General features: G+C 67.1%; 205 protein-coding genes and 5 pseudogenes (2 of these 210 only partly in view). 92 read left to right on the forward strand and 118 right to left on the reverse strand.

All coding sequences use genetic code 11. The annotated features are described in order from the left end of the window. Positions 1 to 186, forward strand: partial view of a DUF3331 domain-containing protein gene (locus tag CFB40_RS27250; protein WP_089432934.1) — the final stretch only. It extends 213 nt beyond the left edge of the window; the window shows 186 of its 399 coding nt (coding positions 214–399); the start codon falls outside the window, past its left edge; it ends in the stop codon at positions 184 to 186. Positions 187 to 215: 29 nt separating this feature from the next. On the opposite strand, the gene CFB40_RS27255 is transcribed toward CFB40_RS27250, so the two are convergent. Both CFB40_RS27255 and ggt read right to left on the reverse strand, forming a co-directional pair. After that, a complete protein-coding gene (locus CFB40_RS27255) occupies positions 216 to 1544 on the reverse strand; it encodes a dicarboxylate/amino acid:cation symporter (RefSeq protein ID WP_089427127.1) in 1329 nt (442 codons plus the stop codon). 228 nt (positions 1545 to 1772) lie between these two features. After that, positions 1773 to 3524, reverse strand: a complete 1752-nt coding sequence (gene ggt / locus CFB40_RS27260; protein WP_089432935.1) for a gamma-glutamyltransferase — start codon at positions 3522 to 3524, stop codon at positions 1773 to 1775. Positions 3525 to 3885: 361 nt separating this feature from the next. Between ggt and CFB40_RS27265 the strand changes: the two genes are divergently transcribed. Continuing rightward, positions 3886 to 4764, forward strand: a complete 879-nt coding sequence (locus CFB40_RS27265; RefSeq protein ID WP_089432936.1) for a MurR/RpiR family transcriptional regulator — start codon at positions 3886 to 3888, stop codon at positions 4762 to 4764. Here the strand turns inward: CFB40_RS27265 and CFB40_RS38215 are convergent. Beyond that, complete coding sequence (locus CFB40_RS38215; protein WP_143329891.1) at positions 4743 to 5447, reverse strand: hypothetical protein; 705 nt, start codon at positions 5445 to 5447, stop codon at positions 4743 to 4745. The genes CFB40_RS27265 and CFB40_RS38215 overlap by 22 nt on opposite strands. Before the next feature lie 9 nt (positions 5448 to 5456). On the opposite strand from CFB40_RS38215, the gene CFB40_RS27270 reads away from it, so the two are divergent. Next, positions 5457 to 6440, forward strand: a complete 984-nt coding sequence (locus CFB40_RS27270; RefSeq protein ID WP_089432937.1) for an ImpA family type VI secretion system protein — start codon at positions 5457 to 5459, stop codon at positions 6438 to 6440. A 50-nt stretch (positions 6441 to 6490) separates the two neighbouring features. Here the strand turns inward: CFB40_RS27270 and CFB40_RS27275 are convergent, their stop codons facing one another. The 3 genes from CFB40_RS27275 to CFB40_RS27285 all read right to left on the reverse strand — a co-directional run bounded on the left by CFB40_RS27275 (position 6491) and on the right by CFB40_RS27285 (position 11273). Next, positions 6491 to 7837 (reverse strand): ABC transporter ATP-binding protein, encoded by a 1347-nt coding sequence (locus CFB40_RS27275; RefSeq protein WP_069252037.1) that lies wholly within the window; start codon positions 7835 to 7837, stop codon positions 6491 to 6493. 11 nt (positions 7838 to 7848) lie between these two features. Then, positions 7849 to 9603 (reverse strand): ABC transporter permease, encoded by a 1755-nt coding sequence (locus CFB40_RS27280; RefSeq protein WP_089432938.1) that lies wholly within the window; start codon positions 9601 to 9603, stop codon positions 7849 to 7851. Between the two features lie 80 nt (positions 9604 to 9683). Then, positions 9684 to 11273 (reverse strand): inorganic phosphate transporter, encoded by a 1590-nt coding sequence (locus CFB40_RS27285; protein WP_089432939.1) that lies wholly within the window; start codon positions 11271 to 11273, stop codon positions 9684 to 9686. Positions 11274 to 11528: 255 nt separating this feature from the next. Here CFB40_RS27285 and CFB40_RS27290 point away from each other — a divergent pair, with 255 nt between their 5' ends. From CFB40_RS27290 to CFB40_RS27300, 3 genes are all read left to right on the forward strand, one after another. Next, entirely contained in the window at positions 11529 to 12473 is a 945-nt protein-coding gene (locus CFB40_RS27290) for a metallophosphoesterase family protein (protein WP_089432940.1), read from the forward strand. A 25-nt stretch (positions 12474 to 12498) separates the two neighbouring features. Next, complete coding sequence (locus tag CFB40_RS27295) at positions 12499 to 12831, forward strand: cupredoxin domain-containing protein (protein ID WP_089432941.1); 333 nt, start codon at positions 12499 to 12501, stop codon at positions 12829 to 12831. A gap of 158 nt (positions 12832 to 12989) precedes the next feature. Beyond that, complete coding sequence (locus CFB40_RS27300) at positions 12990 to 14129, forward strand: patatin-like phospholipase family protein (RefSeq protein ID WP_089432942.1); 1140 nt, start codon at positions 12990 to 12992, stop codon at positions 14127 to 14129. A gap of 223 nt (positions 14130 to 14352) precedes the next feature. Here CFB40_RS27300 and CFB40_RS27305 read toward each other — a convergent pair whose 3' ends face one another. The 3 genes from CFB40_RS27305 to CFB40_RS27315 all read right to left on the reverse strand — a co-directional run bounded on the left by CFB40_RS27305 (position 14353) and on the right by CFB40_RS27315 (position 16824). Further along, complete coding sequence (locus CFB40_RS27305; protein ID WP_089432943.1) at positions 14353 to 15513, reverse strand: alpha/beta fold hydrolase; 1161 nt, start codon at positions 15511 to 15513, stop codon at positions 14353 to 14355. A gap of 236 nt (positions 15514 to 15749) precedes the next feature. After that, complete coding sequence (locus CFB40_RS27310; protein ID WP_089429066.1) at positions 15750 to 16430, reverse strand: HAD family hydrolase; 681 nt, start codon at positions 16428 to 16430, stop codon at positions 15750 to 15752. 82 nt (positions 16431 to 16512) lie between these two features. Next, on the reverse strand, positions 16513 to 16824 hold the full coding sequence (locus CFB40_RS27315) for a winged helix-turn-helix transcriptional regulator (protein ID WP_256976904.1): 312 nt from the start codon (positions 16822 to 16824) through the stop codon (positions 16513 to 16515). A 182-nt stretch (positions 16825 to 17006) separates the two neighbouring features. Between CFB40_RS27315 and CFB40_RS27320 the strand changes: the two genes are divergently transcribed. The 3 genes from CFB40_RS27320 to CFB40_RS27330 all read left to right on the forward strand — a co-directional run bounded on the left by CFB40_RS27320 (position 17007) and on the right by CFB40_RS27330 (position 19378). After that, positions 17007 to 17603 carry a carboxymuconolactone decarboxylase family protein gene (locus CFB40_RS27320; protein WP_089432945.1) on the forward strand — a complete coding sequence of 199 codons (597 nt, stop codon included), beginning with the start codon at positions 17007 to 17009 and terminating at the stop codon, positions 17601 to 17603. 322 nt (positions 17604 to 17925) lie between these two features. After that, entirely contained in the window at positions 17926 to 18234 is a 309-nt protein-coding gene (locus tag CFB40_RS27325; RefSeq protein WP_089427115.1) for an ArsR/SmtB family transcription factor, read from the forward strand. 82 nt (positions 18235 to 18316) lie between these two features. Then, entirely contained in the window at positions 18317 to 19378 is a 1062-nt protein-coding gene (locus CFB40_RS27330) for an alkene reductase (RefSeq protein ID WP_089427114.1), read from the forward strand. Between the two features lie 18 nt (positions 19379 to 19396). On the opposite strand, the gene CFB40_RS27335 is transcribed toward CFB40_RS27330, so the two are convergent. Then, positions 19397 to 19924 carry a GNAT family N-acetyltransferase gene (locus tag CFB40_RS27335; protein WP_089432946.1) on the reverse strand — a complete coding sequence of 176 codons (528 nt, stop codon included), beginning with the start codon at positions 19922 to 19924 and terminating at the stop codon, positions 19397 to 19399. Positions 19925 to 20011: 87 nt separating this feature from the next. On the opposite strand from CFB40_RS27335, the gene CFB40_RS27340 reads away from it, so the two are divergent. Continuing rightward, entirely contained in the window at positions 20012 to 20623 is a 612-nt protein-coding gene (locus CFB40_RS27340; RefSeq protein WP_089432947.1) for a LysE family translocator, read from the forward strand. 54 nt (positions 20624 to 20677) lie between these two features. Here the strand turns inward: CFB40_RS27340 and CFB40_RS27345 are convergent, their stop codons facing one another. Next, on the reverse strand, positions 20678 to 20878 hold the full coding sequence (locus CFB40_RS27345; RefSeq protein WP_089427111.1) for a hypothetical protein: 201 nt from the start codon (positions 20876 to 20878) through the stop codon (positions 20678 to 20680). Next, on the reverse strand, positions 20875 to 21336 hold the full coding sequence (locus CFB40_RS27350; RefSeq protein WP_089427110.1) for a hypothetical protein: 462 nt from the start codon (positions 21334 to 21336) through the stop codon (positions 20875 to 20877). Before CFB40_RS27350 ends, CFB40_RS27345 begins: the two co-directional genes overlap by 4 nt. Positions 21337 to 21621: 285 nt before the next feature. On the opposite strand from CFB40_RS27350, the gene CFB40_RS27355 reads away from it, so the two are divergent. Then, a complete protein-coding gene (locus CFB40_RS27355; protein ID WP_089432948.1) occupies positions 21622 to 22578 on the forward strand; it encodes an alpha/beta hydrolase family protein in 957 nt (318 codons plus the stop codon). Here CFB40_RS27355 and CFB40_RS27360 read toward each other — a convergent pair. Beyond that, on the reverse strand, positions 22575 to 23495 hold the full coding sequence (locus CFB40_RS27360; protein WP_179255310.1) for a phosphatidylinositol-specific phospholipase C: 921 nt from the start codon (positions 23493 to 23495) through the stop codon (positions 22575 to 22577). The two genes, CFB40_RS27355 and CFB40_RS27360, sit on opposite strands and share 4 nt — an antisense overlap. A gap of 6 nt (positions 23496 to 23501) precedes the next feature. Between CFB40_RS27360 and CFB40_RS27365 the strand changes: the two genes are divergently transcribed. Beyond that, positions 23502 to 24524: a LacI family DNA-binding transcriptional regulator gene (locus CFB40_RS27365; RefSeq protein WP_089427107.1), complete on the forward strand. Its 1023-nt coding sequence runs from the start codon at positions 23502 to 23504 to the stop codon at positions 24522 to 24524. Between the two features lie 32 nt (positions 24525 to 24556). Here CFB40_RS27365 and CFB40_RS27370 read toward each other — a convergent pair whose 3' ends face one another. The 12 genes from CFB40_RS27370 to ypfJ form a co-directional block, all read right to left on the reverse strand. After that, a complete protein-coding gene (locus CFB40_RS27370; RefSeq protein WP_373452689.1) occupies positions 24557 to 25444 on the reverse strand; it encodes a carbohydrate ABC transporter permease in 888 nt (295 codons plus the stop codon). Next, positions 25414 to 26283 carry a carbohydrate ABC transporter permease gene (locus CFB40_RS27375; protein ID WP_089432951.1) on the reverse strand — a complete coding sequence of 290 codons (870 nt, stop codon included), beginning with the start codon at positions 26281 to 26283 and terminating at the stop codon, positions 25414 to 25416. Before CFB40_RS27375 ends, CFB40_RS27370 begins: the two co-directional genes overlap by 31 nt. Before the next feature lie 34 nt (positions 26284 to 26317). Then, positions 26318 to 27556, reverse strand: coding sequence for an ABC transporter substrate-binding protein (locus CFB40_RS27380; protein ID WP_039343900.1), 1239 nt, complete (start codon positions 27554 to 27556; stop codon positions 26318 to 26320). Between the two features lie 264 nt (positions 27557 to 27820). Beyond that, the gene (locus tag CFB40_RS27385) at positions 27821 to 29029 is read right to left on the reverse strand and encodes a porin (protein WP_089432952.1); all 1209 of its coding nucleotides are present in this window, start codon (positions 29027 to 29029) and stop codon (positions 27821 to 27823) included. Between the two features lie 167 nt (positions 29030 to 29196). Continuing rightward, entirely contained in the window at positions 29197 to 30135 is a 939-nt protein-coding gene (locus tag CFB40_RS27390; protein ID WP_039344159.1) for a helix-turn-helix domain-containing protein, read from the reverse strand. A gap of 61 nt (positions 30136 to 30196) precedes the next feature. Then, positions 30197 to 30784: a DUF3156 family protein gene (locus CFB40_RS27395; RefSeq protein ID WP_089432953.1), complete on the reverse strand. Its 588-nt coding sequence runs from the start codon at positions 30782 to 30784 to the stop codon at positions 30197 to 30199. Then, positions 30781 to 32283: an APC family permease gene (locus tag CFB40_RS27400; RefSeq protein WP_089427102.1), complete on the reverse strand. Its 1503-nt coding sequence runs from the start codon at positions 32281 to 32283 to the stop codon at positions 30781 to 30783. The genes CFB40_RS27395 and CFB40_RS27400 overlap by 4 nt, the downstream gene beginning before the upstream one ends. A 252-nt stretch (positions 32284 to 32535) precedes the next feature. Continuing rightward, positions 32536 to 33876: an aspartate aminotransferase family protein gene (locus CFB40_RS27405; protein ID WP_089427101.1), complete on the reverse strand. Its 1341-nt coding sequence runs from the start codon at positions 33874 to 33876 to the stop codon at positions 32536 to 32538. 42 nt (positions 33877 to 33918) lie between these two features. After that, positions 33919 to 35421 (reverse strand): aldehyde dehydrogenase family protein, encoded by a 1503-nt coding sequence (locus CFB40_RS27410; RefSeq protein ID WP_089432954.1) that lies wholly within the window; start codon positions 35419 to 35421, stop codon positions 33919 to 33921. A 191-nt stretch (positions 35422 to 35612) separates the two neighbouring features. After that, positions 35613 to 36290: a hypothetical protein gene (locus CFB40_RS27415; RefSeq protein ID WP_089432955.1), complete on the reverse strand. Its 678-nt coding sequence runs from the start codon at positions 36288 to 36290 to the stop codon at positions 35613 to 35615. A 51-nt stretch (positions 36291 to 36341) separates the two neighbouring features. Then, positions 36342 to 37082, reverse strand: coding sequence for a helix-turn-helix transcriptional regulator (locus CFB40_RS27420; RefSeq protein ID WP_089427098.1), 741 nt, complete (start codon positions 37080 to 37082; stop codon positions 36342 to 36344). Between the two features lie 170 nt (positions 37083 to 37252). Next, a complete protein-coding gene (gene ypfJ / locus CFB40_RS27425) occupies positions 37253 to 38134 on the reverse strand; it encodes a KPN_02809 family neutral zinc metallopeptidase (RefSeq protein ID WP_089427097.1) in 882 nt (293 codons plus the stop codon). 400 nt (positions 38135 to 38534) lie between these two features. Between ypfJ and CFB40_RS27430 the strand changes: the two genes are divergently transcribed. The 5 genes from CFB40_RS27430 (at position 38535) to CFB40_RS27450 (ending at position 43487) form a co-directional block, all read left to right on the forward strand. Further along, positions 38535 to 39326 (forward strand): SDR family NAD(P)-dependent oxidoreductase, encoded by a 792-nt coding sequence (locus tag CFB40_RS27430; RefSeq protein ID WP_089432956.1) that lies wholly within the window; start codon positions 38535 to 38537, stop codon positions 39324 to 39326. A 186-nt stretch (positions 39327 to 39512) separates the two neighbouring features. Continuing rightward, positions 39513 to 40547, forward strand: coding sequence for a LysR family transcriptional regulator (locus CFB40_RS27435; RefSeq protein ID WP_089432957.1), 1035 nt, complete (start codon positions 39513 to 39515; stop codon positions 40545 to 40547). 99 nt (positions 40548 to 40646) lie between these two features. Then, the gene (locus CFB40_RS27440; protein ID WP_089432958.1) at positions 40647 to 41333 is read left to right on the forward strand and encodes a DUF4286 family protein; all 687 of its coding nucleotides are present in this window, start codon (positions 40647 to 40649) and stop codon (positions 41331 to 41333) included. Positions 41334 to 41412: 79 nt separating this feature from the next. Continuing rightward, positions 41413 to 42732, forward strand: coding sequence for an MFS transporter (locus tag CFB40_RS27445; RefSeq protein WP_089433329.1), 1320 nt, complete (start codon positions 41413 to 41415; stop codon positions 42730 to 42732). Between the two features lie 53 nt (positions 42733 to 42785). After that, complete coding sequence (locus tag CFB40_RS27450; RefSeq protein ID WP_089432959.1) at positions 42786 to 43487, forward strand: DUF2848 domain-containing protein; 702 nt, start codon at positions 42786 to 42788, stop codon at positions 43485 to 43487. A gap of 347 nt (positions 43488 to 43834) precedes the next feature. Here the strand turns inward: CFB40_RS27450 and CFB40_RS27455 are convergent, their stop codons facing one another. Next, positions 43835 to 44818, reverse strand: a complete 984-nt coding sequence (locus CFB40_RS27455; protein WP_089432960.1) for an NAD-dependent epimerase/dehydratase family protein — start codon at positions 44816 to 44818, stop codon at positions 43835 to 43837. A 101-nt stretch (positions 44819 to 44919) separates the two neighbouring features. Here CFB40_RS27455 and CFB40_RS27460 point away from each other — a divergent pair, with 101 nt between their 5' ends. Then, on the forward strand, positions 44920 to 45822 hold the full coding sequence (locus CFB40_RS27460; protein ID WP_089427091.1) for a LysR family transcriptional regulator: 903 nt from the start codon (positions 44920 to 44922) through the stop codon (positions 45820 to 45822). Positions 45823 to 45872: 50 nt separating this feature from the next. Here CFB40_RS27460 and CFB40_RS27465 read toward each other — a convergent pair whose 3' ends face one another. Both CFB40_RS27465 and CFB40_RS27470 read right to left on the reverse strand, forming a co-directional pair. After that, on the reverse strand, positions 45873 to 46193 hold the full coding sequence (locus CFB40_RS27465) for a DUF7660 family protein (RefSeq protein WP_089427090.1): 321 nt from the start codon (positions 46191 to 46193) through the stop codon (positions 45873 to 45875). Positions 46194 to 46252: 59 nt separating this feature from the next. Further along, positions 46253 to 47125 (reverse strand): LysR family transcriptional regulator, encoded by an 873-nt coding sequence (locus CFB40_RS27470; RefSeq protein WP_089429065.1) that lies wholly within the window; start codon positions 47123 to 47125, stop codon positions 46253 to 46255. A 170-nt stretch (positions 47126 to 47295) separates the two neighbouring features. Here CFB40_RS27470 and CFB40_RS27475 point away from each other — a divergent pair, with 170 nt between their 5' ends. Further along, positions 47296 to 48756, forward strand: coding sequence for an MFS transporter (locus CFB40_RS27475; RefSeq protein ID WP_089432961.1), 1461 nt, complete (start codon positions 47296 to 47298; stop codon positions 48754 to 48756). An 82-nt stretch (positions 48757 to 48838) separates the two neighbouring features. On the opposite strand, the gene CFB40_RS27480 is transcribed toward CFB40_RS27475, so the two are convergent. Both CFB40_RS27480 and CFB40_RS27485 read right to left on the reverse strand, forming a co-directional pair. Beyond that, the gene (locus CFB40_RS27480; protein ID WP_069252077.1) at positions 48839 to 49036 is read right to left on the reverse strand and encodes an oxidoreductase-like domain-containing protein; all 198 of its coding nucleotides are present in this window, start codon (positions 49034 to 49036) and stop codon (positions 48839 to 48841) included. Positions 49037 to 49118: 82 nt separating this feature from the next. Further along, positions 49119 to 49556, reverse strand: a complete 438-nt coding sequence (locus CFB40_RS27485) for a hypothetical protein (RefSeq protein WP_254600166.1) — start codon at positions 49554 to 49556, stop codon at positions 49119 to 49121. A gap of 189 nt (positions 49557 to 49745) precedes the next feature. Here CFB40_RS27485 and CFB40_RS27490 point away from each other — a divergent pair, with 189 nt between their 5' ends. After that, a complete protein-coding gene (locus CFB40_RS27490; protein WP_089433331.1) occupies positions 49746 to 50168 on the forward strand; it encodes a RidA family protein in 423 nt (140 codons plus the stop codon). Positions 50169 to 50255: 87 nt separating this feature from the next. Here CFB40_RS27490 and creD read toward each other — a convergent pair whose 3' ends face one another. The 4 genes from creD to CFB40_RS27510 all read right to left on the reverse strand — a co-directional run bounded on the left by creD (position 50256) and on the right by CFB40_RS27510 (position 54743). Beyond that, complete coding sequence (gene creD, locus CFB40_RS27495) at positions 50256 to 51647, reverse strand: cell envelope integrity protein CreD (RefSeq protein WP_089432962.1); 1392 nt, start codon at positions 51645 to 51647, stop codon at positions 50256 to 50258. A gap of 110 nt (positions 51648 to 51757) precedes the next feature. Continuing rightward, a complete protein-coding gene (gene creC / locus CFB40_RS27500; protein ID WP_089432963.1) occupies positions 51758 to 53209 on the reverse strand; it encodes a two-component system sensor histidine kinase CreC in 1452 nt (483 codons plus the stop codon). Between the two features lie 15 nt (positions 53210 to 53224). After that, on the reverse strand, positions 53225 to 53944 hold the full coding sequence (gene creB, locus CFB40_RS27505) for a two-component system response regulator CreB (protein ID WP_089427086.1): 720 nt from the start codon (positions 53942 to 53944) through the stop codon (positions 53225 to 53227). An 85-nt stretch (positions 53945 to 54029) separates the two neighbouring features. Next, entirely contained in the window at positions 54030 to 54743 is a 714-nt protein-coding gene (locus CFB40_RS27510) for an SDR family NAD(P)-dependent oxidoreductase (RefSeq protein ID WP_089432964.1), read from the reverse strand. A gap of 493 nt (positions 54744 to 55236) precedes the next feature. Here CFB40_RS27510 and CFB40_RS27520 point away from each other — a divergent pair. Next, positions 55237 to 55930, forward strand: a pseudogene (locus CFB40_RS27520) (dihydrodipicolinate reductase). 299 nt (positions 55931 to 56229) lie between these two features. On the opposite strand, the gene CFB40_RS27525 reads toward CFB40_RS27520, so the two are convergent. Then, complete coding sequence (locus CFB40_RS27525) at positions 56230 to 57039, reverse strand: SDR family oxidoreductase (RefSeq protein WP_089432966.1); 810 nt, start codon at positions 57037 to 57039, stop codon at positions 56230 to 56232. Continuing rightward, positions 57036 to 57869: a molybdenum cofactor biosynthesis F family protein gene (locus tag CFB40_RS27530; protein WP_089433332.1), complete on the reverse strand. Its 834-nt coding sequence runs from the start codon at positions 57867 to 57869 to the stop codon at positions 57036 to 57038. The genes CFB40_RS27525 and CFB40_RS27530 overlap by 4 nt, the downstream gene beginning before the upstream one ends. A 170-nt stretch (positions 57870 to 58039) precedes the next feature. On the opposite strand from CFB40_RS27530, the gene CFB40_RS27535 reads away from it, so the two are divergent. The 3 genes from CFB40_RS27535 (at position 58040) to CFB40_RS27545 (ending at position 60789) form a co-directional block, all read left to right on the forward strand. Continuing rightward, entirely contained in the window at positions 58040 to 58831 is a 792-nt protein-coding gene (locus tag CFB40_RS27535; protein ID WP_089432967.1) for an AraC family transcriptional regulator, read from the forward strand. A 224-nt stretch (positions 58832 to 59055) separates the two neighbouring features. Next, positions 59056 to 60024 carry a DMT family transporter gene (locus tag CFB40_RS27540; protein ID WP_256976905.1) on the forward strand — a complete coding sequence of 323 codons (969 nt, stop codon included), beginning with the start codon at positions 59056 to 59058 and terminating at the stop codon, positions 60022 to 60024. Positions 60025 to 60240: 216 nt separating this feature from the next. Then, positions 60241 to 60789 carry a permease gene (locus CFB40_RS27545; RefSeq protein ID WP_089432969.1) on the forward strand — a complete coding sequence of 183 codons (549 nt, stop codon included), beginning with the start codon at positions 60241 to 60243 and terminating at the stop codon, positions 60787 to 60789. A 99-nt stretch (positions 60790 to 60888) separates the two neighbouring features. Here the strand turns inward: CFB40_RS27545 and CFB40_RS27550 are convergent, their stop codons facing one another. Continuing rightward, complete coding sequence (locus CFB40_RS27550; protein ID WP_006485835.1) at positions 60889 to 61023, reverse strand: entericidin A/B family lipoprotein; 135 nt, start codon at positions 61021 to 61023, stop codon at positions 60889 to 60891. Between the two features lie 231 nt (positions 61024 to 61254). Between CFB40_RS27550 and CFB40_RS27555 the strand changes: the two genes are divergently transcribed. From CFB40_RS27555 to CFB40_RS38810, 8 genes are all read left to right on the forward strand, one after another. Continuing rightward, the gene (locus CFB40_RS27555; protein ID WP_089432970.1) at positions 61255 to 62550 is read left to right on the forward strand and encodes an aspartate carbamoyltransferase; all 1296 of its coding nucleotides are present in this window, start codon (positions 61255 to 61257) and stop codon (positions 62548 to 62550) included. A gap of 416 nt (positions 62551 to 62966) precedes the next feature. Continuing rightward, positions 62967 to 65210 carry a TonB-dependent receptor gene (locus tag CFB40_RS27560; protein ID WP_089432971.1) on the forward strand — a complete coding sequence of 748 codons (2244 nt, stop codon included), beginning with the start codon at positions 62967 to 62969 and terminating at the stop codon, positions 65208 to 65210. A gap of 3 nt (positions 65211 to 65213) precedes the next feature. Beyond that, positions 65214 to 65987 carry a tetratricopeptide repeat protein gene (locus CFB40_RS27565; protein ID WP_089432972.1) on the forward strand — a complete coding sequence of 258 codons (774 nt, stop codon included), beginning with the start codon at positions 65214 to 65216 and terminating at the stop codon, positions 65985 to 65987. Beyond that, positions 65984 to 66667, forward strand: coding sequence for a Fe2+-dependent dioxygenase (locus CFB40_RS27570; protein WP_089432973.1), 684 nt, complete (start codon positions 65984 to 65986; stop codon positions 66665 to 66667). The genes CFB40_RS27565 and CFB40_RS27570 overlap by 4 nt, the downstream gene beginning before the upstream one ends. Positions 66668 to 66680: 13 nt before the next feature. Next, positions 66681 to 66827, forward strand: a complete 147-nt coding sequence (locus tag CFB40_RS39235) for a hypothetical protein (protein WP_254600164.1) — start codon at positions 66681 to 66683, stop codon at positions 66825 to 66827. A gap of 170 nt (positions 66828 to 66997) precedes the next feature. Next, the gene (locus CFB40_RS27575) at positions 66998 to 67678 is read left to right on the forward strand and encodes a M15 family metallopeptidase (protein WP_256976906.1); all 681 of its coding nucleotides are present in this window, start codon (positions 66998 to 67000) and stop codon (positions 67676 to 67678) included. 103 nt (positions 67679 to 67781) lie between these two features. Next, positions 67782 to 68366: a nucleotidyltransferase family protein gene (locus CFB40_RS27580; protein WP_089427073.1), complete on the forward strand. Its 585-nt coding sequence runs from the start codon at positions 67782 to 67784 to the stop codon at positions 68364 to 68366. 204 nt (positions 68367 to 68570) lie between these two features. After that, a complete protein-coding gene (locus CFB40_RS38810) occupies positions 68571 to 68711 on the forward strand; it encodes a hypothetical protein (RefSeq protein WP_174972170.1) in 141 nt (46 codons plus the stop codon). 70 nt (positions 68712 to 68781) lie between these two features. Here CFB40_RS38810 and CFB40_RS27585 read toward each other — a convergent pair whose 3' ends face one another. From CFB40_RS27585 to CFB40_RS27640, 12 genes and pseudogenes are all read right to left on the reverse strand, one after another. Next, entirely contained in the window at positions 68782 to 69540 is a 759-nt protein-coding gene (locus tag CFB40_RS27585; RefSeq protein ID WP_089427072.1) for an SDR family oxidoreductase, read from the reverse strand. Then, positions 69537 to 71084 (reverse strand): FGGY-family carbohydrate kinase, encoded by a 1548-nt coding sequence (locus tag CFB40_RS27590; protein WP_089433333.1) that lies wholly within the window; start codon positions 71082 to 71084, stop codon positions 69537 to 69539. The genes CFB40_RS27585 and CFB40_RS27590 overlap by 4 nt, the downstream gene beginning before the upstream one ends. Before the next feature lie 29 nt (positions 71085 to 71113). After that, positions 71114 to 72202 (reverse strand): alcohol dehydrogenase catalytic domain-containing protein, encoded by a 1089-nt coding sequence (locus CFB40_RS27595; protein WP_089427071.1) that lies wholly within the window; start codon positions 72200 to 72202, stop codon positions 71114 to 71116. Positions 72203 to 72248: 46 nt separating this feature from the next. Beyond that, complete coding sequence (locus tag CFB40_RS27600) at positions 72249 to 73262, reverse strand: ABC transporter permease (RefSeq protein ID WP_089432975.1); 1014 nt, start codon at positions 73260 to 73262, stop codon at positions 72249 to 72251. Continuing rightward, complete coding sequence (locus CFB40_RS27605; protein ID WP_089433334.1) at positions 73249 to 74769, reverse strand: sugar ABC transporter ATP-binding protein; 1521 nt, start codon at positions 74767 to 74769, stop codon at positions 73249 to 73251. Before CFB40_RS27605 ends, CFB40_RS27600 begins: the two co-directional genes overlap by 14 nt. Positions 74770 to 74831: 62 nt before the next feature. Then, complete coding sequence (locus CFB40_RS27610) at positions 74832 to 75776, reverse strand: substrate-binding domain-containing protein (protein ID WP_089427069.1); 945 nt, start codon at positions 75774 to 75776, stop codon at positions 74832 to 74834. A 120-nt stretch (positions 75777 to 75896) separates the two neighbouring features. After that, positions 75897 to 76856 (reverse strand): AraC family transcriptional regulator, encoded by a 960-nt coding sequence (locus tag CFB40_RS27615; RefSeq protein ID WP_089432976.1) that lies wholly within the window; start codon positions 76854 to 76856, stop codon positions 75897 to 75899. 233 nt (positions 76857 to 77089) lie between these two features. Continuing rightward, complete coding sequence (gene panE / locus CFB40_RS27620) at positions 77090 to 78037, reverse strand: 2-dehydropantoate 2-reductase (RefSeq protein ID WP_089433335.1); 948 nt, start codon at positions 78035 to 78037, stop codon at positions 77090 to 77092. Positions 78038 to 78169: 132 nt separating this feature from the next. Continuing rightward, positions 78170 to 78427: a PAAR domain-containing protein gene (locus CFB40_RS27625; RefSeq protein WP_089427067.1), complete on the reverse strand. Its 258-nt coding sequence runs from the start codon at positions 78425 to 78427 to the stop codon at positions 78170 to 78172. A gap of 66 nt (positions 78428 to 78493) precedes the next feature. Continuing rightward, complete coding sequence (locus tag CFB40_RS27630; RefSeq protein WP_174972161.1) at positions 78494 to 79975, reverse strand: virulence factor; 1482 nt, start codon at positions 79973 to 79975, stop codon at positions 78494 to 78496. Continuing rightward, positions 79972 to 82287: pseudogene (locus CFB40_RS27635) on the reverse strand (T6SS effector phospholipase Tle3 domain-containing protein). Before CFB40_RS27635 ends, CFB40_RS27630 begins: the two are co-directional and overlap by 4 nt. A gap of 18 nt (positions 82288 to 82305) precedes the next feature. Further along, a complete protein-coding gene (locus tag CFB40_RS27640) occupies positions 82306 to 85074 on the reverse strand; it encodes a type VI secretion system Vgr family protein (RefSeq protein ID WP_089432977.1) in 2769 nt (922 codons plus the stop codon). A gap of 718 nt (positions 85075 to 85792) precedes the next feature. Here CFB40_RS27640 and CFB40_RS27645 point away from each other — a divergent pair. After that, positions 85793 to 87346 (forward strand): methyl-accepting chemotaxis protein, encoded by a 1554-nt coding sequence (locus tag CFB40_RS27645; protein ID WP_089427065.1) that lies wholly within the window; start codon positions 85793 to 85795, stop codon positions 87344 to 87346. Positions 87347 to 87371: 25 nt separating this feature from the next. Here the strand turns inward: CFB40_RS27645 and CFB40_RS27650 are convergent, their stop codons facing one another. Further along, positions 87372 to 88049 carry a response regulator transcription factor gene (locus tag CFB40_RS27650; protein WP_089433336.1) on the reverse strand — a complete coding sequence of 226 codons (678 nt, stop codon included), beginning with the start codon at positions 88047 to 88049 and terminating at the stop codon, positions 87372 to 87374. A 387-nt stretch (positions 88050 to 88436) separates the two neighbouring features. Between CFB40_RS27650 and CFB40_RS27660 the strand changes: the two genes are divergently transcribed. Next, positions 88437 to 88931 carry a hypothetical protein gene (locus CFB40_RS27660; RefSeq protein ID WP_069252109.1) on the forward strand — a complete coding sequence of 165 codons (495 nt, stop codon included), beginning with the start codon at positions 88437 to 88439 and terminating at the stop codon, positions 88929 to 88931. Between the two features lie 27 nt (positions 88932 to 88958). Here the strand turns inward: CFB40_RS27660 and CFB40_RS27665 are convergent, their stop codons facing one another. The 8 genes from CFB40_RS27665 to CFB40_RS38230 form a co-directional block, all read right to left on the reverse strand. Then, complete coding sequence (locus tag CFB40_RS27665; protein WP_089427064.1) at positions 88959 to 89465, reverse strand: hypothetical protein; 507 nt, start codon at positions 89463 to 89465, stop codon at positions 88959 to 88961. 133 nt (positions 89466 to 89598) lie between these two features. Next, positions 89599 to 91020, reverse strand: coding sequence for a sigma-54 dependent transcriptional regulator (locus tag CFB40_RS27670; RefSeq protein WP_089427063.1), 1422 nt, complete (start codon positions 91018 to 91020; stop codon positions 89599 to 89601). A 111-nt stretch (positions 91021 to 91131) separates the two neighbouring features. Next, positions 91132 to 91716: a hypothetical protein gene (locus CFB40_RS27675; RefSeq protein WP_089427062.1), complete on the reverse strand. Its 585-nt coding sequence runs from the start codon at positions 91714 to 91716 to the stop codon at positions 91132 to 91134. A gap of 156 nt (positions 91717 to 91872) precedes the next feature. Then, positions 91873 to 93594, reverse strand: coding sequence for a chemotaxis protein CheA (locus CFB40_RS27680; protein ID WP_089432978.1), 1722 nt, complete (start codon positions 93592 to 93594; stop codon positions 91873 to 91875). A 44-nt stretch (positions 93595 to 93638) separates the two neighbouring features. Continuing rightward, complete coding sequence (locus CFB40_RS27685; RefSeq protein ID WP_089427060.1) at positions 93639 to 93920, reverse strand: hypothetical protein; 282 nt, start codon at positions 93918 to 93920, stop codon at positions 93639 to 93641. 73 nt (positions 93921 to 93993) lie between these two features. Then, positions 93994 to 94584 carry a hypothetical protein gene (locus tag CFB40_RS27690; RefSeq protein WP_089427059.1) on the reverse strand — a complete coding sequence of 197 codons (591 nt, stop codon included), beginning with the start codon at positions 94582 to 94584 and terminating at the stop codon, positions 93994 to 93996. A 111-nt stretch (positions 94585 to 94695) separates the two neighbouring features. After that, complete coding sequence (locus tag CFB40_RS27695) at positions 94696 to 95019, reverse strand: hypothetical protein (protein WP_089432979.1); 324 nt, start codon at positions 95017 to 95019, stop codon at positions 94696 to 94698. 1127 nt (positions 95020 to 96146) lie between these two features. Continuing rightward, positions 96147 to 96629 (reverse strand): hypothetical protein, encoded by a 483-nt coding sequence (locus CFB40_RS38230; protein ID WP_179255311.1) that lies wholly within the window; start codon positions 96627 to 96629, stop codon positions 96147 to 96149. Between the two features lie 14 nt (positions 96630 to 96643). Between CFB40_RS38230 and CFB40_RS27710 the strand changes: the two genes are divergently transcribed. Genes CFB40_RS27710 through CFB40_RS27730 form a run of 5 tightly spaced genes read left to right on the forward strand, consistent with a single transcriptional unit; the run spans position 96644 to position 103220 of the window. Beyond that, entirely contained in the window at positions 96644 to 97117 is a 474-nt protein-coding gene (locus CFB40_RS27710; protein ID WP_256976907.1) for a hypothetical protein, read from the forward strand. Beyond that, on the forward strand, positions 97110 to 98117 hold the full coding sequence (locus CFB40_RS27715) for a UDP-glucuronic acid decarboxylase family protein (RefSeq protein ID WP_089427055.1): 1008 nt from the start codon (positions 97110 to 97112) through the stop codon (positions 98115 to 98117). The genes CFB40_RS27710 and CFB40_RS27715 overlap by 8 nt, the downstream gene beginning before the upstream one ends. After that, the gene (gene galE / locus CFB40_RS27720) at positions 98114 to 99103 is read left to right on the forward strand and encodes a UDP-glucose 4-epimerase GalE (protein ID WP_089432981.1); all 990 of its coding nucleotides are present in this window, start codon (positions 98114 to 98116) and stop codon (positions 99101 to 99103) included. The genes CFB40_RS27715 and galE overlap by 4 nt, the downstream gene beginning before the upstream one ends. Before the next feature lie 35 nt (positions 99104 to 99138). Further along, positions 99139 to 100542, forward strand: a complete 1404-nt coding sequence (locus tag CFB40_RS27725) for a UDP-glucose dehydrogenase family protein (protein WP_143329894.1) — start codon at positions 99139 to 99141, stop codon at positions 100540 to 100542. Positions 100543 to 100568: 26 nt separating this feature from the next. Further along, positions 100569 to 103220: a glycosyltransferase gene (locus tag CFB40_RS27730; RefSeq protein ID WP_089432982.1), complete on the forward strand. Its 2652-nt coding sequence runs from the start codon at positions 100569 to 100571 to the stop codon at positions 103218 to 103220. A 44-nt stretch (positions 103221 to 103264) separates the two neighbouring features. On the opposite strand, the gene CFB40_RS27735 is transcribed toward CFB40_RS27730, so the two are convergent. Continuing rightward, positions 103265 to 104188: an AraC family transcriptional regulator gene (locus tag CFB40_RS27735; protein WP_089432983.1), complete on the reverse strand. Its 924-nt coding sequence runs from the start codon at positions 104186 to 104188 to the stop codon at positions 103265 to 103267. A gap of 494 nt (positions 104189 to 104682) precedes the next feature. Here CFB40_RS27735 and CFB40_RS27740 point away from each other — a divergent pair, with 494 nt between their 5' ends. From CFB40_RS27740 to CFB40_RS27755, 4 genes and pseudogenes are all read left to right on the forward strand, one after another. Further along, entirely contained in the window at positions 104683 to 105144 is a 462-nt protein-coding gene (locus tag CFB40_RS27740) for a (2Fe-2S)-binding protein (protein ID WP_006480868.1), read from the forward strand. Positions 105145 to 105146: 2 nt separating this feature from the next. After that, positions 105147 to 107357, forward strand: coding sequence for a xanthine dehydrogenase family protein molybdopterin-binding subunit (locus CFB40_RS27745; RefSeq protein WP_089432984.1), 2211 nt, complete (start codon positions 105147 to 105149; stop codon positions 107355 to 107357). A gap of 455 nt (positions 107358 to 107812) precedes the next feature. After that, positions 107813 to 108211 (forward strand): winged helix-turn-helix domain-containing protein, encoded by a 399-nt coding sequence (locus CFB40_RS27750; RefSeq protein ID WP_089427051.1) that lies wholly within the window; start codon positions 107813 to 107815, stop codon positions 108209 to 108211. Positions 108212 to 108723: 512 nt separating this feature from the next. Continuing rightward, a pseudogene (locus CFB40_RS27755) lies at positions 108724 to 108915 on the forward strand (lytic transglycosylase); the annotation flags it as partial. A gap of 19 nt (positions 108916 to 108934) precedes the next feature. Here CFB40_RS27755 and asnB read toward each other — a convergent pair. Next, complete coding sequence (asnB, locus tag CFB40_RS27760; protein ID WP_089432985.1) at positions 108935 to 110902, reverse strand: asparagine synthase (glutamine-hydrolyzing); 1968 nt, start codon at positions 110900 to 110902, stop codon at positions 108935 to 108937. A gap of 264 nt (positions 110903 to 111166) precedes the next feature. Then, positions 111167 to 112000 carry a helix-turn-helix transcriptional regulator gene (locus tag CFB40_RS27765; protein ID WP_089432986.1) on the reverse strand — a complete coding sequence of 278 codons (834 nt, stop codon included), beginning with the start codon at positions 111998 to 112000 and terminating at the stop codon, positions 111167 to 111169. Between the two features lie 283 nt (positions 112001 to 112283). Between CFB40_RS27765 and CFB40_RS27770 the strand changes: the two genes are divergently transcribed. Beyond that, positions 112284 to 113189 carry a helix-turn-helix transcriptional regulator gene (locus tag CFB40_RS27770; RefSeq protein ID WP_089432987.1) on the forward strand — a complete coding sequence of 302 codons (906 nt, stop codon included), beginning with the start codon at positions 112284 to 112286 and terminating at the stop codon, positions 113187 to 113189. Between the two features lie 127 nt (positions 113190 to 113316). On the opposite strand, the gene CFB40_RS27775 is transcribed toward CFB40_RS27770, so the two are convergent. Both CFB40_RS27775 and CFB40_RS38815 read right to left on the reverse strand, forming a co-directional pair. Continuing rightward, positions 113317 to 114963 carry an Nramp family divalent metal transporter gene (locus tag CFB40_RS27775; protein WP_089427047.1) on the reverse strand — a complete coding sequence of 549 codons (1647 nt, stop codon included), beginning with the start codon at positions 114961 to 114963 and terminating at the stop codon, positions 113317 to 113319. 121 nt (positions 114964 to 115084) lie between these two features. After that, positions 115085 to 115222: a hypothetical protein gene (locus tag CFB40_RS38815; RefSeq protein WP_174972134.1), complete on the reverse strand. Its 138-nt coding sequence runs from the start codon at positions 115220 to 115222 to the stop codon at positions 115085 to 115087. A gap of 1090 nt (positions 115223 to 116312) precedes the next feature. Here CFB40_RS38815 and CFB40_RS27780 point away from each other — a divergent pair. Together CFB40_RS27780 and CFB40_RS27785 are read left to right on the forward strand one after the other, a co-directional pair. Further along, positions 116313 to 116582: a hypothetical protein gene (locus CFB40_RS27780; RefSeq protein WP_089432988.1), complete on the forward strand. Its 270-nt coding sequence runs from the start codon at positions 116313 to 116315 to the stop codon at positions 116580 to 116582. A gap of 113 nt (positions 116583 to 116695) precedes the next feature. Continuing rightward, on the forward strand, positions 116696 to 118183 hold the full coding sequence (locus tag CFB40_RS27785; RefSeq protein WP_089432989.1) for a carbohydrate porin: 1488 nt from the start codon (positions 116696 to 116698) through the stop codon (positions 118181 to 118183). An 87-nt stretch (positions 118184 to 118270) separates the two neighbouring features. On the opposite strand, the gene treA is transcribed toward CFB40_RS27785, so the two are convergent. Beyond that, positions 118271 to 120022 (reverse strand): alpha,alpha-trehalase TreA, encoded by a 1752-nt coding sequence (treA, locus tag CFB40_RS27790; protein WP_089432990.1) that lies wholly within the window; start codon positions 120020 to 120022, stop codon positions 118271 to 118273. Positions 120023 to 120399: 377 nt separating this feature from the next. On the opposite strand from treA, the gene CFB40_RS27795 reads away from it, so the two are divergent. After that, a complete protein-coding gene (locus CFB40_RS27795; protein ID WP_089427043.1) occupies positions 120400 to 121788 on the forward strand; it encodes an MFS transporter in 1389 nt (462 codons plus the stop codon). Positions 121789 to 122172: 384 nt separating this feature from the next. Then, complete coding sequence (locus tag CFB40_RS27800; protein WP_089432991.1) at positions 122173 to 123387, forward strand: winged helix-turn-helix domain-containing protein; 1215 nt, start codon at positions 122173 to 122175, stop codon at positions 123385 to 123387. Positions 123388 to 123445: 58 nt separating this feature from the next. Here the strand turns inward: CFB40_RS27800 and CFB40_RS39240 are convergent, their stop codons facing one another. Further along, positions 123446 to 123664, reverse strand: a complete 219-nt coding sequence (locus tag CFB40_RS39240) for a DUF1653 domain-containing protein (protein ID WP_006480837.1) — start codon at positions 123662 to 123664, stop codon at positions 123446 to 123448. A gap of 57 nt (positions 123665 to 123721) precedes the next feature. Continuing rightward, on the reverse strand, positions 123722 to 124165 hold the full coding sequence (locus tag CFB40_RS39245; RefSeq protein ID WP_089427041.1) for a GNAT family N-acetyltransferase: 444 nt from the start codon (positions 124163 to 124165) through the stop codon (positions 123722 to 123724). Between the two features lie 223 nt (positions 124166 to 124388). On the opposite strand from CFB40_RS39245, the gene CFB40_RS27810 reads away from it, so the two are divergent. Both CFB40_RS27810 and CFB40_RS27815 read left to right on the forward strand, forming a co-directional pair. Beyond that, positions 124389 to 124649: a type II toxin-antitoxin system Phd/YefM family antitoxin gene (locus tag CFB40_RS27810; RefSeq protein WP_060968669.1), complete on the forward strand. Its 261-nt coding sequence runs from the start codon at positions 124389 to 124391 to the stop codon at positions 124647 to 124649. Continuing rightward, a complete protein-coding gene (locus tag CFB40_RS27815; RefSeq protein WP_089432992.1) occupies positions 124646 to 124912 on the forward strand; it encodes a Txe/YoeB family addiction module toxin in 267 nt (88 codons plus the stop codon). Before CFB40_RS27810 ends, CFB40_RS27815 begins: the two co-directional genes overlap by 4 nt. 14 nt (positions 124913 to 124926) lie before the next feature. Here the strand turns inward: CFB40_RS27815 and CFB40_RS27820 are convergent, their stop codons facing one another. Then, positions 124927 to 125367: a DUF4087 domain-containing protein gene (locus CFB40_RS27820; protein ID WP_217481522.1), complete on the reverse strand. Its 441-nt coding sequence runs from the start codon at positions 125365 to 125367 to the stop codon at positions 124927 to 124929. A gap of 138 nt (positions 125368 to 125505) precedes the next feature. Between CFB40_RS27820 and CFB40_RS27825 the strand changes: the two genes are divergently transcribed. Then, positions 125506 to 126129, forward strand: coding sequence for an HAD hydrolase-like protein (locus tag CFB40_RS27825; protein WP_089427037.1), 624 nt, complete (start codon positions 125506 to 125508; stop codon positions 126127 to 126129). A gap of 394 nt (positions 126130 to 126523) precedes the next feature. Continuing rightward, positions 126524 to 127102, forward strand: a complete 579-nt coding sequence (locus CFB40_RS27830) for a DUF4142 domain-containing protein (protein ID WP_089427036.1) — start codon at positions 126524 to 126526, stop codon at positions 127100 to 127102. A 114-nt stretch (positions 127103 to 127216) separates the two neighbouring features. Here CFB40_RS27830 and CFB40_RS27835 read toward each other — a convergent pair whose 3' ends face one another. Further along, the gene (locus CFB40_RS27835; RefSeq protein ID WP_089427035.1) at positions 127217 to 127816 is read right to left on the reverse strand and encodes a GNAT family N-acetyltransferase; all 600 of its coding nucleotides are present in this window, start codon (positions 127814 to 127816) and stop codon (positions 127217 to 127219) included. 55 nt (positions 127817 to 127871) lie between these two features. After that, complete coding sequence (locus CFB40_RS27840) at positions 127872 to 128786, reverse strand: LysR family transcriptional regulator (RefSeq protein WP_089432994.1); 915 nt, start codon at positions 128784 to 128786, stop codon at positions 127872 to 127874. Positions 128787 to 128895: 109 nt separating this feature from the next. On the opposite strand from CFB40_RS27840, the gene lysA reads away from it, so the two are divergent. Further along, on the forward strand, positions 128896 to 130134 hold the full coding sequence (lysA, locus tag CFB40_RS27845) for a diaminopimelate decarboxylase (RefSeq protein ID WP_089432995.1): 1239 nt from the start codon (positions 128896 to 128898) through the stop codon (positions 130132 to 130134). Between the two features lie 49 nt (positions 130135 to 130183). Here the strand turns inward: lysA and CFB40_RS27850 are convergent, their stop codons facing one another. After that, entirely contained in the window at positions 130184 to 130885 is a 702-nt protein-coding gene (locus CFB40_RS27850) for a helix-turn-helix transcriptional regulator (RefSeq protein ID WP_089432996.1), read from the reverse strand. 77 nt (positions 130886 to 130962) lie between these two features. On the opposite strand from CFB40_RS27850, the gene CFB40_RS27855 reads away from it, so the two are divergent. Continuing rightward, positions 130963 to 131331 carry a VOC family protein gene (locus CFB40_RS27855; RefSeq protein ID WP_089432997.1) on the forward strand — a complete coding sequence of 123 codons (369 nt, stop codon included), beginning with the start codon at positions 130963 to 130965 and terminating at the stop codon, positions 131329 to 131331. 58 nt (positions 131332 to 131389) lie between these two features. Here CFB40_RS27855 and CFB40_RS27860 read toward each other — a convergent pair whose 3' ends face one another. Then, complete coding sequence (locus tag CFB40_RS27860; protein ID WP_089427030.1) at positions 131390 to 132277, reverse strand: DMT family transporter; 888 nt, start codon at positions 132275 to 132277, stop codon at positions 131390 to 131392. 126 nt (positions 132278 to 132403) lie between these two features. Here CFB40_RS27860 and CFB40_RS27865 point away from each other — a divergent pair, with 126 nt between their 5' ends. After that, positions 132404 to 133870, forward strand: coding sequence for an aminotransferase-like domain-containing protein (locus CFB40_RS27865; protein WP_089432998.1), 1467 nt, complete (start codon positions 132404 to 132406; stop codon positions 133868 to 133870). An 8-nt stretch (positions 133871 to 133878) separates the two neighbouring features. Here the strand turns inward: CFB40_RS27865 and CFB40_RS27870 are convergent, their stop codons facing one another. From CFB40_RS27870 to CFB40_RS27890, 5 genes are all read right to left on the reverse strand, one after another. Continuing rightward, positions 133879 to 135309 (reverse strand): purine-cytosine permease family protein, encoded by a 1431-nt coding sequence (locus tag CFB40_RS27870; RefSeq protein ID WP_089432999.1) that lies wholly within the window; start codon positions 135307 to 135309, stop codon positions 133879 to 133881. A gap of 205 nt (positions 135310 to 135514) precedes the next feature. Then, the gene (locus CFB40_RS27875; protein WP_089433000.1) at positions 135515 to 136447 is read right to left on the reverse strand and encodes an electron transfer flavoprotein subunit alpha/FixB family protein; all 933 of its coding nucleotides are present in this window, start codon (positions 136445 to 136447) and stop codon (positions 135515 to 135517) included. A gap of 16 nt (positions 136448 to 136463) precedes the next feature. Beyond that, positions 136464 to 137213: an electron transfer flavoprotein subunit beta/FixA family protein gene (locus tag CFB40_RS27880; protein ID WP_089433337.1), complete on the reverse strand. Its 750-nt coding sequence runs from the start codon at positions 137211 to 137213 to the stop codon at positions 136464 to 136466. Between the two features lie 31 nt (positions 137214 to 137244). Next, complete coding sequence (locus tag CFB40_RS27885; RefSeq protein ID WP_089427026.1) at positions 137245 to 138384, reverse strand: acyl-CoA dehydrogenase family protein; 1140 nt, start codon at positions 138382 to 138384, stop codon at positions 137245 to 137247. Beyond that, complete coding sequence (locus CFB40_RS27890) at positions 138377 to 139651, reverse strand: CaiB/BaiF CoA transferase family protein (protein WP_089433001.1); 1275 nt, start codon at positions 139649 to 139651, stop codon at positions 138377 to 138379. The genes CFB40_RS27885 and CFB40_RS27890 overlap by 8 nt, the downstream gene beginning before the upstream one ends. Before the next feature lie 119 nt (positions 139652 to 139770). Here CFB40_RS27890 and CFB40_RS27895 point away from each other — a divergent pair, with 119 nt between their 5' ends. From CFB40_RS27895 to CFB40_RS27910, 4 genes and pseudogenes are all read left to right on the forward strand, one after another. Next, a complete protein-coding gene (locus tag CFB40_RS27895) occupies positions 139771 to 140730 on the forward strand; it encodes a LysR family transcriptional regulator (RefSeq protein ID WP_089433002.1) in 960 nt (319 codons plus the stop codon). A gap of 27 nt (positions 140731 to 140757) precedes the next feature. Then, positions 140758 to 140985 (forward strand): annotated as a pseudogene (locus tag CFB40_RS27900) (PLP-dependent aminotransferase family protein); the annotation flags it as partial. Positions 140986 to 141582: 597 nt separating this feature from the next. Next, complete coding sequence (locus CFB40_RS27905) at positions 141583 to 141762, forward strand: hypothetical protein (RefSeq protein WP_089433003.1); 180 nt, start codon at positions 141583 to 141585, stop codon at positions 141760 to 141762. Next, positions 141759 to 142235, forward strand: a complete 477-nt coding sequence (locus tag CFB40_RS27910) for a hypothetical protein (protein WP_143329896.1) — start codon at positions 141759 to 141761, stop codon at positions 142233 to 142235. The genes CFB40_RS27905 and CFB40_RS27910 overlap by 4 nt, the downstream gene beginning before the upstream one ends. A gap of 91 nt (positions 142236 to 142326) precedes the next feature. On the opposite strand, the gene CFB40_RS27915 is transcribed toward CFB40_RS27910, so the two are convergent. Both CFB40_RS27915 and CFB40_RS27920 read right to left on the reverse strand, forming a co-directional pair. Then, positions 142327 to 143760 carry a nicotinate phosphoribosyltransferase gene (locus CFB40_RS27915; RefSeq protein WP_089433005.1) on the reverse strand — a complete coding sequence of 478 codons (1434 nt, stop codon included), beginning with the start codon at positions 143758 to 143760 and terminating at the stop codon, positions 142327 to 142329. 73 nt (positions 143761 to 143833) lie between these two features. Continuing rightward, entirely contained in the window at positions 143834 to 144874 is a 1041-nt protein-coding gene (locus CFB40_RS27920; RefSeq protein WP_089427021.1) for a bifunctional nicotinamide-nucleotide adenylyltransferase/Nudix hydroxylase, read from the reverse strand. 191 nt (positions 144875 to 145065) lie between these two features. On the opposite strand from CFB40_RS27920, the gene CFB40_RS27925 reads away from it, so the two are divergent. The 3 genes from CFB40_RS27925 to CFB40_RS27935 all read left to right on the forward strand — a co-directional run bounded on the left by CFB40_RS27925 (position 145066) and on the right by CFB40_RS27935 (position 147531). After that, the gene (locus CFB40_RS27925) at positions 145066 to 145518 is read left to right on the forward strand and encodes a type II toxin-antitoxin system RatA family toxin (protein WP_027789550.1); all 453 of its coding nucleotides are present in this window, start codon (positions 145066 to 145068) and stop codon (positions 145516 to 145518) included. Positions 145519 to 145733: 215 nt separating this feature from the next. Continuing rightward, positions 145734 to 146621, forward strand: coding sequence for a DUF4261 domain-containing protein (locus tag CFB40_RS27930; RefSeq protein WP_089433006.1), 888 nt, complete (start codon positions 145734 to 145736; stop codon positions 146619 to 146621). A gap of 121 nt (positions 146622 to 146742) precedes the next feature. After that, positions 146743 to 147531 (forward strand): lysozyme inhibitor LprI family protein, encoded by a 789-nt coding sequence (locus tag CFB40_RS27935; protein ID WP_089433007.1) that lies wholly within the window; start codon positions 146743 to 146745, stop codon positions 147529 to 147531. 167 nt (positions 147532 to 147698) lie between these two features. Here CFB40_RS27935 and CFB40_RS27940 read toward each other — a convergent pair whose 3' ends face one another. The 6 genes from CFB40_RS27940 to CFB40_RS27960 are packed head-to-tail and all read right to left on the reverse strand — an operon-like array spanning position 147699 to position 151646. Then, positions 147699 to 148067: a hypothetical protein gene (locus CFB40_RS27940; protein ID WP_254600211.1), complete on the reverse strand. Its 369-nt coding sequence runs from the start codon at positions 148065 to 148067 to the stop codon at positions 147699 to 147701. A 53-nt stretch (positions 148068 to 148120) separates the two neighbouring features. Beyond that, a complete protein-coding gene (gene speD / locus CFB40_RS27945) occupies positions 148121 to 148504 on the reverse strand; it encodes an adenosylmethionine decarboxylase (RefSeq protein WP_089433008.1) in 384 nt (127 codons plus the stop codon). Then, complete coding sequence (locus CFB40_RS38820; RefSeq protein WP_155291822.1) at positions 148501 to 148650, reverse strand: hypothetical protein; 150 nt, start codon at positions 148648 to 148650, stop codon at positions 148501 to 148503. The genes speD and CFB40_RS38820 overlap by 4 nt, the downstream gene beginning before the upstream one ends. Further along, a complete protein-coding gene (locus CFB40_RS27950) occupies positions 148647 to 150164 on the reverse strand; it encodes a DUF4178 domain-containing protein (protein WP_089433009.1) in 1518 nt (505 codons plus the stop codon). Before CFB40_RS27950 ends, CFB40_RS38820 begins: the two co-directional genes overlap by 4 nt. 9 nt (positions 150165 to 150173) lie before the next feature. Continuing rightward, a complete protein-coding gene (locus CFB40_RS27955; protein WP_089433010.1) occupies positions 150174 to 151232 on the reverse strand; it encodes an SPFH domain-containing protein in 1059 nt (352 codons plus the stop codon). Between the two features lie 27 nt (positions 151233 to 151259). Further along, the gene (locus tag CFB40_RS27960; protein ID WP_089427013.1) at positions 151260 to 151646 is read right to left on the reverse strand and encodes a DUF350 domain-containing protein; all 387 of its coding nucleotides are present in this window, start codon (positions 151644 to 151646) and stop codon (positions 151260 to 151262) included. 121 nt (positions 151647 to 151767) lie between these two features. Between CFB40_RS27960 and CFB40_RS27965 the strand changes: the two genes are divergently transcribed. From CFB40_RS27965 to CFB40_RS27990, 6 genes are all read left to right on the forward strand, one after another. Further along, positions 151768 to 153282: a polyamine aminopropyltransferase gene (locus CFB40_RS27965; protein WP_089427012.1), complete on the forward strand. Its 1515-nt coding sequence runs from the start codon at positions 151768 to 151770 to the stop codon at positions 153280 to 153282. Continuing rightward, a complete protein-coding gene (locus tag CFB40_RS27970; protein WP_089433011.1) occupies positions 153282 to 154901 on the forward strand; it encodes an NAD(P)-binding protein in 1620 nt (539 codons plus the stop codon). The genes CFB40_RS27965 and CFB40_RS27970 overlap by 1 nt, the downstream gene beginning before the upstream one ends. A gap of 123 nt (positions 154902 to 155024) precedes the next feature. Further along, entirely contained in the window at positions 155025 to 155771 is a 747-nt protein-coding gene (locus tag CFB40_RS27975) for an N-acetylmuramoyl-L-alanine amidase family protein (protein ID WP_089433012.1), read from the forward strand. Positions 155772 to 155825: 54 nt separating this feature from the next. Continuing rightward, positions 155826 to 156215, forward strand: coding sequence for a lysozyme inhibitor LprI family protein (locus CFB40_RS27980; RefSeq protein WP_089427009.1), 390 nt, complete (start codon positions 155826 to 155828; stop codon positions 156213 to 156215). Positions 156216 to 156320: 105 nt separating this feature from the next. Beyond that, the gene (locus tag CFB40_RS27985; protein WP_089433013.1) at positions 156321 to 156899 is read left to right on the forward strand and encodes a hypothetical protein; all 579 of its coding nucleotides are present in this window, start codon (positions 156321 to 156323) and stop codon (positions 156897 to 156899) included. A 50-nt stretch (positions 156900 to 156949) separates the two neighbouring features. After that, a complete protein-coding gene (locus CFB40_RS27990) occupies positions 156950 to 157489 on the forward strand; it encodes a GNAT family N-acetyltransferase (RefSeq protein ID WP_089433014.1) in 540 nt (179 codons plus the stop codon). Here CFB40_RS27990 and CFB40_RS27995 read toward each other — a convergent pair. Continuing rightward, complete coding sequence (locus tag CFB40_RS27995; RefSeq protein WP_089429054.1) at positions 157484 to 158404, reverse strand: LysR family transcriptional regulator; 921 nt, start codon at positions 158402 to 158404, stop codon at positions 157484 to 157486. The two genes, CFB40_RS27990 and CFB40_RS27995, sit on opposite strands and share 6 nt — an antisense overlap. A 153-nt stretch (positions 158405 to 158557) precedes the next feature. Here CFB40_RS27995 and CFB40_RS28000 point away from each other — a divergent pair, with 153 nt between their 5' ends. Then, complete coding sequence (locus CFB40_RS28000; RefSeq protein ID WP_089433015.1) at positions 158558 to 159733, forward strand: FAD-dependent oxidoreductase; 1176 nt, start codon at positions 158558 to 158560, stop codon at positions 159731 to 159733. Between the two features lie 27 nt (positions 159734 to 159760). On the opposite strand, the gene CFB40_RS28005 is transcribed toward CFB40_RS28000, so the two are convergent. From CFB40_RS28005 to CFB40_RS28015, 3 genes are all read right to left on the reverse strand, one after another. Next, complete coding sequence (locus tag CFB40_RS28005; RefSeq protein WP_089427005.1) at positions 159761 to 161107, reverse strand: glutamine synthetase family protein; 1347 nt, start codon at positions 161105 to 161107, stop codon at positions 159761 to 159763. A gap of 152 nt (positions 161108 to 161259) precedes the next feature. Continuing rightward, complete coding sequence (locus tag CFB40_RS28010) at positions 161260 to 161817, reverse strand: helix-turn-helix domain-containing protein (protein WP_089427004.1); 558 nt, start codon at positions 161815 to 161817, stop codon at positions 161260 to 161262. Between the two features lie 17 nt (positions 161818 to 161834). Then, positions 161835 to 163124, reverse strand: coding sequence for an NAD(P)/FAD-dependent oxidoreductase (locus tag CFB40_RS28015; protein WP_089433016.1), 1290 nt, complete (start codon positions 163122 to 163124; stop codon positions 161835 to 161837). A 288-nt stretch (positions 163125 to 163412) separates the two neighbouring features. On the opposite strand from CFB40_RS28015, the gene codB reads away from it, so the two are divergent. The 3 genes from codB to CFB40_RS28030 are packed head-to-tail and all read left to right on the forward strand — an operon-like array spanning position 163413 to position 166723. Next, positions 163413 to 164708: a cytosine permease gene (gene codB, locus CFB40_RS28020; RefSeq protein ID WP_367620789.1), complete on the forward strand. Its 1296-nt coding sequence runs from the start codon at positions 163413 to 163415 to the stop codon at positions 164706 to 164708. A 43-nt stretch (positions 164709 to 164751) separates the two neighbouring features. Beyond that, on the forward strand, positions 164752 to 166005 hold the full coding sequence (gene codA, locus CFB40_RS28025) for a cytosine deaminase (protein WP_089433017.1): 1254 nt from the start codon (positions 164752 to 164754) through the stop codon (positions 166003 to 166005). A 40-nt stretch (positions 166006 to 166045) separates the two neighbouring features. Beyond that, on the forward strand, positions 166046 to 166723 hold the full coding sequence (locus tag CFB40_RS28030; protein ID WP_089427001.1) for a TetR/AcrR family transcriptional regulator: 678 nt from the start codon (positions 166046 to 166048) through the stop codon (positions 166721 to 166723). A gap of 72 nt (positions 166724 to 166795) precedes the next feature. On the opposite strand, the gene CFB40_RS28035 is transcribed toward CFB40_RS28030, so the two are convergent. Then, a complete protein-coding gene (locus CFB40_RS28035; protein ID WP_089427000.1) occupies positions 166796 to 167224 on the reverse strand; it encodes a hypothetical protein in 429 nt (142 codons plus the stop codon). A gap of 166 nt (positions 167225 to 167390) precedes the next feature. After that, positions 167391 to 168317: a LysR family transcriptional regulator gene (locus CFB40_RS28040; RefSeq protein ID WP_089433018.1), complete on the reverse strand. Its 927-nt coding sequence runs from the start codon at positions 168315 to 168317 to the stop codon at positions 167391 to 167393. A gap of 113 nt (positions 168318 to 168430) precedes the next feature. Between CFB40_RS28040 and CFB40_RS28045 the strand changes: the two genes are divergently transcribed. The 3 genes from CFB40_RS28045 (at position 168431) to CFB40_RS28055 (ending at position 170693) form a co-directional block, all read left to right on the forward strand. Further along, entirely contained in the window at positions 168431 to 169096 is a 666-nt protein-coding gene (locus CFB40_RS28045) for a DsbA family oxidoreductase (RefSeq protein WP_089426998.1), read from the forward strand. A 96-nt stretch (positions 169097 to 169192) separates the two neighbouring features. Beyond that, positions 169193 to 170365 (forward strand): FAD binding domain-containing protein, encoded by a 1173-nt coding sequence (locus CFB40_RS28050; protein WP_089433338.1) that lies wholly within the window; start codon positions 169193 to 169195, stop codon positions 170363 to 170365. 34 nt (positions 170366 to 170399) lie between these two features. Continuing rightward, a complete protein-coding gene (locus CFB40_RS28055) occupies positions 170400 to 170693 on the forward strand; it encodes a DUF488 family protein (RefSeq protein ID WP_089433019.1) in 294 nt (97 codons plus the stop codon). A gap of 48 nt (positions 170694 to 170741) precedes the next feature. On the opposite strand, the gene CFB40_RS28060 is transcribed toward CFB40_RS28055, so the two are convergent. Further along, positions 170742 to 172037, reverse strand: a complete 1296-nt coding sequence (locus CFB40_RS28060; RefSeq protein WP_089433020.1) for a right-handed parallel beta-helix repeat-containing protein — start codon at positions 172035 to 172037, stop codon at positions 170742 to 170744. Positions 172038 to 172660: 623 nt separating this feature from the next. On the opposite strand from CFB40_RS28060, the gene CFB40_RS28065 reads away from it, so the two are divergent. Then, the gene (locus tag CFB40_RS28065) at positions 172661 to 173398 is read left to right on the forward strand and encodes a sulfite exporter TauE/SafE family protein (RefSeq protein WP_089433021.1); all 738 of its coding nucleotides are present in this window, start codon (positions 172661 to 172663) and stop codon (positions 173396 to 173398) included. Between the two features lie 298 nt (positions 173399 to 173696). After that, positions 173697 to 175076 (forward strand): amino acid permease, encoded by a 1380-nt coding sequence (locus CFB40_RS28075; RefSeq protein WP_089433022.1) that lies wholly within the window; start codon positions 173697 to 173699, stop codon positions 175074 to 175076. Between the two features lie 79 nt (positions 175077 to 175155). On the opposite strand, the gene CFB40_RS28080 is transcribed toward CFB40_RS28075, so the two are convergent. The 5 genes from CFB40_RS28080 to CFB40_RS28100 form a co-directional block, all read right to left on the reverse strand. Continuing rightward, positions 175156 to 175734 carry an NnrU family protein gene (locus tag CFB40_RS28080; protein WP_089433023.1) on the reverse strand — a complete coding sequence of 193 codons (579 nt, stop codon included), beginning with the start codon at positions 175732 to 175734 and terminating at the stop codon, positions 175156 to 175158. Positions 175735 to 176046: 312 nt separating this feature from the next. Continuing rightward, positions 176047 to 176613, reverse strand: a complete 567-nt coding sequence (locus CFB40_RS28085; protein ID WP_373452690.1) for a TfoX/Sxy family protein — start codon at positions 176611 to 176613, stop codon at positions 176047 to 176049. Then, a complete protein-coding gene (locus CFB40_RS28090) occupies positions 176583 to 177692 on the reverse strand; it encodes a malate/lactate/ureidoglycolate dehydrogenase (protein WP_089426993.1) in 1110 nt (369 codons plus the stop codon). Before CFB40_RS28090 ends, CFB40_RS28085 begins: the two co-directional genes overlap by 31 nt. Before the next feature lie 55 nt (positions 177693 to 177747). Next, positions 177748 to 179202 (reverse strand): M20 family metallopeptidase, encoded by a 1455-nt coding sequence (locus CFB40_RS28095; RefSeq protein WP_089433024.1) that lies wholly within the window; start codon positions 179200 to 179202, stop codon positions 177748 to 177750. Positions 179203 to 179282: 80 nt separating this feature from the next. After that, on the reverse strand, positions 179283 to 180353 hold the full coding sequence (locus CFB40_RS28100) for an NAD(P)H-dependent flavin oxidoreductase (protein WP_089433025.1): 1071 nt from the start codon (positions 180351 to 180353) through the stop codon (positions 179283 to 179285). 433 nt (positions 180354 to 180786) lie between these two features. Here CFB40_RS28100 and adiC point away from each other — a divergent pair, with 433 nt between their 5' ends. Beyond that, positions 180787 to 182319: an arginine/agmatine antiporter gene (adiC, locus tag CFB40_RS28105; protein ID WP_089433026.1), complete on the forward strand. Its 1533-nt coding sequence runs from the start codon at positions 180787 to 180789 to the stop codon at positions 182317 to 182319. 3 nt (positions 182320 to 182322) lie between these two features. Next, positions 182323 to 184662, forward strand: coding sequence for an Orn/Lys/Arg decarboxylase N-terminal domain-containing protein (locus tag CFB40_RS28110; RefSeq protein WP_089433027.1), 2340 nt, complete (start codon positions 182323 to 182325; stop codon positions 184660 to 184662). Positions 184663 to 184822: 160 nt separating this feature from the next. Here CFB40_RS28110 and ftrA read toward each other — a convergent pair whose 3' ends face one another. Continuing rightward, positions 184823 to 185797, reverse strand: coding sequence for a transcriptional regulator FtrA (gene ftrA, locus CFB40_RS28115; protein WP_011354386.1), 975 nt, complete (start codon positions 185795 to 185797; stop codon positions 184823 to 184825). 110 nt (positions 185798 to 185907) lie between these two features. Here ftrA and CFB40_RS28120 point away from each other — a divergent pair, with 110 nt between their 5' ends. Further along, positions 185908 to 186327: a rhodanese-like domain-containing protein gene (locus CFB40_RS28120; RefSeq protein WP_089433028.1), complete on the forward strand. Its 420-nt coding sequence runs from the start codon at positions 185908 to 185910 to the stop codon at positions 186325 to 186327. A gap of 101 nt (positions 186328 to 186428) precedes the next feature. Then, positions 186429 to 186755: a superinfection immunity protein gene (locus CFB40_RS28125; protein WP_011354384.1), complete on the forward strand. Its 327-nt coding sequence runs from the start codon at positions 186429 to 186431 to the stop codon at positions 186753 to 186755. Between the two features lie 15 nt (positions 186756 to 186770). Here the strand turns inward: CFB40_RS28125 and CFB40_RS28130 are convergent, their stop codons facing one another. After that, the gene (locus CFB40_RS28130; RefSeq protein WP_089433029.1) at positions 186771 to 187946 is read right to left on the reverse strand and encodes a cytochrome P450; all 1176 of its coding nucleotides are present in this window, start codon (positions 187944 to 187946) and stop codon (positions 186771 to 186773) included. A 101-nt stretch (positions 187947 to 188047) separates the two neighbouring features. Next, the gene (locus CFB40_RS28135) at positions 188048 to 188314 is read right to left on the reverse strand and encodes a YodC family protein (protein ID WP_089426987.1); all 267 of its coding nucleotides are present in this window, start codon (positions 188312 to 188314) and stop codon (positions 188048 to 188050) included. 137 nt (positions 188315 to 188451) lie between these two features. Between CFB40_RS28135 and CFB40_RS39250 the strand changes: the two genes are divergently transcribed. Next, positions 188452 to 188580 carry a hypothetical protein gene (locus CFB40_RS39250; protein WP_256976909.1) on the forward strand — a complete coding sequence of 43 codons (129 nt, stop codon included), beginning with the start codon at positions 188452 to 188454 and terminating at the stop codon, positions 188578 to 188580. A gap of 71 nt (positions 188581 to 188651) precedes the next feature. Here the strand turns inward: CFB40_RS39250 and CFB40_RS28140 are convergent, their stop codons facing one another. The 5 genes from CFB40_RS28140 to CFB40_RS28160 form a co-directional block, all read right to left on the reverse strand. Beyond that, positions 188652 to 189512 carry an isocitrate lyase/PEP mutase family protein gene (locus CFB40_RS28140; RefSeq protein WP_089433030.1) on the reverse strand — a complete coding sequence of 287 codons (861 nt, stop codon included), beginning with the start codon at positions 189510 to 189512 and terminating at the stop codon, positions 188652 to 188654. Positions 189513 to 189687: 175 nt separating this feature from the next. Continuing rightward, complete coding sequence (locus CFB40_RS28145) at positions 189688 to 191355, reverse strand: ankyrin repeat domain-containing protein (RefSeq protein ID WP_089433031.1); 1668 nt, start codon at positions 191353 to 191355, stop codon at positions 189688 to 189690. A 194-nt stretch (positions 191356 to 191549) separates the two neighbouring features. Next, on the reverse strand, positions 191550 to 191975 hold the full coding sequence (locus CFB40_RS28150; RefSeq protein WP_089433032.1) for a GNAT family N-acetyltransferase: 426 nt from the start codon (positions 191973 to 191975) through the stop codon (positions 191550 to 191552). Between the two features lie 55 nt (positions 191976 to 192030). Next, positions 192031 to 192891, reverse strand: coding sequence for a MurR/RpiR family transcriptional regulator (locus tag CFB40_RS28155; RefSeq protein WP_089426983.1), 861 nt, complete (start codon positions 192889 to 192891; stop codon positions 192031 to 192033). Positions 192892 to 192946: 55 nt separating this feature from the next. Then, positions 192947 to 193300: a YgiW/YdeI family stress tolerance OB fold protein gene (locus CFB40_RS28160; RefSeq protein WP_089426982.1), complete on the reverse strand. Its 354-nt coding sequence runs from the start codon at positions 193298 to 193300 to the stop codon at positions 192947 to 192949. Between the two features lie 232 nt (positions 193301 to 193532). On the opposite strand from CFB40_RS28160, the gene CFB40_RS28165 reads away from it, so the two are divergent. Then, the gene (locus CFB40_RS28165; RefSeq protein ID WP_089433340.1) at positions 193533 to 194195 is read left to right on the forward strand and encodes a response regulator; all 663 of its coding nucleotides are present in this window, start codon (positions 193533 to 193535) and stop codon (positions 194193 to 194195) included. Next, positions 194192 to 195568: an ATP-binding protein gene (locus CFB40_RS28170; RefSeq protein WP_089433033.1), complete on the forward strand. Its 1377-nt coding sequence runs from the start codon at positions 194192 to 194194 to the stop codon at positions 195566 to 195568. Before CFB40_RS28165 ends, CFB40_RS28170 begins: the two co-directional genes overlap by 4 nt. 144 nt (positions 195569 to 195712) lie before the next feature. Here the strand turns inward: CFB40_RS28170 and CFB40_RS28175 are convergent, their stop codons facing one another. Next, entirely contained in the window at positions 195713 to 196219 is a 507-nt protein-coding gene (locus CFB40_RS28175) for a hypothetical protein (protein WP_143329898.1), read from the reverse strand. Positions 196220 to 196395: 176 nt separating this feature from the next. On the opposite strand from CFB40_RS28175, the gene CFB40_RS28180 reads away from it, so the two are divergent. From CFB40_RS28180 to CFB40_RS28190, 3 genes are all read left to right on the forward strand, one after another. Then, positions 196396 to 196842: a MarR family winged helix-turn-helix transcriptional regulator gene (locus CFB40_RS28180; RefSeq protein WP_089426978.1), complete on the forward strand. Its 447-nt coding sequence runs from the start codon at positions 196396 to 196398 to the stop codon at positions 196840 to 196842. Between the two features lie 35 nt (positions 196843 to 196877). After that, positions 196878 to 197246, forward strand: a complete 369-nt coding sequence (locus CFB40_RS28185) for an antibiotic biosynthesis monooxygenase family protein (protein WP_089426977.1) — start codon at positions 196878 to 196880, stop codon at positions 197244 to 197246. 571 nt (positions 197247 to 197817) lie between these two features. Next, on the forward strand, positions 197818 to 198018 hold the full coding sequence (locus CFB40_RS28190) for a membrane protein (RefSeq protein ID WP_046548390.1): 201 nt from the start codon (positions 197818 to 197820) through the stop codon (positions 198016 to 198018). Between the two features lie 479 nt (positions 198019 to 198497). On the opposite strand, the gene blaPEN-bcc is transcribed toward CFB40_RS28190, so the two are convergent. Continuing rightward, positions 198498 to 199424, reverse strand: a complete 927-nt coding sequence (gene blaPEN-bcc, locus CFB40_RS28195) for a PEN family class A beta-lactamase, Bcc-type (protein ID WP_089433035.1) — start codon at positions 199422 to 199424, stop codon at positions 198498 to 198500. Positions 199425 to 199552: 128 nt separating this feature from the next. On the opposite strand from blaPEN-bcc, the gene penR reads away from it, so the two are divergent. Then, the gene (gene penR, locus CFB40_RS28200) at positions 199553 to 200443 is read left to right on the forward strand and encodes a beta-lactamase transcriptional regulator PenR (RefSeq protein WP_089433036.1); all 891 of its coding nucleotides are present in this window, start codon (positions 199553 to 199555) and stop codon (positions 200441 to 200443) included. Between the two features lie 501 nt (positions 200444 to 200944). Here penR and CFB40_RS28205 read toward each other — a convergent pair. From CFB40_RS28205 to CFB40_RS28225, 5 genes and pseudogenes are all read right to left on the reverse strand, one after another. Further along, the gene (locus tag CFB40_RS28205; protein ID WP_011354368.1) at positions 200945 to 201196 is read right to left on the reverse strand and encodes a hypothetical protein; all 252 of its coding nucleotides are present in this window, start codon (positions 201194 to 201196) and stop codon (positions 200945 to 200947) included. Positions 201197 to 201292: 96 nt separating this feature from the next. Then, positions 201293 to 203515 (reverse strand): amylo-alpha-1,6-glucosidase, encoded by a 2223-nt coding sequence (locus CFB40_RS28210; protein ID WP_089433037.1) that lies wholly within the window; start codon positions 203513 to 203515, stop codon positions 201293 to 201295. A gap of 154 nt (positions 203516 to 203669) precedes the next feature. After that, positions 203670 to 212276: an autotransporter-associated beta strand repeat-containing protein gene (locus CFB40_RS28215; RefSeq protein ID WP_179255312.1), complete on the reverse strand. Its 8607-nt coding sequence runs from the start codon at positions 212274 to 212276 to the stop codon at positions 203670 to 203672. 594 nt (positions 212277 to 212870) lie between these two features. Next, a pseudogene (locus CFB40_RS28220) lies at positions 212871 to 213530 on the reverse strand (YdcF family protein). Between the two features lie 233 nt (positions 213531 to 213763). After that, positions 213764 to 214804: a rod shape-determining protein gene (locus CFB40_RS28225; RefSeq protein ID WP_089426971.1), complete on the reverse strand. Its 1041-nt coding sequence runs from the start codon at positions 214802 to 214804 to the stop codon at positions 213764 to 213766. A 269-nt stretch (positions 214805 to 215073) separates the two neighbouring features. Here CFB40_RS28225 and CFB40_RS28230 point away from each other — a divergent pair, with 269 nt between their 5' ends. Next, complete coding sequence (locus CFB40_RS28230) at positions 215074 to 217467, forward strand: patatin-like phospholipase family protein (protein ID WP_089433039.1); 2394 nt, start codon at positions 215074 to 215076, stop codon at positions 217465 to 217467. Between the two features lie 57 nt (positions 217468 to 217524). Here CFB40_RS28230 and CFB40_RS28235 read toward each other — a convergent pair whose 3' ends face one another. The 3 genes from CFB40_RS28235 to CFB40_RS28245 form a co-directional block, all read right to left on the reverse strand. Next, on the reverse strand, positions 217525 to 218148 hold the full coding sequence (locus CFB40_RS28235) for an FMN-dependent NADH-azoreductase (RefSeq protein WP_089433040.1): 624 nt from the start codon (positions 218146 to 218148) through the stop codon (positions 217525 to 217527). Positions 218149 to 218456: 308 nt separating this feature from the next. After that, positions 218457 to 219587 carry an ATP-binding protein gene (locus CFB40_RS28240; protein WP_046548399.1) on the reverse strand — a complete coding sequence of 377 codons (1131 nt, stop codon included), beginning with the start codon at positions 219585 to 219587 and terminating at the stop codon, positions 218457 to 218459. A 64-nt stretch (positions 219588 to 219651) separates the two neighbouring features. Beyond that, positions 219652 to 220362 (reverse strand): response regulator, encoded by a 711-nt coding sequence (locus CFB40_RS28245; RefSeq protein WP_039366515.1) that lies wholly within the window; start codon positions 220360 to 220362, stop codon positions 219652 to 219654. Between the two features lie 221 nt (positions 220363 to 220583). On the opposite strand from CFB40_RS28245, the gene CFB40_RS28250 reads away from it, so the two are divergent. Next, complete coding sequence (locus tag CFB40_RS28250; RefSeq protein ID WP_011354359.1) at positions 220584 to 221498, forward strand: glutaminase; 915 nt, start codon at positions 220584 to 220586, stop codon at positions 221496 to 221498. Positions 221499 to 221696: 198 nt separating this feature from the next. Here CFB40_RS28250 and CFB40_RS28255 read toward each other — a convergent pair whose 3' ends face one another. After that, positions 221697 to 222710 carry a hypothetical protein gene (locus CFB40_RS28255; protein ID WP_089426967.1) on the reverse strand — a complete coding sequence of 338 codons (1014 nt, stop codon included), beginning with the start codon at positions 222708 to 222710 and terminating at the stop codon, positions 221697 to 221699. Between the two features lie 371 nt (positions 222711 to 223081). Here CFB40_RS28255 and CFB40_RS28260 point away from each other — a divergent pair, with 371 nt between their 5' ends. Next, positions 223082 to 223717 carry an isochorismatase family cysteine hydrolase gene (locus tag CFB40_RS28260; protein WP_089433041.1) on the forward strand — a complete coding sequence of 212 codons (636 nt, stop codon included), beginning with the start codon at positions 223082 to 223084 and terminating at the stop codon, positions 223715 to 223717. A gap of 223 nt (positions 223718 to 223940) precedes the next feature. On the opposite strand, the gene CFB40_RS28265 is transcribed toward CFB40_RS28260, so the two are convergent. The 3 genes from CFB40_RS28265 to CFB40_RS28275 all read right to left on the reverse strand — a co-directional run bounded on the left by CFB40_RS28265 (position 223941) and on the right by CFB40_RS28275 (position 226940). Continuing rightward, entirely contained in the window at positions 223941 to 224672 is a 732-nt protein-coding gene (locus CFB40_RS28265; RefSeq protein ID WP_089426965.1) for a ribonuclease T2, read from the reverse strand. Positions 224673 to 224863: 191 nt separating this feature from the next. Then, complete coding sequence (locus tag CFB40_RS28270; protein ID WP_089433042.1) at positions 224864 to 225442, reverse strand: hypothetical protein; 579 nt, start codon at positions 225440 to 225442, stop codon at positions 224864 to 224866. 94 nt (positions 225443 to 225536) lie between these two features. After that, entirely contained in the window at positions 225537 to 226940 is a 1404-nt protein-coding gene (locus CFB40_RS28275) for an HdeD family acid-resistance protein (RefSeq protein WP_089433043.1), read from the reverse strand. Positions 226941 to 227282: 342 nt separating this feature from the next. Between CFB40_RS28275 and CFB40_RS28280 the strand changes: the two genes are divergently transcribed. Further along, a protein-coding gene (locus CFB40_RS28280; protein WP_089426962.1) for a hypothetical protein crosses the window boundary here: on the forward strand, positions 227283 to 227309 show its 5' portion. The gene runs 612 nt beyond the window's last position; 27 of the gene's 639 nt are visible here — the first part of the coding sequence; the start codon lies at positions 227283 to 227285; its stop codon lies beyond the right edge, outside the window.

A 227309-nucleotide genomic window follows, 5' to 3' on the forward strand; every position in this document is an offset into this window, starting at 1 on the left:
TACGGTTATCAGAAGTGGCGGCTGTTCACCACGCGCAAGCGCGGCGTGTGCGCGCTGTCGGGGCAGCCCATCGAGATCGGCGACAGCGTCTATGCGCCGCAATTGCTCGGCTCGACGCCGGGCAACGCCGCCGCGATGGTGCTGGCCGCGTGCCTCGACGCGGCCCGCCCCGCCGAGGCGGCCTGACAGCCCGGGATTCGACCCGGGGCCCCGCTTCAGCCAGAGGTGACGCGATCCGTATCGCGAACCGCCTCGTTCATGCGTGCTTCGGCTTCCGCATCCAGCCGCGCCGCATTCGCTTCGGCTTCTGCTTCCGGCATCAGCTCGCCTTCCCATTTCGCGACCACCGCGCTGGCGATCGAGTTGCCCACCGCGTTCGTGGCCGAACGGCCCATGTCGAGGAACGTATCGACGCCCAGAATCAGCAGCAGCCCGGCTTCCGGGATGTTGAACTGGTGCAGCGTCGCGGCGATCACGACGAGCGACGCGCGCGGCACGCCGGCCATGCCTTTCGACGTGAGCATCAGGATCAGCAGCATCGTGACCTGCGTGCCGAGCGACAGGTGAATGCCGTAGGCCTGCGCGATGAACAGCGACGCGAACGTGCAGTACATCATCGAGCCGTCGAGGTTGAACGAATACCCCATCGGCATCACGAAGCTCGAGATCTTGCGACGCACGCCGAAACGGTCGAGCGCATCGAGGATCTTCGGATACGCGGCTTCCGAGCTCGCGGTCGCGAACGACAGCATGAACGCTTCCTTGATCAGCGCCAGCAGCTTGAACACGCGGCGGCCGAGGAACAGCAGGCCGGCCGCGACGAGCGTGCCCCACAGCAGGAACAGGCTCAGGTAGAAGTCGCCCATGAACACCGCGAACTTCAGCAGGATCGACAGGCCGTTGATCGCGACGGTCGACGCCATCGCCGCCAGCACCGCGAGCGGCGCGAGCTTCATCACGTAGCCGGTAATCTTCAGCATCACGTGCGCGAGCTGGTCGATCGCTGCGACGAGAATCTTGCCGCGTTCGCCGAGCGACGCGAGCGCCACGCCGAAGAACATCGAGAACACGACGATCTGCAGGATCTCGTTGTTCGCCATCGCCTCGGCGATCGATTTCGGCACCATGTGGCCGACGAAATCCTTCAGCGTGAACTTGGACGTCGCGAGATGCGCGGACGCGCCGATATCCGGCAGCGGCAAACCGAGGTTCTCGCCCGGGCGCAGCAGGTTCGCCATCAGCAGGCCGAGCAGCAGCGAGATCAGCGACGCGGTGAAGAACCAGCCGAGCGCCTTCACGAACACGCGGCCCACCGACGACGCGTCGCCCATGTGCGCGATGCCGACGACCAGCGTCGAGAACACCAGCGGGCCGATCACCATCTTGATCAGCCGCAGGAACACGTCAGACACCAGCGAGATGTAGCCGGCGATTTCCGCCGCCGACTGTTTGTCCGGCAGCTGCGTATAGATCATGTAGCCGATCAGGATGCCGGCCGCCATCGCGAGCAGGATCCAGCCTGCCGCGGACATTCGTTTGTTCATATCGGAATTCGACGCACGGGAAGAAGTTGACGGATGAAAGGCGCGCACGCCTGTGCCGTGCCAGGGTGCGCGCGTGGCGAGCCGGTCGTGCCCGGTGTATCAGGCACGGTCGCCGGCGCCGGTCAGGCTCGCGGATCTCAGCGAACTGACGCGCCGCCGCCGCAACGGCATTCGCGCGAGGGCGAACGCCGTTGCGGAGCAGCGATTCATCAGCATGAAGCGATCATGTCAGTAACCGATTGCCGAGCCGGCCGGACGGCGCGGATCGTTGTAGCCGTAGATGAAGCCGACGCGCACGTTGCCGGACACGGACGAATCGTTCCCGGAACTCTGGCGGCTCGCCGCTTCGGTGCCCGCCAGGCCGACCATGATCAGCTCGGCGGCGCCCCACGGCGTCTGCTCGACCATCTTGTAGCCCATGTTGCGCAGGATCGCGAGCGTGTCGGGCGACAGGCCGTAGGTTTCGTAATAGACCTCGTCGGGCAGCCACTGGTGGTGGATGCGCGGCGCGGTGACCGCGTCCTGCGGCGTCATCCCGTAGTCGATCACGTTCAGCACGGTCTGCAGCGTGATCGTGATGATGCGCGAGCCGCCCGGCGAGCCGACCACCATGAACACCTTGCCGTCCTTCTTCACGATGGTCGGCGCCATCGACGACAGCGGACGCTTGCCCGGCGCGATCGAGTTGCGCGTGCCCTGCACGAGACCGAACAGGTTCTGCGCGCCGACCTTCACGGTGAAGTCGTCCATCTCGTCGTTCAGGAAGAAGCCCGTGCCCGGCGCGATGACCACGGCGCCGAAGCGGCCGTTGACCGTATAGGTCGTCGACACCGCGTTGCCGTCGTGGTCGACGATCGAATAGTGGGTCGTCTCCGGCTTCTCGTGCACGCCGACGCCCGGCTGCACGTCGACCGACGGCGTCGCCGTATCCGAATGGATGCTCTTGCGGATCTGCGCCGCGTAGTCCTTGCTCGTCAGCTTCGCGACCGGGTTGTCGATGAAGTTCGGGTCGCCGAGCAGCGTGTTGCGATCTTCGTATGCGTGACGCATCGCTTCGGTCATGTAGTGCACCGCCGCGGCCGAATGGTAGCCAAGCTTGCGCATGTCATACCCTTCGAGGATGTTCAGCGTCTCGCACATCGTCACGCCACCCGAGCTCGGCGGCGGAGCCGACACGAACTCGTAGCCGCGATACGTGCACGTCAGCGGCGCCATGTCCTGCGCACGGTACGACGCGAAATCCGCCGCCGTGATCAGGCCGCCACCCTTCCTGGCCGCCGCCTCGACGATCTTCGGGATCTCGCCGTGATAGAACGCGTCGGGGCCCTGCTCCGCGATACGCTCGAGCGTGCGGGCCAGGTCCTTCTGCACCAGGCGATCGCCCGGCTGCAGCGGCGTGCCGTCCGGACGCAGGAAGATGCGGGCCGCTTCCGGATCCTTCTTGAAGCGGTCGATCGTCGTGTCGAGGATGTCCGTATCGCCACGCGTCAGCACGAAGCCGTCGCGCGCGAGGCGGATCGCCGGCGCCATGACCTGCTTGCGCGTCAGCTTGCCGTACTTGCGCTGCGCGAGATCGAGGCCCGCAACCGTGCCCGGCACGCCCACCGCACGATAGCCGTACAGGCTGTCGTCCGGAATGACGTTGCCCTTCGCGTCGAGATACATGTTCGCGGAAGCCGCAGCCGGTGCGGTTTCGCGGAAATTGATGAAGCGGTCACGGCCGTCGGCCAGGTGGACGGTCATGAAACCGCCGCCGCCGATGTTGCCGCAGCACGGATTGGTCACGGCCTGCGCGTAACCGACCGCCACCGCGGCGTCCACCGCGTTGCCGCCTTCCTTCAGGATGTCGACGCCGATTTGCGACGCGAAGTGCTGCGACGAAACGACCATGCCGTTCTTCGCTTCGACCGCGGGGTCCGATGCGGCGAACGCGCACACGCTCATGGCCGACAACAGGGTGAGTACTACGAGCCGCCTCATGACGGGATCCTCCAGACAAATAAAACCGTGGCATGCCGGAACGCGACGCCGCATCGGGGTTGTCGACGCGTCAATCGCGCTTGTAATAAACAATACATTCCAGCGAGGCCGCGATCATAGCACTCGCTTTTTTGCGCCAAAACCTAGGGTTATCACTGAACGACGAACGAATTTCGGCCGAATGGGTCATTTGCCAATGTTTGTTTTATTACAAAGGTGAATGAGCCGGTCCACCGTGCGATGCGTCCCTCTAATTTCGGAGCGTGCACGCCCGCCTGACGTCGATCGGCTAACATGCGTGGAGTCGCCGGCAGACACCCGTCTGCCGTTTGTCATTCAGATACGAGAGTTGGAGTGCCCGATGGGGACGAGCATCAGGGCGTTGCTGCTATCCCAGATGGATAGCTTCACGCCGTCGGAACAGAAGGTCGCGCAGGCGTTGCTGGATCGCTACCCGAGTCTCGGGCTCGGGCCGATTGCGAGCTTTGCCAAACAGGCGGAAGTGAGCGATCCGACCGTGTTTCGCTTCGTCGTCCGGATCGGCTTTCCGAATTACTCGTCATTCCAGCAGGCGCTGTACGGCGAGATCGACACGGCAATGAATTCGCCGCTCGCGCGGATGGATGCGTTCCACTCGGCAGCGGGCATGCGCGACAGTCATTCGGCAATTTTCCAGCGGCTGTCGGAGTCGCTGGCGACCACGATCGAAGGGCTCGATGCGGCGGCGTTCGGCGCCGCGGTGGCGCTGCTGGCGAATCCGGATGTGCGTGTCTTTTGCGGCGGCGGGCGTTATACGGCGCCGCTCGCGTCGCTGTTTTCGTTCACCCTCGCCTACGCGCGGCCACATGTTCAATATGTCGAACCGAATGTGAACCTCGCGTCGGTCGCGCTGGCGGACATGGGGGCCGGTGACGTGCTCGTTATTTTCGATTTTCGCCGTTATCAACGGGACAGTATTCGGTTCGCGCAAGCCGCGCATCGGCTCGGCACGCGTGTGCTGCTGATCACGGACGAATGGCATTCGCCGATCGGCGAATTTGCGGAGATCGTGCTGCGCATCCGAGGGCAGCCGTTCGCGATGCTGCAAACCAACGTGCCCGCGCTCGCGCTCGCCGAAGCGCTCGTGATCGGTGTGACGAACCAACTGCCGGAGCTGGCAAGGCAGCGGATGGAGAAGATCGAGCTTCTGAATTCCGGGGGGAGCGAGCCGGATATCGGTCAGCGGGATTTGCCGGAGTGAGGGGTGGTTGAAGCATGAGCTTCAAAGCGAACGATACCCGTCAAGTCACGATAGCAGCTTACCCACAGCGCATATCCTAGGAAAATAGCGGCGGAAAATACCACAACCATCCCGCCAATTGTGGCCCAAACGGGCCATGTCAATACACATTGCATGACAAACCACGCGCTCAGCAAACTGCTCGCCGCGTACAGCAAATGCAGCATCCGCCGCGGCCGCTTCATCGGCCTCCAAGTTTCAGGATGCACACCCGCATCGACGAATACATCAAGGTCAAACCGCAAACCACGACCAGCAAGGCAGCGTAGTATCGCAACAATCAGTGCATCGCGATTCCTGAACCGTATGCATCGCATAGCATTGGACGTGAGCCTCATCGGAATTCGTTGCTCGACGATTTCACCGGTCGCCATGCGGCGCCAGAACATGAAGCTCTTCGTGAATGACCTGGATGTCTGGTATTCGGTTCGCACGTCACACCCGGCATCCGGTTTCCCGACTATCTCATCCCAGTGGATGCGTCTTCCCGCAGACAGCGCGCTGCTATCCGATAACTTTCCAGTGCCATACCAAAGACCAATCTCATCGACGTGAAACCACGCCCCTGCCTTGATTCCCTCGCGCGTCATGACAATGGCTGAAGCGGCCATCAAAACAAACAACGCAATCAAAACGATCGCCAACTCGATTTCGTGGTGCTGTTTGCCGGCACCGCACCCAGACAGGATGTGCAGTACGGCACATTCGTCGGTTCGCCCGAACCGCTGAACTGGAGCGAGACCGAGCGGGACTGCCGGCGGCTGATGACGCGCACGAAGGACATACGCGTTGCCGTGCTGCATACGCGCTGCCGCACGCGCCTGGGCGGCGTCGCAGGCCTGTCGGAAGGCATGCGGTTACTGGCGGCGTGGTTGCAGGCCTTTCCGGAGCAGGTCCATCCACAGGCCGATGCCGACAACGATCGCCATGCCGCGCTGGAGATGCGCATGAACGCGCTGCAAGCGCTGTCGGATCCGGAAGGGTTGCTGGCCGATGTGCGGGAAATCGTATTGACACGATCGACTGCCACCCGGTTGCAGGTTCGTGACGTCGAGCGCGCGTTCGCGCATCCGCGTCCCGCCGACGCGCTCGCGCCCGATTCGGTCGCCCTGCAATTGCAGAACCTGCGGGAACAGCAGCCGTCGTCGATGAAGGCCTTCGACGACGCGATCTCGAGCCTCTCCGCTATCGATTCGTGGTGCTCGACGCACCTCGAGACGTATCTGCCGGATTTTTCCCCGTTGGTCCGCCTGCTCAAGCTCTTTCAGGCAAGCGAACCGCAGGTCGATGGCCGATCCGGCTCCTTGCGTGCGGTCGAACACGAGGCACGCGATACGCCGGTGTTGGCGGCGCTCGACGAAACGGCCACAGCGCCGGCAGATCCGGACGGCGAGGAGGAGGCTGTGCCAACCCCGACGTCCGTTGCCGCGCTCGCCCCGCTTGCGCCAACGGACCGGCAGGCAGCGTTGGCGCTGATCTGCGCGGCACGCAAGTGGTTCGAAATCAACGAACCGAGCAGCCCCATCCCCGTGCTGCTCAAACGCGCCGAACAATTCGTCGGAAAGCGCTACGTCGATGTCGTCAGGGCCATTCCGCCGGAGCTTCTCGCTCAGTGGGAAGAGGCAGACGGCTCATGATGGCATCCCGTCACGGTCGTGCGTGACGGGATGCCGTGCGTGCTCGACGATCAGCTCTCGACATCCTCGAGACTGAACACCTCCGTCTTGTCGTTATACGAGAACACTTCCCCGTAACGCCCCCAGTCGATCACTGCATCGAGCGTTTCCTCAGCCGCTTCGTCGGACAGGAAATCCTCCAGCTCCTGTTCGAACCGCACGCGCGGCGCCCTATGCCCCGGGCGCTCGTTCAACACCTTCCGAATACGCGCAGCAAGCGGCACGTGCTTCAGCAAATGATCCGCGAACATCAGCTTGCGTTCCTGCGTGCCGAATTCCGCGAACACGCGTGCCGGCGGCGTAAGGAACACGTCCCCTTCCCGCACGTCCGCGAAGCCGAGGTACTGCAGCACTTCGGCGATCGGGAACAGTTCGTCGACTTCCAGATGCAGCGTACGCGCGATTTCCGGCATGTCCGCGCGGCCGTGGTACGGCGCCATCGCGAGCGTCTCGATCAGGCCGGCCATCAGGTTGGTCGACACGCGCGGCATCCAGCTGCCGAGCTCCAGCCCCTTCTTCGTCGCCTCGTTGGTCTGGCGGGCCGTCATCTTCGCGTAGATGTCGTCGACGAGCTTGCGGAAATCGGTGTCGAGCCGGTTGCGCGGATGCTTGAACGGCACCTTGATCTCGGCGATCACACGGCCCGGGTTCGACGACAGCACGAGGATTCGGTCGCACATGAACACCGCTTCCTCGATGTTGTGCGTGACGATCAGCACCGACTTGATCGGCATGCGGCCCTGCGTCCACAGGTCGAGCAGGTCGGTACGCAGCGTCTCGGCCGTCAGCACGTCGAGCGCGGAGAACGGCTCGTCCATCAGCAGGATCGTCGGATCGACGACGAGCGCGCGCGCAAAGCCCACGCGCTGGCGCATGCCGCCCGACAGCTCGCGCGGGTATGCGTTCTCGAAGCCGTCGAGACCGATCAGGTCGATCGCGGCCAGCGCACGCTCACGCCGCTCGCGTGCGCCGACGCCGAGCGCCTCGAGGCCGGCTTCCACGTTCTGCAGCACGGTGAGCCACGGGAACAGCGCGAAGGTCTGGAACACCATCGCAACGCCTTCGGCCGGGCCGCGCAGCGGCTGGCCGAGATAGGTCACTTCGCCGCCGGTCGGTTCGATCAGCCCGGCGATGATGCGCAGCAGCGTCGACTTGCCCGAGCCGGAACGGCCGAGCAGCCCGACGATCTCGCCTTCGCGCAGCGACAGGTTCGCATCGTCGAGCACGAGCAATTCGCCCTGCGACTTGTTGAAGCCGCGGTTCACGTGCTCGACGCGCAGGATTTCGTCGCCGAGGCGCGGCGGCTGCAGCGGCTGGGACGTCTTGGCGGGGGCGTTGATAACGGTCGAATTTTGCATCGCGCTTACTCTCAATCGAGACGGAGCCGGGATTCCGCATAGGCGTACATCGGACGCCACAACAGACGGTTGAACAGGGTAACGAACAGGGACATCACGGCGATGCCCAGGATGATCTTCGGAAAATCGCCGGCGGCGGTGGTCTGCGCGATATACGAACCCAGGCCGTGAGCCACGACCTTCGTGTCGCCCCACTGCACGAACTCGGACACGATGCTCGCGTTCCACGCGCCGCCCGATGCGGTGATGGCGCCGGTCACGTAATACGGGAAGATGCCGGGCAGGATCGCCTGCCGCCACCACTGCCAGCCACGGATGCGGAAATTCTTCGTCGCTTCCTTGTAGTCGTTCGGATAGGACATCGCGCCGGCGATCACGTTGAAGAGGATGTACCACTGCGTGCCGAGCACGATCAGCGGCGACAGCCAGATGTCGGCGTTCAGGTGGAAGTGGACGATCACGATCACGAACACCGGGAACAGCAGGTTCGCCGGGAACGCGGCGAGGAACTGCGCGAGCGGCTGGATCTTCTCGGCCAGCGCGGGGCGCAGCCCGATCAGCACGCCGAGCGGCACCCAGATCACCGACGCGATCGCGATCAGCACCAGCACGCGCAGCAGCGTGATGAGACCGAGTACGAGCACGTGCCCGACTTCGCCCATCGTCACGCCGGTCGCGACGAACGTGACGACACGCCACACGACGTACGCCGTCAGCAGGATCACGAACGCGCCCCACACGATGTCGCCGATGCGCGACGAGCCACGCGACGATGCACCGCGCGTACGCGTGCTTGTCAGCGACGGAAAGCGCAGCGGAATCCGCGCGGCCTGCGACAGCAGCCAGCCGGCCGGCACGAGCAGCTGATGGATCAGGTGCGTGCGGCGCATCATGTCGAGCAGCCAGGATTGCGGCGCATCGCCCGACGCGGTGTTTTCCATCCGGAACTTGTCGGCCCACGCGACCAGCGGGCGGAACAGGAACTGGTCATAGGCGAGGATCACGACCGACATCGCGACGATCACCCAGCCCACCGCGCCGAGATTCTTGTCCGAGATCGCCTGCGCCAGATACGCGCCGATGCCCGGCAGCGTGATGGTCTGGTTGCCGACGGTGATCGCCTCCGATGCGACGACGAAGAACCAGCCGCCCGACATCGACATCATCATGTTCCAGATCAGCCCCGGCATCGAGAACGGCACCTCGAGCTTCCAGAAGCGTTGCCACGGCGTCAGGTGAAAGCCGCGCGACACTTCGCTCAGGTCGCGCGGCACCGTGCGCAGCGACTGGTAGAAGCTGAACGTCATGTTCCACGCCTGGCTCGTGAAGATCGCGAAGATCGCAGCCAGCTCCGCACCGAGCACGCGGCCCGGAAACAGCGCGAGGAAGAACGTGACGGTAAACGAAATATAGCCGAGCACCGGCACCGACTGCAGGATGTCGAGGATCGGGATCAGCACCATGCCCGCGCGGCGGCTTTTCGCGGCGAGCGTGCCGTAGACGAGCGTGAACACGAGCGATGCGACCATCGCGGCAAGCATCCGCAGCGTGGTGCGCAACGCGTATTCGGGCAGGTTCGACGGATCGAGCGAGATCTTCTGCGTCTGCAGCACGCCGATCGGCGCCATCGTCTGGTGGAAGCCGACGATCGCCATCGCGAGTATGCCGATGATCAGCGGAAACGCGACCACGTCCCAGCGGTTGGGCAGCACGCGCCACGCGGACGCGTTGGCGGTGCGATTCGGATCGAAGAAACTGATATCCATCGGTAGCGTCTTGTGTTGAATTGAAAATCGATGGGTCCAGCCGCGTGTCGCGCGGCCGGGCGTCGCGCCCCCGGCGCGAATCAGAACAGCCCGTGCAGCAGCCAGTACAGGGCGGCGGACAGCGCGATCGACGCGGGCAGCGTCAGCACCCACGCGAGCACGAGGTTGCGCACCGTATCCCAGCGCAGGCCCGCGCCGCTGGCCGTCATCGTGCCGGCCACGCCCGACGCGAGCACGTGCGTCGTCGACACCGGCAGCCCGTACGCGTCGGCCATCCCGATCGTCAGCATCGCGACGGCCTCGGCCGATGCGCCCTGCCCGTAGGTGAGATGCGACTTGCCGATCTTCTCGCCGACCGTCACGACGATCCGCTTCCACCCGACCATCGTGCCGAGGCCGAGCGCGATCGCGACCGCGACCTTCACCCAGGTCGGGATGAATTTCGTCGCGCGGTCCATCTGCTTCTTGAACGCTTCGAGCGCGCTCGCGTCCTCGACCGTGAACGCCGGCGCCTTCGCCTTCTCCATCAGCCGGATCGCCTCGGACGCGACGTACATGTTGTTGCGCACGTTGTCGACGAGGTTCTGCGGCACGCTCGAGATGCCGCCGGCCTGCGCGACCTGGTCGGCGATCGTGTCGGTGAGCTTGCCCAGTGCGGGAATCGTCGCCGGCGTCAGCTTGTGCGTGCGCACGTAGGCCTCGACATCGGCTCGCGGGTCGGTCGACCGGGCAGCCGGGTCCGCATATTTGACGAGCGTCGTCGACGCGTGGCGCGCCACCGCGACGAACGTGCTCGTCTGATCGGGCGTCACGGCCTTGTTCAACGCATACGCGGTCGGCATCACGCCGATCAGGATCAGCATGATCAGCCCCATGCCCTTCTGCCCGTCGTTCGAGCCGTGCGCGAACGACACGCCCGTGCAGGTGAGGATCAGCAGCAGGCGGATCCAGAACGGCGGCGGCTTGTTGCCCTTCGGCTCCTGGTACAGCGCCGGCACGCGCACGAGCGCCTTCAGCAACAACAGCACGAGCGCGGACAGCACGAAGCCGATCAGCGGCGAGAACAGCAGCGCCTTGCCGACGCCGAGCGCCTGGTTCCAGTCGACGCCGCTCGTGCCCGACGGGCCGCTGACGATCTGGTTCATCAGGCCGACGCCGATGATCGAGCCGACGAGCGTGTGCGAACTCGACGACGGCAACCCGAAATACCAGGTCGCGAGGTTCCACGTGACGGCCGCGATCAGCAGCGAGAACACCATCGCGAAGCCCGAGCCGCTGCCCACCTGCAGGATCAGCTCGACCGGCAGCAACTGCAGGATCCCAAACGCGACGGCGCCGCTCGACACGAGTACGCCGAACAGGTTCCAGAGGCCCGACCACACGACGGCGAGGTGCGGGTCGAGCGAGTGCGTATAGATGACGGTCGCGACCGCGTTCGCGGTGTCGTGGAAGCCGTTGACGAATTCGAAGCCGAGCGCGATCAGCAGCGCGACGATCAGCAGCAGGAACGGGAGGACCGAGCTTCCCTTGACGGGACTGAGGTCGGCGCTCAGGTGGATACCGACGTAGACGATGCCGCAGGCAATGATCAGAAAGAACAGCGCAAGGCTGATGGTGCGCGTGCGACTGCTGACCGCACCGCTGGTTTCCGTTGCCGCGAGATTCGGCATGAAGGGGCTCCGGAGAGGTGACTCGGAGTGGCAGGCTATCGATCGGTCGTGACGCAAATGTGACGTGTCACTTACAGGACATTGACAAGCCATCTGCCAGGAATCGCGTCGCGCCGCGCAAGCCGCAAACACGGGCGTTCGACCTTGTAACTGGCGGGAATAAATTCGCCGCTGCGCCGGTATGGCACACGAAGGCGCCGGCTTATTCCAGGACGATCCGGCCGTCCGGTTTCGTCACACGAATGCGAGGCTCACATGTCTTCATCGACCCCCACCAACCCGTCGCGCCGCAAGGCACTGCAGTGCATGGCCTTCGGCGGCCTCGGCACGCTGTTTACGCTGTCGGGCGGCGTCCTGACGCCGTTCGACCTCGCGCTCGCGCAGACCGGCGACGCGCTCCCCGCCAACGCGGGCCGCCCGCTGTTCGTGCAGATCAGCGACACGCACATCGGCTTCAACAAGGACGCGAACCCCGACGTATCGGCCACGCTGAAGCAGACGATCGACCTCGTCAACGGCATGCCGGCGATGCCCGCGCTGGCCATCCATACCGGCGACATCACACACCTGTCCAAGCCCGAGGAGTTCGACCACGCGTCGCAACTGCTCGCCGCGTTGCGCGTGCCGGAACTGCATACGGTGCCCGGCGAGCACGACGTCACCGACGGTTCGGGCGCCGAATATTTCGGCCGGTTCGGCAAGGCGTCGGACAACCGCGGCTATTACAGCTTCGATCACGCGGGCGTGCACTTCATCGGCCTCGTCAACGTGATGCACTTCAAGCCGAACGGGCTCGGCAGCTTCGGCGACGACCAGCTCGCGTGGCTCGCGCAGGATCTCAAGGGCCGCTCGTCGAGCACGCCGATCGTCGTGTTCTCGCACATGCCGATGTGGACCATCTACGAGCCGTGGGGCTGGGGGACCGGCGACGCGCCGCAGACAATGGCGCTGCTGCGCCGCTTCGGTTCGGTCACCGTATTGAACGGGCACATCCACCAGATCGTGTCGAAGGTCGAGGGCAACGTGACGTTCCACACCGCGCGCTCCACCGCGTTCCCGCAGCCGACGGCCGGCAACGGCCCGGGCCCCGTGCCGCTCACCGTGCCGCGCGACCGGCTGCCGTCGATGCTCGGCGTGACGACCGTCGAATTCGCCGGCCATCCGGTCGCGTCGTCGCTGCGCGATGCGACGCTGGCCTGACGCACTGAACCCAAGGGAGACCGACATGACCCGTTTCAAGCCATCCCGCCTCATCGCGGCGCTGCTGCTGTGCGCCACCGCCCCGCTCAGCGCGTTCGCGCAGGGCCCCGACGGCGCGCTCGTGACGATCCGCAACTTCATGTTTTCGCCGATGTCGACGACGATCAAGGCCGGCACGACGATCACGTGGAAGAACCTCGACGCGGAACCGCACACCGTCGTCAACGACGCGGGCATCTTTCATTCGAAGGCGCTCGACCAGGACGAGACGTACGCGTTCCGCTTCGACAAGCCGGGCGTCTACAAGGTGTTCTGCGGGATTCACCCGTACATGAAGGAGACCATCACGGTCGAATGACGCGGCGCGTCACGACACGCGCTTGAGGGTCGGAAGCGACTGACGTCGAATCGAACGCGGCCGCCCGTTGCACCGCGGGCGGCCCGTCCGCCGTCGATCGCCTAAACTGAATCGAACCGTTCGTACCCGACCCACTATCACACGCAGCGAGGCCAGCCATGACCGCGAGCCAGCCGGCACGCATGGATCTCCCCGGGCAAGTGGTGCTCGTGCTCCAGGGCGGCGGCGCACTGGGCGCATTCCAGCTCGGCGTCTTTCAGGCGATGGACGAAGCCGGTATCCGGCCCGACTGGGTGGTCGGGACGTCGATCGGCGCGATCAACGCGGCGCTGATCGCCGGGAACCCGCCAGCGCAGCGTTACGAGAAGCTATCGGCATTCTGGCGCCGCGTGACCGAACGGACCCGTTTCGACACTGGGCCGCTGCTGCCCGGCTGGAACCGGACGCTGGCCGAGCTGATGATCATCGGCGGCGGCATCGCGGGATTCTTCCAGCCCAATCCGGCCTCGTGGCTCGGGCCGATGGTCCGCCTCGGCGTCGATCGCGCGTCGTATTACCGGATCGCGCCGCTGCGCGACACCCTTGCGTCGCTGATCGATCCCGAGCTGCTGAACGCCGGCCACCCGCGCCTGACCGTCAGCGCGGTCAATGCGTGCTCGGGCATGATGCGCTATTTCGATTCCCGCGATACGCGACTGGCGCTCGAGCACATCATGAGTTCCGGCGCGCTGCCGCCCGCGTTCCCGGCGATCAGGATCGACGGCGAGCCGTACTGGGATGGTGGCGTGTATTCGAACACGCCGGTCGAGGTCGTGCTCGACGACAATCCGCGCCGCAGCTCGATCATCTTCTCGGTCCAGATGTGGAACCCGGCCGGCCCCGAGCCCCAGAGCATCTGGCAGGTGTCGGAGCGGCAGAAGGACATCCAGTACGCGAGCCGCACCGACAGCCACATCGCGCGCCAGCAGCAAATTCACCGGCTGCGCCACGTGATCCGCGAGCTGGCCCGGCACGTGCCGGAAGCCGAGCGCGCGTCGCCGGCCGTGCGCCGGCTCGCCGCGTGGGGATGCGAAACCACGATGCATCTGATCAAGCTCGCGGCGCCGCGACTCGCCGACGACAATCAGTTCAAGGACATCGATTTCACGCCGGCCGGCATCGAGGCCCGCCGGCAGGCCGGCTACGAGGCCGCACAACGGGCCATCGCGGCGCGTCCGTGGGAGACACCGACGGACCCGACGGAAGGGCTGACGGTATTCGACGCCAGCGGGCCGCCGATCACGGAAGATCCGGCGTGATACGCGGCGCCCTTATCGCGCGCCGAGCGCATCGGCTCGATCCCGCGCGCCCGGCCTCGTACACCTCGACCATCAGCACACCGTCCCGCGCAGCGTGTCGAAATAGTCATCGAGGATCGTGATGTTCATGGGGAGCGCGCCCGGCAACGCCGTCATCCTGAACCGGGAGCCTGCATGTCTCTGACCGATCGATTTTCGCCGTGCGCGGACCTCGCACGCACGCTCACTGCCCTGCCGCGCGCATGTCCGGCGCCGTGCCGGCAACGACCGGACACGATTGCGGCAACGCCTGCCCGAACAGCACGGCCAGCCCGCAAGCGGACGTGAACATGCCGAGGCCGTCATGCCCGACGCCCGGCACTTCGACGACCTGTTGCGCGAGATCGTCAGGATGCCGTTTCTTCAGATAGTCGAAATACGCGAGCCCGCGTGCGAGCCGGTACGGGCCTTGCGCCATGGCCGCGCATGAGCGGTCGATGAAGTGGGTGTAAGGGTTCGTGTCGGCCTGGCCGAGCAGGTACACGACATGACGCGCGGCATAGCGCGTTTCGAGATCGCGCACGTCCTGCGACGCAACATAAGGCGGTGCCGACTTCAGCCCGTATTTCCATTCGGTCGCGCTCGGGCAGGTTCCGCCTGCGATCGGCTGGCCGTCCGGCCGTTCGTCGTCGAAATACAGGTAGCTCGACGGGTTCGCGACCACATAGCGCACCGCGATGCCGGCCCGCGCGAGCGCATCGCCTTCGTGCCCGGCCACCGCGTAACGCTGCAGCAACTGCGCGCCGGCGGAGTGGCCAATCACGACGACCGTCGACAACGCGGGATACAGGCCGCGGTCGGCGAAATGCGCGAGCAATGCGTCGAGCGCGGTGAACGAGCTGATCGGGGCTGGCTGGCGGGCCGGTTCGCCGCCCTTCCATCCTTCCTGGGTCCAGGCGAGCGTCGGCGCGGGCAGCGAGAACGCACGCGTATCGGCGCGTGTCAGGAATTGCGGCGCGACGACCATCGTGCCCTGGCCCACTGCACCGGCCTTCTCGACCACCTTGAGCCCCGATGCGTAATAAGCGTCGGCGTTGCGCAGCGTGCCGTGAATCACGATGAACACACGCGTGACGTCAGGTGCCGCCTTGTCGACGGGATGGTCGGCATAGACGGGCAACATCGCGCTGCCCTGCGGCGTGTCGACGGTCAAGCGCTGGTCGGCGACTGCCTTCACCGGTGCTTCGAGACGTTCGCGCTGGGTGGGCGTGGCGGCTTCGGCCGGATGCGCGCCGCCCAGGACGTCGAGGGCTGCCGCGACCGAAATCGCGAACGCCAGGGTCCGGGCGGCCGGCAACACGCGTGAGCGCCGGATGCTTGCAAAGGCAACGGAAATGAGTGACATGGCGACGGATCGAGTGGCGGATATGACTTTAACGGCGATGGTCGCAGAATCCGTCGCGCGCTGCCGGACGGTTACGGGAAGCGCGTCAGTGGGCCGGTTCTGCGCCGCGTTCGCGCCGCCCGCCCATTCCCGGCATCCGTCACCGGCCCCACCAGCCGCCGGCGAGTCGATCGCGCTGACCTGGAAGCGGATCGTCAGGGTCATCGACATCCCGACGATCGACGGGCCGGGGCGCGTCAGCCCGACGCTTCGGACGCATCGCGCTGCATCCGTTGCACGATCGCGTCCAGTTCGCCGATATGCGTGGCCACCGCCTGCTTGCCCGCGCGTGCCCATCCATCGAACGACGTCATCCCGCTCACCGCGCCGACGAACGCCACGCCGGCACGCTCGGCCGCCTGCGCATCCACCGCATGGTCACCCACGTAGATCGCCGAACGGGCCGGCACGCCCAGCCGCGCCAGCGCCAGCACGAGCCCTTCGGGATCAGGCTTGTGACGCTGCACGTCCTCGCCGCCGATCAGCACGTCGACGAGCGACTGCAGTTCGTTCAGCGCAAGAATCGCCTCGATCCGGTAGCGGAACTTCGACGACACGATCGCGACCGCGAGACCCTGCTCGCGCAGACGCGCAAGCAGCGACGGGACATCGGGATAGATGCGCGTGCCGTGCACCATGATCTCGTCGGCGCGTGCCACGAAGTGGCGCGCAAACGCGTCGGCCCGCGCCGGCTCGGTTTCACCCGTCAGCAAGCGGAACATTTCGTGCAGCGGCAGCCCGATCACGGCACCGATCTGCGCCGGTGTCGCGCCGGCGGCATCCAGCCGATGCAGCGCGTATTCCGTGCATTCGATGATTGCGGCGGACGAATCCGCCAGCGTCAGATCGAAATCGAAGATGACGGCCTGAACAGGCATGAAAGGACGCTCCGAAAAAATCGGCTTGCGCGCGACGCGCGAACCGGCATGACGTTGCGATGCGCATCCGCGTGTCGATCGATCAGCGTTCCTGACCGGATTGCTCGCGATCGGCCGCGTCGAACCCGTCCGGGTCGCGCGTCGCCCATTGTTTTGCCCACCCCAGCAACGGTTGCAGCGCCGCCTCGAGCCGCCGGCCTTCGGCCGTCATGCAGTAGCCGCCCTCGCCATGCTCGACGAGGCCCGATGCCTTGAGCTCGGCCAGCCGCGTATTGAGCAGGCGCGCATTCGTTTCGCAGGCTTCCTGCAGTGCGCGGAATGTGAGCGGCTCGCCGCGCAGTTCCCACAGGATGCGCAGCGTAGTCCGCCGCCCAAGCAGATCCAGCACGACCATGATGGGTCGTCCCGTCTTCGATCCGCGAACGCGCTGTCCGATTTTTGGTGTGGTCATGCTGTACTTTTTAAAGCAAACGCCAGGCAGAGTCAATCGCTTGAATCGCGCCTCGGTTCTGCTTTACTTTTTAAAGCACGACGCCTACGCTTCCACGCATGCATCGTCTCGGGCACGGGGCTCACATGACTCAGCGTATTGCATCCGCATCACCGCCGTTCGAACCCGACATCACGGCTTCGATCGACCGGATCATGCAGGGCCACCCACCGTTGCGACTCTTCACCACGCTCGCGCGCGATCCGCGCCTGTTCACGAAATTCTTTGCCGCCGGCCTGCTGGACAAGGGCCATCTCGACATCCGGCAACGCGAGATCGTCATCGACCGCACTACCGCGCTTTGCGGGTGCGAATACGAATGGGGCGTGCATGTCGCCGTGTTCGCCCGGACGGCGAAGCTGAGCAGCGAGCAAATCCGGTCGTTGGCTTGCGGCTCGGCTGACGACACATGCTGGAACGACGACGACCGGGTGCTGATCCGGATGTGCGATGCGCTGCATCGGCACTGCGATATCGACGATGACCTGTGGCACACGCTGTGCCGGCATTTCAGTGACGAGGCACGGCTCGAGCTGCTGATGCTGGCGGGCTTCTATCGGACGGTCAGTTATCTCGCGAATGCACTGCGCCTGCCGCTTGAAGCGCATGCGACACGGTTTCCGTCTCGTACGTCGGCATGTGAAGTTCATTCCCCTGATTTGCCGACGGAGGATCGACCGTGATTTCTGGCACGGCGACGAATACAAGGCGATGGTCGAGCGGGTGTATGGCCATCCGCCCGTGATACGCGTGCTGGATTCTGTCGCGCATGTCGATGCGACGCAGGACGGTACTAGATCTTCGGACTGTCCGACTGAGGGCCGGATCGCGCCGTTGCGGAACGACCCGCCCTGCACCCTCGAGGGTCACAACGATCCATCCCCGTTATCGCATTTCGCTATCAACCCCATTGCCAGCAATGCTTTCAAACATATCGTCAAGTTCCGATATAAGATTCGCCCATCGACGATACCTGTTTGCCTGACTGAAACGCCCGCCCGATCCATGCCGACCGAACTCGACATCGAAGCCATCCTGAAAGCGCTCTCGAACCCCGTGCGCCGGGAAATCCTCCTCTGGCTGAAAACGCCGGGCGAGCATTTCCCGAACCAGACGCTGCCGTATGAACACGGCGTCTGCGCGGGCCAGATCGACGCGCGCTGCGGGCTGTCGCAGTCGACCGTCTCCGCGCACCTCGCGACGCTGCAACGCGCGGGGCTCGTGACGTCGACACGGATCGGCCAGTGGGCGTTCTTTCAACGCAACGAGGCCGTCATCGACGCATTTCACGACGCCCTGCGCCGCGAACTCTAGTCAACACGGCCGAACCGGCCATGCGGAGCGCCGTCGCCCATGACGCGACGGTTTCCCGCCTTTCGTGAAGAGGTTATTTGCCATGCCCACCCTGTTCGATCCCGTCACCCTCGGCGACCTGACCCTGCCGAACCGCATCGTGATGGCGCCGCTCACCCGCTCCCGTGCGGGCGCGACGCGCGTGCCGAACGCGCTGATGGCCCGCTACTACGCCGAGCGCGCGACGGCCGGCCTGATCATTACCGAGGCAACATCGGTCACGCCGCAGGGCGTCGGCTACGCGGACACCCCCGGCATCTGGTCCGACGAGCAGGTCGAGGGCTGGAAACAGGTGACGCAGGCCGTGCATGCGGCCGGTGGGCGCATCGTGCTGCAACTCTGGCACGTCGGCCGGATCTCCGACCCGGTGTTCCTGAACGGCGACCTGCCGGTCGCGCCGAGCGCGATCGCCGCCGGCGGCCACGTGAGCCTCGTGCGTCCGCAGCGCCCGTACGTGACGCCGCGCGCACTCGAGCTCGACGAAATCCCGGGCATCGTCGCCGCGTACCGCAAGGGTGCGGAAAACGCGAAGGCCGCCGGCTTCGACGGTGTCGAGATCCACGGCGCGAACGGCTACCTGCTCGACCAGTTCCTGCAGGACAGCACCAACCACCGCACCGATGCATATGGCGGCCCGATCGAGAACCGCGCACGCCTGCTGCTCGAAGTGGTCGATGCGGCAATCGACGTGTGGGGCGCCGGCCGCGTCGGCGTGCACCTTGCCCCGCGCGGCGACGCGCACACGATGGGCGATTCCGATCCGGCGGCAACGTTCGGCTATGTCGCGCGCGAACTCGGCCGTCGCAAGATCGCGTTCATCTTCACGCGTGAGTCGTATTCGGGCGACCACTTGAGCCCGCGCCTGAAGGAAGCGTTCGGCGGCCCGCTGATCGCGAACGAGCAGTTCACGCTCGACACCGCGCAGGCTGCACTCGAGGACGGCAGCGCCGACGCGATCGCATGGGGCAAGCTGTTCATCGCGAACCCCGACCTGCCGCGCCGCCTCGAACTCGGCGCACCGCTCAACAAGCCGGTGCCGGAGACGTTCTACGCGGAAGGCGAAACGGGTTATACCGATTACCCGGCGCTGAGCGACGCGGCCTGACGGCCAGGCAGCGCGTGTTCAGCGGCGCACGTCCGCCCGCATGAACACGCGCTGCGTCTCGTCGAGGCCGAGCGATACGTGGTGCGCGCGGATCGCGCGCAGCGTGTCGTCGAGCGTGGCGGCGTCGACGATGCTGAAACCCAGGCGCGCGTAGTACGGCGCATTCCACGGCGCGTCGCGAAACGTCGACAGCACGACCTCCGCGATCCCTTCCTGCGCCGCGCGTGCCATCACCTGTTCGATCAGGCGCGCGCCGATCCGCTGTCCGGCATGCGACGGCGCGACATCCAGTTCTTCCAGATAAAGCCGCTGCGCATCGAGCAGCCGGTAGAACGCAAACCCGACGCACGCGCCGTGCGCATCGACCGCCACATAAGCCCGGCCGCCATCGATGCGCACGAGTACGGCGGCCGTATCGGTCGGCTCGGCTTCCGCGATGTGGGTCATGCCGATTTCGCGAAACCGCTGCGCGGCAGCCACTTCGACGGCGGCCATCGCGGCCGCGTCTTCCCGCGTGGCGGGACGGATCAGGATCGGTGCAGTCATGACGGCAATTCAGGCAGACAGTCTGGAACGGCCGTCACTATAATCGAAACCTCATACGTTTCGAACGCCCCACCCACGAGGTTCGTCATGACGCTGTCCGCGCTCGCCGTCTTCGCTGTCACCCTGCTCGTCACCGCCGGCACGCCCGGGCCGAGCGTCGCCGCGCTGGTCGCGCGCGTGCTGACGAACGGCGTGCGTGACGTGCTGCCGTTCCTCGCGGCCATGTGGGTCGGCGAAGCGCTGTGGCTCACGCTCGCGGTCGCGGGGCTGTCCGCGTTCGCGCGCACGTTCGAGACGGGCCTGATCGTGCTGAAGCTGCTCGGCGTCGCGTACCTGCTGTTCCTCGCATGGAAGATGTGGACCGCACCGACCGGGACGGGCGCGGACGACCTGCCGCGCGGCCAGTCGCCGTGGCGCATGTTCGTCGCGGGCATGGCCGTCACGCTCGGCAATCCGAAGATTGCGGTTTTCTATCTCGCGTTGCTGCCGACCATCGTCGATCTCGCGCACGTCGGCGTGACCGCGTGGGCCGAGCTGGTCGGCACGATGCTCGCGGTCCTGATCCTGGCCGACTGCTTCTGGTCGCTGCTTGCGTCGCGCGCACGGGCGTTCCTGACGTCGGCGCGCGCGAAGCGGTTCGCGAACCGCACGAGCGCGACCGCGATGGCCGGTGCGGCAGTGGCGATCGCGACGCGCTGATGTGGAATCGAGGCGCGCTGATGGCATTCTGTAACGCCTGACGTGCAGGAAGCGTTACTTCCGTAAGCGCGGGTCATCTCCCAGGTCGCGCAGGCGCTTTCTCAACCGTCGATTGTCCGCGAGCAATGCAACCAGCGCGACGAGCGTCGCAACGGGAAAAAACCAGTTCCCCGAGTAATGCAGCAGTGCCCATGCAACAGCTGCGACTACAACAGCCGCGGCGATCAGACTGATTCCGTCTGCCATTCTGCTCATGCGGTCGCCCTCCCGATTGCGCGTGCGCGGATCGCAAACGTCACACTGACTGGCATGGGTCGAAGTACCTCCGGATACCGTTCGATCACGCGATAGACATCTTGCGGAATCACAAGACCGCGACGAGCCGCCCAGACGCGAATGCCGTCGACAGCGGCCACGCCGCGCTTGTCGCACACCAGCGACGCGTCGGCAGCCACAATCAGGCTGCCGATCGCCGCACCGACGTAAAAGCTCGCCCCGAGTGCTGACGCGGCTGCCAGCAGTTCCAGTCCGGTCGTTGCTCCGATCAGTTCGCCAACAGTAGCAGTCGGGCCGAGCGTCTTGAGCACGCCGAGAATAGCCGCGAGCGTGCCGGTTGCGGTTTGCTGCGCAGCAAACAGGCTTGCTGGCGCGGGTAAACCGAGGGCATCCATGTTGTCCCTGAATGCCCGATAAAAAGTCTTGCATTGCGTCATGCTGGATCCTCCTCAGAGCGCGGTGATTCTAGCAATGACGAGATGCGCTGACGAACCTGCCGGATTCATTCTGACCGAGCGCCTCTTCATTCAAGCGTCTCGACGCCCTCCACGCCACAAGCGCGTGTCGTCCCGGTGCGTGCCCGCTTACTGCCCGATGATTCGTTACGAAGTGTCGCGAACGAACCGTTCGTCGCTTCTTACAGCTATACACAACCGCCGATTTTCGTCACGATACGGCGAGTCGCGAAGGCGGCCCGCCGCGCGCCTGCCCCGGGGACCTCAATGAAAACCTGGCTATCGGCTGTCCTGCTCTGCCTGTCCGCCACGGTCGCGCACGCGGCCGGCATCAAGTTCCTCAGCATCCCGGCCAATGCGGCCGGCCACGAGTTGCGGGCGGTCATCTGGACCCCCTGCGCGGCACCCGCGCAATCGCTCACGATCGGCCCGTTCCTGCTGAAAGGGCAACGCAACTGCCCGACCGTCGGCGACAAGCTGCCGCTGGTCGTGATTTCGCACGGCCATGCCGGCACGTACTTCGGGCATCACGACCTCGCCGAAACGCTTGCCGACTCGGGCTACGTCGTCGCGGCGATCAACCATCCCGGCGACACGCATGCCGACATGAGCCGCGCGGCCGACCTGAGGGAGCTGGCGGAGCGGCCGGAGGACATCAAGCGCCTGGTCGACTACATGCTGTCCAACGGGCCCGACGCCGCGCACATCGATCCCGCGCGGATCGGCTTCTTCGGCTTCTCGCGCGGCGGCTATACGGGCCTCGTGCTGGCCGGCGCCAATCCGGATTTCGTGCACGCGCACGTGGCCTGCCCGGACCCGACCTGGTTGATCTGCAAGCAGATCCGCGACCATGACCTGCCGCGCCAGCCGCTGGCGCACGATCCGCGGATCAAGGCCTACGTGATCGCCGACCCGATGAACGAATTCCCGACCGCCGATACGCTGAAAGACGTGCATGCGCCGATCCAGCTCTGGGCGTCCGAAGCGGGCGGCGACGGCGTGGAGCCGGAAACGGTCCCCGCGCTGGCCGGCATGCTGCCGCAACGGCCGGAATTCCACGTCGTGCCGAATTCCGCGCATTTCGCGTTTCTCGCGCCGTGCTCCGAATCACTGGCGCACGACTCGCCTGAAGTCTGTACCGATGCGAAGGGATTCGACCGCGTGGCCTTCCACGAAACACTCGACGCGAAGGCACTCGCGTTCTTCAGCGCCAATCTCCGCTAACAGCGAAACGTCTTGCGCCAGACGCCCGGCGCCGGCACATGGTCGTTGCACGCGATCAGCGCGCGCACCAGCGCCCAGTCGTCGTCATCGCAGAAGTCGAGCAGCATCGCGCCATACGGGCCGGGCTGCTCGCGCAGCCGTGCGGCCAGCCGCGCATGAATGCCCCGCACGTTGCCGTCGCCGTGCGCGACCACCGACGGATTCGCGCCCATTCCCGTCCCGCTGCAGAAGTTGATCGCCCAGCGGCCGCTGTCCGGCGACGGCAAATCCGTCAGCAGTGCGTCGATCGCACGCCACTTCCAGCCGATCGACGCGGCGACCGGCACGCGATATTCGTCCTGGATCACGAATGCGCCATCGGGGTGGTCGATCGTGAACGTCGCGTTGTCGGGCCATGCGGTCAAATCGATGCCGAGCGGCCGGCTGCTGCGAAAGCGGCGCAGCAGCACGATCGCGCCGCGCACGTCGCCGAGCGCGGGCAGCGTGCCGCCGGCATGCCAGCGCAGCCGCGGATGCCGCGCACGATGCGCGTCGAACGTCGCATCGAAACTGCGCGTGCACGCGTGCGCCGGCCATTCGTCCTTCACCGACATCACGAGGCATTCGCGCGGATGCGCGTCGAGAAAACGCGCGCAGGTTGCCAGCACGTCGTCGAACGTCATGCCGAGCGCGATGCCGCCGTGATGGATGTCGAACGCATCGCGCACGTGCCGGCAGCGGATGTCGAGGAGCCGCACGCCATGCGCGAGCTGGGCATCGAGCGGCGCACGCTGGGTGCGCACGAGCCGATCGTCGACGGTATACGCACAGGTGTCATGGCTGCCCGGTAGGGTCAGCGTATGCAGCAGCCGCGCATCGTCGAGCGCCGACATCCAGTCGGCGGGCGGCATGCACGTATCGTGGCTCGAAGGGATCATGAATCGATGAATGACAAGGAAAGAAAGCCGTGGGTCACGGCATCGGATGTCGCGGCGCGCGCCGGCGTGTCGCGCTCCGCGGTGTCGCGTGCATTCTCGCCGACGGCGAGCATCGCCCCGCAGACACGTGAACGCGTGATGGTCGCCGCGCGCGCGCTCGGCTACCAGGTCAACCTGATCGCCCGCGACATGATCACGCAGCGCAGCAGCATGATCGGCGTCGTGACGGCCGGGTTCGAGAATCCGTTTCGCGCACGGCTGCTGTCGGACCTGATGGCCGCGCTCGGGCAGCGCGCGCTCACGCCGCTCGTGACCAATGCGGAAGATCCGCGCCAGGTCCGGCAATCGCTCGAGCAGTTGCTCAGCTACCGGATCGCGGGCCTCGTGATGACGTCCGCATCGCCGCCGCTGTCGGTCGCGCAGCAGTATCTCGAACACCGGATCCCGGTCGTGATGATCAACCGCGAGGCGAACCTGCCGGGCGCGGACATCGTCGTCAGCGACAACGCGGCGGGCGCCGTCCACGCAGCGCAGCGGCTCGTGCGGGCCGGTGCGCGCCGGCTCGCGTTCGTCGGGCCGCGCGGCGCGAGCTACAGCGCGCAGTCGCGCGCCACCGCGTTCGAGCAGGCGATCGGGCGCGGCGATGCGTTCGACGCGACACTCGCGCACGTGCTCGACACGCCGTCCGACACGCATGCAAGCGGCGTCGACGCCGCGCGGCAACTGTTCGGGAACGGCAAGCGGCCCGACGGCGTGTTCTGCTCGTCCGACCTGCTCGCGCTTGGCGTGATCGACGTCGCGCGCAGCGAATTCGGGTTGCGCGTGCCGGACGACGTGCGCGTGATCGGCTTCGACGACATCCCCGCCGCCGAATACGACGCGTACCGGCTCACGACGCTGCGGCAGGACACGCGCGGCCTCGCGCACGCGGCGGTCGACCTGCTCGCGGACCGGATGCAGGCGTTCGACGGCCCGTCGCGCACGCGCATCGTGCCGGTCACGCAGGTGGTGCGGGCCAGCTGCGCATAACCAGGGAGCATCGGGCGCGGCGACGCCGCGCGTCACTTCAGCCCGCCCGCGAACCCGCGCAACAGGTAGCGCTGCACATAGCCGGCCACGGCCAGCGTGGGCAGCGACGCCATCAGGCCCGCGCTCATCAGGTCGCCCCAGTCGATGCCGTTCTCGGTCACGTAGCCGGCAATCGCGAGCGGCAGCGTGAAGCGGCTCGGCGTCGACACGAACAGCAGCGCGATCAGGAATTCGTTCCACGCGGCGATGAACACGAAGATCGCGGTCGCGATCAGCCCGGGCGCGCACAGCGGCAGCACGATCTGCACGAGGCGTCGAGCAAGCCCCGCGCCGTCGATGCAGGCGGCTTCCTCGTATTCGATCGGCACGTCGCGCACGAACGCGAGCAGCATCCAGATCGCCATCGGCAACGCGTAGATCTGGTACGCGAGCATCAGGCCGAGCGTCGAGTCGAGCAGGTGCAGCCGCTTCGCGAGCGCGAACAGCGGCACCGCGATCGTGATCGGCGGCATCAGCTTCAACGCGAGCACGAGCACCAGGAACAGCAGGTCGAGCCGCGCCGGAAACCGCAGCCGCACGAGCGCGTACGCGGCCGGAAACGCGAGCGCCAGCGCGAGCAGCGTCGTGCCGAAGCCGACCAGCAACGAATTGAACAGCGGTGCACCGATGCCGTTCGACCAGACCGACGCGAAATGCTCGAAGGTCGGCGCGGCCGGCCAGATCCGTAACGGATGATCGAGGCGTTCGAGCGTCGGCATGAACGCCGCGCCCGCCATCCACAGGCACGGCAGCAGCAACAGCGCGAGTGCGACGAAGCGCAATGCCCAGGGCATCGCGCGCCCCAAAGCGACGCCCGTTCGTGCGCCCGTGATGCGGGCGGGTTGCGCCGTCATGCGCGCCGCTTGCGAACCGTCTGCCATACGTACCCCGAGACCAGCAGCGCGGACGCCGCGAGCATCAGCACCGACGCGGCACTTGCCGGCCCGACGTTGAAGAAGCGGAAGCCCGTGTCGTAGATATAGGTCGACAGCGTCTGGGTCGCGTTGCCGGGGCCGCCGCCCGTCAGCGCATAGACCTTGTCGAACAGCTTGAACGTGTCGATCGAGCGCAGCAGCAGCGCGAGGCCGATCTGCGGCGCCGCGAGCGGCAGCGTGATGTCGCGCAGGCACTGCCACTCGCTCGCGCCGTCGGTGCGCGCGGCTTCGTACAGCTCCTGCGGGATCGACTGCAGCCCGGCGAGCACGATCAGGAACGCCATCGGCGTCCACTGCCACACGTCGACGAGCGCGAGCGACCACAGCGCGAGATGCGGATCGGACAGCCAGCGCACGCCTTCGATGCCGAACGCCGCGAGCAGCGCGTTCAGGAAACCGTCGAAGTTGAGCCAGTTGCGCCAGATCGCCGAGCACACGAGCGTGGACAGCATCATCGGCAGGATCGCGAGCGGCAGCGCGATGCGCCGCCCCGGAAACGCGCGCACGAACAGCAGCGCGAGGCCGAAACCCAGCGCGACTTCGGCGAGCGACGCGACGATCGTGAAGCGCAGCGTGTTGCCGAAGCCGGCCGTGAACGCCTCGTCGCCGAGCACCGCACGATAGTTCGCGAGCCCGGCGAAGGCGCGCCGGCCGGCCGAGTAGTCGACCTGGCAGAACGAATCGATCAGCACCTGCGCGACCGGATACAGCGCGAGCGCGGCGAGCACCAGCAGCGCGGGCCCGAGCAGTGCGACGAACGGCAGGCTGCGGCCGAAAGCTTTCATGCGCTGGGTCCCGGCGAGAGTTCGAGGCGAGCCGTCACTTGCCGGCCGCGGCCGTCGCCTGTGCGATCTTCTGCTGTGCCTGGCGCAGCGCGGCGTCGGGTGCGGCCTGCCCCGTCAGCGCGAGCTGCAGCTGGTCGCCGAGAATGCTCTCGACCTGCTGCCAGTCGTTCACGCGCGGCCGCGCACGGCCGGCTTCGAGCGCCTTCAGCTGATCCGGATACCAGCGGTACTGGCGCACCAGCGCCGGATCGTTGAACACACTGCGGCGGGTCGGCGGAATGCCGATGCCGGCGAGGCGCGTCTGCGTGTCGCGGGCGGTCAGGTACGCGAGGAAATCCTGCGCGAGCTTCGCGTGCGGCGCGTCCTTCGGGATGCCCATCTGCCAGATGCCGAGCATCGGCGCCGGGCCGGCGGTCTGCCCGGGCGGCGGCTGCAGCGCGATCTGGCCGACCACGCGCGACTGCTTCGGATCGTCGAGCGCCGGCACCCACGCCGGCCAGACCTCGATCGACTGCGCGGCCGTGCCGCGCTGCAGCGCATCGCGCACTTCCGCCGCGCCGTACACGTCGACGTCCTTCGGCGCGGACGCCTTCAGCGCGAGGAAGGTCTTCAGCGCGGCTTGCGCCTCACGCGAATCGATCGTCACGTTGCCGGCACGGTCGAACACGTCGCCGCCGTAGGCCCACAGGATCGGCAGGAAGCCCGTCACGACCGGGTTGCCCTTCGTGCCGCGGAACACGACGCCCGACACGCTCTTGTCCGCACCGCCGACCGTCTGCGCGATCTTCAGCACGTCGTCCCAGTTGCGCGGCGGCTGCAGCTTGTACTTCGCGAGCAGGTCCTTGCGGTACGCGAACATCTCGACGTTGCCGACGATCGGCAGCGCGTACAGCGCGCCGGCCGCGTTGCGGCCGAGCGCGACGGCGGACGGCACGAGATCGGCGTCAGCAAGCGACGCGGGCAGCGGCTTCAGCCAGCCGTTGCCGATGAATTCGGGCGCCCACGTGTCGTCCATCATCACGAGGTCGTATGCGCCGGTGCCTTCGCGCATCGACAGCTTGAGCTTCTGGTACAGGTTCGCGTTCGGCAGCTTGAGCAGCTCGATCTCGGTGCCCGGATGCAGCTTGTTGAAGCCGGCGACGGCGTCGGCCAGCCCCTTGCCGTAGATATCGTCGCGGCCTGCGATGACGAGATCCGCGGCAACGGCGTGCGTGGCGGCGAAGGACAGCGCAAGGGCGGCGGACAGCGCGCGCAGGCGGCTCAGCAAGGTCATGAGGTCTCTCTCGTTCGGCGTGGTGGCGGGACGGCCGGGCGTTGCACACGTGTGCAACGCGGGAGATGTTTCTGGCCGCCTGTAGCGAACGCCATTGTTCACGCCGATCGTTAAGAATTTATGGCACGCGGCGATCGCCGGTACGCGGCGCCTGCCGCAGCGAGTCGAGCGGCAGCCCGGCGGCCATCCGCCCACCCTATGCCCGCCACCCGTTGCACGCCGATAGCCGCCCGCGTTCCGCGCGCCCTGTCCCATGCCCAGCGCTCAAAAATTCACGCGAATACCCGCCATCACCGCCAGTTGCCGGCTCGAGTTGCTGTTCGCGAGCACCGGGATCTGCGCGTAGTTCACCGCGTTGCCGTCCGCGTCGGTGCCGAGCCCCTTCCCGCTCGCGATCTGGCCGATCGCGACCGCATACAGCGCCGTGCGCTTCGACAGGCTGTAGTTCGTGCCGACGTTCACCTGGTGGAACCGCGTCGTGCCGCGCCCGTCGGTATGCGCGGCGTTGAAGATATAGGCGACGCCGCCCTGCAGCGCGGGCGTGAACATGTACGTGGCGTTCACCTCGCCGATATCGAACGTAAACGCCTGCGTGCGCGGCTGCGCGGTGGTCGAGAAATAGCGGCTGTCGCCGAGGCGCGTATGCGTATAGGTGAGCGCGATCGTCGCGTCGCCGAACGTGACCGACCCGCCCGCGCCGAACGCGCGCATCGAGCCCGCGTCCTGTAGAAGGCAATACATCGCACCCGGGTTGCTGCACGCGAAATCGCCGATATAGCCGTTCGCGCCGCCGAGCGCCGCGTCGAGCGGCTGGTGCAGGTCGAGGTAGCCGACCGAGAACGCGACCGGTGCGCGCGTGTACGTCGCGGCCACCGCGTAACCGCGCTTCGCGGAGAAATCGCCGGCCTGCCCGCCGAAGCTGAACGTGCCGCCGAACGTGAGGCCGTTGAAATCGGCGCTGGTGAACTTCACCGCGTTGTTGAAGTTGAATGCGGCATTCAGGTTGTCGACGTCGCCGAGGTGCGAGCCGTACGGCGTCGACCAGTTGTTGCTCGACACGTACGCGCCGAGCATGTCGGTGTACGTGTCGTACTGCCGGCCGAGGCCGAGCGTGCCGATCCCGTCCTGGCGCAGCCCGACCCACGCCTGCCGGCTGAAGGCCGTGCCGCCCTGCAGCGCCTGCCCGTTCGCCGAAAGAAACTGCTGCTCGAGCGTGAACATCGCATTGAGCCCGCCGCCAAGCGGCTCGGCGCCCTGGAAGCCGAAGCGTGACGGCACGAGGTTGCCGCCACCCATCTGCCATGCGTGGCCGCCGCCCGTACTGCCGTCGGCGCGCGTGAACTGCTGGTTCGTCGAGTAGATGATGCCGGTGTCCACGGTGCCGTACAGCGTCACGCTGCCCGAGGTCTGCGCGTGTGCGTGCATGCAACCCAGCGTCGCCGCAGCCGCGGCCAGTCGTCGTCCGATCTTCATGTCCCGCCCCTCTGTTGTCATCGATTCGCAGTGCAGATCGATGGGGTTATCGATATGGGTGACAGGACTCTATCCAGCGAAAATTCAGGACCTCTATCGCAAATCGGCAAACAGTCGCACGCGTTGCCCGCGACCGTGCTCGACGACGCCGTTGCGGCGCGCGTGCGTCATTCGGGGCGCGTCGTCTGCGACGGCAGCTCGCCGAACAGGTCGCGATACTCGCGCGCGAAATAGCCGAGGTGCGTGAACCCCCAGCTCGCGGCGGCCTCGCCGACGCCGAGCTGCTGCACGGGCGTCGTGCGCAGCAGGCGGCGCACCGCGTTCAGCCGGATCGTGCGCAGATAGCCGACCGGCGTGACGTCGGCCACGCGTTGAAAACTCGTCTGCAGCGTGCGGCGGCTGCAGCGCAGCGCACGGCACAGTTCGAGCACGGTGACGGGTTCCTCGGGCCGGTCGCGCAGATGCTTCTCGCAACGGCTCACGATGTCGCTGTAGGTGGCGTGCGTGATGTCGCGACGCTCGACGCCGATCCCCTGCTCGAGCGCATCGAGGAACATGCCGAGCATCGCGTCGCGGAACATCTTGCGGGTGGCCGCGTATTCGAGGTGGCCCGGGTTGCGCTGCGCATCGTCGATCAGCGACGACAGCCGCACGCCGAGCGCGACGCCCTGCTCGTCGGACAGCCGCGTCACGTGGCGCAGCTTGCGCGCGCCGGATGCGCCGAATTCGGCTTCGCACAACTCGTCGACCATGTCGGACGCCGCGCTGATCCCGACCAGCCCCATCCCTTCCGGCGTGTGGAATTCGAAATCCTCGCCGGCGCGCAGCGCGAGCAGCGCATAGCCGTCGACGGGCTGGCCCTGGAACGTGCCCGCGAGCGGCACGGACAGCGGCACCGCGAGCGACGTGCGCCCGGCCGGCGCGAGCCCGGTTTGCGCGACCCGCCGGTTGGTCGTTTCGCGGAAGAAGTGGAAATCGTCGTACAGCACCTGCGTGACGGTGCCCTTGAAGCGGCCCGGCGTCATCTGGCGGTAGACCTGATGCCAGCCCGCGATCGCGAGCCCGTGATCGTGCACGTCTTCGTGTGAGCGTGACTGGAACAGCATCGGCATCTCCGGTAAAACCCCTAAACGCGGCCGCCGGTTCCCCGGCGCGCAACGCCACAGCTTACCCGTGCAATATCCTGCGTAGTGCGGTTTCGAACGCAAGACAGGCCGCCGACAGCGCGGCGGCCTGCTCGCCCGTCAGGCGGACGTAGCGGCGGAACGACGGCATCCGGTTCACGACCTCGCTGCCGCCGAACGGCACGATCGCGAGCGTCCAGCGGCCGTCGCGCGCGTCGATCGTGCAGTCGGTCAGGTGCAGCGGCCGCAGCGCGTCGGCCAGCGACGGCTCGGCGACCAGCGCGGCTACCGCATCGACGAAACCGGGGTCGCATCCTGGCACGATCACCGCGTCGATACCCGTGCAGCGCAGCCAGCCGGTCTGGCGCACGCGCGCGCCGCCTTGCACGGCCGGGCCGGCTGCGGTTACCGCCACCTTCACGCTGACCGTATGCATCAGGAACTGGCGGTCGACGCGCTCGTCGACCCTCACGCGCATGCCGTTCGGCAGGCGGGCCGTCAGGCTGCCAGCGCCATCGGCATCCCGCTCGGCGCCCAAATCCGCCAGCACGCGTGCGGCGATCGCGCCGGGCCGGTGGCCGGGCGGCGGCGCATCGGGCGCCGCGCGCCAGCGGGCGAGCGCGAGCTTCACGATGCGACGTGCTCGTTGCGCAGCACTTCCTCGACCGGCACCGGCTTGAACGGATGCCGGCGCTGCACGACGAGCGTCCAGAACAGCGCGTACAGCGCGGTGAGCCCGAGCATCGCGCCGAACGGCACGTAGATGTCGCGCGCGTTCATGCCCGGCGGCGTGATGTACCAGATCGCCAGGATGATGCCGACGCTCGACACGATCTGCGGCAGCGGGAACAGCGGCGAACGGTACGGGCGCGGCAGGTCCGGGCGGCGAATCCGCAGCATCACGACCGACGCGGTGACGAGCAGGTACGCGGTGCCCCACGCGCAGGTCGCGGCGAGCACGAGGTGCAGGATGCTGTCGAGATTGCCGTTGATCAGCCACGCATGGAAGATCGGTACGATCGCCGCGGCGACGATACCGACCACCGGCGTCTTGAAGCGCGGATGCAGGTACGCGAAGCAGCGCGGCAGCGCGCCGTCGATCGCCATCCCGTACAGGATGCGCGGCAGCCCGGCCATCAGCGTGTTGATCGTCGCGGCGCCCGCGCACAGGAACGCGATGCCGAACCAGATGCGGCCGAACGGCCCGAGCACCTGCAGCGCGAACGCGGGAATCGCGCCCGGCGTGTCGAGCAGGTGCGTGAGGCCGTCGGCGCTCACCGGCACGTTCGCGACCTGGCGGCGGATCGCCGCGCCGTACAGGAACATGCAGATCGCGACGCCGACGAGGCCCAGCGCCATCGCACGCGGAATCGTCTTGCCCGGCGCCTTCATTTCCGGCGCGAGCGGCGTGACGAACTCGCAGCCGACGAACATGAACATCGCCATCCCGACCAGCGACAGCACGGCCGGCACCGACGTGCCGACTTCCGAGCCGCCGAACCAGCCGTCGAGATGCACGGCCGGCGCGGCCGCGAGCCCGAGGATCCCGAAGATCATCAGCGACAGCCACATGCCGGCCGTCAGCACGATCTCGAGCTTGCTGAACACCTTGATGCCGATGATGTTGGTGATCGCGAACGTGACGACGAGGCCGACGCCGACGAGCCACGAGCTGTTGTGCTTCTCGAACGCGGCATTCAGCGATTCGAAATTGACGAGCGCCATGATGCCGCTCAGGATCGTTTCCGCCGTGCCGGCGAACACGTGCACGAGGAAATACGCGGAGATCGTGCCGGTGATCGCCCAGAAGCGGCCGAGCCCGCACGACAGGTAATCGTAAACCGAGCCGGCCGTCGGCAGCATCGCGGCGGCTTCCGAGAAGGTGGTCGCCTGCGCCTGCATCATCACGAACGCGATGATCATCGCGACCGCGAACGCCCAGCCGCCCATCCCGAAGCCCGACGTCGCGGTGAGAATCACCGGGCTTGCCATGATGAGGCCGACGGCGCTCGCCAGCGCGGTCGGAAAGCCGACCGCCCCCGCCTTCAGCGCCGTGCCGCCTCCCGCTTCAGCCGGCGTGCCGGCGGGCGTGTCGCCCGCTGCGCCGGTAACTCCAGACCATCCCGACATCCCTGTCTCCTTCCTGTGTCGACCCCGGCCGCCGCTTCGTCGGCGGCCGGGGTTCCATGGCTATGCGGTCAGCCCGGGCGGCGCTTCGGCGCTTCGATTCCCGGGCCCCTTGTCGATCACACCTTGATCCGATGTCGAAAAAATACGCAGGCAAAATAATCCGGTCATAGCGCAAATTGGCAAACCGGCGGCGGCCGCACTGCCCGCCGCCGGCGTGCCGTCACGGAGTCACGGAGTCACGGAGTCACGCCATCACGCGAACGGCACGGCCTCGAAGCCGGCCGCGAGCGCGTCGACGATCCGGTCGAGCTGCTCGCGCTGGATCACGAGCGGCGGCGACAGGATGATCTTCGTGCCGACCGGACGCACCAGCACGCCGTTCTCGCGCGCGACTTCCGCAACCGCGTTCGCATAGCCTGAGAGCGGGTCGATCGGCTCGCGCGTGTCCTTGTTCGCGACCAGGTCGAGCGCGAGCATCAGCCCCTTGCCGCGCACTTCGCCGACCGCCGCGAAGCGTTCCGCGAACGGCTTCAACGCTTCGAGCAGATACGCGCCCTGCTTCGCCGCGTTCGCCGGCAGGTCCTCCTTCACGACGATGTCGAGGCTCGCGATCGCCGCCGCGCACGCGACCGGATGGCCCGCATACGTGTAGCCGTGCATGATCGCGCCGCCGAAATCGGCGTTCGCGGCGAACGCGTCCTCGATCCGTGCGTTCACGACCGTCGCGCCGAGCGGCACGTAGCCCGACGAGATCCCCTTCGCGAGACACATGATGTCCGGGCGCACGCCCCAGCCGCGGCTGCCGAACATACTGCCGCTGCGGCCGAAGCCCGTCACGACCTCGTCGGCGATCAGCAGGACGCCGTAACGGTCGCACACCTCGCGTACCAGCGGCCAGTAGTTGGCCGGCGGCACGATCACGCCGCCCGCGCCCTGGATCGGCTCCGCGATGAACGCGGCCACCGTGTCGGGGCTCTGGAACTGGATCTCGCGTTCCAACATCTCCGCGCAGATCCGGCCGAGTGCTTCGGGATCCTGCGTGAACGGGTTGCGGTACAGCCACGGCGTCTCGACGTGGAAGCAGCCCGGCAGGTTCGGCTCGTAGTTGCGGCGGAACACCGTGTTGCCGTTCACCGACGCACCGCCGAAGTGCGTGCCGTGATAGCCCTGCTTCAGCGAGATGAACTTCGTGCGGTCGGCCTGGCCGCGCACTTTCCAGTACTGGCGCGCGATTTTCAGCGCGGTCTCGATCGAGTCGGAGCCGCCCGAGCTGTACAGCACGCGGCGCATCCCTTCCGGTTCGAGCATGTCGATCACCTTCTTCGACAGTTCCTCCGCGCGCGGATGCGAAATGCCGTCGAACAGCTGGAAGTATTCGAGCTCGTCGAGCTGGCGCACGATCGCGTCCTTCACTTCCTGGCGGTTGTGGCCGACGTTCACGTTCCACAGGCCCGCGACGCCGTCGACGAGCTTGCGGCCCTGTTCGTCGAACACGTAGCAGCCGTCGCCGCGCACGATGCGGATCGGCTTGCGCTGCTTCATCTCGTTCGGGTGCAGCATCGGGTGCCAGAATTTCGCTTCGTTGTAGCTCATTGCAGTCTCCACTGTCGGATCGGTTGAGGTTGAGGCCGCGCGTCAGTGCGCGATGCAGACGGATTTGGTTTCGGTGAAGCCTTCGATCGCGTACTGGCCGAATTCGCGGCCGATGCCCGATTGCTTGTAACCGCCGAACGGCATCGACGGGTCGAGCGGGATATGGCAATTCACCCACACGGTGCCGGCCTCGATCTGCGGCACGAGGTTCATCACGCGCGTCAGGTCGTTGCTCCAGAGGCTCGCGGCAAGGCCGTACGGCGACGCGTTCGCGAGACGCACCGCATCGGCCGCGTCGTCGAACGGCATGACGACGATCACCGGGCCGAACACTTCGTCGCGCACGATCGCGCTGTCCGGATGCGGATCGGCGATCACCGCCGGCTTCACGTAGTAGCCGGGCAGGTCGTCGGCCGGCGTGCCGCCCGCGAGGAACGTGAGGCCCGCGCGGCGCGCGCCTTCGATGTGCTGGACGACCTTGTCGCGATGGTGCGCGGAGACCAGCGGGTTGATCTGCGCGGTCGTGTCGAGGCCCGCGCCGAGCTTCATCGACTGCGCGACGCCCGCGAGGCCGTCCGCGAGCTGCCTGAACTTGCTGCGGTGCACATAGATGCGCGATGCGGCCGCGCACACCTGCCCCTGGTTGAAGAACGCGCCGGCGGCGACGCCGTCAAGCGCCTGCGCGACGTCGATGTCGTCGAGCATCACGATCGGGTTCTTGCCGCCGAGCTCGAGCGAGAAGCGCGTCATGTTCTGCACGGCCGCCGCGCCGACCAGCTTGCCGGTCGCGGTCGAGCCCGTGAACGAGATCTTCGCGATCGACGGGTGGCTCGCGAGCGCGGCGCCGCACACGCGGCCGCCGGTGACGACGTTGAACACGCCGGGCGGCACGCCGGCCTCGCGTGCGAGCTCGGCCAGGCGCAGCGCGGTGAGCGGCGTTTCCGGCGACGGCTTCAGCACGATCGTGCAGCCGGCCGCGAGCGCGGGAATCAGCTTCCACACCGCGATCATCAGCGGGAAATTCCACGGCACGATCGCCGCGACCACGCCGACCGGCTCCTTGCGCGTATAGGCCGTATAGCGCGCGCCGGGCGGGAACGGGATCGACACGTCGAGCGTCTGGCCGGTGATCTTGGTCGCCCAGCCGGCCATGTAGCGCACGTATTCGACGCTCGCGCCGACCTCGATCGCGCGCGACACGTGGATCGACTTGCCCTGGTTCAGCGTTTCGAGCTGCGCGAGCGTTTCGGCGTCGGCTTCGATCAGGTCGGCGAGTTTCAGCAGGATGCGTTCGCGGTCGGCCGGGCGCAGGCCGCTCCATACGCGGGTGTCGAATGCATGCTTCGCGCTGGCGACCGCGCGGTCGACGTCGTGTGCGTCGGCGTCCGCGACCGTCGCAAGCCGCTCGCCCGTCGCGGGGTCGTACACGTCGAGCCGCGCGGCCGCGTGCGCGGGCTGCATTTCACCGTCGATGAAGAGGCCGAAGTCGCGCGCAACGAAGGTGCGCACGGTGTCGCTGACGGCGACGAAATTCGTGGTGCTCATGGGCGTCTCGAGGATTGTCGTGGCTGGACCGCGTGCGCACGGGCACGCGGGCGTCGTTCCACTGTATCGACGAGGGTTCGCGCCCGGTGAGCGCAAATTGGCAGCGCGTGGGCGGTGGGGAGGCGCGGGTTCGAACCGCGCGGGGTGGCTGGCGATCGACGTGGAAAGCCGGCCGGGGGCAGCAGCCTCGGTCAGCCGCTGAAGTACATGCAGCGGGCGCCGCCGACCAGTTCGTTTTCCTTCGCACTGCCCGATGTAAACAGGCAAAAGCTGGCGCCGAGGTCGCTTTCGAATTCCAGCAGGAAGTCCGGTCGGCCGTCGCGATCGAGGTCGCCCGCCCAGATCAGCGATGCGCTGAACGGCGGCGAGCCTCCGCCAAAATCATGCAGGACCGACCGCTTGCCATCGCCTTCGGCAATCACCGCACCGGACGCCGTGTGACGCAGTGCGTACCGGCGGCCGTGGAAATCGACGCGCAGCGGGCTGGCGCCGGGCTCGATCGCCCTTCCGTCTTTCGGGAACGCCAGGTTCGCCGCGTCGACCTTGCCCTGCCTGAGCCACTTGCAGCGGAACAGCGCCACGGCTTTTCCGAGGTTTGACTTGATGTCGACGATGTCGCCGCCCGGTTGCGACGGTTCGAACCGGACGCTTGCCGGTGCGAGCGTCCAGCGGTTTCCGACCGGAATCAGCCCGAGCCACCCGCCGCCGGGATAATCAGCGGCCTCGCCGACGTCGTCCGGGGCAATTTGGGTCGGTCGCAGCACGAGGCAAGGATCGGGCTCGCTTTCTTGCGCGAAGGCCGTCGAGGCCGTCGAAACACCCAGCAAGACAAGCAGCACGGCCAGCAGCGCTTTGACTTTGATATTCATGAATCGGCGATCGCGAAAGGTTCGAAGTCCGGATCGCAATTATCCGATGAATTACAGGAACAGCGCCCCCACCAGTTCCGTGCGGTTCGACACGCCGAGCTTGCGGTACATCCGCATCAGGTGCGTCTTGACGGTCGGCTGGCCGAGCGCGAGATCGCGGGCGATCTCCTTGTTCGAGCGGCCGTCGCGCACGAGGCGCGCGATCTGCTCCTCGCGGTAGGTCAGCCGCTCCTCGCAGCCGATCCGGTGGATCCCGCGCCGCGCGCGCAGCAGCGGGCTCAGCGCGGCTTCGGCCACCGGCTGCAGCCGCACGAGCGCTTCGATCTCGCCGGGCGCGAACCGCGCGGCCGTGCTGTTGCCGGCCACGCCGCCGCGCGTGTCGCCCGCCTCGAAGCGCAGCAGCGAGAACGCACCGACCGTGCGGCCCGCATCGCGCAGCCAGATCTCGACGACGTCGGCCACGTCGTGCCGCCGCAGGAAGCGGGTCCAGTACGCGGACGCGTCGCGCCTTTCGTCAGGCAATTGGGACGCAAGCGTGACGACCGCGCGCTCACCGGCCGCGCAGCGCGACGGATGCAGCGGATCGAGCATCCGGTAGCGCGCGACATAGGTGCGATGCATCGATTCCGGCATCCCGAACAGCTCGAAATCGGCCGGTTCGCCGCTCTGGTCGAGCCGGTAGAACACGATCGCGGACGGGCTCGCGAACGCGTCGAACGCGTCCACGCACGCGCGCAGCGCGCGTGGCCAGTCGGCGGCGGCCGGGTCGGCGGGAACGGATGAGGTCGGCATGGTGGAATCGGCTGGCGGGCGAACTTATTGAAGATCGAAGTTCGGGCCAGCCTACCGGCGCCGAAAAGCGCCGGTGAGCGCAAATCGGCAAATCGTCCCGGCCCGGCCGGTACGGAGGATTCACCCTCCGGCCGGAACGATGCAGGCGCGCGGCCAGGCACGCGCTCGATTCAGCGTGCGTTCGCGGCGAACGTGTCGCAGGCGCTCAGCTCGCCCGACTCCATCCCGCGCCGCAGCCAGTACACGCGCTGGTCGCTGGTGCCGTGCGTGAAGCTCTCCGGCACGACATAGCCCTGCCCTTGCTGCTGCAGCCGGTCGTCGCCGATCGCGGCGGCCGCCTTCAGCCCCTGCTCGAAATCGCCGGGTTCCATCAGCCGCTGGTTCGCGCGCTGCGCGTTGTTCGCCCACACACCGGCGAAGCAGTCGGCCTGCAGCTCCATCCGCACCGACAGCGCGTTCGAGTGCGCCTGGCTCGCCCGCCGGCGCGCGGCGTCGACCTTGTCGGAAATGCCGAGCAGGTTCTGCACGTGATGGCCGACCTCGTGCGCGATCACGTAAGCCTGCGCAAAATCGCCGCCCGCGCCGAAACGCTTGCGCAGTTCGTCGTAGAAACCGAGATCGATGTATACCTTGCGGTCGCCCGGGCAGTAGAACGGCCCCATCGCGGTCTGGCCCGTGCCGCATGCAGTCGGCGTCGAGTTCGTGAACATCACGAGCGTCGGCGGCTGGTACTGCGCGTGCAGCTGGGTATTGAACACGCCCGTCCACGTGCGCTCGATATTGCCGAGCACCTTGCGCGTGAACACCGCGCCCGTGTCGTTCGCCGGCTCGCCCTGCCGCTGCGCGGGCGCGGGCTGCGCCTGCTGCTGGCGGCCCTGCAGCGCCGACGCGCCTTCGAGTATCACGCGCGGGTCGATCCCGAAGAAATACGACGCGGCGAACGCAACCACGATCGTGCCGATGCCGATCGTCGCGCCACGCCCGCCGCCGAACCCGCCGGCGCCGCGGCGATCCTCGACGTTCGTGCTTTCCCTTTCGTCGTCCAGCCTCATAGCCGGCCCTCCCTGTTCTTGTCGATGGTCCGGCACGCGAGCGCGCAACCGGGCGATAGGTTGTCGTGACACGATCCCCGGCCGATGCAACGCCCGCGCACGGGGTGTACGCTGCTGCCGGGATCGCCGGCCTGCCGCTCCGCTCGCACGACGGAATCGGCCGGCCGATGCGCCGCGCGTCGATGCGCGGCCCGCCCGCGCTATTCTGCCGGGCTTTCGTGACTTATCGCAAAAATGTGGAGGATAGAGCGATTCGGCGCCGGACATCGTCAGCCTTTGCAAAATGGCCCGCTACCGCGCCGGCCGCCCGGATGCCGCCCGCGTTCATCCTTTCGGCTGATACCGGCGCTCGCCGGCGCCGCCTAAAGTGACCGGAAACGACACCTTTCCGGAGCACGACATGACCCACCCGACACCCCGCACGATCGCGATCACCGGCGCGGGCACCGGTATCGGCGCCGCTTGCGCGCGCCGCTTCGCCCGCCGGGGCGACCGCGTCGTGCTGATCGGGCGGCGCCAGGCGCCGCTCGACGCGCTGGCCGCCGAAACGGGCGGCCTCGCGCTGGCCGGCGACGCCGCGAGCACCGCCGACTGGGCCCGCTTCCTGCCGCGGATCGCCGAACGCTTCGGCCGCGTCGATGCGCTCGTCGCGTGCGCGGGCGGCCACGGGCTCGGCCGCGCGGACGAAACCGACGACGCGCAGTGGCGCGACGCGATGCACGCGAACCTCGACACCGCGTTCGTCAGCGCGCGCGCGTGCCTGCCCGACCTGATCGCGCAGCGCGGCAGCATCGTGCTGGTCGCGTCGATCGCCGCGCTCGCGGCCGGGCCCGGCGTGTGCGGCTACACGGTCGGCAAGCACGCGCTGCTCGGGCTCGCCCGGTCGCTCGCACGTGACTACGGGCCGCACGGCGTGCGGGCGAATGCGGTGTGCCCCGGCTGGGTCCGCACGCCGATGGCCGACGCGGAGATGGAACCGCTGATGTCGGCGCACGGCGACACGCTCGACGGCGCGTATGCACGCGTCAGCGCCGACGTGCCGCTGCGGCGCGCGGCCGATCCGAACGAGATCGCGGCCGTGTGCGCGTTCCTCGCATCGCCGGATGCGTCGTTCGTGACCGGCGCGACGCTCGTTGCCGACGGCGGCGCGATGGTGGTGGACGTGCCGACGCTCGCGTTCGACAGGCTTTGATGCGCGTGGGTGTGCCGCTCGCGTGACGTACGCGTCGCGGGCGGCGTTGCGTTCAGGTCCTCCCGTCCTCCAGCGCCTGCCCACGCACGCGCGCCACGCCACCCGCTTCTTTCCCGCCCCCGAAAATCCGCTACCATCGACCGATCCCGCCGCCCCGCCCGGCACTGCCTCACGGTTCGAACGTCGATGAACATCCGGTTTCTTGAAACCTTCGTCTGGCTCGCGAAGCTGGAAAACTTCCGGCTCACGGCCGAAAAACTGCACACCACACAGGCCGCCGTATCGAGCCGCATTGCGTCGCTCGAGGAAGCATTCGACGTCCGCCTGTTCGACCGCAACACGCGTTCGGCCACGCTCACGCCCGCCGGGCGCCGCATGCTCGCGTACGCGGAGCGGATCGTGCGGCTCGACGGCGAAATGCGCCGCGACATCGATGCGGCGAGCGATGCGGGCCTGATCCGGATCGGCGTGATCGAATCGATCGTGCACAGCTGGTTCCCCGCGCTGATGGCGCAATTGCGCGAGCGCTATCCGCGCCTCGACGTCGAGATCACGAGCGACACGACGCTGCACCTGATCCGCCTGCTCAGCACCGACGGCGTCGACCTGATCCTGCAGACCGACCCGGTGCCGGGCCCCGATTTCACGAACCTGCCGCTGTGCGAATTCCCGGTGCGCTGGGCGGCCAGCCCGCGCCTCGGGCTCGGCGGCCAGGCGCTCGACGTCGCGCGCCTCGCGGCATTCCCGATCATCAGCTTCTCGCGCCACTCGGGCCCGCACGCGACGATCGAGCGGCTGTTCGCGGCCGTCGAGCGGCCGGCCAGCATCAACTGCATCACGTCGGTCGCCGCGATGATCCGCCTCGTCGCCGACGGTTTCGGCGTGGCCGCGCTGCCGCCCGCGATCATCGGGCGCGAACTCCACGAAGGCACGCTCGAACTGCTCGACGTCGAACCCGAATTCCCCGCGCTGCCGCTCGTCGCGACGTATCGCAGCCAGGGCCTGCCGGTGGCCGCGCGCATCGCGGAACTGGCCAGCGAAGTCGCGCGCGCGATGTCGGCCGCCGCGCATCACGCAAAGACGGCCGCGCCCGACAGCGTGGTCGAAACACCCACCCGTCCCGCGACAAAAGCCAAAGCAAAAGCAAAAGCACCGGCAAAAGCGAAACGCACGACGCCATCAGCCCCGCCCGCCGCGAAACGCCGCCCGCGCCGCTCATAAGAAAACCTGTTCACCGCGAATTTGTTTTCTTGTTGGACGGGCACGGCCCGTCTTCGGGAAACTGCGGTTCCTGACATCCCCGTCACGAGGAACCCCGCGATGACCCGCCTTTCCCTTCCACACGGCCAGCTTTGCGTCTGGACGGATATCGACCCCGCGCACGAAGCCGATTTCAACGCGTGGTACGACCGCGAGCACATGCAGGAGCGTGTCGCGATTCCCGGCTTCACGCACGCGCGGCGCTTTCGTGCGACCGACCGCGGCCCGCGCAAGTACCTCGCGCTGTACGTGACGGATGCGCTCGACGTGTTCCATGGCGGCGCGTACCGGCGCGCGTTCGCGCAGCAGACCGCATGGTCGCTCGCGAACTTCGAGCGCATGACGGGCACGCAGCGACGCGTCGGAGAACTGACGATCGAGGTTGGCGACGGAGAAGGCGCGCATCTCGCGCTGTTCGTGCTGCCGCCGGATCGCATCGACGTGCCGCAGCTGCGCGAGCGTTTCGACGACGTGCTGCACGAACCGGGCATCCACGCGGCACGCCTCTTTTGCACCGCGCCCGAACTGTCCGCGCCGATCGGCGCCGCTGCAGCGGCGCGCCCGGCCGCCGATGCGCTCGTGCTGATCGAAGGCAGCGATGCGGCCGCGACCCGCCGCGTGGCCGCCACGCTCGCCGGGCACGACGACGTGCGCACCTTCGAGCTGCTGTGGCGCGCCGCCGCGCCGCTGCACGTCACGCACGGCGACGTCGAAACCGCACCCGCTGCCGCGGCATGCTCGGCTTGATCGCCCACGCCCGCCGTACCGCAGGCGCGATGCCCACCCACGCATCGGCCCGGCGCCTCATCCCGTTCACCATCACGACCTGCCCGACACCATGAACACGCTCGCCCAGCCCGCCGCCCACGCGCCCCGCCGCGTCCGCACCAGCCGACTCGCGACCGCGAGCATGATCGGCACGTCGCTCGAGTGGTACGACTTCACGATCTACAACACGCTCGCCGCGCTCGTCTTCAACCACCTGTTCTTTCCGTCGGTCGATCCGCTGGCCGGCACGATCCTCGCGTTCTCGACCTATGCGGTCGGCTACGTGTCGCGCCCGCTCGGCGGCTTCGTATTCGGCAATCTCGGCGACCGTATCGGCCGCCGCGCGGTGCTGATGCTCACACTGGTGCTGATGGGTGTGACGACCGCGTTGATGGGCGCGCTGCCGACCTACGCGCAGGCCGGCATCCTGAGCCCGATCCTGCTCGTCGCGCTGCGCTTCGTGCAGGGCGTCGCGCTCGGCGGCGAATGGGCCGGCGCGGTGCTGCTGTCGGTCGAGCACGGCGACCAGAAGCGGCGCGGGCTGTCCGCATCATGGACGCAGATCGGCCCGTCGTTCGGCACGCTGCTCGGCACCGGCTGCATCGCGCTCGTGACGCTGTCGACCACGTCCGGCGACTTCCTGTCGTGGGGCTGGCGCGTACCGTTCGCGGCCAGCGCGCTGCTCGTCGTGTTCGGCTTCTGGCTGCGGCGCGGCGTCGACGAAACGCCGCAGTTCGAGCAGCTCGCCGAATCGCACGCGACTGCCGAGGTGCCCGTCGCCGACGTGCTGAAGGTCCACTGGAAGCGCCTGCTGATCGCGGGTGGCTCGCGGATCGGCTCGGACGTGCTGTATGCGCTGATCGTCGTGTTCACGCTCACCTACGTAACGACCGTGCTGCACCTGTCGCGCCCCGTCGCCTTGACGGCCGTGATGATCGGCACGGCCTGCAACGCGCTCGCGGTGCCGTGCTTCGGCGCGCTGTCGGACCGCTTCGGCCGCCGGCCCGTGTATCTCGGCGGCGCGCTCGCCGGCATCGTGTGGGCGTTCGTGTTCTTCACGCTGCTCGATTCGGCGCGCCCCGGCGCGATCGTCGCGGCCGTCGCGATCGGCCTCGTGATCCACGCGGTGATGTACGGCCCGCAGGGCGCGTTCGTGACCGAACAGTTCCCGACCCGCGTGCGCTATGCGGGCTCGTCGCTCGCGTACACGCTCGCCGGCATCGTCGGCGGCGGCTTCGCGCCGCTCGTGATCGCCGCGCTGTTCCGGCAGACGGGCACGACGACGGCCGTGTCGCTGTATGTCGCCGCCGCGCTCGTCGTCACGTCGATCGCGCTCCTCGTCGCACGCGAAACCGCGCACAAGCCGCTCGCGGATTGAACGTCGCCGCCAGCAAGCCGTTTCATTCCTTCGCACTTCAAACGGATACCCGTATGCCAACCCTGTCGTTTAATGTCATTCCCCGGAAAGGTGCGCCGGCCACCGTCGACGTCGAGATCGCGCGCGTCGTGATCGCCGGCTGGGCCGGCCGCGATCCGGCCGCAATCCAGGCGCATATCGACGAACTCGCGGCGCTCGGCGTCGCGCCGCCGTCGATCACGCCCTGCTTCTATCGCGTGTCGGCCGCGCTGCTGACGCAGGCGCCCGCGATCGGCGTGCTCGGCGCACGATCGGGCGGCGAGATCGAATGCGTGCTGGTCGACAGCCCGGCCGGCACGCTCGTGACCGTCGGCTCCGATCATACGGATCGTGAGGTCGAAGCGTACGGCGTAGCGGTGTCGAAGCAGGTGTGCGCGAAACCGCTCGGCCACGACGCGTGGCTTCACGCGGACGTTGCGGATCACTGGGATGCGATCGAGATGCGTTCGTGGCTGATTTCGCGCGATGGCGAGCGGACGGCGTACCAGCACGGCGCGGTGAGTGGTTTGCTTGCGCCCGAGGTGCTGTGGCAGCGCTTCGATGACGGCCGGACGATGCCCGCGCGCGGCGCGATGTATGGCGGCACGGTTGCCGTGCATGGCCCGATCGCGGCAATGGGTGACGGCGAGGCGTTCGAGATGGAGCTGCACGATCCGGTGCTGGGGCGCAGCCTTCGGCACCGCTACGCCGTGGAAGTGTTACCGGTCGTGGCATAACGGGCAACGAGGCGCGGCAGATGGGCCCGCCAGCGTTCTGTCGCCGCGCCGGCTCCCGCTAATACGCCTAAAAGCAGTGATAATCGGGAAAGTTGAGCTGCGAGTTGCCGCAATACAGCACACCAGCCAGGTTGGTACACCCGCTCAATGCAAGCATCATTGCGCCCGCAACCGACACTTTCCATCCGAAATGCAACATTGCGCCCCCGTTTCCGCCTGATCGACATGAGCCGACATGATGCGCATCGGACGTGCCCGGGTATGTGGAGAATTGTTGTGCCGCAGGTGCTGCGGTTCGCCATCGTGCCCGCCCGTGCCGGAGCATGGACCCAGGCACGAGCCGTTGCTCACTTGAGACACCCGAGGCCCACCAGCGTCGCTTCCACCGCCGTGTCGAGCGGCGTCACCGGCTCACGGCCAAGCACCGCGGTCACCCGCGTGTTGTCGAGCCGGATCGGCTCGCGCCACAGGTAGCGCATCTCGAGCAATTCGCGCAGCGTCGTGACGAACGGCGCCGCCGCCCACACGAACCACCACGGGAACTTGCGCACCGTCGGCCGCAACCCGTGCCGCTGCGCGACGCGGCGCACGGCCTCCGCCATCTGCGTGCCATCCGCATCCCAATGCCCGCCGAGATGAAAGCGCGCGAACGGTTCCAGCGTGTCGCGCCGCTCGATCAGCTCGACCATCGCGCGCGCGGCGTCCGGCACGTACGACCATTGGTGCCCGATGCCATCCCGCCCCGGCACGCTGATCGACGCAACCGGCTGCCCGGCCTTGACGAGCCCCGCCGCGAACCAGCTGTTGCCGGTGAGCTTCGGCCCGAAGAAATCGCCGGCCCGCACGATGATCGTGCGGACGCCCTGCCCGGCCGCATCCTGTAGCCGGCGCTCCAGCTCGACGCGAATCGCGCCCTTGCGCGTCGACGGATGCTGCGGCGCATCTTCGACCAGCACCGGAAACGCATCGGCGCCGTAGTTGTAGACGGTGCCCGGCAACACGACGGTGGCCCGCTCCGCCTTTGCCGCCGCGATCGTGTTGTCGATCATCGGCAGCACCTGCCCGGCCCAGTTCCGGTAGCCCGGCGGATTCACCGCATGCACGATCACGCCGCAGCCGCGCGCGGCGCGGACGACCGCGTCGCGATCCATCGCGTCACCGCGCATCCAGGTGATGCCGTCGCGCTCCACGACTTCGGCATCGAGCCCGCGCTTCAACCCGCGCACTTGCCAGCCCGCATCGCGCAACTGCCGCGCGACTTCCCCGCCAATCCCGCCGCTCGCGCCGAGCACGAGTGCCTGTCGTTGCGTCCCGCCTGCGTGGGTCGTCATTGCCGCTCTCCTTGAATGAATGTCCGTGATGGCAAGCATTCTGGCGCGGCTTCGGCTATCAAGGAATTGCCGAACCTAATGGATCAGCTATACATTTATGCATGACCACCGATCTGAACTGGGAACGCTACCGCACCTTTCTCGCCGTGCTGACGGAAGGCTCGCTGTCGGGCGCGGCACGCGCCCTCGGCATCACGCAGCCGACGGCCGGCCGCCACGTCGCGGCGCTGGAGGCCGCGTTCGGCCAGACGCTGTTCACGCGCTCGCCGTCCGGCCTGCTGCCGACCGAGGCGGCGCTCGCGCTGCGCGGCCATGCAGAGGCGCTACGCAGCGCGGCGGCCGCGTTCGAGCGCGCGGCCGCGAGCCACGGCGCCGGCGTGCGCGGCATCGTGCGGATCTCGGCCAGCGACGTGATCGCCGTCGAAGTGCTGCCGCCGATGCTCGCGCAATTGCGGCGCAACCACCCGGGGCTCGTCATCGAACTGGTGCCGACCGACCGCCTCCAGGACGTGCTCAAGCGCGAGGCCGACATCGCGGTACGGATGGCGCCGCCCACGCAGGAGGCGCTCGTCGCGCGCCGTATCGGCGCGGTCGATGTCGGGCTGTATGCGCGCGACGATTATCTGGCGCACAACGGGGTGCCCGAGACGACCGACGCACTCGCGCATCACGCGCTGATCGGCTTCGATACGGTCACGCCGTTCATCCGCTCGATGGGCCGCAGCATGCCGCTGTGGAAGCGCGATGCGTTCTCGCTGCGCACCGACAGCAACCTCGCCCAGCTCGCGATGATCCGCGCCGGCTACGGGATCGGCTTCTGCCAGAGCGGGCTCGCGAAACGTGACGCGCGGCTCGTGCGGGTGCTGCCGGACACGCTCGCGATGCAGCTGGAAACCTGGGTCGTGATGCACGAGGACCTGCGGTCGAGCCCGCGCTGCCGCGCGGTGTTCGATGCGCTGGCCGACGGGCTGCATGCGTATGTGAGCGGCGAAATCGTCGAATAAACGGTGCGCGGCGACGGCACGGACGAAGTGAACGCAGCGCCCGCGCGGCGCTATTCGTAGATTTTCCCGGCGAACAGGATGTCCGCCATGCGCCGCCACGGATTGTCGGGCACGTCGTAGAAACGCAGCCCTTCTTCCGACGCCTCGGCCCAGTCGACCATCGCGTCCAGGTACTCGCCGATCGAGCGGTTTTCCCAGCCGAGCGCGGCGCGGGCGTACGGCGACGGCGGCACGTCGGCCTCGAGCTGGCGCTCCGTGTTCCAGTCGTGGCCGAGCACGCGCAGAAACTGGATCAGCGAGCGTTCGTCGACCACGCGCTCCAGCGCATCCTGCAGCTTCGCGTCCATCTGGCGTTGCAGTTCGTCGTTCATTTTTATGTTCCTTCGCGCGCCTCTCAGGGACGCGCCGCCGCCAGTCGTGCGGCCCGGTTTCACATCAGCAATTGCCGCGACAGCACCTCGCGCGCCTGCGTGACGGCTTCGCGTTCGCCGGGCATCGGCGGCGTCAGCGAAAACACCGCGTCGGGCAGCGGCGGCAGCCGGTATTTCGCGCCGAGCCGCATCATGCCGTCGCCGATCGCCGACGCGCACAGGCAGCCCACCCCGAGCCCCGCCGCCAGCATCGACTGCAGCCCGGCCACGCCCGACGCGCTGTGCACGAGCCGGTACGGCATGTGCTGCTCGTCGAGCGAGCGCACCGCGACCTGATGCATCATGCAGTCGTCCGGCAGCAGCACGAGCGGCAGCGGCTCGGGCAACTGCTCGGCGAGCGCGGGCGATGCGACCCACGACAGCGGCTCGCGCCGCAGCACCCAGCGCGTATCGGCCGACGCCGGCCGGAACGGCCCGCTCGACAGGTTCATCACCACGCCGAGATCGACCTGCCCGCGCGCATGCGCGGCCTCGATATCGGCACTCTTCATCGCGCTGACGTGCAGGCTCAGTTGCGGGTAGCACTCCCGCAGCCGCGCGAGCAGGCCCGCGACTTCGTTGGTCCGGTAGTAATCGGTGATCGCGACGCGCAGCTCGCCCTTGATCGCCTGCCCGCGCACTTCGTCGAACGCGGCCTCGTTCAGCGCGACGATGCGCCGCGCATGCTGCAGCAGCCGCGAGCCGGCCGGCGTCGGCTCGACCCCGCGCTTGCTGCGCACGAACAGCGGCACGCCGGCGCGCGATTCGAGCTTGCGCACCTGCTCGCTGACCGTCGACTGCGACAGGTGCAGCAGCGGCGCGGCGGCCGTCAGGCTGCCGGCATCCGCGACCGCCGCGAAAGTACGCAACTGATCCAGGTCGAAACCGCGCATCGCCATTCCCCATCCATCGATTAACCCGATGGATGCTACCACCAATTCCCGCTTTTCCGATTCATCGTCACCACCCAGAATGGGGGTCAATCGCCCGCCCACGGCCGATCCGGCGCTTCTGTCGCCGCATCCGGCGTGAATGCGGCACTCATTCTTTCGGACCTGCTTCCATGACGAACGACACCCTTGCCCCCTGCGTGCCGGCCGGCGCGGCCGCCGCGGCGACGCCGCGCAGCCACCACGGCTGGGCGCTGGTGGTCCTGCTGGTTGGCGCGATTTTGCCGCCGCTCGACTACTTCATTGTGAATCTCGCGCTGCCGGCCATCCGCGACGGCATCGGCGCGCGCCCGGCCGAGCTGCAGCTGGTCGTGTCCGCGTATGCGTGCGCGAACGCCGTCGTGCAGATCACCGGCGGCCGGCTCGGCGACCTGTACGGCCGCAAGCGGATGTTCATGATCGGGATGGCCGGCTTCGTCGTCGCGTCGACGCTGTGCGGGCTCGCCGGCAGCGGCGCGGTGCTGGTCGGCGGCCGCGTGCTGCAGGGCCTGTTCGCCGCGATCCTCGCGCCGCAGGTGCTCGCGACGATCCGCAGCGTGTTCAGCCCGCAGGAGCAGGTGCGCGTGATGGGCTTCTACGGTTTCGTGTTCGGCCTCGCGGCCGTGATCGGCCAGCTCGGCGGCGGCGCGTTGATCAGCCTGCATCCGTTCGGGCTCGGCTGGCGCGCGATCTTCCTCGTCAACCTGCCGATCGGCATCCTGGCGCTGATCGGCAGCTGGCGCTTCATCCCGGAAAGCCGCCCGCCGAAAGGCCAGCGCATCGACGTGCCGGGCATGGTGCTGCTGTCGCTGTTCCTGCTGATGCTCGTCTATCCGCTCACGCACGGGCGCGAGGCCGGCTGGCCGCTGTGGATGGTCGCGTGCCTCGTCGGCGCGCTGCCGATGCTCGGCGCGCTGCTGGCGGTCGAGGCGCGCCGTCTCGCGGGCGGCCATGATCCGCTGCTCGACGTGCGCCTGTTCCGCAATCCCGTCGTCGCCCTCGGGCTCGTACTGGCGTTCCTGTTCTACACGCTGAGCGCGTTCTTCCTGAGCTACGGGATCTACCTGCAGGGCTGCCTGAACTGGTCGCCGCTCGCGTCCGGGCTCGCGATCCTGCCGCTCGGGCTCGGTTTCCTGTCGAGCCCGCTGCTGATGCCGCGACTCGTCGGCCGGTTCGGCGGCTATCGCGTGCTCACGCTCGGTTTCGCGATGCTCGCGGCCGGCGTCGCGACGGCCGCCGCGCTGGCGGGTGCAACCGCGCCGGGCGCCGGCTTCTACGTGGGGATCGCGGCGATCGGGATCGGCCAGGGCCTCGTGCTGCCGTCGGTCGTGCGGATCGTGCTCGCGGAAGTCGACACGGCGCGCGCGGGTGTCGCCTCCGGCATGGTCACCGCGATGCTGCAGATCGGCGCGGCTGTCGGCGCGGCCACGCTCGGCGGCGTGTTCTTCGCCCGGCTCGGCGCGCATCCGGCCGCGCTCGATTACGTGCAGGGCTTCAGGACGTCGATGTTCGCGCTGACGGCCGTCCTGCTCGTATGCATTGTGCTGTCGGCGATGCTCGGGCCGCTGCATCGGCGGCTGCATGCAGGCGGGTAAGCGGGACGGGAAGCGTTGCGACGGCAGGGTCTGATGCGGAGGCGATGCCGATGCAGGTGCGGCCGCTCGCCGGTCTCGGGCATCACGCGTGATGCTTGCGTTGCGCCTGGCGCGCTTCCCATTCGGCCAGCTCGACGCGATACCGTGCGAGTGCTTCGTCGTAGAGATCGAAGACACACGGTGAACAGCCGCTGTTGCAGCAGTCTTCGAGTTCGGGCTGGATGGGCGGGGTCGGACGGGGATCGTCGACGGACGGATCCGGAGAGGCAGTGTTGGGCACGGCGAAAATCGAATGAATGGACGCGCTCAGTATAAGCGGATGCCGCCCGATATGCGTGCCGCGCAGGCCATGTCACGCGGCGTCATATCCCCAATATCGTCACCTGATCGTGGCGAATCCGGATCTCGCGTGTCCATGCATCGATTTCGGCAATCACTTCCGCAAGCGCGGCGCAACTCGCGTCCAGACGGTCGATGAAATCCTGCCGCGAATCGCGGAACACGAAGCCGAGCCGGTCGAGTGCCGCCGTTCGCTGCGTGGCGTCGCCCAGCATGCTGCGCGTATCGTCCAGTTCGTCAATGATCCGAAGCCAGTCCGGCATGCCGATGCCATTGAACGCGTAATGATCGTAGTCCGGGATCTGCCGCGAGATCGCCGCTTCGAGCAGGCCGAAGACTTCCTCCCTGAAAAACAGCGATCCCTCGTTCCAGCACTTGCGCGCATACGGCCCGCGCATGAGCTCGATGTAGGCGGTGTCCTCGATTTCCGCGAGATCCCTGATGATCCGGATGTCGTCCATGGGGTGTCGTCGTTGCCGCCGTGGCGTCGCTCACGCTTCGCCGGGCGCTGATCCATAATGGCGCGATTGTCGGCGAACCCGGCGACGCTGTCGATGTCTCGCTTCCATCGCGTTCCGGCCGACGCACGGCCCGAACCCACCGCGACGCTCGCCGCCGCATCCTCGTCATCGCCCCACAGGAGCCGCACGATGGCCGAAGCAGTGAATCCGCCGGAAGTCTGGGCGCCGTTCGGCGCGTTCTCGATGGCCGTGATCCAGGGCGATGGCCGGATCGTGCACCTGAAGGGGCAAGTGTCGCTCGACCGCGACGGCCGGGTGGTCGGCCACGGCGACATGCGCATGCAGGTACGCCAGACGCTCGACAACATCCGCGCCGTGCTCGCCACGACGGGCGGACAGATGCAGGACGTGATCTCGCTCGTTCACTACGCGACCGACATCGATGCCTTCATGCAGGCCGGCGACATCCGCAAGACCTACTTCGCCGAGCCCTATCCCGTGACGACGACCGTCCAGGTCGAGCGTCTCTACCATCCCGATCTGCTGATCGAGATCACCGCTGTTGCAGAGATTCCGCTGGCGCGTTTTCGACGGCCTGCATCGCGCGCGTGAAGCGGCGATGTGGCGATGTGGCGATGTGCCATATGACGCGCCGGTCGTGAAGTTCCCGACCGGCGCGCCTGCCCACACCTCGCGCGCTTACTTCACCTGCGCGCCCGGCTTCGCGGCACCCGCCGCCGCCTTGTCGGCCAGCGGCTGCCACGCGGCACCGAGCGAATACCAGTCGACGCGGCGCGTGAGCGTCATGATGCCGGCGAGGATCGCGAACAGCAGCAGCGAACCGAGCATCAGCGCGTTGTCTTCCGACAGCAGCAACCCGTAGAGCGCCGCGTACAGCACCGCGAGCAGCACCGCGAACACCGCCCCGCGCTTCACGCTGTGCAGCACGAACGACAGGTAGAAGGCGAGCAACCCGATGCATGCACCGCTCGCGGCGAGATACGCATACGCGAACTTGATGTGTTCGGACAGGCTCAGCAGCAACAGGAAGAACAGCGCGAGCGACAGGCCGACCAGCGTGTACTGGATCGGGTGAATGCGCAGCCGCTTCACGAGCTCGTACATGAAGAAGCTCGCGAACGTGAGCATCACGAACAGCGCGCCGTACTTCGTCGCACGTTCGGCCTGCAGATAGACGTTCACGGGTTCGATCACCGACACCGACGCCATTTCGATCGCGCCTTCCCCGTCGCCCGAGATGATCTGCTCACGCGCCTTCGTGTTGAACGACGTCACGCGCCAGTTGCCGGTGAAGCCGCGCGCATCGACCGTGCGGTTGTTCGGCAGGAATGCGCCGTCGAAACTCGGATGCGGCCACGTCGATTTCAGCGAGAAATCGTTCTGGTCGCCCACCGGCGCGAACGCGACGGAATCCGCCCCGCGCAACGGCAGGTCGACGCTGAACGGCACGACCGCCCCTGCGTTTGCGTCCGCCAGCGCCGCGAGATCGACGTTCGCGTGCACGCCCTGGCGCAGGCTGTCCAGCCGCGTGCCCTGCTCGACGTCGAAGCGCGTGCCGCCGATGCGCAAGTCGGGCTGCGCGGTCAGCCCGCGAATGTCGCCGATGCCGATCGACACATAGGCATCGTCGATCTTGAAGCTCACGTGGCCGTCCACCTGCGGCAGCTTCTTCAGGTCCGGCAACGCCAGCGTGCCGGTCATCCGGCTCGCCAGCTCGTACACCAGCGCCTTGTGAATGCCGCGATACCGGACGCTGGTCGTCAGCGTGCCGTCGACGTTCAGCGTCTTCGGAAACACGAGCAGGCGCTTCGACTCGCTGCGCAGGCTCGTCTTCGTCGCGCCGCCGGCCGGCGAATCGTCGCGCACCCGCGTGACTTCCGTGTAGTGCACGACGAGCACGGGGCCCGCCACCGTCTGCGGCCCCGCATAGCTCGACCAGATGCTCTGCAGCGCATCCCGGCGATACGCGGCACGTTCATGCACGATGCTTTGCACCATCTGCAGCGGGATCAGGATCAGCAGCGCGAGAAACGCGGTGATCGCGAATTTGAACAACAGGACTCGATTCATGGCCGACAGGTACCGGAGTAAAAGGGTACGGTCAGCATGAGCCGCCCCGGTGAAGGGCGATTGAAGCCGGTGTGAAGCGAAGGTGTGTCGAACGTGAAGTTGAAGGGAGTTCAGCCCGCCGACGGCAGCGTGAGCGTCGCGCACGCGCCGCCTTCGTCGCGGTTCGCGAGCGCGACCTGGCCGCGGTGCAGCATCGCGACCTCGCGGACGAAACACAGCCCAAGGCCCGTGCTGCGATCCTGGCCGTCGGGGCGCGGCAGCGAATAGAAGCGCTCGAACACGCGCGCCAGTGCGTAGTCGGGCACGCCGGGGCCGTCGTCGGTCACACGCACGACCGCGACATGGGCCTTGCCCGCCGGCTGCCGTTCGAGCGCGATGCGGATCGTGCTGCCCTGCGGCGCGAAATCCAGCGCGTTGTCGAGCAGGTTGCCGAGCGCCTGGCGCAGCAGGAACGGATCGCCTTCGACGACTGCCGGATCGGCCGCGTCGTGCGCGTCGATCGCGAGGTTCACGCCGCGCTGCCGCGCGCGCGGCTCGATATCGTCGACGAGCTGTTCGAGCACCGGCCGCAGCGCGACCGGTTCGCGCACCGACAGGCGCTGCTTCTGCTCGACTTCGGCGAGCGCGAGCAGCTTGCGGATCATCTGTTCGAGTCGGCCGGCCTGGCGGCGGATGTTCTCGGTGAAGCGCCGCCGGTTCGCGACCGGCATGTCTTCCTGCAGCAGTTCGGCCGCGCCGCTGATTGCCGCCAGCGGGCTCTTCATCTCGTGCGTGAGCGTGTGGATATAGGTCTCGACGTACTGCCGGTCTTCCAGCCGCTGATGCATGCTTTCCACCGCGCGCCCGAGCTCGGCCAGCTCGCTTGCGCCCTGTAGCGGCATGTCGGCCCGCTCACCCCCCGCGATCGCGCGCGCATAGCGCTGCAGGCGCCGCAGCCCGACCACCAGCCACCACGTGCAGGCCACGCCGATCAGGATCGCGCCGCCCATCAGCAGCGCGCCGTACAGCATGATCTTGCGCTGGCTGCGCGCGATGAACGGCGCGACCGTCTGGTTCGGCTTCGCGATCGTCAGCACGCCAATGATCTCGTTGCCGTGCCGGATCGGCGCCGCCACGTGCATCACGGTGCTACTGTCATCGTTCGGATCGCTGCGCGTGCTGCGCGCGCCGTACTCGCCGCGCAGCGTCCGGTACACGTCGTTCCAGCGCGAATAGTCCTGCCCGACCGCGCGGCCGGACGAGTCGTAGCGCACGATGCCGTGCGCGTCGGTGATGTAGAGACGGTAGCCGATCGTGTTCTTCTGCACGCCCCATACGTTCGCGCTGATCGGGCGTTCGTGCAGGTTCGACAGTTGCCGCGCGAACGCGCCGTTGGCAATGTGGCCGTTCGCCAGGTCGTCGGCGGCCAGCGTCGCGAGCACCTGCGCGGTATCGACGAGCGTGTCCTCCATCGCCTCGCGCACACCCGGCTTCACCTCCTGCACGAACACGCGCAGCGTGATCAGCGCAGCCAGGCCGACGATCAGGAAAAAACCGAAGAAGATGCGCAGGCCGATATGCATGGACGGAGCCGGTCGTTACGGTTGCAGCGAATAACCCATCCCGCGATGCGTGCGGATCGGGTCGCGCTCGGGGTCGATCGCGCGCAGCTTCGCGCGCAACGTCTTGATGTGCGTGTCGACCGTGCGGTCGGCCGAATCGAATGCCTCGTGCCACACGAGGTCCATCAGTTGCTCACGCGAGTAGATGCGCCCCGGATGCCGGACCAGCAGCGCCAGCAGCCCGAACTCGTAGCGCGTGAGGTCCAGTGCGTGGCCGAGCCACGATATGCGGGCGCCGTCGGTGTCGAGTGTGAAACCCGGTGCGGTTGTCTCGGCCGGCGCGGGTACGGGTACCACAGGCGTGGGGATCGATTCGGGCGCAGCCGTCCGGTAGAAGCGCCGCAGAATCACGCGCACCCGCGCCGCCAGTTCGCGCGGCGAAAACGGCTTGACCACGTAATCGTCGGCACCGATCTCGAGCCCGACGATCCGGTCGATTTCATCGTGCCGCGCGGTGAGGAAGATCACCGGCACGTCGGAGAACGTGCGCAGCCGCCGGCACACCTCGAAGCCGCTGAGATCCGGCAGCCCGACGTCGAGCACCACGAGATCGACGCGCGTGTCGCGCAGGTGGTCGAGCGCCGCCTGGCCGAGCATGCAGTGGACGGTCTGCATGCCGTCGGTGCCGAGGGCATAGATGATCGTGTCCGCGATCGCCACTTCATCTTCGACGATCAGGATAGTGGGCTGATGCATGGTCTCAGTCAGGGCTCGCGCAATCCGGTGCGACATTGTACGCACGGCCGGCCGCCGCGCGAGCCCCTGCCCTTGCCCCGCCGCGCTATGCCACGCGGCCGGTCACCGGAATAGACGCGCCGGTGATCGCCTGCGCGTCGGCCGACAACAGGAAGCCGATCGTCGCCGCGATCTGCTCCGGCTTCACCCAGCGCGTGAAATCCGCGTCCGGCATGTCGGCGCGGTTCGGCGGCGTATCGATGATGCTCGGCAGGATCGCGTTCACCGTCACGCCGCGGTCGAGCAGTTCGGCCGCCAGCGCCTCGGTGAGCCGCGCGACGCCGGCCTTCGCGGCCGCGTATGCGCCCATCCCCGTGCCGGCCTTGAACGCCGCGCCCGCGCCGATGTTGACGATGCGCCCGGCCGGGTTCGCCAGCAGGTGCGGCAGCGCGGCCTTCGATGCGTTCAGCGCGGTCTTCACGTTCAGTTCGTACATGCGGTCCCACGTGGCGGCGTCGCCGTCGGCGATCGTCTGCCACACGAACGCGCCCGCGATGTTCAGCAGCGCATCGACCCGGCCGAATTCGCGCTGCACGGTGTCGAGCGCCTGCGCGGCGGCCTGCGGATCGACGAGATCGATGCCGCCGATGCGCAGCACGTCGGCCGGCACGCCGGGCAGCGCCTGCGCCGCCGGGGCCGCGCCGCGGCCGATCAGCGCGACGCGTGCGCCGCGCTCGCCGAGCCACGCGGCCGTCGCGATGCCCAGGTGACCGAATCCGCCGGTGATCGCGACTGCCTTGCCTTTGAAATCGTGTTCCATCGATGTTTTCTCCTGGATCGAGGGTTGCTTGATGATGCGTGTTGCATGAGCGATGCCGGCCGCGGCATGCGTGCGTGGCCGGCAATGTGCCACAGGGTAGCGCCGTTCACGCGTCCGTGCGCACCGCAACGAGGCTGCGACGGCGCAGTGCTTCCGTCGTTTCACCCGGGTTGTCTGGGCGATGCAGCGGTTAGCGCCGGCCTGCATGGCGTGTCGGAAGTGAAGCACGACACGGTGGCATCCGATACGGACCGCCTCGCGCGCTCGATCGCGAAACGACTCGCGACGCAGAACGCGACAAATGCGTGGCTGCGGACGGTGTCGGCGAGCTGACGCACCGGGCCGCCGCCTGCGAGGCCCGGCGGGCACGCAGGCGAGCGGCCGGGCATAATGCGCGAGGCCGGTTCGGCGCCACGCGCCGCGACCGTGCCGAGCCACCCGACGGCCCGCTTCATTTCCCGTCCCGAATCCTGAACTTCAATCCGTGAATGTCATGCAAGTACTCGTCGTAGGAACCGGCAAGCTGGCCAGCGAACTGCTCGACGCGCACCGGCTCGACCCGGCCACCTGCCGCGTGATCCCCTGGTCGGACAGCGCGCGCAACGACGCGCAGCGCAGCGACGCCCCGAACGATCGTCGTGCATGCCGGTTCCGGCCGCGAACTCCCCGCCGTGATCGCGTTCTGCGAGGCCACCGGATCGCCACTCGTCGAACTGTCGACCGGCTCCGAGCTCGAAACCGGCTCGCACGCTTTCCCGGTCGTGCTGTGCCCGAACACGAACATCCTGATGCTCAAGTTCATGAGCATGCTGGAAACCAGCGGCCACCTGTTTCACGACTGCCGGATCAGCGTGACGGAGTCGCACCAGGCCGGCAAGACGTCCGTCCCCGGCACGGCCGTCGGGATCGGCCAGTCGCTCGGCGTGCGGCCGGAAGACATCCGCTCCGTGCGCGACCCGGACGTGCAGCGCAGCGAATTCGCGGTCGCCGACGATCAGCTCGGCCGCCATGCGATTCACCGGATCCGCATCGACGACGGCGCGTGCAGCCTGCAGTTCGAATCGCGCGTGGTGGGTGCGACGCCTTACGCCGATGGCGTGTCGCGCATCGTCGATGCTGTTCGGCTGCACGATCTCGAGCACCGCCGCTATTCGATCGTCGAGTTCATCCGCAACGGCTGGCTGTAATCGCGGCGATGCGCGGCGGGCGGCACACGCGCTTGGCGGCGCAGACGTTTTTTGCGCAACGCAAGAAGAGGTTCGGTGCCGATTTCCGTGGAGGTCGTCGATCGCCCGATCCGCGACATCCGGGCCGCCATGAATCTCGCCGGCCGGCGCCTGACGTCCCGCATGGCCGGCGTTCAAGATCACGCCAGCCGGCTTCGCCGCCACGGCCGCTTGCGAAATTCGACGAGTAATCGTCCCGCCGCATTCGCTGGTAAGTTATCGGCCGAGGTTCATTGGCCGAGCGGGGGCGCGGGTCACCGTCACGCGCCGCCAAGCACCGCGCCGCTCTCGGGCAGCGTCGCACCGCCGTCGACGACGATCGTCTGCCCCGTAATGTAAGCGGCATCCGCCGATGCGAGAAACAGCATCGCGTTCGCGATATCTTCCGGTTCGCCCATCCGCGCGAGCGGAATGTCGCGCGCGATCTGCGCCGCGACCGACGCGTCGCCGAGATTGCCGGCCGCCGGCGTGCGAATCATGCCCGGCTCGACGCCGTTCACCGTCACGTTGCGGCGCGCGAGCTCAAGCGCGGCCGCGCGAATGAAGCCGTTCACGCCGGCCTTCGACGCCGCGTAATGCGCGAGCCCCGGATACGCGACACGCGGCCCCGTCACCGACGACGTGACGAGCAGCCGCCCCGCTCCCGCACGCTCGAATGCCGGCAACGCGGCCTGCGCGAGCCAGAACAGCGCCGACAGGTTGACCGACAGCGTCCGGTCGAGCGTCGGCTCGTCGATCTGCGTGAACGGCGTCAGCGGAAAATACGCGGCATTGTGGACGACCACATCGAGCCGGCCACCGTCGCGCTCGACCGCCGCGACCAGTGCGCCCAGTTCGTCGCGGCTGGCGGCATCCACCCGATAGGCGCGCGCCTCGCCGCCCGCGCTCGCGAGCGCATCGGCCTGCGCGGCGGCCGCCTCGCCGTTCAGGTCGGCGAGCGCGACGAACGCGTCGGATTCCGCGAATCGGCGTGCGATCGCCGCGCCGATCCCCTGCGCGGCGCCCGTGACAAGCACGACGCGCCCGCTGAAATCCGCCCGCAGGCGGCCGCTGCCCGGCACGGCATTCATCGCTGCGCCTCGCCGCCGAGCGGATGCGCGGTTTCGTTGAGCACCTGCGCGTGCGCGCCGATCGGGAAATTCGACAGCGTGCCGAAATCGCCGCCCTGGTAGCCGAAGATCTTGCCGTCGGTCTTGCGCTGCGCGAGGTCGATCAGCACGACGCCGAGCGTCGGCACCACCTTTTCTCGCCACACGAACAGATACAGCGCGTCTGCAATCCTGAAGTAATGACAGCGATCGACATCGGCCAGCCCGCCTTCGACACCCTGCAGGCACTGCCACGCATAGAAATTCTCGTTCAGGTAGATGTGCTCGTAGCATTCGGTCGGGCTATAGCGATACATCGTCCGCTTGCCGATCAGCTCGCGCGTGGGCCCGTGCAACGGCCCCGGCTGCGTGTGGCCGCCGAGCGTGCCGTGCCGGAACTCGGCCTCGACGCCCGTCAGCGGCAGCCCGCGCGCAACCCGTGTGAACGCGTCGATGCGCGTGTCGGCTTCGGTCGGCAGCGCGCCGACGACCGACGTCCATACACCGTTGTCGAGGTCGATCACGAGACTGACCGACGTCGCACGGGCGGCCGAATCGATGTAGTCGACGAAGTACAGCCCGTCGCGCAGCCGCGTCACGCGGCACGGCTCGCGGCCGCCCGTATCGGTCGCCGCATCGCGCCACTGCAGTGCGCCGGGCTCGAACGTATAGACGCGCCATGCACCCGATGCGTCGCCGAGCGCAAGTGTCCGCCCGGCGAGCGCGTCGACGGATGCGAGGATGTTCGCTTCCGGCGCGAAGCCGTCCGCGAGCGCGCCAACCTGAATGAATACCGGATCCTGTCGTTCCACCTGCCGCCTCCCGCGCAGCTTCAGGCCCGGCGGGCCGTGTACGCTGCTCATGTGCACATGGTGCGGGCTGCGCGCGCCGCGCGGTATCGGCCAAAAGGATGAAGGGCGCGCGGCGCCGGAACACGCTAAAGTGCATGACATCCGCGCCGCAACCGGCGCGAGGAGCGCACATGCACCGCGTCACCCATTACCGACGGACCGGCGAAGGCATCGAGGCAATCAGCCTCGACTCCGACCGTGCATTTCCGCGCCACGCGCACGACGAATTCGGGGTCGGTGTGATCGTCAGCGGCGCGCACCGGTCGTGGAGCGGCCGCGGGCAGGTCGACGCGCTGGCCGGCGACGCGATCATGGTCAACCCGGGCGAGATGCACGACGGCTCGCCGATCGAGGCCGGCACGGGCCGGCACTGGCGGATGCTGTACCTCGCACCCGCGCTGGTCGCGGGCGTGGCGGCGGAAGAAGGCCTCGGCGGCGTCGAACTGGCGCATCCGGCGGTACGCGACGCGCGGCTCACGGCTGCCGTCGGCCAACTACACGCGCGTATCGTCGCGGAATCCCAGCCGCTCGCCCGCGACGAAGCGCTCGTGATGCTCGTCGCCGGGCTGCTTGCCCGGCACGCGAACCGCACGCTGCCGGCGGCGGGCGTCGCACCGGCAATCCGCCTCGCCCGGGAGCGGCTCGACGCGGCGCCGGCCGCGCCCGTTTCGCTCGCCGAGCTGGCCGACCTGAGCGGCGTCAGCCGCTTCCAGCTGCTGCGCGGGTTTGCCCGCGAAGTCGGCATCACGCCGCACGCGTACCTGATCCAGTCGCGTGCGCGGCTGGCGCGCGCGCTGCTTGCCAGCGGCTTGCCGATCGCCGATGCCGCGGCCGAAGCGGGCTTTGCCGATCAAAGCCATTTGACGCGTGCGTTCGCGCGCCAGTTCGGGATCACGCCGGGGCGGTTCACGCAGGCCGTTTGACGCCGCCGCCATCCAGCGGGGCTCGTCGCCAAACACACCGGCCTCGAAGGCTGCGCTCACATCGACAACTGCGACGGCACGCCGCGCCATGCGCTGCTCGCGGTGGCTGTCGCCCGCCCCTGCGGCCCAAGCATGCAGAGTCACGCGCTCCGTATTCGACATGCCCGCGCGCGCTGCAATTTCGTTCAAGACGCGCATCAACGCCGTACGCGACGATGCGGCGCATGAAGACACGACTGATTGGCTATCTCTATCTCGCCGCCGCAATGGCAGGCGTCGGCAGCACCGTCATCGCGAGCCGTCTCGCGGCCGGCGGCCTGCCGCCGTTCGCGGCCACCGCGCTGCGCTTCCTGATCGCGACACCGCTGCTGTTCGCGCTGATGTGTGCGCAGCGCATGCGCTGGCCACGCACCTCCACGCGCGACGCCGTGCTGCTCGTCATCCAGGCGGCGGCGGGCGGCGTCGGTTATACGGTGCTGCTGATCTGCGGCACGAAGCTGTCGTCGCCGCTCGATGCGGGCGTGATGCTCGGCACGCTGCCCGCGATGTCGACGCTGATCGCGGCCGTCGTGCTGCGCGAGCGGCAGACACCGCGCGACTGGGTGGCCGCCGCGCTCGCAACGGCCGGCGTGCTGTTCGTCACGTTCGCGCCCGGCCAGGCCCTGCCGTCGCTCCGCACGCTCGCCGGCGATGCGCTGGTGCTGGCCGCCGTCGCCTGCGAAGCCGTATTCATCCTGCTCAACCGGCGGCTGGCCGCACCGTTGCCGCCGCTGGCGCTGTCCACCGCGATGTCCGGCCTCGGCTTCGTGCTCGCCCTCGTGCCGGCCGCGTTCGAATGGCACGCGGTGGCGACCGGCTGGACTGTCGACGCGGTGTCGGCGATCGCCTACTACGCGCTGGTGCCGACCGTGCTCGGCTACCTGTGCTGGTATGCCGGTTCGGCGCGCACAAGCGGAACCGAGGCCGCGCTGTTCACGGCGGTCGCGCCGGTCTCGGCCGTGCTGTTCGCGGTCGCGCTGTTCGGCGAAACGCTCAGCGGCACGCGTATCGCGGGAATCGCGCTCGTCGTCGCCGGCATGGTCGTCGGCGCGACGCGTCGACGCGAACCGCGAGCCGAAGCACGCAATACGCACCCGGCGAATCCGGATCGACCGTCCCGCCCCGCGCCCGCCGCGCAAACCGCCACCGACTGACTCGCGCTCATCGCGTCGTTGCTTCGTTGCGTCGTTGCGGAAACGTCGGCGTCTCCGCCCCGCCGTATAACCCGTCGATCCTCGCGTTTCCCCCGTGCGGCCGGCCACTGTAGGAATGTGTCCGCGCACCGCAAAACCGTTGCGCACCACCCCGCAAGATGCAATATTCGCGTGGCCGGGACCTTTGACAACCATCGCACAACAATCCGCCACGCAATGAACAGGAAGGAAGCCAAAACAAGAATCGCGGTGCTGCTGTCCGCGGGAACGAGGAAGGCCGACGCGTTGGCCGAACTGTCCGGACAGGGACTCAAGGATCGCGTGCTCGCGCACCTGATCGCGTCGCGCCCCGATCCCGAACGCTGCCGCCAGAACAAGCTGCACATCCGGATCCTGGTCGCGCTCGGCATCGCCCAGCTCGCGATCAGCCTCATGCTCGCGTACTACTTCTTCGCCACCGGCGCCGGCAACGGCCTCGTGCTGGTATTCCTCGCGCTGACCGTGCCGCTGTCGCTGCTGTTCATCTGGGGCTTTGCAACCCATCGTGTCGGCGCGTACCACGCGTTCATCCTGCTGTCGCTGCTGCAGGTGCCGAAGACCATCGCCGAGCTCGGACGCGATCCGTCGACTGCGCTGCCGAGCCTCGCGATCACGGTCCTGCTGGTGGGCTATGTCTGGTTCGTCCGCAACCGCCTGTTCCCCGACTACGGCTGGTTCACGCCGCGCAAGGTCGAAGGCCGTTACGCGTTCGTCGAGCACGCCTGACGCCACCGGCATCGAGCGCCGGCCAAAAGAAAAAAGGCGCCGGGCCGCCCCGCAATCGCGGGACGGCCCGGCGCCTTCTGCATTCCGGAACCGGTCGGCTTACTTGGCCTTTTCAGCCGAATCGCTGATCGCCTGGCCGCCCTTCGAAATGTCCTGCCCCACACCGGCGACCGTGTTGCAACCGGCAAGCGCGGCGGTCACCACCAGCAGCATTGCAGCAATCGTACGCGTCATTCTCATTCTCCTTGGAATCAACAAGCCCGACGGGCGAATCGTTTGCGGCGTCGCGCCCGGCAGATGCCGGGCACGGGGCCTGACCTGATTATACGGAGACGGCCGCCGCGCGCCAGTCCGAACCCGCCGCTGTCACGCGGGCCATACAGCCGGTTCGCGCAGATTTTCCTTGACTTCAACACGCGAGGAACTAATATACGCACCGCGTATATTTCTCGTCAGGAGCCGCCGATGACCGTTCCCCAGCAAGCCTTCCTCCGCGACGCCATGCGCCGCCTCAACATGACGCGCGAAGCGTTCGCCAGCCGCATCGGTGTGAGCCGGCGCGCGCTGGATACCTGGCTTCTGCCCGACGATTCGCAGGAATCGCGCGGGATGCCCGAGATCGTCGAGCGCTTCGTGTCGGAAATCGTCGAGCGCTCGGTGCCGGAAGGCGGCAACTATACGCAAAGCGTAGATAACCAGGGGCTCGCCAAGCAGTTCTTTTTCGAGGGCAAGCCGCAACTGCTGTCGGTCGACCAGTTCTCGCGGGAATCGGTCGAGGCGCTGTTTCGCGTGGCCGACGTGATGCAGCCGATCGCGCGCCGCCACAAGATTTCGCGCGTGCTGGAAGGTGCGGTGCTCGGTAACCTGTTCTTCGAGGCCAGCACGCGTACGCGCGTGTCGTTCGGCGCCGCCTTCTGCCGGCTCGGCGGTTCGGTGTGCGATACGACGGGCTTCACGTTCTCGTCGATGGCCAAGGGCGAATCGATCTACGACACGAGCCGCGTGATGGCCGGCTATGTCGACGCGCTCGTGATCCGCCATCCGGAGAAAGGCTCGGTGGCCGAGTTCGCGCGCGCGACCAACCTGCCCGTGATCAACGGCGGCGACGGCCCCGGCGAGCACCCGAGCCAGGCGCTGCTCGATCTCTATACGATCCAGCGCGAGTTCTCGCGGCTCGGCAAGATCGTGGACGGCGCGCACATCGCGCTGGTCGGCGACCTCAAGTACGGCCGCACGGTGCACTCGCTCGTCAAGCTGCTCGCGCTGTACCGCGGGCTCAAGTTCACGCTCGTGTCGCCGCCGACGCTCGAGATGCCGGCCTACATCGTCGACCAGATCGCGACGAACGGCCATGTGATCGAGCAGACGACCGATCTCGCAGCCGGGCTGCACGGCGCGGACGTCGTCTATGCAACGCGGATCCAGAAGGAGCGCTTCACCGACGAGTCGTTCGAAGGCTACACGCCGGATTTCCAGATCAACCAGGCGCTCGTCGATTCGGTGTGCAAGCCGGACACGCTGATCATGCACCCGCTGCCGCGCGACAGCCGGCCCGGCGCGAACGACCTGTCGGTCGACCTGAACCGCGACCCGCGCCTCGCGATCTTCCGCCAGACCGACAACGGCATTCCGGTGCGGATGGCGATCTTCGCGGTGCTGCTCGGCGTCGAGAACCTCGTCCAGCATTCGATGCGCGACGCGACGTGGCGCCCGCCAGCATATCTCGGGCCGGAGGATGCGGTGTTTCACGGGGTCGATTGAGAAGGAACTGCGGGGGCGAGCCAGTCAGGCGCCCCTAGGTTCAACGGAAAGCGCGCCCGGCAGGCCCGGCTGCGCTTTTTTTTACGCGCGGTGGAAAGGTAGGCAATCAGCGCCTAGGACGCCCACGGATCGATTACCCGCAGGCCGACCGACTCGAACGGCGCGACATCGCGCGTCGCAATCACTCTAACCCGCCTGATAAGCACGTCACACCTGGCCGATCGGCCATTGACCCCGCCCAGACCACCCCGTCACATTAGTTGACACTTTCCTTACTGACGCTAACAAGAACGCTTCTCATTCAATAAAAAATTACATAGAATGCCGCCTGAAAACAAATCGTAATAATTCCCGGCGGCATGCACATTCCCGTAGCGCACCGCCCCCGGGGCCACACCGCGAGGTCGAAGCGCACCATGAAGTCACGTCCCGACGAGCTGAAGCTCGGTAAATTCACCACCCTGTGCAGCGTGCTCGCCGCAAGCCCGGCCTTCGCGGCGGACGGCACGCCGCCGCCCGCCCCGGCCGGCACCGAAGGCCATCTCGCACCGATCGAAGTCCAGGGCAAGGCCGAGCACAGCTACAAGGCCGACTTCTCCGCTTCCGCGAAATTCACCGCGCCGCTCGTCGACACGCCGAAATCCGTCACCGTGATCCCGCAGGAGCTGATCCAGAACAGCGGCGCGTCAACATTGACCGAAGCGCTGCGCACCGTGCCCGGCATCACGTTCGGCGCCGGCGAAGGCGGCAACCCGCTCGGCGATCGTCCGTTCATCCGCGGCTACGACACACAGGGCAGCATGTTCGTCGACGGCATGCGCGACACCGGCGCGACGACGCGCGAGATCTTCAACACCGAGCGCATCGAGATCACCAAGGGTTCCGACGGCGCGTACGGCGGCCGCGGCGGCGCGGGCGGCAGCATCAACCTGATCACGAAGGCCCCGCACCTCGGCACCACCGCCGCCGCGAGCGCGGGCCTCGGCACCGACCGCTATCGCCGCTTCACGGCCGACGGCAACTGGCAGTTCGCCGATCACGCCGCGTTCCGCCTGAACCTGATGAGCCACAACAACGACGTCGCCGGCCGCGACGCGGTGAACAACGAGCGCTGGGGCGTCGCACCGTCGATCGCGTTCGGCCTCGGCACGTCGACGCGCGTCGTCGCGAGCTACTACCACCTGCAGACGGACGACCTGCCCGACGGCGGCATCCCGTACTACTACGGCTTCAACCTCCCGAAAGGCGTCGCCACCGACGGCCCGGCGCCCGTCGACCGCCACAACTTCTACGGCCTGACCAACCGCGATTTCCGCAAGACGACGTCGGACATCAGTACGCTGAAGATCGAGCACGACATCACGTCGTCGCTGACGATCCGCAACACCACGCGCTATACGGAATCGACGCAGGACTACATCTGGACGCAGCCCGACGACAGCCAGGGCAACGTGGTCAACGGCAAGGTCTGGCGGCGCGCGAACACCCGCAACAGCGCGATCAACAGCATCGCGAACCAGACCGAGCTGTTCGGCGAATTCCGCACCGGCCCGTTCAAGCACAGCTTCACGACCGGTATCGAGCTGTCGCGCGAATGGGGCAAGCGCGACACGTACAACGTCGCCGCCGCGAACGGCAAGATCTGCCAGAACGGCATCGGCGCGGCGTCGGGCTACAACTGCACGAGCCTGTGGTCGCCGAACCCGAACGACCCGTGGGCCGGCTCGATCACGCGCAACAACGACTACGCGCGTGCCCGCACCGTGACGAAGTCGATCTACGGCTTCGACACGATCGAGATCACGCCGCGCTGGCAGGTCAACGGCGGCGTGCGCATCGACGACTACTCGACCCGCTTCACCGACACCAAGGCCAACGGCGGCAAGACCACCACGCGTGACGACACGCTCGTGAACTGGCAGGCCGGCCTCGTGTTCAAGCCCGCGCAGAACGGCAGCATCTACGCGTCGTACGCGACGTCGTCGACGCCGGCCGGCATGATGCTCGGCGAAGGCAGCGAAACGCAGTCGCTCACGCCGGGCCGCGGCGGCGTCGGCTCGAACGCCGATCAGCTGGCGCCGGAAAAGAACCGCAGCATCGAGCTCGGCACGAAGTGGAACGTGCTGAACGACAAGCTCGCGCTGACCGCCGCGCTGTTCCAGATCGATACGACGAATGCGCGCGTGACACTGCCGAACAACCAGTATGCGATGGTCGGCAACAAGCGCGTGCAGGGTCTCGAACTCGGCGTCGCGGGCCAGCTCACGAAGCAGTGGCAGCTGTTCGGCGGCTATACGTACATGAAGAGCGAACTGCGCGACAACGGCAAGGACACCGCGAACAACGGCAACCGGTTCCCGAACACGCCGAAGCACAGCTTCACGATGTGGTCGAACTACGACGTGACGCCGAAGTTCACCGTCGGCGGCGGCGCGTTCTACATGTCGCAGGTGTTCGGCGATCCCGCGAACCAGCACGCGGTGCCGTCGTACTGGCGCTTCGATGCGATGGCGCAGTACCGCATCAACAAGAAGCTCGACCTGCAGCTGAACGTGAACAACCTGTTCAACCGCACCTACTTCGACCAGGCGTATCCGGCGCACTACGCGTCGATCGCACCGGGCCGCTCGGCGTTCGTCACGCTGAACGCGCGCTACTGATCGATGGAAGCCGTGTCGCTGAAGGCGCTCGCGTCGGTTTCGCCGCGCGAGTTCGCCGACATCCTGGCCGGGCCGCCCGAGCGCGCCGCCGCGTGGGTCGCGGCGGCGGCCGACAACGGCATCGTCGATGCCCAGGCCGTCTACGGGCAATACCTGCTCGACGGACATGGCGTCGCGCGCGATCCGGCGGGCGCGTTCAACTGGTTCCGGCACGCGGCGCGCGCCGGCCACGCGATGGCGATGAACATGCTCGGCCGCTGCTACGAGTTCGGCTGGGGCACGGCCGCGTGCGCGCCGGTCGCCGTGTACTGGTACCGGCTCGCCGCGCAGGCGGGGCTCGACTGGGGCATGTACAACTACGCGACGGCGCTCGCGCTCGGTAACGGCGTCGACGAGAATCGCGCCGAGGCGCTCGACTGGTTCCAGCGCGCGGCCGCGCTCGGCCATGCGAAATCGATCAACCTGATCGGCGGCTTCTACGAGGACGGCTGGGTCGTATCGGTCGATACCAACGCCGCGTTCGATCACTATCGCCGTGCGGCCGAAGCCGGCGACTTCCGCGGCCAGTTCAACCTTGCACGGCTGCTCGCCGAGCGCGGGCACATCGACGAAGCGCTCGCGTGGCTTGCGCGCGTGCCGGCCACCGCTACCCCCGCGTTCGTCGCGAAGATGCGCGCGTATCTCGCGTCGTCGCCGATCGACGCGTTTCGTGCGGCGGCGCTGGAATTGCAAACGCCACCACAGCCGCAGCCGCACTGTACGGAATCCATATCATGATGCTTCACGTCCCCGGCGTATTGACGAAAGCGCAGGTCGCGCAATGTCGCGAACTGCTCGATGCGGCCGAATGGGTCGACGGCAATGCGACGTCCGGCACGCAGTCGGCGCTCGCGAAACGCAACCGGCAATTGCCGGAAGGCGCGCCGGCCGCACGCGCGGTGGGCGACGCGATCCAGGACGCGCTCGCACGCCATCCGCTGTTCTTCTCGGCGGCGCTGCCGCTCAAGGTGTTTCCGCCGCTGTTCAATCGCTACGAAGGCGGCGAGACGTTCGGCACGCACGTCGACAACGCGATCCGGCTGCTGCGCGGCACGGATTTCCGCGTGCGCAGCGATCTGTCGGCGACGCTGTTTCTCGAAGAACCCGATGCGTACGATGGCGGCGAGCTGTATGTCGAGGATACGTACGGCACGCATCGCGCAAAGCTGCCGGCGGGCGACCTCGTGCTGTATCCGGCGTCGAGCCTGCATCACGTCACGCCCGTGACGCGCGGCGAGCGCGTCGCGTCGTTCTTCTGGATTCAGAGCATGGTGCGCGACGACGGCGACCGCACGCTGCTGTTCCAGCTCGATACGCAGATTCAGGCGCTGTCCGCCGAGAAAGGCGCGAAGGACCCGATGGTCATTTCGTTGACGGGGATTTATCACAACCTGCTGAGGAAGTGGGCGGATGCGTAACCAACGACATGCAATGCAGCCGCTGGACGTATTGCGCGGCTCGGTCGTGCGCTACGACGGTCCCGTCGATCCAATCGAGGAAAGCGGTTGGGAGGCGCCGCCACACGACACGCGAAACGACGGCGGCCACGCAGGCACGACCATCGATACGCGAGGATAAGAGGCTCACGCTCCCGCAGCGGAAACCGCGACACATCCTCCGCCGGACTCTGGCATATTGGCGATTCGTCTGACCAAATCAACCACGAGCACCCGGCCTCGCGCAATAGCGCTTCCTGCTGCCAGCCGGACGTGGCCCGCAACCGTCATTGCGCCACTTCGTCCACTATCGTGCTTTCGCTCTCCGATCCCGTTGTCCGGTCCATTGCCCTGCTGGAGTCGCACGAAGGGTTTATCGATCTCGCAGGCTTCCATGACCGTATCGCTGTTGCGCCCGGCCCCGACGACGTCGCAAACAAGAGCCCGCATTTCCTGAAAGTGCGTCGTGGCGTGGCGGACCGGCTGATCGCCGCAGCGCACGCGCTCCCCGCCGGCCTGCGCCTGTACGTCAAGGAGGGCTATCGCCCGCTGGCCCTGCAGCGTCACTACTTCACCGGGCATCTCGCGCACCTGCGCCGGACGCTGAAGCCGTTGCCGGATGAAGACACCCTGGTCGCACTGACGAGCCACTACGTTGCACCGCCGGAAGTCGCCGCGCACCCGACGGGCGCAGCTGTCGACCTGACGCTCATCTCGGCGGATGGCATCGAGCTCGACATGGGTTGCGTACTCGATGCCACCGACCAGGAATCATCCGGCGCGTGCTACACGCACAACCCGTTCATCAGCCGCGCAGCCGCCCGCAACCGTCAGGTGCTGATCACCGCGCTGACGGGCGCCGGCTTCACCAATTACCCGTCGGAATGGTGGCATTGGTCGTTCGGGGACCGCTATTGGGCCGTGATGCACGATCAATCGCACGCCATCTACGGCCCCGTCGAAGAAAACATGCTCGACGAAGCCGCGTGCTGACATTCTTTCCGACGAAACGCGCCCGCCTCGGTAACATCCTCACTTGTCGATCCCTGCCCGCTCCCGCACAATCGCAGCACCTGCATCACTCTCCCCCGCGCCGATGTCCTATGCGTCACTCGCCACCGGCGTCCTCCTCGCGGGCGGCCTCGGTCAGCGCTTCGACCCGAGCGGCCTGCACAGCAAGCTGCTCGCGCTGCTTCCCGACGGCACGCCGGTTGCGGTCGCGGCCGCCCGTCATCTCGCGGCGGCCACGGCCGACGTGATCGCCGTCGTGCGTCCCGGTGCCGAAAAACTCGCGATGCTGCTGAACGAAGCCGGCTGCCACGTCGTCTATGCACCCGACGCCGCGCGCGGCATGGGCGCGAGCCTCGCGGCCGGCGTGCGCGCGACGCCCGACGCGAACAGCTGGCTCGTCGCGCTCGGCGACATGCCGTGGATCGCGGCGTCCACCTATGAAGCCGTCACGCGCGCGCTCGACGCCGACGACGCGTCGATCGTCGCGCCCGCGCACCGCGGCGTGCGCGGCCATCCGGTCGGGTTCGCCGCGCACCATTTCGATGCGCTCGCCGCGCTCGACGGCGACACGGGCGCCCGCGCGCTGTTCGCCAGCGCGCCGGTCAGGCTGCTCGACGTCGACGATCCCGGCATCGTGCGCGACGTCGATACACCGGCGGATTTGCGCTGACCGGGATCGCGCAGAGCGCGCGGTGCAATACAGCGCACGCGCCGCGCGCGGCGGGTGCCTGCCCGAAAGCGGCCCGGGCCCGGATTGCACCGGCGACACACCACCCGCCGCCACAATCCCGCTGCAAACGCACGGCCGATTGGCTATAACGGAGACGAGGCGCCCCTGCCGCGCCACCGCCGTCACGCACCGCGCGAGTCCTCCATGACCGATCACACGACCCCGACGCCCGAGCCACCGGCCGACCCGAACCGCGATCCGGAAGACGATCCGTTCTCGTCGCCGCCCGGCCATCACGACAACCCGCAGCAACCGGACGGACCGCCGAGCAAGGATCCTGTCTAGCCTCAGGGCTGTCGCGCCGCGCATTCACCGCGGGTTCCCGTCATGCGCCGTCGGCGCCGCATGAGGTTGGCTAGCGCGCCGTATACCCGCCGTCGATCGGCAACGACACGCCGCTGACCATCGACGCCGCGTCGCTGAGCAAGAACAGGATCGGTTCGACGACCTCGTCCGGCTCCGCGAATCGCCCGAGCGGAATCGCGGCCAGCATCGGCGCCCGCTTTTCCGGTTCGCTCCACGCGAACTGCGCCATCGGCGTGAGCGTGACGGTCGGGTTCACACTGTTCACACGAATGCCGTGCGGCCCGAGTTCGATGCACAGCACGCGCGTGATCGCATCCATCGCCGCCTTCGACGCGCAGTAACTCAGATGCGCGGGCAAGCCGACGAGCGCGGCCTGGCTCGATACGTTGACGATGCTGCCCCGCGCGTGCGCGACGCCACGCGCGTCGCGCGCGATCATCTTCCGTGCGACGGCCCGGGCAACGAGCGCCGCGCCGCGTGCATTGACGGCCATCACGCGATCAAAATGCGCGGCGCTCACCTCGAGCGCCGATTCGAGCGACGCGATCCCCGCGCAATTCACGAGGCCGTCGAACGCATCGTGCGCGGCGAGCGCCGTATCGATCGCGTGCTCGTCGCCACCGACGTCGAGTCGCAGCGTCTCGCACGCGGCCTCGCCGGCTAGCGCATCGAGCGCGGCCATGTCGCGCCCGGCCGCGACGACCTGCGCGCCCGCCTGCGCCAGCGCGACCGCGCACGCGCGCCCGATCCCGCTCGACGCCCCCGTGACGAGTACCCGCGAACCGCCGAAGTCGAACCGTGTCTTCATGATGGCGTGTGCAACTCGTGCATGATCGGTTTGAGCGCCGGATACAGCGCCGTATAAAGCGCAAAGCGCGCCGCATACGCTTTCGCGCGTCCGGCATCGGGCCGTGCGCGCTCGACGAGCGTGACCCAGCCGCCTTGCGCGTCGTCGTGTGACACGAGCCCTGCCCCGACGCCCGCGAGCAAGGCCGCCCCCATCGCGGCTTCGACGTCCTGCTCGATCGTCCACACCGGGAAGCCCGTCACGTCCGCGATGATCTGCATCCACAGCGCCGAATGCGCGGCCCCGCCCACGACGATCAGCCGGTCATCCAGCGCCACCGCGCCGCGCCGGCCGGCCTCGATGTTGTGCCGCAACGCGAACGCGACACCTTCGAGCACCGCGCGATACAGGTGCGCGCGCGTATGCGCGAGACTCAGCCCGACGAACGCACCGCTCGCCTTCGCGTCCCACACGGGGCTGCGCTCGCCCATCAGGTACGGCAGGAACAGCACGCCGTCGGCGCCCGGCGGCACGCCTTCGGCGGCTTCCTCGAGCAGCACGTGCGGATCGCCGTGCGGCAGCAGGCGTGCCGCATCGATTTCCGCGTGGCAAAACTGGTCGCGAAACCACGCAACCGACGCGCCGGCCGTGATCGCGCCGCCGAACACGTAGAGGTCGCGCTGCCCGTTGAACACGTGCGGCATGCTGACGAGCCCGTGACGCGCATCGACGTGCCGGCTCACATAACCCCAGCACATGCTGGTGCCGATCATCCCGACATGCTGCCCCGCGCGCGTCGCGCCGGCCGCGAAGGTCGCGACGGCCGCATCGACGCCGCCGGCGACGACGGGCGTGCCGGCCGGCAGCCCGAGCTGCTCCGTCCATTGGGACAACAGCCCGCCGACGATGTCCGTCGATTCGACGAGCCGCTCGGGCATCATCGTCGCCGGAATGCCGAGCATGTCGAGCGCGTCGTCGGACCACTCGCGGCGCGCGACGTCGTACACGCCGCCGATATTGCCGGCCGAACTGTGATCGACCGCGACCTCGCCGGTCAGCAGGTAGATCACGTACGCGTTCGGCGGCAGGAAATAGCGCACGTTCGCCCACACGTCCGGCCGCTGGTCGCGCAGCCACAGCATCTTCGTGAAGCCGTAGTAGCTGTCGACGCCGTTGCCCGTGATCACGCGCAGCCGCTCGACGTTCACGTTCGCGTTGACCCAGTCGACTTCCGCGGTCGCACGCCGGTCCATCCAGATCAGGCACGGATGGAGCGGCCGCATGTCGATGTCGACCGGAATGCCCGAGCCGCCGTACAGGCTGCCCACGCACACCGCGCGAATCGCATCGGCCGGCACGCCCTGCGCGCGCGCATCGCTCACGCAGCCCGCGATGCACGCGAGCACCGCATCGAACCACACCTGCGGCCATTGCTCGGCCCACAGCGGGCGCGGCGTATCGGGCTGGTAGCCGGCCGAGCGCCGCGCGACGATCGTGCCGTGCCGGTCGACGAGCAGCGCCTTGGTGCTCTGCGTGCCGATATCGACGCCTATGACGTATTCCATGATGTCTCCGGTGAGGCGCACGCCGGCCGTCAGCGGGCCGGTTTCAGCAGCACCTTGATCGATTCGGGCGATTTCGCGACGCGGATCGCGTCGTCCCAGTCCTCGAGCGCGAAATCGTGCGTGACGATGCCTTTCGACGTGACGAGCCCGCGCGCGAGCAGGTCGATCGCGATCGGATAGCAGTATGGCCCGAGGTGCGCGCCGCGTACGTCGAGCTCCTTGCGATCGCCGATGATCGACCAGTCGACGGTCGCATCCTCGCCGAACACGCTGAATTCGACGAAGCGGCCGAGCTTGCGGATCAGGTCGAGCCCCTGGCTCACGCCGACCGGCGCGCCGGTCGTCTCGATGTAGACGTCGCAGCCGTAGCCGTCGGTGAGCGACCGGACGATCTCGCGCGCATCGTCGCGCGCCGGGTTGATCGTCACGTCGGCACCGTACTCGCGCGCGAGTTCCAGCCGCTCGTCGATCAGGTCGATCACGACGAGCTTCTTCGGCGTCTTCAGGTGCGCGACCTGCGTCATCATCAGCCCGAGCGGGCCCGCGCCCGCGATCACGACCACGTCGTCGAGCTGGACGTCGCCACGGTTCACCGTATGGATCGCGCACGAAAGCGGCTCGATGATCGCCGCGTCCTCGAGCGACACGCCGAGCGGAATCTTGTGGACGATCGCGGTCGGCGGAATGCGCATGTACTCGGCCATCCCGCCGTCGGCCACCTCGCGCTGGAAGCCGAAGATGTTGTGCACTTCGCACATCCAGTACTGGCCCGACTTGCAATAGCGGCACTTGCCGCATGGCACGATCTGCTCGGCGATCACGCGGTCGCCCACCGCCACGCCGAAATGCCCGGCCGCGCCGTCACCGAGCGCTTCGACGTGGCCGAAGAATTCGTGGCCGGGAATCACGGGCGCCTTCACCCATGGGCTCGGGCCGCCCCAGAACATCTTCGCGCCCGTGTAGCACTTGCAGTCGCTCGCGCAGATTCCGCATGCGGCGATGCGGATCACGAGCTCGTTCGCGCCGGGGCGCGGCTTCGCGACCTGTTCGACGCGGTAGTCCTCGGGGCCGTGGCAGACGACCGCGGTCATCCGCGGCAGGGCTTCGGGTGTCGTCATGGATAGTCTCTTTCGTGGATGATCTGGATGACTGATGAATCGATCGCTACCGCGACCGTTCGCGGCTGATGTAGATCGCGAGCAGGATGATTCCGCCCTTGATCACGTTCTGCACATACGGGTTCACGCCGATCATGTTCAGCCCGTTGTTGAGCACGCCGAGCAGCAGCGCGCCGACCAGCGTGCCGAGGATCGCACCGCGCCCGCCGGAGATCGACGTGCCGCCCATCACGACAGCCGCGATCGCGTCGAGCTCGAAGCCCACGCCTGCGTTCGGCTGTCCGCTCATCAGGCGCCCGGTCAGCACGATCGCGGCGAGCGCCGACGTGAGGCCGGCCAGCGTGTAGACGATCAGCTTCACGCGCGCGACCCGCACGCCGGTGAGCCGCGTCGCCTGCTCGTTGCCGCCGATCGCATACACGTAGCGGCCGAACGGCATCCGGTCGAGCAGCAGCCACGCGATCGCATAGACCACCAGCATGATCAGCACGGGCGCCTGGATGCCGAACACCTTGCCGCTGCCGAAGAACGCGACCCAGTCGGGCAAGCCGTCGATCGGATAGCCGCCCGTGTAGATCAATGCCAGGCCGCGCGCGATACCCATCGTCGCGAGCGTGACGATGATCGGCGGCATCCCCGCGAACGCGACGAACACGCCGTTCAGGAAACCGAAACCGAAGCCGACCGCGATGCCGATCGCGAGCGCCGCAACCGCGTTCACGCCCGCGACCATCAGCCCGGCCGCGAGCGTGCCCGACAGCGCCATCACCGAGCCGACCGACAGGTCGATCCCGCCGGTCAGGATCACGCAGGTCATGCCGACCGCGATGATCGCGTTGATCGACACCTGGCGCAGCACGTTCTCCAGGTTCGCGGCGGACAGGAAGCTCGGGCTCGCGATCATCATCGCGATGCACACGACGATCAGGCCGACGAGCGGATAGAACAGCGTCGAGCGCCGCAGCTGCGCCCACCTCGCGCGTGGCGGCGGTGCGTCGCCGTGTCCGGCTGTCGCCGCGAGCGTCGTGGAACGCGTGGAAGAAGAATCAGGCAGGTTCATGGGTCGCTCCTCGCGTGCCGGCCGTGGCATAGGTCATGACCGTGTCGGGATCGATCTCGTCGCCTGCGAGCGTCGCCTCGATGCGGCCCTGCCGGAACACGGCGACGCGATCGCACATGCCGACGATTTCCGGCAACTCGGACGAGATCATGATGATGGCGTAGCCGCGCGCGGTGAGTTCGCGCATCAGCCCGTAGATTTCGGCTTTCGCGCCGACGTCGATGCCGCGCGTCGGCTCGTCGAAGATCAGCACCGACGTGTGATGGTTCAGCCAGCGCGCGATCACGACCTTCTGCTGGTTGCCGCCGGACAGCGTCGCGACCTCGGTGTGGATCGACGGCGCCTTCACGCCGACGCGCCGCATCACGTCGTGCGTGGTGCGCGCCTCGTCGCGGCGGTCGATCAGCCAGCGCATCGACCGGTACTTGCCGAGGTTGTTCAGCGAGATGTTGTCGCGGATCGAGAACGACGTGACGAGCCCTTCCGTCTTGCGGCTCTCCGGCAGGATGCCGATGCCCGCGCGCAGCGCGTCGGCCGGATCGGCGAGCTTCGCCGCCGTGCCGCGCACGCGCACGTCCTTGCGGTGCGCACGTGTCGCGCCGATCACCGCGAGCGCGGTTTCCGTGCGGCCCGAGCCGACCAGCCCGGCGAAGCCGAGGATCTCGCCGGCATGCAGCGTGAAGCGGTTCACCGGGCCGCCGCGCTCGATCTGCAGTTCGTTGACCTCCAGCACCCGCGGCGCATCGGCCGCGCGCGCCGGTTTCGGCGGAAAGCTGCTTTCGATCCGGCGGCCGACCATCATCCGTACCAGTTGCTCGACGTCCGTGCGCGCGACGTCGGTCGTCGCCACGTACTGGCCGTCGCGCAGCACCGTGATGCGGTCGCACACCGCGAAGATCTCGTCGAGGTGATGCGAGATGAAGATCATCGCGACGCCCTGCCGCTTCAGCTCGCGCATGATCGCGAACAGGTGCTCGGCCTCGGCCGGCGTGAGCGTGGCGGTCGGTTCGTCGAGGATCAGGATGCGCGCGTCGAGCGACAGCGCCTTGCCGATCTCGACGAACTGCTGCTGCGCGACCGACAGCGCACGGATCGGCGCATCGAGATCGATCGCCACGCCGAGCCGCGCGAAGATCGCGGCCGCCGCGTGACGCATCCGCTTGCGGTCGCGCGCGCCCCAGCGGTTGCGCAGCTCGCGGCCGAGGAACAGGTTGTCGACGGCGTCGAGATGCGGAATCAGGCTGAATTCCTGGAACACGATGCCGACGCCGGCCGCGACCGCATCGTGATAGTCCGCGAAATGGCGGGCGGTGCCGTCGATTTCGATCGTGCCGGCATCCGGCTGATGAATGCCGCACAGGATCTTCATCAGCGTCGACTTGCCCGCGCCGTTCTCGCCAAGCAGCGCGTGGATCTCGCCGCGCGCAATCTCCAGATCAATGTCGGACAGCGCCTTCACGCCCGGAAAGCTTTTCGTGATGTGGCTGAGCCTGAGTATCGCGTCCATCGGCTTCTCCGTGCGAAGAGCGCCGGCCGTGCCGCCGCCCTTCGCGTCGCATCGCACGTCGTTCACCAGCTGAAGCCCTTCGCGTTGCCGCGATCGACCACCTTCACGTCGACGGGAATCGCCTTCGGCACCGTCGCGCCCCACTTGCGCGCGATCGCGATGCCGAGCGCGATGCGCACCTGGTCGGCCGGGAACTGCGCGGTCGTCTCGATGAACTTCGAATTCGGCTTCTGGATCGCGGCGATCGCCTCGGGCGCGCCGTCGACGCTCGTCAGCTTGATGTCCTTGCCCGAGCTCTCGATCGCGGCGAGCGAGCCCATCGCGCCGCCGTCGTTCACGCTGAAGATGCCCTTCAGGTTCGGATGCGCGGAGATCATGTTTTCCGTGACCGACAGCGCGGTCGCGCGCTCCTGCTTGCCGTTCTGCGTGTCGACCAGCTTCACGTTCGGGTATTTCGCGAGCCCGGCCTTGCAGCCGCGCACGCGTTCGAGAATCGGCACGACCGGGATGCCGTCGAGAATGGCGACCTCGCCGCTGCCGCCGATCGCCTTCGCGAGGTAGTCGCACGACATCACGCCCGCGTCGTAGTTCTTCGAGCCGACGAACGAATCGACCGGGCCGTTCGCGTTCGCATCGACGGCCACCACCACCGCGCCGGCCTTCTTCGCCTGCGTGATCGCCGACTGGATGCCGGTCGAATCGGTCGGGTTCACGAGCAGGATGTCGATCTTCTTCTGCAGCATGTCCTCGACGTCGCTCACCTGCTTGCTGACGTCGTGATGCGCGTCGGTGACGACGACCTGCGCGCCGATCGACGCGGCCGCGTCGTTCAGCGCCTTCTGCATCGTCACGAAATACGGGTTGTTCAGCTCCTGAAACGTCATGCCGATGCGCAGCGGTGCGGCCTGCACGGCGGCAGCGGGCAGCCAGGCCGCGACGGCGAGCGCGGCAATCACCGCCATACGGGCGGCGCGACGGGGGGATGAAGCGGGCGATGCATGCGTCATGACGGTGTCTCCGGTTATGTGTGCAGCTTTTTCGTGGTTGAACGCGCCCCTCGCGACGTGGGCGACGCGATTGCGCTGGGTGAAACGGTCGGGAAAGTCAGGCGGGCCGCGGCCCCGCGATCATCCTGGCTGCGGCGCGAGCTCGGGGATGCCGGCCGTGACGACACGCGGCGGCAGCGGATTGCCGGTGGGCGCCGCGTGCAGCGCGAGCTCGCGACTGCGCGCGTTCAGGCGCTGCAGCGCGCGGAATTCGGACGGCGCCATCCCCTTCACCGCGCGGAACTGGCGGTTGAAGTTCGACACGTTGTTGAAGCCGGCCTGGAAGCAGATATCGGTGATGCTCGCGTCGTCGGCGAGCAGCATCTGGCACGCGGACTCAATCCGCAGACGATTCACGTACTGCACGAACGGCATGCCCGTCTGGCGGTGGAACGCTCGCGAGAACGCACTGACGCTCTGCCCGGTCAGTTGCGCGAGATCGGCTTCCCGCAGCTCGGACGCAAGGTTCTTGCCGATGTAGGACAGCGCATGGCTGAGCCGCGTGGGCGTGACGTCGGCCTGGTCGTACGCGGGGCTCGCGAGCAGCGTGCGTTCGGCCGCCCCGCAAAGCCGTTCGAGGATCGTCATGAACAGCGCGATGCGGCGCATGCCGCGCGCGGCCAGCAGTTCGTCGAACAGCGGCGCGATCGCGGCGCTGGTGGCCGCGTCGAAGCCGACCCCGCGCCGCGCATCGTCGAGCAGCGCCTGCGCATCGCGGCATTCGGGAAACGCGTCCATGCAACGGCGCACGAACGCCGGGTCGAACTGGATCACGAGATTGCGGCGCTCGACGGTCTCGCCTTCGGCCATGTCGCTGACCCAGTTGTGCGGCAGGTTCGGGCCGAGCAGCACGAGATGGCCGGGGCCGAACGAGCCGATGTGGTCGCCGACGAAATACTTGCCGCGCGTCGCGACGATCAGGTGCAGTTCGAATTCGGGATGGAAGTGCCAGCGGATCGTGCGATACGGATAGCCGTGCGACCAGACCTTGAACGACTCGTCGCGTCGCACGTCGACCACTTCCAGATCGGGGTGCATCATGGTTGGCGTCTCCATTCCCATGTCTCGCTGGCCGGTTCGTTGCGCGCGTGCGCCGCGTATTTCACACGGCGACGCGACCGGTCGCATGGGAAGCAATGTAGGTCGATCGAGCGCGCGGCTCCACCAACTTTACGCCTGATTTCCGATACTTTTTTGCGCATTCCGGCCGCACAGGGCGCCGGACGGCAAATTTGTGCAGCGCGGAACGACCGGGTGGCCGCCCGCGCCGGTGCTCATGCGGCCGCGTGCTCGCGCGCCGTCCGTACTTCGTATGCCTTCAGGTGGTTGTACGCGATCCGCAGCAGCGACAGCGTATCGGCCGCCTCCGGGTCGCGGCGCGCGAGCAGGTCGCCGATCACGTGATCGGCTTCGACGCGCGCATGGTTCTCGACGTCGCGCAACATCGACGCGGTCAGCGGCGACGGCGTCAGCACCATTCGCTGCATCCGCTCGATGGCGGCCGGCTCGGGCCGGTGGCCGTTGTGCTCGGCAATCGCGCTGCATTCGCCGAGCATCGTCTCGAGCAGGCGACGGCCGTCCGGCGCGGCGAGAATGTCGCCCACCGAGCCGCGGAACAGCGACGTGCTCGCGGCGAGCGTCGCGAGGAACACCCATTTTTCCCACATCCGCGCGACCACGTTGTCGCTGAGCGTCGCATCGAACCCCGCGCCGCCGAGCACGTCGGCCACCGCGCGCACGCGCGGCGATTCACCGCCCGCGAGTTCGCCGAAGGTGACCCCGTGCGTGTCGTTGAGGTGCACGATGCGCTGCTCGCGATCGAGCGTCGCCGCGATCACGCACAGCCCGCCGAGCACCTGCGCGGCGCCGAACCGGTCGCGTAGCACGTCGAGATGACGCATCCCGTTGAGCATCGGCAGGATCAGCGTCTGCGGGCCGACGAACGGCGCGAACGACTGAATTGCATCGTCGAGGCTGTACGCCTTGCAGCTCAGCAGCACGAGGTCGAACGGCGCGACGCCGGCCCCCGCATCGCCCGCGCGCACGGTCTGCACGTTCGCGAGCGTCAGGTCGCCGCGCGGGCTGCGGATCAGCAGCCCGTCGCGCGCCAGCGCGGCCGCGCGGCCGTCGCGCACCAGGAACGTCACGTCGCGCCCCGCCGCGGCCAGCCGGCCGCCGAAATACCCGCCGACCGCGCCGGCCCCTACCACCAGAATTCGCATCGTTGCCTCCTTTCGGTTTCGTTCGGTGCCGCGCCGCTGCCCAGGCGCCGGACGCATGTCTCATGCAACGCTCACTGGTTCAACGGCTTGATCCGCGGAACTGCTCGGCGGTCATGCACGGGGCTTCCGCATTCAAACACGTCCGGAAGTCGGAAGGGATGAAATCAATTCGGCACCGCATGAGGTCTTGTGGCCGTCGAACGCGGCGGCCTGGCCTTCAACCTTGAATTCCACGTCACCTTCGACGATCACGCAAGCGCCGTGAATCGGACAGGAACACGTGTCGCCGATGCGAGCGACCGCGCGGCCCATTACCTTGCTCGTACCGGCTCCGGTTTCCACCCGCCCACCGTGCGTATGTACATCGTCTACCCGGACAATTCCCCGCATATCTCCAGCCCTGAATGACTCGGCGCGGCAGCGCGCACATGTGCACGTGCCGCCGCGCCGACTACATCACCACGAATATCCCTGCTGACCGTAATCAGTATCGTGTCGGCGACCCCACCACGGCAGGTAAGCATTGTTTCCGCCACGCGCGCGGAACCAATCCTTGTTCGGATCGATCGTCGTCAACTTTGACGGCGGCAGGACGACAACCGCGACCGGATGCTCCGCATCGGTGGTGCCCGCAACCAGTGCGTTACCGCCAAAGTGATTGATCCGGCCGATCGCCAGTGCAACGTCGGTCAATGCGCTACCGGTCCCCATGTCGCCGAGCAGCGCCGCCGTGTTGAACGTCTGCTTTGAGTGGTCGTATTCCGGCAGAACTTCGGTGAGCGTTTGCGACAGGCCGACAAGACGGTTCGAGGCCGCATCACTGCCTTTACCTGCATCGTGGACGATGTATTTCAGGTCAGTAACCGCGACGCCGGCATTGCGTGCCGCGTGGTCTATAGTCGCCTTCCACGCCTGCACAGTGCGCGTTGTGCCAACCTTCGGCGAGAAGTCCTTCGTGTCGCCCGTCGCCGCCTTGCCGATCCATGCGAGCGGTTCACGCTCCGTGTTGAAGGTCGGGCCGGCGAGGAACAGTACAACAAGATTCTCGTTAATCTGCGCGTCCGTGGGCGGAAAACTCGGCGCATCCCAATTCATGACCCACACGCTCTTGTCGGGGTTCGTCTGCAAGTAGTTCAACGCCTTGTTCAGCGACGTAAAGCCGGCGTTCGCACCGCCTTGCGTGACCTGCACATCAGGGGGCGTGTCGCGGCTCCATACTTTCGGGAAATTCCGGTTTCCGATCAAGAAAGTTTCCCTGATCTCTTTGGTCAAGAATTCTCTGGACTCGGTGATGTCGAGCCTCTTGGGAATTGCCAATTCAACACGAATTCCAGCAAGTTCACGCCAATTCTTTGGATTGTCGGACTGCACTGTATAGAAGTACGACGGATTCATCGCGTAGCGGTTACGCAGCAAATCCAAAAAGGCTTCCATGTATTTATGATAGAAGCCCTTGAATGTTTCTTCACCTTCGTTGCCGTACACCAATGCCCCGATTGATTTGAGCGTCGAGAACGATTTCGGATCGGTGCGAACCATGTCATCGTTCTTGTTCGGTGCGGCGAGTCCTTGCGTCCACAACAATTGCCATTCGGTCGGATAGTCCTTGCGTTCGAGCGGATTCAACCAAATCAGTCCGACGACCTGCGCGACAAACGGCTTCGCCGGTTCTTCCGCTACTGGCGCTGCCTTGCCGGTGGGTGTCTGGGCGGGGGCGGCCTGTGCCGGCCGCATCATGGCCGTGGTGAACAAAAACACCACAAGCGCCAGCATGCCAGGCGCGACTACGAATCGTTTCATCCAATCTCCTATTTCCAAGTGTCCCGGGTCCGGTTGCTCCGCGTGCGCCATCAGCGTCGCCATGAGTAGGGCCGCGACCATCCATACCAAAGCAGCGACAGCGACACGTCGAGGCCATGTAGCGATCAGCGCCTTCATACTACGCCTCCGACCTTCAAATGAGCCTGACCTTCGCGCTCGTCAGCAATCTTGCCGGGCATGTTGCCTTCGCCGTTCTCTTTGTGGACCCATTTATGCATCGGGAGCTCATCGAGAATGCCAGATCTAAAATACTTGGCATATTTTCTGTTTGGATTGCTTTCCGGAATACCATTCCCCATCCGCCAATCTGCTTCAATGCGCAGCGCCTTGATTTACTTTTCCGTCAGATAGCACAGGCCAACCGCCACATCATACGCAAGCGCATATTCGGCATGATCCGCATTGGTCATCGTTGTTGAGTGGTTTGTCGGGTTATTGGTCTGGCCACGGTCCATCCCGTCCGTGATCTGCTTGTTGCGCCAATCCGTATAGCCTTCGGGCACAGCGCTTTTCCCATCTTCACCGATCACGTGACCGTCCTTATCAACCCAATCAGAGTTCATCGCACGTCGTGCTTCCAAACGCATCAGCGCGCGATCCTCGTAGCGTTGTCCGGTTTCACTCTCAGCCGTACCTTGGGCGTCACCGTCCTTGTTCTTCGACTTGTAAACGTCGTAGGGGTCGTCGGCTCGCTTGTCCGCATCCGCCTTGCTCGCGTCGCGCCATGCGGACGGCGGATCGTTGCCTTCGTTGAAGTCGCTTTTGGCCGGTCCATCTTCTGTCGGCGCGATCGGCTTGCCGAACCGCTTCGCCTTCGGCGGGAACGGTTGATCCAGCGCGGGGGCATCCGCAGTCACGGTCCAGCCCTTCGGCGGGTCTTCATTCACGCGAAACATCTTCAGTGCAGCAGTCGCAGCAGTTCCCGCGTACATGAGGGGGGCGGTAATTAATGTCCCCATCATCCCCCAGACCGACTCGTTTCCTTTGAGCGCACCAACCAGACCGAATTTTGCCGGCGGCGACGGCGGATACCAGAATCCCGGAGTCGTCCCTTTCTGTACATGCCGCCAGTCGTCTTCCCAATATCGATAGTCTTTCTGCACGCCGACATCGAAACCCGATGCGAAGACACGCTGCGTCAGTACGCCGGGAACACCGATATCGTTGATTTCAAGCTTGCTGATACCGCGCCAGCCAATCCCTTGAACCGTCACCGCCGAAATCACCTGATCATGCGGACAACAGTACGCCGTGACGCGGCCATATGTCGATTCATTCAGACCGTGACGCACACGGTCTTCCTGTGCTGCATACGACTTGTTGCTCGTCGGCGATACCCGACTGTTCCCCATGTCTTCATCGATCTTGTCGGCAGGAAGTTCGTACGCTTTGCGCGTGCCGATGATCGACAGAAACTTGCCAAACGTCTGCGTGCGCGCTGCGTAGGTCTGCCGTCCGCGATTCCCGTGCGGGTCTTTCGTCTCACGTTGCGACCACGTATCCATTCCCGTGGAAGATTTATACGGGCCGTCCCCCTTCGCAAAGCTGTATGGTGCGTTTGCCAGCACGTAGGCATCCGCCACGCATCGCCCCTTGTGTCCCCACGGGTCTTCAACGTCGGGCAGTGCATCGCCGAAGAACGCCGCCGTGAGGCCCACAATGTTGCCTTGACTGTGACATACGACGGTAATCGGTACGGTGGCCTGCATGCGGCGGATCGACTCGATCAGCTTGGCAAGGCGCAAGGCGGCAAGGGCGCCATACGCGCGGGGCGGCGCGCGATACAGGGGCCGATTGGTCGGGTTGATGGCCTGCACGCTTGTCCAACCGAATGCACGATCATCAAGTCCGCCATGCCAAAGATCGGGGAGACTCGAACATCCATTCGTGAACGGACCGCCGCCCCAATAGTCCTGTTCGTTCAGGAAAATCTTGTCTCCGTATTCCTTCAATTCTTCGACGGTCGCCCGATAACCCCACCGGAAGTGAATCACGTTCGAGAACGACGGATCGGGTTTGATGTAGTTGTCCGCAAGCAACTTTGGATTCAGAAATCCGTCCGGCGTCAGGCTTTCCGTGTACTTCGCGGGCTTCAATTGGCCGGCGTCAATGCCTTGGTACTTCAATTGATCATCAAGACGGCCGAGCCGACGATTGAGGCCCTTGCACAGTCCTTCCTCCGCCGCCTCGAACCATTCGCCTTCGGAGTTCACGCCGTGCACGAAGATGACGATGCCGGGCAGCGGCATTTGCTTGATGCAGATAAGCCGGTTGTCCTTGTCGAACAAGGTCGGCCCTTCGGCACGACCCACAACAATAGGCGGCGGTTCTCCGCGCGATGCAGTTGCGCCCGCCGCATCGGATTTTGTGGTCGGTTCGTCGGTGCGCGCGTCGGCTACCGGTCGAGGATCGAGAAAAGAATTGGTCATCAAAACTCCGGCCCTTGCTTATACGTTCTTCTTGACGAACTGCACCGCCAGCTTTTCGAACTGGTCGGCATGCACCGCCGGCAGTTCGCCGACCGCATCGGTCTTCAGATTCGACAGCGCCCCCGACGCCTTTTGTACCTGTCCGTCGAACCCTGCCGCCGCGTTGCCGTCCGCGGCACGAACGAGCTTCGGCACGCGGCCGAGCGCCGCATGATCGAATTTCGGCATGTCCGCGGACATGCTGGCGGGCCCATCCCACGAATGGCCGGCCGATTTCACCGTGAAGGTGCCGGGGCAACCGAGTTCAATATCGCTGCCGTGCAGCTTGAGATATGCGCCCCCCGACGTGATGAACACCACCTGATCGCTCGCCATGCCCGCGAGCTTGCCGCCGGCCGCAGTGAGTTGGATGTTCTTCGCCGAATCGACTTGCGTATCGTCGTTCTGCGATTGAATCGTGACCTTGCCTTGATTTGCGATGGCCGACACGCCTTCGCTATGTGCGAACATCGCGACGCCACGTCCTCCGTGCAGGTTAATACGCTCGCCGCTGGTGACTTGCACGTGTTGCTGCGCCACTTGATCGATGTTCACGCCGGCATAGGTCACGTGCGTTTTCGGCGTGACGTTGAGCGATCCGGCCTGCGCGCCGAACGCCATCAGCGCGGCCCCATCGCCGGCCGCACCCGATCCCGTTCCTCCGGGCTTCCATTCCTTGAACGCATCGGCAATGGTCGCTTGCCCGGCCGTGTCGGCGGCTTGTCCACCGTGCTGGCCGGCATAGTCGCCAAGCGATTTGAAGAGCTCCGTGCACTGGCCGAGCAGGCCAACGAGTTCGTCGCGGTCGAGCTGCCCCCCGCTCGCCTGTGAGCGTGCGTAGGTCGTCAACAGAATGCCTTGTGCGGCGCGCAGCGCGGCGGCAGCGTCGGTGCGCAGTTCCGCACCCTCGCCCCGGTCGGTCCCGTGTCCATCCTTCCGGGGCTGCGTGAGATACCCCAAATTCAATTGCGTATGCGCATGTTCGCTCGCTAGCTGTGCGGAAATTTGCGAGGGGGTATCGTCAAGACGTAGTTGGTTATAACGTCGCCCCTTAATCTCCTTCGTCTTGATCCCGGACACGTACCGGTTGCCCGGCAGCGCGCCGGTATGGGTGAACGTCGCAGGCGGGTTCGCGCCGTTACTCAAAACCGCGATGATGACCAAACGGTCCGGGTCGCCTGAAAGACAGCCCAATAAAACTTCCATTCCGACGCGGGGCAGAAAAAGCGCGCCGAAGTTGCCGCCCGCCAAACTCGCCCCGACACGAATCGGCGCGCTGTCGCCCGCCAGTCCATTCGTTCCGACGCCTTGCGCGTGCGTATGGTCCGCCGGATCGAGGCCGTGAATCAGCACGCGCACGCGGCCGTCTGCGTCGCAAAACACTTCCTCTCCCTCCGTGCCGACAATCGTTCCGGTCAGCAGGTGTACGGGCGGCAAATCGATCTTCGGATCGTAGGAGGGTTTGAGCGGCACGCCGCGCCGGACGCACGTGAAACTGTTTTCGTAGCGCGTGTCTTCCTGCCCCGACACGTCGGCCGGCGCGGGTAGCACGGTCTGCGCAATGTTTCGGCTCGCTGCGAATAGCGCGATCACGCGGCCAGTTAGGTCTTTCGGAAGGTTGTTCCAGATATCGTGACACACTGACGTAACGACGAACTGTCGCTGATCGGCAGGCTTCATGTCGAGTTCGGGATCGCCCGTCAACGTGAACCATGAACCGACCGGCATATCGCGGACGCTGCTGATACCGTCGTACCGCTCCGCTGCGAACTGATGCGCCAGCATCCGGTCGCGCGTGATGCGTTCATGATCGTTCCATGAATCGCCGACGTGTGGAATGTCGATCGCAACATCGGTCAGCAGTCGCGCAAGGTCGTTGCCGGACTCGCCCTGATCGATACCGGTAGCGACGGCGGAATCGTCCATGCGGGCCTTCTTGTAGTCCCACGATGGCCGGCTCGCCTTACCGGCCGAAAGGCTCTGATAGTGCGCAAAGAGCGTTACCGTGTCGCGTTGTTCGGTCCCTGCATCGCGCGGATGCAGGCGCACAGCACCGGCCGGTGCTTCGGCAAGCCGCATCGGGTCATCGCAAAAGACGAGTGTGTGAATCGGTCGCTCGTCGGTGATGCTGCGCGCACCGCCAGCCGAGCCTGCCTTCGCAAACACCGTGATCCCTTCGCGCCGCAGCAGCCGGCGGACAAATCGTGCATCCGACTCGTTGACCTGTCGCGTGAGTTCGCGCGCCGGGTAGCGTTCACGACGCAGGCTGGACAGGTCGAATTCGAACGCGCGGGCCAGCGCCGCACTCCGTTGCCGCCATTCGTTCATCAGCGTCGCGAGAATGTCGATAACGTTACGCGAACGGAATATGCGAGAGTTCGTGCGGCGGTCCATCAGCGACAAAGCGTCGCAAACGTTTAATCGATAGACGGTCAATTCGCCGTCCGATTGGCCCACCTGCACATCGCGAACGATCGCGTTGATCGTCTGCAAGCCGCCCCGGTCGGTCGTGAGGCGCACCGACACTGGCAGACCGAGAAGCAGCTTGGGAGACAGGTTGTCGTGTGTCGAAACGCAGTTCAGATAGCCGTCGATACCGGTCAGCAATCCTTCGTGGATATCCGCGTGATGAAGCGCCAGTAGATGACCGACCGCGCTTTGCGCTTGCCCAAAATTGAGGGCGACGGGCCGCTGGTTCCAGTCAACCAGACCGGACGAAAAACTTCGAAGGGTTTCAGCTATCGACATACCCGCGCTCTCATCGTTCTTATTCGTGACTTGGTCTTTTAAGCGGGCGGTCACGGGGACCACGCCGCGAAACTCGGAATTTGGTCGCTAGCATACCAAAGTTACAGAATCATTCGGCAGCGACATATTTTGAGATATGCATTTATTCGATTAAGTCGTCAGCCGTGGCAAGCGCGGCGTCGCGCCGATGACGTGGCCCTCCGAAGCTGCGCGGGCACACCGCGCTGGGTGATCGATCGTCGTCATAGTTCATCCCTGCGAGCCTTCTCGATATGGCGATCCAGCATCGATTTGATCCGTTCGGCGCCGGCGCGATCGATGACGTCGGTTTCGAACATGCCTTCGATCAACTGCAGACCGCATCTACCGCCGTTCCTACGTAAGCATCCATTTGTTCATCGGCATGCACTATCCCGTCGCCAGTCGCTCGAATCCGCTCATCCCCAAACTTAGCGCGCGACTCTTTTAGGCCTTTCAACGCTTCGCCGTGGGCTCATCTCCACTTTCATTGCTGCTCCTGTCATTTATCCATTCCCGTTGACATCCGGCCCCTTCCAGACCCTTGCCGCGTGACTTGCCGAAAAGGACCAACACCGCGACCGTTAATTTCGCGGCACCTTCTAAGGGATTTCCCGTCTACGGCGACGCGCGTCGGGCGCCGTCAAGACACTTACCCCGTCACGCCGTTACGGCGAGCTTCCACGACCGACCACACACCATGCGCAACCTTTCCCTGAATCAGAAACTCGCCTCGATGATCGTCATCCTCTGGCTCGGCCTGCTCGTGATCGCCGGGCTCGGCGCATGGCAGACGCGCGCATCGATGATCACGGACCGCCGCGACCAGCTCGCGTCGCTGGTCGCGCAGGCCGCGAGCGTGACCGACCATTTCTACAAGCTGTCGCAGCAGAACGCGCTGCCGGAAGCCGAAGCGAAGCAGAAGGCGCTCGAGGCGATCGCCGCGATGCGCCACGGCGCGGACGGCTACATCTCGATCAACGACTCGAAGCCGGTGATCGTGATGCATCCGATCAAGTCCGAGCTCAACGGCAAGGACGTGTCGAATTTCACCGATCCGAACGGCAAACACCTGTTCGTCGAGATCGTGAAGGCCGGCAACCTGGAAGGCGGCAAGGGCTTCGTCGAGTATCTGTGGCCGAAGCCGGGCGCCGACAAGCCGCAGGACAAAACCAGCGCGGTGCAGCGCTTCGCGCCGTGGGACTGGTATCTCGTGACCGGCATGTACATGAACGACGTCCGCTCGGCGGTGCTCGAAAGCGTCGGCCGCTGGCTCGCGATGACGGCCGTGCTCGGCGGGATCGCGACCGCCGTGATGGTGCTGGTGCTGAAAAGCGTGCGCGCGAACCTCGGCGGCGAACTGGAAGTGGCGCTCGACGCCGCGCAGCGCATCGCGCAGGGCGACCTGACCGCGCGCGTGACCGTGAAGCAGGACGATCGCGGCAGCCTGCTGCACGCGCTGCACACGATGCAGGGCGGGCTGATCGACATGGTGTCGCGCGTGCGGATGGGCACCGAGAACATCAACGTCGGCGCGAGCGAGATCGCGTCCGGCAACACGGACCTGTCGCAGCGCACCGAGGAACAGGCGGCCGCGCTCGTACAGACCGCGTCGAGCATGGACCAGATGACCGCGAACGTGAAGCAGAACGCGGACAGCGCCGCGCAGGCCGCGTCGCTCGCCGACCAGGCCGCGCAGGTGGCAACGCGCGGCAGCGCGGTGGTCGACGACGTCGTACGCACGATGAACGAGATCACCGACCGCTCGCACAAGATCGGCGACATCATCGGCGTGATCGACGGGATCGCGTTCCAGACGAACATCCTCGCGCTGAACGCGGCGGTCGAGGCTGCGCGTGCCGGCGAACAGGGCCGCGGCTTCGCGGTGGTCGCGGCCGAGGTGCGCTCGCTCGCGCAACGCTCGGCGACGGCGGCAAAGGAGATCAAGTCGCTGATCGTGTCGTCGAACGAGACCGTCGAGCAAGGCGCGGCGCTCGTCACGCACGCGGGCGAGACGATGGCCGAGATCGTGCAGTCGGTGCGGCGCGTGAACGAGATCCTCGACGAGATCAGCCATGCGTCGCGCGAACAGAGCGCCGGGATCGAGCAGGTCAATCGCGCGGTGGGCGAGATGGATCAGGTGACGCAGCAGAACGCGGCGCTCGTCGAGGAAGCCGCGGCCGCCGCGCATTCGCTGCGCGATCAGGCCGAGGCGTTGCGGGATGCGGTGACGCGGTTCGCGTTGCCGGCCTGACGGCGGCTGCCCGGCGCACGCGTGCTCACGCGGCGCGGCCGGGCCGTGACGCGGTCAGGCCAGTGCCGAGCCCCAACCCCGCCGCCCGCTGGATCAGCTCGACGTCGTTGCTCACGCCGAGCTTCTTCATCGCACTGATCTTCTGCGCGCTGACCGTCTGCTTGCCCTTGCTCAGACGCTGCGCGATCGTCTTGATCGGCACCCCCGACAGATACAGGCGAATGACCTCGATCTCGCGCGCCGACAGCTTCACGGGCGCCTCGCCGCGCTCGCCGAATGCGTCGACCGCGCGCCTGACGAGCGGCGACAGGTAACGCCCGCCGCTGTAGCTCGAATGAATGGCCGTGACGATATGGCCGACCTCGTCGAACTTGCTGACGATGCTCACGCCGCCGATCGCGAGGATCGACCCGAAGATCAGCGGATTCTCGTTCGCGACCAGCGCGACGATCCCGACGTTCGGACGCGTGCGCCGCAGCCAGTCGAACAGCGCAAGGCCGTCCATCTGCTCGTCGGCCCGGATCGCATAGTCGACCAGCACGAGATCGCAATCGACGCCGCCGAGGGACGCGACCAGTTCGGCCACGCTCCGGTACACCGCGACGATCTCGATCGCACAGCCGCTGCCCGCGACCTGCTCGATGCCGGCCAGCGTCAACGGCCAGTCGTACGCGAAAACGACGCGAACATTGAATTTCCTCATGCGCAGTTCCAGATGGTTCATCGGCCGCGCGACATGGAACGCGCACGGCCGGTTTGGCGTTGAAAGGACATTCAAGCTATTTTTAGCCTGAATGTCGATTCTATGAAGCTGCGCGCAGGCGGGATATCGGACGGCATCGGGATCGGCCGCCGGGGACGTAATACGAGTTTGATATTTGCGCCGGTTCGAATGTCCGATACAGGGCGGCGGGTAGCCGCGGACCTCGGTCGAATGGCCAGCGTGGCGGCCGATGCGGGCCAAGCGACCGGCCAGCAGGTAAAATCGACGCCTTTGCATCCCGCGCCGGGCCACCGGCGGCGCGCGACGCGCCGATGCCGGCCGCGCGCCGCCGCCCGTTTGCCGGCTGCCCGTACCCCCGCTTTCCCCATGACCGAATCCGACCTGCAACCCGACGACACCTCCATCCACGAAGACGGCCTCTGGCGCGACAACGGCTGGACGGCCCGCATCATCAAGAACGAAGACGACGACGGCTGGGCCGTCGAGATGATCAAGGACGGCGAGTCCGAGCCCGCGCTCGTCGGGCCGTGGACCATGGGCCGCGACAAGAAGAACCCGAAGCCGATGGACGCGAACGCGTTCCGCACGCTCGTGAAGACCGCGACCGAGGTGCTGATGCGGCACGAGCAGCAGCGGCGCGCGATGCTGCACAAGGAAGTGACGGTTCAGGGCGAGGACGACCAGGATGTGTCGGTGACGCTCGACATCGTGCCGGACGAATTCGAGCCGTACGCGCAGCTCAAGGCATTCGATCCGTATGGCGAACTGCTGGCCGAAGCGAAAGTGTCGGCCGGGTTCAAGCTCAACAAGGCCAGCGCCGAGCGCTGGGTCGCATCGGGCTTCGAGCGGCCGGCCGCCTGATCGCGCGCGGCGCGCCGGGCCGCGCGCTCAGGCGCCTGCGCCCTGCCGTGCGCGCCGCAGCCGGCGCGCCGCCAGCTTGCGCCGCACGAGCTGTTCGAACTGCTGCGTCGCGACCGCCGGGTCGCGCGCGGCCAGCCCGAGCGCGTTGCGCACGAGCTGGATCGGCGTCAGCACGAGGCCCCACGGCACCCCCCACCAGCCGAACGCGGCCGACGCCAGCAGCGCGACCGCCTGCTTCCTGCGGCCGCAACGCCGGCAGCACACGTGGCGTCGCGTCGCCCAGCGCGTGACGAACAGCAGCGACACGACGCGATGCGACGCATGGACATCCACCGGCTGGTCGTCACGACCGCAGATCGGGCACGGCCCGTAACGCCAGTCGTGCACGTACTCCCAGACTTTCGCGTCGGGCACCCGTTCCGCCTCGACGACGATCGGATGCGCTTGCGCGCACGCCGGACGGCAATAGCGGCGGCCGTCGATCGACCGCCCGCCGACCAGGAACGTCCTGCCGCAGTGACTGCACTCTGCCACGGTAACCTCGGATAAGCGTGATGCGCCGCGTGCCGGCCGCGCGCAGCAGGGCTGCAGCGGCGGTCCGGACGGGCCGTTTCCTGTCTTAACGGCCGACATCGCGCGGTCTTGAGCGGCGGTTTGCCGCAGCGCGTCAGCCGTGCAGCCCGTGCGAGGTCATCAGCCGGTACAGCGTCGCGCGCGAGATGCCCAGCTCGGCCGCCACATCCGCATGCTGGTGGCGGTGGCGCATCAGCGTTTCCTCGATCGCGTGCCGCTCGGCCTGCCGGCGCGCTTCCGCGAGCGTCGGCGGCCGCCTCGACGTGTACGGGTGCAGTTCGAGATCCGTGGCCGAGATCATCGGGCCGTTCGTCATCACGACCGCGAACCGGATCCGGTTGATCAGCTCGCGCACGTTGCCGGGCCATGGGTAGTTGTGGATCGCCTCGATCGCGCACGGCATGAAGCCGCGAATCCGGAGCGAACTGTCGCCGCGATAGCGCCGCAGCACGTGGTCGGCGAGCAGCATGATGTCGCGGCCGCGCACGCGCAGCGGCGGCTCGTCGATGCGCAGCACGCACAGGCGGTAGTACAGGTCGGCACGGAACCGCCCCGCCTGCATCGCGGCCTCGAGATCGACGTGGGTCGCCGACACGATCCGCACATCCACCGGAATCGACGCGTGCCCGCCGAGCCGCTCGATCGTGCCTTCCTGCAGGAAGCGCAGCAGGCTCGCCTGGCTCTCGAACGGCATGTCGCCGATTTCGTCGAGAAACAGCGTGCCGCCGTGCGCGGCCTCGATCCGGCCGATCTTGCGCTGGTGCGCGCCCGTGAACGCACCGCGCTCGTGGCCGAACAGTTCGGCCTGCAGCAGCGCCGGCGGAATGGCCGCGCAGTTCACGGCGACGAAGGGCGCGTCGGCGCGCAACGATTGCTGGTGGATCGCCGCCGCCGTCAGCTCCTTGCCGGTGCCGGATTCGCCGGCGACGAAGACGGTGGCATCCGTGTTCGCGACCTTGCGGATCGTCGCGAACAACCGGCGCATGGCGTCGCACGAGCCGATCATCGTGCCGCCGGGGGGCGCGGCATCGGCGTCCGGGCTGCCGTCCGCGAGCTTCAGCATCCCGTATGCATGGCCGACCAGATAGCCGATCGTCGTATAGGCGTTCGCATTGCGCACGTAGTCGAAGCAGCAGTGGCGAATCAGGCGCGCGATGGTGAGATCCCGCAGGCGCTCATGGTCGGCGAGCGCGACCCAGCCGACGCGCGGATCGCGTAGCAGCGTTTCGAACGACTTGACGTCGGGCGACGCGAAGCTGCCGAAATCGACGATGCCCGCATGCGGGCGGTTCACCCTGACGAGATTCAGTGCGTCCGCAACGGTTTTCGCGCGCCACACGTCCCAGCCGCGTGACGCGAGGCAGTCGACGAGCGCGGCATCGTGCTGCTGCGACAGGTAGACGAGCGGCCGCGGCGGCACGACATGGTTGCGCCGGACGGCAACGAACGGCGCCGGTCCCGCCTCGCGTTCGAGATCCTGCGGGCCCGACACCCTGATCTGGCAGCAATAGTTCACGATGGCCTCGTCGCTTGGATGGGTGGTCGAAACGGCCGTCGCCGGATCGCGCGGGGCGGGACATCGTGGTCCCGCGGCGCGGCGCCGTGCCGTCCTCGGATTGACGTTTCGTTATCGGCAGAACACGACGCGCTGCGTGTAGATCTGCGGCTCGACGACCGGCTTCGCGGAACGGTTGAGGTCGTCACGATAGGCGCGGTAGGTCTTGCCGTTTACCGTGACTTCCGTCGCAGGGGCCGTCTCGATCGAGCCGAGCCCGTTGCGCTGCCACCCGCTCACCCGATCCGCCGCCGTCACGCTCGACTCGCCGGCGATCTTCTGCGTGATCGCGCTGCCGTCGCTCCATGGCTGCGTCTGCATGTCCTCGGCGTGCTGCATCGCGCCGACCGTCTTGCCGGTCGATGTCGGCCCCTTCTGCGCTTCGAACGGCGCGCCACGGCCGTACACCGGCGATTGCCACGACGGGGCGTGACCTTCCTCCGGCATCATGTAGATCATCTGCGGATCGCCGATCATCATCATCGGCGCGCATGCCGTGTTGTCGGCGCGACCGAGCGTCGACAGCGCCTGCTGAACGCTCACGGCGTTCGCGGCGGTCTGCTCGCCCAGGATCACGAAGACCGCCGGGTTCTGAAATACCGACTGCGCCGCGGCTTGTGCGCTGTACAACAACAGAGCGACCAAAAAGATCCTCATGATTGAGGCCTCCTTGCATCCTCGTCAGGCAAAAAGAGGTGTTGACCTCGGGGATGGGATCAACACCCGTCAAACAGGCAACGACCGTCGGGCATCGGGGTCGAACGTCTCCCGTGCGGCCGGTGTTCCGGTCACACGGGAAACCGACCCGCGTGCTTACGACGACGTGCTCGTCGAGATGACCGCCGGAGCCGGCACGACCGGTGCAGCCGGGGCGGCCTGCTGGTCGACCGAAGCCGGCGGCAATGCTTGCGCCGGATCGGACAACGCGGGCATGTCGGCGGGCTGCGCAGCCGCTGCTTCCGGCACCTTCGCGTCGGCGGTCGGCATGTCGGCAGGCGCCGCGGCTACGGCAGGCTGTGCGGCTTCCGGTGCGGGCGCTGCCGCGGCGACCGGCGCCGGCTCGGCGGCCTTCGCATCGGCTGCCGGGGCGGGCATCGCGGCTTCAGCCGCGGGCGCCGCGACGACGGCAGCCGCCGGCGTCGTGTCCGCAGCCGGCGCGGCAGCGGCCTGCGCTGCGTTGTCGGGCGCGGCCGGCATCGGCTCCGGCGCCTTGTCGGCGACGGGCTGCACGGGCTCGGGGGCCTTGTCGGCGACCGTCGGTGCAGGTTCAGGGGCCTTGTCGGCCACCACCGGTGCGGGTTCCGGTGCCTTGTCGGCGACTGCCGGTGCGGGTTCCGGTGCCTTGTCGGCGACCGGCTGCACCGGCTCGGGTGCCTTCGTGTCGGCGACCGGTGTGGCAGGCGCTTGCGATGCCTTGTCCGCGACTACCGGTGCGGCGATCACGGCGGCAGCCGGCACGGCAGCCATCGCAGCCGCCGGGACGACCGACGCTGCAGGTGCGGCAGCCACCGCAGGTGCTGCGGCTACGGCCGGCGCCGCGGCTGCAACGGCGGGGGCCGCGACGGCCGGTGCGGCCGCAACGGCAGGCGCTGCCACTGCCGGCGCGGCAGCCGGTACTGCAACAGCCGGCGCAGCAGCTGCGACAGCCGGTGCTGCAGCAGCCGGCGCAGCGGCAACCGGCGCCATCGACGGCACGGGCACGGGTACCGGCACCGACACGGGTGCTGCCTGCACGAAAGACGTCGCCACCGGACGGGGCTGCGCCGGTGCCGGCGCGGCAGCGCCGAGCGGCGGCAAGCCCATGCGGTCGCGCACGATCGGATCGCGATACTTCACGTCGTCGGCGACCGTCGCTTCCACGCTCGGCGCCACGTTCGAACGGGCGAGCGGCGCGGTCGTGCCCGGGCACAGGTGCCCGGTCGCCTCCACCGCACGCCGGTTCGCGTCGCTCTGGCAAAGCAGCGCGAGCGCCACGTCGGTCAGGCCCATCGCACGGAATTCACGCGCATCGAGACGTCGCACGCAGGCCTGGTCGACCAGCGTCGTGCCGCCCGTCGCGCCGAACCCCGGGAACGACACACCGACGCTCACCGAGCCCATGCAGGTATCGGACAGCGTGGTCGTGAGGCCTGGCGCCTGGATCGAGGGGTTCGTCTTGATCGTCTGCGTCCCGGAGTAATTGACGTTTTCCGACGACTGGGTGTTGTACGGGTTGGTGCCGGGCGCGCCGGACGACTGCAGCGAATTGGTGCTCTGCGGCGTGATGCCCGAGCCGCCGCTCGTGCTGGACGGCATCGTCACGTTCAGATTCACGGTCGAATTGCCGCTGCCGCGCACCCCGCTGGAGCTGGTGGCATTGCCGCCGCGCGAGCTCGTGGTGTTCGTGTTCATGCTCGAGCCGCCGCCCTGGCTGATCGCCGTCGAGCCGCTCGACGACTGCGCGCTCGACGTCGAGTCGGCGGTTTGTGCCTGGGCACCGATCGTGGTCATCGCGAACATCGCCGCACATGCCACCTTGATCCTGTTGCTGTTCATTTCACTCTCCGGACGAGGTTTGACCTCCCACCCAGGCAACCGTACTAATTCCCCTGAATGCCTTCAGTTTTCGCTGCTTCCCCGAACTGCTTCCAGCCGTTGCCCAGCTGGGACCATGAGCCTGCCGACATGCCCTGCCACTGCTGGGCGTCTGGTCCGCCGATGGCACTGCCCGAAGAAAGCGTTTGTTGTTCTGACGGTTTGGTTGTCTGGTCAGGGTTGTTTGACGTCTGCAAATTCGATTGCACACCATCGGCAGCACGGTCAGCGCCATACGCCGTCAGAGACGCGAGCATCAGAGCGGCGGCAATCAGGTTCTGCTTCATGCCAACTCCTTACGTGACAACAATGCGGAAAAGAGACCAGCGTCGCAGGGAAACTGGTCCCCCCCACCCCTGACTAATGACTGCTCCCGGTTGCGCTCGAGTCGCCCTGGCTTCCGCCCGATGCGGACGGCGAACCGGCCGGGCCGGTACTCCACACGGTCGACGAGTTGTAGTGATTCGAGCCCGCGATCGCGCCCGACCCACCACTGCCCGTCAGCCCCACGGCACCCGCATTGGCATTGCCGTTGTCGTTCGCACCCGTAGCCGTGTAGTGGTTCGCGCCGAGTACGATCGTGGCGGTCACCCCTCCCGACAGCGCATTCGCGTTCTCGTTCGTTTTGCTGTTTCCAGCGAACGATCCGGCGGCACCGATACCGCCGCCTGCCGCGAACGCGCCTCCGTTCGTCCCCGACCCGCTGGCTGTCGAAGTCGAGTTGTGAAACGCGGACGCCGTGCCGGCGGAACCGGCGGGTGTCACGGTACTGCCTGCATTCGCGCCGGCCGTCGAAGTCGAATTGCTGGTATAGCTGCCGGAGCCGACCAGCACCGAACCGGAAACACCCGCCGCAACGGATTGCGTCTGGTTGGTCGTGGACGATCCGGCTGCCAACGCAGCGGACGAAATGACGGTGAGCGCTGTCGCTAAAAAGACTTTGGCTTTCATAGCAATTCCTTGCTGTGAGTGTGTTCGGCGGTGGCGGAGCCGGGTCAACCCCCATCGAGCGGAACCCGGCATCCGTACCGCCAGCCAATGACGAACGCTACGCGTCGCGGCTTAGTGGTGATACGTCCAGCCGATCGAGCCGGCATTCGCGCCGCTGGTGCCGCCTGCTTGTGCACCACCGAAGCCGAAGCCGCCGACCGACGACGATTGGTAGTGGTTCGTGTACGAGACCGAACCGCTGCTGCCGCCACCAGCCGTTGCGCCGGCTGCGCCGAGTGCCGAGCCGGAATCGGTTGCGGTGAAGTGGCCGAACCCGGCGACCCCTGCCATCGTCTGGCCACCGCTCGACGAATTGCTGCTCGACACCGTGCCGCTGCCGGCGAACGCTGCACCCGAAACCGCCAGAACTGCTGCTGCAATCAGAAGCTTCTTCATGGTCGACTCCAAAACGGCGTGGACGGAGTGAATCAGGAAGATCGCACGCCATCAACCTTCCTGACTTGAGCAATCCTAAAAATTAAGGATCACTATCCAATCAATAAAATCCTGTTGCCTTTTAAATCACGTTTTTTTGCGATTTTGGCCAGACGAAGCTTAGCTTCGAGATTTTTGGTTATCCAAATTTTTTTGGTAGGTGTTTTCTATTATTTTTATGAACATTGGCCTTGCATCGAAAACACCATTGCATGACAGACCGGAACGATGCGCACTTCTTTCCGGCTTGCGATATTCGATACCCCGCCGGACGGCATGCCATAAATCGACACCCCATTTCCGGAATCGAAAATTCGCGAATACATTAACCACCGCAAATTGCAGCGCCGCTTGAAATACACCTTTTACGCGAGCGACAAACGACTGCGTTGCAGCCAGGTGGCGTGTCTTCTCCCTGAGCTATCGAAGAAGCGTCTTCCGGATAATCCGGCCGACAGGCGTTCGATCTAATCCGGCCGGCGCCGGCATGGGCCAGGCGCGATCGAAGCGGCCCTGCATGGCCGAGGACGAATCGGCATCACGCTGTCCGGCACGAACAGCCTGATCCATCCGGGTGAACTGAATGAGAGCGAGTACCGCTGTCGCCCGACTGCCGTGCGGCGCGACAACCGCGCCAGCACGCGGAGCGCGCGGCGGGCAAGAAACCGGGACAGCACGACTCGCGAAGCTGGCACAGCGTCGCGAGCGTCACCCCGGCCTTTCCGACTCCCCCACTGATGCGCAAAGTACGCGCCGATCAATCTACAACTTATGGTCTTCATCGCCGTTTCCCCGACTGCTTATTGACGAGTTGGCCGCCCCACCGCTTTGTTACTTCGTTTCAGCCGCCCGCCGGTGCGTCCAATACCGCAAGCAGCGTGCCACGCGATATTCCACCGCAGATTGCGCTCGTCACATGCCCGCCACGGCGGCCCGCAGCGCCGGGAATGACATTTTTTGTTTCAGGAATGTATCGCAATAACAGTCTGACGCCCGCCCCGATCGTTGAGCGTCGCGACGCAATCGCCGGATTAGACGGACGAATCCGGCCCGCGGGCCCGGCCCGGGCGGCCAGATGAACGAGTGTTTCAAACTTGAGAACCGGGCTGCCGCGCAAGGCCGGCGGCGCGGGCATTTCCGCCTGCAAACCGGGGGGCGCGGCAGGTACGCCCCCTTCCCGTGCCATCAGAAACGAGAATCGATTCGCCCGACACCGCGCACTGAAAGCCCGACAGAGCAGCCTCCGGCACGTCTTCGACAGGCGTTTCCCCTGATGACCGAGACGGATTTGATTCATCCGTGAAAATACCGACAGGATCACACGCCGCTCGCGGGCCGAAATCGACCGTAAAAAAGAAAACTTTCGCGGCGGCGTAATAATTAAAACAAATGAAAAATCTCGCCCCCGTCACCCCGCACATCATTTTTTCACTTTCATTCGCCCTGCCTTTCACGCACCGGATCACTCGATTCGTGGCACATTCGGGAAACGTTTTTAATCCGTTATCCACGCATTTCTCATTGATGAAACATTCAAACTCAACACCTTTTTGACGACGCGATTCCCGCAAAAGCCTGATTTATCGTGCGTTTCGTCGTATCGAATCGCATCGATCCGGCAATTTCCCTGCTCGCTTTTCTGTCCCCACGATACATGCATGAAACAGAAGCGCGCATAGCGCGCGGCAATCGCGCCGCCGGCCCCGTGCGCATCGCGACGGCATCGTTCATGGCATGCCGATTGCCTGATCTCCGGCTCTCACCGAGCGGCACGCCGAGGCACAAGATCACGAACGGCGGCCTGCTCGTCCATCAGCGAATCGGGGAAAAGGCGATGAAGATCACCACCGATCGATCGACGTGCGCGTCGTTCAAGCTTCAACGGGGTAGTCAACGAAACCGGAGCGCCTGTCGCGGCGCTTCGTCGACCTCGGCCCATGCGAACCGGCGCTTGCCGAAGCGCTACCCGTGCGGCGGGATGGAACGCGTGCGCACCGCCGTCGAGCAAATCGACGTGTGGTTTCTCGAGCTGCTCGACGAAGGAGAAAGCCATGAATGACAGGGTCGCGCTCGAGACGCGCGCCGGTCAGCGCGTCCTGGTGACGGGCGGCGCCGGCTTTCTCGGCAGCTACGTATGCGAGCGCCTGGTCATGGAGGGCGCGTCCGTCACGTGCATCGACAGCCTGCTGACGGGGCGCAAGCTCAACGTCGCCGACCTGAAGGCGTCCGGCCGCTTCGAATTCGTGAAGGGCGACGTGTCGCTCGGCCTGCCGCAACTGCAGGTGGACGAGATCTGGAATCTCGCGTGCGCGGCATCGCCGCCCACCTACCAGATCGATCCCGTCCATACGATGATGACCAACGTGCTCGGCATGAACCACTGCCTCATGCTCGCGCGCAAGACGGGCGCACGCGTGTTCCAGGCGTCGACCAGCGAGATCTACGGCGACCCGGACGTGCATCCGCAAACGGAAACCTATCGCGGCAACGTGAACACGATCGGCCCGCGCGCGTGCTACGACGAAGGCAAGCGCGCGGCCGAGGCGCTGTGCTACGACTACTACCGCACGCACGGCGTCGACGTGCGTGTCGCGCGCATCTTCAACACCTACGGCCCGCGGATGTCGCCGCGCGACGGCCGCGTCGTGTCGAACTTCATCGTCGGCGCGCTCAACGGCGCACCGCTCGAGATCTACGGCGACGGCCGGCAGACGCGCTCGTTCTGCTTCGCCAGCGACCTGATCGACGGCTTCTTCTGCCTGATGAGCGCCGAGCGCAACGTCGGCACACCGGTCAACATCGGCAACCCCGGCGAATTCACGATGATCGAGCTCGCGGAGAAAGTGCTCGCGATGACGGGCTCGACATCGGAGATCGTGTTCCGGCCGCTGCCGATCGACGATCCGCACCAGCGCAAGCCCGACATCTCGGTGGCCTCGGCCGAGCTCGGCTGGCGGCCGGGCATCGATCTCGACGAAGGGCTGCGCCGGACCGTCGACTATTTCAGCCGTGAACTGTGGCTCGAGCCGGTGCTGCGCGTGACCGGGGCCACGGCATGAAAGTGCTCGTGACAGGCGGAGCGGGCTACATCGGCAGCCATACCTGCAAGGCGCTCGCGGCGGCGGGACACGAACCGGTCGCCTACGACAACCTGTCGACCGGCCATCGCGACGCGGTTCGCTGGGGGCCGCTCGTCGCGGCCGACCTTCTCGACCGCGACGCGCTGTCGAAGGCGTTCGCCACGCATCGGCCCGATGTCGTGATCCATTTCGCCGCGCTCGCGTACGTCGGCGATTCGGTGCTCGCGCCCGACCGCTATTACACGGTCAACGTCACCGGCACCTGCACGCTGCTGAGCGCGATGCACGCGGCCGGCGTCGGCAAGATCGTGATGTCGTCGTCGTGCGCGACGTACGGCATTCCGGACGGGCTGCCGATCTCGGAGCGCACGCCGCAACACCCGATCAATCCGTACGGCTTCACGAAGTACGCAATGGAACGGATGGCCGCCGATTTCGAGCGCGCGTACGGGCTGAAGTGGGTCGCGCTGCGCTACTTCAACGCGGCCGGCGCGGACCCTGACGGCGAGATCGGCGAATGCCACGAACCGGAAACGCACGCGCTGCCGCTCGCGATCCGCGCGGCACTCGGCACCGGCCGGGCGTTCCAGGTGATGGGCACCGACTACCCGACGCCCGACGGCTCGGCGATTCGCGACTACGTGCATGTGAGCGACCTCGCCGACGCGCACCTGAAAGCAACTGCCTATCTGTGCGGCGGCGGCCACAGCGTCGCACTGAATCTCGGCACCGGCAAAGGAACGTCGGTGCTCGACGCACTGCGCGCCGTCGAAGCCGTGACGGGGCGGCGCGTGCCGACGGTAACGGCCGCGCGCCGCCCGGGCGACCCGCCCGAGTTGTACGCCGACGCCACGAAGGCCGCGCTCGTGCTCGGCTGGCGGCCGCGTTTCACCGTGATCGAACCGATGGTCGAACACGCCGCGGCGTGGTTTCAGAAAGCACTGCAATTCGAATCCGGCAATTAAGCAAGTTTCCTTGAACGCCACGCAGGGGAATCACCATGAAGGTACGGATCGCCATCGTCGGCACGGGCTACGTCGGGCTGGTCAGCGGCGCGTGCTTTGCGGATCTCGGGCATGACGTCGTCTGCATCGACAACAATCGCGGCAAGATCGACGCGCTGAACGAAGGCTGCATGCCGATCTACGAACCGGGCCTCGACGCCGTCGTCGCCCGCAACGTCGAACGCGGCACGCTGCGCTTCAGCAGCGACCTCGCGGCGAGCGTGCGCGATCGCGACGCGGTATTCATCGCGGTCGGCACGCCGACGCTGCCGGGCACCGACCAGGCGGATCTGCGGTACGTCGAGGCGGCCGCGCGCGAGATCGCGTCGAACCTGACCGGCTTCGCGGTCGTCGTCACGAAGTCGACGGTGCCGGTCGGCACCAACCGGATCGTCAAGCAGATCGTCGAGCGCTGCGCGCCGGACGGCATCGACGCGGCGATCGCATCGAATCCGGAGTTCCTGCGCGAAGGCTCGGCGATCGACGATTTCATGCACCCGGACCGCGTCGTGTTCGGCGCCGAGCATCCGCGTGCGATCGAGATCATGAAGGCCATCTATGCGCCGCTGGAAGCGATGGGCCATCTCGTGCTCGCGACCGAGATCGAAACGGCCGAACTCGTGAAGTACGCGGCGAATGCGTTCCTCGCGGTGAAGATCAGCTACATCAACGAGATCTCGGACCTGTGCGAAGCCGTCGGCGCCGATGTCGAACTGGTCGCGAACGGGATGGGCCTCGACCGCCGCATCGGCGCGTCGTTCCTGAAGGCCGGCCCCGGCTGGGGCGGCTCGTGCTTCCCGAAGGACACGCGTGCGCTGAAGGCGACGGCTTCCGAGCATGCGGTGCCGCTGCGCATCGTCAGCGCGGCGATCGAATCGAATGCGCTGCGCAAGGAGCAGATCCTGCGCCGCATCGAAAAAGCCTGCGGCGGCTCGATCAAGGACAAGCGCATCGCGGTGCTCGGCCTCACGTTCAAAGGCCAGACCGACGACGTGCGCGAAAGCCCGAGCATCGACGTGATCCAGCTGCTCGTCGGCGCGGGCGCGCATATCCGCGCGTACGACCCGGCGCGTCCGCACGAAGCGTCGCGGCTGCTGCCGCAGGTCTTCATGGAGGGCTCCGCGATCGACGCGGTGCGCAGCGCGGACGCCGTCGTCGTGATGACCGAATGGAAAGCGTTCGAGGCACTCGATCTCGCCGACCTCGCGGATCACATGGCCGATCCCGTGATGCTCGACATGCGCAACCTGTTCAGCGAACGGCTCGCCGTCGACAGCGGCTTTCGCCGCTACGAGCGCGTGGGCCGCGCGTGCGGCGAACGCACGCCGGCCGACCCGGTACCGGAACAACCGCCTGCCAGCGAGGACACCCGGCTGCCACGCGGCCTGCTTCAAGACTGATGATCTGACCTTGACGGGAGAGCACCATGAAGAAGCTGGTTGCGTCGCTCGCGGGCGGCCCTGCGCCGGATACCGCCGACACCCCCTCCTCCGAAGCGGATCGCGCCGCATCGATGAACGCGGACGTTCCGCTCGTCGTCCCGTTGATGGACAGCGGGACCCGTATCGTCTTCCACCTCCTCGCGCTGGGCTGGTTCGTCGCGCTGGGCATCTTCTGGCGCTGGTGGTTGCGCGACGAGCACTACGTCGACGCCTTCCGCTTCGGCGTCAACTGCTTCGTGCTGTTCTGGACCACCTTCATTCCCGGCTACTTCATCTTCATCATCCGCTCGGCGGTCGTGCCGAACCCCGCGCTGTCGGTGCCGCGCGACTGGCGCGTCGCGATGGTCGTCACCAAGGCGCCGTCCGAGCCGTTCGACATCGTCCGCACGACGCTGCTCGCGATGCTCGACCAGACCTACCCGCACGATACGTGGCTCGCCGATGAGGACCCGTCGCCCGAGACGCTCGACTGGTGCCGCGACCACGGCGTGTTCGTGTCGACGCGGCGCGGCGTCGCCGCGTACCACCGGACGAGCTGGCCGCGCCGGACCAGATGCAAGGAAGGCAATCTCGCGTACTTCTACGACAGGGTCGGCTACGACCACTACGATTTCGTGTCGCAGCTCGATGCCGATCACGTGCCGACCCGCACCTATCTCGAGGAGATGCTGCGGCCGTTCGTCGATCCGGCAGTCGGCTACGTGTCGGCGCCGAGCATCTGCGACAGCAATGCGGCCATGAGCTGGAGCGCACGCGGGCGCGTGAACGTCGAGGGGCCGCTGCACGGCACGATGCAGGCCGGCTATGCGGGCGGCCTCGCGCCGCTGTGCATCGGCTCGCACTATGCGGTGCGCTGCCGCGCGCTGCGCGAGATCGGCGGGCTCGGGCCCGAGCTCGCGGAGGATCACTCGACCACGATGATCTTCAATTCGAAGGGCTGGCGCGGCATGCATGCGCTGAACGCGATCGCGAACGGCGAAGGGCCGCGCACGTTCGGCGACCTGGCCACGCAGGAATTCCAGTGGTCCAAGAGCGTGATGATCATCATGCTGCGCTACACGCGCCGCTATTTCATGGGGCTGCCGCTGAAACTGAAGGCGCAGTTCCTGTTCTGCCAGCTGTGGTATCCGCTGTGCGCGCTCGCGATGGCCGGCGGCGTCGTGATTCCGGTCGTCGCGCTGCTCACGGGCCGCGTGTGGGCGCACGTCGACTACCTCACGTACCTCACCTACGCGCTGCCGCTGGCCGTGCTGCTGCTGTGCGTCGTGACCTGGGCCACGCATTCGACCCAGTCGTGCCGCCCGCTGAATACGAAACTGCTGTCGTGGGAAGGGCTGTCGTTCGTGTTCGCACGCTGGCCGTGGGTCGTGCTCGGCTGCGTGTCGGCGGTGTTCGACTGCGTGCGCGGCAAGGAATTTCCGTTCAAGGTCACGCCGAAGGGCGGCGCGATCGAACAGGACGCGCCGCTGCGGGTGGTCGCCCCGTATCTGCTGATCTCGCTGTTCTGCAGCCTGCCCGTCGTCACGGTCGAGGATCCGCGCAACGCCGCCGGTTTCTACCTGTTCTCGACGCTGACGAGCATCCTGTATCTGGTGATCGCGGCCGTCGTCACGGTGAATCACGGCCGGGAGCAAGGGCTCCAGTGGTCGGCGTTCAGGCAGATGTTCTTCAGCCGCCTGCCGGTGCGCAACGCGCTGTTCGTGTTCGCGCTCGCGATACTGCTGTCGGGCATCGGGCTGCGCGCGCCGAAAGGCTGGCAGGCGATGCTGTGGCGCTCGGGATTGCCGGCCGTGGTCGCGCCCGTGCCGGGCGAACCGGTGAAGCAGCCCGAACTCGGCGCCTACGATCCCGACAACACGCTCGCGGGTGAGCGGAATCTCGCGTTCGACCATGTGTTCGTGTCGTGGAACGCGCCCGACATCCGCGCGGAAATCGACGATGCGTACCGAAACGCGCAGGCGCGCAACCGCTCGCTGATGCTGACCGTCGAGCCCTGGGCGGCCGGCGACACGCGGCCAGGCGCGCTGCTCGACGATATCGCGCACGGGCGCTACGACGCGCGGATCGCGGCCACCTGCTCGGCGCTCGCCGCGTTGAAAAGCCCCGTGTTCGTGCGCTGGGGCCACGAGATGGAGGCCGACACCGGGCGCTATCCGTGGGCCATCGGCGATGCATCGGCCTACGTGCAGGCGTACCGGCGGGTCGTGACCGCCTGCCGCGCGATGACCGACCAGATCCGCTTCGTGTGGTCGCCGGCCGGCAACCGGAACCTCGACGACTATTTCCCGGGCCGCGGCTATGTGGACGACATCGGCCTGTCCGTGTTCGACTGCCCACGCTGCGCGATCTGGCCGACCGGCGGCCATGCGTCCGCCGCGAGCGTCCTGCGGACCAAGTACGAGCGGGTGGCCGACTACGGGCTGCCGGTGATGGTCACGGAACTCGGCGTCGATGGGTCGAATGCGCGCAAGCGCGCGGCCCTCGACGAATTCCAGCGGTCGCTGTGGCGCTATCCGCTGCTGAAGGCCGTGGTGTATTTCAACGCGGTCGATACGCCCGGCGCGTGGCCCGCGCATTACGTGCCGGACTGGCGGATCGCGCCGGCCTTCCTGCAGACGACGGTGGTCGCCAGGTGACCGGTGCGGCGATCGACGGCGCGCCGGCTTTCAGCAATCGGCCGTCAGCCGAGCAGTTCCTTCCTGCGCAACTGCGCGACGTCGCGCATCGGCGGCGCGCCGAACAGCCGGCTGTATTCGCGGCTGAACTGCGACGCGCTTTCGTAGCCGACGACGGCGGCCACCGACCCGACGTCGCCGCCCTGCCGCAGCAGCAGCCGTCGCGCCTCGTGCAACCGTAACTGCTTCTGGTACTGCAGCGGGCTCAGCGTCGTCACGTGCTTGAAATGATGGTGCAGCGACGACACGCTCATGTTGACCGCCTGCGCGAGCGACTCGACGCGCATCGGCTCCGCGAAGTGATCGCGGATCCATTCGATCGCGCGGGCGATCCGGTGCGTCTGGCTGCCCGCGATCGCCATGTGCCGCAGCCGCGTGCCCTGCCCGCTCGTCATCAGCCGGTACAGCAGTTCCTTTTCGATCAGCGGCGCGACGACCGCAATGTCGGCCGGCGTATCGAGCAGCCGCATCAGCCGCAGCGCGGCATCGAGCAGCGGCGGCGTCAGCTCGGCGAGCGCGATCCCCTCGCCTTCGGGGCCCGCATCGGGTTCGGGCAGCCGCATCTCGGCCGCGAGTTCGACGATGCGCTGCGGATCGAGCGTCAGCGACAGGCACAGGTACGGCGCGTCCGGTGACGCGGACGTCACGCGCGACAGGATCGGCAAGTCGATGGAGGTAATCAGGCAATTCTGCGCGTCGTACTCGTAAGCCTGGCCGGCCACGATCACGCGCTTCGAGCCCTGCGCGGCGATCACGAGCGCGGCCCGCGACACGCCGCAGCCGAGATCGACCGGCCGCGTGTGCCGGTGCAGCATCAAACCCGGCACGGCCGTTGAATGCGAGCCGTCCGCGGGCGCGAAGCGGCTGATCAGCGTCGCCAGCTCGCGCTGCCCGGATGCGCGCGACGCCACGATATCGGTCATGTCCATGACGCTTCCTCGATCAATTTCCTCATGTCGCGGGAGCATAGCGAAACCGCCCGCCGCCTGCCGGGGATTTGCAGGATTGTTCAATAAATTTGCAGGATTGGGTAGACGCAAAAACCGGCCGCTCGCGCACACTCAGGGCCTGCTCACGCTCATAGCGGGCTTGCGAACGTGCGTTGCCGGTCGTAGTGCAAGGAGTGAGGAGCGCCGTTTGGCCGAGCCAAACGCCCCGAAGGAAGTCCCCTTGGGGGACAAGCGACGATCGACGCCGCAATACGGCCGGCAACGCACGTTCCCCTGTTTTGGATAAATTCATTCGTGGGGCTGGCCCCCAGAAGGGCCGATCGCGGCGTCATGCTCCTTGCGAATACGTCGAGTATTCGCTGCGTCGCATTCCTTGCGCTCGGCCCTTCTGGGGGCCAGCGCAAGCCCGCTATGAGCGTGAGCAGACCCTGTAACCGGGCGCATGCCGGGTTTTCCCCACGGAGACAATCACAATGCCTACCTCCTTTGTCCTGAACGGCAAGAACGTCACGCTCGACGCCGATCCGTCGATGCCCGTCCTCTGGGCGATTCGCGAACACGCGGGACTGACCGGCACGAAGTTCGGCTGCGGCATGGCGCAGTGCGGCGCGTGCACCGTGCATCTCGAAGGCCAGGCCGTCCGCTCGTGCGTGCTGCCGCTCGCCGGCATCGCGGGCAAGCACGTCACGACGATCGAAGGCCTGCAGAGCAAGCCCGCGCAGGCCGTGCAGGCCGCCTGGGTCAAGCTGCAGGTGCCGCAGTGCGGCTACTGCCAGTCCGGCCAGATCATGTCGGCCACCGCGCTGCTCGAACAGAACCCGAAGCCGACCGACGCGGACATCGACGCCGCGATGAACGGCAACCTGTGCCGCTGTGCGACCTACGCCCGCATCCGGGCGGCGATCCACGACGCGGCCGCGACGCTGGGAGCCTGACCATGACGATCGAACTCGACAACACCGGGTCGGTGCGTCCGTCGCGCCGCACGTTCCTGAAGGCCGCGGGCGCCGCGACCGCCGTCAGCCTGACCATCGGCTTCGACTTCAGCGGCTTCGGCCGCCGCGCGCTCGCCGCGACCGCGCCCGCCGCCGGTTTCGCGCCGAACGCGTTCCTGCGCATCACGCCCGACGGCACCGTCACGGTCATCGCGAAGCACGTCGAAATGGGCCAGGGCGCGTATACGGGCATCGCGACGATCGTCGCCGAGGAGCTCGACGCCGACTGGTCGCACGTGCGCGTCGAAAGCGCGCCGGCCGATGCGAAACGCTACGCGAACCTCGCGTTCGGCACGATGCAGGGGACGGGCGGCAGCTCGGCCATGTCGAACTCGTGGCAGCAGCTGCGCGAAGCCGGCGGCAAGGCCCGCGCGATGCTGGTATCGGCCGCGGCGGCCCGCTGGAAGGTGCCCGCGAGCGAGCTGACGACGGCCAATGGCGTCGTCACGCATGCGAAGAGCGGCAAGACGGCCGCGTACGGCACGCTCGTCGCCGATGCGGCGAAGCTGCCGGTGCCGGACAAGGTCACGCTGAAGCAGCCGGCCGATTTCAAGCTGATCGGTCACCCCATTCCGCGCGTCGACGCGTCGGCCAAATCGAACGGCACCGCGCATTTCACGCTCGACACGACCGTCCCCGGCATGCGCGTCGCGCTGCTGCAGCGCCCGCCCCGCTTCGGCGCGAAGGTGAAGTCGTTCGACGCGACGGCGGCCAAGGCCGTGCCGGGCGTCGTGTCGGTCGTGCAGGTGCCGGGCGGCGTCGCCGTCGTCGGCACCGGCTTCTGGGCCGCGAAACAGGGCCGCGACGCGCTGAAGATCGAATGGGACGAAACGAACGCCGAAAAGCGCGGCTCGGACGAGATCATGCGCGAATACCGGCAGCTTGCCGACAAGCCGGGCACGTCGGCGCGCAAGGACGGCGATGCCGATGCGGCGATCACGGGCGCGGCGCGCAAGATCAGCGCCACGTACGAATTCCCGTATCTCGCGCACGCGCCGATGGAGCCGCTCGACGCGGTCGTCAAGCTGACGGCGAACAGCTGCGAGATCTGGGCCGGCGACCAGTTCCAGACCGTCGACCAGGCCAACGCGGCCCGGACGGCCGGCCTGAAGCCCGAGCAGGTGCAGATCCACACGCTGTACGCGGGCGGCAGCTTCGGCCGGCGCGCGAACGCGTGGTCGGACTACGTGGTCGAGGCCGTGTCGATCGCGAAGGCGCTCGGCGCGGACGGCAAGCCCGTCAAGCTGCAGTGGACGCGCGAGGACGACATCCAGGGCGGCTTCTACCGGCCGATGTACTTCCACAAGCTCGACGCGGGGCTGACCGCGGACGGCAAGCTGGTCGGCTGGCGCCACCGGATCGTCGGCCAGTCGATCCTCGCCGGCACGCCGTTCGAGGCGTTCATGGTGAAGAACGGCGTCGACGCCACCTCGGTCGAGGGCGCGGCGAACCTGCCGTACGCGGTGCCGAACGTGTCGGTCGAACTCACCACCACCAAGGTCGGCCTGCCCGTGCTGTGGTGGCGCGTGGTCGGCAGCTCGCACACGGCGTACGCTGTCGAGGCGTTCATCGACGAAGCCGCGCACACGGCGGGCAAGGATCCGTACGCGTTTCGCCGCGACCTGCTCGCGAAGGAGCCGCGCATGCGCGCGGTGCTGGACCTGGCCGCGCAAAAGGCCGGCTGGGATCCGGCCAAGCCGCTGCCGAAGGGGCGCGGGCGCGGGATCGCGGTCGCCGAGGCGTTCAAGAGCTATGTCGCGCAGGTGGCCGAGGTGTCGGTCGACGCGGACGGCAAGGTGAAGGTCGAGCGCGTGGTGTGCGCGGTCGATTGCGGGATCGCGATCAATCCCGACATCGTCGCCGCGCAGATGGAGGGCGGCATCGGCTTCGGGCTCGGCGCGGCGATGCACAGCGCGATCACGCTGAAGGACGGCCAGGTCGAGCAGCGCAACTTCGACGGCTACCACGTGCTGCGGATGGCCGAAATGCCGAAGGTCGAGGTGCATATCGTGCCGTCGGCCGAAGCGCCGACCGGGGTCGGCGAGCCGGGCGTCGCGCCGATCGGGCCGGCGGTCGCGAACGCGATCTTCGCGGCGACGGGCAAGCGGCATTACGTGCTGCCGTTCGATTCGGCGGATAGCGCGAAGGCTTGAGGATGGGCCGGAACGCCGGCCGCGGGGCCGAGACGTCTCGCGGTCGGTGTTTTTAATTCAGGACGCCGGCAATGTAGGGTTCGATGTCGGCAAAAATCACCCGTAACACATTGATTCGTATAGAAAATCAATCGACCCATGTAGGGTTCGATGCAGGGTTCTCCATTCGGCCGCGGCGACGCTCCGCCGGCCGCGCCCCCCGCCTCGCCCGACACGTTACGTCGGACGTAACGCCCGTAACGTCGCCTGCCGATGCTACGTAACAATCCTTCACGGTTGTCCCGCCCCCTTTTCTCTACGCCCCACGCCTTCCGTTAAAAATTCTTTTAAATTCAAGGCTGCCGCGCCGCCTGCACGGGCGTCGCCCCCTGTCGATCCCCGGCGATCCGCTCCCTGGCCCGGAAGTTGCAGCACAGGACCCGCAAACACTCCTTTATGGACATGCGAGGGCCACCATGGATTGCAAATACCTGTACATCGACAACATAAAAATCAACTTCGTGCGCCGCACGATCGAAATCGACAACAAGATCATTGATGTCACGCCGCGTGAGTTCGACGTCGTCGAATTCCTGCTCGACAACATGAACAAGGTCGTGCCGCGGCAGGCAATCCAGGAAGCCGTGTGGGGTCGTGAACTCGGCGTGTCGTCGCGCACGCTCGACACCCATATCTCGCGTATTCGCTCGAAGCTGCAGCTCGATCACGACAAGAACCTGCGGATCATTCCGATCTATGCGGTCGGCTATCGTCTCGTGCTGTTCGGTGCGGCGATGACGCACGTCGAGCGCCACGAAGCCGCGCCGATCCTGCGCGTGGCGCCGCAGGCCGTGATGGCCGCCGACTACGCCTGACGCTTCCCCCGCGCCGCCCGCACGCGGCGCGCCGGCCACGCTCCCCCCACCGCGCTGCGGCGATCCGCAGCGCCTCGCGGCCCGCCAGCCGGGTGCGGCCTGCACGCCGCCCGGCCCGCCAGCCAGTCGCGACCCGACCGCCGCCTCCGGGCGGCGGTCGCTTTTGCGCGCCGGCAGCCGAACATCCTCACGCGTCACGCTTCGTCGCGCCCGCTGCGTCCATCGCCGCCCATGCCACCGTCCATGCCCGTGACAACGGATTCCGGCGTGACACGCGGCCTGCGTCGTCCCTACAATCGACGCAGCAGCCGCGCGCCCTCCGCGCCGCCGGCCCCGGAACGAACGGAATGACCATGAAGATGCGCGCTTCGCGAACCGTTGTCGCCTGCCTGTATGCGCTGGTTGCGCTCATGTGCGCCACGCCGCCGCCCGTTGCGCATGCAGCCAGCGACGACACGCTGCACGTCGCGTCGATGACGCCCGGCAATCCCGATGAAGGCAGCGCCGGGCGCGACACGCCGCCCGCACGCCAGCGGCGAATGGACGCCGCCGCGACCACCCCGCCCGAGCGCGCACGCCGGCAGGCGTCGCCCGCGGCGTCCGCCGATCCGCCTTCGTGCCATGCGCGGCCCGTGATGACGATGTGCCGCGGCCTGCACTCGAACGCCGCGAAGCAGCGCTGCATGCGCTGCCTCGACGAGTGACGACGCGCAGTGCGCCGCCTTATGCGGCGCGCTGCGCCTCCAGCCACGCCTGGAACATCAGCACCGTCCACAACTGGTGCTGCCAGTTCATCCGCCCGGTCACGTGCTGCCGCCACAGGCGCTCGACCGCGGCCGCATCGAAGAAGCCTTCCTCGCGCAACCGCGACGGCCGCAGCAGCGCCTCGGCCCAATCCCGCAGCGAGCCGCGCAGCCAGTGATCGACGGGCGCGCAGAAGCCCTGCTTCGGCCGGTCGATCAGCGCGGACGGCACGTACCGGTCGAGCAGCCGGCGCAGCAGCGCCTTCGATTGCCCTTCCGGCAAACGCACCGCCGCCGGCACGCGCCACGCGAATTCGACGACGTGATGATCGAGGAACGGCATGCGCGTTTCGAGGCTCACGGCCATCGCCGCGCGATCGACTTTCGCGAGGATGTCGGTCGGCAGGTACGTGAGCGTATCGATCGCCATCGCCTGCTCGGCGAAGCTCAGGTGCGCGGGCCACGCGGATACGGTGTCGAGCGGCGTCGCCGGCTCCTGCCCCGACAGCGCGAGGCGCTCCGGATGATGCACCGACGACATCAGCAGCCGGTACAGCCCGATGCGGCTCTCGGCCGTCATCACGTGGCCGAGCTTGTGCAGGCGATCGCCGATGCGCGCGGCCGATTCGCGTGCCTCCACGCCGCCCCACGCACCCTGCGCGACGGCCGCGAGCTGGTCCGCATGATCGGGCCGCAACGCATGCAGCGCGGCGGCGATCCGGGCGCGCACGGCACCGGGAACACGATGCAGCTTGCGCCACAGGCGCGGCGTCAGGAAGTAGCGTGTATAGCCGCCGAACAGCTCGTCGCCGCCATCGCCGGACAGGCTCACCTTCACGTGCCGGCGCGTCAGCTCGGACACGAGAAAGGTCGGGATCTGCGACGCATCGGAGAACGGTTCGTCGTAGATCGACGGCAGCTTCGGCACGACGCCGAGCGCGTGGTCGGCCGTGACGTAGAGCTCGGTATGACGCGTGCCGAGATGACGCGCAACCGCCTTCGCGTACCCGGCTTCGTCGTAGCCGGCTTCATGGAAGCCAATCGTGAACGTATCGACCGGCGTCGACGATTGCGCCTGCATCAGCGCGACGATCGTCGACGAATCGATGCCGCCCGACAGGAACGCGCCGAGCGGCACGTCGGCCTCCATCTGCCGCGCGACGGCCTGGCGCAAGACCGCGTCGAGCTGGCCGACGGCCTCGTCGGCGTTGCCCTCGAACGGCCGCGCGCGACCGTCCTCGATCGCCTGATCGAGCGTCCAGTACGCCCGCAGGCGCGGCGTGTCGCGCGCATGCTCGAACTGGATATACGTGCCGGGCGGCAACTTGCGGATGCCACGATAGATCGTGTGCGGCGCGGGCACGCTCGACTGGCGCAGGTACAGGCACAGTGCGTCGCGATCGATCGCGCCGTCGAAACCCGGATAGCCGCGCAGCGCCTTCAGCTCGGACGCGAACACGAGCGCGTCGCCGATCCGGCCATAGTAGAGCGGCTTCTCGCCGATCCGGTCGCGCGCGAGCGTCAGCACCCGCGATTCGCGATTCCACAGCGCGATCGCGAACATGCCGGTCGCGCGCCGCAACGTCGCCTCGACACCCCACGCGACGATCGCCGCGATCAGCACCTCGCTGTCGGAGTGGCCACGCCACGCCGGTGCGCGACCCGCGCGCTCGAGCTCCGCGCGCAGTTCGCGATGGTTGTAGATTTCGCCATTGAAGACCATGACGTAGCGGCCGCACGTGGATGCCATCGGCTGTCGGCCGTGTACCGACAGGTCGACGATCGCGAGCCGCCGGTGGCCGAGCGCGATGCCGGCTTCCGGATCGACCCAGATCCCCTGTCCGTCCGGCCCGCGATGCGCGAGGCTTGCCGTCATGCGCGCGAGCGTGCCGCGCGCTGTCTCCTCATCGAAGGCGACGCTATTCAGAAAGCCGTCGATTCCGCACATTGATTTGTCCGCCCCTGTTGACCAGTTCCGTCACGCATGGCGCAACCTCGCGGCCCGCCGTCCGGCGTGACGGTCGAGCCATATTACGAAGAAATAAATCAGCAATAATTCACAGGTGAATGTCTCAATCACTCGAAAAAAGCACTGTCAAGCGTCGCGTGCGCATCGCGACGGCGCCGCGGTCGCAAACGGCCCGTCGGGCCGGCCACGGGCGGGCCGGCGACGGTCATCGGGTCACGCGGAGAAAACGGGGAACTGACAGCGTCAGGACGGCATCCGGCGCGCCGCCAGATACGCGAGTTGCGCGCGGTTCTGCACGTTGAAAAGTTTTTCGAGCGAGCGGATGTGGTGGCCGACCTTGTGCAGCGACGTGCGCAGCGCGCTCGCGATCTCCTGGTCGGACAGCCCGTGCACGAGCCGGTCGAGCACCTGCTGCTGCTCGTCGCCGAGCGCGAAGCCGCGCATCCGTGCGATGCGTGCCTCGAGGAACGGCAACGCGACACGATGCACCGCGAGGCTCACCGACAGCGCGCCGCCGATCACGCGATCATCGATCCATTCGGTGCCGTGCGTCTCCGACGTCACGTTCACCGCGACACGCAAATCAAGACGCGGCGCCGACAGGCCGAACAGCACGCCGCTGTTCATCGCATGCGCGCGCAGATGGCCGGCGAGCGCCAGCATCTTGCGGTCGCCGCTGCCCTGCGCGGCCGCCTCGATCTCGTCGAGCCGCCACGCGACCGGAAAGCCGCTCTGCCGCACCTGCGCGAACCGCGGGTCGCTGTCGTAGAGCATTCCTTCGATGAACGGCTGCATGAACGTTGCGGGCGCGAGGTCGCGCAGCAGATGCGCGCACAGGATGCGCCGCCCGATCATTTCGAAAGCGCCATAACCGAGCGTACTGAAACCGATTTGCCGCAAGCGCGCATGGCATTGCGCGAAATCGACCGGAGCAAGGTCGGTTTTACCGGATTCAATTTGAGCGCCGGTAAAAACGTCGTGCCCGATTGCCTGATATTGATTCGAATAAGCCGCAGTCGTTGCGATATCGGCCTGCGAAAACCACTCGACGCGTGGTGCGCCGTCAGCATATGTCATGAGGAGCCCGCCCTTTCCCAATATGTGAAACTGCGCCCCGTCACGATCTGGTCTTTTCTTTATGGATTGTCTGGTCTTCGTTATAGGCGTGCGAATAGGAATCTTCCGCCGCCATTAGTATTACGGCATATTACGCATACACAGGCATTTTTGTACAATGCCCCCGCGTTTCGTCAGGGATGACGATCGGCGCATATCACACGATGCTCGATCGCACCGCCACGAACGCCGTACACGATACGGCCGCCGCCAGGCGATGCGCGTCGATTCCGAGGGATGGCACATGTCCGATATTGCATTGCATGAAGAAGCGGTCGCCCCAACCTTTCCCCGCCCGACGCACGGGTTGAACGCGTGCCCGGACGTGCTGCGGGAGCGCCCCGTGCAGGTCGTCTGGTGCGACGACGTGAAGCGCGGCGAACTCACGCAGCCGCACGCGCCGAAGCTCGGCGTCGCCGATACGCTCGCGCACGCGCAGAGCACGGCCGAGCGCAGCCGCATCGTCGCGAGCCTGCTGCACCTGACGGGCTTCTCGACGTTCGCGTACTTCGCGCTCGAATTCGCGCACGAGCGCGTCGAAAGTCTCTACCTGCACGAAGCCTTCACGCCGGCCACCTATCGCGGCGACTACGTGCGGCACAACCATCACGACATCGATCCGCGCACGCTCGGCGCGCGTGTGTGCAACATGCCGATCGTGTGGGACCTGCAGCAATTGCGCCGCGAACACCGCGAGCGCGACGCCGGCCCGCGCGCGACGCCGGCCGCGCTCGACGGCTTCCTGCAGACGATGCAGGACGACGGGATGTGCAGCGGCATCATGTATTCGATGGCCGTGCCCGGTACGCGGCTGCATGCGTTCATGAGCTTCACCGCGCCGCGCCGCACGCGCGAATGGATCACGCCGGCGACGATCGAGCAGGCGCTGTCGATCGGGCTGTCGGTGCACAAGTTCGCGTCGCCGCAACTGATCTCGACGTCGCGCGAACGTGCGGTGAACGGGCTCACGCCGTTCGAGCAGGAACTGCTGCTCGGCATCGCCGAAGGCGCCTCCGACAAGGAGATCGGCCGGCGCCTCGACACCAGCGCACACAACGTCGACTATCACCTGCGCAAGCTGCGCAAGCGCTTCGGCGTCGCGAACCGCATCCAGCTCACGTACCTGACGTCGAAGCTCGAGCTGATCTGACGATCGCGCGGCGTGCACGGCCTGTCGCAAACGGACGCGTAAACGCACATGCCGGCCTCGCGGGCCGGCATGTACGGGTTGCGGCGCGGTGCCGGGTCCGGCGCCGCTTCCTGGAAGACGACCTGCGTTACTTCAGCAGCGTCATCTGCACTACCTTGACGATCACCAGACCGACCGCGATCACGAGATAGCCGCGCAGCACGGCCATCCAGATTCGCGTCACGACCGTCATGTTCTGCGGCTCGAGCGTGTCGAGCGGCGGCATGCGCCACGTGTCGCGCAACGAGCGATCGACGGCCGGCTCGACCACGCGCTTGTTGCGGCGGATCAATACCGTGGCGATATAGCCCGTGATCGCGAGCACGGTGCCGCCGACCAGCACGTCGACGATCGCTTCGCCGCTGATATCCGGATACATCACCGATGCCGTGAGGATGATCGACAGCAGCACGAGCACCCAGATCACCGCGCCGGTGAACACGTTGAGCTTCGTCGAGTTGACCCACGGGCCGAGCACCTGGCGGTCGTTGCACAGCACCAGCAGGAACACCGTCGCGCTCGGCAGCAGCACGCCTGCGAGCGTCTGCACGGCTTCGGTCAGCAAGCCGAGCGGGCTGCCCGGAATCAGCACGAGCGTGGCCGCGGCCGCGACGATGCCGAAATACACGAGATAGAAGCCCTTCGCATCGGACACGCCGCGGTGCAGCGAGTGGCGGATCTTGAACACGTCGCCGATCGCATAGGCCGTCGACAGCGATACGGCCGCCGCGCCGATGATGCACGCGTCGAGCAGCGCCACCGCGAACAGCGTCGCGCTCGTGCGGCCCGCATACTTCTCGAGGCCGGCGATGATGCCGCCCGCATCGGTGAAGTTGCCGGCTTCCGGATGCCCGTTGAACAGCGCGGCGCTGAACCCGATCATCGCGACCGCGCCGATCAGCACGAACACGATACCGATCCACAGGTCGGCCTTCTCATACTTCATGAAGCGCGGCGTGATGCGCTTGTCGATCACGTAGCTCTGCTGGAAGAACAGCTGCCATGGCGCAACCGTCGTGCCGACGATGCCGATCACGAGCAGCATCACGTCCGACAGCTTCGCGTGCGCGGGCCAGTTCGGCACGAAGAAATCGCGCGACATCTGCGCGACGGGCGGATGGATCGACACGAGCACCGGCACGAGCAGCAGGCTCAGCACGCACAGCCCGATCGCGAACCGCTCGAAGCGCCTGAAGTCGCCGGTACTCACCGCGGCCATGGTCAACGCCGCGGCCACGCACACGCCGGCCACCTTCGGCAGCCCGAAGAAATCCAGCACGAACGTGATGCCGATGAACTCGGTGACGATGGTGAGCGCATTGAGCAGGAACAGGTCGATCACGCTGAACGCGCCCCAGAACTTGCCGAAGCGTTCGAAGATCAGGCGTGCGTGGCCGACACCCGTGACCGCGCCGAGGCGCAGCACCATTTCCTGGTTCACGTACAGCACGGGCACGAGCAGCAGCAGCGTCCACAGCAGCGTCGTGCCGTAGTTCTGGCCGGCCTGCGTGTAGGTGCCGAATGCACCGGCGTCGTTGTCGCCGACCATCACGATGAGGCCCGGGCCGATGATCGCGAGCAACGTGCGCAAGCGCGCCCACCACGTGCCGCGCGAGCCGGTGTCGTGATGCGCGATCGTACCGAGCGCACCGCGGATGTCGCCCAGGTGGGCTTCGTCGAGCACGGCGCTGCGTTCGACGGCGATCGGTGGAGAAACGTTGGATGGCGTGGACATGATGTGTTCCGTACGGCTAATGGTTATTCGATGCGATGAGCGTGTGGTCTTGGAATGCGCACGTGGCGCCTGCCCTCGGGCAGTTGCACGTGCGCATGCCGAGACGCGCTCGGTGCGTCATTCAGCGGATCAACGCTTTCAGCTGGTTCAACAGGCGGGCGAACACCCGCGGACGGGCGTCGAGCGTCAGCATCGCTTCGTAGTGGTTGCGCGATTCGGTGACGTGCGGGAGATTCGACAGCAGAAGGCCGAAGTTCATGATCTGGCTCCGTGCGGCGACGGCAGGCTGCCGGCCGCGTGTGGGGCGCGGGGCCAGTCCGGGGCCTGAACGACGTGTCAGGCTAGTCGGCCGGATTGTCCCTGCGACCCGGGTTCAAAAGGGTCGGTGCGTGCAACGGGCATAAGGGACAACTGTCACTGTCGTTCATGGCGGCTCCTGTGCGGTGTTCCGGAGAACACGGTTGACCGCCGTCAGGCGGGCGGGCCGGCATTCGCGATGCCTGAAAAGGCGTGCGCGAACACGGCCGCCTGCCGGGCGGCGGTGAAACCGGCGGGCGCATGCGAAAACGCATCACGCTAACCGGCGCGAATCAGGGTGCACGTAGGAATTTGCTGCGGAATACTGCTGCGCGCACCGTTTGCCTGGAGACAAACGGCGGCTTCGATGAGGCGCGGACGTCGGTCGCTCAGGCGGAAATTTCGTTCGAAGATCGACTACTGCAGGCGTCCAAGGCGGCGGCCCCAAGAGTGAAGATGCCGGATTCTATGGACCGCCCAAAAGTGAAGTCAACCCCTCCAAACCCCATTTCTCGAAATAAATTTCGCGCGTCGCGGCACTGAAAGAATTGCCCTTGAAAACACGTGGCGCAACCTTTCAGGGCATGCGGTGCAGCCGGGAGGCGATGCGTATGAACAACGCGGCGGCGCGTCCGGTCGCGCGCCTTCGTCGCCGATCCGTTGCCGATCCGTTGCCCGCCCCGTGCCGGAACGGGCCGCCGAAGTGCCCGCGCAACGTGCGCCGTTTTTTATGCGTTTTTTACTTGCGCTGCAGCAAACGACGCGAATACAATCCGCCGCAATTCATCAAGGGAGTCCCTCCGTGGACACATGCTCTAGTTGCAGTTCGATGCCGGTCCAGGCCGGCCAAGCCATCGCGAGATAGCAGCCAGACGCATGTCTTTCGCCGCTAACTCGCATTCGTCGGGTTAGCGCGCTTCCTCCCGAGCCGGTCATCGCCGGTTCGTCCGTTGCACGCTCCGTTACGTTCCACCCTCCGATCGCAGGCCGCGTCATGCGCCCGCGCTCGACCACGTCGTCCGGCCCGAGCCGGACACGACGGAGGCAGCGTCATGTTTTTTCAATCGTTCGCGGTCAGACTCAAGCGCATCGTGCATGTCGCATGCGACCGCTCATTCGTCTCCGGCCTGTCGCCGCTCGCCCACGCGTTCAGCAACTGGCGCGGCACGGCGCTCGCCCACGTGCCGGCGGCGCCCCGCCCGCTCGACTGCCTGCTGGTCGCCGTCATGGCCGCCGCGGTCGCCCTCGTCGCGCTGCTGTGCTCGGCTGCGCCGCGCCTCGGCTTCGCGCAGGTGGGCCGCATCGGCGGCTGGCTGCCGTAAGCCCCTCCGTCGTGCGGCAGCGCCAGGTGCCGCCGCGCGGTCGTCTCGCCACGCTTCCCGCATCACGTTCTCGTTTCTTCAGCCTAACTAATCAAACCGTCAACGGAACCCACATGAAGAACTACCTCGAACCCGTCCCGCGCAAGCGCCGCGTCAATGCGCTCGCCACGCTGCTGCTGTCGCTCGCCGCCACGCCCGCGTTCGCGCAAGCGCCGTCGCCGGCCGCGGCCGAACCGGCGGCCGGCGCCAGCGACGCCGCCGCGCCCGCACAACAGGCCGCCGATGCTGCCGCGCCCGCTCCCACCGGCTTCTGGGAACGCTCGAACCTGCTCGGCAACATGGGCGGCCTGCGCGACGTGCTCGGCGATCACGGCATCACGCTGAGCCTGCAGGAAACCAGCGAGTACCTGTACAACACGTCGGGCGGCACGCATCGCGGCGGCGCGTACCAGGGGCTCACGCAATTCGGTTTCAACGTCGACACGGGCAAGGCGGTCGGCCTGCCGGGCGGCACGTTCAACGTGTCGGCGCTGCAGATTCACGGCACCAACCTCACGCAGCGCTATCTGCAGACGCTGCAGACCGCGACCGGCATCGAGGCAAATTCGACCACGCGCCTGTGGGAGCTCTGGTACCAGCAGTCGCTGCTCGACGGCAAGGTCGACGTGAAGGTCGGCCAGCAGAGCGTCGACCAGGAATTCATGGTGAGCCAGAACGCGGCGACGTTCATGAACGCCACGTTCGGCTGGCCCGTGCTGCCGTCGACCGACCTGCCTGCCGGCGGCCCCGCGTATCCGCTGTCGTCGCTCGGCGTGCGGCTGCGCGTGAAGCCGTCCGATGCGTGGACCACGATGGTCGGCGTGTTCGACGGCAACCCGGCCGGCCGCAGCGACGGCGATGCGCAGGTGCTGAACGCGCACGGCACCAACTTCAACCTGCGCAGCGGCGCATTCGTGATCGGCGAAGTGCAGTACGCGCTGAACGCGCCGCCCGCCGACCCGAAGGCGCCGCAACCGGCCGGCCTGCCGGGCACGTACAAGCTCGGCTTCTGGTATCAGTCGCAGCATGCGAACGACCCGCGCTACGGCACCGACGGCCTGTCGCTCGCAGATCCCGCCAGCAACGGCATTGCCGCGACCCATCGCGGCAACTACTCGTTCTACGCGGTCGCGGACCAGATGGTATGGCGGCCGTCGGCCGACAGCCCGCGCTCGGTCAACGTGTTCGCGCGCGTGATGGGTGCGCCGGGCGACCGCAATACCGTCGATTTCGCGGCCAATGCAGGCGTGACGCTGAAGGCGCCGTTCAAGGGACGCGACAACGACGTCGCGGGCATCGCGGTCGGCTACGCGAAGATCGGCTCGCATGCGCGCGGCCTCGACGGCGACACCGGCGTCTACACGACGTCCGGCTATCCGGTGCGCCGCGCGGAGACGGTCGTCGAAGCGACATACCAGTACCAGGTCGCGCCGTGGTGGCAACTGCAGGCCGACCTGCAGCACTTCTTCCGTCCGGGCGGCGGCATCCCGAACCCGAACGCGGCCGGTGCGCGCATCGGCGACGAAACGGTGGTCGGCGTACGCACGACGATCACGTTCTAAAGCAGGCCTGAAGCAAACACGGGCCGGACGGCCGCTTGCGCGACAGTCCGGCCCGTGCGTTTTCTTACGGTGCCAGCGCGCCGCGCGTCACTCGCCGTACAGCCCGAGCAGTTTCAGCGTGACGCCGTTGGTCCAGCCGAAGCCGTCCTGCAGCGGATATTCACCGCCCCCGCCGCCGCCCGTGCCGGCGCCTTCGACCACGTACTTCTCGACGAGCTTGCCTTCGGTCGCATACACATGCTTCACGTCGGACAGGAAGCGCGTGCCGATGTCCTTCGCAAGCGCCGGTTCGCCATAGCGGCGCAGCCCGTCGATCGCGATCCACTGCAACGGCGCCCAGCCGTTCGGCGCATCCCACTGCTGCCCGGTGTTCTCGGTGGTCGTCGCGAGGCCGCCCGGCTGCAGCAGCGTCTTGCGCACCTCGCGTGCGGTCGCCTTCGCGCGCTCGGGCCACGCCACGCCCGCGGACAACGGATACAGCGCAGCGGCCGTCACCGCGTCGCGCGGCTTGCGCAGTTGCCAGTCGTAGTCGCCGTAGTAGCCGCGGCGGTTCCATAGATAGCGATTGATCGCGGCCGCCCGCCGCGCAGCGCGCGCGGAAAAATCGGTCACGCATGCCACGTCGCGCGTGACCGCGCAGCCCTTCACGATCGTCGTCTCGAGATGGAACATCAGGCTGTTCAGGTCGACCGGCACGATCGACGTCGTGCGGATCGTCGCGAGCGTCTTGCCGTCGCCGAACCAGCGCGAGCTGTAGTCCCAGCCGCTTTCGGCGCCCGCGCGCAGGTCGCGGTAGACCTCGTTCGCCGGACGCGCCGGCACCGACTTCGCGGTCGTCACGTCCTCGAGATACGACTCGTCGCGCGGCGTATCGCTCGCGTCCCAGTAGCGGTTCAGCACCGCGCCGTCGGGCATCGCGACCACATGGCGCGTGGCCTGCCCGCGCGGCGTCGTGGCTTCGCCCTGCATCCAGTACGCATGTTCCTTGCGCAGTGCCGGCAGGTATTTCTGATAGACCTTGTCGCCTTCGGCCTGCGCGGCGAGCGTGACCATGTACGCGAAGAACGGCGGCTGCGAGCGGCTCGCGTAGTACGTGCGGTTGCCGTTCGGGATGTGCCCGATCGTGTCGATCAGATGGGCGAAGTTGTCGAGCATGTTGTCGACGAGATCCTCGCGGCCCGACACCTGCAGCCCGAGCATCGTGAAATAGGTGTCCCAGTAGTAGCCTTCGCGGAAGCGGCCGCCGGGCACGACATACGGCTTCGGCAGCGGGATCAGCGAGCTGTACGGCGGCACCGTCGTGCTCGTGCGCGTGAGCTGCGGCCACAGCCAGTCGATGTGCTGGCGCAGCGTCTGGTTCGGCGGCGGCGTCACGCCGCCTTCCGGCGGCGGCGTGAAATGCTGGGCGACGAACGCCTTCAGCGAGAAGCCCGGCTGCGATTTCTGTTGCTGATACAACTGCACGATCGTCGCCGGATCGCCATCGGGCGTCGCGTCGACGAAGGTCTTCTGGTCGGGATAGAGCTGCGCGGTCTGCACCGCGACGAACAGGTCGCCGTAGAGCTGGCTCGGCGGCGGCAGCAGCGTGCCCGAGGCGGGAGCGGCAATCGCGGCCGTAGCCGGCGGTGCCGACTGGGCAGCTGCCTGCGCGGCGGCCTGGTTCGCGTTGTCGGCCTGGGCGGCGCAGCCGGCAACGGCGAGATACGCGACGGCCAGCGCGGCAGCCCAGCGAAGACGCGGCGTAGGTGGCGCGAGAGGTGGTGAGAGTCGAGCTGAGTAACGACTTGAGAAGCGACTCGAGAAGCGCGATGCGATCGATGCGGCACGACGTGACGTCATGACGTGTCCCCTCCTTTCGATGGTGAGTGGGTCGGCACGAGGTCTCGTTCGCGCGCGCGCTCGTCTCGATGGCCCTCGATCGATGCGCGTCGTTTTGTGGTGCGAGTGGGTCTGACTGTCGCACGAAACGTGCACATCAAGCAAGTTTCGATTCGTGCAACTCGCGCAGATACAGATAACCGGACATGGCCCGCGACGCGCGCGCGTCGGGCGCGGCGCATCGCGCAGCCCGAGCGCGCACAACAGCGCCATGCAGTCGTTCTTTCCACGCCGCCGCCAACCGAGACGACTGTTGCAACATGCGGAACAACTGTTGTCGTACGTGACTCAACGGTCACATTGTGGGCATAATGCCGTCTTTACCGCGCGCCCAGCCCATGTCGCCCGTCTTTCTAGCACCGCTCATCGTTGCCTGTGCGTTGTTCATGGAAAGCGTCGACGCGAACATCATCGTCACCGCCCTTCCCGCGATGGCGAGGGACTTCGGGCACAGCCCCGTCACGTTGAACATTGCGATCACGGCCTACGTGGTCGGGCTCGGCGTGTTCATTCCGATCTGCGGCTGGCTGGCCGACCGCTTCAGCGCACGTTCCGTATTCCGCACCGCGATCGGCATCTTCGTCGTCGGCTCGCTGATGTGCGCGGCCTCCAATTCCCTCGGCGTGCTCACGTTCGCGCGCTTCATCCAGGGCGTGGGCGGCGCGATGATGGTGCCCGTCGGCCGCATCATCATCTTCCGCGCCGTGCCGCGCTCGGACCTCGTGCGCGCGATGAACTACCTGGCGATTCCCGCGCTGTTCGGGCCCACGGTCGGGCCGCTCGTCGGCGGCTTCATCACGACCTACCTGCACTGGCGGATGATCTTCTTCATCAACGTGCCGATCGGCATCTACGGGATCTATCTCGCCAGCAAGCACATCGCGAACACGCGCGAGCCCGATCCGGGCCCGCTCGACTGGTTCGGCTTCCTGCTGTCGGCCAGCGGCGCCGCGCTGCTGCTGATGGGCCTCACGCTGATCGACGGCTCGCTCACGTCACGCTCGAACGCGCTCGTCATGTGCGTGGCCGGCACCGCCCTGCTCGCGCTGTACGTACCGTACGCGCGCCGCAAGGAGCGACCGGTGCTCGACCTCAGCTTCCTCAAGATCCCCACGTATCACGCGAGCGTCGTCGGCGGGTCGCTGTTCCGTATCGGCCTTGGCGCGGTGCCGTTCCTGCTGCCGCTCGCGCTGCAGGAAGGGCTCGGCATGAGCGCGTTCCACTCGGGGCTCATCACGTGCGCGTCCGCGTTCGGCGGCGCGATGAGCCGCTCGACGGCCACCCATACGCTGCGCCGCTTCGGCTTCCGCACGGTGCTGATCTACAACGCGGCCTTCGCGGGGCTCGCGATCGCCGCGTACGGCGTGTTCCATCCCGGCATGGCGACCTGGGCGATCTGGCTGATCGTGCTCGTCGGCGGCATCTTCCCGGCGCTGCAGTTCACGAGCCTGAACTCGATGATCTACGCAGACATCTCGCCGCGCGACGCGGGCCGCGCGACGAGCCTCGGCAGCGTCGTGCAGCAGATGTCGCTCGGCCTGGGCGTGACGGTCGCCGGCCTCGTGCTGCACATTTCGCACTGGCTGCAGGGCCATCAGAAGATGATGTGGTCGGATTTCTGGCCCGCGTTTCTCGTGGTCGGGCTGTGCTCGTTCGCGTCGATTCCGATCACGCGGCGGCTGCCGCCCGGCGCCGGCGACGAAGTCGCGCGCGGCAAGCGGCAATAGCGATCAGGCAGACGGGCGGGAAATCACGAGAGGGGCCAAACGGGCAAAAGGAAAAACCGCCCGCGAAGCAAAACCGGAAAATACAAAAAAATCAGCGGACATCCACACGGGGCCGGTGCACAGCCGCATGGATGTCCGCTCAGGGCTCCGGGTCTCCCGATGGGGGTTGAGAATCCCGGATTCACTTCCTGCGTGCCATGGACATATGTGCGTCGGAAGCAAAATCGTTGCGCGTGTTTATCGTTGCGCCATGAACTGCACTATAGGGAAACTTGCGCAACGCATCTGTCAAGCATTGTCAGACGCGGTGCATCGGCACGTCGCACGCGCGCGCCGCTTTCGCGCTAAAGTGGTTCCCGACCATCACTCCCGGCCGCCCTTCCGATGCTTACGCTCTCGACCGCCGCCGCCCGCGCGCTGCATCTCGCCGCGCAAGGCCTGCTGACGCCGCCCCGCCGCAAGGCAACCAAATCCGACGTGCTCGACACGATCCGCCGGATGGCGCAGCTGCAGATCGACACCATTCACGTCGTCGCGCGCAGCCCGTATCTCGTGCTGTTCAGCCGCCTCGGCGATTTCTCGCCGCAGTGGCTCGACGAACATCTCGCCGAGGCGCGCCTGTTCGAATACTGGTCGCACGAAGCGTGCTTCCTGCCGGTCGAGCAGTTCGGCCTGATGCGCTACAAGATGCTCGATCCGTCGGGAATGGGCTGGAAATACGCAGCCGAATGGCATGAGCAGAATCGTCCCGACATCGAGCGGCTGCTCGCGCGGATTCGCGCCGAGGGCCCGGTACGGTCGGCCGATTTCGCCCGCGAAGATGGCGTGAAGGGCAACGGCTGGTGGGATCGCAAGCCCGAAAAGCGGCACCTGGAAGTGCTGTTCACGACGGGCGACCTGATGGTGTCGGAACGCCGCAATTTCCAGCGCGTGTACGACGTGCGCGAGCGCGTGCTGCCCGACTGGGACGACACGCGCGACCTGCCGCCGCGCCACGCCGTGCTGCCCGCGCTGCTCGACTACACGTGCCGGGCGCTCGGCGTCGTGCGCGCGGACTGGGTAGCCGACTACTATCGGCTGCCGCGCCGTTCCTACCGCGCGGAGCTCGAGCGGCTCGCGGACGCGGGCGACCTGATCCCGGTGACGATCGAAGACTGGAAGGAGCCCGCCTACGTGCATCGCTCGCTCGAAGCGTTGCTGCCGGCCGCGGAGGCCGACACGCTGCGCTCGACGGTCACGACGCTGCTGTCGCCGTTCGATCCGGTGGTATGGGACCGGCGGCGAGCGTCGACGCTGTTCGGATTCGACTACACGATCGAATGCTATACGCCCGGGCACAAGCGGCGTTACGGCTATTTCTGCCTGCCGGTGCTGCATCGCGGGCGGCTGGTCGGGCGCATCGACGCGAAGGCGCATCGCACGCTCGGCACGTTCGAACTGAAGGCCGTGCATGTCGAGCCGGGCGTGCGGTTCGGCACGGGGCTCGCGGCGGATGTCGCGAAGGCGGTGAAGAAGCTCGCGGCGTGGCACGGCACGCCGGAAGTCACGGTCGGGCAGCAGGCCCCGCCGGAGCTGATGAAGGCGCTGGCCGGCGCGTAGCCGCCCACGCAGCCGGCTGGCACGGCGGCGGCGCGGATGTCTACGCGCCGGCCGTCAATCAGTCGCGCAGCTTGCGGAAACGCGGCGTGCCGTCTTCGAGGTTCCCGTTGAACATCGCTTCCGGCCGGACCCACAGCCCGCGCGCATGCGGCCACAGATGTTCGTACACGACCACCGATTCCTCGGTTTCGGAATGGCGGGCGACGCCGATGTAGCGGTACAGCCCGCCCTTGTAATGGCGATGCGTCGCGAGCTGTTCGGCTTCCTGTTCGGTCATGATGGGCTTCTCTTCGGCAAAAACGGAAAGCGCGTATTGTATGCGCTGCGCCGCGCGTCAGCGTTTCGCGTAGATGTCCGGGCGGCGGATCTCCATCATCCGTTCGGGATTCGCGCACGGCTCGAAGCCGACCGGCCGATACAGCGCATGCGCATCGGACGTCACGAGCATGATGCGGCGCAGGCCCTGCACCATCTCCTGTGCAAACACGTGGTCGATCAGCGCGCGGCCGTAGCCGTTGCCGCGCTCGGCCGGCAGCACGAACACGTCGCACAGGTAAGCGAACGTCGCGTGATCGGTCACGAGCCGCGCGAACCCGACGAGCCGGTCGCCCACGTAGGCGCCGAAACACAGCGAGCCCTCGATCGCCCGCTCGACCACGTCGCGCGGAATGCCCTGCGACCAGTACGCGTCGCGATGCAGGAAGTCGAAGATCGCGTCGACGTCGAGTTCGCGCTTGTCGGTGGAAAATCTCAGCGTGGCGGGGGTGGCAGCGGGCACGTCGGTCTCCGGTTGGGGTGGCGGAAGGCGAGACGCTGACGATACCGCGCGGCGCGGCGGGCTACAAGCGGCGACACTTGTCGTCACGGCCAGACGGCGCGCATGCTCATTCCGGGACGATTCTGGTGTGTAACGAGGCTGGCGCCGTCGACTTGTACAGCAAACCGTACACATCTATCGACTGTGCTAAACTTGTACCGTTATATGTACAAGTGAGGCAATCATGCGCACGATTCATTTTTCGGATGCCCGCGGCAATCTGAAGACTGTTATCGACCAGGTCGTCGACGATGCGGACGTGACGCTCATCACGCGCCGCGATGCACCGAACGCCGTCATCATGTCGCAGGACTACTACGACAGCCTGATGGAGACGGTGCACTTGCTGCGCTCGCCGGCCAACGTCGCCCATCTCGAGCGTTCGATCGCACAACTACGCAAGGGCAAGGCAAAGGAACACAAGCTCGCGGCGGATGACGAATGAGTGTACGCCGCGTGCTCTTTACTTCCGACGCGTGGAACGACTATGTCTACTGGCAGGGGCAGGATCGCAAGACGCTCAAGCGCATCAACCAGCTCATTCGCGAAGCCCAGCGAACGCCGTTCGAAGGCATCGGCAAACCCGAACCGTTAAAGGCAAATCTCTCCGGCTTCTGGTCGCGCCGTATCGACGACACGAACCGTCTGGTCTACGAGGCTGACGACTTGCAGATCAGCATCGTGTCCTGCCGCTACCACTACGAATAGCATCGCCCCGCGGCTCATGGCGCCCGCAACGCGCGATCTGCCTTGCAACGCTTCAACGGCAGCGGCCGCGCCGCGACTATCCGCGTCACCTCGCGCGTGCGCGGGTCAATTTCGAGGTCGAGGCATGCGCAACCGTAGCCATGCCCGCCGGCGTTGGTGACGACCCAGCCCTTCGTCGACATGTCGGGCATCTTGTCGAGGCCCGGTACCGGCTCGTTGCCCATCGTCAACAGTGTCCAAGTGCCGTCCTTGTCGTTCAGCCACCAGTTGGCCGGCGACGGATTCTCAAGCCATCCGCAGCGCTTTTCCGGTGCGGCAGATACCTGCGTCGCGGCTGCCGCCGTAAAGGCTGCACCCAGCATCCACATTGCAAGACGTGCACGAGTGATTGTCATGTGATCGATCCGGAAACGAATGTGCATCGGGAAACCGCCATTGCGGGTGCCGGACAGCATACCGGGCTTTCTCTCGCATGTCGCTCGTCCGCACCAGCCGTCCGGTCGCCTCGATCGTCGCGAGCGGCGACTACGAGATCGGCTTTCAGCAGATTCGGTGACAATGTCACCTGCCCAACAAGTGCACCATGCCGCTCCATGCCCTACCGCCTCATCGCATTCGACTTCGACGGCACCCTCGCCGATTCGCTCGACAGCTTTCTCGCGGCGCTGTCGGAAGCGTCGCGCATGCACGGCTTTCGCGACGCCACGCCCGACCTGCGCCCGGCGCTGCGCGGCATGTCGGCGCGCGACATCATTCGCGCGCTCGACGTGCCGATGTGGAAAGTGCCGCGCGTGACGATCGACATGCGCCGCCTGATGCAGCCGCGCGTCGCGCAAGTGGCGCTGTTCCCCGGCGTCGACGAAACGTTCGACGCGCTCGCCGCGCGCGGCATCCGCATCGCGATCGCCACGTCCAATACCGAGGCGATCGTGCGTGACCGGCTCGGCCCGCACGCCAGCAGCCGTGTCGAGCATTTCGCGTGCGGCATTCCGCTGTTCGGCAAGGCGCGTCGCCTGCGCGCGCTCGTTCATGAGGCCGGCGTGCGCAGCGACGAAGTGCTGTACGTCGGCGATGAAATCCGCGACGCCGACGCGGCACGTCGCGCGCGCATCGCATTCCAGGGCGTCGCGTGGGGCTACACCGCGCCGGACGCGTTGCAGGCGCATTGCGCGACACCGTTGCTGCCGCGTCTCGACGCATTGCTCGATCGCGTGTGACGCATGCGCGTGCTGCGCGCATCCGGTTCGCCCCATCGCGCGATGCGCACGTCATCGCACGACACAGCCGCACGACGATGAAATGCGGATGACACCCACGTGCATCCCGCACGCGTCATGCACGCAAAAATTGCCGCCGTCGCACACGCAACAGGTACGCACTACCTGTCGGCGTGCTGGCTCACCGATTCGTCTTACTATCCGTTACACAAACCACAGCGCGGTTGCACCTGCTACCGGATCGCTCTCCTAGAATCAGTCGGGCCGGGAAACACTTCGACCGGCGCCGCGGCAGAGAGGCGGTCGAATCCGGTCCGGGCGCGCCCGGTCTCTCGCACAGCGACGGATCACATGATCCGTTTTTCAACCAGAGCCCCGATTGAAAGGAGGTCCCATGAACCGCTTTCCCCAACTCTCGCGCCTTGCTTTGTCTGCCGCTGGCCTGCTGCTCGTCGCCGTGACGGCGACCGCGCAAACCGCACAACCGGCACCGGCCTCGCCGAACGCACCGGCCGCCGCCGCGACGCGTATCCACGAAGCCGACCAGGCCTTCATCACCGACGGCACGAAGACCGTGTCGACGCAGCACGACGCGGCACGCATCGCCGATTCGCGCACGTCGGACAGCCAGGTCAAGGCGTTCGCGCAACGCGTGTCGACCGACGATGAAAAGATCATCCAGGCGATGCGCGCAGCCAGCCCGCGCGGCGTCGACGTGCCGGCCAACGATCCCGACACGGCCGTGCTGAGCAGCATCAAGAACCTGCGCGGCGCCGAGTTCGACAAGGCGTATATCGAGCAGGTCGCGCTCGCCGGCCAGCAGAAGACCATCTCGGCATTCCAGGCCGAAATCGCGTCGGGTCGCGACACGAAGCTGAAGGAAGTCGCACGCCAGTCGCTGCCGATCCTGCAGAAGCACTACGCTGACGCGCAGAAGCTCGCGGAACGCCACCACCTCGCATCGGCGCAGTAACGCGCCGCGGCGCCGCGCATCACGCGCGGCGCACTGCTTCCCCCTGTCGTCGCGTCGCCGCTCCCCTTCCGGCGGCGCGACGCACGTCATATGTCACGCTTCACGCGTGACACGTTACGTCGCGAGCTTCGCCAGCAGCCGCGCACGCACCTCCGGCCATTCGTCGTCGATGATGCTGAAGCGCACCGAATTGCGCTTGCGGCCATCCGGCATGATCCGTTCGTGCCGCACGATCCCTTCCTGCTTCGCACCGAGCCGAAGGATCGCCGCGCGCGATTTCTCGTTCAGCTCGTCGGTCGTGAACTGCACGCGCACGCAGTGCAGCACGTCGAACGCATAGCCCAGCAGCAGCCATTTCGCTTCGGTATTTGCGCGCGTGCGCTGCGCCGATTCGCTCAGCCACGTATGGCCGATCTCGAGCTTGCGGTTCTTGCGATCGATCTTCCAGAAACGCGTGCTGCCGATCACGCGGCCCGATGCGCGATCGACGATCGCAAACGGCATCACGGTGCCGGCCGAACGCCCCTGCAATGCGGTGTCGATATACGCGTCGATCGTCTCGGGGCCCGGCACGACCGTGACCTTCAGGTTCCACAGCTGGCCGTCGGCGGCCGCGTCCAGCAGCGCCTGCCGGTCGGATGAATCGAGCGGCCTCAGTTCGACGTGTTCGCCGGTGAGGATCGGTGGTTCGAGGGAAGCAGAAGCGTCGGTCATGAAGGATTCCGGAAAGTGGTGGCGATAGCGGCGAAACACCGATCATACGGCCGCGTCAGCCGAGGAGCGCGGCCAACCGGCGGCGAATCGCCTTTGCCTCGCCGCGCAACGCGTCGCCAAACGCATCGACGAGCAAGCTCTTCGGCCGGTGCTCGGGCACGATCACGCTGACCCGGTACGGAAACGATCGCGTGAGCGGCCGCACGTGCAGGTCGCGCCCGACGAAATCGAGCGCGGTCAGCGGATTGACGATCGCGGCACCGAGCCCCTGCCGCACGAACGCACACACCGACACGGCCGACGGTGTTTCGACGACCGAGCGCGGCGCCACGCCGAGCTGCGCGAACGCCTCGTCGATCAGGATGCGGTACGGATCGTTCAGCGACAGGCTCACGAACGGGCGATCCGCGAGATCCGGCAGATCGATCGCGTCCTGCGCGAGCAGCGGATGGCCGTCGGGCAGCACGCACACTTCGTCGACTTCGAGCAGCGGCGTGAGCACGGTGCCGGCCGGCGCGACGTCGCGCTCGGTCAGCCCGAGGTCGTAACGCTGCGCGGTCAGCCACTCTTCGAGCACCGGCGATTCCTGCGTCGCCACCGACACGCTGACGCCAGCATGCTGCTCGCTAAAACGCCGGCACGCACCGGGCAGGATCGCGTGCGAGAACGCCGGCAGCGCGATCACCGACAACTGACCGTCACGAAACTCGCGCAGGCGCGCGGCGGTTGCCGCGACACGTTCAAGCCCCACATACGCGAGCCGCACGTCGTCGAACAGCGTGAGCGCGGCCATCGTCGGCCGCAGCCGGCCGTGCGCACGCTCGAACAGCGCGAAGCCCACGACCTGCTCCATGCGCGCAAGCTCGCGGCTGATCGTCGGTTGCGACGTATAGAGCATCTCGGCTGCGCGTGTCGTGCTGCCGGTGACCATCAGCGCGCGAAAGACCTCGATATGGCGGTGCGTGAGCATGATCGGCTATATCAGATATGAATCGAATGTCGATAAACAGGCATTTTACTGGATAGGCAATCTGGCGCATCATTCCCGTTATCCGTTCATTCGACCCGATTCATCTGCCATGTCTCTCGATTCCCGCCAGCTCGCGACGCTCGCGCAGCAATACGGCACCCCGCTGTGGGTGTACGACGCCGACGTCATCCGCGACCGCATCGCCCAACTGCGCCAGTTCGACGTGATCCGCTATGCGCAGAAGGCGAACTCGAACGTCCATATCTTGAAGCTGATGCGCGAGGAAGGCGCGTGCGTCGACGCCGTATCGCTCGGCGAGATCGAGCGCAGCCTCGCGGCCGGGTTCAGCCCCGCCGGTGAGCCGGAAGGCGTGGTGTTCACGGCCGACCTGATCGACCGCCCGACGCTCGCGGCCGTGCTGAAGCACGGCGTGACCGTGAACGCCGGTTCGCTCGACATGCTCGCCCGCATCGGCGAGCACGCGCCCGGCCACCGCGTGTGGCTGCGCGTCAACCCCGGTTTCGGCCACGGCCACAGCAACAAGACCAACACCGGCGGCCCGCAGAGCAAGCACGGCATCTGGATCGACGACGTGCCGCGCGCGATCGAGATCGTGCGCCAGTACGGGCTGAAGCTCGTCGGCATCCACATGCATATCGGCTCGGGCGTCGACTACGGCCACCTGTCGCAGGTGTGCGATGCGATGGTCGATCTCGTCACGTCGCTCGGCCATGACATCGACGCGATCTCGGCCGGCGGCGGCCTGTCGATCCCGTATCGCGACGGCGAGCCGCGCGTCGACGTCGGTCACTACTTCAGCCAGTGGGACGCCGCGCGCAAGCGGATCGAGCGTCACCTCGGCCACCCGGTGCGCATCGAGATCGAGCCGGGTCGCTTCCTCGTCGCCGAAGCCGGCACGCTCGTCACCGAAGTGCAGGCCGTCAACCGCCGGCCGAAGCACGACTTCGTGCTGATCGACGCGGGCTTCAACGACCTGATGCGCCCGTCGATGTACGGCAGCTACCACGCGGTGTCGGTGCACACGCACGATGGCGCGCTGCCGGCCGGACGGCCGCTCGTCGATCTCGCGATCGCCGGGCCGCTGTGCGAATCGGGCGACGTGTTCACGCAGGACGCGGGCGGCGTGGTCACGCACCGCAAGCTGGCGCAGCCGCAGATCGGCGACCTGCTGTTCCTGCATGATGCAGGCGCGTATGGCGCGTCGATGTCATCGAACTACAACAGCCGGCCGCTCGCACCGGAAGTGCTTGTCGATCGCGGCGCGCCGCGGCTGATCCGCCGCCGGCAGACCATTGAAGAACTGCTCGCGCTCGAAACGTTCAAGTAACGCCTGCATGACGGAACGGGGTGCGCGGCCTGCGCGCCCCGGCCGCCCCCTACCTCACCGTCACGCGCACGTCGGCACCCGCCGCGCGCCACGCCTTCAGCAACGCCGCGCGCCGCCGTGGATAGCGCACCTCCAGCGGTTCGAGCGCGACGATGCGATCCGTCCGGAAATGCCGGAAATCGTTCCGGTCTTCGCACCACGCCGCCAGGATCCGCACGTCATTGAAATAGCCGAGCGCGAACGGCCACACGATCCGTTCGTCGATCGTTTTCCGGCGCTCGCCCGCATAGCGGATCCCGAGCTTGCTTTCGGTGCGGATCGCCGCGCGCACGACACCCATGTCGATGGTTTCGCGGTCCACGATCGTGCGCGGGCCGACGAGCAGTGTCGTGCATTCCATCTCGCGGCGCAGCTCGGCCGGCAGCACCGCGGAAATCTTCGCGAGTGCATCGGCAGCCGCCGCCGTGAGCTGCGCATCGGCAAACTTCCCGACCCAGCGAAAACCGAGCATCAGCGCTTCCAGTTCCGCCTGCGAAAACATCAGCGGCGGCAGCATGAATCCCGCACGCAGCACATAGCCGATACCGGCCTCGCCTTCGATGTCCGCGCCCTGTGCCTGCAGCGACGCGATATCGCGATAGACCGTACGGAGGCTGATGCCGAGCTCCCCGGCCAGCACGCGGCCGCTCACCGGGCGGCGGTGGCGCCGCAGCACCTGCAGCAGCGAGAGCAATCGTTCGGCACGCGTCATTGTTCCATGCTGCCACTTTCTGACAGCATCCGTTCATAGAATGACACGCATCTTAATCGAACCCTGGATGGCTCCGCATGACTTCCCCGAATCTCGTTCTTCTGTATGTCGAGGACCCGGCGCGTAGCGCGCAGTTCTACGAGCGCCTGTTCGGGCGCGCGCCGGTCGCCGCGTTTCCCACCTATGCGGCGTTCACGTTCGACAACGGGCTGCACCTGGGCCTGTGGTCGACCAGCGCGCGCGATTTCGTGTCGGGCGGCGCCGGCCACCGGTCGGAACTAGCGTTCATGGTCGACGACGACCGCGAGGTCCAGCGCCTGTACGACGCATGGCAATCGCTCGGCGTGCCGTTCGAGCAAGCGCCGATGACGGCCGTGTTCGGCCTGACGTTCGTCGCGCTCGACCCGGACGGCCACCGCTTGCGCGTGTGCACGCCGGACGCTTGAGTGCGCACGGACGCGACCTTCGACCGGTCGCGCCCGCGCATCGGTTCAGGCTTGTACGTCAGCCCGCGCGCCGCACGGGCGCCATTTTCGAGAAGTACTTCGCACCCGCCACGCAGCCGACCACGACGACCGTCACCGCGACCATCGACGGCGGCACCGTCTCGTGCAGCAGCCCGGCCGCCAGCAGCAGGCCGAAGAACGGCTGCAGCAGCTGCAACTGACCGACCCCTGCGATCCCGCCGAGCGCGAGCCCGCGATACCAGAACACGAAGCCGATCAGCATGCTGAACAGCGACACGTACGCGAGCCCCCACAGCGCGGCGGCATCGACGCCGTCGAACGACACGGGCCAGGTGAACCACGTGAGCGGCAGCATCAGCGGCAGCGACAGCACGAGCGCCCACGAGATCACCTGCCAGCCGCCGAGCTCGCGCGACAGGCGGGCGCCTTCCGCGTAGCCCAGCCCGCACGCGACGATCGCGGCCAGCATCAGCGCATCGCCGACCACCGACGCCTGGCCGCCGTTGCGCAACGCAAACGCGGCCACCGCGCCGCTGCCGATGATCGAGAAGATCCAGAACGGCAGCCGCGGCCGTTCGCCGCCGCGCCACACGCCGAACAGCGCGGTCGCGAGCGGCAGCAACCCGACGAACACGATCGCGTGCGCCGATGTCACGTGCTTCAGCGCAAGCGCCGTCAGCAACGGAAAGCCGATCACGACCCCGAGCGCGACGATGGCGAGCGACACCGCCTCGGCACGTGTCGGGCGCCGCTGCTTCAGCCCGACGAGCAGCAGCAGGCCGAGCGCGCCGGCGATCGTCGCGCGCACAAAGGTGAGGAACAGCGGATCGAGCCCCTGCACCGCGATACGTGTCGCGGGCAGCGAGCCACTGAAGATGATCACGCCCAGCAGGCCGCTGAGCCATCCGTCGGTCGTCTTTTGCACGGGAAATCCTGAACGGGGAAAGTGGATGACCGATGATCCGCCGCCCGCGAAAAGCGCGTAAGCTACAGACCAATACAATTCGGACAAACTGTACTGGACAACCAGCCGTACAGTTCATTCTTCGCCATGAGCCAGGCCGCCCCGCTTCCCGTTCCACCCACCCCGTCGCGCACGCGGGTGGAAACCGTGATGGATACGTTGCGTGCACGCATCGCGAGCCGCGCGCTGGTGCCCGGCGCGCGCGTGCCGTCGATCCGGATGATGGCGGACGCGCTGGGCGTGTCGAAATCGACCGTCGTCGATGCGTACGAGCGGCTCGCGAGCGAAGGCGTGCTGGTCGCGCGGCGCGGCTCGGGTTTCTATGTGTCGGGGCATGCGCCGCCGCTCGCGCTCGCCGATCTCGGCCCGCAGCTCGATCGCGGGCTCGATCCGCTGTGGCTGTCGCGCCAGTCGCTCGAAGCGGCGCCGACGTCCGTGAAGCCCGGTTGCGGATGGCTGCCGCCGTCGTGGCTGCCCGACGAGAGCCTGCGCCGCGCGCTGCGCGCCGCGTCGCGCGACGAAGCCGACGCGCTGACCGACTATGCGACACCGCTCGGCCTGCCCGCGATGCGCCAGCAGCTCGCCTGGCGACTTGCGCAGCACGGCGTCCAGGCCGAACCCACGCAGATCATGCTGACCGACGGCGGCTCGCACGCGCTCGATCTCGTCTGCCGGCTGCTGCTGGAGCCGGGTGACACGGTCGTGCTCGACGATCCGTGCTACTTCAACTTCCAGGCGCTGCTGCGCGCGCACCGTGCGCGGATCGTCAGCGTCCCGTACACGCCGAACGGCCCCGATCTCGCGCGCTTCGAGCAGGTGCTCGCCGAACACCGGCCGCGCCTGTACATCACCAACTCCGCGCTGCACAACCCGACCGGCGCGACGCTCGCGGCGCCCGTCGCGCACCGGCTGCTGACGCTCGCGGCCGAACATGGCCTGCTGATCGTCGAGGACGACATCTTCGCGGATTTCGAGAGTACGCCGGCCCCGCGCCTCGCGGCTTTCGACGGGCTGTCGCGGGTCGTGTCGATCGGCAGCTTCTCGAAGACGCTGTCGGCCGCGATCCGCTGCGGCTACGTCGCCGCGCGCCCGGAATGGATCGAGGCGCTCGTCGACCTGAAGCTCGCGACGTCGTTCGGCCATGCGCAGATCGGCGCGAACGTCGTCCACCGGCTGCTCGTCGACGGCACGTACCGGCGCCACGTCGACAGCCTGCGCGCGCGCCTCGCTGACGCGATGGGCGAAACGCTCCGGCGCGTCACGCGCGCCGGGCTCAGGATCTGGACGGAGCCGCGCGGCGGCCTGTTCGTGTGGGCGGAGTTGCCCGACGGGCTCGACGCCGCACGCGTCGCGCGCCATGCGCTGGACCACGACGTGGTGCTCGCGCCCGGCAACGTGTTCAGCGCGTCGCACGGCGCGACGTCGTACCTGCGCTTCAACGTGTCGCGCTGCAAGGGGCCGGCGGTGTTCGATGCGCTGGCGCGGGCGATGGAGGCGGTGCGGGCGGCACCGCACGACAGCGGTGCGCGGCCCACTGAGCCTGCCCGCGCGTGAACGTCGCGTCACTCGGCGTCGCCGGCCGATCGCGGCGCGATCGGTCGATCCGGTACGTTCGCCGTCGATCCGCGCGACACGATGTAGTACAGCAGGCCCGGCACGACGATCCCGACGATCCACGACACGTCCACGCCGCCAAGCGCATCGACCCACGGCCCCGTATAGAACCCGGTCGCGACGAACGGCATCTGCACGAGCACGCCGAGTGCATAGACCACGATGCCCGCGACGTTCCAGCGCCCGTAGCGGCCGTCGGGATCGAACAGCGCCGACACGTCGTAGCGTCCGCGCGTGACGCAGTAGTAGTCGACGAGGTTGATCGCGCTCCACGGCGTGAAGAACACGAGCAGGAACAGCAGAAACGACGAAAACGCCTTCAGGAAATCGTGCTGTCCGGCGAGCGCGATGCCGCTCGATGCGGCGACAGTCAGCAAAACGAACACGATGCGCGTGCGCGGTGAAATCTCGCGCCGGCCGCCGAATCCGGTCAGGATCGCCGCAACCGACATGACACTGCCGTACGCATTGAGCGTCGTGATCGTCAGCTTGCCCAGCGCGATCGTCAGATAGAGCACGGCGGCGATCGCGCCTGTCGCGCCGAGGCCGACAATGAACGCGACCTCGTGCCCCGAAAAGCGATCGCCGGCGAGCGCGGCGGCCAGCACGCCGAACGTCATCGACACCTGCGCGCCGATCACGGTACCGGCGAACACCGCGAGAAAGGTCTTCCTGGGCGACGTCGACTTCGGCAGGTAGCGGGAATAGTCGGCGACATACGGGCCATAAGCGATCTGCCACGACGCGGACAATGACACCGCGAGCAGAAACGACGCGAGCGTGAAATGACGATTCGCGAGCAGCACGCTGAACGCATGCCCGTGCAACAGGCTCGCGAACAGGTACAGGAACGCGAGGGTGCCGACGATACTCGAGACGCGGCCCATCGCATGAATCGTGCGATAGCCTAGGCCCGTGAGCAGGACGATGAGCGCCGAGAAAATCAGAATCGCCGTGGCATGGTCGACGCTCAGCAATTCCGAGATCGCCTGTCCGGCCAGCACCGTACCGCCCGCCGAGAATCCGACATACATCACGCAGACGAGCACGAGCGGCACGATCGCGCCGTACACGCCGAACTGCACGCGGCTCGAGATCATTTGCGGCAACCCGAGCTGCGGCCCTTGCGCGCCATGCAGCGCCATCACCGCTCCACCGAGCATCTGCCCCGCCAGCAGGCCGATCAGCGACCAGAACACGTCACCGCCCAGCACCACCGCGAGCGCGCCGACGACGACCGCCGTGACCTGCAGGTTCGCGCCGAACCACAAGGTGAACTGACTGAAGAGATTGCCGTGGCGCTCGGCTTCGGGAATGTAGTCGATCGAGCGGCGCTCGATCAGCGATGAATGGGCGACGGGTGAAGCGGTACGTTCCATGCTCGGCTCCTGACCGGTGGAAAACTGCGCTTGGGAATCGCTCGGACCCTGGAGCTGTTCCAGCCGGTCGCGCAAACGCACCCGGGTGTGCGTCGACGGCGACCGGCCGGCGAAGCCGGAAAGGTCCTGTGCAGGGTTCGCGCGCCGACCCAACGGGAAGACGGTGCGCGCAGGATCAGGCGATCCTGACGGATTGGGGGGGAAATCAGATCGACACGGTCAGCGCCGGAACCAGCTCGTGCAGATCGCCGACGAGGCCGTAGTCGGCCACGCTGAAGATCGGTGCTTCCGGATCCTTGTTGATCGCGACGATCACCTTCGAATCCTTCATGCCGGCCAGGTGCTGGATCGCACCGGAGATGCCGACCGCGATGTACAGCTGCGGCGCAACGATCTTGCCGGTCTGGCCGACTTGATAGTCGTTCGGCACGTAGCCCGCGTCGACTGCCGCGCGCGAGGCACCCAGTGCTGCCGACAGCTTGTCTGCCAGCGGCTCCAGCACCAACGCGAAGTTCTCGCCGCTGCCCAGACCGCGGCCGCCCGACACGATGATGCTTGCGCTCGTCAGTTCCGGACGGTCCAGCTTCGTCACTTCACGGCTCACGAACTGCGACTTGCCTGCATCAGCTGCCGCTTCGATCTTCTCGACCGATGCGCTGCCGCCTTCCGCTGCCACCGGATCGAAACCCGTTGCACGCACCGTGATGACCTTGATCGGATCGCTCGACTGCACCGTCGCGATCGCGTTGCCCGCGTAGATCGGGCGCTCGAACGTGTCGGCCGAATCGACTGCCGTGATGTCCGAGATCTGCGCGACGTCCAGCTTCGCGGCGATGCGCGGCGCGATGTTCTTGCCGTAGGCCGTCGCCGGCGCGAGGATGTGCGAGTAGTCCTTCGCGATGTTCAACGCGGTCGCTTCGACGTTTTCCGCGAGGCCCGCTTCGAGTTGCGGCGCGTCGGCCAGGAGGACCTTCGACACACCTGCGATCTTCGCTGCCGCGTCGGCTGCGCCTTGCGCGTTGTGGCCCGCGACCAGCACGTGAATGTCGCCGCCGATCTTCGCCGCCGCCGCCACCGTGTTCAGCGTCGCGGCCTTGATCGACGCGTTGTCGTGTTCTGCAATCACCAGAATCGTCATTTCTTTCCGCTCCCTCTTACAGCACCTTGGCTTCGGTCTTCAGCTTCTCGACCAGCGTCTTCACGTCCGGCACCTTCACGCCGGCTGCGCGCTTCGGCGGCTCGACCACCTTCAGCGTCTTCAGACGCGGCGCGACGTCGACACCCAGGTCTTCCGGCTTCACGGTTTCCAGCGGCTTCTTCTTCGCCTTCATGATGTTCGGCAGCGTCACGTAACGCGGCTCGTTCAGGCGCAGGTCGGTGGTCACGACTGCGGGCAGTTGAAGCGACAGCGTTTCCGCGCCGCCGTCGACTTCACGCGCGACCGTTGCACGGCCGTCGGCCACCGTCATCTTCGACGCGAACGTCGCTTGCGGCAGGCCTGCCAGCGCGGCCAGCATCTGGCCCGTCTGGTTCGAATCGTCGTCGATTGCCTGCTTGCCGAGGATCACCAGTTGCGGCTGCTCCTTGTCGACCAGTGCCTTCAGGATCTTCGCGACGGCCAGCGGCTCGACGCTGTCGTTCGATTCGACGAGGATCGCGCGATCCGCGCCGATTGCCAGTGCCGTACGCAGCGTCTCCTGCGCTTGCGCTACGCCCACCGATACGGCGATCACTTCGGTCGCCACGCCCGCTTCCTTCAGGCGCACGGCTTCTTCAACAGCGATTTCGTCGAACGGGTTCATCGACATCTTCACGTTCGCGATGTCGACGCCCGTGTTGTCCGACTTCACGCGGACCTTCACGTTGTAATCGACCACTCTTTTCACTGGCACCAGTATCTTCATCATTCGTTCCCCAGTCCGGTTTCAACCACCGTCATGCAAGCATCGTGCGTGCAATGACCGTGCGCTGGATCTCCGACGAGCCTTCGTAAATCCGCAGGATCCGTGCATCACGCATGAGGCGCTCGATCCGCATTTCCCGCGTGAAGCCGTAGCCGCCGTGGATCTGCAATGCGGCGTCCGTCACGAACGCGACCATCTCCGACGCATACAGCTTCGCCATCGATGCCATGTCGGTAAACGGCTCGCCGGCCGCGCGCCGCGCGGCGGCCTGCAGCGTCAGCAGCCAGGCGGCTTCGAGCTGCGTCTTCATGTCGGCGAAACGCCACTGCAGCCCCTGCTTGCTCGCGAGTGGTTCGCCACCGACGTGGCGCTGCTTCGCCCAGTCGATCGCATCGCCCAGCGCCGCTTCCGCAATCCCGAGGCTCGTCGCCGCGACGTCGAGGCGGCTGTTGTCGAGCACCTTCATCGCGGTGCGAAAGCCGCTACCCTCTTCACCGAGCCGGTTCGACGCCGGCACGACGCAATCGAACGCGACTTCGTGCGCGGGCGCGCCGTGGATGCCCATCAGCTTCTCCGGCGACGACACCGACACGCCCGGCGTATCGCGATCGACGACGAATGCGCTGATCCCGCGCGTCCCGAGTTCGGGCGCAGTTTTCGCGTAGACGACGATGAATTGCGCGGCGTCCGCATTCGAGATGAAGTGCTTCACCCCACGAAGACGGTAGCGGTCGCCGTCGCGCACCGCCTGCGTGGTCATCCCCGCCGGATGGGAGCCGGCCTGCGGCTCGGTCAGCGCGAACGCGCCGAGCTTGGCGCCGGTCGCGGCGTCCGGCAGGTAGCGCGCACGCAATGCGTCGTCGCCGCCGATCAGCACCGAATCGGTCGCCAGATAGTGCGCGCCGATCATCGACGACGTCGCGGCGCATGCGTTCGCGATCTCGGCCAGCGCGAGGATGATCGCGGCCGGCGATGCCCCGATTCCGCCCCAGCGCTCCGGCAGGTTCATGCCCATCACGCCGAGTTCGGCCAGCGCCGGCACGTAGCACGTCGTCGAGGTTTCGTCGCGATCGACCTGCGCCGCATGCGGTGCGAGTTCAGCCTGTGCGAAACGGCGGATCGCATCGGCGATTTCGAGGTCGGCGTCGCTCACGCCCAGTCGTTTAAGCATCGTTCATCTCCTGACGGGTTTGGGTTTGATGGAGCGTCACCGCCGCACTGGCATCGACCGCGTCGGCGGCCGCGTGGACCACGCCGGCCTTCGCGAGCGCGGCAATCGCCGCTTCGTCGAGGCCGAGCATGCGCGTGAGCACCTCGCGTGTGTGCTCGCCAAGTTGCGGTGCGCGCGTCGTGCGCGTGCCGGGATACGCGGAAAACTTCAGCGGCTGCACGGGCAGCCGGATCGTCGAGCCGTCGGCCGCGGTCGTTTCGACGAGCAGGCGCCGCACGCGGGCCTGTTCGCTTTCGAGCGCCTGCCGCACGCTCCGGATCGGTGCGACCGGAATGCCCGCTGCGCTCAGCGACGCGTTGACGTCCGCGACCGAACGCGTTGCGGCCCACTGTTCGATACAGGCGCGCAACGCAGCCTCGTGCTCGCAACGCGACGCATCGGACGCGAACCGCGGATCGTCGACCAGCGCCGGATGGCCGATCGTGTCGGCAAGCAGGCTGAACAGCTTGTTGTTGAGCACCGCGACGACGAAATGACCGTCCGCCGCGCGATACGCGCCAAACGGCGCGGACGTCGGATGGCGATTGCCGACGCGCGGTTGCGCGACGCCGGTGGTTGCATAGCGTGCGACCAGCGCTGCTGTCAGATTCATCGTCGCATCGAACATCGACACATCGACGTGCGAGCCCTCGCCGGTGCGATCGCGTGCGACGAGTGCGGCCAGCACGCCCCACGACGCGAAGATCCCGCTGACCACATCGGACACCGAATCGCCCACCATCGTCGGGTCGCCGTCCGGTGAACCGGTCGCGTCCATCAGGCCGCACATCGCCTGAAGGATGATGTCGTACGCGGGCCGGTGCGACTCCGGGCCGGTCTGCCCGAATCCCGATACGCTCGCGTAGATCAGTGCCCGATTGCGCGCCGACAGCGCCGCATAGCCGATCCCGAGGCGATCGGCCACGCCCGGGCGGAAATTCTCGACGACGACGTCCGCCTGCGCACACAGCGATTGCGCCAGCGCCTGCCCGTCGGCGGTCTTCAGGTCGATCACGACACTGCGCTTGTTGCGGTTCATCGCGGCGAACAAGCCGCTCTCGCCATTCGCGAACGGACCGATCGCACGATAGTCGTCGCCGGCGGGCGGCTCGATCTTGATCACGTCGGCGCCGAGGTCGCCGAGCAGCGCCGAACACAGCGGCCCCGCGAGCACCCGGGAAAAATCGATCACACGTATGCCGTCGAGCGGCAGCCTGGACACAGTCACGGCATCTCTCTCCTGAAGGTCGGGCCGAGTAGGCCGATGCGGTGATTCTGTTCGAGTGTGGCAATCAGATAAAATATCGGAATAAATTAACTCCTATAAGATTTTCGTATGGGTTCGACATGGCTCTGTCGCTGAGACTGCTTCGCTATTTCGTCGCGGCCGCGGAAGCGGGCAGCACGACCGCGGCCGCGGTCGCGCTGAACGTGTCGCAACCGTCGATCTCGGTGGCGATCCGCGAGCTCGAAGCGCTATTCGATGACCCGCTGTTCACGCGCGGCGCGGGCACGCGAATGACGCTCACGCACTTCGGCGAGCGCAAGCTCGCGGAGGCACGTCAGTTGCTGGCATCGGCGTCGGCGTTCGCAACCGACGACGCGGGCGACGAACCGGGCGGCGTCGTGCAAATCGGCGTATTCAGCACGATTGCGCCGGTCTATTTGCCGCGCGTGCTGGAACTCGCGCAGCAGCGTCATCCACGGCTGGACATCCGTTTTGTCGAAGGCGATCTCGCGCAGCTCGACATGGCACTGCACAAGCAGCAGATCGATTTCGCGCTGATGTACGACGTCGGCCTGCCCGAAGACATCGAGCGCGAGTGTCTCGCCGAATTGCACCCCTATGCGCTCGTACCGGCCGGGTCCGCACTCGCGAAGCGCAAGCGTGCGATCTCGCTTCACGATCTCGCCGCGCATCCGTTCATCCTGATCGATCTGCCGCACAGCCGCGACTTCCTGATGGCGCCGTTCTGGCAATGCGGCCTGTCGCCGAACGTCCGCTATCGCGCCGTGTCGATCGAACTCGTGCGGGCGATGGTCGCGAGCGGGCTCGGCGTGTCGCTGCTGATCACGCAGAGTCCGGCGGTCACGCGCTCGCCGCTCGTCGTCGAGTGTCCGATCCGGGAATCGACGGTGATCCAGCCGCTGGTGATCGCCCGGCTTGTGCGCGCGGCGCGTACCCGTGCGTCGGAAATCGCAGCGGCCTGCGTACGCGACGCGGTCGCCGACGCGATGCGTACGCGCACGGGGCTACCCGCGTCGGAACGCACGGGTATGCGGCCAAGCACGACGATCTCCCGTTAGGCGATGCAACACGCGAACGCTCGGCCAGTTGCCGCGCGCCCGGAATGGATCGAGGTGCTCGTCGACCTGAAGCTCGCGACGTCGTTCGGCCATGCGCAGATCGGCGCGAACGTCGTCCACCGGTTGCTCGTCGACGGCACGTACCGGCGCCACGTCGACAGCCTGCGTGCGCGCCTCGCGGACGCGATGGGCGAAACGCTCCGGCGCGTCACGCGCGCCGGGCTCAGGATCTGGACGGAGCCGCGCGGCGGCGTGCGGATGCGAGCGAGCCACCGTATCCATGCTGGAGAATGATGAAGCCCGGCAATCGGGCGGACAACTACGGAATGAATCGGTAATCTGCCTTCGGCATCTGCAGCCAAGCAGGCCGACATCCGATAGAGCATGTCGTTCGGGATACCTCGTTTCGCAAATCGTACACGACCAATAGACGAGCATGCCTCCGTCAGTCGATAGTTTTCCTCCTCTTCCGGATAACTATGGAATCAATGAGCGAGAACTTCGATTCACGCGATGCTACGCACCACGAAGAATGCGACGAATGGATATGCGTCGGAACCACCTATACAAACACCACACCGGGATCCACTCACACCATCGAACTCGACATGGCGCAAATCTGCGAAAACATGTCGAACAAAACATTCAGGCGCCTGATTGCTCGGCTGCGCGACGCTGAAATTGTCCTGATTCGCGAGCGAATTCATGGCCTCGCCGCTTGGGATCAGGAAGAACAGCGCCGCGTCCAGACTTGGTTCGGCCGATCAGATGACATAGTCCGTCGAAGACTCGACACCAGATTACCCAAACTTCTGCGCACTTCCCGATGCCCGGCTTTCTACCAACTTCAAAATGAAAGTCCTGATTCACGAATGCACGCACTACGTCGACACATTCAACTCGGAAGACGAAATCTATGGGTTCGGCGCCGGCCTGAAGTACTGGGCTCAGACGCGTCCGGATGTAGCGATCGACAATGCAGACAGCATTGCCCGCTACATTTCATTTTTCGACGACAGGATTCTGTGGTGAAATTTCTTGCACGTGTGATCAGCATCGCGGTCTGGTCCTGCCTCTCGTTTTCGATTTCATCCACGGCTTGTACCGTTTCGGAAGACATGCTTGACAGCGTCCCGCTCAATTCCGACGCGATCCCTAACGAGGATCGCGTCAAAATTGCGGAGATGGTCATTCGCGCGCGTCAATGGCCGGATGCAGAGATTCGTGGCATCGTCACTGCCGGCGCCTACATCGGGGAAGTCAATCCACAAGCGCTCGCGTTACGACGAGCGGCGAATCTGAAGGAATACCTGACACAACTCGGCGTCAAGATCGAGAACATCTGGTCTGATACCCACATCATCTCGAAACCGTATCCGAAAGACAGCGCCGGTTACGAAGGTTATCTTCAGATCGGACTGACACTGGTGCCGCTTTGCAACGATGGATGTCGGCGCCTGTGTGGTGATCCGCGTACCACGCCGACATCCAGAGCCCTTCACTAAGGTAGTCCGCAGCCAAACGACATCGCGATCGCATCGCGTCGGCGACGGCGACGGCGTGACCCGAGCCTCTCACGCCGCCCCGCCGCCTGCCTCACACCTCCCCCGCGTGCGCCCTCGCCCGCACTTGCGCAAACGACGTATCGACGAGCAGGCGCCCGGTATCGAACACCGTCTCCAGCGCGTCCTCCCACTCGCCTTCCAGCATCCGGTCGTCCCACGCGGCAGGCAGCGTCGTCGTCCGATACTCACCGGTGCGGAAACTGCGCAGCAGCGTGAGCCGCCCCTTCTTCGAGCGCTTGCCCTGATCGGTGACCGGATCCTTGCAGACGTCGTGCCACACGCCGCCACGCCGGATCGCCGAGCACTTCATCGCAAAGCGCTGCGTATCGCGGTTCACCTGCTGCAGCAGCCCGCCGCCCATGCCGAACACGACGTTGCCGGCCGCATAACCCGCGTCGTCGAGCGCGGACAGAATCGCGTCGATCGACAGTTCGTCGACACCGTCGCCCTGAATCACGCGCACGCGATTCAGCACGCGCCGCCCCTTGCCGTTCACGGTCGAGCCGAACGATGCGTCAAGCGCACGCACGGTCTGCAGCACGATCGCCACCGGGTCGCCCGAATCGGGCCGCACGACCAGCGTCGCGCCGGAATCGAGCACGGCCTGCCGAAGCTCGCCGCCCCACAGATCGAGCGCGGCGAACAGATCATAGGAGTCCGACACGACCGACACGATCGCGCCGGGCAGACCAAAGCGGCGAATCATGTTCCGGTACGCATCGGCTTCGTGTTCGCGGCCCCACGACGTGATCGTGCTGTGCTCGGCCGCCGGCACCGAGTACGCGGCCATCGGCTCCCGATAGAAACGGTTCGCGGCCAGCACGCCGAGCACCGTATCCGAACCCATGAAGTTGACGAGATGCGCGGCACCGCCGATCGCGGCCGACTCCGCGCTCGACACGCCGCGTGCGCCGAAGTCGTGCAGCTTGAACGGCAGTTGCGCGAGATCGTCGTCGGTCTTTTCCAGGAAGCGGCGGATCGTCTGCCGCAGGTGCCAGCTGCGCGTCGCAACCGTCACCGGATACCACACGCGCAGCAGCATCGTCTCGAGATACGACGCGAGCCAGAACACCTGCGGGTCGTCGCATTCGACCGTCATCAGCACGTTGTGCACCGGCACGACCGAGCCCTCGGGCACCGCGCGGATCTTCACCGGCAGGTAGCCGTCGTAGCGTTCGACGATATAGCGCCAGCCTGCCTCGTTGAACGGCTCGCCATGCACCGTGAAGAAATCGCGCGCCTCGTCGATCATCGCGTGCGTGATCGGCTTGCACAGATATTCCTTCAGCAGCATCTGCAGGCCGAAGAACACCGTGCGGTCGTAGCGGCCGCCGCGCGATTCGACGTACGAGAACATCGCCGACGCGTCGGGCGGATATTGCAGGAAGTGGGAAGCCTTGTACGAATCCGTGTTGAGGATCGGATTGGCGAGAATCGCGGCAAAGCCGCCGAGATCGTTTTGCATGGCTAGAGCTCCTCTAGGCCGTTGAAGTGCCGCCGCGTCTGTCGCGGCGGACGGAATGCGGGGAATCAGCGGATCACAGCTTCCCCAGGAAGTGATACGCGATGTCGAAGTGATCCTCGAACATCACGTTGCGCATCTGCGCGAATTCGTTGAGCGGCACCCAGCGCGCCTTGTCGGCGTCGTCGCTGCCCTTCACGCGCGGCAGCTCGCCGGTCGGGAAGTTGAACAGGCACGCATGCGTAATCGTGCGGCCGCGCAGCGAGCGCGTCGGGTGATCGAATACCTGGCGATCCTTGATCGAGCCGCGCAACACGGGCTCCGGCAGCTTCAGGCCGGTTTCCTCGCGCAGCTCGCGGATACAGGCCGCGTCGAGCCGCTCGTCCTGGTTCACGAACCCGCCCGGCAGCGCCCACAGGCCGCGGCCCGGCTCGCTGCGGCGGCGCACGAGCAGGATATGGCCCGAGTGCACGACCACCGCGTCGACCGTCACGAACGTGACGGGATACGGGGCCGCCGCCCACGCCTTGCGATACCCGGCGATGAATTCGGCTTCCGACTTCAGCTGCGCGAATTCCGGCTGCGTGCGGAAACGCTCGAGCCAGCCGAACACGGGTTCCGGCACGGCCCACTGCACGAAGCTGTTGGTGCGTTCGGCGAAATACTGGTCGCGGATCTCGGTGGCGGAAATGTCTTCGGTCGCATCGACGTCGACGAGCTCCCATTGCGGGAACATCCGCAGGTAATACGACGTGGCGTCCTTCTCGTGGCCGATCAGCCCGACCTTGCGCTGCGCGATGTCGCCGAGCGCGGACGCGACGGCGTCCTGCACCCAGCGCACCCAGTCGCCGTCGTTGTAGGTCGAATCCTGCAACGGCGCGATCGTGACGCGGTCGCGCTCGGACGCGTCGAACAGCGAAGCCAGCATCTGGCGGCGCTCGTCGAACGAGAACGGATCTTTGATGGTGCGGGGCTTGTCGGTCGATCCGATCAGCACACACACGCGCTCGGCCCGGCTCAGTGCCGACTTCAGCACGTTCAGGTGACCACGATGCGGAGGCTGGAAACGACCAATGAAAACGAGCGCGTCGAAGCGCCGGTTCTGTTGCGTACTCATGAGGCTCCCTCAAGAGATTGAAACGCTTCGGGTCTTTCCCGAAGGGTTGAAACGAATCCTAGGTGAAATCCCGAGGTGCGTCAATCGAGCCCGTTCGAGCCCCTCCTCGACTTGACGAAGTCTGACGAAACGCGCGTTATTGGCGGGTTACACTCGATTTCATCCTAATCCGCGCCAGGGCGCCCGCCATCATGAGGATCTCAGTCAGCCGCACCGTCGGCGTCGATCGCAGACGCCTCTTCACGTGGTCGCAGGATTACGCGCGTCGGCTCGTGTGGGACAGCTTCCTCACCGACGCCTACCTGCTCGACGGCATGACGGCCGACGTCGGCGTCGATGCGTTCTGCCGCAGCCAGTCGGGCGCAACGATGGTATCGCGCTACATCTCGTACCGTCCGCCGCAGGTCGCCGCCGTCGAAATGGTCGACGGGCCGAAAGTGCTCGAGCGCTTCAGCGGCAGCTGGAACTTCACCGAGCACACGCCCGGCACGACCGAAGTGAAATTCACGTACCACTTCCGCGCCCAGCCGGCCTGGCTGCGCTGGCTGCTCGAACCGCTGATCGGCGCGTTCTACCTCGTGCAGACGCGCCGGCGTCTCGATTCGTTCAAGCGCTGGGCCGAAGCCGAAGCGCTGCCGCACTGACCGGCGAGCTCGGGCCGTACGGCCCGGCTCGTCCGCGCCACTTCCCATCTAATGCGTCCGAACGCGCCATTGCCGCGCCGCTCCGGCATGCACCGCGCATTTGCCAGATTCGCCGAACCCGGGGAAACTACGGGCGGCCGTCACCCCGACGGCGCGCCCCGACCGAGAGAACGGGGCACCGCTCCCTGCAACGGCTTCGACACGAACCTACTCCAATGAGCCTGATATCCCGATTCTTTGGCCGCAAGGAAGAACCCGACAACCCCGTCGCGCTGGTCGCGGCACCCGACGTCGAGAACCCGCTGAGCGTGACGGTCGTCTTCGACGGCCCGCTGCAGGTCGATATCGCCGCGCTGACGGCCGCGCTGCGCGCGTACCACCCGAGCATGAAGCAGGCGCGCGTCGAGACCGAGCCGACGCTCGCGCAGGTATTCGGGCTCGCCGGCTGGGGCAACCACGTCGTCCGGCTCGTCGGCTTCGACGCACCCTATCCGTCCGAGGCCCTGGAAGCGTGTGTCGCGCCGGCCCACTACGGGCAGGACCTGAAGCAGCAAGTGCGCGCGAGCCGCAGCCACGTGATCCTCTACTACGCCGGGCACGAAGCCAATCCGCTCGACCAGTATGTCGCGCTGGCGGCCGTCGCCGGCGCGCTCGCCGAACAGAACGGCCTCGCGGTGCTGAACGAGCACGCGCACACGTCGCTGCCGGCCGGCGTCTTCAATGCGAAGGAACTCGGCGCGGAAAGCCTCGAAGTGCTGCGGGACATCCCGCTGAACCTGTTCTTCTGCGGCTTCGTGAAATACGAAGTCGAAGGCGTCGACGGCGTGTGGATGCGCACCTATGGCGCCGACGTGTTCGGGCTGCCCGACTTCGCCGCGCTCGCGGAAGGCCATCACGAAGGCGAACGCTATTCGGGCATCTTCAACAACGTGATGCACTACCTGCTGGAAAGCGGCGCGCGCATGCACGCAGGCGAAACGATGCAGATCGGCGCGGAAACGTTCATGAAGCTGCGTGAGCCGCTCGAGCACGAGTATTACCTGCAAGGGCCCGCGCAGGTGCTGGTGGCCGAGCTGATCTCGGCGGATCAGATCAATCGCTGATTTCACCTCGCCGTATCTCGCTGCACGGCGCAGGGGTTCGAGGCTTGACGAACCACGTGCGCCGCTGCATCACGTGACGGCGGCGTGACAGCCGCCATTGCAACCCGATGAGGAGCGATCCGTGTTTGGTATTCGCCTGGGTCTCACGCTGGCCGCCATCGGCCTGTCGCTATCGGCCCACGCCGACAGCATCGACTGCACGCGCGCAAAGACGCGCACCGAGCGCCTGATCTGCAGCGACAAGGCGCTCGTGTCGGCCGACAGCACATTGGCAAGCGCCTACTACGGCGCGATCGACATCGCAGCCGACCAGCAGGCCGTCGTCCGGTCGCAACGCGCATGGCTCGCGCAACGCGATGCGTGCGCCGATGCAGCCTGCATCGCCACCGCTTACCGCGACCGTACGGCAGCGCTGAAGCAGGTGAAGCACGCGGGCTGGAAAACCTATCGCGACCCGGTGCTCGGCATCTCGTTCGAGTACCTCGGGAACCGCCAGATCAAGAAGCCGTGCCCGGAAATCGGCGGCGACCGGTGCGTCGCGATCGTCGGCCGCAACATGACGAACAGCAGCTATTTCATCGCGTTCGAGATCGTCGATGGCGCGCTCGAACCCGTTGCGGAAAAGGAAGCCGGCTTCGAGCGGCAAGACGACGGCAAATGGATGTCGACGTATGGTCGCGGCACGCCGCAAGCGGTCGAACGCTTCTCCGGCGCCGGCTGGCGCGGCATGCGCGCGACGATCACGTGCGGCATCAGCGATCCGGAAACCGGCTTCCACGCGGCCGGCGGCGAATGCTACTGGGCCGTGCTGAGCAACGGCAAGCGCGCGGCCGTCGCGAATACCCAGGGTATCGTCGGCACCGACGACGCGACGATGCACAGCGTGTCGTCGTTCCGGTTCGAGCGTTAGCGGGAACGTCGTGACGTGCAATCGCCCGGGCATGAATCGACGTGCGATGCGTCATCGCAACGAAGCCTCGGCAGCCTGTCGCCGACACCCGCAAGCGTAAAAACGCACTGCATGGCGCGATCCGCAACGGCCGCTCCTCCAGCCGCGCCGTTCGACCCGCATCCGCGCTAACGTGCGCCGTCCCCGCGCAACGGGAACGTTTCCGCCCCCGCCTCGCGGCGCAACGTGACCTCCGTACCCGTCAGCCATCCTGACGATTTCAGGATCGGGCGCGCGATCGCGTACAGGCGGTCGGCGCTTGCACCGTAGAAGTATAGATAGCCGTCGTTGCCATCGCGATGCAATTCGGTCTCGCCCAGCTCGCCGGCCCCGGCCTGTTTCACCGCACGATCCAGCCGTTGCTCCAGCGCGTGAAGGCGCGCCTTGTCCTTCTCGTAGTAATCGAAGTGCACCATCACGACCGGCCCGGGCGGCTTCGGCGGTACATCGGCGGCAGCGTCGGCCGCGTTGGCGGCAAGCAGCGCCCAGCCGAGCAACGCGGCACACCGGATTCTGTTGCGCCTATCGGCAAAGGAAGTGAATCGCCCGCTCACGTCGGCGCGCCGCCGCGCGCAACCTGCTGCCGGACTTGCGCCTGCGTGCCGAGCGCCGCGGCGATCGCATCGACCGCATCGGCCGCACGCGCCGCGCCGCACATGAACGCGTCGACGGCCGCGAAGCGATGCTCGGGCCACGTGTGGATCGTGATGTGCGATTCGGCGAGCAGCACGACGCCCGTCACGCCATGTTCGCCGCCGAAATGATGGAAATGCGCGCCGATTACACGCGCGCCGGCCTGCTGCGCCGCTTCGGTGAGGATCGACTCGAGCCGGGCGGTGTCACGCAGCAGCGCCGCGTCGATGCCGGCCAGGTCGGCCAGCACGTGCGAGCCGAACGTCGCGCACGGTGGCGTGATCCCGTCGCGCGCGGTCATTTGTGCGACCCGTACGACGAGTACCCGCTGCGCGCCGACGAACTGCCCCAGCCGCTGCCGCCCGAGCCGCTGCCGCCGATCGATGCGCAGCTGAACAGCGTGACGACGATCAGGCCGTAGATACCGTAGAGGATGTACCGGATCACGCGTTGCCCCCGTCCGATGCAAAGCGCTTCCACAGCCATTCAGGCAGCCACAGCACCAGCAGGCCGATCAGCAGGTAGACGGAACGGCCGCTGAACGAGAACAGCGAGCCCATGTTCAGGATCACGAGCAGCGCGCTGAACACGAGCGGCAGCGGCGCGAAACTGTGCGGGCCCTTCCGGCCGAACAGGCCCGTCGTCACGGTGGCGCCGGTTGCAGCCGCAGCCGCGGCCGTCGCGAGCGCCGGTGTGCCGAAGCGTTCGGCAAGCGTGCTGGCCGACAGCGGTCGCGCGCGCGACCAGACGATCTCCGCGGCGCTGCGCTCGCGCGTCAGCTTGTCCTTCTGCCAGCCGTAGTCGATGATCGACGTGCGATCGCCGACCTGCACGCGCCAGTTGAACGCACCGACCACGTAGACGACCTCCGAGTCGTATTCCTCGCGCAGGCGGTAGGTCTTGTCGCCGTCGGTCACGTCGGCATCGCTGCCGATCGTCGGCCACTGGTCGAGCACCTGCACGCGCTCCCAGCGCCCTTCGCTCTGCACGAGCCACAGGAACCCGCGCGTCGGATTCAGCAGCAGGTATTCGTCCCACGTCTCTTCGTTGCCCGGCACGCGGCAACGCATCATCCCGATCACCGTGTACTTCACGCCGTCGAACGTGCCGATCGCGCCGAGCTCCAGCGCCCCCTTCACCGCTTCGAGCTTGCGCTGCGCCGCGAACACGGTCTGCTGCTCGGCCGTGCACTGCACGCCCGCATGGCAACTGCCGCACACCACGTAGTCGGCCACGTTCGGCGCATACGACAGCGGCGCGCCGCAGCTCGGGCACGCGAACGGCACCATCTCCGCGCCGCGCTTCTCGCGCGTATCGTGGTCGGTATCGCGCAGCCCGGTGAAGGCGAGCGCGTCGAATTCGAGGGCTTCGCCCGTATAGACGGCCGGGCTCCCGCCGTTCGCATCGGCGTCGGAATAGTCGTAGGTCGCGAACGCGTTGCCGGTGCGCAGGTCGACGACACGCGCCTCCCATCCGGCATCGACGCGGAACGGCAGTTCGCCGTCGCCGCCCGTGCAGCGCGCGGTGCGCACGTCCGACACGAGAAACGCGCGGCCGCCATGGTCGATCCGCATGCCCGGTTCCAGCGTGCCGAACGCAGGCCACGCGCCGCCGGACGCATCGTCGGGCTCGCGCACCGTGATCGCATACTGGCCCGACGCATCCGACAGCCAGCCGAACGTGCCGTCGTCGAACACGACGTACCACTCGCTCCACGCGCCGGCGTCGTAGGTCATCTGGATGCGCCCGAGCACGGTGAACGTACGCTTGCCGTAGCGACCGGCCGTGCCGATCTGGATCGGCGACGCATCGTCGAGCACCGTCGCCAGTTCGCCGATGCGTTCGACGTCGGTGCCGCGCTTGAGCAGCGTGCTGCGACAGAACGCGCAGACGGCCATCACCGCCGCCGCCGAGCGAAACTCGACCGGCGCGCCGCACTGGGGGCACGAGGTACTGAACATGCGCGACGCTTACCGGGTGAGCTTCGCGAGGATCTCGGCCTTCGCGCGCGAATATTCTTCTTCGGTCACGAGACCCTTGTCGAACAGCGCCTTCAACTGTTCGAGCCGCTGCACGTAGTCAGTGCCTTCCGCCGGCGCGGCAGTCGGTGCGGCGGCCACCGGCGCCGCGGCAGGCGCGGGCGCAGGCGGTGCGGCCGGCGCCGGTTGCGCGGCACCCGCCATCTGGCCGGCCATCGCCTGCCCGATCGCCGCCCCCGCGGCAAGCCCCGCGCCGATCCCGGCGATGCCGCCCGGGTTCTGCGCGGCGAGCGGAATCGCCTGCGCGGTCTGGTATTGCGTGGCGCGCGCGAGATCGCCGGCCATCCCCGCGCCGATCCGCAGGTCGAGCGCCTTCTGCAGTTCGGCCGGCAGCGACACGCTTTCAACGGCGAACGCGTCGAGCGCGAGGCCGTAGCGCGTGAACACCGGCACCAGCGCCTCGGCGACGCGCTGCGACAACAGCGACTGGTTCGCGGCCATGTCGACGAACGGCACGTCGGCCGAGCCGAACGTCGTGCTCATCGCGGTGACGACCAGGTTGCGCAGTTGCTGTTCGAGATCGTCGACCGTGTACTGCGCGCGCGTGCCGCTGACTTCGCGATGGAACGCGCCCGCATCGACGATCCGGTACGAGTAGATGCCGAACGCGCGCACCTGCACGAAGCCGAATTCGCGATCGCGGATCGTCACCGGCTGCGCGGTGCCCCAGCGCCGGCCGAGCTGCAGCCGCGTGCTGAAGAAATAGACGTCCGATTTGAAAGGAGACTGAAAGAGTTTGTCCCAGTTCTTCAGGTACGTGAGCACCGGGAGCGTGTTCGTTTCGAGCGTGTACAGCCCCGGCTGGAACACGTCGGCGACCTTGCCTTCGTTCACGAAGATCGCGACCTGCGTCTCGCGCACGGTCAGCTTGCCGCCGTACTGGATTTCCTGGTCTTCCATCGGATAGCGCCAGGCCAGCACGCCGTCGGTGTCTTCCGTCCATTGCAGGACGTCGATGAACTGCTTGCGGATGAATGAACCCAGACTCATGTCGGTCTCCTCGAAACGCGTGGCGCGTCAGGTCAGGCAGGCGGCATTGATGATGCCGACGACGAGCGACGCGGTGCCCATCAGGCCGCCCATCGCGACGTTGCGATCCTCGATCGCATGATTCATGCCGGGCATCAGGCGCGTCAGCACCGCATAGGTGATCAGTTGCACGGCCATCGCGCCGACAGCCCAGATCACGACTTCGCCGAGCGTGGAATTGTGCGCGATGCTGGACGCGAGCGTCAGGCAGAAGCCGATCAGCGCGCCGCCGAACGACAGCGTCGCGGCGGCGTTGCCGTCGCGGATCAGCGCCAGTTCGTCGAACGGGGTGACCTTCAGGTACACTGCCGCGAACACAAGAAGCAGCACGAACGCCGACAGTAAATGAACCGCATAGAGATAGGCACTATTCATTCTTTCCCTCGGATTTTGTGCTCGGTTCGCCGCCCCGTCGCCGGCCGGCCCGCGCAGGGCCAGCGGACAAAATTCCGCGCCAGTATATCCACATTGCCGACCGCCGCACAACGGACACCCGATGCTGCATAGGCGCGCGCTCGTCCTGTCGATTCTCGTGCTCGCATCGTGCGGGCTCGGCTACGAACTGATCAGCAGCGCGCTGTCCAGCTACCTGCTCGGCGATTCGATCCTGCAGTTCTCGTCGGTGATCGGCAGCTACCTGTTTGCGATGGGGATCGGCTCGTGGCTCGCGAAGTTCGTCGAGGACGACGACGTGCTCGACCGCTTCGTCGACATCGAGCTCCTCGTCGGCCTGCTCGGCGGCGTGTCGGCCGCGCTGCTGTTCGCGGTGTTCGCGTGGCTCGCCGCGCCGTTCCGCGCGGCGCTCTATGCACTCGTGCTGGCGCTCGGCCTGCTGATCGGGATGGAGATCCCGCTCGTGATGCGCGCGTTCCAGCAGCGGCGCCAGGCGTTCCGCCATACCGTCAGCGAAGTGCTCACCTTCGACTATCTCGGCTCGCTCGCCGTGTCGCTGATCTTCCCGCTGGTACTCGCGCCGCGCCTCGGCCTGCTGCGCACCAGCTTCCTGTTCGGGCTCCTGAATGCGTTCGTCGCGCTGTGGACGACGCACCTGTTCCGCGACGAGATCCGCAACGTACGCGGCAAGCTGATGCGCGCGTCACTCGTGATCGGGCTGCTCGTCGCCGGTTTCGCGCTGTCGGACCGCATCACGCACTGGGCCGAACACGGCGTGTACGGCGACGAGACGATCTATTCGGAAACGACGCCGTACCAGCGCATCGTGCTCACGCAGTGGCATGACGACATGCGGCTGTACCTGAACGGCAACCTGCAGTTCTCGTCGCGCGACGAGCATCGCTATCACGAGGCGCTGATCCACCCGACGATCGAGGCGCTGCCGTGGGCGAAGCGCGTGCTCGTGCTCGGCGGTGGCGACGGCCTCGCGGTGCGCGAGCTGCTGAAGCACCGCAACCTCGAACAGATCACGCTCGTCGATCTCGATCCCGCGATGACGAAGCTGTTCTCCACGTCCGCCCCGCTCGTCAAGCTGAACCAGGGCGCGCTGAAGGACCCGCGCGTGCACGTGATCAACGACGACGCGGTGCGCTGGCTCGAATCGAACGCCGACGTGTACGACGCGATCGTCGTCGACTTTCCCGACCCGACCAACTTCGGGCTCGGCCGGCTGTATTCGGTGCCCGTGTTCCGGCTGCTTGCACGCCACCTGTCGGAGAACGGCTACGCGGTGATCCAGTCGACCTCGCCGTATTTCGCGCCGCACGCGTACTGGACCATCATCGCGACGCTGCACGAAGCCGGCCTCAACACGTGGCCGTACCACTGCTACGTGCCGTCGTTCGGCGACTGGGGTTTCGTGATCGCCGGCAAGCGCCGCGACTTCACGGTGCCGACGCACTACGCGGTGCCCACGCGCTGGCTCGACGCGCAGACGGCCGCCGAGATGTTCCACTTCCCGGCCGACATGCCGGCGCTGCCGATGTCGCCGAACGAACTCAACGACCAGCCGCTCGTGCGCCGTTTCGACGACGACTGGAAACACGTGCTGCGCTGATGGACCGCCGCACGTTCCTCGTCGCGTCGGCGGCCGCGTCGCTCGCCGCCTGCGGGCGCACCGGCTGGATCGAGACGACGCCGCATGTCGGCTACCCCGGCATGCGCGAAGGCCATGCGCTGCGCGACCATGCAACGCTGCCGCCGCCGTCCGGCACGATCGAGACCGACGTCGCGATCCTCGGTGCGGGCGCGGCCGGGCTGTCGTGCGCGTGGCAGCTCGCACGCGCGGGGCACAAGCGCTTCACGGTGCTCGCCGGCCCGGAGTTCGGCGGCAACGCGGCCGGCGGCCGCTTCGGCGATCTCGGCTATCCGAAAGGCGCGCACTACCTGCCGCTGCCGTCGCTCGAATCCACGCACCTGCGCGACATGCTTGCCGATCTCGGCGTGATCGAAGCGGCGCCGTTTTCCGCGCGCCCGGTGTACGACGAGCGCGCGCTGGTCCATGCGCCCGACGAACGGCTCTTCATCGCCGGGCAATGGCAGGACGGCATCGTGCCGACGGCCGGCCTCGGCGCCGACGACCTCGCGCAGCAGGCACGCTTCTTCGCGTACACGGACGGGCTGCGCACCGCACGCGGCGCCGATGGCCGCAAGGTGTTCTGCATCCCGATCGCGGAATCGTCGCGCGACCCGCACTGGCGCGTGCTGGACCGGCGCTCGTTCCGCCAGTGGCTGGTCGACGAGGGCTACACCGCGAAGGCGCTGCACTGGTACCTGAATTACTGCTGCCGCGACGACTATGGCGCAGGCTACGAGCATGTTTCGGCATGGGCCGGCCTGCACTATTTCTCGTCGCGCGGCGGCCATGCGGGCGATGCGAGCGACGGCGCGGTGCTGACCTGGCCCGACGGGCTGCACACGATGGTGACGAAGCTCGCCGATTCGATCACCGCGCGCACCGGCTCGACCGCATGGTCGCGCGACGGCTTCGCGGTGCGTGCGACCGAGCGCGCGGGCGGTGTCGACGTGCTGTGCGCGCGCGTCGGCAACGACGGCACGCTGTCGACGTTCATGCTGAAGGCGCGGCGCGTCGTTTGCGCGATGCCGCTGTTCGTCGCGGCGCGCGTGTTTCCGCAGCTTGCCGCGTACGGCTTCGATCCCGCACGCGACCTGCCGCCGCGTGCGCCGTGGCTCGTGTCCAACTTCCTGCTCGACGGCATGCCGGCCGAGGAGGCGGGCGTGCCGCTCGCATGGGACAACGTCGTCTACGGCAGCGCGGGGCTCGGCTATGTCGTGTCGACGCACCAGCTGATCCGCATGTCGCCGCCGACGCGCTCGGTGTTCTCCTCGTACCAGGCGTTGAGCACGCAAGCGCCCGACGACACGCGCCGCTGGCTCGCGCAGGCCCGACCCGACGCGTTGCGCGAACAGGCGGCGATCGACCTGCAGGCCGTCTACGGGCGCGAACTGTGGAAACACGCGACGGCGCTCGAGATCACCGTGCGTGGTCACGCGATGGCGACGCCCGACGTCGGCTTCCTGAGCCGGCCGGGGCTGCTCGCGCTGCGCGATGCCGACGGCCCCGTCGTGTTCGCGCATGCCGATTTGTCCGGGCTGTCGCTGTTCGAGGAAGCGTCGTACTGGGGCGTGCTCGCCGCCCGGCGCGTGCTGGCCTGACGGCCGTCATCCGTCATTGCGGCGCCGCCGCCAGCCGCTATAATCGCCCGACATTCCGACTGCATTGAGCAGGCCGACGTGCCGCGCCGTCCGACGCGCCGTATGCCCTCCTCGACAACAACAATGACGAACCGACCCATCCGACGCCTTCGCCCGTTCGTGCGCGCCGCCGCGCGCGTGCTCGCCTGCGCCCCGCTGCTCGGCGCGCCGCTGGTGCTGCATGCGGCCGACTCCGCACCCGCCTCCGGGCGCTACATCGTCGTCGATACCGGCCATACGCCGGCGCGCCCGGGCTCCACCGGTGCGAGCGGCCGCGTCGAATACCTGTACAACCTCGACCTGTCCACGGCGGTCGCCGAGAAACTCGCCGCGCATGGTGACCGCGTGCTGCGCACGTCGGCCGACGGCCGCGAGATCGCGCTCGACCAGCGTTCGACGCAGGCGCCCGACGCGAACCTGTTCGTGTCGATCCATCACGACTCGATGCAGCAGCAGTTCATCGACGCGGGCCGGCAGCGCGAATTCCGCGGCTTCTCGGTGTTCGTGTCGGAACGCAATCCGCACTATGCGGAAAGCCTGCGTTGCGCGAAGGCGATCGCCGAGCGGCTGGTCGCGTCCGGCGAGCGGCCGTCGCTGTATCACGCGCAGCCGATCCGCGGCGAGAATCGCCCGCTGATCGACCCTCAACTCGGCATCCACCGCTTCGACGATCTCGTCGTGCTGCGCACCGCGCCGATTCCGGCGGTGCTCGTCGAAGCCGGCGTGATCGTCAATCCGGACGAGGAAGCGCGGCTGGCGCGACGCGAGACGATCCAGAAGCTGTCCACCGCGATCGCCGGCGGGATCGACGCGTGCACGACACCGAAGTAAGCAACGATCACGCCCGTCGGGCCCAACGGTTTTCACCCAGTCAGGAGCATCACCATGAAAATGAAGCATCTGCTCGCATCCTGCGCGCTGCTCGCGCTTGCCGTTCCGTTCACCGCACACGCTGCCGGCTGCGGGAAGCCACGCAGTGCGTTCGACCAGGTGTACTGCACCAGCACGCAGTTCTCGCAGTCCGACCGCGATCTCAACGATGAATACGGCCGCCTGCGCAAGCAACTGAGCGGCGACCAGCAGGCGACGCTGAAGGCCGGCCAGCTCGCGTGGCTGAAGCAACGCGACGCGCAGTGCAGCGAGACGCGCAATAACAGCTACCTCGTGGACATCCAGTGCGCGAACGACATGACGCAGTCGCGGCTGTCGTTCCTGCGCGAGCGTGAGCGCGAATGCTCGAGCACGGGCTGCGTGACGTCGAAGCTCGGCGAGTAAGGGCGTCGCGCGTGCCGCGCCGCGAGACGTTTCGCGACGCGGCGCTTCGCGCCCTTGCGAACCCTGCGCATCGGCACCGCGAAAGGAGCCTTGAAAGGAGCCGCGATGCGACATGAATTCTCTGAAGTCCTCAACGATCTGGTCGACTATTTTCTCGTCGGCGATCTCCTGCTGCTGAAGCGGTTCAAGGAACAACACGGACTGCCGGACGACGTCGCATCTGCGTTCACCACGAGCGACAGCGGTGATCGCGCCGTGCTGGAAGGTGTCGTCGTTCCGCTCGCCGGCATCGAGAACCATCCGTACACGGTCATCTTCACGCTGGATGACGACACACCCGAATTGCTGAAGACGGGAAGCCGCCTGCAGCATCGGCGCGGCGGGTACGTGCTGCGCGTCGAGCATCGTGCGGTCATGCTCTGCACGTGGCGGATTCTCGAACGCTTCAACGACACGACGGTGAACGCACTGCTCGCGCGTTACCGTGAACCGGGCCGGCCCGTGATTGAAATCGACAACGGCTGGTATGAGGTCGAGATCCTCGGTGGAGAAGTGCCGCGCAACGGCTGGTTCGAGCCCGCGTTCGAATTCGTGCTGAAGAAAACCGACGTGCCGGGCGATGCATCGCAGGTGGAGATCGATTACCGTTTTGCGATCGACGCCAGTCTGGATCCGGCGAATTGAATCCCGCGCGCGACGGCGCGGCACACGGCAACCGATCAGGCGGAGTACACATGACACCGAACACGATGCACATCGACATCCGCCCTGCCACGCCCGCCGATGCCCCGGCCATCGCCGCCATCCACGTCGCATCGTGGCAGGCCACCTACCCGGACATCATGCCGGCCGCGTTCCTCGCCGGCCTGTCGGTCGAGAAACGCACCGCTTCGTGGCGCCATGCGCTCGACGCCGGACGGCCGCGTGTCGCGCTCGCGTTCACGGAAGGCGAGCCGATCGGCTGGATCGCGTACGGTCCGACGCGCGACACCGACAAAGATCGCACCTGGGGCGAAATCGAAGCGATCTATCTGTATCCAGCGCATTGCGGGCAACGCGTCGGCGCGGCACTCGTCGACCATGCATGCCGTGCGCTGCATGATTTGGGCCATGAATGGGTGTCGCTCTGGGTGCTGGTGAAGAACCATCGTGCACGGGCGTTCTATGAACGCGAGGGCTTCGTCGCCGAAGACGACATCAAGACGTTCGAGATCGAAGGCGCGCCGATTGAAGAAGTGCGCTACTGGCGCGCATTGCCGAAACGATCGTCATGACGGCATCGCCACCCCTGCCGCCAGACGCGCCTGCATCAGCTGCAGCAACTCGCGGATCTTCGCGTTGACGGAATTGCGGCTCGAATAGGCGGCCAGCAGTTCCAGCGGCGCCGGCGTCATCTCCAGCGGCACGCGCACCAGCCGCCCGGCGGCCAGCTCGGCCGCGCATCCGCGTTCGACGAGAATCGCGAAGCCGATCCCGTTCACCGCCGCCAGACCCGCCATTTCGCCGCTATTGACGCGATACCGGCTCGCGACCGGAATCTTGTGAATCCGCCCGTCGCCGTCGGCGAACTGCCACGGTTGCCCTTTCAGCGTGCTCAGCGTCGTGATGCACGGCAACTGCCTGAGCTGCTCCGTCTGCGTCGGCATGCCGGTGCGCTCGATCAGCGACGGCGCGGCCACGACGACGCTCGGCAGGCTCACGAGCGGCCTGACGACGAACGCGCTGTCGTCCAGCTTGCCACGATGGACGATGATCGACAGGTCGATATCGTCGCGCAGCGTCGAGACGCCTGCGAGGCTCGTATCGCAATCGATTTCGACACGCGGATGGCGACTCGCGAATTCCGCAACGATCGGCCCGAGCATGCGCGGCCCGATTTCGCCGGGCACGCAAAGCTTCAGCACGCCGCGCAGCTCCGTCTGCTGCGAGGTCAGTTCGAATTCAGCAAGCGTCAGCGCATCGAGCATCGGCTTCGCGCGCTCGTGCAGCAGGCGCCCAGCCTCCGTCATGCGCAGGTGCCGCGTGCTGCGCTCCAGCAGGCGCACGCCAAGCCTCGACTCCAGTTGCGCCACATGGCGGCTCACGTTGGAACCGGGTATCGACAGCACGCGCGCGGCGCCGGCAAAGCTGCCTTCGTCGACGACCGACACGAACACGCGCACCGCGTTCAGATCCAGCTTGCTGCGCATCATTATCCCGTTTCAGGTATCAAAGCTCGCCGTTTTTCACGGCTTACCCCGTTCGGGACCGTAATTTACGATGCGGATCCAGTCAAGGCGTGGCCGCCGACGCACGAACCCGCGCCGACGTGAGCACGCACACGAACCTACGGGAGCATCAACATGGATATCGCCATTCTCGGCGCCGGCGTGGCCGGCATGAGCACCGCGCTTGCACTCGCCGGGCAGGGTCACCGGATACGGCTCCATGAACGCAGGCCGTCCGCGACGACGATGGGCGCCGGCGTCGTGCTCTGGCCGAATGCCGGCTTCGTGCTCGAGCAACTCGGCCTCCTGCCGGACATCGTCGAGGTCAGCGGCCACCTGCATGCGATGCGGTGCATGGACCGGCACGGCACCGCATTCAAGCGCTTCGATATCGGCGAACTCGACCGCCACATGGGTTTCCCGACGCGCTCGATCTTGCGGCGCGACTTGCAGGCCGTGCTGGCGCGGCACGTCGCCGCGCACGACATCGAAGTCTGCTTCGGTCACTGCGCGACAGCCATCGATACCGGCACCGATGGCCGCGCGATCGTTCGCTTTGACAACGGCGTGGCGATCGCCCCCGATCTCGTGATCGGCGCGGACGGCCGCATGAATTCCGTCGCGCGACGCTACGTGGTCGGCGACGCCACGCCCGTCTATCAGGGATTCGTCAACTGGATCGGCGTCGCGCATAGCGATGTGCCGCTGGTCGACGACGTGTCGATATTCGACTACTGGGGCCAGCGCGAACGATTCGGCATCGTCGCGCTGGACCGGCATCGCATGTACTGGGCAGCGGCCCGGGCCGAGGCTGAAATCGACGATAGCGACGATGCGGCACCGGACGATCCCGGCCCGCTGCTGGAACGGCTCTTCGACGGGTGGCCCGCGCCCATCGCGAGCGTGATGCGTGCAACACCGCCGGGCACGATCGCGAAGATCCGCGTGCACGATCTCGATCCGGTGGACATATGGCACCGCGGCAATGTGCTGTTGATCGGCGACGCCGCGCACGCACCACTCCCCACCTCCGGACAGGGCGCATGCCAGGCGCTCGAGGACGCATGGCATCTCGCCCGTTGTCTCGACGAGCATGAAAAAGGCAACGACCTCGACGCAGCGCTCGCGTCGTTCACGCTGCGACGCACCCGGAAAACCACGGCAATCACGCTACGTGCACGCGAGTTCGCTCACCGGCTGTTCGGCAAAGACACGCATGAAGCCGCGCGACAGGTCGATCCGAGCGCCGAAATCGAAGCGCTCGCAAACGCGTGGGGAGCGGGCCTGCCGATGATGCCTGCGCGGGACTGACCAAGACGCGCAAGCGATGGCATTCGATCACAAGAACCACCGATACTCCCGCGCCCCGATCTCATTGCGAAAATCCAGCTCCTCCTGCCGCTTGTTCTCGCAATACACCATCACGAACTCGCTGCCGAGCCCTTCGCGCACGGCCGCGTGCTCCTGCATCCCGGCGACAGCCGACAGCATCTCCTTGGGGAAATCGATCCCGCTGCCGCGATCCTCGTTGAGCGGCGCGATCGGTTCGAGCTTCGCGTCGAGCCCGTGCTCCATCCCGGTGAGAATCGCCGCGAGCACGAGGTAAGGGTTCGCGTCCGCACTCGCGAGCCGGTGCTCGATCCGCAGGTTGCGCGCATCCGACTCGGGAATCCGGATGCACGCATCGCGATCCTCGAAGCCCCAGCTCGCGCGACTCGCCGCATTCACCATCGATCCGTAGCGCCGGAACGCATTGTGATTCGGCGCGAACACGGGCATGCAATGCGGCAGCAGCGCGAGGCAGCCGGCCACCGCGTGCCGCAGCGGCCGCTGCCCGTCCGCCGCGAGCAGGTTGCGCCCCGCATCGTCGTAGAGGCTCACGTGCACGTGCATCCCGCTGCCCGGCGCATGCAGGTACGGCTTGCCCATGAAGCTCGCGCGATAGCCGTGCTGCAACGCGACGCCGCGCGTGCTGCGGCAGAACATCGCCGACCAGTCGGCCGCGCGCAGCCCGTCGTCGCAATGGCCGAAATTGATTTCGAACTGGCCCGGCCCGAGCTCGGCGGTGATCACGGTCGCGTCGATTCCCTGCACGCACGCGACGTCGACCATTTCGTGCAGCACGTCGGAGAAGCGCGACAGGCGCTCGATATGCATGTTCGGCTGATCGTCGCGATCATCGGACAGGCGGTCGCGCGGATACTTCGGCATCCCCTCTTCGAGCTGCGCGGCAAACAGGTAGAACTCGAGCTCGAACGCGACGACCGGCCGGATGCCGCGCCGCGCGAGCCGTTTCAGCACGCGCGCCAGCACCTCGCGCGGCTCGAACTCGACCGGCGCGTCGGTGCCGTCCGTCGTGATCAGCATCTGGCCGAGCGGCTGCTTCTCCCAAGTCACCGGCTTCAGCGTGCCGGGAATCAACCGGCGCACGGCGTCCGGATCGCCGTCGTTGAAACAGTAGTCGCCGATCTTGTAGAGCCCGCCCTGCGTGCCGAGCAGGATGCAGTTCTGCGGCAGCTTCAGCAGCGAGCCGGCCGCCACCTTCTCGAGCGCATCGATCGGGTAGCGCTTGCCGTAGAAATGCCCGGGCAGGTCGAGGCAGATCAGGTCGACATAACGGATCTCGGGATGCGCCTGCCGGAATGCGCGGACCTCGGCGACCAGCGCGGGAACGACGTCAGCCATGTCTCATCCTTTCCATGTCTTGTATGGCGGTGCCGCGATGCGGCGAACCGGATTCATGCGGCACACTCGACAACAAACGCCGCATTTAAATCAGTACTGCAAACATGCTGCGTGGCGCGATGGCCTGCATCACCGCGCGCCCCGCGGAAAATTCAGGTGAATACCCAGATCACGCGCGTCGGCGCATCGGTCAAATTGGCATAACGAAAGCGCTTGTGCGCCGGAAGCTGGAATGCATCGTTCGGGCCGAGTGTGACGGGCGTATCGTCGCCATCGACCCAGATCGTCAGTTCTCCTTCGAGCACGAAACCGCCCTGCTCGTCGCTGTCGTCGACGGGCCGCTCGCCGCTGCTCGCACCCGGCGCGAGATGGCTTTCGAGGATCGAGAAGCGCGAGCGCATGTTCGGCGACACGAGGATGTCGGTAATGCCGGCCGCGTAATACACGGTGCGCCGCTCGTCGGGCCGCGTCACCCACGGCACGCTGCGCGGCTTGCTCAGGCTGTAGAAATAGGTGGTCGGCACGCCAAGCGCCTCGCCGATCGCGGTGAGATCCGCCACCGTCGGGCGCGACAGCCCGCGCTCGACCTGCGACAGAAAGCCGACCGAGCGGCCGATCCGTTCCGCGAGATCGTTGAGCGTGACCTTGCGATGCTTGCGCAGGTCGCGGATCAGGATCGCCAGGCTTTCTATCTCTTCCTGTTCATTCATGGTGGGTTCCGGTGCAGTCAGACGGTATCGCGCAGACGGTACCAGGCCTTGCCGATCGCTTCCAGCGGCGCGGCGAGCCGGTCGCCGCCGGGGAAGCGCGGGTTGCGGATGCGCTGGTACTGCGCGAGCAGGCGTTCGTCGCCGAGCACCGCGTCGGCCACCGCGCGCGCGCCGGCGAGCGTCGGCAGTACGCCATGCCCCGAGAACCCCTGCAGCCAGAAACGCTGCCCGTGGCGGCCGATGTCGGGCGTGCGGCGCATGCTGATGTCGATATGGCCGCCCCACGCGTAATCGATCGGCACGCCGGTCAGTTGCGGGAACACGCGTTCGAGGTGCGGGCGCGTGGCCGCCGCGATATCGGCCGGAATGCCGCCGAGATACGTGCAGCCGCCGCCGAACAGCAGCCGGTTGTCGGGGCTCAGGCGGAAATAGTCGGGCACGAACTGGTTGTCGATCACGCAACTGTTCTGCGGCAGCAGCGAACGGGCGACGTCGGGCGCGAGCGGCGCGGTCGCGACCTGGTACGTGCCGACCGGCAGCAGCCGGCGCGCGAGATCGCGATCGAGCCGGTCGACATACGCGTTGCAGGCCAGCACGAGCACGTCCGCGCGTACTTCGCCGCGCGCCGTGCGGGCGACGTGGCCGCCGGCCGTCTCGCGGCAGTCGAGGACACGACTCTGCTCGAAGATGCGGCCGCCCGTGCGCTCGATCGTCTGCGCGAGGCCGAGCGCCAGTTTCAGCGGATTCAGGTGGCCGGCCTCGGGATCGTGCAGCGCCGCAAGGTAACGCGTGCCGCCGATCCATTCGGGCATCTCGTCACGGCCGATCACGCGCAGCCGGTCGTAGCCCCAGCGCTCGGCCGCTTCGTCACGCGCCTGCTCGAGCATCGCGACACGCCGCGGCCGCACGGCCGCCCACAGGCTGCCGGGCCGGTAGTCGATGTCGAAACCGTGCCGCGCGGGCAGCTCGCGCACCTCGGCCGCGGCCCAGCGCATGCTGTCCCACAGCAGGCGCGCGCCGTCGCGGCCGAGCGAATCCTCGAGCGGCTGCATGTCGCACGACCAGCCGAGCAGCGCCTGCCCGCCGTTGCGGCCCGACGCGGCCCACGCGACGCGGCTCGCTTCGAGCACGACGACCCGCTTGCCGGCGAGCGCCAGGCGCAACGCCGTATGCAGCCCGCTGAAACCCGCGCCGACGACGAGCACGTCGGCATCGATGCGTTCGTCCAGCGCCGGACGATGCGGGATCGGCGCCGGGTAGGTGCCGGCGTAGTAGCTTGCGACGTGACGGTCGGACTGCACGAACATGCGGACTCCCGTGAAAATAACGCCGAGAAATTTCATGAAAAATTAGCACGGCAATTTCACGGAGGCAAGCGGGCAAAAAAACGCCGGATCGGCCGATACACGACACGCGTTGCGCATGAACCGCACCGCCCCGGTGAAGGTTCCTGCCATCCACCCGGACGAAATTTTTACGGTTGTAAAAATTTTGGACTGAGAGAATGACCCGCTGAAACAGCGCGTCACCCATCCAAGCACGGCCCCCGTAACCCCTTTCAGACCCGACCCAATCGCTGACGGGAGACAAGAAAGATGCCCACGAACCGGGATGCAAGCCCGATGGCCGAATCGGATCACGGAGAATTCTCGCTGAGCGAAGTCCCGCTCGAGAAACGCACCGGATTCCTGTCCATCACGATGGTGTTGTTGAGTTTCACGTTCTTCACGGGAACGATGTTTGCCGGCGGCAAGATCGGTGTGGCCTTCGACGTCGTCAGCATGATCCAGATCGCCGTCATCGGAAACCTGTTGCTCGCCGTCTATGCGGCGTCGCTTGCGCTGATTGCCGCCCGCAGCGGCCTGAATGCGGTGCTGATGGGGCGGTTCTGCTTCGGGGAAACGGGCAGCAAGCTGTCCGATTTCCTGCTCGGCTTCGCCGAACTCGGCTGGTACGCATGGGGAACCGCGACGGTGGCGATCGTATTGGTCAAGCTGCTGGGCTGGCCGCCCGCCGTGACCACGCCGCTGATGATCCTCTTCGGCTTCGGATTTTCGATCACGGCCATCATCGGCTATCGCGGCATGGATGTGCTGTCGCGCGTCTCCGTGCCGCTGATGTTCGTGCTGCTGATGACGTCGATGTGGATCGCCACCCGCGATATCGGCGGGTGGGCCGGCCTCACGCATGTCGCGCCGTCCCAGCCGATGCCGTTCTCGGCCGCCGTGACCATGGTCATCGGCACCTTTGCCAGCGGCGCGACCCAGGCCACCAACTGGACCCGCCTCGCACGCAGCGCGCGCAGCGCCGTCTCGGCCAGCATGATCGGATTCTTCGCGGGCAACGGCCTGATGATCATCGCGGGCGCATACTGCGCGATCGTCTATCAGCAAGCCGACATCGTCGAGGTGATGATGCTGCAGGGCCTGTCGATCGCGGCGGTCGTGATGCTGTGCCTCAATCTCTGGACCATCCAGGGGCCGACGATGTACAACGTGGCGGCCGCCGGATGCCATCTGCTGCGCACCGAACGGCGCCGCACGCTCGTACTCGTGGGCGCGGCGATCGGCATCGTGCTCGCGGTCGGCGGGATGTATGCGTGGCTGATTCCGTTCCTGGTGCTGCTCGGCTCGATCATTCCGCCGGTCGGCGGCGTGATCATGGCGGACTACTGGTACCGCCATCGCGGGCAATATCCGTCGCTCGCCGCCGCCCGCCTTCCGCGCTTCAACCTGGTCGGCCTGGCCGCGTATGCCATCGGCGCCGGACTCGCCTATACCTCGCCGTGGATCGCGCCGCTCGTCGGCATCGCGGCGTCCGCCGCCGCCTACATCGTGCTGCTGCAGATTGCCCGCGCATTCACGCGCGAGCCGTCCGTTCAGGGTGAATGATTCCGCTGCGCGCCCTCCCGCCCCCAAAACCACAGGAATCCTCATGAAAATCATCAACGCCAGATTGCGCGGCCGTAGCGGCCTCTTCACGATCGACATCGATGCGGGCACGATTCGCGGCATCGACCTCCAGCCGTCGCCGCTGACGTCTCAAGGGGACGACGTCATCGATGCGGGCAGCCATCTCGTCATCCCGCCGCTGGTCGAGCCGCATATCCACCTGGATGCGACGCTGACCGCGGGCGAACCCAAGTGGAACATGAGCGGCACGCTGTTCGAAGGTATCGAGCGGTGGGGCCAGCGCAAGGCCACCATTACCCATGAGGATACGAAAGCCCGCGCCCACACCACGATCGGCATGTTGCGCGACAACGGCATCCAGCACGTGCGCACGCACGTGGACGTCACCGATCACACGCTTGCCGCGTTGAAGGCGATGCTCGAGGTCAGGGACGAAGCGCGCGATCTCATCGATCTGCAGATCGTCGCCTTCCCGCAGGAAGGCATCGAGTCGTTCGAGAACGGACGGGCGCTGATGGAGCGCGCGATCGACATGGGGGCCGACGTCGTGGGCGGCATTCCGCATTTCGAGAACACGCGCGACCAGGGCGTGAGCTCCATCAAGTTCCTGATGGAACTCGCGGAGCGCAAGGACTGCCTGGTCGACGTTCATTGCGACGAAACCGACGATCCGCACTCGCGCTTCCTGGAAGTGCTTGCCGAGGAAGCGCGGGTTCGCGGGATGGGCCCGCGCGTCACCGCCAGCCACACGACCGCGATGGGTTCCTACGACAACGCCTACTGCTCGAAGCTGTTCCGGTTGCTGAAGCGCTCGGACATCCATTTTGTTTCGTGTCCGACCGAAAGCATCCACCTGCAGGGGCGTTTCGACACGTTCCCGAAACGACGCGGCATCACGCGTGTCGCGGAACTCGATCGCGCCGGCATCAACGTATGCTTCGGACAGGATTCGATCAAGGATCCGTGGTATCCCATCGGCAACGGCAACATCCTGCGCATCCTCGACGTCGGCCTGCACGTGTGCCACATGCTCGGCTACGAAGACCTGCAGCGATGCCTCGACTTCGTGACGGAGCACAGCGCCCGTGCGATGTCCCTGGGGGACCGCTATGGCATCGCGGTCGGGCGGCCGGCCAACCTGCTGATCCTCGACGCGGATTCCGACTATGAAGTGGTTCGCACGCAGGCCAAGGTGCGCGTGTCGCTCCGTGCCGGGAAGGTCATCATGCAGCGCACGCCCGAACACATCACCTATCCTGAAGCGGGCACGCGTTGAGCGGGCGACGACACTGGTCCGACATGCCGGAGGACGCATCGTGAGGCACCCGTCCGAGCCGACTGCGGAAGCGCCCGGCCGGCCTCACGGCCGGCGCGAAGCGCTGCGCGACACGCTCGAGGCGACCATTCTCGCCGCGGCCGAGGAATCGTTTGCCATTGACGGATTCGAGGGCAGTTCCGTTGCGACGATCGCAGCGGCCGCCGGCCTGTCGAAGCAGAACCTGATGTACTACTTCCCCACGAAGCTGGCGCTCTACCAACGCGTGCTGGACGACGTCTTGCGGGACTGGCTCGGCAGGATGCGGGAATTCGCGGCGCCCGATCGCGAGCCCGCGGAAGCCATGTCGGCCTATATCCGGGCCAAACTCGAATTCTCCAGAAATCGCCCGCATGGATCGCGGGTATTTGCGCTGGAGATCATCGGCGGCGCCAGGACCTACGGAAAGGAAATTCGCAAACAACTGATTCCGGTGTTGCGCGACGACATCCGGGTGCTCGAACGCTGGATCGAGGAGGGCAAGGTCAGGCAGGTCGATGCCGAGCACCTGTTCTTCCTGATCTGGGCAGCCACGCAGGCGTATGCGGATTTCGCTCCCCAGATGCTGCTGGTGCTCGGCAAGCGTGCGCTGGGGAACGACGATTTCGACGCGGCTTACCGCACGATCTCGGATCTGGTGCTCAACGCATTGATCACCGGCGACGGAAAGCCGGATTGACCGCTTGACCGCCTCCGTCGCCCTTCATGCACGGCACCCCGGCGCCGTCGACACTCGCCGGGGAACCGCCGGTCAGTCGTGCTTGTGGCGCTTCTTGTGCTTGTTGCCGCGGTAATGATCGTTGGAACGCGAGTTGTTGCGCGACACGTGGCCGCCCAGCGCCGCGCCCGCGCCACCGCCCAAGCCGGCGCCGACGAGCCCGCCGGCCGTGCCGCCCATCGCGTTGCCCGCAGCGGCGCCTGCGCCGCCGCCCAGTGCGCCGCCGACGATCGCGCCCGTGCGTTCGTGTTTGTTCGACGTCACCGCACCACCCGCGCCACCACCCACTGCCCCGCCGATCACGGTGCCCGTGCTGCCGCCAATCGCGTTACCGACCGCCGCGCCGGCGACGCCACCCAGCGCGCCGCCCAGTGCGTTGTTCGTGTCGCCTGCCACAGCCGGCAGCGACACCACCGCCGCCGCACCGACCACCACGGCCATCCCTGCCAGTTTCTTCAACATCTGTCTGCCCTCTCCGCCTTGCGAATTATCGATGCGCAAATCTAGCACCTTTCCGGACAGCCCATCGTAATGAAGCGTTAAATCGGGCAGTGTCATGGCCGGAGCGCGCGTGTTTGCGGCTTCGGGTGGCCGGCCGCCGGAGCGTGGGACCGCGCGAGATCGCGGCCTAGCCCGACGCATCCGAGAACGCGCCGGAGTGCGTGATGCGATGTCGAAGAAATTCAAGCAACGCATGCACTTTGCGTGAGTGGCGGCGATTCGGAAGATAGGCGGCATAAACGCAGACGGTCTGGTCGAGCGGGTTGATCGAGTAGTCTTCGAAAAGACGCGTGAGCCGCCCCGCCATCACATCCTCTTCGACGAGCCATTGGGGAAGCAGTGCGATGCCAAACCCGCTGATCACGGCCTCGCGCAGCACGTCCGAGTTGTTCACCGAAAGTCTGCCGTTGATCTCGACATGCTCGGTGCTGCCTGCGCGGGTGAACGACCAACGCTGCACAGCCGCCTCGTACGCAAAACGCAGGCATTGATGGTTTCGCAGATCGTCCGGAGAAGCGGGCATTCCGTTGCTTTCCAGATAGTCACGACTCGCGACGACATAGCGATGATGTTCCGCCAGGCGATTGACGATCAGATTCGGCTGGTTTGCAGGCGTGCCGATGCGCACCGCAACGTCAATTCGCTCGGTCGCCAGATCCAGATACGAATCCGACAGCACCAGATCCAGGGATACGCGGGGATGCTGCTGCAGGAAGCCGGCGATGTGCGGCCCCAGGCACAGGCGCCCGAAGGTCACGGGCATCGAAACACGCAGCGGTCCAACCGCGTCGCCACCCGTGTCGGACACACTCCCATCGGCTTCGTCGAGGTCCGACAGCACGCGCGTGATCTGCTCCAGATACGCGGAACCGGCATCCGTCAACGTCACGTGACGCGTCGTGCGAGTCAGCAACGCGCTGCCAAGAGACTTCTCCAACGCGTCCATCAGGCGCGTCACCGACGAAGTGGCCACCCCCATGCGGCGGGCCGCCTTCGAAAAGCCCCCCGTTTCCGCGACGTCGATGAATGCCCGCAACGCAAGAAGCTTGTCCATGCCTTGTCCTTTATCTTTGCGCGCACAGCAATGCTGGTTTGCGATCGGTTCATATTCTTTTACCCTGACGCAAAGCCTAAAGTGCTTGAACCGTCAACGCAAGGAGCCTCCAAATGAATCCGCTCGACATCCAGGTCACGTACGACTTCATCTGCCCGTGGTGCTGGATCGGCCACGCACATCTCAAGGCAGCGCTCCGGGAGGCCAACCTGGCCGTCGCACCGACCGTCAAGTACCTTCCGTATGAACTCAATCCGACCATGCCCAAGGACGGAATCGATCGAAAAGCCTATCGCAGCGCCAAATTCGGAAGCTGGGCACGTTCGCAGGCAATGGATGCCGACGTTACGCTGGCGGGCAAACGCGCAGGTGTCGAATTCAACTACGACCGCGTAGCGGTCACGCCCAACACGCGGCTTGCCCATCGCCTGATGTTCCTCGCTCAGTCCAAGGGAGATGCGGCCCGGACCGAAGCACTGTTCGAGGCGGTTTTCTCTGCCTACTTTTCCGACGGACAGGACATCGGCATGGCCGAGGTTTTGGTCAGCCTCGCGGAAAGGACGGGTTTCGACGCTGACGAAGTGCGCAGTTTCCTGGCGACGAACGACGGCGAGCGCGAAGTCGTTGCCGACGAACTGCGGGCCGGGGCGGCCGGCATCCGGTCGGTGCCGACAATCCGTGTGGGCGGCGTTCCGGTTAGCGGTGCACAACCGGTTTCGGTACTCGCTGAAGTGCTTCGGCACGCCGCCGGCGACACAACCGCCAAAGCCGCCGTCTGAACCGACACCTGCAGGTGAACGCAAGCGCGCACGCTCGATTCGCTGAATCGGGCATGCGCGCCAAGCACAACACACGCTACTCGTTTGGAGAGATTCATGGTCGCCACCGCAAAAGCCAGGCCGCGCGCACTGATCATCGGCGGCTCGCTCGGCGGGCTCTTTACCGCAACGACGCTGCAAGCCGCGGGGTGGGACGTCGACATCTTCGAGCGCTCCCCGAGTGAACTGGACAGCCGAGGGGGTGGAATCGTGTTGCAGGGCGACGTCCTGTCAGCGTTTCATTTCGCCGGAATTCAGACCGACGCCGCGCTCGGCGTGCGGTCGGGCGACCGCATCTACCTGGACCGTACCGATCGCGTCATCCAGCGCAGCTTCATGCCGCAGACCCAGACGTCCTGGAACATGCTCTACGGCACGATGAAGGCGCACCTGCCCGCGCAGGTCTTTCATCCGGGCGAGCGCTTCGTCCGCTTTGAACAGAACGGCGACCGGATCACCGCCTGCTTTGCCAGCGGCCGCATCGAAACCGGCGATCTGCTCGTCGGCGCGGACGGCGCACGCTCCACGGTCCGAGAACAAGTTTCTGCCGGCCTGGCACCCACCTACGCCGGATATGTCGCGTGGCGCGGGCTCGTTCCTGAAGCGGCACTCCCTGCAAGCGCCGCGGATGTTCTCAAAGGAACCTTTGCCTTCCAGCAAGGCCCCGGTCACCTGATGCTCGAATATCTCGTCCCGGGCGAAGACCTGTCGACGCAGGAAGGTCAGCGGCGCTGGAACTGGGTGTGGTACCGGAAGGTTGCCCACGGCGAAGAACTCTCATCGTTATTGACCGACCGCTCCGGGATACGCCACTCGTTTTCGCTGCCTCCGGGCGCATTGAAAAACGAAGACCTCGCCAGCCTGACGCAGGCGTCGAAGGCGCTTCTCGCGCCGACTTTCCAGACGTTGGTTGAAGCCACCAATGAACCGTTCGTCCAGGCCATCCTGGATCTGCAGGTGAAGCAGATGGTGTATGGCAGAGCGATCCTGCTGGGCGACGCCGCCTTCGTTCCGCGCCCTCATACCGCGGGCAGTACCGCCAAGGCAGCCGCCAACGCATTGACGTTGGCCACGGCGCTGCAATCCGCGGATTCCGACATCGATGCAGCCCTGTCGCGTTGGCAGGCTGAACAATTGAGTCAGGGCATCGACATGACCGAATGGGGAATGAACATCGGCGACCGGATCATGGGCATCCCGCGCAGCCATGTCGTCCTGACGAGCGCTTGAGCAACAACCGCGGCACATACTGGCGCGAAGCCGTGTGGCGGCGGCGTCGGGCACACGTCGCCAAGCGGAAGCGGCTATCGTCGCGGAACACGGGCAGCGCTGCGCGATCATGTGCTCGGAAGCGGTGTGGTGGCGCTGCCACCGGCGGATCGTGTCCGACTACCTGATCGCGCGCGGCGAAACGGTGCTGCACATCATGGGCCCCCACCGCGTGGAACCCGCGCACCTGACGGCCGGCGCGGTGATCCGGCCTGACGGCACGATCGTCTATCCGGACGCCGGGGACGACGCCACGGCGCCGGGGGCAACCGCGCCCCCGAACGCATAGCGCGGCGCCCCGTTCGATGGCACGGCCGGCAGCGCGTCGCGAACATCGTCAGTTCCGCGCCGATGCGGCCGAGCCATTCGCCTGCATCAGGCTCGTGCGCACCGCCGGCATCCCCGACGTCACCGCGCCGCCGGCCGGAATCGTCCCGGACGGGGAAGCACCGACCGGCGTCGCCAGCGCCACGCCGCCCAGTGAATTGCCGTACGCGACGATATCGGCGGCCGGGCAGTTGTTCGTCAGCAGCGACACCGGCATGCCGGCGATCGACGCGAGCGCCGTGTCGGCCACCGCGAAATGGCAGACGTTCCCCACCGCCCGGAAGCCGTCATAGCCCGAGCCCGATACGCGGTTGCCCTTCACGACGACGTACGACACCGTCCCCGACCAGGTATCGAGCTCGATCGCGGCCTGATGGGTAGGCGGCAGGCCGTTGTTCGCATTCGTGCCGTCCTGGATCGCGCCGACGACGTTGTTCTCGATCAGCACGTCCGACACGCCGTAGGTTTTCCAGCTATCCTCCTGCGCGACCAGGATGCCGGCCGCCTTCTGCACGCCGCTGACGGTGTTGTTCGAAATCGTCACGGTCCGCCCGCCGACCACGGAGATGCCCCGCCCCCAGTAGTTGCCCGATACCGTGTTCCCGTCAATCAACACGTTGGCGCTGAGGCGGCCGTCACCCTGGTAGCTGACGACGGCGATCAGGTCGTCCCCGGTGTTCTTCACCGTGTTGCCGCGCACCAGCACGTTGGTCGAGCCGTACGTGGTGTGGATGCCGTCGGCCAGCGTCGCCTGCACGGTGTTGCCCACGATCGCCACGCTGTTGCCGCCGAACACGAAGATCCCGGCGCTGGCGCCACCCTGGATCGTCACGCCGAGCACCTGGACGCCGGTGCCCGTCACCTCGACCTTCGTCGATGCGGGCGTCGTCAGCCGCGTCGTACCCGTGCCGAACAGCGTGACGCCGACGAGCGTCGAACCGCTGCCGCTCATCACGATGGTCTGATCAGCCGGGTTGGTCGCAACCAGCGTCGCGCCATAGCCCGAGATCACGACGTCCGCCTTGGACACCGTCAGCGACCGGCCGACGATGTAGCGTCCCGGCGCGAGCACGAGGCGCTGGCCCGGCTGCAATGCATCGAACGCGGCCTGCAGCGCGTCGGCCTGGTCGCCGCCGTTCGCCGTCGGCTGGACGGTCACGGTCGAAAGCGCCGGCGCGCTGCGCGACGGATGCGCATGACGAGCACCGCCCGGCGTGTAGGCGGCCGCCGGCGATGCGGCGAAACATGCGGTGCAGATCAGACAGACGGCCGTACTCGGACCGACCCCTCGAAACGACTTTTTCATGGTTGTTCTCTCACGCCCGTTCGCCCGCGACGACCGGCCAACGGCTGGCGGTCGCGAGGCGTTCGAGCAACGGCGATCGCACGGCGCGTGACACACGCGGCGCACCATCCCGACTGCGACATTCATTTGCTCCGCCGATGCGGCGGAGCAACGGCAACGAAGCGCCGTCGCGTGGCCGCGATCGACACCCGGTCGCCTGTTCGCCCGCCGGCGCCCATGCGTGTCCCCCGAGGAAAGGCGGCCCGATTCCGACGCGCCGGCACCGCGTGGCCGGAATCGAACCCGTCAACAGGAACTGCGTTCCCGAGCGCACCGGACGCCGGCTGACCCCCAACCCTGCCGGTTCTTTCCCGCCGCTCATCAACCAGTCTATTTCACGCGCATCGTTCGACAATCCGACATTGGCCGCGCGACGTCGTAAGACCGCCCGTCTGCCCGCCCGGGCCATCCTCGACCTTGGTCGCGGGCCAGCCGGCACCGTGGGCTGCGCCGGCCAGGAAGGCCCGCGACGACACCGCGGTCGCACCCATTCACGCCGCCCGCGGTCCTGCATTACCATCGTGCGTTCGCCGCGCCTGCCCGCTTCCGGCAGGTGAGCCCCGCCACCTTCCGCGCCCGCTCCCATGCTCGCTCTCGTCATCCTCGCCGGCCTGTGGGCCGGACTGCAGAACACCCTGGCCGGCGGCGGCTCGTTCGTCACGCTACCCGCGCTGATCGTGTCGGGCATGTCGCCGCTCGCGGCGAACATCACGTCGACGGTCGCGCTGTTTCCCGCGCAGGTCACGACCGGCTGGGCGAGCCGCAAGATGGTGCGCGGCGTCGGCAGGCTGTCGTTTCGCGCGATGTTCTTCATCAGCGTGGTCGGCGGTGCGCTCGGCGGGCTGCTGTTGCTGAAGACCCCGTCGTCGATCTTCTCGCGCCTCGTGCCGTGGCTCGTGCTGTTCGCGACGATCGTGTTCGCGTGGGGCAGCTTTTTCCGCAAGCCGGGCGAAGGCACGGCCCACCTCGGCACCGTCCCCGCCGCGTTCTCGCAGTTCATGATCGCGATCTACGGCGGCTACTTCGGCGGCGGGCTCGGCTTCCTGATGATGGCCGTGCTGACGATGGCCGGCCTGTCGCCGCGCCACGCGATGTCGACGAAGAACGCGCTCGCGGGCGTGATGAACGCATCGGCCGTCGTGCTGTTCCTGACGTCGCCGCACCTGCACTGGGGCAAGGCGCTCGCGCTCGGCGGCGGCGCGATCGTCGGCGGGCTGCTCGGCACCTGGGCGCTGCATCGCGTGAACGAACGCGTGCTGCGGATCGGGATCGTCTGCATCGGCGCGGTGCTGACCGTCGGGTTGTTCGCCAAGCCGATCTGACGCGCGCGCACGCCTGCCGCCATCGCGGCAATTGATGAGCAAACCGCAAGACGTCTTTCGCATATCTCGTTTGCCGTGACGACGGTGTCCGCCCACAATCCGGGGGTCGTCGTCATCGCCCTCTCGCGGGCACCGACCGGCACTTCGCGGCCGCCATTCCGATTCACCGCCGGCGGCCCGGCACATCGCGTCACACACGCTCCCTCGACATCGGCGCCCCATGCGGCGGCAGCACGCTTGCCGCCGCGCGGCCCGATGCGTTCCCGGCCAACGGGCCAACAATAACTAGAGGTAGGAGATGCAGGACAACTCGTTGAGGCAAAGCCTCAAGCAACGGCACATCACGATGATCGCGCTTGGCGGCGTGATCGGCGCGGGCCTGTTCGTCGGCTCCGGCGCCATCATCGCGACCGCCGGCCCCGCGGCGATCCTGTCGTACTTGATCGGCGGCGTGATCGTCACGCTGGTCATGTTCATGCTCGGCGAAATGGCGTCCCGCAACCCCGACAGCGGATCGTTCTCCACCTACGCAAGCAGCTATCTCGGCGAATGGGCCGGCTTCGCGGTCGGCTGGCTGTACTGGTTCAAGTCGATGATGACGATCACCGTCGAGGCGATCCTGCTCGGTGCGATCCTCCACGATTTCCTGCCGTGGCTGCCGGTGTGGGGCGGCGCGCTGTTCATGCTCGTCACGCTGATCGCGAGCAACGCGTACTCGGTGCGCTCGTTCGGCGAAGCGGAATACTGGCTGTCGTTCGCGAAGGTGACGACGATCATCATCTTCATGGCGCTCGGCGCATCGATCCTGCTCGGCTTCCAGCCGCGCATTCCCGCGCCGGGGCTCGTGAACCTGACCGATCACGGCGGCTTCATGCCGAACGGCATGGCGCCCGTGCTGGCCGGCGTGATGGTCGTGATCTTCTCGCTCGGCGGCAGCGAAATCGCGGCCGTCGCGGCGGGCGAATCCGAGAACCCGAGCAAGAACGTGATCCGGGCGATCAAGAGCGTGATCGTGCGCGTGATGGTGTTCTACGTCGGCTCGGTGTCGATCCTGATCCTGTGCATGCCGTGGACCGACAAGGCCAACCTGAAATCGCCGTACGTGTCGCTGTTCAGCATGGCGGGCTTCACGGGCGCGGCCGTCGCGATGAAGATCGTGCTGTTCGTGTCGTTCATGTCGGTGATGAACTCGTTCCTGTTCTCGAACTCGCGCATGCTGTTCTCGCTCAGCCAGCGCGGCCACGCGCCCGCGATGTTCGGCCGGACCAACGCGAAAGGCGTGCCGATGAACGCGCTCGTGCTGTGTCTCGCGATCTGCGTGTCGATCCTCGGCGTTCACTTCGTGAGCGGCGGCGACCTGTTCCTGATGCTCGCGAAGAGCAGCGGCGCGTTCGTGATGATCGTGTGGATCTTCATCATCGTCGCGCACTTCGCGATGCGCCGGCAGGAGAAGCACGCGCCGCGCGATCCGCAGGCGTTCCGCGCGTGGTTTTATCCGGTGTCGAACTGGATCGCGCTGCTGGCGCTGGTGGCCGTGCTCGGCTCGCAGGCGTTCAACCCGGATTCGCGCTTCCAGTTCTGGTTCACGGTATTGACGGCGCTGGCGATCGTCGCGGCCTATTTCCTGCGCCGCAAGCCGGCACAACTCGGCGAGACGGCCGGCGCGAAGGCGCGCTGACCGCTGCTCCGGGCGAGCGGCGCGCCGGTCGGCCGCCGCTCGGTTGCTCGACGCCTCAGTTGTTCAATCTCTCGGCCGCTCAGCCGAACGGCCGCACGCCGATCAGCCAGCCGTGCAGGAACCGCGCGAAGACCGCCCACACGACGAGCCCGGCCACGATCGCCACGACGTCGCCCGACAGCCTGCCCGCCGGATAGCGCACGCCATCGCGGCGATCCCGCGCGCGCCACACGACGAAATCGACCAGCGCCCATACGAAGAACGCGCCGAACAGCACGACTGCGTGCAACGTGCCGTTCGCGAGCAGGTGCGCGATGGCCCACACCGCCACGCCGGCCACCATCGGATGGCCGACCAGCGTCTTGATGCGGTTGCCGGGCACGTAGGAGGCGGCGATCAGCACAAACGCGATCGCGGTCAGCATGCCGGTGAGGTGGCGCACGCCGACGGGCGACACCCACAGCAGCGTCGCGCCCTGGCGCGCGATGCCGTACCCCCAGATGATCAGCACGAAGCCGATGATCGACGCGATCGCATAGGGGCCCTTCCAGCGCTTCTCGCCGATCCGCTCGATCGTCGCTGACCGCCAGCCGTCCGCGACGATCCGGATCGAGTGCACACCGAGGAAGATCGCTAAACCGAGAATCAGGACGAGCATCGGCTGTCTCCGTCTGGAATGATGAGTGGGGGGAAGCGTCCCGCGCGGCGTACGATGCGCCGTTCGCGGAGCCGGTGGCGAGGCCGGCGAGGGTCGCGCCAGGCACGGGTGCAACCCGCGCCGATCATAAACGCCGAGGCCGCCGTTGTGAAGCATGGGGGATGTGCGGCGCGGCACGCGCTTGACGCTTTCGTGACTGTGTCCCTCCCCGGCTGCCCTTGTGCCAGCCGGCGCATGTCGCGTGAATCGTCGGGCGACGGCCGGGGCGACAAAAAAGAAAATTCGCGCGGCTTTCGCTTCGCGCGGCCGGCACTATGTTTGCTTGCGCTTCGCCGGGGATTTCGCTGCCGGTGTCGACGTCGGCTTGATCGTTCGCTTCGATGCCGACTTGGCTTCCTGTGCAGAAGCAGGCTTCGGCGACGCTTTCGATGCCGGTTTGGCGATTCGCTTCGACGCGGGCTTCGCTTCTTGAACCGGCGCAGCTTTCGCCACCGCCCTGGCCTTGCGCTTCGGCGGCCCCGCCAGCAGCGCCGCGCGATACGCGCTGCGACACCAGTCGAACAGCGCGCCGGCATCCTCGAGCACGTCGGCCGGCGTTTCGTAATAGCCGTCGAGCGAAACCGTGCGCGTGGGCCGCTCGTACGAGAACGGCCCCATCCCCGCCGCGACGAACGCCGGACGGTTCACGTCATCCACACGCAGGAACAGCGACCCGCGCGACATGAAGCCGAACATCACGCCGTCGAGCCGCAGCGCCGCACCGCTGAAGAAGCGCGCGACCGTGACGTTGCCGAGCGGCGCGAGTTGATACGCGATCTCCTCGCCGTGCGCCTGTTCCGATTGCCAGCTCATGCGGATGCCCTGCAGCGCTGCGTCCACGCGTCGAGCTCGGCTTCGTCGAAGCCGATCGCCGCCGCGCTCTCGCGAATCTGCCGCCACGTCGCGCGATCGACCGGGATGCCGCCGGCACCGCGCGCCGCGCGGCTCGCTTCCTCCGGCTCGCCCGGCACCTGCACCGGCGCATCGCCCGCCTGCGGCGACGCCTTCGCCCATGCGACGAACGCATCGGCTTCGCGCTGCGCGTCGGCCGCATCGAACGCGTTCGGGTCGATCAGCACCGACAGCATCCCGTTGACGATCGCGCTCGTCTTCTGCAGCGTGTCACCGTAGGTCGTATGCCCGCCGACGAGCGCGCCGCCGAAAATCTCGCACATCGCCGCCAGCGCGTACCCCTTGTGCAGCCCGAACGGCAGCAGCGCACCGAACGGCTGTTCATGCATCACGGCCGGATCGTCGGTCGGCTGGCCGCGAGAATCGATCAGCGACCCGGCCGGCACGCGCTTGCCCTGGTTGTACGCGACGCGCGTCTTGCCGTACGCGATCGCGCTCGTCGCGAAATCGAGCAGCAGCGGCGGCTGGCCCGCACGCGGATACGCGGCGCAGAACGGGTTCGTGCCGAAGCGCGGATCGGTGCCGTGCAGCGGCGCGACCAGCAGGTCGCCCGGCACGTTGACGAAATGGAACGACACGAGCCCCGAACGCGCGCACTGCTCGGCCCAATGCCCGATGCGGCCGAGATGATGCACGTCGCGCAGCCCGATCGCGCAGATGCCCATGCGTCGCGCACGGTCGATCCCTTCGACCATCGCCTCGAACGCGATCACCTGGCCGAAGCCGCGCCCACCGTCGATCGTCAGCACCGCGCCGCCGTCGCGCGCGATCGACGCGTGCCCGTTCAGCTGCAACTGCCCTTCCCGCCACGACGCGACGTAGTTCGGGATCATCCCGATCCCGTGCGAATCGTGGCCCGCGAGATTCGCGCCGACCAGGTGATCGGCGACGAGCCTTGCCTCGCGCTCGCTGCTGCCGGCCCGCTCCCAGAGTGCCGCGACGAATGCATGCAGCGGTTCGGCGCGCATGCGCAGCGGTTCGGTATCGGGCGTCGGCAGTGCGGTCATCGGCAAGGTTCCGTGAAGTTGGGTCGGACAGTGGTCACTGCTGAGCGCGAAGCAATCAGCGCGCGGTCGCGATCACGTCCGCGACCGCCGCCGTCAGCTTCTTCGCGTACGGCACGTGCAGGAATTCGTTCGGGCCGTGCGCGTTCGACTTCGGCCCGAGCACGCCGCATACCATGAACTGCGCGGACGGGAACCCTTCCTGCAGCACGTTCATCAGCGGGATCGTGCCGCCGAGCCCCATGTACGCGCAATCGGCGCCGAAGTGGCGGCGCGACGCGGCATCGAGCGACGACGCGAGCCACGGTGCGAGATCCGGCGCGCTCCAGCCCGTCGCGGCACCCGCGTCCGGCTTGAACGTGACCTTCGCGTTGTACGGCGGATCGAGTTCGAGCAGTTCCTTCAGCTGCTGCACGGCCTGCGCGGCGTCGACGAGCGGGGGCAGGCGCAGCGACAGCTTGAACGCGGTGCGCGGACGCAGCACGTTGCCCGCATCGGCGAGCGCCGGCAGGCCGGCCGCGCCGGTGACCGACAGCGACGGACGCCACGTCGAATTCAGCAGCGCCTCGCGCGGATCGGTCGTGGTCGGCAGCACCGGCTTGCCGTCCGCGCCGCAGGCCCACGGCAGCCCCTTCCATACGGCGTCGCCGAGGATCGATGCGGCCGCTTCGGCCTCGCGCACGCGGCTATCGGGAATCTCGCAATGGAACACGCCCGGCAGCAGGTTGCCGTTCTTCGCGTCCTCGAGGCGTTCGAACAGCTGGCGCATCACGCGGAAGCTCGACGGCGCGATGCCGCCGAACACGCCCGAGTGCACGCCTTCCTCGAGCACCTCGACCTGCAGGTCGCCGGACACGAGCCCGCGCAGCGACGTGGTGAGCCACATCTGGTCGTAGTTGCCGGCGCCCGAATCGAGGCACACGACGAGCGACACCTGGCCGAGCCGGTCGCGCAGCGCATCGACGTACGGCAGCAGGTCGTAGCTGCCCGATTCCTCGCAGGTCTCGATCAGGCCGACGCAGCGCGGCCGCTCGATGCCCTGCTCGTCGAGCGCGCCGAGCGCCGCGAGGCTCGCGTAGATCGCATAGCCGTCGTCCGCGCCGCCGCGGCCGTACAGCTTGCCGTTCTCGTACTTCGGCGTCCACGGGCCGAGGTCCGCGCGCCAGCCGTCGAATTCGGGCTGCTTGTCGAGGTGGCCGTACAGCAGGATCGTGTCGGTGCTGCCCGAGCGCGTGGCGGGCGATTCGAAGAAGATCACCGGCGTGCGGCCGGGCAGGCGCACGATCTCGAGCTTCAGGCCCTTCACGGGCTGGCGCTCGGCCCACTGCGCGGCATCGGTGACGACGCGCTCGAGATAGCCGCGTTTCGCCCAGTCGGGGTCGAATGCGGGGCTCTTCGCGGGGATCGCGATGTAGTCAGTCAGGGCGTGGAGGATTTCATCGTTCCACTTGCGCTCGATGAAGGTAACGAGCTTGTCATGGTCGGGGACGGGGGTAGTGTCGACGGAGGTCATGGTGGGGGTGCCTGGATCGGGCTGACGAAAACCCAGATGATACGCCGATGCTCCCGCGCCGGTGCCCCCTTCCCGGTCGCTCAGACCGCCTGCGGAAACGCGTCGCGCAGCCCCGCCGCACACGCCAGCGCGTCGCGCCACAGGCGTTGCGTCAGTTCGCCCGCATCCGCCTCACGCGCAAGCGCCGCGGCCTCGCCCGACCACAGCAGCGAGAAGTCGTCGCGGCCCTGCCGCTCGAACGCGCCGCGCAGCGGATCAACCGCGGCCGTCGCGAGCGGAAACGCCGGCGCGAGCGTGCTCATCGGCCCCTGCTCGCGCATGAAGCGCGTCAGCAGCCCGCGCGCGGGGCGGCCCGTGTACAGGTTGGTCATGCGCGTGCCGTCGTCGCGCGCGGCGCGCACCGCCGCGCGATGCTGCGCCGAGCGGCCGGCTTGCGGCGTCAGCAGGTAGCCCGTGCCGATCTGCACCGCGCGTGCACCGAGCGCGAACGCCGCCGCGATGCCGCGCCCGTCGGCGATCGCGCCGGCCGCGATCACCGGCACGCGCACCGCGTCGACGATCTGCGGCAGCAATGCGAACAGGCCCGGTTGCGCGTGGATGTCGTCGGTCAGGAACATCCCGCGATGGCCGCCCGCCTCCGCGCCCTGCGCGACGATCGCGTCGACGCCGCGCGCATCGAGCCAGCGCGCTTCCTCGACGGTCGTCGCGGACGACAGCACCCACGCACCCGTGCGCCGCACGCGCTCGAGCAGCGCATCATCCGGCAACCCGAAATGGAAGCTGACGACGGCCGGGCGCAGCTCCTCGACGACCGCGCACATCGCATCGTCGAACGGCGCGCGGCCGGGGCCGCCCTTCACGTCGGCCGGATCGAGACCGGCTTCCGCGTAATAACCGGCGAGCGCCGCACGCCAGCGTGCCTCGACCTCGGCGTCGGGCGCCGGCGGCGTGTGGCAGAAGAAGTTCACGTTGAACGGCGCGGGCGTGCGCGCCCGGATCGCCGCGATCTCGTCGCGCAGTTGCTGCGGGCCGAGCGCCGCGCACGCGAGCGAGCCGAGCCCGCCGGCTTCGCACACCGCGATCGCGAGCGGGCTCAGCGAACCGACCATCGGCGCCTGGATCAACGGCAAACGGGAAGGCAGCGTCGTCATCGGAATCGTCCTCGGGGAAGAAGCGGTGGTCGCGCGCGCCGGCGGCGCGCGTTTGATGCGCCCGATATTAACCGACAAACCCGAACCCCGATTGGTGCGCCATTTACGTCACGAATTGATTTAACCGAATCGGGAAAAATGATTATTTACGGCAGATTCAGCTGCGCGATCCCACCATCCATGGCCGAGACCAATGAAAAACGCCCACATCCTTACTGCACGGCTCACCCACACCCAAACTCAAACGTCGATTCACGGGTTTCAATGACATTCATCAATATTCAAGTTATTAAATACCGGCGTTTACCCTTATTAAAAACCACCAAGGCGATAACATGAAAACGTTAAATAAAACGACGATTCATGCCGGAATCGTCAACCGGCGCCACGCCGCGCCACTTCAACCGCAACACGTCTCGTCAAGGAGCGTCGCATGTCCGATGCCAGCTCGTCCTCCTCCCGCGCCGCCGCCCCGTCGGCCGCGGCTTCCGCGCCGAAAATCGGCGTCATTCCCGCCACGCTGATGGTCGCGGGCAACATGATGGGCTCCGGCGTCTTCATGCTGCCCGCGAACCTCGCCGCCACCGGCGGCATCGCGATCTTCGGCTGGCTGATCACCGTCGTCGGCGCCGTGTCGCTCGCGCTCGTGTTCGCGAAGCTCGCGGCGATCGACCCGGCCGCCGGCGGCCCGTATGCGTATGCGCGCAAGTCGTTCGGCCCGTACATGGGCTACCAGACCAACCTGATCTACTGGCTCGCGAACGTGCTCGGCAACGTCGGCCTCGCGGTCGCCGGCCTCGGCTACCTCACGCATTTCTTCCCGGTCCTGAAGGATCCGCTCGTGTTCGCGCTCGCGCAGATCTTCGTGATCTGGCTGTTCACGTACGCGAACATCCTCGGGCCGAACGTCGTCGGCCGCGTGCAGTCGGTCACGACGATCTTCGCGCTCGTGCCGATCCTCGGGATGGCCGTGTTCGGCTGGTTCTGGTTCAGCAAGGACGTGTACTTCGCCGGCTGGAACGTGTCGGGCACCAACAGCTTCAGCGCGATCGGCGCGACGCTGAACTTCACGCTGTGGGCGTTCATCGGCGTCGAGAGTGCGTCGGTATCGGCCGGCGTCGTCGAGAACCCGTCGCGCAACGTGCCGATCGCAACCGTCGGCGGTGTCGTGCTCGCGGCCGTCTGCTACGTGCTCAGCTCGACCGTGATCATGGGGATGATCCCGAACAAGGCGCTGCTCGCCTCGAGCGCGCCGTTCGCGGATGCCGCGCGCCTCGCGCTCGGCGACACGGCCGCGAACGCGGTCGCGATCTGCGCGGCGCTCGGCTGCCTCGGCTCGCTCGCGGGGTGGACGCTGCTGGTCGGCCAGACCGCGAAGGCGGCCGCCGACGACGGGCTGTTCGCCGGCGTGTTCGCCCGCGTGAACTCGAAGAACGTGCCGTCCGCGGGCCTCGCGATCGTCGCGCTGATCATGTCGGTGCAGGTGCTCGCGACGATGTCGCCCAGCGCCAGCGAGCAGTTCGGCAAGATCGCGTCGATCGCCGTGATCATGACGCTCTTGCCGTACATCTACTCGTGCATCGCGATCAAGGTGCTCGGCTACGGCAAGATGCCGTCGCACCAGTTCACGTTCTACACGATCGTCGGCCTGATCGGCGCCGTCTACGCGCTGTGGGCAATGGTCGGCTCCGACGGCCAGCAAACGCGCTGGTCGCTGATCTTCGTCGTCGCGACGATCGTCTTCTACGAGCTGTCGATCAACCGCCAGCGCGAGATCGAGGAAACCCACATCCATCCGGGCGGCCGCTCGCCGCGCTGGGTGCGCTATCTCGCGCTCGGCGTGACCATCGCCGCGCTCGCCGCCACCTTCTGGATCTCCGTGGGCCGTCACCAGGCCGACACCCTTCACGCGCGCTCGCCGGCCGTTGCCGCGAGCGTCCAGGCAACCCAGCAAACGGGGGATTAAACAATGACTGCTTCCTTGACCCAACCGGCCTTCCGCCGCCTCGGCATGAAGGCGCTGCTCGTGCAGCACGACATCGATGAACGCACGGCCACCGGGCGCGCCGCGACGGCACTTGCCGAGGAACTGCGCTCGCGGCTCGTCGACGTCGTGATCGCGACGTCCGCCGACGATGCGTGCGCGGTGGTCGCCGCCGATCCGGCGATCCAGTGCCTGCTGCTCAACTGGGAACTCGGCAACGACGCCGACCATGCGCCCGCGCAGGCCGTGCTCGACGCGATGCGCGCACGCAACGCGACCGTGCCCGTGTTCCTGCTCGCGAGCCGCGCGAGCGCGTCCGCGATTCCGGTCGACGCGATGCGCAAGGCCGACGACTTCATCTGGATGCTGGAGGACACCACCGCGTTCATCGGCGGCCGCATCGTCGCCGCGATCGAGCGCTACCGCGAAACCGTGCTGCCGCCGATGTTCCGCGCGCTCGCGAAGTTTTCCCGCGTGTACGAATACTCGTGGCACACGCCGGGCCACACGGGCGGCACCGCGTTCCTGAAATCGCCGGTCGGCCGTGCATACTTCGAATTCTTCGGCGAATCGCTGTTCCGCTCCGACCTGTCGATCTCGGTCGGCGAACTCGGCTCGCTGCTCGATCACTCGGGCCCGATCGGCGAAAGCGAACGCTATGCGGCGCGCGTGTTCGGCGCGCATCGCACGTATCACGTGACGAACGGCTCGTCGATGTCGAACCGCGTGATCCTGATGGCGAGCGTCACGCGCAACCAGGTCGCGCTGTGCGACCGCAACTGCCACAAGTCGGCCGAGCACGCGATGACGATGTCGGGCGCGATTCCGACCTACCTGATTCCGTCGCGCAACCACTACGGGATCATCGGGCCGATCATGCCCGAGCGGCTGACGGCCGCCGCCGTGCGCCTCGCAATCGACGCGAACCCACTCGTGCGCGGCCGCGACGGCATCGACCCGACGCCCGTGCATGCGCTGATCACGAACTCGACGTACGACGGCCTCTGCTACAACGTCGCGCGCGTCGAGGCACTGCTCGGCCAGAGCGTCGATCGATTGCATTTCGACGAGGCATGGTACGGCTACGCGCGCTTCAACCCGATCTATCGCGACCGTCATGCGATGCACGGCGATCCGTCGCAACACGACGCGAGCAAGCCGACCGTGTTTGCGACGCAATCGACGCACAAGCTGCTCGCCGCGCTGTCGCAGGCATCGTTCATTCATGTTCGCGACGGCCGCAACCCGATCGAGCACGCCCGCTTCAACGAGGCGTACATGATGCATGCGTCGACGTCGCCGAACTACGCGATCATCGCGTCGAATGACGTGAGCGCCGCGATGATGGACGGCCCCGGCGGCGAGGCGCTGACCACCGACGCGATCCGCGAGGCCGTCGCGTTCCGCCAGATGCTGGCGCGCCTGCATACGGAATGCGCGGAGAACAACGACTGGTTCTTCAACGGCTGGCAGCCCGATAGCGTCGTCGATCGCAAGACGGGCCGGCGCGTGCGCTTCCACGAAGCGGACGAGACGCTGCTCGCCACCGATCCGTCGTGCTGGGTGCTGCATCCGGGCGACACGTGGCACGGCTTCGGCGAGATCGAGGACGACTACTGCATGCTCGATCCGATCAAGGTGTCGATCGTCACGCCGGGTGTCGCGGCGCACGGCGGGCTGATGCCGGTCGGCATTCCGGCGTCGGTCGTCACCGCGTATCTCGACCGGCACGGGATCGTCGTCGAGAAGACGACCGACTTCACGATCCTGTTCCTGTTCTCGCTCGGCGTGACGAAGGGCAAGTGGGGCACGCTCGTCAACACGCTGCTCGACTTCAAGCGCGACTACGATGCGAACGCGCCGCTCGAACAGGCGCTGCCCGAACTCGTCGCGCGTTATCCGGAACGCTACGGCAAGCTCGGCCTGCGCGACTTGTGCGACCTGATGTTCAGCGCAATGAGCGACCTGAAGACGACCGAGATGATGTCGCGCGGCTTCTCGACGCTGCCGAAGCCCGACTACAGCCCGGCCGAGGCGTTCGAGCATCTGGTGCACAACGACATCGAGATGCTGGAGCTCGCGGAGATGGAAGGCCGCACCGTCGCGACGGGCGTCGTGCCCTATCCGCCCGGCATTCCGCTGCTGATGCCCGGCGAGAACGCGGGGCCGGCCGACGGCCCGCTGCTCGGCTACCTGAAGGCGCTCGAGCAGTACGACCTGCGCTTCCCCGGCTTCACGCACGACACGCACGGTGTCGAGGTCGAGGATGGCGTGTATCGCATCGCGTGCATCAAGCAGAAGGCGCGCGATACCCGCACGCGCTGAGTACGCAACGCAACCCGACGCCGTGCCGCCGCCCGGCGGCGCGCGTCGCCACTTGCAGCCGGCGTCGGCCGCTCAGGCGGCCGGCCTCTCTCGGTGAGGCGCGATCTTGCGCCACTGCGGTGTCATCGGAAGAAAACGTCGACAGGAAACGGTACCGCGCTCAGGCGTCCCGTGCGCTTTCGCCGCGACTCATCCCGCGCCGGTACGCGGCCGGGCTCGTCGCCGCGACACGCCGGAAATGCCGGCGCAGCGATTCCTCGGAACCGAACCCCGCACGCGCCGCGACCTGCGCGAGCGACAGCGCCGGATGCGCTTCGAGCATGTCCTTCGCGACGTTCACGCGTTCGCGGATCAGCCACGCGAGCGGCGACATGCCCGTTGCATCCGCGAACTGACGCTGCAGCGTGCGCGTGCTCATCGCGGCCTGCGCGGCGAGCGACGCGAGCGTATGCGGCTCGGCCGCATGCGCGCGCATCCAGTCGATCAGCTTCGCGAGCCGGTCGGTGCCGCCCGGCGCGACCGGGCGCGGCACGAACTGCGCCTGCCCGCCGTCACGATGCGGCGGCAGCACGAGGCGCTGCGCGACCCGGTTCGCGATCGCGCCGCCATGATCGCGGCGCACGAGATGCAGCAGCATGTCGAGCCCCGCCGCCGATCCGGCCGAGGTGATCACCTGCCCTTCGTCGACGTACAGCGCATCGGGATTCACGCGCAGCGCCGGATAGCGTGCCTGCAGTTTCTCCGCATAACGCCAGTGGGTCGTCACCGTGAGGCCGTCGAGCACGCCGGCCGCGGCCAGCACGAACACGCCCGAACAGATCGAGCAGAGCCGCGCGCCGCGACGATGCGCGGCCCGCAGTTTCTTCAGCAGCGGCTCCGGCGGCAGTTCGTCCGGATCGCGCCAACCGGGAATCACGATGGTGTCGGCGCGATCGAGCGTCGCGAGCCGATAGGGCGCGGCGACCGTGATCCCGCCCGCCGCGCGCACGGGCCCCGGCTCGCTCGCGCAGACCGCGAAGCGATACCAGTCGACCCCGAGCTCGGGGCGTTCGAGGGCGAACAGTTCGACCACGCAGCCGAATTCGAACGTGCAGAGGCGATCGTAGGCGAGCGCGACGACGAGATGATTGTGCATGGCGCGATGTTACCGGAACTTGTCGATCGCGCCACTGCCGCGAAACGCGCCGAACCGCGATACTGCCCCTCATTCCACCGCGTTCCACGCAATCTTCAGGAGAACCTGCCATGTCCTACGTCACCGACGTGCCCGCCGCCGACAGCCCCGCCGCCCTTGCGCATTTCGAGGCATCGCTGCGCTTCGAGACCGATTGCTGGGACGTGCACGACGCGCTCGCATCGGGCGCGCCCGATTTCGTGCTGCTCGACGTGCGCGGCCCCGATCAGTTCGCCGCCGGCCACGTGCCCGGCGCGCGCAACCTGCCGCGCCGCAAGATCATCGAGAGCAAGCTCGCCGGCTATCCGGCCTGCACGCTGTTCGTCGTCTACTGCGCGGGCCCGCACTGCAACGGCGCCGCACGCGCGGCGATCCAGCTCGCGCGCCTCGGCCGGCCGGTCAAGCTGATGATCGGCGGCGTGACGGGCTGGCTCGACGAAGGTTTCGCGCTGAGCAACGAAGTGCAGCCGGCGGACGCCGAAGCCGGCTGATCGTCATTAAAATCGCAACAATCAATTGCTTGGCCACGGCCTGCACGCAAACGGAAAAAGCGCGATACTCGGTTCCATTGCAGTTCGGATGGAGCAGCAACATGCAGAACGCAGTCCTGATTCAAGTGGCCGGTTCGGTGGCCGCGATCGCGATCTATTTTCTGCCGGCGGTCATTGCCGACCGGCGTGGCCGGCACGACAAACTGACGGTCGCGATGTTCAACGCGCTGTTCGGGTGGACCGGCATCGGCTGGCTGATGACGCTGTACTGGGCCTGCCAGCCGAACCCGCGCACCGACGTCGCGCAGACGATCCTCGCGAAGCGCCGTGGCATCAGCATGCGAACCTTCTCGACCGGCCTCGTCGAACGCGTGCAGCGCCGCGTTGCCGCCCAGGAGCAATGGGCGGAGAAACAAGGTTGCCGCTAAGTCCCTTTTTCCCCTTCAGCGTACCGCGTCGAACTTCGGCATCCTGACGTTGGTCGACGCGCGGTAGTCCCACGCCAGCGCGCCGTGCGGCGGTACGCCGCCCGCACGCAGCCATGCCCCGAACGCGCCCGCCGTCACCGCCCGCGCGATCCGCTCGCCCGGGCAACCATGCGGCCCCGTGCCGAAACCGAAATTCGGCCCGGCCGCGCGGCCAGGGGTGAACCGTTGCGAATCGCGATGCACGGCCGGGTCGCGGTTCGCGGCGGCGAGCACGACGAGAATCGCGTCGCCCGCTTCGACGCTCACGCCTTCGATCGTCGTGCGCGATGCGACGAAGCGGCGCGTGTTCTGCACCGGTGAATCGAAGCGCCCGACTTCGGCAACGAATGCGTCGAGCGCGGCATCGTCCGGCGTGACGCGCGCGGCGCGCGCCCCCGCTTCCCCGTTCCACGCCACCAGCGTATTGCCGAGCCACGCGGCGGTCGCCTCGCAGGTCTGCGACAGCAGCCCGACGAGATTCGCGACCAGCGCGCCGCTCGCGTGCCAGCCCGACGCGCGGGCCGCCTGCTGCACGGCGGCAACGAGCGTGCCGTCGTGCGCCTGCGTCTGCGCGACGCGCGCCGTCATCCGGTCGAGCAGCGCTCGCGCAGCGTCGCTCGCGCGGGCCAGTGCCGCGGCATCCGACAATGGCGACAGCGCGGCGACGAAATCGACGACCTGCGCCGCGATACCGTCGAGCTGCGTCTCGTCGAAGCCGAGCAGATCGGCAACCGCGCAAACGGGCACCGTCATGCACCACGCGTTCAACGCGCCGGCATCGCCCGGCGCCGGCAAGCGCCGTGCGGCAATCCGCGCGGCACGGTCGCGCAGCGCCGCCGTGTCGATCGGCGCGAACGCGGTGCGCAGCGCCTGCTTCGGCACGTCGTGCCGCAACGCGCCGTCGTTCATGCGCACCAGCTCGCCGAACAGCGCGCCGGCCGTCGTGCCGCGCAATGCGGGCGGCACGGGGGCGTCCAGCGGGCGAACCCGGCAGGCCGGATGGCCGAGCACGGCCGTCACGGCGGCCGCGCGGCTCGCGACCCACAGGCCGAGCGTGGCGTCGAACGCGAGCGGCGGCCCGTCGACGAGCGCCGCATAATAGGGATAGGGATCGCGGTGCGTGACCGCTGCGATGGGATCGGTCGGGTTCATGCAGACAGTATCGGCGCAGTGCACGGCCGCATGTTTCGGGCTGACGTGAAATGTCGCGGCGCGGGTATCGGGCGTGGCGGCATCGCGACGACAGCGGATCGTCAGGCAGCCGACCGGTAGCGATGCGACTGCATCCGCATGCGAACGCGCCCTGCCGAAATCGCGCGCGGCTCGGCCACCACGGTGTCGTGAGGGAACATTTCCTGCCGGAATTCGCCGTTTTCGTCGAACCACTGGCAGATCAGCCAGTCGCCGTCGTCGAATACGACCGGCCCGGCATAGGTGACGGTCATGCGTGGCCCGCCCGTCTTCAGCGTCACGACATCGCCGACGCGAAACCTGACGCGTTGATTTTCTCGGTTCGTCATCGCTCTCTCAGCATTTATATATATCGATATTCCCGGCGGACCACCCACTGTCCTTTCGAACGTGCCGCAGATTATCAATCAAATAATCAGCCGGCAACTCCCGCGGTCAAAAACATACTGACCGAGGAAATGCAACAATGCGCGGCATCGACGCGCACGGCGATCGCCCGATCGGCCGGTCCGGCGCGGCTTATGCGCCGGCGCCAGCCGAACGGGCGGGAATGCGGAGAATAGACGATGTATTTTTCGTCGTCACCGATGTTTAATTCAGACGCGAAATCCGTTGATTATTGTCAATCGGCTTTCGACTGGAAACGATCCCACCATTTATCTGCGCTCATTCCCCGAACAAAACCGGCGAATTATCGGGTGACGCAAACCAGCGGTTGATATCGCGCCCGGGCACGGCAGCTTGCGTAAACGTAAACGTGCCGTCCTGCGCCATCTCCTTCGCCGCGCGCAGAAACGCGCCGAGCGCGGCCCGCGCCAGCGCGCCGCCGACGCTCACGCGCTTCACGCCGAGCGCCGCCAGCGCGTCGAGGCTCAGCAAGCCGCCCTGCAGCCCCATCACGACGTTCACGGGCGCGCCGACCGCCTGCGTCACCGCCGCGATGTCGTCCGCATCGGTGATGCCCGGCGCGTACAGCACGTCGGCGCCCGCATCGCGATAGGCGACGAGCCGCGCGATCGTGTCCGCGAGGTCGTGGCGGCCATGCAGGTAGTTTTCGCAGCGCGCCGTCAGCGTGAACGGAAACGGCAGCGCGCGTGCCGCGGCGACGGCCGCCGCGATACGCTCGATCGCCGCATCGCGGGCATAGATCGGCGCATCGGCGCGGCCCGTCGCGTCCTCGATCGAGCCGCCCACCGCGCCGGCCTCGGCCGCGAGCCGGATCGTTTCGGCCACCGTGTCGGGCGCGTCGCCGAAGCCGTTCTCCAGATCCGCGCTGACGGGCAAGCCGCCCGCGGCGACGATCTCGGCGATGTGATCGAGCATCGCGTCGCGGTCGATCGCGTTGTCGGGCTGCCCTTTCGAAAACGCGTAGCCGGCACTCGTGGTCGCGAGCGCCTCGAAGCCGGCCATCGCGAGCAGTCGCGCGGTGCCGGCGTCCCACGGGTTCGGGATGATGAAGGCGCCGGGGCGCGCATGCAGGGCGCGGAAGGCTTCGGCTTGGCGGGCTTGCAGGTCGGAACGGGTCATCGCGGACTCCGGAAGGAAGGTGACGACCGAGCTTACGCCGGTCGTGCACGCGACGTTTCAGCGTTCGCCGAAATGTCGTCGCGCGACCGGGAAAACCCGGCACGCCGACCGCACGCCCGCAGCCGGCCACGAGCGGGCCGGCGCCGCCGCCTGCCCGCCGCCGGCCCACGATTGTTCAGATCGATGCGGCCGGCCCGCCGTCGATGCCGAGCAACACGTCGGTGACGGCCTCGGAGAAGCGCATCGCGCGGCCGTCGATCAGCACGTCGTCCGGATTCGACGGATCCCGCGTGGCGTGCGGCACGCCGTGCGCGAGCAGCACCCGCGCGCATGCCTCCCAGTCGGCCGCGCCGACCTGCTCCGGTTCGTTGACCGATGCCCACGACAACGTGCCGAGCGCGTCGCTCCCGAACCCGTGCAGGTCGCGCCAGTTCGCGCCGTGCGCGAGCAGGAACGCCAGCAAGTCCGCGTCGCCGCGGAACACCGCGTGATTCAGCGCACTCGCGTCCCAGTCGCCGCCGCGCGCGGCGATCGGCCAGCCCAGTTCGACCATGACCTTCACCGCGTCGCCCGAACCCCATGCGGCGGCGTCCGGCAGCAACCGCAGCCGTTCAGCGGGCAGCGCGCCGGGCAGTTCGGGATGCCGCGCCTGGATGCGCCGCGCATCGTCGGCGTCGGCGCGCGCGCAGGCCGCCACGAACGCGTCCGCCGCGTCGAGCGCCTCCTCCGCGCCGGCCGCCCGCAACAAGGCCGCGACGTCGGACAGCCCGGTCTGCATCGCCAGCCGGTACGCACTGATGCCTGTCGGCGTTTGCGCGCGGGGATCGGCGCCGGCCGCCAGCAGCGCGGCGACGTGGCGCGCCGAGCAGCGCACGCCGATCGCTCGCAACAACGGTGCGCCCCAGGTTTGCGCGAGCCCCGCGCCGGGCGGCTCGTTCGGGTCGCCGCCATGCGCGAGCAGCAGTTCGAGCGCGTCGGCATCGCGCATGTCGAACGCGCGCCGCAACGCATTCGTCCCGCCCACCCGCGCGCCGTGTTCGAGCAGCACGCGCGTGCAGGCCGGATGCTCCACCGAGTGATACAGCGATTCGCCGTCGTTCGGGTCGGCGCCGGCTTCCAGCAGCATCGCGGTGAGAACCGGATCGCGATTGACGCCCGCCGCGCCGTACAGCGCCGACAGCGGCCCCGCTTCGTCGGGTTCGGCGAGCGACGCAGGCGGAAAGCGGTTGCCGATCCGCTGGTTCGGATCGGCGCCGGCATCGAGCAGAAGACGCGCGCAGGCGCGCAGCCTGGCGGCGAACTCGGGAAGCTGCCCGAGCCGCGAATGCGTGACGGCGACCAATGGCGGCAGCTTCAACGGGCCGCCGGCGCGCGCGATCCAGCCGGGATCGGCGCCCAGCGCCGCCTTCACGGCGTCGAGGTCGCCGGCCGCGCAGGCGATGGTCGGATCGTCCGCGACGAGCTCGGGATGGTCGAGCAACAATTGCGCGGCGACGCGCGGCCGGGGCGCGTCGACGCCACCGGTCACGTCGCCGCCGTACGCCAGGTCGAGCCAGCGCCGGACCAGCTGCGCGCGCTGTTGCCCCGCCAGCGCATGCGTTTCGACGAACGCGCCGAGATCGGCCCATGACGCAAAGCCGTACTCGCGCGCGATGCACGATTGCGCGTCATGCAGCCGAAGCCCGAGCGCGAGCGCTTCGTCGTGCGTGCGGTTCGCGGCGGCAGGGAGAAACCGGATAAATCGTGCGACGGCATCGGCGTCGCCTTGCCGGTACAGGCGCAACAACGCCTTGGCCTGCTTTTTCAGATGATCGGGATGGGCCTTGGGAGGCAGCTTTTTCATGCGAATCCTCGTGCAGTGAATGGCCGAAGGTCCGCAATACCGCCAGCACAAAGGACAGGGGGAAAGCTGAATTTGCTGCGACAGGTGGGTTCAACCCTTTCCGCGGACCCGGAAGCGACCTGCATCGCTGCCCGGTATCCTAGGCGACGGCCGGCGGCGACGTCAACCGCGCCGCGCCATGCGGCGGGCGACACTCAGCCCGCGAGCTGCTTCGTCAGGAAAATGCGCGCGTGTCCGACCGGATAATCCGGCAGCTCCCCGAAGCGGACATAGCCGCGTGTCTCGTAGAACGGCCGTGCCTGGAAGTCGAACGTGTCGAGCCACGCGCTGTGGCAGCCGCGCGCGACGGCTTCCGCCTCGGCCAGATCCATGATGCGCGTGCCCGCGCCCTGGCCGCGCGCGGCCTCGGGCACCACGAGCAGGTCGACATGCAGCCAGCCGTACGCCGTGCTGCCCCACAGGCCACCGACCACCGCGCCCTCGCCATCGGTCACGACCACGGCCAGCGGACGCGCGTCGATCGGGCCCGCCTGGCTTTCGTTGAACCGGATGAGCGGCGCGACGATCTGCTTGCGCACGTTCGCGTCGCCCGCGTCCGTCACCTCGTATGTGAACGTCATCGGTTGAATCCGCTTGAATCCTGAATGAGGAAGGAGCGACGCCGCACGCACCGCGTCAGACGACGTAAGCGCCCTTCGCGTGCAGTTCCGCTTCCGTGCGCTCGAGCGCCGCGATCGCATCGCTGCCTTCGAGCGCCAGCAACTGCGCGACCAGCGCTTCGGCCATCGCATGCGCGGCGACCAGCGACGGAAAGAACGACGGGCTGTCGTGCGTGAAGATCAGCTGCGCATCCGCGTGCAGTGCGATCGGCGACACCGCGCTGTCGGTGATCGCGACGATCCGGCTGCCCTGCGCCTTCGCGGCCTGCGCGACGCGCGTCGCTTCCTGCGAATACGGCGCGAAGCTGACGACGACGGTCACGCTCTGCTTCGCGATCGTGCGCAGCTCCATCTCGAGCGAACCGGCGACGCCATTGAGCAGCGACACGGTCGGACGGAACAGCCGGTAGCCGTACACGAAGCCGAACGCGACCGGATAACACGAGCGAAACCCCGCGACGTGCACGTGCGACGCCTTGCGGATCAGTTTCGCGGCATCGGCGAGCGCGTGCTCGTTCTGCGCAGCGGTGGCCGACAGGTTGTGTTGTTGCGCGGCGAGCAGGTCGTGCGCGAGCGACGCCTGCGCGTCGGGCCGCACGAGCGAGCGTGCCCGCTGCGTGAGCGGCTCGGGGCGCGTGCGCACGCGTGCCACGCACAGGTCGCGCAGCTCGTTCCAGCCGGGGAAACCGAATTGCTGCGCGAGCCGCACGAGCGAGGCGGGCTGCACCTGCGCGCGCTGGGCGACCTTGCGCATCGACGAGGTGGCGACTTCGTCGGGATGATCGAGCAGGAAGGCAGCGCCCGCCTGGAATTGCGGGCTCAGCTCGGAAAATTGCGCCCGGATCCGGGACGCGAGTTCGTCGAAATTGGCGGCCATCTTGGTGGGAACGGGAACCGGTCGTCCATGGTATCACCGGCCCCGCGCGCACCGGTCAGCGCAGCACTTCGACGTGATCGGCGTCGACCTTCACGCTGCCCGACCATTTGCGCTCGAATTCGCCGGTCACCTTCACTTCGTTCTTGTCGCTGACGGGCTGGCCGGCCGCCCACAGCTTGCGGTCGATCTCGACGCGGATCGTGCCGGTCGCATCGGCGAATTCGTAATCCTCGCCGCCGACATGCTTGACGATGCGGCCCTGCAGCTGCACGTGCTGGTCGTCCTTGCCGTTCGCGAGCAGCTCCTTCACGGTGGTCGTGGTCAGCGTGGACGGCCCCGTGTATTGCGCGTAGACGGCGGCGGGCAGCGTGGCGAGCGCAACCGTCAGGATTCTGGCCAGGTGTTTCATGATCGTGGTCCTCTTCTTCGATGTGACGCCGCGCCCCGTTGAACGCGACGGCGCCAGATTACGGACCGTAAGATTAAGCAAACCTGAAGGTCGCCCGGAAGCGACGCGGTGCCGCATCGGACGCACGGGAGCGCCCGCCGCGCGCCGCCCGCATTTAAGCTGCGCCTAAGACACGGGCGCTTATCATGGGAACCCCGGGTGCCACGGCGCCCCGTTGAAGAGACACGAATTCATGCGCGTATTGCTCGTCGAGGACGATCCGCTGATCGGAAGCGGGCTCGAACAGGGCCTCAAACAGGAAGGCTTCGCGGTCGACTGGGTGAAAGACGGCGAAGCCGCGTCGCTCGCGCTGCGCGCGACCGGCTACGGCCTGCTGCTGCTCGATCTCGGGCTGCCGAACCGCGACGGCCTGTCGGTGCTCGCCGCGCTGCGCCGCCGCGACGAGACCCTCCCCGCGATCATCATTACCGCGCGCGACGGCGTGCCCGACCGCATCGCGGGCCTCGACAGCGGCGCGGACGACTATCTCGTCAAGCCGTTCGAGCTCGACGAACTGCTCGCCCGCATCCGCGCCGTGACCCGCCGCCATGCGGGCCGCGCGCAGACGACGCTCGTGATCGGCCCGCTGCGGCTCGACCCCGTCAAGCACCTCGTCTGGCTCAACGACGACGAAGTGCCGCTGTCGCCGAAGGAGTTCGTGCTGCTGCACGAGCTGATGCGCGACCCGGGCGCGGTGATCTCGCGCGAGCAGTTCGAGGAACGGCTGTACAGCTGGGGCGAGGAAATCGAGAGCAACGCCGTGCAGGTGCATATTCACAACCTGCGCAAGAAACTCGGCCACGACATGATCCGCACGGTGCGCGGCGTCGGCTACCGGATCGGTGACGGCGCATGACGCGCATCCAACGGGCGATCGCGCGCTGGCGCAACGCGTCGCTGCGGCGGCGCCTGCTGACGTGGCTGATGCCGGCCGCGTGCGTGATCGGCCTCGTCGCGAGTGCGGGCACCTACTGGGGCGCACTGCGCGAACTCGACGACCTGCTCGACGACCAGATGCGCAGCATGTCGAAGCAGATCGTCGTCGGCCCGAACGGCGAACTGTCGTTCAGCAACCATGCCAACGGCAAGCACGGCTTCGAAGCGAGCGATCCCGACGCCGTGCTGCTGCAGGTGTGGCGCAACGGCGCGCTCGTGTATTCGACCGACCGCGATTCGAAACTGCCGCCGCCCGAGCAGAAAGGCATCGCGAGCGTCGACGTCGATGGCCAGCCGTGGCGCACCTATGTGACCGAGCGCGGCGGCACGACGATCCGGCTCGCGCAGGCACGCCACGCGCGATGGGAAGCGATCGCGGGCATCGCCGTGCACCTGCTGTGGCCGGTGTTCTCGATGCTGCCGCTGCTCGCGATCGGCCTGTGGTTCGGCATCGGCGCGGGGCTGCGGCCGCTGCGCACGATTGCATCCGGCCTCAAACGAAGGAATGCGAACAATCTGGAACCGGTCGATGTGGGCGCGATGCCGAACGAAGTCCGCCCGCTCGCCGAAGCGATCAACGACCTGCTCGCGCGCCTCGACCGCTCGTTCACGCTGCAGCGCCACTTCATCGCCGATGCCGCACACGAGTTGCGCACGCCGATCATGGGGCTGTCGATCCAGTCGCAGCTGCTGCGGCGCGCGGCGACCGCCGAGGAACGCGAGCACATCCTCGCGCAGATCCAGGCGGGCACGACGCGCCTCGGCCACCTCGCCGAGCAGTTGCTGACGCTCGCGCGCCTCGAGCCCGACGCGCAGGCGGCCGCTTCCGCATCGGCGCCCGTCGATCTCGCCGCGCTGTGCCGGTCGGTGGTATCGGATCGCACGCGCGTCGCCGACGCGCACCGGATCGATCTCGGCGCGATCGTGTCGACGCCGGTGATGACGTCGGGCAATGCAGACACGTTGCGTGTGCTGCTGAACAACCTCGTCGACAACGCGATCCGCTATGCGGGCGCCGGTGCGCGCGTCGATGTGTCCGCGCGGATCGACGGCACGACGCCCGTGCTCGAAGTCGCCGACGACGGCCCCGGGATCCCGGAAGCCGAACGCAACGACGTGTGGGAGCGCTTCTATCGCGGTGAAGGCGCGCAGGCCGTCACGTCGTCGGGCAGCGGGCTCGGGCTGTCGATCGTCAAGCGGATCGCCGAACAGCATCGCGCGACGGTCGCGCTCGGCACCACGCACGGCGGACGCGGGCTGACCGTCACGGTGCGCTTTCCGCAGCCGACCTGACGCCGCGCGACGCACGGCTTTTCCACAGATTATGTTGGCAAGCTTGTGGACAACCTTCCATTAACGACACCAAGCCGTTGATCCGAAAGGGTTTGCCAGTCGTGCGCGGCAAATGCGCCACGCCGGGTCAGCTACGCACCCGCCTCAGTTGTCGTCGACGATTCGCTCGATCCGCAGGCCGGTCGAGGTTTCGAGGATGCTGGCGTGATGCTCGACACGGCAATACAGTCGCCCCTTCGGATAGTCGTCCGGCCTCGGGCGCGTGCGATCCTCGACATGAACGACGACGGTGCCTCCGCTCGGATTCGCACCGACTCGCTCGCCCATGTAATAGAGCTGGCCGTTCAACTGGTAATAGCCGTGCCCGAGATACCAGAACGAGTCCTTCTCCGTCGCGATCGGCTGGTTGCCGAGGTAGATCGCGTTGCCCTTTCTGACGATCGGATAGAACAGCAAGCCGATTTGCGGCTCGATGACGGTGTAGTGATTGGCACGGATGTCGTCGAGCACCTTGTCGCGAATTTGTTCGCTCAGGTAGGCGCGCTCGCCGAAATACTCGGTGTGACGATAGGCCGGCTGACAGGCATGCGCACTCGTGCCGCATACCGCCGCCATCAACGGCACGGCGATCGATTTCCAGATCATTCTCACTGATTTCTCTCCAGGTTCCTTATTGTTGGCCTGCGATCCGGCGCGGCAAATGTTACCGGTGCCGGATCGCATCGCCAGTTTATCTACCCGGCCTCGTTCCGTGACGTTTAATCGCAAAATTGACAACTAGTTGTCTAATACGTAAAGTAGTTGTCAATTCATCCTGCGTATCGAACATGACGAAATCCGCGAAGTTGACCACCGTCGCGCTGTCCGTATTCCGCTTGAACGGCCTGCTGATCGAATGGGGCAACACCTTTGCCGGGCCGCACGGCCTGACCAGTGCGCGCTGGCAGGTGCTGGGCGCCATCTCGCTGGCGCCGGAAGCCCCGAACATCCCGCAGATCGCCGACGCGATGGGCATCACGCGGCAGGCGGTGCTGAAGCAGATCAACGTGCTGACCGACGAAGGGCTGGTTGAGTCGCTACCCAATCCGGCACACAAGCGTTCCCCTTTGTACGCGCTGACGCCACGCGGCGAGGCGGCCTATCAGGCCGTGGTCGGGCAGTGGCAACAGCATGTCCGCGACATCGCCGGCGATTTCAGTTCGGCTGACCTGGATGCGGCGATCCGCGTGCTGTCGGCGATGTCCCGTGCACATGGCGCCGATGCATCGACGTGAACGTTCAATCACCCCGGTCACCCATAGGAGTTCCCATGCCTCATTTCAAACCGATGGATCCGGCCTTTCCGATCCAGCAACAGATCGCCATCGACGCGGAGCCGGTCGTCCTCGTCAACGTGTTCACGCTGGCCGCCGCCGACGAAGCGGACTTTCTCGCCGTGTGGAAGGACGACGCCGAATTCATGAAGCGGCAGCCGGGATTCATCTCGACCCAGTTGCATCGCGCGCTGGGCGACAGTCCGACTTACCTGAACTACGCGATCTGGGAATCGACCGCGGCGTTTCGCGCGGCGTTCACGCATCCGGCGTTCGTCGCCAAGCTGTCGGCCTATCCGTCGTCCGCCGTCGCGAGCCCGCACCTGTTCCAGAAAGTCGGTGTGGCCGGTATCTGCACCGCGTGAGTGCACACGGGAATCGGGGCAACGCGTGGCATTGGCGGGCGTGTCGCGCGTCGCTCGCGCACCCGGACTTCTCCACAGAAAATGTTGGCAAGCTTGTGGATATCCTGCGCACCGCAACGCTAAGCCCTTGATCCGACGGACTTTGGCACGCGTGATGCAGACGAGGCCCAGCTGATGGCCATCGCCTACACCGCTTCGCCGCACTTCGCATCACGACGCCACGACGACGCACGCCGCAGTCGGCGCACACGTGCCCGCCATGCGCGGCGCCACTTACCCACAGATTTTGTTGGCAAGCTTGTGGATATCCTGCGCAAGCCTGCGCTAACCCGTTGATCGCACGACGTTTCATGCACGGCGTCACGGTTGCGGCACCCTACGGCCCCGGCCTGCGCGCAAGCGCACGATCCCGCGCGACAGCAGCGCCTCACCGTCACCTTGACGCTCGCGCCCGCCACGCGTCAAGATCACGCGAGCCGCCGCGGCCGCGCATCATCGGCTACTCGCGACGGCTCAACGCGCCGGCCGTTCCGCCGGCGCCGCACCACGACACCTCACTCCGAGGAAGACCATGGAACACTTCACCGCGTGGCAGCTGGTCGTCTCACTCGTGCTGGTCGCCGTCGTCATCTATCCGTACGTCCGCATCGTTCGGCGCACCGGGCATTCGGGCTGGTGGATCCTGACGATGTTCGTCCCGGTCCTGAACTTCATCATGTTGTGGGTGTTCGCGTTCGCGCGCTGGCCCACCGTCGACGATCGGCAGCCCTGATCGTCGCCAGCGCGGCCGCCAGGCTTGTCCACAGATTTTGTTGGCAAGCATGTGGATAGCCTGCGCATACCGCGACCAAGCGCTTGATCCGAAAGACTTTGTCCGCGCCGCTTCAAATGCGGCACGCGGCCGGAAAAGTGCCGCTCGCACGCCCATTCGCCACGTGACCGGGCGCCTTCCGCGCGTGCGGACCGGCTTGTCCACAGATTGTGTTGGCAAGCGTGTGGATAGCCTGCGCATACCAAGGCCAAGCGCTTGATCCGAAAGACTTTGTCCGCGCCGCCTCAAATGCGGCACGGCGGCCCGCGCCACGCCGGATGCGGCCGCGCGCGGGGTTGTCCACACTTTTTGTTGGCAAGCATGTGGATATCCTGAGCATGCGTGACCTAAGTCGTTGATCGCACAACGTTTGATCACGCGGGTCACGGTTGCGGCACGGCATGCACGCGGATCGCGTCACGCACGGCGTGCCGCCCGCCTCAACCGAATGCCCGGACCACGATGCGTGCGACCGACGCGATCACGTCGTCCTTCGCGCGCGCATCGGCACGCGCCTGCGTGTAGTACACGGCCAGCGCGATCGGCGCACCCGACGGCGACCACACGACACCCGCGTCGTTGGTCGTCCCGTAGTCGCCGGTGCCCGTCTTGTCGCCGACCGTCCACCCGGCCGGCACACCCGCACGGATCCGCTTGTCGCCGACCTTGTTGCCGCGCATCCACGCGACGAGCTGCGCACGCTGCGCGGCCGGCAACGCCTCGCCGACCATCAGCACGCGCATGCTCGCGGCCATCGCGGCCGGCGTCGTCGTGTCGCGCAGGTCGCCCGGCAGCGCGGTATTCAGTTCGGTCTCCCATCGATCGAGCCGGAACGTGTCGTCGCCGATCGAGCGCGCATAGGCCGTCACCGCCGACGGGCCGCCGAGCAGCTTCATCAGCAGGTTCGCGGCCGAGTTGTCGCTGTACTGGATCGTAGCCTCGCACAGCGCGGCGACGGTCATGCCGTCGTCGACATGCTTGCCCGACACCGGCGAATAGTTGACGAGGTCGGCCTGGGTGTACGTCACGCGCTGTTGCAGCAACGCCGGTCGTTCGACGCTCTGCGCCAGCACCGCCGCGCTCAGCATCGCCTTGAACGTGCTGCAGAACGGGAAGCGCTCGTTCTGACGATGTTCCACGCGCCGGCCGGTCGCGATGTCGATCGCGCACACGCCAAGGCGGCCGCCGGCGCTGCGTTCGAGCTCGGCCAGCATCTGCCCGGCTGCAGCGGGCGTCACAGCCGCGGCTGCGGCAGTTGCATCGTCCGACGCCGCGGCCTGCCGCGACGCGCATGCGGCAACGGTCAACGCAAGCGGCGCCGTCGCAGCGGCCAGCAACAGGGTTCGACGTTTCGATGAGTAGGTCATGTCGGTTGTCTCGTGGTGGAATGTGAGCGAAAGGATGTTGAACGCGCCCGGCCGGCGAGACAGCACTATCGGGACTTTACGGTTGCCTGACAAGCAAAGATAATTGAGCGCTGACAAAAGAAATTCTTATGACCAAGCTCCGCCCTCATCTTCCGCTCAATGCGCTGCGCGCGTTCGAATCGTCGGCGCGCCACCTGAACTTCACGCGCGCCGGCCTCGAGCTGAGCGTGACCCAGGCCGCGGTCAGCCAGCAGGTGCGCTCGCTCGAGGAACGGCTCGGCTGCACGTTGTTCACGCGACTGCCGCGCGGCCTCGGGCTCACCGACGAGGGGCGCGCGCTGCTGCCGGTGCTCAGCGACGCGTTCAGCCGCATCGAGACCGTGCTCAAGCAGTTCGACGGCGGGCGCTTCCACGAGGTGCTGACGCTCGGCGTCGTCGGCACCTTTGCCCTAGGCTGGCTAATGCCGCGCTTGAAGCAGTTCGGCGATACGCATCCGTTCGTCGAGCTGCGGATGCGGACCAACAACAACGTCGTCGACCTGGCCGCCGAGGGCCTCGACTTCGCGATCCGCTTCGGGGAAGGCAACTGGCCGGCCACGCGCAACGAGCGTCTGCTCGACGCGCCGCTCACCGCGCTGTGCGCGCCGGACATCGCGCGGCGCCTCGCGCAACCGGCCGATCTCGCGAACGAAACGCTGCTGCGCTCGTACCGCACCGACGAATGGCATGGCTGGTTCGACGCCGCGCAGCTCGCGCCGTGGGCGGTCAACGGGCCCGTGTTCGATTCGTCGCGGCTGATGGTCGAGGCCGCGATGCAGGGCGCGGGCGTCGCGCTCGCGCCGGCGTGCATGTTCGCGCGCGAACTGCAGCTCGGCCTGCTCGTGCGGCCGCTCGACATCGACGTGCGCGCCGGCGGCTACTGGCTCACTTCGCTGAAGTCGAAACCGCTCACGCCGGCGATGACGCTCTTTCGCGACTGGATCGTGGCCGAGGCGGCCGCGACGGCGCAGGCCGAATGACACGGCCCGGCTTGTCCACAGAAAGTGTTGGCAAGGATGTGGATATCCTGGGTACCCGGGGCCTAAGCCCTTGATCGCGCACGAATTAGCGTTCCGACGCAGACATCGGGCAGCCTCTGTTCACGGGCGTCGCGAGCCGGCCCCCGACGGCCCGATCCTCAACTGTCGCGACGCAATCGATTGCGAGTTGTCCACAGAATATGTTGGCAAGCCTGTGGATATCCTTCCCATGCGGCGCGTAACATCCTGATACAAAAGGGGATTCAATCCACGGACCTTGCGAGGTCAACCCTGTGGCAGCGCCGTCGCTTTCGCACGGCCCGCGCCGCACCCGGCTCGGGGCCGGACGGTTCTCCACAGATTGTGTTGGCAAGCTTGTGGATATCCTGCGTACCGGCCACCTAACTCCTTGAGCGCACGGCGTTTTGTGCTTCATCTACAGAATCGGGCAGCCCCGGCGCAGCCCGTGCGGCAGGCGCCGGGGCCGGGGCCATCCGGGCATCAATGCCGGTCGAGCCCGCCGCGCAATTCGCTCGCCTTGTCGCGCAGCGCCTCGTAACCCGAGCGCGCATGCTCGGGCAGGTCGGGATCGCCGATCAGCGCACCGAGCGTTTCGATCAGGCTGAACAGGATGCCCTTCGCCGCGCCGACCGCGATGCTCTGCGATTCGATCGACTTGTGCAGGTGGTCGACCGCCGCTTCCAGATTCTCGAGCTTGTGCTCGCTGTCGTCGGGCCGGTTGTCGGTCGTCATCGTCTACCTCCGCCATCGTTCAAGGGTCATGTCACGATTCTATGCCGCTGCACGCGAACGTGGCGCGACATCGCGCAACGTTCGCGCCGCGCCGCGCTACAGCACCGCGATCACCTTCACGCGGCCCGGCTGCTCCGCCGCCGCGACGACCTGGCCGTCGACGCGGCGGAACGTGAGCGACACGGTTTCGTCACCGACGCGCAACGCGTCGATCCGCAGCCAGTCGACGCCTTCCGGCAGCGTCGGGCGCTCGACGCGCACCTCGTGGCGCGATGCGTCGATGCTCACGCCGAGGCAGGCCTGCAGCATCATGAACGGCGCACCGGCCGCCCACGCCTGCGGCAGGCAGGCCACCGGATACGCGGTCGGCGGTTCGCCGCGCCGGCGCGGGAACCCGCAGAACAGTTCGGGCAGGCGCATCTCGAAGCTCACCGCCGCCTCGAACAGCGCGCGCAGCAGGTTCACCGCGGCGGTCTTGTCGCCGTAGCGCGCCAGCCCGCGCGCGATCAGCGCATTGTCGTGCGGCCACACCGAGCCGTTGTGATACGCCATCGGGTTGAAGCGCGGCTGGCCGGCCGCGAGCGTGCGGATGCCCCACCCCGTCTGGAATAGCGCCGAGCCGAGCACGCCGGCGACCGCCGCGCCGCGCTCGGCGTCGGGCAGACCGAATGCGAGCAGGTGGCCCGCGTTCGACGCGAACACGCGGCACAGGTCGCCATGACCATCGAGCGCGATGCCGTAGAAATTGCCTTCCGGCATCCAGAACAGCGCGTCGACCTGCTCGCGCAGCGTCTTCGCGCGCAACGCATAGCGGGTGGCATCGGCCGCGTGGCCGCGCCGGTGCGAGCACATCGACATCGCATCGAGCGCCGCGCACGCATACGCCTGCACCTCGACGAGCGCGATCGGGCCGTCCGGGAAGCGGCCGTCCGCGTGGAACACCGAATCGTGGCTGTCCTTCCAGCCCTGATTCGCGAGGCCGCGCTCCGACGTGCGCTGGTAATCGAGCAGTCCGTAAGGATTGCGGTCGCACTTGTCGATCACCCACTGCGCCGCACGCTCGAGCGCGGGCCACAGCTCGTCGATCAGCGCATCGTCGCCGGTGCGTTCGACGTATGCGCCCGCGAGCACGATGAACAGCGGCGTCGTATCGACCCCACCGTAGTACAGCGCGAACGGCACCTCGCCGGTCGCGGCCATCTCGCTGCGGCGGAACTCGTGCATGATCTTGCCGGGCTCCGCGTCGCGGAATGCGGACGTCTCGCGCGCCTGGTGCTCGGCCAGAAAGCGCAGCACGCCGCGCGCGAGCGACGGCTGCAGCCACAACATCTGCAGCGACGTGATCACCGCGTCGCGGCCGAACGGCGTCGAGAACCACGGAATGCCCGCATACGGGTACGGCCCCGTGTCGAGCTGCGTCGTGAGCAGCCCGAGATCCGCGAGCGAGCGGTCGAGCCACGCGTCGAACAGCGGATTGCCGGTGTTCACGCGCGCCATCGATTCGCGCCGCGCGCGCATCTCGCGGTGCACGCCGACGAGCGCGGTGCGCAGCGCGACGCGGCCGCATCCCGGCCCTTCCGCATGCGCGGGGCCGAGCGTCGCGTCGACGGTCAGGTAGATCGACACGCAGGCCTGCGCGGCGATCGTCAGCGTGTAGTCGGCACGATCGACCGACAGCGCATCGGGCGCCGGCGAGAAATGCACGGTCACGTTGCGCTCGACGCTGTCGAGGCCGTCATAGCGCAGCCGCACCGCGCCCGCGTCCACACGCGGCGCCGCCACGGTGCCGCGCTTCGGGCGCTGTGTGCCGCGCACCTCGAACATGTCCTTGAAATCGGCCGCGAACGACAGCGACAGCGGCACCTCGGCTTCGCTCGCGCCGTAGTTCGTCAGCGTCAGCGCTTCGTAAAGCACGTCGCCCGCGAGCACGCGCATCCGCTCGATGTGGATCACGCCTTCGGGCGTTTCGTGGCCGCCGAGCGGCGGCAGCGGACGGTTCGTCAGGTGTGCGGTGAACGATGCGTTGTCGGCGCTGGTCGCGCCCGACAGCAGCGACGGCGCGCGACCGCCGAAGGTCAGGCGCCACGTCGACAGCACGCGCATGTCGTCAACGAACAGGCCGTCGTCGTGACCGCCGATGTCGCCGAGCGCGTCGCTGACCACGAACGCGTCGCCGGATTTCAGCACGTACTGGTTGTTGCGCGCCAGTGCCTGCGGATCGGCTTCAGGCGCGATGAAGGCGGGGCCCGTCGGTGCGATCGGGGCAACAGGCGCGACTTGCGGCGCCTGGGTCGTCGTGGCTTCAGCGTGATTCGGCATCGATGCTCCTGTGTCGGGTCGCAACGCGCGGCGCGTCGCGTGTTTCGCACAGGATAGGACAGAACCGGGAACGTGCGCAGCGAGGAAAAAGCCGCGACACCGTGCGACGTTGCCGTCGCCGCATGGCGTCGCGTTCAGGCACATCAGTAACCGCTCAGAACTTCCACAGGATGTTGCCGAGTATCGCGTTGTCGCGCACGCCGCTGCCGTACTGGCCGCTGTACGTGAGGCCGAGCGTCAGGCGCTTCGTGATGTTCGCGTCGATGCCGGCCTCGAGCACGGCGCTGTCGCGAGCAATCGGCACGCCCGATACCTGGAACGACGTGCCGCCGTTCGCGAACGTGAACGCCGATGACGGCGTCACGTTGCCGAACGCATGCCGCCAGCCGACCGTCCCGCGTGCGGTGAACGTGCCGCTCGCGATCGAGCCGAGCTGCGACGCCGCGCGCACGCCGAGGGTCGAGAAGCCGACGTGCGTCGTCTCGCCGCCGGCGCGCAGCGCGGCCGCGCCACCGGTTTCCGTATAGCCGTCGGTGTGCAGGTTCACATACGCGAGGCCCGCGAACGGTTCGATCGCCACGGGCCCGACCGGCAGCGCGTAGCCGACTTCGCCGAACACCTGCGCCGAATTCGCGTCGTAGCCGGCCGAATCGTGATCGGAGAAGCCCGCGAAGCCCGGCGAACGGTCGCTGTTGATCCGGTACCACGTGTACGACGCGCCGCCGCGCACGCCGAGCGCGCCGTACTGCGCGCCGCCGTACAGCGACAGGTAGTAGCTGTTCACCGACGCCGACGAACTCTGGTCGTTGTCGAGCGAGCTGTGCGTGACACCCGCGGCCAGGCCCGCCCGCCACTTGTCGTTGAGCGCCATGTCGGCACCGGCGATGAAGCCCGTCATGCTGCGGTTGACCGTCGACGCGTTGCCGTCGCCGGTGAGCCGGCTGCGGCCGCCGAACGCCTGCCCCCAGACGACCGGCTGGTAAGGCGTGCCGCCGTAGCAGCCGTCGCGCGAGCCGATCCGGCGTTCCGGCGGCAGCGTCGGGTCGACCGCGCCGGCCGTGTTGTCGCCGCACAAGGCCGCGCCCCCCGACGACAGCGCCGCGAGCGGGCCCGATCCCGGCGCGAGGCCCTGGCGGACACGATCGGTCACCGCGTCGCGCACATAGCGGCTGTCGAGCAGCAGCATGCTCTTCAGGCTCGCCTGCAGTTCACCGTCGAGCAGCCCGTAGGCGCGGCGTGCGGTCGTCGCATCGGTCGTCACCACGGCGTCGTACAGCGGGTTGCCGGCGCCGAGCCCGCCGAGCGCGCCCGCGACCGAGCGCTGGTTCGGCGTCGTCGCGACATCGGGAAACGCGGTACCGTTCGAGACCAGCCGCAGGTACACGTGATCCGGATCGTAGCTGAGCGTCGGCGCGAGGAACGCGTAGTTCGCATTCACCTGGCTGAACGTGCCCTGCACGCCCGACCCTGCGGAAAGGATCGTATAGGTCGTGCTCGGCTGGTAGCCGCTCTGGTTCGCCAGCACCTGCACGGTGCCGCCGTTCAGCGTCGCCGTGCCGCTTGCCGCGAGACTGCCGCTTTGCTGCGGCGAGGCCGCGACCTGGAACGTCGAGCCCGGCTGGAACGTGACGTTGCCGCCCACGTTCAGCGCCGCGCCCGGCTGCGACGCGGCCGCCGTCGCGCCGCCCTGCACCACGAGGCCGCCGATCGTGCCGGTGCCCGTGACCGTCGCACCGTTCTGCACGGTCACGGTCGACTGTCCGAGCGAACCGTTCACGGCGAGCGTGCCCGCGCTGACCGTGGTCGGGCCGCTCAGCGTGCTGGCGCCCGTCAGCGTCAGTTGCCCGCTGCCGGCCTGCGTGAGCGAACCCGCACCGGACAGCACGCTTGCGATCGTCACGTTGCCGGATTGATTGACGATCAGCGCGCCGTTGTCGACGACATTGCCGGCGATGCTGCCCGACGTGCCGCCGTTGCCGAGTTGCAGCGCGCCGCCGGCCGTGATGGTGGTGCCCCCCGTGTACGTGTTCGCGCCCGTCAGCGTCTGGATGCCGGTGCCGGCGATCGTCACGCCGCCCGTGCCGCCGATCGTCCCGCCGAACGTGCCGTTGCCGCTGCCGTTCAACGTCAGCGCATTGGCGCCGAGATTGACGGTCGCGCCGGCCGCGCCGTTCAACGTACCGATCGTCTGCGCGCCTGTCGCGCCGCTCGCGTCGAACGTCGCCCCTGCGCCCGCGAGATTCACCGCGCCCGTCGACGCAAGGCTGCCGCCCGCGCCAAGTGCCAGCGTGCTGCCGCCGTTGATGGTCGTGCCGCCCGTGTAGGTGTTCGCGCCCGTCAGCGTCTGCGTGCCGGTACCCGCGAACGTCACGCCGCCCGCGCCGCCGATCGCACCGCCGAACGTGTTGTTGCCGCTGCCGTTCAGCGTCAGCGCATTCGTGCCGAGGGTCACGTTCGTGCCGGCGCCGCCGTTCAGCGCACCGATCGTCTGTGCCCCCGTCGCGCCGCTCACGTTGAACGTCGCCCCCGTGCCGGCCAGATTCACCGTGCTGCCCGACGCGAGGCTGCCGCCCGCACCGAGCGCCAACGTGCTGCCGCCGTTGATGGTCGTGCCGCCCGTGTAGGTGTTCGCGCCCGTCAGCGTTTGCGTGCCGGCGCCCGCGAACGTCACGCTGCCGGTGCCGCCGATCGCGCCGCCAAACGTGTTGTTGCCGCTGCCGTTCAGCGTGAGCCCATTCGCGCCGAGGTTCACGTTCGTGCCGGTGCCGCCGGACAGCGTGCCGAGCGTCTGCGCGCCCGATGCGCCGCTCAGGTTGAGCGTTGCGCCCGTGCCGGCCAGATTCACTGCGCTACCCGACGCGAGGCTGCCGCCCGCGCCGAGCGCCAGCGTGCTTCCACCGTTGATCGTCGTGCCGCCCGTGTACGTGTTCGCCCCCGTCAGCGTCTGTGTGCCGGCGCCCGCGAACGTCACGCTGCCGGTGCCGCCGATCGCGCCGCCGAACGTCCCGCCGCTTCCGTTCAACGTCAGTGCGTTGCCGCCGAGGTTCACGTTCGTGCCGCCCGCGCCGTTCAACGCACCGAGTGTCTGCGCACCCGTCGCGCCGCTCACGTCGAACGTCGCCCCCGTGCCGGCCAGATTCACCGTGCTGCCCGACGCGAGGCTGCCGCCCGCACTCAATGCCAGCGTGCTGCCACCGTTGATCGTCGTACCGCCCGTGTAGGTATTCGCGCCCGTCAGCGTCTGCGTGCCGGCGCCCGCGAACGTCACGCTGCCGGTGCCGCCGATCGCGCCGCCGAACGTGTTGTTGCCGCTGCCGTTCAGCGTGAGTCCATTCGCGCCGAGGTTCACGTTCGTGCCTGCGCCGCCGGACAGCGTGCCGAGCGTCTGCGTGCCCGATGCGCCGCTCAGGTTGAGCGTTGCGCCCGTGCCGGCCAGGTTCACCGCGCTGCCCGACGCGAGACTGCCGCCCGCGCCGAGCGCCAGCGTGCTGCCGCCGTTGATGGTCGTGCCGCCCGTGTACGTGTTCGCCCCCGTCAGCGTCTGCGTACCGGTACCCGCGAACGTCACGCTGCCGGTGCCGCCGATCACGCCGCCGAACGTGCCGTTGGTGCTGCCGTTCAACGTCAGCGCATTGGCGCCCAGGTTCACGCTCGTGCCGCCGATGCCGCTCAGCGTGCCGAGTATCTGCGGGCCCGATGCGCCGCTCAGGTTGAACGTCGCGCCCGTGCCGGCCAGGTTCACCGTGCTACCCGTCGCGAGGCTGCCGCCCGCGCCCAACGCGAGCGTGCTGCCGGCATCGATCGTCGTGCCGCCCGTGTAGGTATTCGCACCCGTCAGCGTCTGCGTGCCGGTGCCCGCGAACGTCACCCCCCCGGTGCCGCCGATCGCACCACCGAACGTGCCGCTGGCAGTCCCGCTCAACGTCAACCCGTTCGCGCCCAGATCCACGTTCGTATTGGCCGCGCCATTCAACGCACCGATCGTCTGCGTGCCCGATGCGCCGCTCAGGTTGAACGTCGCGCCCGCGCCGGCGAGATTCACCGCGCCGCCCGACGTGAGGCTGCCGCCCGCACCCAGCGCCACCGTGCTGCCACCGTTGATCGTCGTACCGCCCGTGTAGGTATTCGCACCCGTCAGCGTCTGCGTGCCGGTACCCGCGAACGTCACGCTGCCGGTGCCACCGATCACGCCGCCGAACGTGCCGTTGGTGCTGCCGTTCAACGTCAGCGCATTCGCGCCCAGGTTCACGCTCGTGCCGTCGATACCGCTCAGCGTGCCGATCGCCTGCGGGCCTGATGCGCCGCTCAGGTTGAACGTCGCACCCGTGCCGGCGAGATTCACCGCACTGCCCGATGCGAGGCTGCCGCCCGCGCCCAACGCCAGTGTGCTGCCGCCGTTGATGGTCGTGCCGCCCGTATAGGTGTTCGCACCCGTCAGCGTCTGCGTGCCGGTGCCCGCGAACGTCACGCTGCCGGTGCCGCCGATCACGCCGCCGAACGTGCCGCTGGCGGTGCCGCTCAGCGTCAGCCCGTTCGCGCCCAGATCCACGTTCGTACTGGCCGCGCCATTCAACGCGCCGATCGTCTGCGGGCCCGATGCGCCGCTCAGGTTGAACGTCGCGCCCGCGCCGGCGAGATTCACTGCGCCGCCCGACGCGAGGCTGCCGCCCGCACCCAGCGCCAGCGTGCTGCCACCGTTGATCGTCGTGCCACCCGTGTACGTATTGGCGCCCGTCAGCGTCTGCGTGCCGGTACCCGCGAACGTCACGCTACCGGCGCCGCCGATCACGCCGCCGAACGTGCCATTGGTGCTGCCGTTCAACGTCAGCGCATTCGCACCGAGGTTCACGTTCGTGCCGGCCACCCCGGTCAGCGCGCCGATCGCCTGCGGGCCCGATGCGCCGCTCAGGTTGAACGTCGCGCCCGTGCCGGCGAGGTTCACCGTACCCGTCGACGCGAGACTGCCGCCCGCGCCGAGCGCCAGCGTGCTGCCGCCGTTGATCGTCGTGCCGCCCGTGTACGAGTTCGTGCCGGACAGCGTTTGCGTGCCCGTGCCGGCCACGGTCAGGCCGCCGGTGCCGCCGATCGTGCCGCCGAAATTGCCGCTGGCGGTGCCGCTCAGCGTCAGCCCGTTCGCGCCGAGGCTCACGGCCGAGCCGGCGACGCCGCTCAGCGCGCCGATCGTCTGTGCGCCCGTCGCGCCGCTCAGGTCGAGCGTCGCGCCCGCACCGGCCACGTTCACCGCACCCGTCGCCGCCAGGCTGCCGCCGGCACCGAGCGCCAGCGTGCCCGCGTTGATCGTCGTGCCGCCCGTGTAGTTGGCCGCGCTCGTCAGCGTCGTCGTCGCCGCGCCGTTCTTCACGAGGGCACCTGCGCCGGTGATGCCGCCGTTCAACGTGAGCGCGTTGCTGCCGCCGAGCGTCAGCGTCGCGCCGGTGCCGAGATTGACCGCGTTGTTGACCGACAGGCTCGCGCTCGTGTCGAGCGTCGCCGCGCCGCCGACGTTCAGCGCGCCGCCGCCGAGCGCCCCGTTGTTGCCGAGCACCAGGCCGCCGCTGTTCAGGTTCGTGCCGCCCGTATAGACGTTCGCGCCCGTCAGGGTCTGCGTGCCGGTACCGGCCAGCGTCAGGCTGCCGGTGCCGCCGATCACGCCGCTGAAGGTGCCGCTGGCGGTCCCGCCCAGCGTCAGCCCGTTGCCGCCCATGTTGACGGCCGTCCCCGCGACACCCGACAGCGCACCGATCGTCTGGGCGCTGGTCGCCGCGCCCAGGTCGAGCGCCGCGCCCGCGCCTGCCAGGTTCACCGCGCCCGTCGCCGCCAGGCTGCCGCCGGCGCCCACCGCCAGCGTGCCCGCGTTGATCGTCGTGCCGCCCGTGTAGGTGTTCGCACCCGTCAGCGTCGTGGTCGCCGGGCCGTTCTTCACGAGACCGCCCGCGCCGGAAATGCCGCCGCTCAACGCGAGCGCATTGCTGCCGCCCAGCGTCAGCGTCGAACCGTTGCCAAGACTGACCGCGTTGGCGACCGACACGTTCGTGTTCGTGTCGAGCGTCGCCGCGCCCGCGACGTTCACCGTGCCGGTACCGAGCGCGCTGTTGTTGCCGAGTACCACGCTGCTGCCGCCGCTCAGGTTCGTGCCGCCCGAGTAGGTGCTCGCGCCGTTCAGCGTCTGCGTGCCGGTGCCGGCCAGCGTCAGGCTGCCGGTGCCGCCGATCGCACCGCTGAAGGTGCCGCTGGCGGTTCCGCCCAGCGTCAGCGCGTTACCGCCCAGCGCGACGTTCGTCCCGGCGACACCGGACAGCGCACCGATCGACTGCGCACCGGTCGCGGCGCTCACGTCGAGCGTCGCACCCGCACCGGCCAGGTTCACCGCGCCCGTCGCCGCAAGGCTGCCGCCCCCGCTGATCGCCAGCGTGCCCGCGTTGATCGTCGTGCCGCCCGTGTAGGTGTTCGCGGCCGTCAACGTCGTGGTCGCCGCGCCGTCCTTCACGAGCCCGCCCGCGCCGGCGATGCCGCCGTTCAGCGTGAGGGCATTGCTGCCGCCCAGTGTCAGCGTCGAACCGGTGTTGAGGTTGACGGCGTTGTTGACCGACAGGTTCGTGCTCGTATCGAGCGTCGCCGCGCCGCCGACGGTCAGCGCGCCCGTGCCGAGCGCCGCATTGTTGCCGAGCACCAGGCCGCCTGCGTTCAGGGTCGTGCCGCCGGCGTAGTTGTTCGCGCCGGACAGCGCCACCGTCGCCGCGCCGTTCTTCACGAGACCGCCGCCACCCGACACCGTGCCGCTCAGGCCCAGATTGGTGCTGCCGGCAAGCGTCAGCGTCGTGCCGGCGGCGATGTTGACACCGTTCGCGAGCGATACGTTGGTGGTCGCGTCGAGCGTCGACGAGCCGTTCACGTTCACCGCGCCGAGGCCGAGCGCCGTATTGCTGCCGACGGAGAGGTTGCCGCCGTTCAGGTTCGTTCCGCCCGTGTACACGTTGGCGCCGGTCAACGTCTGCGTGCCCGTGCCCGACAGCGTCACGCCGCCCGTGCCGCCGATCGTGCCCGCGTACGTCGCATTGCCGCTGCCGTTCAACGTCAGCGAATTGCCGCCGAGGTTCACGGCCGAGCCGGCCGCGCCCGCCAGCGCGCCGACCGTCTGCGTGCCCGACGCGTTGCTCAGGTCGAACGTCGCGCCCGCGCTGCTCAGGTTCACCGTGCCGGATGCCGCGAGGCTGCCGCCGGCACCCAGCGCGAGCGTGCCGCTGTTGATCGTCGTGTCGCCGGTGTAGGTGTTCGTGCCCGTCAGCGTCAGCGTTGCCGCACCGTTCTTCACGAGGCCGCCGTTGCCGTTGATGGAGCCGGCCAGTCCGAGATTGTTGCTGCCGCCGACCGTCAGCGTCGTGCCCGTGGCGAGATTGACGGTGTTGTTGAGCGTCGCGTTCGTGCTCGAGTCGAGCGTGGCCGAGCCGTTGACGTTCAGCGCACCGGTGCCGAGCGCCCCGTTGTTGCCGACCACGAGGCCGCCCGCGTTCAGGTTCGTGCCGCCCGTGTAGTTGTTCGCGCCGGACAGCGTCAGCGTGCCGCTGTCGTTCTTCGTCAGCGCGCCGCCGCCCGATACCGTGCCCGACAGCGTGAGCCCGGTCGAACCCTGCACCGTCAGGCCGCCCGCGCCGAGGCTCACGTTGTTGCTGACGTTGAGCCCGACCGCACCCGCCTGCAGCGCGCCGCCGGTGGCCGTGATGGTGCCGGTGCCGAGCGACGCGTTGTTGTTGATGATCGCCACGCCGCCCGCGAGCGTCGCGTCCTGCGCGGTCGACGCGCCGTTGATCGTCCAGTTGCCGCTCTGGACATCGACGTGATTGAAGTTGATGTAGTTGTTGGCCGCGATCGTGCCGTTCGCGCTCGCCCCCTGTTGCAGCTTGAGCGTGTTGTCACCGCCCGCGCCGCCGTCGACCGTGCCCGTCGCCGCGATACCGAGCGTGATCGGGCCGACCGTGATGTTCAGTGCGCCACCGGTGCCGCCCGCCGTGTTGACCGACGAGCCCGTCACGGCGGTGAACGCGTTCGTGCTGTTCGCGCCCATCGACACGCTGCCGTTGATCGTGCCCGAGTTGACGAACGTATTGCCCGCCCCGGGCGTGCCGTTCGAACCGAGCGACACGCGGCCGGTGATCGTCCCGCTGTTCGTCATGTTGACCGTGGCGCCGCCGTACGCGGCGACCACGGGCGCATCCGCGCCGGTGAGGGTCGCGCCGACCAGCGGGTTCGAGCCGATCGTGCCGGTGTTGTTGATCGTCGACGTGCCGCCCGTGCCGTTCTGGACCGACAGCGCCATGCCCGTCACGCCGCTGATCGCCACGCCGGTCGAGCCGTTCATCGTGCCGTTGTTGACGACGGTGGTGCCGGCGCTCGCCGCCGCGTTGCCGATCACCGTGCCGCTCGACAGCACGCCGAGGCCGGTGCCGAGCGCCGACGGGTCGATCGTGCCGTTGTTGGTCAGCTGGGTGTTGTTGCCCGTCAGCGACATCGCGGTGCCACCGACGCCGAGCAGCACGCCAACGCTCGCGCCGGCGTTGACGGTGGCATGAACGTTGTTCGCGTTGTTCGAATAGTTCGGCGCCAGCGGGTTGGCGACCCCGGAGCAGGTCACCGTCGTGCCCGCGGTGCTACAGGTCGCATAGGCGGGCACGATACCGGCGCCGGACAGCGCCAGGAAAACACCCGTCGGCAACAGCAATTTCGGAAACGGTTCGCCGGATTTTTTCGAACGCGCAAGATTCATGCTTTCCCTCGTCATGTTATTGGAATTGGCATTACCGTGAAATCGAACAGCCGGCCGCAGAAAATCGCGGACAAAAGCGTGTACCCCGGCTGTCGCGATGCGACGTCGGCTCATTCATGGACGAATCTTTAATTGGCCCTGGCAGGCAGGCGTGAAACTAGTCGAATGACATGTCGGTGGCCCCTGTTTTTTCTGCAGCGATTTTCTGGTTGATTTGATTACCGCCCTGCTTTTGTCAGACAAGGCTAGTTCAAAAAAACAGGCTTTTCCAGTCGATCTTTACCCTTGCATATCAGGGGTGCAGCGAGCGCGTATTTTTTACTTATCGGGGCGCTTCAGACAGGCAATTTCGTATGCCGCTTGCCCGCTAATTTGATATTTATCAAAAAATACGGAAATCAACCGCATCGGTGAAAATACCGATATCGGCGCGATTATCACGATGATTTATTGCAACGCAATATCCGCACGCCCGAAAAATATCGACACGAGATAATCCCCCGCGCCGTCATTTGTCAGACAAAAGGAAGGCAAATCCGACATTTAGCCGATCCTTTGGATTTCCGTCGCGTATCGGTCGAACACCATCCCCCGTTACGAAAACAGGCTCATCACATAAAGCATCGGCCGGAACGAAACCGGGCGCGCATCGGGGTTCACCCACAGCCGCGCCGCATACACCGCGTAGGCCGGCACTTCGCGTCAGCTCGAGTAGACGTCGCGCAACTGGAAACGGCGCGGATACGCGGCGGAGATGTCCGCCCGCGCGATGCCGACGCGCTCGAACGCGAGGCGCGCCCGCGCGAGGTGGTAATACTGGCTGACGATCACCACGCGCGACACGCGATGCGCCTGCAGATAGGCGAGCGTGTGCTGCGCGGTCGCGAGTGTGTTGTCGCCCTGATCGTCGACCGCGATCCGGTCGGCCGGCACGCCGCGCGCTACGAGATAGTCGCGCATCGCGGTCGCCTCGTTCAGCCCGGGGCCGTCGATCGCGCCGCTGACGAGGAACGCCGGGCACTGCCCCGTGCGGTAGCAGCGCACGCCCACGTCGAGCCGGGCGGCGAGCACGGGCTTCGGCGCGCCGGCCTCGTCGAGCGCGTTGCCGAAGATCACGGCGACGTCGGCCGGCTCGCTCGGCATCCGCATCCCGGACGCGACGAGCGCAACGGCCGCGACGATCCAGAGGCACGCGACGACGGCCAGCAGGCGGCCCAGGCGGGCAAACACGCCCCGTTTGGTGTGGTTTTTCAAGGTTTCGGTCTCTCAGGTCGTCGGGCGTAGCGGCTTGCCCCGCCCCGGACGGGCGCGTCACGCTAGCACGATGCGCGTTCGGGTGTCCACGCAACGGACCGATGCCGGACGGCGGACGGCCTTCCCGAAAGTCGACCGGAGACAGCTACCCGGCGAGGCGGGTAAGCAATACGGAGATCGAATGGATGCGCATGCGCGCGCCGCTCGGCGACGCCCGGCCGGCACGACCCGGATCAGTCGACCTGGCACATCGTGAGCCGCCCCATTGCCTCGCCCGCGCCGCGCACCGCGCAGGTGGCCGGCTCGTCGGCGATCCGGGCGACGAGCCCCGTCTCGTCGTACAGCAGGCGTTCGAAATCCGCGAGCAGCGCGCCGCCGCCCGTCAGCACCACGCCGCGATTCGCGATGTCGGTCACGAGCTCGGCCGGCGCGTTCTCCAGCACCGACTTCACCGCGCCGATCACCTGCTTGAGCGGCGCGGCCAGCGCGTCCGCCACGTCGTGGTTGGACAGTTCGATCGAGCGCGGCAGCCCGTCGCCGACACCCCGCCCGACCGCGCGCGTCGACCGGCGCGGCACCGCGCTGGTGGCCGAGCCGATCGTCTGCTTCACGTGTTCGGCCGTCTGTTCGCCGAGCAGCACGCCATACAGGTTGCGCACATGGTTGACGATCGCCGCGTCGAACTGGTTGCCGCCCACGCGAATCGCCTCGCGGTAGACGATGCCGCCGAGCGCGATCACCGCGACTTCGGTCGTCCCGCCGCCGATATCGACGACCATCGAGCCGACCGGCTCGGTCACCGGCAGGCCCGCGCCGAGCCCGGCCGCGAGCGATTCCTCGATCAGTTCGACCTCCGACACACCCGCGGCAAACGCGGCCTCGCGGAGCGCGCGGCGCTCGACGGCCGTCGCGTCGGACGGCACGCACAACGTGACTTCGACGCGACGGCCGAAGCGCGAACGCGTGCGCGACATGTCGATGAAGCTGCGGATCATCTGCTCGGCCGCGTGCGCGTCGGCGATCACGCCGTGCCGCATCGGCCGCACGGCTTCGAGATGCCCTGGTTCACGGCCGAGCAGCGCCTTCGCGAGCTCGCCGACGGCCTCGAGCGTCGGCCGGGCGTCGGTCGCACCGGCACCGGCCTTGCGGAAGCAGACAACCGACGGCTGGTTCAGCACCACGCCGCGTTCGTGCGTATAAATCCGCGTACTCGCCGTTCCAGGGTCGATCGCAACGGGTTGCGCAAACAACTTTCCGAACAGCGGTGTCGACATATCAAACCTTTGTAATCGAACGGACCAGGGCAGCCGCGCTGCATTTCGCGGCGCGTCCATGCCGCCCCATCACGAACTTAGCGGCAAATCGTTCCGATACTTTAGGCAATTCCGATGATTTTTTCGCGAAACAATTGTCAAAAGTGCCGACCAGGACACCTCCGGCTACGCAACAGCCTCTCGCATTGCGCCTGTAAAACACGGTAATCTCTCGGTCTTGCCTGCTCCCGGCAGGCCTCAGACGCCCGATCACGCCAGGTATTTCCTCCATGACAGCGACCGGTTCCTTCCGCTGGGCGCGGGTGCGCCCGCTTTGCACGACGCTCGTCGCCTTCTGGTGCTGCACGGTCGCCGCGCAACCGCTGCCGGCAGCCGACTCCGCCGCCGCCCCGGTCGCTGCCGCCAGCGCGCCGGCTGCCACGCCCGCCGCATCCGGGCACACCTGCGAAGCCGACGGCGGCCCGGCCGGCCGCCCGTCGATCGGCCTCGTGCTGTCCGGCGGCGGCGCGCGCGGCTACGCGCACCTCGGGGTCCTGAAGGTACTGGAAGACAACCGCATCCCGATCGACTGCATCGCGGGCACCAGCATGGGCGCCGTGGTCGGCGGCCTGTACGCGAGCGGCATGGCTGCCGACGAGATGCAGAAGCGGCTGTCGGAGGTCAACCTCGCGGACATCGCATTCGACGTGACGGAGCGCGCGGACCTGCCGCAAACCAGCCGGGAGGACGAGCGCCTGTACATCAACGGGCTGACGCTCGGCTTCGGCAAGAAAGGCGTGAAGGTGCCGGTCGGCCTCGTGCAGGGCAACCGGCTGCAGGCGCTGCTCGCGAACTGGACGGCCGCCGTGCCGACCAACCAGCCGTTCGACCGCCTGCCGATCCCGTACCGCGCGGTCGCGACCGACCTGCAGACGGGCCAGATGGTGGTGCTCGACCGCGGCTCGCTGCCGCTCGCGATCCGCGCGAGCATGGCGATGCCGGGCCTGTTCGCGCCGGCCGAGATCAACGGGCGTGCGCTCGTGGACGGCGGGCTCGTCAGCAACCTGCCCGTCGACACCGCACGGCAGATGGGCGCGAACGTCGTGATCGCGGTCGACATCGGCTCGCAACTGCGTCCGCTCGACGCGCTCGCGTCGCCGGCCGACGTGATGCAGCAGATGGTCGGCATCCTGATCCGCCAGAACGTGACCGCGCAGCGCAAGCAGCTCGACACGCAGGACGTGCTGCTCACGCCGGACCTCGGCTCGCTCGCGTTCACCGATTTCCAGAACGCGAAGCAGGCGATCGCCGCAGGCGCCGCCGCCGCGACCGCGGCGCTGCCGAAGCTGAAGCGCTTCGCGCTCACGCCGGAACAGTACGCGGCCTACCAGTCCGCGCACGCGCAGCCGCTGCCGCCGCCGATCCGGATCACGCGCATCGACATCAAGACCACCGGCGGCGTGCCGAAGCAGGTCGTCAGCAACGCGCTGCACGTGAAACCGGGCGACACCTACGATCCGAACACGGTCAGCCAGGATCTGCTCGGGCTCACGACCGGCGGCAACTTCGAGAGCGTCACGCAGCAGATCGTGAGCCACGGCGACGAAAACGTGCTCGAGATCGATGCCCGCGAGAAATACTGGGGGCCGAATTTCCTGCTGTTCGGGCTCGGCATGTCGAGCAGTTCGACCGATGAGGGCGGCTTCCGCCTGCACGTCGGCTACCGGCGGCCGTGGCTCACCGAATCCGGGCTCGAATTCCGCGCGGACACGACGATCGGCAGCGACCTGCAATCGGCGCGCATCGAGTTCCGCCAGCCGCTGTCGATGGCCTACGGCGTCTATCTGTCGCCGTACGCGGAATACCAGCGCCGCTACGCGAACCTGTACGACGACACCGGCGACGTGAAGATCACGCAGTACCTGATGCAGACCGCCCGCGCCGGGCTCGATCTCGGCCTGCCGATCGGGCGCCTCGGCGATTTCCGGATCGGCCTCGGTTATGTGACCGGGCACGGCTCGCCGACCTACAACGTGCCGTTCGACGACGGCAGCGGCCGGTCGCTGCTGTGGCCGAGCTTCACGTCGCAGGCGCTGACCGCGCGCGCGCGGCTCGTCATCGACCAGCTCGACGATCCGCTGTTCCCGCGCAAGGGCTATTTCACCGAACTGCGTATCGAACGCTCGCTGGTGTCGCGCAACGGGGGCTCGGCGTCGGACTTCGACGACAGCATCAACAGCGCGCCGTACACCGAGATCTACGGCAAGGCGATGGTCGCGCAGCAGTTCGGCCGGCACAGCGTCAGCGCGACGATCGAAGGCGGCAAGAGCATCGGCGGCACCAACCTGATCAACGCGTTCAATTTCACGCTCGGCGGCTTCCAGCATCTGTCCGCGTATGCGGCCGACCAGCTGAACGGCAACGAGCTCGCGTATGCGCAGGTGACCTACATGAACCAGCTGATGACGTTCAACGCATCGCCGATCAAGGCGCTGTCGGTGGGCGCCAGCGCGGAAGTCGGCAACGTCTGGTCGAGCGGCCAGCAGATCGGCGGCGGTGCGCTCAAGCAGAGCTATACGTTCTTCACGAGCCTGTCGACCGCGTTCGGGCCCGTATACATCGGCGTCGCGCTCGCGCCCGGCGGCCGCCGCAACTTCTACCTGCAGCTCGGCCGTACCTACTGAGCGTGCGCGGCTGCCGCTTCGGCGGCTGCCGCGTCTGCCTCGCGCCGCCCGGCCGGGTCAGAACTCCGCCGCCATCGCGACCGCGCGGGCTTGCGCCCGCTCGATACTGTCGCTTGCCCGCGCACTCCACGTGTGTTCGACGGTCAGGCTCCTGACCTCGCTCACGCCGATGAACCTCAACCAGAATTCGATGTAATCGGCCTGATGCCGGAAACCGGGATTGTCGGCGCCCGCGCCGGGTTCCCGGCTTTGCCCGCGAACATGGATCACCAGCGCGCGCGGAATCTCCAGCAACGGCGCGTACGCCGTGCCGTCGAACGAAAACAGCATGTTCCGCTGGCTGACGAGATCGATCAGCTGCTTGAGCTTGTACGGATAGCCGAAATTCCACATCGGCACGCCGACGACGATCCGGTCGGCCTCCTGAAAGCGCGTCACGAGCGACTGGATGCGCCGCCAGATCGACTGCTCCGCCTCATCCATCGGCGCGTTGGCGACGCCCTTGTACTTGGCGCCGATCGCCTCGCTGTCGAAGTCCGGCAAGTCCTCCTCCCAGACATTCAGCGTATCGACGTCGATCGTGGCGCCCGTCTCCCGGTACGCATCGACAAAGGCAGTGGCGACCGCGATCGAAGCCGACCTGGCGCCGCGGGGAGAAGACACGATATTCAACAACCGCATGATGAGTGACCCGGACAGGAATGCATGAACAAGGGGCGGCCATCGCGGCGGCCCCGGCTTCACTGCTGCGTCGCGGGCCGCCCGCCTGCGCTGTCATGGATCGGCCCGCCGATATAGTTGCAACTGCAATCGTAATGCAAAGCGCGTACGCGTGGCAAACGAATCGCCACGCGATTGCGGTGTGGGAAGGCATCGAGATGGGGAAGGTGCGGCGGGAACGGCCGGCGACGCGCCCGAATCCGGCGCGCGCGGCTGTGTGGTGTCGTGGTGTGGTGACTAACGAGGCTCGGCGCCCGCGACGTGTATCGCTAGACCGGCCAGCTGATCTCGAAGCGCGCGCCGCCGAGCTCGACGGGATCGACGACCGCGATCCGGCCGTTGTGCGCATGGAGCACCTGTCGCGTGATCGACAGGCCGAGGCCATAGCCGCCGGTGCGGCGGTCGAGGCGCACGAATGCGTCGAAGATTCGCTCGCGTTCGCTCTCCGGCACGCCGGGGCCGTCATCCTCGACGAAGATCCCGATGTTGCCGTGCACGAGCGAGATCCCGACGACGATCCGCGATTTCGCGTACTTGCTCGCGTTGCGCAACAGGTTGCGCATCGCATACGACATCAGCCGCCGGTCCATCTTCACGCGCAGGTCCGATGCGATCGCGATGCGCGACTCGATCGCGCGCTCCGGATACAGCAGCTGCGCATCGCTGACCTGATGCTCGAACCACGCGACGGGGGCCGTCATCTCGAGGTTCGACTGCAGCGAGCTGTATTCGAGCCGTGCATACGTGAGGCTCATGTCGATCAGCTCTTCGAGCTCGGTCACGTCCTGCGCGATGCTCTCGAGCGCGCCCTGGTATTCGGCCGCGGAACCCGGTTCGCGCAGCATTTCGAGCGCGAACCGCACGCGCGCGAGCGGCGTGCGCAGCTCGTGCGAGATCCCGTTCGTCAGGTCGCGCTGCGCGGCGATCAGCCGTTCCATGCGCATCGCGAGCGCATTCAGCGTCCGCGCGAGCGGGCCGATGATCACGCTGTGCGATTCGCGCGCACGCGTGTTGAAGCGCCCGCCCGTGAAGTCGATCGCGCGCTCGCGCACCATCACGAGATCCGACCACACGGGCCGCATCCACCGGTACGCCGCGAGCGCGGGTGCGGCGAACACGAAGACGAGCACGATCCAGATGTCGCCGGGCAGCGAGTCGAACGCATGCCACACGACCTGCGGCGACAATTCGACGCACAGCGCGAGCGCCGGCACGAGCGCGGTCAGCAGCACGAGGCCGAGCAGATGCAGGTACGTGCGCACGTAAAGGCGCGACCAGCTCGGGATGCGGTCGGCGCGCGTGTCGGTCCACGCGCGGCGGAAATGCAGCCAGCGCCACTTCACGTAGCGCAGCGTCGGCAGCGGCGGTGCATCGGGGTGCGAACGGGTTCGTCGGATCATCTCGGCTCCCGGCCGGCGGGTGGAATGCCCGCGCGGAACGTGACGGCGTCGTGCGAACGCCGCGTCATTCCCACGCGTGCTTGCTGAATTGATAGCCCTTGCTGCGGATCGTCTTGATCCGCTGCGGGTTGCTCGCGTCGTCGCGCAGCTTGCGGCGCAGCTTCGAGATGCGCCCGTCGATCGTGCGGTCGAGGCCGTCGAATTCGACGCCGCGCAACTGCAGCATCAGGTCGTCGCGGCTGACGACTTCGCCCGCATGGCAGACGAGCGCCCACAGCAGGTCGAATTCGGCCGACGTCAGGTCGGGCGTGCTGCCGTCGGGCAGCACGACGGAGCGGTCGGTGCGGTCGATCGAGAACTTGCCGAACGCATAGCGCTCGGGTTGCGGCGCGGTGCTCTCGGTCACGCGCGCGGGCGCGCGGCGCAGCTGGGCCTTGATCCGCGCGAGCAGGATGCGCGGCTCGACCGGCTTGTGCACGTAGTCGTCCGCGCCGAACTCGAGGCCGAGCAGTTCGTCGAACGGCTCGTCGCGGGCCGTCACCATGATGATCACGCCGTCGTACTGCTTGCGTGCCTCGCGGCAGATTTCGAAGCCGTCCTTGCCCGGCAGGTTCACGTCGAGAATGACGAGATCGGGACGAATGGACAGGATCGCCGGCACTGCGGCGTCACCATGCAGCACAGTGTCGACTTCGTAGTCGTTCTTGCGCAGGTAGCCGGCGATCAGCGTGGACAGGCGGGTGTCGTCTTCGACGAGCAGGATGCGAAAAGACATGGGCAGCGGTCGGGTCATCGGGGAAGCCGCGGCGGCGGCGCCGGCCCGTGCCGGACGCCGGCCATTGGCCGAAACGTACCGCATGATACTGCGCCGGCCGATTGCCTGTTCAGAGGTCTTGAAAATAAGGGTTCGATATCGTCCGAGCTTGACGAATCGGCGCCGGGACGGTTCCATACGGGCTCGCCTGAATCCGGCCACTCACCTACCCGCCTGACTTGATGAATTACCAGACGATCCTCGAACGCATCCATACCGAACTCGCCCCCTGGATTGGCCAGGGCCGGGTTGCCGACTACATCCCCGAACTCGCGAAAGTGCCTGCCGACAAGTTCGGGATGGCCGTCGTGACGCTGGACGGAAACGTTTGCACGGTGGGCGATGCGTACGAGCGCTTCTCGATCCAGAGCATCTCGAAGCTGTTCGCGTGCACGCTCGCGTTCCAGCTGCTCGGCGACGAACTGTGGGAACGGGTCGGCCGCGAGCCGTCCGGCAACGCGTTCAATTCGCTGGTCCAGCTCGAGAGCGAGCGCGGCAAGCCGCGCAATCCGTTCATCAACGCCGGGGCACTGGTCGTCACTGACGTGCTGTGCCGCCGCTTCGTGAAGGCCGAGACGGCGCTGGTCGAATTCGTGCGGCGGCTGATCGGCGCGAACGACATCGACTACGATTCGCGCGTCGCGCAGTCGGAGCTGCAGCACGCGGAACGCAACCGCGCGATGGCGCACTTCATGGCGAGCTTCGGCAACATGCAGATGCCGCCCGACACGGTGATCGACGCGTATTGCCGCCAGTGCGCGATCACGATGAACTGCGTCGAGCTCGCGCGCGCCGCGCTGTTTCTCGCGAACGGCGGCGTCGCGCCGGTCACCGGCGAGCGGATCGTCGATTCGAGTTCCGCGAAGCGGCTGTCGGCGCTGATGCTGACTTGTGGCACCTACGATGCGGCGGGGGATTTCGTGTATCGCGTCGGGTTGCCTGCGAAGAGTGGCGTCGGCGGCGGGATCGTCGCGGTGCTGCCGGGCGAGATGGCCGTGTGCGTGTGGGCGCCGGGGCTCGATGCGAACGGGAACTCGCTGGCGGGGACGTTGGCGCTGGAGTGGTTGACGACTTATTCGGGAAGGTCGATTTTTTGACGCGGCGGGGTTAGGCGAGCGCCACCTGGCGCAACGGCGGCAGAGTCATATCGGCGCATGCGCTTGATGGGGAATTCGGCCATCGGCTGCGATCGACCCAACTGGGCCGCACAAAACGCCGACCTCCAAAGGGCCGTTTCCGAAGGTAAAACGGTCACTCGCATGCAGGCCGATGTCGATTCGGTGCAAGCCGAGCCGCTAGAAATTGCGCGCCACGCCGACCATGAACATGTCCTGGTCCTTGTCGTTGCCGGTTGCGACACGATTAAAGCGTAAGCTCGCCGCCCAATCGTTCGTTACCTGATAGGTCACCTGCGCGCTGAGCAAGGCATTCAGTCTCGTTTTACTCGCGACTTCGTCCCGATCATGCGAGAGATACGGGCCCACACCTGCCGAAAGCGTCCATTTGCTCTTGATCGGCGCGACATACCAGAATTGCGCCGCCACGCCTCTTCGGCCGGCGACGCCGTTATTGCCTTCGTAGACGAAGCTCGCCGAATAGGCCCACGCATTGCCGAGCGGCCGCTTGACTTCGACCATATACCCTTTTTCGATGGGCACTTGGGGACGGTTCGTCTGCGATGTCCCGGCCCAAACGCCAACCTGCGTCTTGCCGTCCGAAAAAGCCGGGCCAGGATCGCCGCCAAAATCCGAGCCGATGCCGAAGAGCACCGCGTCGGAGTTGAATCCGTCGATCATCTGCACGTGGTTGTACTGCACCTTGAGGAAGAAGCGGTTGGGAACGACGTAATAGCGCACCGCTGCCGAGGCGCGCACGCCCCATCGCTTTTCATTGCGCGGCTGGTCGTTGACATGTGTCGTGTCCATGCTGAAATACGGCCCCGCCGACAACTCGAGCGCCAGGCGATCGCCGACCGGCCAACGAAACGAACCTATGGCGGCGAAGCCGTCACGGTGGTGATCGAGGGGATGCCCCTCGTTCAGATACGCGAGGTAGACCGAGAGGTAGTCATTCAAGACATCGCCGAAGCCGACTTCGTACGCACGCCAATGCATATCGCCGCCGTTGGTCGCGCGTCCGTCGCCATACACCGCATAGACGTTGATCGTTCTTTCCGATGGCTTGAACCCGGTCGGCACGCTCGACGGACTGTCCTCCGCGTACGCGAGGCCTGCGCCTGCCAGACATCCTAGACCGGCGATCGAGCTTGCGAGGACGAAGCGCGAATAGATGCGACGGCACTGTCCCATTTGGACACCCCCTCACCTTGGTAACCGCGATTTCTCGGGCAAGTTGATGACGATTATAGGCAGCCTCGGGTAATAGGGGTAATAGGGGCAATCCGCACAACTTCGGCCGCTGCCCCTGATAGGCAAAGGTCGGGCGGCCATGATCCGATCCGTCGTCATCGCTGAATTCCGGATTCAGCTATCGGCTATCGTCGGAGACGATGAAGGCGACCGCCAGTACATTGCCGGCCGGCAGGAATGCGACGCCGGCGTGACGGTCGCCGGCTCGCAACACGATAAAACCTACGAAAATCGCATCGGCAGCCGACCCGATTTTCCGGTACAAATCGGGGACGCTGACATTCCTCGCGGGCTATCGGAGACTCTCGTTCATGACTCGGCAACACGCATCGGATATCGCAACGACCACCCGCACGAACCTCGGCGACAGCCCGTCCGCGCCGGTTCCCGCCATCGTGCCGTCGAGCACCGCGCTGCTCGTCATGCATTACCAGACCGACATCCTCGGCCTCTTTCCGTCCGTCGCGCCCGAATTGCTCGCCAATACGCGCCGGCTCTGCGATGCGGCGCGGGCCGGCGGCATCGGCGTCTGGTTCGCGAACCTCCGGTTCAGCCCCGGTTATCCGGAAGTCAGCCCGCGCAACAAGAACGGCCAGGGCATCAAGCAGCTCGGCCGCTTCATCAACGACGGCCCGTGCCCGGAACTCGGCCGGCAGCCCGACGAGCCGCTGATCGTCGCGCACCGCGCCAGCGTGTTCTTCGGCACCGATCTGGAGGCGCGGCTGGTCGAGCAAGGTGTCGATTCACTGATCATGGTCGGCATCGCGTCGACGGGCGTGATGCTGTCGTCGATCGCCCACGCGAGTGATGCGGACTTCCGCTTGTATACGGTCAAGGATTGCTGCTACGACCCGGACCCGGTGGTTCACGAGCATCTGTTCGCCACCGCCTTCGAATCGCGCACGACGGTGCTGTCGCTCGCGGACGCGTTGCGGCTGCTCGAGTAAACAATCGGTCGCGCGGGCGTGACAGGTCAACGGCTTCATGCGAATCGGCCCGCAGGATGACGACTACCGGGCCGCGCCGATCCCCTTCAGGATGAGGTCGATGCCGGCGACGAACTACTCGCGCTCGTCATGCACGACCCAGGGCTGTGGCTCGTCGCCTGCCTCGTCGTAACGGGCGACGGCGCGCACGATGTCGCGCGCACCGCCCCTTCGCCCTTCCCCGTTACTTCGCGATATACACGCCCGACGTCGGGCACGTGCCCTGCGTATTGCCGTCCGTCACGAGCGAGGCGGCGCTCGGGAACTGCGCGGCCGCATTGGTCTTCACCGCGATCCATGCCTCGGTGAAGTAGCTGACACCGTTCGTCTTCGTGCACTTCAGCGACACCGCGCTGCGCGTGTTGCTGCCGAATGCGCCTTCGAAGGCCGACAGCAGCTGGTTACGCGTGACCGTCTTGCCCGCGTTCGCCTGCAGGAACGCGTTGAACGACGTGTTGCCGAGCCGGCTGATCATGCCGGATGCCTGGTTCCAGTATGCATCGGGCGATGCCGAGTTCGAGCAGGTGCCGTGCTTGAACCACTCGTGCTTGTCGAGGCACGACGCGACGCCCGGCATGTACGTCGACAGCGTGTTGCGGGTCGCGCTGCTGATCGGGTACGCGTCCATGCTGCACCACTGGTGCGCGTTGTCGAGATCGATGTCGTTCTGCGGCACGCCGCAGTAGAACGGCTGGTTGCCGTCGTAGTTGTTCGGCCACAGGCCATGCAGCGACAGGCTCGTCGCCGCGTACGTGCCGGCGAGGTTCGTGCATTCGGGCGTGTCGTGCGATGCGCAGAAGCCGGGCTCCCACGACGCGGCGAGCAACAGGTAGTCGTAGCTAGTCTGCGCGGTGGCGTGCAGTGAAGCGGAAGCGACGGCGAGTGCGGCAGCGGCGCGGGCGAGCGTCTTGAGCATGGCGTTTCCTCGGAAAAGGCTTGCGGTCGCGGGATGCGCCGCAAGGTTGTCGAATGTCTGTCCGCGATTGTTGCCGACGCAACGTGGCACGAATGTGAAGGTGGACGAAAGATTCCGGTGGCACGCGCTGGCGCGCCGCCCGCCGCTTCACATGTCTGAAGCGCGCCGCCAACGCGGCGGCACGCCGCCCGTCACGACCCGGCGCCCAGCTGCGTGCACGCGCGTGTGATCGATTCGGGGCCTTCGAGCGCGAGGATCTGCCACACGCCGACGCTGACGCGCTGGCGCGCCGCCGTCGACGCATCGGCCAGCAACGCCTCGACGCGCGGTGCGGCGTCCGGCGCCTGCTGCTTCAGCGCCGCATGATGCCGCGCGCGCGACGCCGGCTCGGATTCGTAGACGTCGCACAGACGCACCATGCCGGCGAGACCGGCAAGGTCGTCGTCCTTGTCGATCGCGCCCGGCTCGACCGGCGCGAGCCCCTTGCGCTCCGCCGCCGGCAGCTTGTTGCGCGCGCCTTCGTCGATCGACGTGGCGGATGCCGGCGGCAGGCCGCCGATCGCCGCGACGATCCGGCTGCCCGCGGCGATCATGTCGCCCTGGCACTCGATCTTCTCGGCGGCCGCGACGTTCGAGCAGAACGACACCGACATGCGGTACACGTCGTTGCTCATGCGCGGCACCTCGTCCGCGCTCGCCTGCGCGAAGCCGGCGCTCGTCAGCGCCAGCGTGGCGGGAATCAGGATGCGGAAGGCTCTCGTCTTGTTCATTGTTGTTTGCGTTGGGGGGGCTGGTGGCGGGCAACCTCGCGCGGCCGCGCGGAGCGGCCGCAGTGACGCCGGGCCCGCGTCCGGCGGCACGCGATCACTTCATCGACGCTGCCTCCGTTCCGCCGGGCGACAGCGCCGCGTGGTCCTGCTCGCGCCACGTGCGGCGCGACGCCATGATCGCCTTCACGGCCGAGCGCGCGACCTTCCACCACGCGAACGGCCGCGGGTCGGCGAGCATGCTGAGCGCGCGCGCATAGTCGAGCGTGAGCCCGGGCGTCCACGCCATCGTCACCGCGCGCTTGCGGATCTGCGCGGCGACCCACAGCTCGGGCGTGAGCAGCAGCCGCACGAACGCGCCCCACCCGGCCCGCGCGCCCTTCAGCCGCCACACCGCGCCGTCGAGCGCGGCTTCGAGCGCGTTCGACACCGTGCTCGAGCAATTGCGATGCGTGAGGTTGTACGTCAGGTTCTGCCGGTACGACGTCCAGAAGGCATCCAGCTTCGACGGATCATAGTTGCGGATCCGCACGCGCACGGTCGACGGGCACCACGCCTTCGACTCGGTCGCGTAGTCGGGCTGGAACAGGCCCGGCACGTCGTTTTCTCGCGTTGCGCGCAGGATGCGCGTGAATTCGTCCGGAGAACGATCGATTTCGACGCCCGGATACAGGCTGATATAGATGCCCTCGGGCGACTCCAGCGCCGCGTGCCCGGTCGAGATCACACCGTTGACGTCCACCGCCGCGATATAGCGGTCGATCACCGGATAGCGCTGCGCTTCGGCCTTCGACGTGCCGGTCGGCGTCCACACGTGCACGGTGAGCGCATGCTCGCCGTCGGCCGGCGGGCCGTCCCATTCGGATTGCGCGAAATGCGGACGGTCGCGCGTATCGTCGAGATCGGGCGCGAGCGCCGGCGCCGGCGACGTCGCGAACGCCGGATTGCGCGTCAGCCGCCGCACACGCGCGGCGAGGCTCAGCATGTGCATCCCGCCGAACATCAGCAGCAGCCCGAGGCAGTACGGCACGGTGCCCACATAGTGCGTCGGGTACGGCTGATAGAAGAAGATGGCCAGCAGAATCTCGACGACGCCCCAGGCGAAGGCGACGTTCCAGCGGCGATAGCGCACCATCCACGCTGCAGTGCACTGCAGCAGCCCGTCGACGAGGAACAGCGTGCCGAAGATCATCGACAGCAGGAAATGGCCATGGTGATGCCCCGCGAACACGAGCCCGGCAGCGACCACCACCGCGATCCCCTTCACGTAGCGCAGGATGCGCTGCCCGCCGACGCCGCTGCCGGCCACCGCAAGCGTCGCGAGCCCCTCGATCAGGAACAGCCACGCAAAGATCTGGATCGGGAAATGCAGCGCGCCGTCGAGCGCATCGACGAAGATCACGACGCCCGCGACGACCCACACCCAGCCGAGCACGGTCAGCCCGCGCCAGCGGGTCCGCAAGTATTCGATGCCCAGCAGCAGCAAGACCAGTCGTACCATCGCGCTCTCTCGTCATTTTTCGGGATACGCGCGGGTCACGCGTTTCCTGTCGTTTCGACCGTGCCTCGTGCAGAGTGCCGGCCGAAAGGCGGTAATTCGTACCGGCGCGTCATGCCTCGACATGACCGTTGGCGGCCGGTATACCTCCGCACTGGCCGAATAATAAGATATGGCGGAGACGGTTGAAAGCGGCGGCGACAACGTAGTCGGCACGGCACGGTCAGGGGCCATCGACCGCTGCCAAGGCAGATTTCCCGTTCGACAACGCGCGGCAGATACGCGAGAATCCGGCTTCCGAGGGCGAAAGCCACTGAACTGAACCGCACAGACGGGACAACAACAATGAACGTATCGATCACGCGCCGGCGC

The sequence above is a fragment of the Burkholderia sp. AU31652 genome, assembly GCF_002223155.1.
In the GTDB taxonomy this organism is placed as follows: Bacteria; Pseudomonadota; Gammaproteobacteria; order Burkholderiales; family Burkholderiaceae; genus Burkholderia.

What these genes read in the sequence shown, in the direction of transcription:
- CFB40_RS27255 (WP_089427127.1), bottom strand. Translation starts at nt 1,544, where the DNA reads ATGAACAAACGAATGTCCGCGGCAGGCTGGATCCTGCTCGCGATGGCG.
- ggt (WP_089432935.1), bottom strand. Translation starts at nt 3,524, where the DNA reads ATGAGGCGGCTCGTAGTACTCACCCTGTTGTCGGCCATGAGCGTGTGC.
- CFB40_RS27265 (WP_089432936.1), top strand. Translation starts at nt 3,886, where the DNA reads ATGGGGACGAGCATCAGGGCGTTGCTGCTATCCCAGATGGATAGCTTC.
- CFB40_RS27275 (WP_069252037.1), bottom strand. Translation starts at nt 7,837, where the DNA reads ATGCAAAATTCGACCGTTATCAACGCCCCCGCCAAGACGTCCCAGCCG.
- CFB40_RS27280 (WP_089432938.1), bottom strand. Translation starts at nt 9,603, where the DNA reads ATGGATATCAGTTTCTTCGATCCGAATCGCACCGCCAACGCGTCCGCG.
- CFB40_RS27285 (WP_089432939.1), bottom strand. Translation starts at nt 11,273, where the DNA reads ATGCCGAATCTCGCGGCAACGGAAACCAGCGGTGCGGTCAGCAGTCGC.
- CFB40_RS27290 (WP_089432940.1), top strand. Translation starts at nt 11,529, where the DNA reads ATGTCTTCATCGACCCCCACCAACCCGTCGCGCCGCAAGGCACTGCAG.
- CFB40_RS27295 (WP_089432941.1), top strand. Translation starts at nt 12,499, where the DNA reads ATGACCCGTTTCAAGCCATCCCGCCTCATCGCGGCGCTGCTGCTGTGC.
- CFB40_RS27300 (WP_089432942.1), top strand. Translation starts at nt 12,990, where the DNA reads ATGACCGCGAGCCAGCCGGCACGCATGGATCTCCCCGGGCAAGTGGTG.
- CFB40_RS27305 (WP_089432943.1), bottom strand. Translation starts at nt 15,513, where the DNA reads ATGTCACTCATTTCCGTTGCCTTTGCAAGCATCCGGCGCTCACGCGTG.
- CFB40_RS27310 (WP_089429066.1), bottom strand. Translation starts at nt 16,430, where the DNA reads ATGCCTGTTCAGGCCGTCATCTTCGATTTCGATCTGACGCTGGCGGAT.
- CFB40_RS27315 (WP_256976904.1), bottom strand. Translation starts at nt 16,824, where the DNA reads ATGGTCGTGCTGGATCTGCTTGGGCGGCGGACTACGCTGCGCATCCTG.
- CFB40_RS27320 (WP_089432945.1), top strand. Translation starts at nt 17,007, where the DNA reads ATGACTCAGCGTATTGCATCCGCATCACCGCCGTTCGAACCCGACATC.
- CFB40_RS27325 (WP_089427115.1), top strand. Translation starts at nt 17,926, where the DNA reads ATGCCGACCGAACTCGACATCGAAGCCATCCTGAAAGCGCTCTCGAAC.
- CFB40_RS27330 (WP_089427114.1), top strand. Translation starts at nt 18,317, where the DNA reads ATGCCCACCCTGTTCGATCCCGTCACCCTCGGCGACCTGACCCTGCCG.
- CFB40_RS27335 (WP_089432946.1), bottom strand. Translation starts at nt 19,924, where the DNA reads ATGACTGCACCGATCCTGATCCGTCCCGCCACGCGGGAAGACGCGGCC.
- CFB40_RS27340 (WP_089432947.1), top strand. Translation starts at nt 20,012, where the DNA reads ATGACGCTGTCCGCGCTCGCCGTCTTCGCTGTCACCCTGCTCGTCACC.
- CFB40_RS27345 (WP_089427111.1), bottom strand. Translation starts at nt 20,878, where the DNA reads ATGAGCAGAATGGCAGACGGAATCAGTCTGATCGCCGCGGCTGTTGTA.
- CFB40_RS27350 (WP_089427110.1), bottom strand. Translation starts at nt 21,336, where the DNA reads ATGACGCAATGCAAGACTTTTTATCGGGCATTCAGGGACAACATGGAT.
- CFB40_RS27355 (WP_089432948.1), top strand. Translation starts at nt 21,622, where the DNA reads ATGAAAACCTGGCTATCGGCTGTCCTGCTCTGCCTGTCCGCCACGGTC.
- CFB40_RS27360 (WP_179255310.1), bottom strand. Translation starts at nt 23,495, where the DNA reads ATGATCCCTTCGAGCCACGATACGTGCATGCCGCCCGCCGACTGGATG.
- CFB40_RS27365 (WP_089427107.1), top strand. Translation starts at nt 23,502, where the DNA reads ATGAATGACAAGGAAAGAAAGCCGTGGGTCACGGCATCGGATGTCGCG.
- CFB40_RS27370 (WP_373452689.1), bottom strand. Translation starts at nt 25,444, where the DNA reads ATGGCAGACGGTTCGCAAGCGGCGCGCATGACGGCGCAACCCGCCCGC.
- CFB40_RS27375 (WP_089432951.1), bottom strand. Translation starts at nt 26,283, where the DNA reads ATGAAAGCTTTCGGCCGCAGCCTGCCGTTCGTCGCACTGCTCGGGCCC.
- CFB40_RS27380 (WP_039343900.1), bottom strand. Translation starts at nt 27,556, where the DNA reads ATGACCTTGCTGAGCCGCCTGCGCGCGCTGTCCGCCGCCCTTGCGCTG.
- CFB40_RS27385 (WP_089432952.1), bottom strand. Translation starts at nt 29,029, where the DNA reads ATGAAGATCGGACGACGACTGGCCGCGGCTGCGGCGACGCTGGGTTGC.
- CFB40_RS27390 (WP_039344159.1), bottom strand. Translation starts at nt 30,135, where the DNA reads ATGCTGTTCCAGTCACGCTCACACGAAGACGTGCACGATCACGGGCTC.
- CFB40_RS27400 (WP_089427102.1), bottom strand. Translation starts at nt 32,283, where the DNA reads ATGTCGGGATGGTCTGGAGTTACCGGCGCAGCGGGCGACACGCCCGCC.
- CFB40_RS27405 (WP_089427101.1), bottom strand. Translation starts at nt 33,876, where the DNA reads ATGAGCTACAACGAAGCGAAATTCTGGCACCCGATGCTGCACCCGAAC.
- CFB40_RS27410 (WP_089432954.1), bottom strand. Translation starts at nt 35,421, where the DNA reads ATGAGCACCACGAATTTCGTCGCCGTCAGCGACACCGTGCGCACCTTC.
- CFB40_RS27415 (WP_089432955.1), bottom strand. Translation starts at nt 36,290, where the DNA reads ATGAATATCAAAGTCAAAGCGCTGCTGGCCGTGCTGCTTGTCTTGCTG.
- CFB40_RS27420 (WP_089427098.1), bottom strand. Translation starts at nt 37,082, where the DNA reads ATGCCGACCTCATCCGTTCCCGCCGACCCGGCCGCCGCCGACTGGCCA.
- ypfJ (WP_089427097.1), bottom strand. Translation starts at nt 38,134, where the DNA reads ATGAGGCTGGACGACGAAAGGGAAAGCACGAACGTCGAGGATCGCCGC.
- CFB40_RS27430 (WP_089432956.1), top strand. Translation starts at nt 38,535, where the DNA reads ATGACCCACCCGACACCCCGCACGATCGCGATCACCGGCGCGGGCACC.
- CFB40_RS27435 (WP_089432957.1), top strand. Translation starts at nt 39,513, where the DNA reads ATGAACATCCGGTTTCTTGAAACCTTCGTCTGGCTCGCGAAGCTGGAA.
- CFB40_RS27440 (WP_089432958.1), top strand. Translation starts at nt 40,647, where the DNA reads ATGACCCGCCTTTCCCTTCCACACGGCCAGCTTTGCGTCTGGACGGAT.
- CFB40_RS27450 (WP_089432959.1), top strand. Translation starts at nt 42,786, where the DNA reads ATGCCAACCCTGTCGTTTAATGTCATTCCCCGGAAAGGTGCGCCGGCC.
- CFB40_RS27455 (WP_089432960.1), bottom strand. Translation starts at nt 44,818, where the DNA reads ATGACGACCCACGCAGGCGGGACGCAACGACAGGCACTCGTGCTCGGC.
- CFB40_RS27460 (WP_089427091.1), top strand. Translation starts at nt 44,920, where the DNA reads ATGACCACCGATCTGAACTGGGAACGCTACCGCACCTTTCTCGCCGTG.
- CFB40_RS27465 (WP_089427090.1), bottom strand. Translation starts at nt 46,193, where the DNA reads ATGAACGACGAACTGCAACGCCAGATGGACGCGAAGCTGCAGGATGCG.
- CFB40_RS27470 (WP_089429065.1), bottom strand. Translation starts at nt 47,125, where the DNA reads ATGCGCGGTTTCGACCTGGATCAGTTGCGTACTTTCGCGGCGGTCGCG.
- CFB40_RS27475 (WP_089432961.1), top strand. Translation starts at nt 47,296, where the DNA reads ATGACGAACGACACCCTTGCCCCCTGCGTGCCGGCCGGCGCGGCCGCC.
- CFB40_RS27485 (WP_254600166.1), bottom strand. Translation starts at nt 49,556, where the DNA reads ATGGACGACATCCGGATCATCAGGGATCTCGCGGAAATCGAGGACACC.
- CFB40_RS27490 (WP_089433331.1), top strand. Translation starts at nt 49,746, where the DNA reads ATGGCCGAAGCAGTGAATCCGCCGGAAGTCTGGGCGCCGTTCGGCGCG.
- creD (WP_089432962.1), bottom strand. Translation starts at nt 51,647, where the DNA reads ATGAATCGAGTCCTGTTGTTCAAATTCGCGATCACCGCGTTTCTCGCG.
- creC (WP_089432963.1), bottom strand. Translation starts at nt 53,209, where the DNA reads ATGCATATCGGCCTGCGCATCTTCTTCGGTTTTTTCCTGATCGTCGGC.
- creB (WP_089427086.1), bottom strand. Translation starts at nt 53,944, where the DNA reads ATGCATCAGCCCACTATCCTGATCGTCGAAGATGAAGTGGCGATCGCG.
- CFB40_RS27510 (WP_089432964.1), bottom strand. Translation starts at nt 54,743, where the DNA reads ATGGAACACGATTTCAAAGGCAAGGCAGTCGCGATCACCGGCGGATTC.
- CFB40_RS27525 (WP_089432966.1), bottom strand. Translation starts at nt 57,039, where the DNA reads ATGAATGCCGTGCCGGGCAGCGGCCGCCTGCGGGCGGATTTCAGCGGG.
- CFB40_RS27535 (WP_089432967.1), top strand. Translation starts at nt 58,040, where the DNA reads ATGCACCGCGTCACCCATTACCGACGGACCGGCGAAGGCATCGAGGCA.
- CFB40_RS27540 (WP_256976905.1), top strand. Translation starts at nt 59,056, where the DNA reads ATGAAGACACGACTGATTGGCTATCTCTATCTCGCCGCCGCAATGGCA.
- CFB40_RS27545 (WP_089432969.1), top strand. Translation starts at nt 60,241, where the DNA reads ATGAACAGGAAGGAAGCCAAAACAAGAATCGCGGTGCTGCTGTCCGCG.
- CFB40_RS27550 (WP_006485835.1), bottom strand. Translation starts at nt 61,023, where the DNA reads ATGACGCGTACGATTGCTGCAATGCTGCTGGTGGTGACCGCCGCGCTT.
- CFB40_RS27555 (WP_089432970.1), top strand. Translation starts at nt 61,255, where the DNA reads ATGACCGTTCCCCAGCAAGCCTTCCTCCGCGACGCCATGCGCCGCCTC.
- CFB40_RS27560 (WP_089432971.1), top strand. Translation starts at nt 62,967, where the DNA reads ATGAAGTCACGTCCCGACGAGCTGAAGCTCGGTAAATTCACCACCCTG.
- CFB40_RS27565 (WP_089432972.1), top strand. Translation starts at nt 65,214, where the DNA reads ATGGAAGCCGTGTCGCTGAAGGCGCTCGCGTCGGTTTCGCCGCGCGAG.
- CFB40_RS27570 (WP_089432973.1), top strand. Translation starts at nt 65,984, where the DNA reads ATGATGCTTCACGTCCCCGGCGTATTGACGAAAGCGCAGGTCGCGCAA.
- CFB40_RS39235 (WP_254600164.1), top strand. Translation starts at nt 66,681, where the DNA reads ATGCAGCCGCTGGACGTATTGCGCGGCTCGGTCGTGCGCTACGACGGT.
- CFB40_RS27580 (WP_089427073.1), top strand. Translation starts at nt 67,782, where the DNA reads ATGTCCTATGCGTCACTCGCCACCGGCGTCCTCCTCGCGGGCGGCCTC.
- CFB40_RS38810 (WP_174972170.1), top strand. Translation starts at nt 68,571, where the DNA reads ATGACCGATCACACGACCCCGACGCCCGAGCCACCGGCCGACCCGAAC.
- CFB40_RS27585 (WP_089427072.1), bottom strand. Translation starts at nt 69,540, where the DNA reads ATGAAGACACGGTTCGACTTCGGCGGTTCGCGGGTACTCGTCACGGGG.
- CFB40_RS27590 (WP_089433333.1), bottom strand. Translation starts at nt 71,084, where the DNA reads ATGGAATACGTCATAGGCGTCGATATCGGCACGCAGAGCACCAAGGCG.
- CFB40_RS27595 (WP_089427071.1), bottom strand. Translation starts at nt 72,202, where the DNA reads ATGACGACACCCGAAGCCCTGCCGCGGATGACCGCGGTCGTCTGCCAC.
- CFB40_RS27600 (WP_089432975.1), bottom strand. Translation starts at nt 73,262, where the DNA reads ATGAACCTGCCTGATTCTTCTTCCACGCGTTCCACGACGCTCGCGGCG.
- CFB40_RS27605 (WP_089433334.1), bottom strand. Translation starts at nt 74,769, where the DNA reads ATGGACGCGATACTCAGGCTCAGCCACATCACGAAAAGCTTTCCGGGC.
- CFB40_RS27610 (WP_089427069.1), bottom strand. Translation starts at nt 75,776, where the DNA reads ATGACGCATGCATCGCCCGCTTCATCCCCCCGTCGCGCCGCCCGTATG.
- CFB40_RS27615 (WP_089432976.1), bottom strand. Translation starts at nt 76,856, where the DNA reads ATGATGCACCCCGATCTGGAAGTGGTCGACGTGCGACGCGACGAGTCG.
- panE (WP_089433335.1), bottom strand. Translation starts at nt 78,037, where the DNA reads ATGCGAATTCTGGTGGTAGGGGCCGGCGCGGTCGGCGGGTATTTCGGC.
- CFB40_RS27625 (WP_089427067.1), bottom strand. Translation starts at nt 78,427, where the DNA reads ATGCGGGGAATTGTCCGGGTAGACGATGTACATACGCACGGTGGGCGG.
- CFB40_RS27630 (WP_174972161.1), bottom strand. Translation starts at nt 79,975, where the DNA reads ATGAAGGCGCTGATCGCTACATGGCCTCGACGTGTCGCTGTCGCTGCT.
- CFB40_RS27640 (WP_089432977.1), bottom strand. Translation starts at nt 85,074, where the DNA reads ATGTCGATAGCTGAAACCCTTCGAAGTTTTTCGTCCGGTCTGGTTGAC.
- CFB40_RS27645 (WP_089427065.1), top strand. Translation starts at nt 85,793, where the DNA reads ATGCGCAACCTTTCCCTGAATCAGAAACTCGCCTCGATGATCGTCATC.
- CFB40_RS27650 (WP_089433336.1), bottom strand. Translation starts at nt 88,049, where the DNA reads ATGAGGAAATTCAATGTTCGCGTCGTTTTCGCGTACGACTGGCCGTTG.
- CFB40_RS27660 (WP_069252109.1), top strand. Translation starts at nt 88,437, where the DNA reads ATGACCGAATCCGACCTGCAACCCGACGACACCTCCATCCACGAAGAC.
- CFB40_RS27675 (WP_089427062.1), bottom strand. Translation starts at nt 91,716, where the DNA reads ATGAGGATCTTTTTGGTCGCTCTGTTGTTGTACAGCGCACAAGCCGCG.
- CFB40_RS27680 (WP_089432978.1), bottom strand. Translation starts at nt 93,594, where the DNA reads ATGAACAGCAACAGGATCAAGGTGGCATGTGCGGCGATGTTCGCGATG.
- CFB40_RS27685 (WP_089427060.1), bottom strand. Translation starts at nt 93,920, where the DNA reads ATGAAGCAGAACCTGATTGCCGCCGCTCTGATGCTCGCGTCTCTGACG.
- CFB40_RS27690 (WP_089427059.1), bottom strand. Translation starts at nt 94,584, where the DNA reads ATGAAAGCCAAAGTCTTTTTAGCGACAGCGCTCACCGTCATTTCGTCC.
- CFB40_RS27695 (WP_089432979.1), bottom strand. Translation starts at nt 95,019, where the DNA reads ATGAAGAAGCTTCTGATTGCAGCAGCAGTTCTGGCGGTTTCGGGTGCA.
- CFB40_RS27715 (WP_089427055.1), top strand. Translation starts at nt 97,110, where the DNA reads ATGAATGACAGGGTCGCGCTCGAGACGCGCGCCGGTCAGCGCGTCCTG.
- galE (WP_089432981.1), top strand. Translation starts at nt 98,114, where the DNA reads ATGAAAGTGCTCGTGACAGGCGGAGCGGGCTACATCGGCAGCCATACC.
- CFB40_RS27725 (WP_143329894.1), top strand. Translation starts at nt 99,139, where the DNA reads ATGAAGGTACGGATCGCCATCGTCGGCACGGGCTACGTCGGGCTGGTC.
- CFB40_RS27730 (WP_089432982.1), top strand. Translation starts at nt 100,569, where the DNA reads ATGAAGAAGCTGGTTGCGTCGCTCGCGGGCGGCCCTGCGCCGGATACC.
- CFB40_RS27735 (WP_089432983.1), bottom strand. Translation starts at nt 104,188, where the DNA reads ATGGACATGACCGATATCGTGGCGTCGCGCGCATCCGGGCAGCGCGAG.
- CFB40_RS27740 (WP_006480868.1), top strand. Translation starts at nt 104,683, where the DNA reads ATGCCTACCTCCTTTGTCCTGAACGGCAAGAACGTCACGCTCGACGCC.
- CFB40_RS27745 (WP_089432984.1), top strand. Translation starts at nt 105,147, where the DNA reads ATGACGATCGAACTCGACAACACCGGGTCGGTGCGTCCGTCGCGCCGC.
- CFB40_RS27750 (WP_089427051.1), top strand. Translation starts at nt 107,813, where the DNA reads ATGGATTGCAAATACCTGTACATCGACAACATAAAAATCAACTTCGTG.
- asnB (WP_089432985.1), bottom strand. Translation starts at nt 110,902, where the DNA reads ATGTGCGGAATCGACGGCTTTCTGAATAGCGTCGCCTTCGATGAGGAG.
- CFB40_RS27765 (WP_089432986.1), bottom strand. Translation starts at nt 112,000, where the DNA reads ATGACATATGCTGACGGCGCACCACGCGTCGAGTGGTTTTCGCAGGCC.
- CFB40_RS27770 (WP_089432987.1), top strand. Translation starts at nt 112,284, where the DNA reads ATGTCCGATATTGCATTGCATGAAGAAGCGGTCGCCCCAACCTTTCCC.
- CFB40_RS27775 (WP_089427047.1), bottom strand. Translation starts at nt 114,963, where the DNA reads ATGTCCACGCCATCCAACGTTTCTCCACCGATCGCCGTCGAACGCAGC.
- CFB40_RS38815 (WP_174972134.1), bottom strand. Translation starts at nt 115,222, where the DNA reads ATGAACTTCGGCCTTCTGCTGTCGAATCTCCCGCACGTCACCGAATCG.
- CFB40_RS27780 (WP_089432988.1), top strand. Translation starts at nt 116,313, where the DNA reads ATGTTTTTTCAATCGTTCGCGGTCAGACTCAAGCGCATCGTGCATGTC.
- CFB40_RS27785 (WP_089432989.1), top strand. Translation starts at nt 116,696, where the DNA reads ATGAAGAACTACCTCGAACCCGTCCCGCGCAAGCGCCGCGTCAATGCG.
- treA (WP_089432990.1), bottom strand. Translation starts at nt 120,022, where the DNA reads ATGACGTCACGTCGTGCCGCATCGATCGCATCGCGCTTCTCGAGTCGC.
- CFB40_RS27795 (WP_089427043.1), top strand. Translation starts at nt 120,400, where the DNA reads ATGTCGCCCGTCTTTCTAGCACCGCTCATCGTTGCCTGTGCGTTGTTC.
- CFB40_RS27800 (WP_089432991.1), top strand. Translation starts at nt 122,173, where the DNA reads ATGCTTACGCTCTCGACCGCCGCCGCCCGCGCGCTGCATCTCGCCGCG.
- CFB40_RS39240 (WP_006480837.1), bottom strand. Translation starts at nt 123,664, where the DNA reads ATGACCGAACAGGAAGCCGAACAGCTCGCGACGCATCGCCATTACAAG.
- CFB40_RS27810 (WP_060968669.1), top strand. Translation starts at nt 124,389, where the DNA reads ATGCGCACGATTCATTTTTCGGATGCCCGCGGCAATCTGAAGACTGTT.
- CFB40_RS27815 (WP_089432992.1), top strand. Translation starts at nt 124,646, where the DNA reads ATGAGTGTACGCCGCGTGCTCTTTACTTCCGACGCGTGGAACGACTAT.
- CFB40_RS27820 (WP_217481522.1), bottom strand. Translation starts at nt 125,367, where the DNA reads ATGCTGTCCGGCACCCGCAATGGCGGTTTCCCGATGCACATTCGTTTC.
- CFB40_RS27825 (WP_089427037.1), top strand. Translation starts at nt 125,506, where the DNA reads ATGCCCTACCGCCTCATCGCATTCGACTTCGACGGCACCCTCGCCGAT.
- CFB40_RS27830 (WP_089427036.1), top strand. Translation starts at nt 126,524, where the DNA reads ATGAACCGCTTTCCCCAACTCTCGCGCCTTGCTTTGTCTGCCGCTGGC.
- CFB40_RS27835 (WP_089427035.1), bottom strand. Translation starts at nt 127,816, where the DNA reads ATGACCGACGCTTCTGCTTCCCTCGAACCACCGATCCTCACCGGCGAA.
- CFB40_RS27840 (WP_089432994.1), bottom strand. Translation starts at nt 128,786, where the DNA reads ATGCTCACGCACCGCCATATCGAGGTCTTTCGCGCGCTGATGGTCACC.
- lysA (WP_089432995.1), top strand. Translation starts at nt 128,896, where the DNA reads ATGTCTCTCGATTCCCGCCAGCTCGCGACGCTCGCGCAGCAATACGGC.
- CFB40_RS27850 (WP_089432996.1), bottom strand. Translation starts at nt 130,885, where the DNA reads ATGACGCGTGCCGAACGATTGCTCTCGCTGCTGCAGGTGCTGCGGCGC.
- CFB40_RS27855 (WP_089432997.1), top strand. Translation starts at nt 130,963, where the DNA reads ATGACTTCCCCGAATCTCGTTCTTCTGTATGTCGAGGACCCGGCGCGT.
- CFB40_RS27865 (WP_089432998.1), top strand. Translation starts at nt 132,404, where the DNA reads ATGAGCCAGGCCGCCCCGCTTCCCGTTCCACCCACCCCGTCGCGCACG.
- CFB40_RS27870 (WP_089432999.1), bottom strand. Translation starts at nt 135,309, where the DNA reads ATGGAACGTACCGCTTCACCCGTCGCCCATTCATCGCTGATCGAGCGC.
- CFB40_RS27875 (WP_089433000.1), bottom strand. Translation starts at nt 136,447, where the DNA reads ATGACGATTCTGGTGATTGCAGAACACGACAACGCGTCGATCAAGGCC.
- CFB40_RS27880 (WP_089433337.1), bottom strand. Translation starts at nt 137,213, where the DNA reads ATGAAGATACTGGTGCCAGTGAAAAGAGTGGTCGATTACAACGTGAAG.
- CFB40_RS27885 (WP_089427026.1), bottom strand. Translation starts at nt 138,384, where the DNA reads ATGCTTAAACGACTGGGCGTGAGCGACGCCGACCTCGAAATCGCCGAT.
- CFB40_RS27895 (WP_089433002.1), top strand. Translation starts at nt 139,771, where the DNA reads ATGGCTCTGTCGCTGAGACTGCTTCGCTATTTCGTCGCGGCCGCGGAA.
- CFB40_RS27905 (WP_089433003.1), top strand. Translation starts at nt 141,583, where the DNA reads ATGAAAGTCCTGATTCACGAATGCACGCACTACGTCGACACATTCAAC.
- CFB40_RS27915 (WP_089433005.1), bottom strand. Translation starts at nt 143,760, where the DNA reads ATGCAAAACGATCTCGGCGGCTTTGCCGCGATTCTCGCCAATCCGATC.
- CFB40_RS27920 (WP_089427021.1), bottom strand. Translation starts at nt 144,874, where the DNA reads ATGAGTACGCAACAGAACCGGCGCTTCGACGCGCTCGTTTTCATTGGT.
- CFB40_RS27925 (WP_027789550.1), top strand. Translation starts at nt 145,066, where the DNA reads ATGAGGATCTCAGTCAGCCGCACCGTCGGCGTCGATCGCAGACGCCTC.
- CFB40_RS27930 (WP_089433006.1), top strand. Translation starts at nt 145,734, where the DNA reads ATGAGCCTGATATCCCGATTCTTTGGCCGCAAGGAAGAACCCGACAAC.
- speD (WP_089433008.1), bottom strand. Translation starts at nt 148,504, where the DNA reads ATGACCGCGCGCGACGGGATCACGCCACCGTGCGCGACGTTCGGCTCG.
- CFB40_RS27950 (WP_089433009.1), bottom strand. Translation starts at nt 150,164, where the DNA reads ATGTTCAGTACCTCGTGCCCCCAGTGCGGCGCGCCGGTCGAGTTTCGC.
- CFB40_RS27955 (WP_089433010.1), bottom strand. Translation starts at nt 151,232, where the DNA reads ATGAGTCTGGGTTCATTCATCCGCAAGCAGTTCATCGACGTCCTGCAA.
- CFB40_RS27960 (WP_089427013.1), bottom strand. Translation starts at nt 151,646, where the DNA reads ATGAATAGTGCCTATCTCTATGCGGTTCATTTACTGTCGGCGTTCGTG.
- CFB40_RS27965 (WP_089427012.1), top strand. Translation starts at nt 151,768, where the DNA reads ATGCTGCATAGGCGCGCGCTCGTCCTGTCGATTCTCGTGCTCGCATCG.
- CFB40_RS27970 (WP_089433011.1), top strand. Translation starts at nt 153,282, where the DNA reads ATGGACCGCCGCACGTTCCTCGTCGCGTCGGCGGCCGCGTCGCTCGCC.
- CFB40_RS27975 (WP_089433012.1), top strand. Translation starts at nt 155,025, where the DNA reads ATGACGAACCGACCCATCCGACGCCTTCGCCCGTTCGTGCGCGCCGCC.
- CFB40_RS27980 (WP_089427009.1), top strand. Translation starts at nt 155,826, where the DNA reads ATGAAAATGAAGCATCTGCTCGCATCCTGCGCGCTGCTCGCGCTTGCC.
- CFB40_RS27985 (WP_089433013.1), top strand. Translation starts at nt 156,321, where the DNA reads ATGCGACATGAATTCTCTGAAGTCCTCAACGATCTGGTCGACTATTTT.
- CFB40_RS27990 (WP_089433014.1), top strand. Translation starts at nt 156,950, where the DNA reads ATGACACCGAACACGATGCACATCGACATCCGCCCTGCCACGCCCGCC.
- CFB40_RS27995 (WP_089429054.1), bottom strand. Translation starts at nt 158,404, where the DNA reads ATGCGCAGCAAGCTGGATCTGAACGCGGTGCGCGTGTTCGTGTCGGTC.
- CFB40_RS28000 (WP_089433015.1), top strand. Translation starts at nt 158,558, where the DNA reads ATGGATATCGCCATTCTCGGCGCCGGCGTGGCCGGCATGAGCACCGCG.
- CFB40_RS28005 (WP_089427005.1), bottom strand. Translation starts at nt 161,107, where the DNA reads ATGGCTGACGTCGTTCCCGCGCTGGTCGCCGAGGTCCGCGCATTCCGG.
- CFB40_RS28010 (WP_089427004.1), bottom strand. Translation starts at nt 161,817, where the DNA reads ATGAATGAACAGGAAGAGATAGAAAGCCTGGCGATCCTGATCCGCGAC.
- CFB40_RS28015 (WP_089433016.1), bottom strand. Translation starts at nt 163,124, where the DNA reads ATGTTCGTGCAGTCCGACCGTCACGTCGCAAGCTACTACGCCGGCACC.
- codB (WP_367620789.1), top strand. Translation starts at nt 163,413, where the DNA reads ATGCCCACGAACCGGGATGCAAGCCCGATGGCCGAATCGGATCACGGA.
- codA (WP_089433017.1), top strand. Translation starts at nt 164,752, where the DNA reads ATGAAAATCATCAACGCCAGATTGCGCGGCCGTAGCGGCCTCTTCACG.
- CFB40_RS28035 (WP_089427000.1), bottom strand. Translation starts at nt 167,224, where the DNA reads ATGTTGAAGAAACTGGCAGGGATGGCCGTGGTGGTCGGTGCGGCGGCG.
- CFB40_RS28040 (WP_089433018.1), bottom strand. Translation starts at nt 168,317, where the DNA reads ATGGACAAGCTTCTTGCGTTGCGGGCATTCATCGACGTCGCGGAAACG.
- CFB40_RS28045 (WP_089426998.1), top strand. Translation starts at nt 168,431, where the DNA reads ATGAATCCGCTCGACATCCAGGTCACGTACGACTTCATCTGCCCGTGG.
- CFB40_RS28050 (WP_089433338.1), top strand. Translation starts at nt 169,193, where the DNA reads ATGGTCGCCACCGCAAAAGCCAGGCCGCGCGCACTGATCATCGGCGGC.
- CFB40_RS28060 (WP_089433020.1), bottom strand. Translation starts at nt 172,037, where the DNA reads ATGAAAAAGTCGTTTCGAGGGGTCGGTCCGAGTACGGCCGTCTGTCTG.
- CFB40_RS28065 (WP_089433021.1), top strand. Translation starts at nt 172,661, where the DNA reads ATGCTCGCTCTCGTCATCCTCGCCGGCCTGTGGGCCGGACTGCAGAAC.
- CFB40_RS28075 (WP_089433022.1), top strand. Translation starts at nt 173,697, where the DNA reads ATGCAGGACAACTCGTTGAGGCAAAGCCTCAAGCAACGGCACATCACG.
- CFB40_RS28080 (WP_089433023.1), bottom strand. Translation starts at nt 175,734, where the DNA reads ATGCTCGTCCTGATTCTCGGTTTAGCGATCTTCCTCGGTGTGCACTCG.
- CFB40_RS28090 (WP_089426993.1), bottom strand. Translation starts at nt 177,692, where the DNA reads ATGACCGCACTGCCGACGCCCGATACCGAACCGCTGCGCATGCGCGCC.
- CFB40_RS28095 (WP_089433024.1), bottom strand. Translation starts at nt 179,202, where the DNA reads ATGACCTCCGTCGACACTACCCCCGTCCCCGACCATGACAAGCTCGTT.
- CFB40_RS28100 (WP_089433025.1), bottom strand. Translation starts at nt 180,353, where the DNA reads ATGACGACGCTGCCTTCCCGTTTGCCGTTGATCCAGGCGCCGATGGTC.
- adiC (WP_089433026.1), top strand. Translation starts at nt 180,787, where the DNA reads ATGTCCGATGCCAGCTCGTCCTCCTCCCGCGCCGCCGCCCCGTCGGCC.
- CFB40_RS28110 (WP_089433027.1), top strand. Translation starts at nt 182,323, where the DNA reads ATGACTGCTTCCTTGACCCAACCGGCCTTCCGCCGCCTCGGCATGAAG.
- ftrA (WP_011354386.1), bottom strand. Translation starts at nt 185,797, where the DNA reads ATGCACAATCATCTCGTCGTCGCGCTCGCCTACGATCGCCTCTGCACG.
- CFB40_RS28120 (WP_089433028.1), top strand. Translation starts at nt 185,908, where the DNA reads ATGTCCTACGTCACCGACGTGCCCGCCGCCGACAGCCCCGCCGCCCTT.
- CFB40_RS28125 (WP_011354384.1), top strand. Translation starts at nt 186,429, where the DNA reads ATGCAGAACGCAGTCCTGATTCAAGTGGCCGGTTCGGTGGCCGCGATC.
- CFB40_RS28130 (WP_089433029.1), bottom strand. Translation starts at nt 187,946, where the DNA reads ATGAACCCGACCGATCCCATCGCAGCGGTCACGCACCGCGATCCCTAT.
- CFB40_RS28135 (WP_089426987.1), bottom strand. Translation starts at nt 188,314, where the DNA reads ATGACGAACCGAGAAAATCAACGCGTCAGGTTTCGCGTCGGCGATGTC.
- CFB40_RS39250 (WP_256976909.1), top strand. Translation starts at nt 188,452, where the DNA reads ATGCGCGGCATCGACGCGCACGGCGATCGCCCGATCGGCCGGTCCGGC.
- CFB40_RS28140 (WP_089433030.1), bottom strand. Translation starts at nt 189,512, where the DNA reads ATGACCCGTTCCGACCTGCAAGCCCGCCAAGCCGAAGCCTTCCGCGCC.
- CFB40_RS28145 (WP_089433031.1), bottom strand. Translation starts at nt 191,355, where the DNA reads ATGAAAAAGCTGCCTCCCAAGGCCCATCCCGATCATCTGAAAAAGCAG.
- CFB40_RS28150 (WP_089433032.1), bottom strand. Translation starts at nt 191,975, where the DNA reads ATGACGTTCACATACGAGGTGACGGACGCGGGCGACGCGAACGTGCGC.
- CFB40_RS28155 (WP_089426983.1), bottom strand. Translation starts at nt 192,891, where the DNA reads ATGGCCGCCAATTTCGACGAACTCGCGTCCCGGATCCGGGCGCAATTT.
- CFB40_RS28160 (WP_089426982.1), bottom strand. Translation starts at nt 193,300, where the DNA reads ATGAAACACCTGGCCAGAATCCTGACGGTTGCGCTCGCCACGCTGCCC.
- CFB40_RS28165 (WP_089433340.1), top strand. Translation starts at nt 193,533, where the DNA reads ATGCGCGTATTGCTCGTCGAGGACGATCCGCTGATCGGAAGCGGGCTC.
- CFB40_RS28170 (WP_089433033.1), top strand. Translation starts at nt 194,192, where the DNA reads ATGACGCGCATCCAACGGGCGATCGCGCGCTGGCGCAACGCGTCGCTG.
- CFB40_RS28180 (WP_089426978.1), top strand. Translation starts at nt 196,396, where the DNA reads ATGACGAAATCCGCGAAGTTGACCACCGTCGCGCTGTCCGTATTCCGC.
- CFB40_RS28185 (WP_089426977.1), top strand. Translation starts at nt 196,878, where the DNA reads ATGCCTCATTTCAAACCGATGGATCCGGCCTTTCCGATCCAGCAACAG.
- CFB40_RS28190 (WP_046548390.1), top strand. Translation starts at nt 197,818, where the DNA reads ATGGAACACTTCACCGCGTGGCAGCTGGTCGTCTCACTCGTGCTGGTC.
- blaPEN-bcc (WP_089433035.1), bottom strand. Translation starts at nt 199,424, where the DNA reads ATGACCTACTCATCGAAACGTCGAACCCTGTTGCTGGCCGCTGCGACG.
- penR (WP_089433036.1), top strand. Translation starts at nt 199,553, where the DNA reads ATGACCAAGCTCCGCCCTCATCTTCCGCTCAATGCGCTGCGCGCGTTC.
- CFB40_RS28205 (WP_011354368.1), bottom strand. Translation starts at nt 201,196, where the DNA reads ATGACGACCGACAACCGGCCCGACGACAGCGAGCACAAGCTCGAGAAT.
- CFB40_RS28210 (WP_089433037.1), bottom strand. Translation starts at nt 203,515, where the DNA reads ATGCCGAATCACGCTGAAGCCACGACGACCCAGGCGCCGCAAGTCGCG.
- CFB40_RS28215 (WP_179255312.1), bottom strand. Translation starts at nt 212,276, where the DNA reads ATGAATCTTGCGCGTTCGAAAAAATCCGGCGAACCGTTTCCGAAATTG.
- CFB40_RS28225 (WP_089426971.1), bottom strand. Translation starts at nt 214,804, where the DNA reads ATGTCGACACCGCTGTTCGGAAAGTTGTTTGCGCAACCCGTTGCGATC.
- CFB40_RS28230 (WP_089433039.1), top strand. Translation starts at nt 215,074, where the DNA reads ATGACAGCGACCGGTTCCTTCCGCTGGGCGCGGGTGCGCCCGCTTTGC.
- CFB40_RS28235 (WP_089433040.1), bottom strand. Translation starts at nt 218,148, where the DNA reads ATGCGGTTGTTGAATATCGTGTCTTCTCCCCGCGGCGCCAGGTCGGCT.
- CFB40_RS28240 (WP_046548399.1), bottom strand. Translation starts at nt 219,587, where the DNA reads ATGATCCGACGAACCCGTTCGCACCCCGATGCACCGCCGCTGCCGACG.
- CFB40_RS28245 (WP_039366515.1), bottom strand. Translation starts at nt 220,362, where the DNA reads ATGTCTTTTCGCATCCTGCTCGTCGAAGACGACACCCGCCTGTCCACG.
- CFB40_RS28250 (WP_011354359.1), top strand. Translation starts at nt 220,584, where the DNA reads ATGAATTACCAGACGATCCTCGAACGCATCCATACCGAACTCGCCCCC.
- CFB40_RS28255 (WP_089426967.1), bottom strand. Translation starts at nt 222,710, where the DNA reads ATGGGACAGTGCCGTCGCATCTATTCGCGCTTCGTCCTCGCAAGCTCG.
- CFB40_RS28260 (WP_089433041.1), top strand. Translation starts at nt 223,082, where the DNA reads ATGACTCGGCAACACGCATCGGATATCGCAACGACCACCCGCACGAAC.
- CFB40_RS28265 (WP_089426965.1), bottom strand. Translation starts at nt 224,672, where the DNA reads ATGCTCAAGACGCTCGCCCGCGCCGCTGCCGCACTCGCCGTCGCTTCC.
- CFB40_RS28270 (WP_089433042.1), bottom strand. Translation starts at nt 225,442, where the DNA reads ATGAACAAGACGAGAGCCTTCCGCATCCTGATTCCCGCCACGCTGGCG.
- CFB40_RS28275 (WP_089433043.1), bottom strand. Translation starts at nt 226,940, where the DNA reads ATGGTACGACTGGTCTTGCTGCTGCTGGGCATCGAATACTTGCGGACC.